The sequence below is a fragment of the Pseudomonas sp. S2_A02 genome (assembly GCF_054668495.1).
Genome location: NZ_CP162776.1, coordinates 2,286,839 through 2,512,811, shown reverse-complemented (window position 1 = coordinate 2,512,811; position 225,973 = coordinate 2,286,839). Strand labels below are relative to the sequence as shown.

The 225,973-nt window shown below is 59.2% G+C and carries 214 protein-coding genes, 2 tRNA genes and 3 pseudogenes (2 of these 219 cut by a window edge); 130 read left to right on the top strand and 89 right to left on the bottom strand.

Features of this window, described 5'->3' with window-relative positions; translation table 11 throughout:
* From AB4O41_RS11615 to AB4O41_RS11600, 4 genes are all read left to right on the top strand, one after another.
* Positions 1–207 carry the 3' portion of a hypothetical protein gene (locus AB4O41_RS11615; protein WP_460147813.1) on the top strand. 348 nt of this gene lie to the left of the window's left edge, so only the last 207 of its 555 coding nucleotides appear in the window; its start codon lies off the left edge, out of view; its stop codon occupies positions 205–207.
* A 36-nt stretch (positions 208–243) separates the two neighbouring features.
* On the top strand, positions 244–1,521 hold the full coding sequence (locus tag AB4O41_RS11610) for a flavohemoglobin expression-modulating QEGLA motif protein (RefSeq protein ID WP_454834018.1): 1,278 nt from the start codon (positions 244–246) through the stop codon (positions 1,519–1,521).
* Positions 1,522–1,683: 162 nt separating this feature from the next.
* Positions 1,684–2,598 carry an alpha/beta hydrolase gene (locus AB4O41_RS11605; protein ID WP_460147812.1) on the top strand — a complete coding sequence of 305 codons (915 nt, stop codon included), beginning with the start codon at positions 1,684–1,686 and terminating at the stop codon, positions 2,596–2,598.
* Entirely contained in the window at positions 2,595–2,924 is a 330-nt protein-coding gene (locus tag AB4O41_RS11600) for a hypothetical protein (protein ID WP_367374316.1), read from the top strand. The genes AB4O41_RS11605 and AB4O41_RS11600 overlap by 4 nt, the downstream gene beginning before the upstream one ends.
* Positions 2,925–3,130: 206 nt before the next feature.
* On the opposite strand, the gene AB4O41_RS11595 is transcribed toward AB4O41_RS11600, so the two are convergent.
* The 3 genes from AB4O41_RS11595 to AB4O41_RS11585 form a co-directional block, all read right to left on the bottom strand.
* Positions 3,131–3,919 (bottom strand): OmpA family protein, encoded by a 789-nt coding sequence (locus tag AB4O41_RS11595; RefSeq protein ID WP_460147811.1) that lies wholly within the window; start codon positions 3,917–3,919, stop codon positions 3,131–3,133.
* Positions 3,920–3,975: 56 nt separating this feature from the next.
* Positions 3,976–4,389: a DUF4398 domain-containing protein gene (locus tag AB4O41_RS11590; RefSeq protein WP_460147810.1), complete on the bottom strand. Its 414-nt coding sequence runs from the start codon at positions 4,387–4,389 to the stop codon at positions 3,976–3,978.
* A gap of 373 nt (positions 4,390–4,762) precedes the next feature.
* On the bottom strand, positions 4,763–5,107 hold the full coding sequence (locus AB4O41_RS11585; protein WP_460147809.1) for a pilin assembly protein: 345 nt from the start codon (positions 5,105–5,107) through the stop codon (positions 4,763–4,765).
* A 218-nt stretch (positions 5,108–5,325) separates the two neighbouring features.
* On the opposite strand from AB4O41_RS11585, the gene ppc reads away from it, so the two are divergent.
* From ppc to AB4O41_RS11550, 7 genes are all read left to right on the top strand, one after another.
* Positions 5,326–7,956, top strand: coding sequence for a phosphoenolpyruvate carboxylase (gene ppc, locus AB4O41_RS11580; protein WP_460147808.1), 2,631 nt, complete (start codon positions 5,326–5,328; stop codon positions 7,954–7,956).
* Between the two features lie 289 nt (positions 7,957–8,245).
* On the top strand, positions 8,246–8,893 hold the full coding sequence (gene adk / locus AB4O41_RS11575; protein WP_460147807.1) for an adenylate kinase: 648 nt from the start codon (positions 8,246–8,248) through the stop codon (positions 8,891–8,893).
* A gap of 93 nt (positions 8,894–8,986) precedes the next feature.
* Positions 8,987–9,661 (top strand): tRNA (adenosine(37)-N6)-threonylcarbamoyltransferase complex dimerization subunit type 1 TsaB, encoded by a 675-nt coding sequence (gene tsaB, locus AB4O41_RS11570; protein ID WP_460147806.1) that lies wholly within the window; start codon positions 8,987–8,989, stop codon positions 9,659–9,661.
* 253 nt (positions 9,662–9,914) lie between these two features.
* A complete protein-coding gene (locus AB4O41_RS11565) occupies positions 9,915–10,220 on the top strand; it encodes a hypothetical protein (RefSeq protein ID WP_427625696.1) in 306 nt (101 codons plus the stop codon).
* Positions 10,217–11,077, top strand: coding sequence for a DUF72 domain-containing protein (locus AB4O41_RS11560; protein ID WP_460148333.1), 861 nt, complete (start codon positions 10,217–10,219; stop codon positions 11,075–11,077). The genes AB4O41_RS11565 and AB4O41_RS11560 overlap by 4 nt, the downstream gene beginning before the upstream one ends.
* 102 nt (positions 11,078–11,179) lie before the next feature.
* Positions 11,180–12,001, top strand: coding sequence for an isocitrate lyase/PEP mutase family protein (locus AB4O41_RS11555; RefSeq protein WP_460147805.1), 822 nt, complete (start codon positions 11,180–11,182; stop codon positions 11,999–12,001).
* Positions 12,002–12,003: 2 nt separating this feature from the next.
* Entirely contained in the window at positions 12,004–12,699 is a 696-nt protein-coding gene (locus tag AB4O41_RS11550) for an extensin-like domain-containing protein (RefSeq protein WP_460147804.1), read from the top strand.
* Between the two features lie 4 nt (positions 12,700–12,703).
* Here the strand turns inward: AB4O41_RS11550 and AB4O41_RS11545 are convergent, their stop codons facing one another.
* Positions 12,704–13,324 carry an energy transducer TonB gene (locus AB4O41_RS11545; protein ID WP_460147803.1) on the bottom strand — a complete coding sequence of 207 codons (621 nt, stop codon included), beginning with the start codon at positions 13,322–13,324 and terminating at the stop codon, positions 12,704–12,706.
* Positions 13,325–13,417: 93 nt separating this feature from the next.
* Here AB4O41_RS11545 and AB4O41_RS11540 point away from each other — a divergent pair, with 93 nt between their 5' ends.
* Positions 13,418–14,200: a class I SAM-dependent methyltransferase gene (locus AB4O41_RS11540; protein ID WP_460147802.1), complete on the top strand. Its 783-nt coding sequence runs from the start codon at positions 13,418–13,420 to the stop codon at positions 14,198–14,200.
* A gap of 120 nt (positions 14,201–14,320) precedes the next feature.
* Here AB4O41_RS11540 and AB4O41_RS11535 read toward each other — a convergent pair whose 3' ends face one another.
* Complete coding sequence (locus tag AB4O41_RS11535; RefSeq protein ID WP_460147801.1) at positions 14,321–14,965, bottom strand: TetR/AcrR family transcriptional regulator; 645 nt, start codon at positions 14,963–14,965, stop codon at positions 14,321–14,323.
* Positions 14,966–15,058: 93 nt separating this feature from the next.
* On the opposite strand from AB4O41_RS11535, the gene AB4O41_RS11530 reads away from it, so the two are divergent.
* The 3 genes from AB4O41_RS11530 (at position 15,059) to AB4O41_RS11520 (ending at position 21,269) form a co-directional block, all read left to right on the top strand.
* Positions 15,059–16,159 carry an efflux RND transporter periplasmic adaptor subunit gene (locus AB4O41_RS11530; RefSeq protein ID WP_460147800.1) on the top strand — a complete coding sequence of 367 codons (1,101 nt, stop codon included), beginning with the start codon at positions 15,059–15,061 and terminating at the stop codon, positions 16,157–16,159.
* 6 nt (positions 16,160–16,165) lie between these two features.
* A complete protein-coding gene (locus AB4O41_RS11525) occupies positions 16,166–19,237 on the top strand; it encodes an efflux RND transporter permease subunit (RefSeq protein WP_460147799.1) in 3,072 nt (1,023 codons plus the stop codon).
* 685 nt (positions 19,238–19,922) lie between these two features.
* Positions 19,923–21,269: a Fic family protein gene (locus tag AB4O41_RS11520; protein WP_460147798.1), complete on the top strand. Its 1,347-nt coding sequence runs from the start codon at positions 19,923–19,925 to the stop codon at positions 21,267–21,269.
* 109 nt (positions 21,270–21,378) lie between these two features.
* Here AB4O41_RS11520 and AB4O41_RS11515 read toward each other — a convergent pair whose 3' ends face one another.
* From AB4O41_RS11515 to plsB, 3 genes are read right to left on the bottom strand one after another with little or no spacing between them, the layout of a single operon-like run.
* Positions 21,379–22,068: a DUF4197 domain-containing protein gene (locus AB4O41_RS11515; RefSeq protein ID WP_460147797.1), complete on the bottom strand. Its 690-nt coding sequence runs from the start codon at positions 22,066–22,068 to the stop codon at positions 21,379–21,381.
* A gap of 52 nt (positions 22,069–22,120) precedes the next feature.
* Complete coding sequence (locus AB4O41_RS11510; protein WP_460147796.1) at positions 22,121–22,519, bottom strand: YbaY family lipoprotein; 399 nt, start codon at positions 22,517–22,519, stop codon at positions 22,121–22,123.
* A gap of 51 nt (positions 22,520–22,570) precedes the next feature.
* Complete coding sequence (plsB, locus tag AB4O41_RS11505; RefSeq protein ID WP_460147795.1) at positions 22,571–25,075, bottom strand: glycerol-3-phosphate 1-O-acyltransferase PlsB; 2,505 nt, start codon at positions 25,073–25,075, stop codon at positions 22,571–22,573.
* A 235-nt stretch (positions 25,076–25,310) separates the two neighbouring features.
* Here plsB and AB4O41_RS11500 point away from each other — a divergent pair, with 235 nt between their 5' ends.
* Complete coding sequence (locus tag AB4O41_RS11500) at positions 25,311–25,520, top strand: cold-shock protein (protein ID WP_007964248.1); 210 nt, start codon at positions 25,311–25,313, stop codon at positions 25,518–25,520.
* A gap of 116 nt (positions 25,521–25,636) precedes the next feature.
* On the opposite strand, the gene AB4O41_RS11495 is transcribed toward AB4O41_RS11500, so the two are convergent.
* The 4 genes from AB4O41_RS11495 to AB4O41_RS11480 all read right to left on the bottom strand — a co-directional run bounded on the left by AB4O41_RS11495 (position 25,637) and on the right by AB4O41_RS11480 (position 30,847).
* Positions 25,637–26,014, bottom strand: a complete 378-nt coding sequence (locus AB4O41_RS11495; RefSeq protein ID WP_258697376.1) for a hypothetical protein — start codon at positions 26,012–26,014, stop codon at positions 25,637–25,639.
* An 84-nt stretch (positions 26,015–26,098) separates the two neighbouring features.
* Entirely contained in the window at positions 26,099–26,908 is an 810-nt protein-coding gene (locus AB4O41_RS11490) for a putative RNA methyltransferase (protein WP_460147794.1), read from the bottom strand.
* Positions 26,908–28,059, bottom strand: a complete 1,152-nt coding sequence (gene dapE / locus AB4O41_RS11485) for a succinyl-diaminopimelate desuccinylase (protein WP_460147793.1) — start codon at positions 28,057–28,059, stop codon at positions 26,908–26,910. Before dapE ends, AB4O41_RS11490 begins: the two co-directional genes overlap by 1 nt.
* Positions 28,060–28,255: 196 nt before the next feature.
* Complete coding sequence (locus tag AB4O41_RS11480) at positions 28,256–30,847, bottom strand: glycosyltransferase (RefSeq protein ID WP_460147792.1); 2,592 nt, start codon at positions 30,845–30,847, stop codon at positions 28,256–28,258.
* A 289-nt stretch (positions 30,848–31,136) separates the two neighbouring features.
* Here AB4O41_RS11480 and tcdA point away from each other — a divergent pair, with 289 nt between their 5' ends.
* Entirely contained in the window at positions 31,137–31,946 is an 810-nt protein-coding gene (tcdA, locus tag AB4O41_RS11475) for a tRNA cyclic N6-threonylcarbamoyladenosine(37) synthase TcdA (protein ID WP_187326390.1), read from the top strand.
* A 125-nt stretch (positions 31,947–32,071) separates the two neighbouring features.
* Here the strand turns inward: tcdA and AB4O41_RS11470 are convergent, their stop codons facing one another.
* The 7 genes from AB4O41_RS11470 to map form a co-directional block, all read right to left on the bottom strand.
* Positions 32,072–32,476, bottom strand: a complete 405-nt coding sequence (locus AB4O41_RS11470; protein WP_460147791.1) for a SufE family protein — start codon at positions 32,474–32,476, stop codon at positions 32,072–32,074.
* Positions 32,473–33,678, bottom strand: coding sequence for an aminotransferase class V-fold PLP-dependent enzyme (locus AB4O41_RS11465; protein ID WP_460147790.1), 1,206 nt, complete (start codon positions 33,676–33,678; stop codon positions 32,473–32,475). Before AB4O41_RS11465 ends, AB4O41_RS11470 begins: the two co-directional genes overlap by 4 nt.
* Positions 33,679–33,838: 160 nt before the next feature.
* Positions 33,839–34,873, bottom strand: coding sequence for a 2,3,4,5-tetrahydropyridine-2,6-dicarboxylate N-succinyltransferase (gene dapD / locus AB4O41_RS11460; protein ID WP_460147789.1), 1,035 nt, complete (start codon positions 34,871–34,873; stop codon positions 33,839–33,841).
* Between the two features lie 32 nt (positions 34,874–34,905).
* Complete coding sequence (locus tag AB4O41_RS11455) at positions 34,906–35,214, bottom strand: arsenate reductase (RefSeq protein ID WP_460148332.1); 309 nt, start codon at positions 35,212–35,214, stop codon at positions 34,906–34,908.
* Between the two features lie 323 nt (positions 35,215–35,537).
* On the bottom strand, positions 35,538–36,737 hold the full coding sequence (gene dapC, locus AB4O41_RS11450) for a succinyldiaminopimelate transaminase (protein WP_460147788.1): 1,200 nt from the start codon (positions 36,735–36,737) through the stop codon (positions 35,538–35,540).
* A gap of 211 nt (positions 36,738–36,948) precedes the next feature.
* Positions 36,949–39,651: a [protein-PII] uridylyltransferase gene (locus AB4O41_RS11445; RefSeq protein ID WP_460147787.1), complete on the bottom strand. Its 2,703-nt coding sequence runs from the start codon at positions 39,649–39,651 to the stop codon at positions 36,949–36,951.
* Positions 39,652–39,696: 45 nt separating this feature from the next.
* Positions 39,697–40,479 carry a type I methionyl aminopeptidase gene (gene map / locus AB4O41_RS11440; protein WP_052966361.1) on the bottom strand — a complete coding sequence of 261 codons (783 nt, stop codon included), beginning with the start codon at positions 40,477–40,479 and terminating at the stop codon, positions 39,697–39,699.
* 373 nt (positions 40,480–40,852) lie between these two features.
* On the opposite strand from map, the gene rpsB reads away from it, so the two are divergent.
* From rpsB to ispD, 23 genes and pseudogenes are all read left to right on the top strand, one after another.
* Positions 40,853–41,590, top strand: coding sequence for a 30S ribosomal protein S2 (gene rpsB / locus AB4O41_RS11435; RefSeq protein WP_007907989.1), 738 nt, complete (start codon positions 40,853–40,855; stop codon positions 41,588–41,590).
* A 192-nt stretch (positions 41,591–41,782) separates the two neighbouring features.
* Positions 41,783–42,646 carry a translation elongation factor Ts gene (tsf, locus tag AB4O41_RS11430; protein WP_154997187.1) on the top strand — a complete coding sequence of 288 codons (864 nt, stop codon included), beginning with the start codon at positions 41,783–41,785 and terminating at the stop codon, positions 42,644–42,646.
* A gap of 210 nt (positions 42,647–42,856) precedes the next feature.
* Positions 42,857–43,600 carry a UMP kinase gene (gene pyrH, locus AB4O41_RS11425; protein WP_003172271.1) on the top strand — a complete coding sequence of 248 codons (744 nt, stop codon included), beginning with the start codon at positions 42,857–42,859 and terminating at the stop codon, positions 43,598–43,600.
* Positions 43,597–44,154: a ribosome recycling factor gene (frr, locus tag AB4O41_RS11420; protein ID WP_007907979.1), complete on the top strand. Its 558-nt coding sequence runs from the start codon at positions 43,597–43,599 to the stop codon at positions 44,152–44,154. Before pyrH ends, frr begins: the two co-directional genes overlap by 4 nt.
* Positions 44,155–44,167: 13 nt before the next feature.
* Complete coding sequence (uppS, locus tag AB4O41_RS11415) at positions 44,168–44,923, top strand: polyprenyl diphosphate synthase (protein WP_460147786.1); 756 nt, start codon at positions 44,168–44,170, stop codon at positions 44,921–44,923.
* Positions 44,923–45,726: a phosphatidate cytidylyltransferase gene (locus tag AB4O41_RS11410; protein ID WP_460147785.1), complete on the top strand. Its 804-nt coding sequence runs from the start codon at positions 44,923–44,925 to the stop codon at positions 45,724–45,726. The genes uppS and AB4O41_RS11410 overlap by 1 nt, the downstream gene beginning before the upstream one ends.
* Positions 45,723–46,913, top strand: coding sequence for a 1-deoxy-D-xylulose-5-phosphate reductoisomerase (gene ispC, locus AB4O41_RS11405; RefSeq protein WP_460147784.1), 1,191 nt, complete (start codon positions 45,723–45,725; stop codon positions 46,911–46,913). Before AB4O41_RS11410 ends, ispC begins: the two co-directional genes overlap by 4 nt.
* A 50-nt stretch (positions 46,914–46,963) precedes the next feature.
* Entirely contained in the window at positions 46,964–48,316 is a 1,353-nt protein-coding gene (gene rseP / locus AB4O41_RS11400) for an RIP metalloprotease RseP (protein ID WP_460147783.1), read from the top strand.
* 72 nt (positions 48,317–48,388) lie between these two features.
* The gene (bamA, locus tag AB4O41_RS11395) at positions 48,389–50,764 is read left to right on the top strand and encodes an outer membrane protein assembly factor BamA (protein ID WP_460147782.1); all 2,376 of its coding nucleotides are present in this window, start codon (positions 48,389–48,391) and stop codon (positions 50,762–50,764) included.
* A 45-nt stretch (positions 50,765–50,809) separates the two neighbouring features.
* Positions 50,810–51,313, top strand: coding sequence for an OmpH/Skp family outer membrane protein (locus tag AB4O41_RS11390; protein ID WP_007907155.1), 504 nt, complete (start codon positions 50,810–50,812; stop codon positions 51,311–51,313).
* A 3-nt stretch (positions 51,314–51,316) separates the two neighbouring features.
* The gene (gene lpxD / locus AB4O41_RS11385; protein ID WP_460147781.1) at positions 51,317–52,372 is read left to right on the top strand and encodes a UDP-3-O-(3-hydroxymyristoyl)glucosamine N-acyltransferase; all 1,056 of its coding nucleotides are present in this window, start codon (positions 51,317–51,319) and stop codon (positions 52,370–52,372) included.
* Positions 52,373–52,480: 108 nt separating this feature from the next.
* On the top strand, positions 52,481–52,921 hold the full coding sequence (fabZ, locus tag AB4O41_RS11380; RefSeq protein WP_007907157.1) for a 3-hydroxyacyl-ACP dehydratase FabZ: 441 nt from the start codon (positions 52,481–52,483) through the stop codon (positions 52,919–52,921).
* On the top strand, positions 52,918–53,694 hold the full coding sequence (gene lpxA / locus AB4O41_RS11375) for an acyl-ACP--UDP-N-acetylglucosamine O-acyltransferase (RefSeq protein WP_008010226.1): 777 nt from the start codon (positions 52,918–52,920) through the stop codon (positions 53,692–53,694). The genes fabZ and lpxA overlap by 4 nt, the downstream gene beginning before the upstream one ends.
* A 2-nt stretch (positions 53,695–53,696) precedes the next feature.
* A complete protein-coding gene (gene lpxB, locus AB4O41_RS11370) occupies positions 53,697–54,824 on the top strand; it encodes a lipid-A-disaccharide synthase (RefSeq protein WP_460147780.1) in 1,128 nt (375 codons plus the stop codon).
* Positions 54,824–55,465 carry a ribonuclease HII gene (gene rnhB, locus AB4O41_RS11365; RefSeq protein WP_008072671.1) on the top strand — a complete coding sequence of 214 codons (642 nt, stop codon included), beginning with the start codon at positions 54,824–54,826 and terminating at the stop codon, positions 55,463–55,465. The genes lpxB and rnhB overlap by 1 nt, the downstream gene beginning before the upstream one ends.
* Positions 55,466–55,548: 83 nt before the next feature.
* A pseudogene (dnaE, locus tag AB4O41_RS11360) lies at positions 55,549–59,069 on the top strand (DNA polymerase III subunit alpha).
* 151 nt (positions 59,070–59,220) lie between these two features.
* Positions 59,221–60,168: an acetyl-CoA carboxylase carboxyltransferase subunit alpha gene (locus AB4O41_RS11355; RefSeq protein ID WP_030127981.1), complete on the top strand. Its 948-nt coding sequence runs from the start codon at positions 59,221–59,223 to the stop codon at positions 60,166–60,168.
* A 132-nt stretch (positions 60,169–60,300) separates the two neighbouring features.
* Positions 60,301–61,629: a tRNA lysidine(34) synthetase TilS gene (tilS, locus tag AB4O41_RS11350; protein ID WP_460147779.1), complete on the top strand. Its 1,329-nt coding sequence runs from the start codon at positions 60,301–60,303 to the stop codon at positions 61,627–61,629.
* Positions 61,630–61,903: 274 nt separating this feature from the next.
* A complete protein-coding gene (locus AB4O41_RS11345) occupies positions 61,904–63,535 on the top strand; it encodes a CTP synthase (protein WP_460147778.1) in 1,632 nt (543 codons plus the stop codon).
* 5 nt (positions 63,536–63,540) lie between these two features.
* A complete protein-coding gene (gene kdsA / locus AB4O41_RS11340; RefSeq protein ID WP_008072675.1) occupies positions 63,541–64,386 on the top strand; it encodes a 3-deoxy-8-phosphooctulonate synthase in 846 nt (281 codons plus the stop codon).
* A gap of 156 nt (positions 64,387–64,542) precedes the next feature.
* Positions 64,543–65,832 carry a phosphopyruvate hydratase gene (gene eno / locus AB4O41_RS11335; protein WP_030127977.1) on the top strand — a complete coding sequence of 430 codons (1,290 nt, stop codon included), beginning with the start codon at positions 64,543–64,545 and terminating at the stop codon, positions 65,830–65,832.
* Positions 65,833–66,074: 242 nt separating this feature from the next.
* Entirely contained in the window at positions 66,075–66,353 is a 279-nt protein-coding gene (gene ftsB / locus AB4O41_RS11330) for a cell division protein FtsB (protein WP_192344221.1), read from the top strand.
* Positions 66,350–67,057, top strand: a complete 708-nt coding sequence (gene ispD, locus AB4O41_RS11325; RefSeq protein WP_460147777.1) for a 2-C-methyl-D-erythritol 4-phosphate cytidylyltransferase — start codon at positions 66,350–66,352, stop codon at positions 67,055–67,057. The genes ftsB and ispD overlap by 4 nt, the downstream gene beginning before the upstream one ends.
* A gap of 167 nt (positions 67,058–67,224) precedes the next feature.
* Here the strand turns inward: ispD and AB4O41_RS11320 are convergent, their stop codons facing one another.
* Entirely contained in the window at positions 67,225–68,121 is an 897-nt protein-coding gene (locus AB4O41_RS11320) for a LysR substrate-binding domain-containing protein (protein WP_460147776.1), read from the bottom strand.
* Positions 68,122–68,227: 106 nt separating this feature from the next.
* Here AB4O41_RS11320 and AB4O41_RS11315 point away from each other — a divergent pair, with 106 nt between their 5' ends.
* The 8 genes from AB4O41_RS11315 to rpoS all read left to right on the top strand — a co-directional run bounded on the left by AB4O41_RS11315 (position 68,228) and on the right by rpoS (position 75,363).
* Positions 68,228–69,340 (top strand): S-(hydroxymethyl)glutathione dehydrogenase/class III alcohol dehydrogenase, encoded by a 1,113-nt coding sequence (locus tag AB4O41_RS11315; protein ID WP_367374352.1) that lies wholly within the window; start codon positions 68,228–68,230, stop codon positions 69,338–69,340.
* Positions 69,341–69,348: 8 nt separating this feature from the next.
* Positions 69,349–70,194 carry an S-formylglutathione hydrolase gene (gene fghA, locus AB4O41_RS11310; protein ID WP_460147775.1) on the top strand — a complete coding sequence of 282 codons (846 nt, stop codon included), beginning with the start codon at positions 69,349–69,351 and terminating at the stop codon, positions 70,192–70,194.
* Positions 70,195–70,237: 43 nt separating this feature from the next.
* Positions 70,238–70,711, top strand: a complete 474-nt coding sequence (gene ispF, locus AB4O41_RS11305; RefSeq protein WP_038979164.1) for a 2-C-methyl-D-erythritol 2,4-cyclodiphosphate synthase — start codon at positions 70,238–70,240, stop codon at positions 70,709–70,711.
* Complete coding sequence (gene truD / locus AB4O41_RS11300; RefSeq protein WP_460147774.1) at positions 70,708–71,766, top strand: tRNA pseudouridine(13) synthase TruD; 1,059 nt, start codon at positions 70,708–70,710, stop codon at positions 71,764–71,766. Before ispF ends, truD begins: the two co-directional genes overlap by 4 nt.
* A complete protein-coding gene (gene surE / locus AB4O41_RS11295) occupies positions 71,754–72,503 on the top strand; it encodes a 5'/3'-nucleotidase SurE (protein ID WP_030127971.1) in 750 nt (249 codons plus the stop codon). The genes truD and surE overlap by 13 nt, the downstream gene beginning before the upstream one ends.
* A gap of 41 nt (positions 72,504–72,544) precedes the next feature.
* On the top strand, positions 72,545–73,180 hold the full coding sequence (locus tag AB4O41_RS11290) for a protein-L-isoaspartate(D-aspartate) O-methyltransferase (RefSeq protein ID WP_177318845.1): 636 nt from the start codon (positions 72,545–72,547) through the stop codon (positions 73,178–73,180).
* Positions 73,181–73,391: 211 nt separating this feature from the next.
* On the top strand, positions 73,392–74,249 hold the full coding sequence (locus tag AB4O41_RS11285; protein WP_460147773.1) for a peptidoglycan DD-metalloendopeptidase family protein: 858 nt from the start codon (positions 73,392–73,394) through the stop codon (positions 74,247–74,249).
* 106 nt (positions 74,250–74,355) lie between these two features.
* Positions 74,356–75,363 (top strand): RNA polymerase sigma factor RpoS, encoded by a 1,008-nt coding sequence (rpoS, locus tag AB4O41_RS11280; protein WP_007907200.1) that lies wholly within the window; start codon positions 74,356–74,358, stop codon positions 75,361–75,363.
* Between the two features lie 485 nt (positions 75,364–75,848).
* Here rpoS and fdxA read toward each other — a convergent pair whose 3' ends face one another.
* A complete protein-coding gene (gene fdxA / locus AB4O41_RS11275; protein WP_003222178.1) occupies positions 75,849–76,172 on the bottom strand; it encodes a ferredoxin FdxA in 324 nt (107 codons plus the stop codon).
* A 142-nt stretch (positions 76,173–76,314) separates the two neighbouring features.
* Complete coding sequence (mutS, locus tag AB4O41_RS11270) at positions 76,315–78,894, bottom strand: DNA mismatch repair protein MutS (protein ID WP_460147772.1); 2,580 nt, start codon at positions 78,892–78,894, stop codon at positions 76,315–76,317.
* 201 nt (positions 78,895–79,095) lie between these two features.
* On the opposite strand from mutS, the gene AB4O41_RS11265 reads away from it, so the two are divergent.
* From AB4O41_RS11265 to recX, 26 genes are all read left to right on the top strand, one after another.
* Complete coding sequence (locus AB4O41_RS11265; RefSeq protein ID WP_460148330.1) at positions 79,096–79,830, top strand: LexA family transcriptional regulator; 735 nt, start codon at positions 79,096–79,098, stop codon at positions 79,828–79,830.
* 522 nt (positions 79,831–80,352) lie between these two features.
* Positions 80,353–80,700, top strand: a complete 348-nt coding sequence (locus tag AB4O41_RS11260; protein WP_038979169.1) for a phage holin family protein — start codon at positions 80,353–80,355, stop codon at positions 80,698–80,700.
* Between the two features lie 126 nt (positions 80,701–80,826).
* Positions 80,827–81,411, top strand: a complete 585-nt coding sequence (locus tag AB4O41_RS11255; RefSeq protein WP_460147771.1) for a phage tail terminator protein — start codon at positions 80,827–80,829, stop codon at positions 81,409–81,411.
* Entirely contained in the window at positions 81,408–81,590 is a 183-nt protein-coding gene (locus AB4O41_RS11250; RefSeq protein ID WP_460147770.1) for a DUF2635 domain-containing protein, read from the top strand. Before AB4O41_RS11255 ends, AB4O41_RS11250 begins: the two co-directional genes overlap by 4 nt.
* Positions 81,590–83,086 carry a phage tail sheath subtilisin-like domain-containing protein gene (locus AB4O41_RS11245; RefSeq protein ID WP_460147769.1) on the top strand — a complete coding sequence of 499 codons (1,497 nt, stop codon included), beginning with the start codon at positions 81,590–81,592 and terminating at the stop codon, positions 83,084–83,086. Before AB4O41_RS11250 ends, AB4O41_RS11245 begins: the two co-directional genes overlap by 1 nt.
* A 68-nt stretch (positions 83,087–83,154) precedes the next feature.
* Complete coding sequence (locus AB4O41_RS11240; RefSeq protein ID WP_007907215.1) at positions 83,155–83,502, top strand: phage tail tube protein; 348 nt, start codon at positions 83,155–83,157, stop codon at positions 83,500–83,502.
* Positions 83,499–83,795, top strand: a complete 297-nt coding sequence (locus AB4O41_RS11235) for a phage tail assembly protein (protein ID WP_038979172.1) — start codon at positions 83,499–83,501, stop codon at positions 83,793–83,795. The genes AB4O41_RS11240 and AB4O41_RS11235 overlap by 4 nt, the downstream gene beginning before the upstream one ends.
* Positions 83,741–83,926, top strand: a complete 186-nt coding sequence (locus AB4O41_RS11230) for a hypothetical protein (RefSeq protein WP_105340307.1) — start codon at positions 83,741–83,743, stop codon at positions 83,924–83,926. Before AB4O41_RS11235 ends, AB4O41_RS11230 begins: the two co-directional genes overlap by 55 nt.
* Positions 83,926–85,701 (top strand): phage tail tape measure protein, encoded by a 1,776-nt coding sequence (locus tag AB4O41_RS11225; RefSeq protein WP_460147768.1) that lies wholly within the window; start codon positions 83,926–83,928, stop codon positions 85,699–85,701. Before AB4O41_RS11230 ends, AB4O41_RS11225 begins: the two co-directional genes overlap by 1 nt.
* Positions 85,688–86,926, top strand: a complete 1,239-nt coding sequence (locus AB4O41_RS11220; RefSeq protein WP_460147767.1) for a DNA circularization protein — start codon at positions 85,688–85,690, stop codon at positions 86,924–86,926. Before AB4O41_RS11225 ends, AB4O41_RS11220 begins: the two co-directional genes overlap by 14 nt.
* 3 nt (positions 86,927–86,929) lie before the next feature.
* Positions 86,930–87,973, top strand: coding sequence for a phage baseplate assembly protein (locus tag AB4O41_RS11215; RefSeq protein WP_460147766.1), 1,044 nt, complete (start codon positions 86,930–86,932; stop codon positions 87,971–87,973).
* A 186-nt stretch (positions 87,974–88,159) separates the two neighbouring features.
* The gene (locus AB4O41_RS11210) at positions 88,160–88,669 is read left to right on the top strand and encodes a phage baseplate assembly protein V (RefSeq protein WP_460147765.1); all 510 of its coding nucleotides are present in this window, start codon (positions 88,160–88,162) and stop codon (positions 88,667–88,669) included.
* The gene (locus AB4O41_RS11205; protein ID WP_460147764.1) at positions 88,669–89,067 is read left to right on the top strand and encodes a phage GP46 family protein; all 399 of its coding nucleotides are present in this window, start codon (positions 88,669–88,671) and stop codon (positions 89,065–89,067) included. Before AB4O41_RS11210 ends, AB4O41_RS11205 begins: the two co-directional genes overlap by 1 nt.
* Positions 89,057–90,100 (top strand): baseplate J/gp47 family protein, encoded by a 1,044-nt coding sequence (locus AB4O41_RS11200; RefSeq protein WP_460147763.1) that lies wholly within the window; start codon positions 89,057–89,059, stop codon positions 90,098–90,100. The genes AB4O41_RS11205 and AB4O41_RS11200 overlap by 11 nt, the downstream gene beginning before the upstream one ends.
* The gene (locus AB4O41_RS11195) at positions 90,088–90,687 is read left to right on the top strand and encodes a YmfQ family protein (RefSeq protein ID WP_460147762.1); all 600 of its coding nucleotides are present in this window, start codon (positions 90,088–90,090) and stop codon (positions 90,685–90,687) included. Before AB4O41_RS11200 ends, AB4O41_RS11195 begins: the two co-directional genes overlap by 13 nt.
* Before the next feature lie 11 nt (positions 90,688–90,698).
* Positions 90,699–91,847 carry a phage tail protein gene (locus tag AB4O41_RS11190; protein WP_460147761.1) on the top strand — a complete coding sequence of 383 codons (1,149 nt, stop codon included), beginning with the start codon at positions 90,699–90,701 and terminating at the stop codon, positions 91,845–91,847.
* A complete protein-coding gene (locus tag AB4O41_RS11185) occupies positions 91,844–92,359 on the top strand; it encodes a phage tail protein (protein ID WP_460147760.1) in 516 nt (171 codons plus the stop codon). Before AB4O41_RS11190 ends, AB4O41_RS11185 begins: the two co-directional genes overlap by 4 nt.
* Before the next feature lie 132 nt (positions 92,360–92,491).
* Entirely contained in the window at positions 92,492–93,586 is a 1,095-nt protein-coding gene (locus AB4O41_RS11180; RefSeq protein WP_460147759.1) for a phage tail protein, read from the top strand.
* A gap of 7 nt (positions 93,587–93,593) precedes the next feature.
* Positions 93,594–94,157: a tail fiber assembly protein gene (locus tag AB4O41_RS11175; protein ID WP_460147758.1), complete on the top strand. Its 564-nt coding sequence runs from the start codon at positions 93,594–93,596 to the stop codon at positions 94,155–94,157.
* A gap of 200 nt (positions 94,158–94,357) precedes the next feature.
* Positions 94,358–95,062 carry a gp53-like domain-containing protein gene (locus AB4O41_RS11170; protein ID WP_460147757.1) on the top strand — a complete coding sequence of 235 codons (705 nt, stop codon included), beginning with the start codon at positions 94,358–94,360 and terminating at the stop codon, positions 95,060–95,062.
* A gap of 9 nt (positions 95,063–95,071) precedes the next feature.
* Positions 95,072–95,509 carry a phage tail assembly chaperone gene (locus tag AB4O41_RS11165; RefSeq protein ID WP_460147756.1) on the top strand — a complete coding sequence of 146 codons (438 nt, stop codon included), beginning with the start codon at positions 95,072–95,074 and terminating at the stop codon, positions 95,507–95,509.
* A 3-nt stretch (positions 95,510–95,512) separates the two neighbouring features.
* The gene (locus AB4O41_RS11160) at positions 95,513–96,076 is read left to right on the top strand and encodes a glycoside hydrolase family 19 protein (protein ID WP_460147755.1); all 564 of its coding nucleotides are present in this window, start codon (positions 95,513–95,515) and stop codon (positions 96,074–96,076) included.
* Positions 96,058–96,576, top strand: a complete 519-nt coding sequence (locus tag AB4O41_RS11155) for a lysis protein (RefSeq protein WP_460147754.1) — start codon at positions 96,058–96,060, stop codon at positions 96,574–96,576. The genes AB4O41_RS11160 and AB4O41_RS11155 overlap by 19 nt, the downstream gene beginning before the upstream one ends.
* A gap of 80 nt (positions 96,577–96,656) precedes the next feature.
* On the top strand, positions 96,657–97,157 hold the full coding sequence (locus AB4O41_RS11150; protein WP_460147753.1) for a CinA family protein: 501 nt from the start codon (positions 96,657–96,659) through the stop codon (positions 97,155–97,157).
* 83 nt (positions 97,158–97,240) lie between these two features.
* A complete protein-coding gene (gene recA, locus AB4O41_RS11145) occupies positions 97,241–98,293 on the top strand; it encodes a recombinase RecA (protein ID WP_007907270.1) in 1,053 nt (350 codons plus the stop codon).
* Positions 98,294–98,301: 8 nt separating this feature from the next.
* Positions 98,302–98,769 (top strand): recombination regulator RecX, encoded by a 468-nt coding sequence (recX, locus tag AB4O41_RS11140; RefSeq protein WP_048393833.1) that lies wholly within the window; start codon positions 98,302–98,304, stop codon positions 98,767–98,769.
* Positions 98,770–98,811: 42 nt separating this feature from the next.
* Here the strand turns inward: recX and AB4O41_RS11135 are convergent, their stop codons facing one another.
* Complete coding sequence (locus AB4O41_RS11135; RefSeq protein WP_460147752.1) at positions 98,812–99,930, bottom strand: LOG family protein; 1,119 nt, start codon at positions 99,928–99,930, stop codon at positions 98,812–98,814.
* 490 nt (positions 99,931–100,420) lie between these two features.
* On the opposite strand from AB4O41_RS11135, the gene AB4O41_RS11130 reads away from it, so the two are divergent.
* The gene (locus tag AB4O41_RS11130) at positions 100,421–100,615 is read left to right on the top strand and encodes a hypothetical protein (RefSeq protein WP_007907277.1); all 195 of its coding nucleotides are present in this window, start codon (positions 100,421–100,423) and stop codon (positions 100,613–100,615) included.
* On the opposite strand, the gene AB4O41_RS11125 is transcribed toward AB4O41_RS11130, so the two are convergent.
* Complete coding sequence (locus tag AB4O41_RS11125) at positions 100,616–101,041, bottom strand: PA3611 family quorum-sensing-regulated virulence factor (RefSeq protein ID WP_367374381.1); 426 nt, start codon at positions 101,039–101,041, stop codon at positions 100,616–100,618. It lies immediately after the preceding gene.
* Between the two features lie 189 nt (positions 101,042–101,230).
* Between AB4O41_RS11125 and AB4O41_RS11120 the strand changes: the two genes are divergently transcribed.
* The 3 genes from AB4O41_RS11120 (at position 101,231) to AB4O41_RS11110 (ending at position 103,302) form a co-directional block, all read left to right on the top strand.
* Positions 101,231–101,974 (top strand): tRNA-uridine aminocarboxypropyltransferase, encoded by a 744-nt coding sequence (locus AB4O41_RS11120; protein WP_460147751.1) that lies wholly within the window; start codon positions 101,231–101,233, stop codon positions 101,972–101,974.
* A gap of 240 nt (positions 101,975–102,214) precedes the next feature.
* Positions 102,215–102,865, top strand: a complete 651-nt coding sequence (erdR, locus tag AB4O41_RS11115) for a response regulator transcription factor ErdR (RefSeq protein ID WP_052966391.1) — start codon at positions 102,215–102,217, stop codon at positions 102,863–102,865.
* Between the two features lie 74 nt (positions 102,866–102,939).
* Positions 102,940–103,302: a diacylglycerol kinase gene (locus tag AB4O41_RS11110; RefSeq protein ID WP_008153979.1), complete on the top strand. Its 363-nt coding sequence runs from the start codon at positions 102,940–102,942 to the stop codon at positions 103,300–103,302.
* Here AB4O41_RS11110 and AB4O41_RS11105 read toward each other — a convergent pair.
* On the bottom strand, positions 103,299–104,225 hold the full coding sequence (locus AB4O41_RS11105; protein WP_007907288.1) for a LysR family transcriptional regulator: 927 nt from the start codon (positions 104,223–104,225) through the stop codon (positions 103,299–103,301). The genes AB4O41_RS11110 and AB4O41_RS11105 overlap by 4 nt on opposite strands.
* A gap of 121 nt (positions 104,226–104,346) precedes the next feature.
* Here AB4O41_RS11105 and fpr point away from each other — a divergent pair, with 121 nt between their 5' ends.
* Positions 104,347–105,126 carry a ferredoxin-NADP reductase gene (gene fpr / locus AB4O41_RS11100; RefSeq protein WP_003443014.1) on the top strand — a complete coding sequence of 260 codons (780 nt, stop codon included), beginning with the start codon at positions 104,347–104,349 and terminating at the stop codon, positions 105,124–105,126.
* 178 nt (positions 105,127–105,304) lie between these two features.
* On the opposite strand, the gene tsaA is transcribed toward fpr, so the two are convergent.
* The 6 genes from tsaA to rimO form a co-directional block, all read right to left on the bottom strand.
* On the bottom strand, positions 105,305–106,006 hold the full coding sequence (tsaA, locus tag AB4O41_RS11095) for a tRNA (N6-threonylcarbamoyladenosine(37)-N6)-methyltransferase TrmO (protein ID WP_460147750.1): 702 nt from the start codon (positions 106,004–106,006) through the stop codon (positions 105,305–105,307).
* Positions 106,007–106,172: 166 nt separating this feature from the next.
* Positions 106,173–106,943 (bottom strand): SDR family oxidoreductase, encoded by a 771-nt coding sequence (locus AB4O41_RS11090; protein ID WP_460147749.1) that lies wholly within the window; start codon positions 106,941–106,943, stop codon positions 106,173–106,175.
* Between the two features lie 194 nt (positions 106,944–107,137).
* A complete protein-coding gene (locus tag AB4O41_RS11085) occupies positions 107,138–107,608 on the bottom strand; it encodes a YehS family protein (RefSeq protein ID WP_008010137.1) in 471 nt (156 codons plus the stop codon).
* Positions 107,609–107,683: 75 nt separating this feature from the next.
* Positions 107,684–108,394 carry an rRNA pseudouridine synthase gene (locus AB4O41_RS11080; RefSeq protein WP_123719810.1) on the bottom strand — a complete coding sequence of 237 codons (711 nt, stop codon included), beginning with the start codon at positions 108,392–108,394 and terminating at the stop codon, positions 107,684–107,686.
* A gap of 191 nt (positions 108,395–108,585) precedes the next feature.
* Positions 108,586–109,059 carry a GNAT family N-acetyltransferase gene (locus AB4O41_RS11075; protein ID WP_460147748.1) on the bottom strand — a complete coding sequence of 158 codons (474 nt, stop codon included), beginning with the start codon at positions 109,057–109,059 and terminating at the stop codon, positions 108,586–108,588.
* Between the two features lie 112 nt (positions 109,060–109,171).
* The gene (rimO, locus tag AB4O41_RS11070; protein WP_460147747.1) at positions 109,172–110,509 is read right to left on the bottom strand and encodes a 30S ribosomal protein S12 methylthiotransferase RimO; all 1,338 of its coding nucleotides are present in this window, start codon (positions 110,507–110,509) and stop codon (positions 109,172–109,174) included.
* A 361-nt stretch (positions 110,510–110,870) separates the two neighbouring features.
* Between rimO and AB4O41_RS11065 the strand changes: the two genes are divergently transcribed.
* Positions 110,871–112,772 carry a potassium transporter Kup gene (locus tag AB4O41_RS11065; protein ID WP_460147746.1) on the top strand — a complete coding sequence of 634 codons (1,902 nt, stop codon included), beginning with the start codon at positions 110,871–110,873 and terminating at the stop codon, positions 112,770–112,772.
* Positions 112,773–112,991: 219 nt separating this feature from the next.
* On the opposite strand, the gene AB4O41_RS11060 is transcribed toward AB4O41_RS11065, so the two are convergent.
* The 5 genes from AB4O41_RS11060 to AB4O41_RS11040 form a co-directional block, all read right to left on the bottom strand.
* A complete protein-coding gene (locus AB4O41_RS11060; RefSeq protein WP_460147745.1) occupies positions 112,992–113,318 on the bottom strand; it encodes a DUF3077 domain-containing protein in 327 nt (108 codons plus the stop codon).
* A gap of 672 nt (positions 113,319–113,990) precedes the next feature.
* A complete protein-coding gene (locus AB4O41_RS11055; protein WP_460147744.1) occupies positions 113,991–115,289 on the bottom strand; it encodes a virulence factor family protein in 1,299 nt (432 codons plus the stop codon).
* On the bottom strand, positions 115,289–117,931 hold the full coding sequence (gene mprF, locus AB4O41_RS11050) for a bifunctional lysylphosphatidylglycerol flippase/synthetase MprF (RefSeq protein WP_460147743.1): 2,643 nt from the start codon (positions 117,929–117,931) through the stop codon (positions 115,289–115,291). The genes AB4O41_RS11055 and mprF overlap by 1 nt, the downstream gene beginning before the upstream one ends.
* A 277-nt stretch (positions 117,932–118,208) precedes the next feature.
* Positions 118,209–118,285: transfer RNA gene (locus tag AB4O41_RS11045), tRNA-Met, on the bottom strand.
* Positions 118,286–118,506: 221 nt separating this feature from the next.
* Positions 118,507–118,583, bottom strand: a tRNA-Met gene (locus AB4O41_RS11040).
* 301 nt (positions 118,584–118,884) lie between these two features.
* Here AB4O41_RS11040 and dinB point away from each other — a divergent pair.
* The gene (gene dinB / locus AB4O41_RS11035; protein WP_008010121.1) at positions 118,885–119,946 is read left to right on the top strand and encodes a DNA polymerase IV; all 1,062 of its coding nucleotides are present in this window, start codon (positions 118,885–118,887) and stop codon (positions 119,944–119,946) included.
* Positions 119,947–120,069: 123 nt separating this feature from the next.
* On the opposite strand, the gene AB4O41_RS11030 is transcribed toward dinB, so the two are convergent.
* The 4 genes from AB4O41_RS11030 to AB4O41_RS11015 all read right to left on the bottom strand — a co-directional run bounded on the left by AB4O41_RS11030 (position 120,070) and on the right by AB4O41_RS11015 (position 124,858).
* Positions 120,070–121,023 carry a hypothetical protein gene (locus AB4O41_RS11030; protein ID WP_460147742.1) on the bottom strand — a complete coding sequence of 318 codons (954 nt, stop codon included), beginning with the start codon at positions 121,021–121,023 and terminating at the stop codon, positions 120,070–120,072.
* 17 nt (positions 121,024–121,040) lie between these two features.
* On the bottom strand, positions 121,041–122,756 hold the full coding sequence (locus AB4O41_RS11025; RefSeq protein WP_460147741.1) for a proline--tRNA ligase: 1,716 nt from the start codon (positions 122,754–122,756) through the stop codon (positions 121,041–121,043).
* Between the two features lie 144 nt (positions 122,757–122,900).
* Positions 122,901–124,460 (bottom strand): AmpG family muropeptide MFS transporter, encoded by a 1,560-nt coding sequence (locus AB4O41_RS11020; protein ID WP_460147740.1) that lies wholly within the window; start codon positions 124,458–124,460, stop codon positions 122,901–122,903.
* 44 nt (positions 124,461–124,504) lie between these two features.
* Entirely contained in the window at positions 124,505–124,858 is a 354-nt protein-coding gene (locus AB4O41_RS11015) for an MGMT family protein (protein WP_460147739.1), read from the bottom strand.
* A gap of 166 nt (positions 124,859–125,024) precedes the next feature.
* Here AB4O41_RS11015 and AB4O41_RS11010 point away from each other — a divergent pair, with 166 nt between their 5' ends.
* Positions 125,025–126,032, top strand: coding sequence for a DUF481 domain-containing protein (locus AB4O41_RS11010; protein WP_460147738.1), 1,008 nt, complete (start codon positions 125,025–125,027; stop codon positions 126,030–126,032).
* Positions 126,033–126,199: 167 nt separating this feature from the next.
* On the opposite strand, the gene AB4O41_RS11005 is transcribed toward AB4O41_RS11010, so the two are convergent.
* Entirely contained in the window at positions 126,200–126,409 is a 210-nt protein-coding gene (locus AB4O41_RS11005) for a cold-shock protein (protein WP_002554837.1), read from the bottom strand.
* Between the two features lie 354 nt (positions 126,410–126,763).
* Here AB4O41_RS11005 and dcd point away from each other — a divergent pair, with 354 nt between their 5' ends.
* Together dcd and AB4O41_RS10995 are read left to right on the top strand one after the other, a co-directional pair.
* The gene (gene dcd, locus AB4O41_RS11000; protein ID WP_007904652.1) at positions 126,764–127,330 is read left to right on the top strand and encodes a dCTP deaminase; all 567 of its coding nucleotides are present in this window, start codon (positions 126,764–126,766) and stop codon (positions 127,328–127,330) included.
* Between the two features lie 107 nt (positions 127,331–127,437).
* On the top strand, positions 127,438–127,647 hold the full coding sequence (locus tag AB4O41_RS10995; RefSeq protein WP_008060697.1) for a hypothetical protein: 210 nt from the start codon (positions 127,438–127,440) through the stop codon (positions 127,645–127,647).
* 187 nt (positions 127,648–127,834) lie between these two features.
* Here the strand turns inward: AB4O41_RS10995 and AB4O41_RS10990 are convergent, their stop codons facing one another.
* From AB4O41_RS10990 to AB4O41_RS10955, 8 genes are all read right to left on the bottom strand, one after another.
* On the bottom strand, positions 127,835–128,599 hold the full coding sequence (locus tag AB4O41_RS10990; RefSeq protein WP_253553416.1) for an ABC transporter ATP-binding protein: 765 nt from the start codon (positions 128,597–128,599) through the stop codon (positions 127,835–127,837).
* Between the two features lie 13 nt (positions 128,600–128,612).
* Positions 128,613–129,731: a succinylglutamate desuccinylase/aspartoacylase family protein gene (locus AB4O41_RS10985; protein ID WP_460147737.1), complete on the bottom strand. Its 1,119-nt coding sequence runs from the start codon at positions 129,729–129,731 to the stop codon at positions 128,613–128,615.
* A gap of 12 nt (positions 129,732–129,743) precedes the next feature.
* A complete protein-coding gene (locus tag AB4O41_RS10980; protein WP_367374400.1) occupies positions 129,744–130,454 on the bottom strand; it encodes an ABC transporter permease in 711 nt (236 codons plus the stop codon).
* Positions 130,451–131,179 carry an ABC transporter permease gene (locus tag AB4O41_RS10975; RefSeq protein WP_367374401.1) on the bottom strand — a complete coding sequence of 243 codons (729 nt, stop codon included), beginning with the start codon at positions 131,177–131,179 and terminating at the stop codon, positions 130,451–130,453. Before AB4O41_RS10975 ends, AB4O41_RS10980 begins: the two co-directional genes overlap by 4 nt.
* Before the next feature lie 56 nt (positions 131,180–131,235).
* On the bottom strand, positions 131,236–132,018 hold the full coding sequence (locus AB4O41_RS10970; protein WP_367374402.1) for a transporter substrate-binding domain-containing protein: 783 nt from the start codon (positions 132,016–132,018) through the stop codon (positions 131,236–131,238).
* Positions 132,019–132,332: 314 nt separating this feature from the next.
* The gene (locus tag AB4O41_RS10965; protein WP_460147736.1) at positions 132,333–134,021 is read right to left on the bottom strand and encodes an ATP-dependent DNA ligase; all 1,689 of its coding nucleotides are present in this window, start codon (positions 134,019–134,021) and stop codon (positions 132,333–132,335) included.
* Positions 134,018–135,049: a ligase-associated DNA damage response exonuclease gene (locus AB4O41_RS10960; protein WP_460147735.1), complete on the bottom strand. Its 1,032-nt coding sequence runs from the start codon at positions 135,047–135,049 to the stop codon at positions 134,018–134,020. Before AB4O41_RS10960 ends, AB4O41_RS10965 begins: the two co-directional genes overlap by 4 nt.
* Before the next feature lie 251 nt (positions 135,050–135,300).
* Positions 135,301–137,751 carry a penicillin acylase family protein gene (locus tag AB4O41_RS10955; protein WP_460147734.1) on the bottom strand — a complete coding sequence of 817 codons (2,451 nt, stop codon included), beginning with the start codon at positions 137,749–137,751 and terminating at the stop codon, positions 135,301–135,303.
* A gap of 539 nt (positions 137,752–138,290) precedes the next feature.
* Here AB4O41_RS10955 and AB4O41_RS10950 point away from each other — a divergent pair.
* Positions 138,291–138,848, top strand: coding sequence for a cysteine hydrolase family protein (locus AB4O41_RS10950; protein ID WP_460148329.1), 558 nt, complete (start codon positions 138,291–138,293; stop codon positions 138,846–138,848).
* Positions 138,849–139,049: 201 nt separating this feature from the next.
* Here AB4O41_RS10950 and AB4O41_RS10945 read toward each other — a convergent pair whose 3' ends face one another.
* The 4 genes and pseudogenes from AB4O41_RS10945 to AB4O41_RS10930 all read right to left on the bottom strand — a co-directional run bounded on the left by AB4O41_RS10945 (position 139,050) and on the right by AB4O41_RS10930 (position 140,844).
* Positions 139,050–139,259 (bottom strand): SEC-C metal-binding domain-containing protein, encoded by a 210-nt coding sequence (locus AB4O41_RS10945; protein WP_007906737.1) that lies wholly within the window; start codon positions 139,257–139,259, stop codon positions 139,050–139,052.
* 5 nt (positions 139,260–139,264) lie between these two features.
* Positions 139,265–139,755, bottom strand: a pseudogene (locus AB4O41_RS10940) (LEA/WHy family protein).
* 110 nt (positions 139,756–139,865) lie between these two features.
* Complete coding sequence (locus tag AB4O41_RS10935) at positions 139,866–140,342, bottom strand: YchJ family protein (RefSeq protein ID WP_460147733.1); 477 nt, start codon at positions 140,340–140,342, stop codon at positions 139,866–139,868.
* Between the two features lie 4 nt (positions 140,343–140,346).
* Positions 140,347–140,844: a DUF6231 family protein gene (locus tag AB4O41_RS10930; RefSeq protein WP_460147732.1), complete on the bottom strand. Its 498-nt coding sequence runs from the start codon at positions 140,842–140,844 to the stop codon at positions 140,347–140,349.
* Positions 140,845–141,044: 200 nt separating this feature from the next.
* On the opposite strand from AB4O41_RS10930, the gene AB4O41_RS10925 reads away from it, so the two are divergent.
* The 4 genes from AB4O41_RS10925 to AB4O41_RS10910 all read left to right on the top strand — a co-directional run bounded on the left by AB4O41_RS10925 (position 141,045) and on the right by AB4O41_RS10910 (position 143,722).
* Entirely contained in the window at positions 141,045–141,740 is a 696-nt protein-coding gene (locus tag AB4O41_RS10925) for an OmpA family protein (RefSeq protein WP_460147731.1), read from the top strand.
* 90 nt (positions 141,741–141,830) lie between these two features.
* Positions 141,831–142,544: an OmpA family protein gene (locus AB4O41_RS10920; RefSeq protein WP_460147730.1), complete on the top strand. Its 714-nt coding sequence runs from the start codon at positions 141,831–141,833 to the stop codon at positions 142,542–142,544.
* Between the two features lie 148 nt (positions 142,545–142,692).
* Positions 142,693–142,971, top strand: a complete 279-nt coding sequence (locus AB4O41_RS10915) for a DUF1145 domain-containing protein (protein ID WP_460147729.1) — start codon at positions 142,693–142,695, stop codon at positions 142,969–142,971.
* The gene (locus tag AB4O41_RS10910) at positions 142,964–143,722 is read left to right on the top strand and encodes a collagen-like protein (protein ID WP_460147728.1); all 759 of its coding nucleotides are present in this window, start codon (positions 142,964–142,966) and stop codon (positions 143,720–143,722) included. Before AB4O41_RS10915 ends, AB4O41_RS10910 begins: the two co-directional genes overlap by 8 nt.
* Before the next feature lie 110 nt (positions 143,723–143,832).
* Here AB4O41_RS10910 and AB4O41_RS10905 read toward each other — a convergent pair whose 3' ends face one another.
* On the bottom strand, positions 143,833–144,291 hold the full coding sequence (locus AB4O41_RS10905) for a CopD family protein (RefSeq protein WP_460147727.1): 459 nt from the start codon (positions 144,289–144,291) through the stop codon (positions 143,833–143,835).
* An 86-nt stretch (positions 144,292–144,377) separates the two neighbouring features.
* Here AB4O41_RS10905 and dinG point away from each other — a divergent pair, with 86 nt between their 5' ends.
* The 5 genes from dinG to pdxH all read left to right on the top strand — a co-directional run bounded on the left by dinG (position 144,378) and on the right by pdxH (position 152,408).
* Positions 144,378–146,522, top strand: coding sequence for an ATP-dependent DNA helicase DinG (dinG, locus tag AB4O41_RS10900; protein ID WP_008005800.1), 2,145 nt, complete (start codon positions 144,378–144,380; stop codon positions 146,520–146,522).
* A 96-nt stretch (positions 146,523–146,618) separates the two neighbouring features.
* Complete coding sequence (locus AB4O41_RS10895) at positions 146,619–149,144, top strand: beta-agarase (RefSeq protein WP_460147726.1); 2,526 nt, start codon at positions 146,619–146,621, stop codon at positions 149,142–149,144.
* A 236-nt stretch (positions 149,145–149,380) separates the two neighbouring features.
* Positions 149,381–150,526 carry a serine hydrolase domain-containing protein gene (locus AB4O41_RS10890; protein WP_460147725.1) on the top strand — a complete coding sequence of 382 codons (1,146 nt, stop codon included), beginning with the start codon at positions 149,381–149,383 and terminating at the stop codon, positions 150,524–150,526.
* A 112-nt stretch (positions 150,527–150,638) separates the two neighbouring features.
* Complete coding sequence (locus tag AB4O41_RS10885) at positions 150,639–151,736, top strand: OmpA family protein (RefSeq protein ID WP_460147724.1); 1,098 nt, start codon at positions 150,639–150,641, stop codon at positions 151,734–151,736.
* 24 nt (positions 151,737–151,760) lie between these two features.
* Positions 151,761–152,408, top strand: a complete 648-nt coding sequence (pdxH, locus tag AB4O41_RS10880) for a pyridoxamine 5'-phosphate oxidase (RefSeq protein ID WP_460147723.1) — start codon at positions 151,761–151,763, stop codon at positions 152,406–152,408.
* 5 nt (positions 152,409–152,413) lie between these two features.
* On the opposite strand, the gene AB4O41_RS10875 is transcribed toward pdxH, so the two are convergent.
* Complete coding sequence (locus AB4O41_RS10875) at positions 152,414–152,650, bottom strand: hypothetical protein (RefSeq protein WP_052966960.1); 237 nt, start codon at positions 152,648–152,650, stop codon at positions 152,414–152,416.
* Positions 152,651–152,818: 168 nt separating this feature from the next.
* Between AB4O41_RS10875 and AB4O41_RS10870 the strand changes: the two genes are divergently transcribed.
* Positions 152,819–153,283 carry an outer membrane lipoprotein gene (locus AB4O41_RS10870; protein ID WP_095054089.1) on the top strand — a complete coding sequence of 155 codons (465 nt, stop codon included), beginning with the start codon at positions 152,819–152,821 and terminating at the stop codon, positions 153,281–153,283.
* A gap of 88 nt (positions 153,284–153,371) precedes the next feature.
* Here the strand turns inward: AB4O41_RS10870 and AB4O41_RS10865 are convergent, their stop codons facing one another.
* The 3 genes and pseudogenes from AB4O41_RS10865 to nhaA form a co-directional block, all read right to left on the bottom strand.
* A complete protein-coding gene (locus tag AB4O41_RS10865; RefSeq protein WP_460147722.1) occupies positions 153,372–153,620 on the bottom strand; it encodes a pyocin S6 family toxin immunity protein in 249 nt (82 codons plus the stop codon).
* A gap of 15 nt (positions 153,621–153,635) precedes the next feature.
* A pseudogene (locus AB4O41_RS10860) lies at positions 153,636–154,807 on the bottom strand (S-type pyocin domain-containing protein).
* 100 nt (positions 154,808–154,907) lie between these two features.
* On the bottom strand, positions 154,908–156,116 hold the full coding sequence (gene nhaA, locus AB4O41_RS10855) for a Na+/H+ antiporter NhaA (protein ID WP_460147721.1): 1,209 nt from the start codon (positions 156,114–156,116) through the stop codon (positions 154,908–154,910).
* Between the two features lie 248 nt (positions 156,117–156,364).
* Here nhaA and AB4O41_RS10850 point away from each other — a divergent pair, with 248 nt between their 5' ends.
* Entirely contained in the window at positions 156,365–157,462 is a 1,098-nt protein-coding gene (locus tag AB4O41_RS10850; protein ID WP_460148328.1) for a PLP-dependent cysteine synthase family protein, read from the top strand.
* A gap of 117 nt (positions 157,463–157,579) precedes the next feature.
* Here the strand turns inward: AB4O41_RS10850 and AB4O41_RS10845 are convergent, their stop codons facing one another.
* Complete coding sequence (locus AB4O41_RS10845) at positions 157,580–159,193, bottom strand: NAD(P)/FAD-dependent oxidoreductase (protein ID WP_460147720.1); 1,614 nt, start codon at positions 159,191–159,193, stop codon at positions 157,580–157,582.
* Positions 159,194–159,288: 95 nt separating this feature from the next.
* Positions 159,289–159,954 (bottom strand): COG3650 family protein, encoded by a 666-nt coding sequence (locus AB4O41_RS10840; RefSeq protein WP_460147719.1) that lies wholly within the window; start codon positions 159,952–159,954, stop codon positions 159,289–159,291.
* Between the two features lie 188 nt (positions 159,955–160,142).
* Here AB4O41_RS10840 and AB4O41_RS10835 point away from each other — a divergent pair, with 188 nt between their 5' ends.
* Positions 160,143–160,490, top strand: coding sequence for a hypothetical protein (locus AB4O41_RS10835; protein ID WP_460147718.1), 348 nt, complete (start codon positions 160,143–160,145; stop codon positions 160,488–160,490).
* Between the two features lie 27 nt (positions 160,491–160,517).
* Here AB4O41_RS10835 and AB4O41_RS10830 read toward each other — a convergent pair whose 3' ends face one another.
* Entirely contained in the window at positions 160,518–161,117 is a 600-nt protein-coding gene (locus tag AB4O41_RS10830) for a short chain dehydrogenase (protein ID WP_460147717.1), read from the bottom strand.
* A 105-nt stretch (positions 161,118–161,222) separates the two neighbouring features.
* Here AB4O41_RS10830 and AB4O41_RS10825 point away from each other — a divergent pair, with 105 nt between their 5' ends.
* Positions 161,223–162,137: a LysR family transcriptional regulator gene (locus AB4O41_RS10825; protein ID WP_460147716.1), complete on the top strand. Its 915-nt coding sequence runs from the start codon at positions 161,223–161,225 to the stop codon at positions 162,135–162,137.
* Between the two features lie 145 nt (positions 162,138–162,282).
* Here the strand turns inward: AB4O41_RS10825 and AB4O41_RS10820 are convergent, their stop codons facing one another.
* The 11 genes from AB4O41_RS10820 to AB4O41_RS10770 form a co-directional block, all read right to left on the bottom strand.
* Positions 162,283–162,768 carry a DoxX family protein gene (locus AB4O41_RS10820; RefSeq protein WP_460147715.1) on the bottom strand — a complete coding sequence of 162 codons (486 nt, stop codon included), beginning with the start codon at positions 162,766–162,768 and terminating at the stop codon, positions 162,283–162,285.
* Positions 162,765–163,523 (bottom strand): HvfC/BufC N-terminal domain-containing protein, encoded by a 759-nt coding sequence (locus tag AB4O41_RS10815; RefSeq protein WP_460147714.1) that lies wholly within the window; start codon positions 163,521–163,523, stop codon positions 162,765–162,767. Before AB4O41_RS10815 ends, AB4O41_RS10820 begins: the two co-directional genes overlap by 4 nt.
* Complete coding sequence (bufB, locus tag AB4O41_RS10810) at positions 163,520–164,374, bottom strand: MNIO family bufferin maturase (protein WP_460147713.1); 855 nt, start codon at positions 164,372–164,374, stop codon at positions 163,520–163,522. The genes AB4O41_RS10815 and bufB overlap by 4 nt, the downstream gene beginning before the upstream one ends.
* Before the next feature lie 25 nt (positions 164,375–164,399).
* Positions 164,400–164,705: a BufA1 family periplasmic bufferin-type metallophore gene (locus AB4O41_RS10805; RefSeq protein ID WP_123360549.1), complete on the bottom strand. Its 306-nt coding sequence runs from the start codon at positions 164,703–164,705 to the stop codon at positions 164,400–164,402.
* Positions 164,706–164,994: 289 nt separating this feature from the next.
* Positions 164,995–165,687 (bottom strand): RES family NAD+ phosphorylase, encoded by a 693-nt coding sequence (locus AB4O41_RS10800; RefSeq protein WP_460147712.1) that lies wholly within the window; start codon positions 165,685–165,687, stop codon positions 164,995–164,997.
* The gene (locus tag AB4O41_RS10795; protein WP_460147711.1) at positions 165,681–166,085 is read right to left on the bottom strand and encodes an antitoxin Xre-like helix-turn-helix domain-containing protein; all 405 of its coding nucleotides are present in this window, start codon (positions 166,083–166,085) and stop codon (positions 165,681–165,683) included. The genes AB4O41_RS10800 and AB4O41_RS10795 overlap by 7 nt, the downstream gene beginning before the upstream one ends.
* Before the next feature lie 229 nt (positions 166,086–166,314).
* Positions 166,315–167,016: an ABC transporter ATP-binding protein gene (locus tag AB4O41_RS10790; RefSeq protein WP_030128348.1), complete on the bottom strand. Its 702-nt coding sequence runs from the start codon at positions 167,014–167,016 to the stop codon at positions 166,315–166,317.
* The gene (gene livG, locus AB4O41_RS10785; RefSeq protein WP_460147710.1) at positions 167,017–167,784 is read right to left on the bottom strand and encodes a high-affinity branched-chain amino acid ABC transporter ATP-binding protein LivG; all 768 of its coding nucleotides are present in this window, start codon (positions 167,782–167,784) and stop codon (positions 167,017–167,019) included.
* Positions 167,781–169,037, bottom strand: a complete 1,257-nt coding sequence (locus AB4O41_RS10780) for a high-affinity branched-chain amino acid ABC transporter permease LivM (protein WP_460147709.1) — start codon at positions 169,035–169,037, stop codon at positions 167,781–167,783. The genes livG and AB4O41_RS10780 overlap by 4 nt, the downstream gene beginning before the upstream one ends.
* The gene (gene livH / locus AB4O41_RS10775; RefSeq protein WP_460147708.1) at positions 169,034–169,957 is read right to left on the bottom strand and encodes a high-affinity branched-chain amino acid ABC transporter permease LivH; all 924 of its coding nucleotides are present in this window, start codon (positions 169,955–169,957) and stop codon (positions 169,034–169,036) included. The genes AB4O41_RS10780 and livH overlap by 4 nt, the downstream gene beginning before the upstream one ends.
* A gap of 232 nt (positions 169,958–170,189) precedes the next feature.
* Entirely contained in the window at positions 170,190–171,317 is a 1,128-nt protein-coding gene (locus tag AB4O41_RS10770) for a branched-chain amino acid ABC transporter substrate-binding protein (protein WP_460147707.1), read from the bottom strand.
* A gap of 350 nt (positions 171,318–171,667) precedes the next feature.
* Between AB4O41_RS10770 and AB4O41_RS10765 the strand changes: the two genes are divergently transcribed.
* The gene (locus tag AB4O41_RS10765) at positions 171,668–171,973 is read left to right on the top strand and encodes a DUF2288 domain-containing protein (protein WP_007906642.1); all 306 of its coding nucleotides are present in this window, start codon (positions 171,668–171,670) and stop codon (positions 171,971–171,973) included.
* A 299-nt stretch (positions 171,974–172,272) separates the two neighbouring features.
* Here the strand turns inward: AB4O41_RS10765 and AB4O41_RS10760 are convergent, their stop codons facing one another.
* Entirely contained in the window at positions 172,273–174,468 is a 2,196-nt protein-coding gene (locus AB4O41_RS10760; protein WP_460147706.1) for a hypothetical protein, read from the bottom strand.
* A gap of 196 nt (positions 174,469–174,664) precedes the next feature.
* On the opposite strand from AB4O41_RS10760, the gene AB4O41_RS10755 reads away from it, so the two are divergent.
* A complete protein-coding gene (locus AB4O41_RS10755; RefSeq protein WP_460147705.1) occupies positions 174,665–175,561 on the top strand; it encodes an NAD(P)-dependent oxidoreductase in 897 nt (298 codons plus the stop codon).
* On the opposite strand, the gene AB4O41_RS10750 is transcribed toward AB4O41_RS10755, so the two are convergent.
* Positions 175,452–177,734 (bottom strand): putative bifunctional diguanylate cyclase/phosphodiesterase, encoded by a 2,283-nt coding sequence (locus AB4O41_RS10750; RefSeq protein ID WP_460147704.1) that lies wholly within the window; start codon positions 177,732–177,734, stop codon positions 175,452–175,454. The genes AB4O41_RS10755 and AB4O41_RS10750 overlap by 110 nt on opposite strands.
* Positions 177,735–178,025: 291 nt before the next feature.
* Here AB4O41_RS10750 and AB4O41_RS10745 point away from each other — a divergent pair, with 291 nt between their 5' ends.
* Positions 178,026–179,375 carry a spinster family MFS transporter gene (locus AB4O41_RS10745; protein ID WP_460147703.1) on the top strand — a complete coding sequence of 450 codons (1,350 nt, stop codon included), beginning with the start codon at positions 178,026–178,028 and terminating at the stop codon, positions 179,373–179,375.
* A gap of 184 nt (positions 179,376–179,559) precedes the next feature.
* Here AB4O41_RS10745 and rapA read toward each other — a convergent pair whose 3' ends face one another.
* A complete protein-coding gene (gene rapA, locus AB4O41_RS10740) occupies positions 179,560–182,406 on the bottom strand; it encodes an RNA polymerase-associated protein RapA (RefSeq protein WP_123719763.1) in 2,847 nt (948 codons plus the stop codon).
* 229 nt (positions 182,407–182,635) lie between these two features.
* Between rapA and AB4O41_RS10735 the strand changes: the two genes are divergently transcribed.
* The 3 genes from AB4O41_RS10735 to ccoM all read left to right on the top strand — a co-directional run bounded on the left by AB4O41_RS10735 (position 182,636) and on the right by ccoM (position 183,498).
* Entirely contained in the window at positions 182,636–182,977 is a 342-nt protein-coding gene (locus AB4O41_RS10735; RefSeq protein WP_052966937.1) for a hypothetical protein, read from the top strand.
* Between the two features lie 104 nt (positions 182,978–183,081).
* The gene (locus AB4O41_RS10730; protein ID WP_007906621.1) at positions 183,082–183,243 is read left to right on the top strand and encodes a hypothetical protein; all 162 of its coding nucleotides are present in this window, start codon (positions 183,082–183,084) and stop codon (positions 183,241–183,243) included.
* Positions 183,244–183,387: 144 nt separating this feature from the next.
* The gene (gene ccoM / locus AB4O41_RS10725; protein ID WP_277397045.1) at positions 183,388–183,498 is read left to right on the top strand and encodes a cytochrome c oxidase subunit CcoM; all 111 of its coding nucleotides are present in this window, start codon (positions 183,388–183,390) and stop codon (positions 183,496–183,498) included.
* A gap of 268 nt (positions 183,499–183,766) precedes the next feature.
* On the opposite strand, the gene AB4O41_RS10720 is transcribed toward ccoM, so the two are convergent.
* A complete protein-coding gene (locus tag AB4O41_RS10720; RefSeq protein WP_460147702.1) occupies positions 183,767–185,242 on the bottom strand; it encodes an inorganic phosphate transporter in 1,476 nt (491 codons plus the stop codon).
* A 379-nt stretch (positions 185,243–185,621) separates the two neighbouring features.
* The gene (locus AB4O41_RS10715) at positions 185,622–185,822 is read right to left on the bottom strand and encodes a hypothetical protein (RefSeq protein ID WP_007903846.1); all 201 of its coding nucleotides are present in this window, start codon (positions 185,820–185,822) and stop codon (positions 185,622–185,624) included.
* 669 nt (positions 185,823–186,491) lie between these two features.
* On the opposite strand from AB4O41_RS10715, the gene pcaR reads away from it, so the two are divergent.
* The 11 genes from pcaR (at position 186,492) to pcaC (ending at position 197,449) form a co-directional block, all read left to right on the top strand.
* Positions 186,492–187,334, top strand: a complete 843-nt coding sequence (gene pcaR, locus AB4O41_RS10710; RefSeq protein ID WP_460147701.1) for a pca regulon transcriptional regulator PcaR — start codon at positions 186,492–186,494, stop codon at positions 187,332–187,334.
* A 287-nt stretch (positions 187,335–187,621) separates the two neighbouring features.
* Complete coding sequence (locus AB4O41_RS10705) at positions 187,622–188,968, top strand: 4-hydroxybenzoate transporter PcaK (RefSeq protein ID WP_095054391.1); 1,347 nt, start codon at positions 187,622–187,624, stop codon at positions 188,966–188,968.
* A 218-nt stretch (positions 188,969–189,186) separates the two neighbouring features.
* Positions 189,187–190,044: a CoA transferase subunit A gene (locus AB4O41_RS10700; RefSeq protein WP_460147700.1), complete on the top strand. Its 858-nt coding sequence runs from the start codon at positions 189,187–189,189 to the stop codon at positions 190,042–190,044.
* Positions 190,044–190,823: a CoA-transferase subunit beta gene (locus tag AB4O41_RS10695; RefSeq protein WP_460147699.1), complete on the top strand. Its 780-nt coding sequence runs from the start codon at positions 190,044–190,046 to the stop codon at positions 190,821–190,823. The genes AB4O41_RS10700 and AB4O41_RS10695 overlap by 1 nt, the downstream gene beginning before the upstream one ends.
* Positions 190,820–192,025 (top strand): 3-oxoadipyl-CoA thiolase, encoded by a 1,206-nt coding sequence (pcaF, locus tag AB4O41_RS10690; protein ID WP_460148327.1) that lies wholly within the window; start codon positions 190,820–190,822, stop codon positions 192,023–192,025. Before AB4O41_RS10695 ends, pcaF begins: the two co-directional genes overlap by 4 nt.
* Before the next feature lie 37 nt (positions 192,026–192,062).
* Positions 192,063–192,767: a protocatechuate 3,4-dioxygenase subunit beta gene (gene pcaH / locus AB4O41_RS10685; protein ID WP_460147698.1), complete on the top strand. Its 705-nt coding sequence runs from the start codon at positions 192,063–192,065 to the stop codon at positions 192,765–192,767.
* Between the two features lies 1 nt (position 192,768).
* On the top strand, positions 192,769–193,335 hold the full coding sequence (gene pcaG, locus AB4O41_RS10680) for a protocatechuate 3,4-dioxygenase subunit alpha (protein ID WP_460147697.1): 567 nt from the start codon (positions 192,769–192,771) through the stop codon (positions 193,333–193,335).
* Between the two features lie 187 nt (positions 193,336–193,522).
* The gene (locus tag AB4O41_RS10675) at positions 193,523–194,818 is read left to right on the top strand and encodes an MFS family transporter (protein ID WP_460147696.1); all 1,296 of its coding nucleotides are present in this window, start codon (positions 193,523–193,525) and stop codon (positions 194,816–194,818) included.
* A gap of 45 nt (positions 194,819–194,863) precedes the next feature.
* Positions 194,864–196,228, top strand: a complete 1,365-nt coding sequence (locus AB4O41_RS10670; protein WP_460147695.1) for a 3-carboxy-cis,cis-muconate cycloisomerase — start codon at positions 194,864–194,866, stop codon at positions 196,226–196,228.
* 11 nt (positions 196,229–196,239) lie between these two features.
* The gene (gene pcaD, locus AB4O41_RS10665) at positions 196,240–197,046 is read left to right on the top strand and encodes a 3-oxoadipate enol-lactonase (protein WP_460147694.1); all 807 of its coding nucleotides are present in this window, start codon (positions 196,240–196,242) and stop codon (positions 197,044–197,046) included.
* Between the two features lie 10 nt (positions 197,047–197,056).
* The gene (gene pcaC / locus AB4O41_RS10660; protein WP_008147336.1) at positions 197,057–197,449 is read left to right on the top strand and encodes a 4-carboxymuconolactone decarboxylase; all 393 of its coding nucleotides are present in this window, start codon (positions 197,057–197,059) and stop codon (positions 197,447–197,449) included.
* 270 nt (positions 197,450–197,719) lie between these two features.
* Here the strand turns inward: pcaC and AB4O41_RS10655 are convergent, their stop codons facing one another.
* From AB4O41_RS10655 to emhA, 4 genes are all read right to left on the bottom strand, one after another.
* Complete coding sequence (locus AB4O41_RS10655; RefSeq protein WP_460147693.1) at positions 197,720–198,976, bottom strand: OprD family porin; 1,257 nt, start codon at positions 198,974–198,976, stop codon at positions 197,720–197,722.
* A 438-nt stretch (positions 198,977–199,414) separates the two neighbouring features.
* Positions 199,415–200,875, bottom strand: coding sequence for an efflux RND transporter outer membrane subunit EmhC (gene emhC / locus AB4O41_RS10650; RefSeq protein WP_460147692.1), 1,461 nt, complete (start codon positions 200,873–200,875; stop codon positions 199,415–199,417).
* Entirely contained in the window at positions 200,875–204,036 is a 3,162-nt protein-coding gene (gene emhB, locus AB4O41_RS10645) for an efflux RND transporter permease subunit EmhB (RefSeq protein ID WP_460147691.1), read from the bottom strand. The genes emhC and emhB overlap by 1 nt, the downstream gene beginning before the upstream one ends.
* Positions 204,037–204,039: 3 nt before the next feature.
* A complete protein-coding gene (gene emhA, locus AB4O41_RS10640) occupies positions 204,040–205,197 on the bottom strand; it encodes an efflux RND transporter periplasmic adaptor subunit EmhA (protein WP_460147690.1) in 1,158 nt (385 codons plus the stop codon).
* A gap of 266 nt (positions 205,198–205,463) precedes the next feature.
* Here emhA and emhR point away from each other — a divergent pair, with 266 nt between their 5' ends.
* Together emhR and AB4O41_RS10630 are read left to right on the top strand one after the other, a co-directional pair.
* Positions 205,464–206,096 carry an efflux system transcriptional repressor EmhR gene (gene emhR, locus AB4O41_RS10635; RefSeq protein ID WP_038979269.1) on the top strand — a complete coding sequence of 211 codons (633 nt, stop codon included), beginning with the start codon at positions 205,464–205,466 and terminating at the stop codon, positions 206,094–206,096.
* 162 nt (positions 206,097–206,258) lie between these two features.
* Complete coding sequence (locus AB4O41_RS10630) at positions 206,259–207,143, top strand: DMT family transporter (RefSeq protein WP_460147689.1); 885 nt, start codon at positions 206,259–206,261, stop codon at positions 207,141–207,143.
* A gap of 73 nt (positions 207,144–207,216) precedes the next feature.
* On the opposite strand, the gene AB4O41_RS10625 is transcribed toward AB4O41_RS10630, so the two are convergent.
* From AB4O41_RS10625 to AB4O41_RS10615, 3 genes are read right to left on the bottom strand one after another with little or no spacing between them, the layout of a single operon-like run.
* Positions 207,217–208,266 (bottom strand): alkene reductase, encoded by a 1,050-nt coding sequence (locus AB4O41_RS10625; RefSeq protein WP_460147688.1) that lies wholly within the window; start codon positions 208,264–208,266, stop codon positions 207,217–207,219.
* 21 nt (positions 208,267–208,287) lie between these two features.
* On the bottom strand, positions 208,288–209,454 hold the full coding sequence (locus AB4O41_RS10620; RefSeq protein WP_460147687.1) for an MFS transporter: 1,167 nt from the start codon (positions 209,452–209,454) through the stop codon (positions 208,288–208,290).
* Positions 209,455–209,456: 2 nt separating this feature from the next.
* Positions 209,457–209,777, bottom strand: coding sequence for an ArsR/SmtB family transcription factor (locus AB4O41_RS10615; protein WP_460147686.1), 321 nt, complete (start codon positions 209,775–209,777; stop codon positions 209,457–209,459).
* A gap of 155 nt (positions 209,778–209,932) precedes the next feature.
* Here AB4O41_RS10615 and AB4O41_RS10610 point away from each other — a divergent pair, with 155 nt between their 5' ends.
* Positions 209,933–210,511 (top strand): acyl carrier protein phosphodiesterase, encoded by a 579-nt coding sequence (locus AB4O41_RS10610; protein WP_460147685.1) that lies wholly within the window; start codon positions 209,933–209,935, stop codon positions 210,509–210,511.
* A gap of 106 nt (positions 210,512–210,617) precedes the next feature.
* On the opposite strand, the gene AB4O41_RS10605 is transcribed toward AB4O41_RS10610, so the two are convergent.
* A complete protein-coding gene (locus AB4O41_RS10605; protein WP_460148326.1) occupies positions 210,618–211,409 on the bottom strand; it encodes a lysophospholipid acyltransferase family protein in 792 nt (263 codons plus the stop codon).
* A complete protein-coding gene (olsB, locus tag AB4O41_RS10600; protein ID WP_019580897.1) occupies positions 211,409–212,164 on the bottom strand; it encodes an L-ornithine N(alpha)-acyltransferase in 756 nt (251 codons plus the stop codon). The genes AB4O41_RS10605 and olsB overlap by 1 nt, the downstream gene beginning before the upstream one ends.
* Before the next feature lie 154 nt (positions 212,165–212,318).
* Between olsB and AB4O41_RS10595 the strand changes: the two genes are divergently transcribed.
* From AB4O41_RS10595 to AB4O41_RS10575, 5 genes are all read left to right on the top strand, one after another.
* On the top strand, positions 212,319–213,197 hold the full coding sequence (locus tag AB4O41_RS10595; protein WP_460147684.1) for an acyl-CoA dehydrogenase: 879 nt from the start codon (positions 212,319–212,321) through the stop codon (positions 213,195–213,197).
* Positions 213,198–213,380: 183 nt separating this feature from the next.
* The gene (locus AB4O41_RS10590) at positions 213,381–214,472 is read left to right on the top strand and encodes a serine hydrolase domain-containing protein (RefSeq protein ID WP_460147683.1); all 1,092 of its coding nucleotides are present in this window, start codon (positions 213,381–213,383) and stop codon (positions 214,470–214,472) included.
* Complete coding sequence (locus AB4O41_RS10585; RefSeq protein WP_460147682.1) at positions 214,469–214,798, top strand: amidase; 330 nt, start codon at positions 214,469–214,471, stop codon at positions 214,796–214,798. Before AB4O41_RS10590 ends, AB4O41_RS10585 begins: the two co-directional genes overlap by 4 nt.
* Before the next feature lie 154 nt (positions 214,799–214,952).
* Positions 214,953–215,543, top strand: coding sequence for a YceI family protein (locus AB4O41_RS10580; protein ID WP_460147681.1), 591 nt, complete (start codon positions 214,953–214,955; stop codon positions 215,541–215,543).
* A gap of 1 nt (position 215,544) precedes the next feature.
* Positions 215,545–216,702 (top strand): phospholipase D-like domain-containing protein, encoded by a 1,158-nt coding sequence (locus AB4O41_RS10575; protein ID WP_460147680.1) that lies wholly within the window; start codon positions 215,545–215,547, stop codon positions 216,700–216,702.
* 140 nt (positions 216,703–216,842) lie between these two features.
* Here AB4O41_RS10575 and bglX read toward each other — a convergent pair whose 3' ends face one another.
* Positions 216,843–219,134, bottom strand: a complete 2,292-nt coding sequence (gene bglX / locus AB4O41_RS10570; RefSeq protein WP_460147679.1) for a beta-glucosidase BglX — start codon at positions 219,132–219,134, stop codon at positions 216,843–216,845.
* 238 nt (positions 219,135–219,372) lie between these two features.
* Here bglX and AB4O41_RS10565 point away from each other — a divergent pair, with 238 nt between their 5' ends.
* The 4 genes from AB4O41_RS10565 (at position 219,373) to AB4O41_RS10550 (ending at position 222,834) form a co-directional block, all read left to right on the top strand.
* On the top strand, positions 219,373–219,984 hold the full coding sequence (locus AB4O41_RS10565; protein ID WP_460147678.1) for a LemA family protein: 612 nt from the start codon (positions 219,373–219,375) through the stop codon (positions 219,982–219,984).
* A 43-nt stretch (positions 219,985–220,027) separates the two neighbouring features.
* The gene (locus AB4O41_RS10560) at positions 220,028–220,774 is read left to right on the top strand and encodes a TPM domain-containing protein (protein WP_460147677.1); all 747 of its coding nucleotides are present in this window, start codon (positions 220,028–220,030) and stop codon (positions 220,772–220,774) included.
* A 46-nt stretch (positions 220,775–220,820) separates the two neighbouring features.
* A complete protein-coding gene (locus AB4O41_RS10555; protein ID WP_460147676.1) occupies positions 220,821–221,438 on the top strand; it encodes a TPM domain-containing protein in 618 nt (205 codons plus the stop codon).
* 181 nt (positions 221,439–221,619) lie between these two features.
* Complete coding sequence (locus AB4O41_RS10550) at positions 221,620–222,834, top strand: class I SAM-dependent methyltransferase (RefSeq protein ID WP_460147675.1); 1,215 nt, start codon at positions 221,620–221,622, stop codon at positions 222,832–222,834.
* A gap of 106 nt (positions 222,835–222,940) precedes the next feature.
* On the opposite strand, the gene AB4O41_RS10545 is transcribed toward AB4O41_RS10550, so the two are convergent.
* Positions 222,941–223,831 (bottom strand): DMT family transporter, encoded by an 891-nt coding sequence (locus AB4O41_RS10545; protein WP_460147674.1) that lies wholly within the window; start codon positions 223,829–223,831, stop codon positions 222,941–222,943.
* A 295-nt stretch (positions 223,832–224,126) separates the two neighbouring features.
* Between AB4O41_RS10545 and AB4O41_RS10540 the strand changes: the two genes are divergently transcribed.
* From AB4O41_RS10540 to AB4O41_RS10530, 3 genes are all read left to right on the top strand, one after another.
* Positions 224,127–224,708, top strand: a complete 582-nt coding sequence (locus AB4O41_RS10540; RefSeq protein ID WP_460147673.1) for a DJ-1/PfpI family protein — start codon at positions 224,127–224,129, stop codon at positions 224,706–224,708.
* A gap of 14 nt (positions 224,709–224,722) precedes the next feature.
* Entirely contained in the window at positions 224,723–225,028 is a 306-nt protein-coding gene (locus AB4O41_RS10535) for a ribbon-helix-helix domain-containing protein (protein WP_038979286.1), read from the top strand.
* 182 nt (positions 225,029–225,210) lie between these two features.
* Positions 225,211–225,555 (top strand): YegP family protein, encoded by a 345-nt coding sequence (locus tag AB4O41_RS10530; protein WP_460147672.1) that lies wholly within the window; start codon positions 225,211–225,213, stop codon positions 225,553–225,555.
* A gap of 189 nt (positions 225,556–225,744) precedes the next feature.
* On the opposite strand, the gene AB4O41_RS10525 is transcribed toward AB4O41_RS10530, so the two are convergent.
* A protein-coding gene (locus AB4O41_RS10525; protein ID WP_460147671.1) for a DUF4917 family protein crosses the window boundary here: on the bottom strand, positions 225,745–225,973 show its 3' end. It continues 791 nt past the right edge of the window; 229 of the gene's 1,020 nt are visible here — the last part of the coding sequence; its start codon lies off the right edge, out of view; it ends in the stop codon at positions 225,745–225,747.

Sequence of the window (225,973 nt, the reverse complement as noted above, 5' to 3'; positions counted from 1 at the left end):
CTGGTGGTCTACAACCTCGACCTCGAGCAGATCAAGCAGGCCATGGGCCAAGAAGCCCTCAGTGGCCAAGGCTTCCGGACCGATGACGGCGACGGGGTGTTGATCAACAACAGCCTGGATCAGGTGTTCGCCTACCTCGATGACCCGGCCAATTCCGATGTTTTCGTCGAAGCGGTGCGCTACCAGCGCCTGGCCAAAACCAAATAAACCCAGCACGTAACGGTTTTACTACAGGAGTTTCGGGTGGACGAATACCAGCAGACGATACGCATTTTGTCCGATCGCATAGTGCTGGCGCAGACGCCGATTCGCGTTCTGGATGCGGTCAAGTGGGACGACAGCATTCGCAAGGGGTTCTTCAAAGGCAAGGGCAAGGAAATGCCGGCCGTGGACCGCGACTATTACCTCAATCGACCGCTGGCATTTGATTCCAGCAAAGTGAAGCTGGAATTCCAGAACATCGAGCGCGACATCACCCGCCAGCTCGGCCAGTTCAACCCGGTCGGCCAGATCATGCGCCGCATGTGCAAGGAATACCGGATGGTGGTGCGCATGCTCGAAGCGCGCGGCACCGAGGATTTCGGGCTGATTTCCCAGGAATTGTATGGCGCGGCGTCCGATGCGTTTCACGCCGGCGATCCGACCCTGGCCGACCTGGGCCTGATGCTCTCCGATTACCTGAACAATATCGATGGCCGAGGCGATCTCAAGGACGAACCGAAAGTCCTCACCGCCAAGGAAGCCGTCGACCTGCTGCAACATCGGTTGAACAAGGTGTTTGGCGAAAACGAGGAAACCATTCGGGTATTCGAATCCGACGGGATCGTCGCCGATGCGGCGGCCGGCGCCGACTACATCAAGATCCGCGCCGACGCGATGTTCAACGACCGCGACGTGCGTGCGCTGGAAGTCCACGAAGGGCTGGTGCATGTGGGCACCACGCTCAACGGCCTGAATCAGCCGATCTGCACCTTCCTGTCCAAAGGCCCGCCGTCGTCCACCGTGACCCAGGAAGGCCTGGCGATCCTGATGGAAATCATCACCTTCGCCTCCTATCCGAGCCGCCTGCGCAAACTGACCAACCGCACTCGTGCCATTCATATGGTGGAGGAGGGCGCGGACTTCTTGCAGATCTACGATTTCTTCTGTGAGCAAGGCTTCGAAATGGCCGAAAGCTACGGCAACGCCAGTCGGGTTTTCCGTGGCTCGGTGCCGACCGGTCTGCCATTTACCAAAGACTTGTCCTACCTCAAGGGCTTTATCATGGTTTACAACTACATTCAGTTGGCCGTGCGTAAAGGCAAATTGGAGCAGATACCGCTATTGTTTTGCGGCAAGACCACGCTGGAAGACATGCGGACCTTGCGCCAATTGGTGGACGAAGGCCTGGTGGTGCCGCCCAAGTACCTGCCCGACCAATTCCGCGACATGAACGCGTTGTCGGCCTGGATGTGCTTCTCCAACTTCCTCAACCACCTGAGCCTGGACCGTATCGAAGCGGATTACTCCAATATCTTGTGAGCAATAAATCCCCCTGTGGGAGCGGGCTTGCCCGCGATAGCGATGTCACAGTCAACATTAATGTTGAATGCTAAGCCGCCATCGCGGGCAAGCCCGCTCCCACAGGTAAGTCATTTATCACAGGATCGTGTTTCAACCCCTATTTTTGCGAGGCTTCACCGGATGAGAATCCTCGGCATCTTTTGCCTGCTCCTGGCCCTCGGCGGTTGCAGCTCTTTGCTGTTCTACCCCGAGCCCGGCCAGCCGTTCACCCCGGCAAAAGCCAAACTCGAATTCCGCGATGTCACCCTGACCACCGCTGACGGCCTCAAGCTGCATGGCTGGTGGCTGCCGGCGAAAAAAGGTGTCGAGGTCAAAGGCACGGTGCTGCATTTGCACGGCAACGGCGGCAACCTGGCGTGGCATTTGGGTGGGAGCTGGTGGTTGCCGGAGCAGGGCTATCAGGTGTTGCTGGTGGACTATCGCGGGTACGGTTGGTCCGAAGGTAAACCGGCGTTGCCGGCGATCTATCAGGACATCGATGCCGCATTCAAATGGCTCGACCAGGCCCCGGAGGTCAAGGGCAAGCCGCTGATTCTTCTCGGTCAGAGCCTTGGTGGTTCGATGGCCGTGCATTTCCTGGCCCAGCACCCCGAGCGCCAGCGGCAACTCAAGGCTTTCGTGCTCGATGGCGTGCCTGCCAGTTACCGCGATGTCGGGCGTTTCGCCCTGAGCACGTCGTGGATGACCTGGCCGTTCCAGGTGCCGTTGTCCTGGTTGGTGCCGGACGGCGACAGCGCGATCCATTCCATGAAGCAGCTCAACGGTGTGCCGAAACTGATCTATCACAGTATCGATGATCAGCTGGTGCCCCTTTCCAATGGCATCCGACTGTATCAAGCTGCGCCGCCGCCGCGAGTGCTGCAACTGACCCGGGGCGGTCATGTGCAAACCTTCGCCGACCCGGTCTGGCAAAAGGTCATGCTGCGTTACCTCGAAGACCCCCAGCATTTCGACGGTCTGCGCCGCTTGGGTGAAATCCCCAATTACCCGGCACCCCAGAATTCTGAAGATGAACCACCAGAGAGTCCGCAATGAGTGAAGAACGTAACGCTATCCCGCTGATCATCACCGGTATCTGCAGCATCCTCGGCACCGTCGGTGCCTTGTGGTGGTACGGCTACCTGCACTTCGCCAAACCCGAAGATGCGCTGCTGCTCAGCGACTTCACCATGCTCAAGACCGTGCCGGGCGAAGACTATAAAGTTTCCCTGGAACCAGCCCCGCAAGTGGCCCAGTGCATCGATGGCGTGCTGGTGCTGTTCGACACCGAACAGAAAGGCCTGACCGGCGTGCTGATCAACGGCAAGAAAAAAGCCGTGCGCTGCATGGGTCAGGAAACCCCGCAAAAACTTGAGCAATAACGCCGGTCGTACACAAATGCTGTGTTCACCGAAGATCCAATGTGGGAGCGGGCTTGCTCGCGAAAGCGGCATAACATTCAACATCTCTGTTGTTTGACAGACCGCTTTCGCGAGCAAGCCCGCTCCCACAGGTTCAGTGATCGTCAAATAAAAAGAGCCCCGCCTGATCAATTCAGGCGGGGCTTTTAAGTATCAGCGTGGTCCGCTTACTTGGCGCTGATCGCCGAACGCGGTACGACCGGCTGATTGTCGTTGGAAATGGTCACTTCCACCCGACGGTTCATTGCGCGGCCCGAAACACTGGAGTTCTCCGCAACCGGGTATTCCTTGCCATAACCCTGGGCCACGATGCGCGCAGGGTCGACACCCATCTTGATCAGGGCCACTTGCACCGAGGTCGCACGACGCTCGGACAGCGACTGGTTGTACGACGCCGAGCCGGTGCTATCGGTGTAGCCTTCGACGATCACTTTACGGTCCGGGTTTTCCTGAAGGAACTGCGCCAGTTTGTTGATATTCACCAAACCGTTGGACTTCAGTTCCGCCTTGTTGGTGGCGAACAGCACATCACCAAACGTTACCAACGTGCCGCGATCGGTCTGTTTGGCGTTCAGGCTGTCTTGCAGCTGTTTGATTTGCTGGTCGCGGGCTTCCAGACGAGCCTGAGCCCGTTGTGCAGCTGCATTTTTCAGGTCGTTTTCAGCGGTGCGCAGGGCGATGGTCTGTTTGGCCACTTCAACGCGCTGATTGGTCAGGTAAGCCAGTTGGTCGACCTTGGCCTGGTCTTCCCTGTCCTGGTAAGCCTTGTCGGCCTTGTCCAGGTATTCGCTGGCGTCTTTGGTTTCCAGCGCCGCGACTTTGCTGGCTTGCGGGTTGGCTTGCAGGCCGGCGTAGTTGGTGCGGGCTTGCTCCAGGTTCGCGTTGGGCGGTGTGGAGCAGGCAGCCAGTGCAACACTTGCGGCCAGGAGGGCGGGGATCATCAATTGTTTGCGCATAATGGTTCGTCCTTTCTATCGATAAGAGTTTCAGGTCTGAAAATCGGGATGCGCGCTTACTGCACGGGGCGCTGACTTTCCTGACGCAGTTCCTGAACACCTTTCTGGGAGTCCTTCACAGCTTGTTCGGCTTTCATCGCCTGAGCTTTGCGCTCGGCGACGCGGGCGTCCCACTCGGCTTGCTCGGCCAGCATTCTGGCTTCGTCATACTTTTTGTCATGCATGGCGATTTCGGCTTGTTTGAGCTTGTCCTGGGCGGCCTTCATTTCTACCGCGGCGAATTCGGTACCGCCGGCGCTGACAGCGTTGTTCACGGCAGATTGGGTGACGGCGTATTGCTCGCTCGGCGGGTTACCGGCGCAACCGGCCAGAACGAAGCTGCTGCCGATGGTCAGGGCCGCCAGTTTGAGACCGCGCAGGTGGGTAAACGAGGATGATGCGGTGCTGGTCTTCATGGTCTTCAACTCCATTGGATAACTCCTGAAAAACATCTGAATCCATCCTGGGCAAGGAGCCGCAACCTTCAATTTCCAGAGCATTTTGAAACGGCCGTCCCAGGCGTGGTTATTGGGTTGACCCGAAGTGTTTTTCAAAAGTTCAGAGAAGATGGCCTATCGCCCGAAAAAACCTGATCGAGAAGGCAAGGCTCTAAACTGGGAATTTTAGCGATATGCAGTGGTATACCCGACCGTTTCATGGCCCGGGAATACGCAATTATCGAAGGAGTATGCAAGCCAATGTGGGAGCGGGCTTGCTCGCGAAAGCGGCTTAACATTCAGCATCTCTGTTGTCTGACACACCGCTTTCGCGAGCAAGCCCGCTCCCACAAGTTCGGCGGCAAATTCAGTGTTTTTGCGTGTCGTTATCGTCCGACAAATCATGCAAATGACGCCGGGACAAGGCGAGAAAACGCGGGGTCGCACCGACGTCTTCGTACAGCGGGTCGCCTTCTTCGTCAGTGGCCACCACCGTTGAGCCTTTCACGTACGGAAAACTCGCTTCGAGATCTTCGAGGGCGGCGCCGATCAACTCGCCGAGCAGTTCTTCGGGGTGCCGTTTGGGGTACATCTCGATAATCGCCGCCAGCCGTGCGGCGGCCTCCACGTCCAGACGAATCGTGTAGCCCGAGTCGGTCAGGCGACCCTTGGCATTTTCTTCCCAGTGCTTGGCGAGCTCGCGGATTTTCATAATGACCTCATGGCGCACCTGCTCGTGGCAGGCCGGGTGAGTGTGCGGCGGTGGCCGGCGGCAAACCGTTGTACGGCTTATTGTTGAGACTAGCTGTAACGCCCTGTGTTTGAAGTCCCTTCGTCAGCTTGTAAGAAGCGCTTTACGACGGCACTCTCTATATCAGAGCCTCTAACAACCAAGCATAGCCGCCCCGGATTTTCGCTGGAGAATTGCTGATGACCGATATTGATGCACGCTTGCGCGAGGACGTTCACCTGTTGGGTGAGCTGTTGGGCAATACCATTCGTGAGCAGTACGGGGACGACTTTCTCGACAAGATCGAGCAGATCCGCAAAGGCGCCAAGGCCGACCGTCGCGGTTCGATGGACGCCGAACTCAGCGCCAGCCTCAACCAGTTGAGCGAAGACGAGTTGCTGCCGGTGGCGCGAGCGTTCAACCAGTTCCTCAACCTGGCCAATATCGCCGAGCAATATCAGCTGATTCATCGCCGCGAAGAATCACAACCCGCGCCGTTCGAGGCCCGGGTATTGCCGGAACTGCTCGCTCGCCTGCTGACTGCTGGGCATGATGCCGAGTCCCTGGCGCGGCAATTGGGGCGGCTGGAAATCGAGCTGGTATTGACCGCGCATCCTACCGAAGTGGCGCGTCGCACGCTGATTCAGAAGTACGACGCGATCGCCGCGCAACTGGCCGCTCAGGACCACCGTGACCTGACCAGCGCCGAGCGCGAGCAGATCAAGACGAAGTTACAGCGCCTGATCGCTGAAGCCTGGCACACCGAAGAAATCCGCCGTACCCGTCCCACGCCAGTGGACGAAGCCAAGTGGGGCTTTGCGGTGATCGAGCATTCGCTGTGGCAGGCGATTCCCAATTATTTGCGCAAGGCCGATCAGGCTCTGCATGCCGCCACTGGCCTGCACTTGCCACTGGAGGCTGCGCCGATTCGCTTTGCCTCATGGATGGGCGGCGATCGCGACGGCAACCCCAACGTCACCGCCGCCGTGACCCGTGAAGTGTTGCTGCTGGCGCGCTGGATGGCCGCCGATTTGTATCTGCGCGATGTTGATCACCTCGCCGCCGAGTTGTCGATGCAGCAGGCCAGTGGCGAGCTGAAAGCCAAGGCCGGCGACAGCGCCGAGCCTTACCGCGCAGTACTCAAACAACTGCGTGAACGCTTGCGCGCGACCCGTAATTGGGCCCACGCATCCCTGACGGCAACCACGCCAGCGTCGGCCGATGTGCTGCAAAACAATCGTGACCTACTGGACCCGCTGGAGCTCTGCTATCACTCGCTGCATGAGTGCGGCATGGGCGTCATCGCCGATGGCCCGTTGCTCGATTGCCTGCGCCGCGCGGTGACGTTCGGGCTGTTTCTGGTGCGCCTCGATGTGCGACAAGACTCGTCGCGCCACACAGCGGCCATGACCGAAATCACCGATTACCTCGGCCTGGGCCGTTATGAGGACTGGAGCGAAGAGGATCGCATCGCCTTCCTGATGCGTGAACTGAACAATCGCCGGCCATTGCTGCCGGCGTACTTCAAGCCGTCCGCCGACACCGCCGAAGTGCTGGCGACGTGCCGGGAAATCGCCGCGGCACCGGGGGCCTCCCTCGGTTCGTATGTGATTTCCATGGCCGGTGCCGCTTCTGACGTGCTGGCTGTGCAATTACTGCTCAAAGAATCCGGCGTATTGCGGCCGATGCGCGTGGTGCCGCTGTTCGAAACCCTAGCTGACCTCGATAACGCCGGCCCGGTGATTGAAAAACTCTTGCTGCTGCCGGGCTATCGCTCGCGCCTGCAAGGGCCGCAGGAAGTGATGATCGGTTATTCCGACTCGGCCAAGGACGCCGGCACCACCGCAGCGGCCTGGGCGCAGTATCGGGCGCAGGAGCGCTTGGTCGACATCTGTCGCGAACAACAAGTGGAACTACTGTTGTTCCATGGTCGCGGTGGCACCGTGGGCCGTGGCGGTGGCCCGGCGCACGCGGCGATTCTGTCGCAGCCGCCGGGGTCGGTGGCGGGGCGTTTCCGCACCACCGAGCAGGGGGAAATGATTCGTTTCAAATTCGGCCTGCCGGACATCGCCGAGCAAAACCTCAATCTGTACCTGGCGGCGGTGCTGGAGGCGACCTTGCTGCCACCGCCTCCGCCTGAGCCTGCCTGGCGGCATTTGATGGACGAATTGGCCGTCGATGGCGTCAAGGCTTACCGCGCCGTGGTGCGGGAAAATCCGCAGTTCGTCGAGTATTTCCGCCAGTCCACTCCGGAGCAGGAGCTGGGGCGTTTGCCTTTGGGCAGCCGCCCGGCCAAGCGCCGCGCTGGCGGGATTGAAAGCCTGCGCGCCATTCCATGGATCTTCGGCTGGACCCAGACGCGCCTGATGTTGCCGGCCTGGCTTGGCTGGGAAGCGGCATTGAGCAAGGCACTGGAGCGTGGCGAGGGTGAGCTGCTGGGGCAGATGCGCGAGCAGTGGCCGTTCTTCCGTACCCGCATCGACATGCTGGAAATGGTGCTGGCCAAGGCCGACGCCGATATCGCTCAATCTTACGATGAGCGCCTGGTCGAGCCGGAACTGCTTCCTTTGGGCGCGCATTTACGCGACCTATTGTCGCAGGCGTGTGCGGTGGTCCTGGGGTTGACCGGTCAGTCGCAGCTACTGGCACATAGCCCTGCCACCCTTGAATTCATCCGCCTGCGCAACACTTATCTCGACCCGCTGCATCTATTGCAGGCCGAACTGTTGGCACGTTCGCGGCAACAGGATGTAGCCCAGGGCAGCCCGGTAGAACAGGCGCTGCTGGTGTCTGTGGCGGGGATTGCCGCCGGTTTGCGAAATACCGGCTAAGGTTTTTGTCGTGGGGGACAGGCACCCGGCGCGAGCGTCGAGTGCCTGCTGGCGAGCGGTCGAAAAGGTCTGTCACGCGACAGTTAATGATGGGGTTGCGACTTGGGGTACCCCTTCGCAGGGGCTCGTCAGATGCAGGTTTCTCCGACTTTCGGCGGCTTGTGTGGGCAGGGCCTGCTGTGTATCTTGATCAGCCTTTGGCCGTTTGGGCGGTCGCGATCCTATTTTTGAGATTGGCCCCACGAGGCGAATCTGACGTTATCTATATAAAAAATTGAGGAGCACATCGATGCGCGTCATTCTGCTGGGAGCTCCCGGGGCCGGTAAAGGTACTCAGGCTAAGTTCATCACCGAGAAATTCGGCATTCCGCAAATCTCCACCGGCGACATGCTGCGTGCTGCTGTAAAAGCCGGTACCGAGCTGGGCGTTAAAGCCAAAGGCATCATGGATGCTGGTGGTCTGGTCTCTGACGATCTGATCATCGCCTTGGTCAAGGACCGTATCGCGCAGCCTGACTGTGCCAACGGTTTCCTGTTCGACGGTTTCCCGCGCACCATTCCGCAAGCTGAAGCGCTGGTAGAAGCTGGTGTGGAGCTGGACAACGTGGTCGAAATCGCCGTCGATGACGAAGAAATCGTTCAACGTATCGCCGGTCGTCGCGTTCACGAGGCCAGCGGCCGCGTGTACCACACCGTCTACAACCCGCCAAAAATCGCCGGCAAAGACGACATCACCGGCGAAGAGCTGGTGCAGCGCAAGGACGACACCGAAGAAACCGTGCGTCATCGCCTGTCTGTCTACCACTCCCAGACCAAACCACTGGTGGAGTTCTACCAGGGGCTGTCCTCTGCGCAGGGCAAGCCGAAATACAGCCATATTCCGGGTGTTGGCTCGGTTGAAGTGATCACCGGCAAGGTGCTTGAAGCACTGAGCTGAAAAGTCTGATCGGCTTCATCTTCTACGGCCCGCTTGCGGGCCGTAGTTGTTTATACTGGCGCACTTTTTCAGACCTCTCTTACGGAAACATCGATGAGCACCTTGCTGGCCCTGGACACCGCGACTGAAGCTTGCTCCGTTGCTTTGCTGCATAACGGCAAAGTCACGAGTCATTACGAGGTGATCCCGCGCCTGCATGCGCAGAAGCTGCTGCCGATGATCCAGCAACTGCTGGCCGATGCCGGGACCACGCTGCAAGCGGTCGATGCCATTGCGTTCGGCCGTGGTCCGGGCGCATTCACCGGTGTGCGGATCGCCATCGGCGTGGTCCAGGGCTTGGCGTTTGCGCTGGATCGCCCGGTGTTGCCAGTCTCCAATCTCGCCGTACTTGCCCAGCGGGCCTATCGCGAACACGGCGTCAGCCAGGTCGCGGCGGCTATCGATGCGCGCATGGATGAGGTGTATTGGGGTTGCTACCGCGAAACGGCGGGGGAGATGCGGTTGGTGGGCAACGAAGCTGTGTTACCGCCCGAAGTCGCCGCATTGCCGGCCGATGCCAGCGGCGAGTGGTTCGGCGCGGGCACCGGTTGGGGGTATGCAGAGCGCATTGCCGTCAACCTGAGCGGGCAAGATGCGGGCATGCTGCCCCACGCCGAAGACCTGCTGACTCTGGCGCGCTTTGCCTGGGAACGCGGCGAAGCGATCGTGGCTGATGAGGCGCAGCCGGTGTATCTGCGCGATAAAGTTGCGACGCCCAAAGCGCGTTAATCCTTGATATCGAGTTGATCCCTTCGCGGGCAAGCCTCGCTCCTACAGGTTTTGTAGCCAGTCGAAATATCGGCGATATCCTGTAGGAGCGAGGCTTGCCCGCGAAGGCGATCTCCCAGTGATAGCCAATCGTCAGTTTTCTACCCGCCGCTTTTAAACCTTTTCGCTTTTCTGTGTTCTAGTTATCACTCGGCAGTTTGCGAAGTGGGCGATGTGCCACTAAGCTGCCATCATCGATACCGAGCATGCACTTATGCGTATAGACGGCCTTTCCTCTCAGTCCTACCCCATCAAGCGCAAACCTCGCAAAGGCCATGTGTCTGAGGATGACTCCGTCGATATCGACGGCGAGCTGGAATTCCCTACCGAAGAGCAATTGGCCGCCCGCGCCGCCAAAGCCTCCGCGCAACGCCTGAGCAATCTCCCCGCTCGTCAACAAGACATGATTTATCACCGCGCCATGAGCAAAAGCGTGGCGATGGCACTGGCCAGCTACCTGAGCACCGCCACTTTTGTCGATTGGGATGCGGATGTACTGGGTCTCGATCTGTACATCTGATGCTGCCTTACTACCTCGGCTGCCCATCCTGGAGTGAAAACACCTGGCGCGATTACTTGTATCCGCAAGACGCCAGGCCCGCCGAGTTTCTCAATCTTTATTCTCAAGTGTTCAACGCCGTGGAAGGCAATACGACCTTCTACGCGAGCCCCTCTGCCGGCACCGTGCAGCGTTGGGCCGAGACCATGCCCGAGCACTTTCGCTTTACCGCCAAGTTCCCCGGCGACATCAGCCACAGCGGTGACCTGCGCGAACAATTGACCGCCGCCGAAACCTTCCTGCAATTGCTCAGCCCTCTGGGTGAGCGGGTTTCTCCCCTCTGGCTGCAATTATCGAAAAGCTTCACCCCTCAGCGCTTGTCCGAGCTAGCCGTTTTTATCGACGCGGTGGACCGGCCTTTGGCGGTCGAAGTGCGGCACGATGAGTTCTTCGCCAAGGGCGATGCCGAGCGAATGCTCAATCGTCTGTTGCTGGACCGCGGTGTCGAGCGTATCTGCCTCGATCCGCGAGCGCTGTTCAGCTGCACCTCGAGCGATCCTTCGGTGCTCCACGCCCAATCGAAAAAGCCCAGGGTGCCGCCTCGTCCTGCTGCGTTTACTCAATTCCCACAGGTGCGTTTCATCGGCCATCCGCAGCTGGAAGCCAACGATCCGTTCCTGGTGCCGTGGGTCGAGAAAATCGCTGTCTGGATCGAAGAGGGCCGCACGCCCTATATCTTCCTGCACACCGCCGATAACCTGCTGGCCGCAAAACTCGCCCAACGTTTTCACGCACAACTGATGCTGCGTTTGCCTGGCTTGCCGCCGCTGCCTGAGCTATACAGAGAACCCGCCGCCGAGCAACTTGGCTTGCTGTAGGAGCCAGGCTTGCCGGCGAAGGCATCCTTAAGAGCGCCTTCGCCGGCAAGCCTGGCTCCTACGAAAAGCGGTTTATCTTTCCCCTTTTTCAGGAGCCTGCCAATGGATGCGCAAACCCTTCGAGCCCAGGCGTTCAAAGCACTGCACGAACGCGAGGGCGCTTTTGTCATTCCCAACCCTTGGGACGCCGGCTCGGCGAAAATGCTCGCCAGCCTTGGCTTCGAGGCGCTGGCGACCACCAGTGCCGGTTACGCCTTTTCCCGGGGCCGTCCCGATGGTGGGTTGACGCTCGACGAGACTCTGGCGAACGTTGAGGCGATTGTCGCGGCCACTGATCTGCCGGTCGCGGTGGACCTCGAAAACGGTTTTGCCGACGCCCCCGCCGACTGCGCCCAAAGTATTGTGCGGGCCGCCAAGGCCGGTGCGGTCGGCGGTTCGATCGAAGATGCCACGGGGCGTGAGGACGGTCCGATCTACTGCTTCGACCATGCCGTGGCGCGTATTGAAGCTGCCGTAGCCGCAGCTCGCAGCTTGTCTTTTCCCTTCGTGCTGACGGCGCGTGCCGAGAACTATCTGCATGGCAATCCTGACCTCGACGATACTATTCGCCGCTTGCAGGCATTTGCCGAGGCGGGGGCCGACGTGCTTTACGCGCCGGGCCTGCGCAGCGCTGAAGAGGTCTTGGCGGTGGTCCGTGCCGTGGCGCCGAAACCGGTCAATGTGTTGATGTCCGGTGGGCTCAAGCTGACGGTCGAGCAGTTGAGTGAAATGGGCGTCAAACGCATCAGCGTCGGTTCGGCCCTGGCCTTGGCGGCGTATGGCGAGTTCTTCCGTGCCGCCGAGGAAATCCAGCAACACGGGACCTTCGGTTTTACCTCCCGGTCGATGCCGTTCCAGAAGGCCAATCAATTGTTCAAAGGCTAACGATGCGGTTTCGCTGGGGGCTGTTGCTGGTGCTATTGATCATCGGCGCTGCCGGGTTGAGCGTCTGGCGCGGCTGGGTTTCCATTCCCCCGCAATGGAACCCTTGGGCGCCGCTGGACGTGAAGGCCGAACCGAACCTGCTGACCCGCTACAAACTGATGCGTCTGCGCGATGATCCGCAGTTATGCGATCAGGCCCTGAGCAGCTCCGGATTACGTGTAAGCCATCAGGCCGACAGCCCGGACGCAGCCTGCCCGTTGACCAACACCTTACGTGTGCAAGGTGGCGAGGCGGCGCTGAGCAGCAGTTTCCTCGCCAGTTGCAGCCTGGCGGTAGCGTTTGCCTTGTTCGAGCGCCACGCCCTGCAACCGGCGGCTCAGGCTGTCTACGGGCAGGCTGTGAAACGGGTCGACCATCTCGGCAGCTTTGCCTGTCGCAACGTCTACAACCGCGAAAACAGCAGACGCAGCCAGCATGCCACGGCCGATGCGCTGGATATCAGCGGATTCCGGCTGGCGGACGGCCGATTCATCAGCGTGCTCAAGGATTGGCCGAAGGATAATCAGGACGCGCGATTTCTCCGTCAGGTCCGCGACGGCGCTTGCGACATATTCAGCGTGGTATTGAGCCCGGACTACAACGCCGCCCATCGCAATCACTTTCATGTGGATGTCGGGCCGTGGTGGCGGTGTCGCTGAAGGATTATGCGGCGATGCGCAGGTTCTGCAGAACGATTGGGCGTGCCCAGCCGTTATCGAAATCGAATTGCTTCTGTTGCTCCACCAGATCTTCGGGCGAGAACGGCGGGAACGGCTTGTCCAGCAGATCGAGTTCGAACTCGGCGATTGGCAAGTGCAGCGGACGCGGTTGCGCTGCGGTGCCAGGCTCTGGCAGCGGTTGACCGGCGGTGAGCACGATCGGGCGTACCCAGCCGCTGTCGAAGTCCTGTTGTTTCTGTTGGGCGACGATTTCTTCCGGCGGGAACGGCGGGAACGGTTTGTCGGCCAGGTCCATTTCGAACTCGGCAATCGGCAGGAATAGCGGCTCTGGCGGGCGGATGGGTGTTTCGATCACATCACATTCGCGCTGGGAAATGATGTGCGCCAGCAACTCACTGCCGACGGTCGGTTCGACCGGGCTGTCGAGATCGACCGGCGGAAAGTTGAGAGACTCCGGCACGACATCGCCCGACTGATCGGCCAGGGCCTGGGCAAAAAAATCCTGCCACAGGTGACTGACGCCGCTCAGTGCTTGGGAATTTCGCAGGCCAAAATCGCCGTGGGGCGAGATATAACCTATCGATGTGCGTTGAATGTCTGACATTTCTCTCGGTCGACGCTCAGCTCTGGCAAAATGCTCGATAGTTTGGTTATCGGCCGTTTTTGCCGATCATTAATTTTTTGAGCGTGTTTCCCCATGATTGAGCAACCTGCGGCCTGCCGCATTCATGTCGAGGCCTTGGGCACGACCTTTCAGCCACAGGCCGAGCAATGGGCCGAGCGCCTGGGGTTGCCGTTGCAGGTGGATGACGGCGAGTTTGCCTTGCAGGTGGGCGAGCAGGGGTTGCAGCTGCAGCAACTCGGGCCGGACGCACCGGGACCGGTGCGGGTGGATTTTGTCGAGGGCGGCGCGGCCCATCGTCGGTTGTACGGTGGCGGCAGCGGTCAGATGATCGCCAAAGCGGTCGGCGTCGCCCAGGGCGTGCGCCCGCGCGTGCTGGACGCCACGGCAGGGTTGGGCAAGGACGCGTTCGTGCTGGCCAGCCTGGGCTGCGAGATGAGCCTGATAGAGCGCCAGCCGCTGATCGGCGCGTTGCTTGAAGATGGCCTGGCGCGCGGCGCGGAAGATTTCGACGTGGCGCCGATTGTGGCGCGGATGCGTTTGCTCAAGGGCAATTCGATCGAGGTGATGCGCAACTGGGAAGGCGAGCCGCCGCAGGTGATCTACCTCGACCCAATGTTTCCCCATCGTGAGAAAACCGCGTTGGTGAAGAAGGAAATGCGCCTGTTCCGGCCGCTGGTAGGCGATGACCCGGATGCGCCGGCCCTGCTCGAAGCGGCGTTGGCCCTGGCCAGTCATCGGGTGGTGGTCAAGCGTCCACGCAAGGCGCCGTGCATCGACGGGCCGAAGCCGAGTCATGCGCTGGATGGCAAGTCCAGCCGATACGACATCTATCCGAAGAAAGCGCTCAAGTCCTGATTCGATACTGATCGTTCCCACGCTCTGCGTGGGAATGCCTCAATGGACGCTCTGCGTCCGCTTCGAAAGGGACGCGGAGCGTCCCGGGCTGCATTCCCACGCAGAGCGTGGGAACGATCATCAGACCGACCCCGGCCGATAAGCCCGCATAAACAACCCCACCACTTCCTGCACATGGGCCTCGGCCGCATCCCCGGTCACGGGCTCGCCACAGCCATACAGCAGCCGGAAATTCCCCGCGCCCTTGAGCAGGCAAAAGAAATGCTCTGCCGCATTGCGCGGTTTATCGATGCTCAACTCGCCGCTCCGATTGACCTTGGCCAGCAAACGCTCCATGCCGTGCAACATGCGTTCTGGCCCGGCCTCGAAGAAGATTGCCGAGAGTTTCGGGTCCTGGCTGCCCAGCGTCATCATCAGCCGGTGCAGGTTCACTGATTCGTCGCTGTTGATTAGCTGATGAAAACCGTGCGCGATGTTCAGCAGCACGGTTTCCACGGCAATGCCGTCCGGCAATTCAAAAAACAGCGTGGGCAGTTGCTCCTCGCACTTGGCCATCACCGCGGCGGCGAACAGCGTCTCTTTGTCATTGAAATGGCTGTAGACCGTCAGCTTCGACACACCGGCCTCGGCCGCCACGGCATCCATGCTGGTGTTGGCGTAGCCCTTACTCAGAAACAGGATTTTCGCCGCATCGAGGATTGCCTGGCGCTTGGCCAGATCCTTGGGACGGCCTGGACCGCTGGGTGTTGAAAGATTGTTAGACATTCTTCGCTTTAATACTGGACTGGTGAGTTTGCTATTAATAACATACTGGTCAGTATAATTATTCAAAGCACCATTAGCGAAAGGTCCTTCACCATGTTCCGCTATGCCTTGCCCCTCGCATTGCCGGTCAGTCTGGCTTTTTTATTGTCTGCGTGTGGCCATGAAGAGGCGCCTCAAGTCACCGTCCGCCCGGCCATGGTCGTACAGCCAGAGCCTTCGGCTCAGGCCATGGAAAGTTATCCCGGCGAAGTTCGCGCGCGCTATGAGCCAGATCTGGCCTTTCGCATTGGCGGCAAAGTCAGCCGACGACTGGTCGAAGAAGGCCAGCGGGTCAGGGCTGACCAGCCCTTGGCGGAACTCGATCCTCAGGACGTGCGCCTGCAACTGGAAGCCACCCGTGCCCAAGTCGCGGCCGCTGAAGCCAACCTGAACCTGGTGCGCGCCGAGCGTGATCGCTACAAGACCCTAATGGAGCGGCAGATGGTCAGCCGTTCGCAGTACGACAACGCGGAAAACCTCTACCGCTCCGGTGAAGCACGCCTCAAGCAAATCAAAGCCGAATTCAACGTATCGACCAATCAGGCCAGTTACGCGGTGCTGCGTGCGCCGCAGGATGGCGTGGTGGCCAAACGTGCGGTTGAAGTCGGGCAAGTGGTCGCGGCCGGGCAAACCGTGTTTACCCTCGCCACCGATGGCGAGCGTGAAGTGTTGATCAGTCTCCCGGAGCAGAGCTTCGGTCGCTTCAAGGTCGGCCAACCGGTCTCGGTGGAACTCTGGACCCAACCCGATCAACGTTTCCCCGGACGCATCCGTGAACTGTCGCCTGCGGCCGATCCGAAATCCCGCACCTTCGCCGCCCGTATCGCTTTTACCGCCGGCAAGGTTCCCGCCGAACTGGGCCAGAGCGCCCGGGTGTTCATCCAGACCGCCGAAGTAGTGGCGTTGTCGGTGCCATTATCGGCGGTCACCGCGGAAAACGGTGCCACCTATGTGTGGGTGCTCGGCGCCAACAACACCTTGAAAAAAGCCCCGGTGCGGGTCGGTGCATTCGGTGAGAAAACCGTGCCGGTGCTCGAAGGCCTGAACGCCAGCGATTGGGTGGTGGCAGCCGGTGTTCATGTGCTTCACGACGGGCAGCAAGTGCGCCCGGTGGATCGCTCCAACCGCGTGGTCAATCTGGCGCACAAGGAGTAATCCCCGATGGGTTTCAATCTTTCCGAATGGGCGCTGCGTAACCGCCAGATCGTACTGTTCCTGATGCTCTTGCTGGCCGTCGTCGGCGCGTTGTCCTACACCAAGCTCGGCCAAAGTGAAGACCCGCCGTTCACCTTCAAGGCCATGGTGATTCGCACCAACTGGCCTGGCGCCACGGCCGAGGAAGTATCGCGCCAGGTTACCGAGCGTATTGAAAAGAAACTGATGGAAACCGGCGAATACGACCGGATCGCTTCATTCTCCCGGCCGGGTGAGTCACAGGTCACGTTTGTTGCTCGGGATTCGATGCACTCGGTGGAAATCCCGGAGCTCTGGTATCAGGTCCGCAAGAAGGTCAGCGACATTCGCCACACGTTGCCTCCGGGCATCCAGGGGCCCTTCTTCAACGATGAGTTCGGCACCACATTCGGCAACATCTACGCCCTGACCGGCGAAGGTTTTGATTACGCGGTGCTCAAGGACTACGCCGACCGCATCCAGATTCAACTGCAACGGGTCAAGGATGTGGGCAAGGTCGATCTGATCGGGCTGCAGGACGAGAAGATCTGGATCGAACTGTCCAACGTCAAACTGGCCACCCTCGGGTTGCCGTTGGCGACGGTGCAGCAGGCGCTTGAAGAGCAGAACGCGATGTCCACCGCAGGTTTCTTCGAAACCACCAGCGAGCGTTTGCAGCTACGGGTTTCGGGGAATTTTCAGACGGTCGACGAGATCAAGAACTTCCCGATCCGCGTTGGTGATCGCACGTTCCGCATCGCCGATGTCGCGAACGTTCGTCGTGGCTTCAACGATCCACCGGCGCCGCGCATGCGCTTCATGGCTGAAGACGCCATCGGCTTGGCGGTGGCCATGAAGGGCGGTGGCGACATTCTGATTCTGGGTAAAGCGCTGGAAGTCGAATTCGCCCGAATCCAGAAAAATCTCCCGGCCGGCATGCAGCTACGCAAGGTGTCCGATCAACCCGCTGCGGTGAAAACCGGTGTCGGCGAGTTTGTTCAGGTGCTGGTGGAGGCTCTGGCAATCGTTCTGTTGGTGAGCTTCTTCTCCCTCGGTGTGCGCACCGGCATGGTCGTGGCGCTGGCGATTCCACTGGTGTTGGCGATGACCTTCGCCTGCATGTACTACCTTGGCATCGGCCTGCACAAGATATCCCTCGGCGCGCTGGTGCTGGCGCTGGGGTTGTTGGTGGACGACGCGATCATCGCCGTGGAAATGATGGCGATCAAAATGGAGCAGGGCTTCGACCGGGTCAAAGCCGCCAGCTATGCCTGGACCAGCACCGCGTTCCCGATGCTCACCGGTACGTTGATCACCGCTGCCGGTTTCCTGCCGATTGCCACCGCGCAATCGGGCACTGGCGAATATACCCGCTCGATCTTCCAGGTGGTAACCATCGCGTTGTTGGCGTCGTGGGTTGCCGCCGTGGTCTTTGTGCCTTATCTGGGGGAAAAACTCCTGCCTGACCTGGCGAAAATTCACGCCGCCAAACATGGCACCGGCGACGGCCACCCCGACCCTTATGGCACGCCGTTCTATCAGCGCGTCAGACGGCTAGTGGAATGGTGCGTGCGCCGGCGCAAAACGGTGATCGTCCTGACCATCGTGATGTTCGTCGCGTCAGTGGTGCTGTTCCGTTTCGTGCCGCAGCAGTTCTTCCCGGCTTCGGGGCGACTGGAGTTGATGGTCGATCTGAAGCTGGCCGAAGGGGCGTCCTTGAGCAACACCGCCGATGAGGTCAAACGCCTCGAAGGCCTGCTCAAGGATCACGCCGGGATCGACAACTACGTGGCGTATGTTGGCACCGGTTCGCCGCGTTTCTACCTGCCGCTGGATCAGCAACTTCCGGCAGCGAGCTTCGCCCAGTTTGTAGTCCTGGCCAAGACCATCGAGGAACGCGAAACCCTGCGAACCTGGCTGATCGAAACCCTCAACGAACAATTCCCGGCCTTGCGCTCGCGGGTCACGCGGTTGGAGAACGGCCCGCCAGTTGGTTACCCGGTGCAGTTCCGGGTGACCGGTGAGCACATCGAGGAAGTCCGCGCATTGGCCCGTAAAGTAGCGGCCAAGGTTCGCGAGAACCCGCACGTGGTCAACGTGCATCTGGACTGGGAAGAGCCGAGCAAAGTCGTTTACCTGAACGTCGATCAGGACCGCGCGCGAGCGCTGGGGGTGAGCACGGCAAACCTCTCGGGCTTCCTGCGAAGCTCGCTGACCGGTGCCAGCGTCAGCCAGTACCGCGAAGACAACGAGTTGATCGAGATCCTGCTGCGCGGCACGGTGCATGAACGCACCGAGCTGGGGTTGCTGCCAAGTCTGGCGGTGCCGACTGACAACGGTCGCAGTGTGGCGCTGTCGCAGATTGCAACGCTGGAGTATGGCTTCGAAGAAGGCATCATCTGGCACCGTAACCGTCTGCCCAACGTGACGGTTCGCGCCGACATCTACGGCAAGGAACAGCCGGCGACGCTGGTGCAGCAAATCATGCCGACCCTCGATCCGATTCGTGCCGAGCTGCCAGACGGCTATCTGCTGGACGTCGGCGGTACGGTAGAAGACTCGGCTCGCGGGCAGAACTCGGTGAAGGCTGGTGTGCCGTTGTTCATCGTGGTGGTGCTGACGTTGCTGATGCTGCAACTGCGCAGTTTCTCGCGCACGGTGATGGTGTTTCTGACAGCACCGCTGGGGCTGATTGGTGTGACGCTGTTTCTGATGGTGTTCCGTCAGCCGTTCGGTTTTGTGGCGATGCTCGGGACTATCGCCTTGTCCGGGATGATCATGCGTAACTCGGTGATTCTGGTGGATCAGATTGAGCAGGATATCGCTGCCGGGCTTAAGCCTTGGCAGGCGATTATCGAGGCGACGGTGCGGCGGTTCCGACCGATTGTGCTGACGGCGTTGGCGGCGGTGTTGGCGATGATTCCATTGTCACGCAGTGTGTTTTTCGGGCCGATGGCGGTGGCGATCATGGGCGGGCTGATTGTGGCGACGGCGTTGACGTTGCTGTTTTTGCCGGCGTTGTATGCGGCTTGGTTCCGAATCAAAAAGGAGTCGGCGTGATCTTGGCGGCCTTCGGGCCGACCATGTTATGGGGGGCCGAGTACATATCCATTGCTGCGGTGAGGGCGGCTTATGGTTTCGCCCTTACGGCGAGTCCCTTTTGGCAAACGCCCCAAAAGGAACCAAAGGTCTCGCCCCAAGCGTACGGCCCCTCGCCTAGGCTCGGGGTTCCTTCGCTCCGGTATCCATCTGGGGGCATCGCCCTACGGTCTGCTTCGCTACGACCTACATGCGATGGGTTCGACTGCGTCGAACGGCGCTGCGCGCCAATCCCCAGATGAACACCTGCGCTCAGCCTCCCGAAGGGGCGGGTGGATCAAGATCAAGAGCTGCAGGCGAGCTAACGCTCGGCCTGTTGAGTGGTGAGGGGCGGGTGGGTGTACGCCGCTGTACTGTGCGGCGATTCGACTTGCTCGCGAAGGCGGCCTGTCAGCCGACCAATCTCTCGCAGATGTACACGATTCAACTGTGGGAGCGAGCCTGTTCGCGATGGAGGCCTGTCAGTTGACCAATTTCTTTCAAATGTACGCTGCCCCACTTGTAGGCGCGAGCGGTGAGGCGATCCGACTTGCCCGCGAAGGCGATCCAGGCTCCTACACATATTTCAGATCCGTCTGATATTGAGTCAACGTAGGTGCGCTGTTGTACTCAAGACTCGATTTCGTGAGTTGTTGAGACACCGATAATGAAAAAGCCGCCCATGCTGAAGGGCAGATCCGACCCTGTGTTCGATCTGTTGGGGCAATCGCCCCACAAGGAACGCCTCTCGGACTATCTCGCACTGCTCAAGCCTTTGGACGATCAGGGGCGTTATCTTCCATTCGATGAGTTGCGCTACCGCTGGGCGCCGGGGCTGGATTCGAATCTGTGCTGGGCCTTGGTCAAGAAAGCCCGGACCGCGCAGTATTCCAGTCTTTTGCCATTGGGCGAGCCCTTTCAGTGGGGCCGATTTGTGCTGACCCCATTGGCCCAGAAAGCTGTTTCGGCCGTTGATCGACAAGCGACGACGGCCGCGCTGGAATACATGACCGGACAGATCGGCGAGCGCGCGCATTTCAGCTATCTGCTCAACGATCTGATCGAAGATGAAGCCATCAGCAGCAGCCAGCTCGAAGGTGCGGCGACCACAACCCGGGTGGCCAAGGACATGCTCAAGCGCAAACGCCTGCCGCGCACGCCGGATGAGCGGATGGTTATCGGCAACTACAAGATGATGAACTTCGCCTGGGAAAAACGTTATGAGCCTTTGAGCGTTGAGCTGATCGCGGCGATGCATCGTGTCGGAGTCGAAGGTATCGATGACCCGCAATATTCACCGGGTGCCTTCAGGATCAACGATGACGTGGTGGTGCAGGACGGTGAGGGCAACACTGTTCATACGCCGCCCCCCGCAGCGGGGCTCGCGTCTCGACTGCCGGTGTTGTCGAAGTGGATCAACCAGTCTCACGATGATCCCAATCAAGTGGATTACCTTCATCCATTGATCAAAGGTATCGCGCTGCATTTTGCCCTGGGCTATGAGCATCCTTTTCGCGACGGCAACGGTCGGGTCGCGCGGGCGCTGTTTTACTGGTTCATGTTCAAGAATGAGTTCTCGGCCTTTCGCTACATTGCGATCAGTCTCTTACTGCGCAACGCACCGGTGAAATATGGGCGCTCGTATCTCAATACCGAAGCCGATGATCTGGACCTGACCTATTTCATCGATTTCCAGTGTTCGGTCATCTTCCGGGCAGTCAGTGCTTTTATCGAGGCTTATCGAAAAAGCCTGGCCTATACCGAAAGCTTTGATCGTTGGCTGCTGGAGTCAGGTTTCTTCGACCAGCTCACCGAGAAACAGCGAGCCGTATACCAAGTGGCCAAGAGTGGAATGGCCAAGGAATTCACGGCGGTCAATGTGAAGGAGAATCTGAACTGCTCTTACAACACCGCGTCCGCCACCCTGAACGGGTTGGTCGAGTTAAAGGTGTTCGAGAAAAGGAAGATGGGGCGCGAGTGGGTGTTCTTCCTGCGGGCAGCGTCGACGACCTGACTCCGTGGGAACGAGCCTGCTCGCGATGAGGCCGTGTCAGTCGACATCAACTGTGGCTGACACACCGCAATCGCGAGCAGGCTCGCTCCCACAGGATTGGAGTTGAGGTTTAGAGCGTACCAAACACCTTCTTCGCCAAACTGGTCGCCGCCGCCGCAGGGTTCTGGCGAATGGTTTCTTCCTGCTTGCCAATCATCTCGAACAAACCGTTCAACGCCTGCTCGGTTACGTAGCTTTCGATGTTGGCATTTTTCGCATCCAGCACACCCAGAGTCGCCGCTTGCCCGGCGAACGAGTTGTACTGCTGGGCCAGGCCGACCTGGTCGGTGGCGTGTTTGACGATCGGCAGGAACTTGGTGCGGATCTGTTCGCGGCTGGTTTTGCTCAGGTACTGCGTCGCCGAGTCCTTGCCGCCGCTGAGGATCCCCTTGGCATCTTCCACGGTCATCTTCTTCACCGCATCCACCAGGATCGGCTGAGCCTGCGTCACGGCCGTTTCAGCCGCTTTGTTCATGCTGGTTTCCAGTTGATCGACTTGATCGCCCATGCCGAACTGTTTCATTTTCTTGGCGACCTTACCCAGCTTGCCCGGCAGCTCAATCTTCACCTCCGGGTTGTTGCTGAAGCCGCCGGGTGTACCGAGTTGTTTGACGGCCAGTTGTGCGCCTTGGGTCAGGGCGTCCTTGAGACCGCCGGTGGCGTCTTGTTGCGACAGGTCACTGAGAGACACTGCCAGCGCGTTGGCGCAGATCATCAAGCCTGCGCACAGGCCGGCGAAGCGAAGGGTAGGGCGGAGCATGGCGGCTTCCTTATTCAGAAAAAAGGCTCAAAAAAAGGTTCAGAAAATAGAATTAGCGGGCGGCGTCCACGCGAATTTTCAGTGGCTGCGGGTCTTTGCCGTCCAGTTGCACGGCGTGGTTTTCAGTGGTGATGAACATCAGCTCGCCATTGACTTCGATGCGGGCGCTGACCGAATAGCGGTGGCCGGGTTTGACCTGCGCCGGATCGTAGCTCAAATGGAACGGCAACGGCACTTGGCCTTTTACCGGGCCTTTCTGCTCGTCGAGCACTACCGCCGGAGCGTCGGCCAGGGACACATCTTGCAAGCTGACGCTCAAGATCGCGTTCGGTGGCAGAGCAATGCGTTGCAGGTAGAACACTTCGCCGTCGAGGCTGGCGTTGGCGGTCGGTGGTGTCGACTGGCAGGCACCGAGCAGGGCAGTCAGCAGGACGAGAGAGAGTTTTTTCATCGAAGATCTCCGTATCGAAGGCGCCAGAAGAAGCCTGGCGCCTGTAGGAATTTAGACGCTCTGCGCTGGCGCCGCGACTTGGTCCGCCGCATCTTCACTGCGATGCAGCGCCACCTGACGGATCGACAAACGAATCTCCGCCGGCAATACCCGTTTGGCGGCGCCTTCGGCCAGTTCGCCGAGTAGTTCGTGATAGCTCAACTTGCCGGCTTCGTCACGGCGCAGCACGTCGAGGTCCAGCATTGTCTGGATGAAGTGACGGAACAGGCTCTTGTCGAAGAACTCCGGGGCGTTCAGGCCGTGGAGGATCGACAGGCGCTGGGCCATGACGGTGCAGAGGTCTTCGAGCTCTTCGGCGCTGATGCTGTTCTGGCCGCTGTTAAGCAGCAAGGAAACGGTCATGTAGAAGCGCTGCAAGGTCTGGGCGATGCTTTTCGACAGCAGCGTCAGCAGCACGAAATGCCGCGAGCTCGGCGCCGGGCGCAGGTACACGTCTTTCTCGAAACGCAGCAGGCCTTGCTCGACGAAGGCTTCGAGCCATTGATCGACCACGCCATCGAGTTCATCCAGCGACCAGCGAATGAATAGCTCCGATTGCAAGTACGGGTACAGCGCGCGGGTGTAGCGCAGGATCTGCTCGCGGCTCATGCGCGAGGTGCTCTGGAAGAAACTCGCCAGCAACGACGGCAACGCGAAGATGTGCAGCACGTTGTTGCGGTAGTAGGTCATCAGGACGGCGTTTTGTTCGTCCAGGTACAGAATCTTGCCCAGTGCATCGCTTTGCTCGGACAGCAGGTCCATGTCCTTCACGTGCTCGATCAGCGCCCGACCGTCGCCCTCCGGCAGGGTGGTGTGCGAGGAGTAGGGCACCTTGCGCAACAGCGCCAGATACAGATCGAGTACCCGCGCCATGGCGCGATCGTCCAGGGCCAGACGGCTGGTGGACAGCAACGCCAGGGCCACCAGATTCACCGGGTTGATCGCCGCCGCTTCATTCAAATGCTGTGCGACTTTCTCGCCCAGGCGGTTGGTGGTTTCGTTGAGCCAGGCCGGTTTGAACTGCGGGCCGAGCTCCTGTTGGCGCCAGTCTGGCTGTTCGCTGTCGAGGAATTCCGCCAGTTTGATCGGCTCACCGAAGTTGACCGCGACCTGACCGAAGCGCTGTTTGAGCGCGCCGATGACTTTGAAGATGTCGAAGATCGATTCTTTCTTCTTGCTCGCGCCACGTAATTCGCCGAGGTAGGTGCGGCCTTCCAGCACGCGCTCATAGCCGATGTACACCGGCACGAAGACGATTGGCATGCGCGACGAACGCAGGAAGCTGCGCAGAGTGATCGCGAGCATCCCGGTTTTCGGTTGCAGCATGCGCCCGGTGCGCGAGCGGCCGCCCTCAACGAAGTACTCGACCGGGAAGCCTTTGGTGAACAGGGTGTGCAGGTATTCGTTGAACACCGAGGTGTAGAGCGGGTTGCCCTTGAAGGTGCGGCGCATGAAGAACGCGCCGCCACGGCGTAGCAGGCTGCCGATCACCGGCATGTTGAGGTTGATCCCGGCGGCAATGTGCGGCGGGGTCAGGCCGTTGCGGAACAGCAGATAGGAGAGCAGCAAATAGTCGATATGGCTGCGGTGGCACGGCACGTAGATCACTTCGTGACCTTGGGCGACTTTCTGCACACCTTCGATGTGGTTGACCTTGATCCCGTCGTAGATCTTGTTCCAGAACCAGCTCAGCACCACTTCCAGAAAACGGATCGCGGTGTAGGTGTAGTCGGACGCGATCTCGTTGCCGTAGCGCAAGGCCTGGGCCTTGGCTTTTTCCGGCGAGATGTTCTCGCGCTCGGCTTCGTCGAGGATCGCTTGTTTGACCAAGGGCTGATTGAGCAAGCCTTTGACCAGATTGCGACGGTGGGAAATGTCCGGGCCGATCACCGCGGCTTTCAGATTGCGAAAGTGCACCCGCAGAATCCGCTGGGCCATACGCACGGTGCGCTCGTGGCCTTTGTTGTGATCGATCAGTTCACGCAGATGAATCGGCGCCGAGAACTGCACCCGGGTTTTTCGCCCCAGAATCATGATGCTCAGCAGCCGACGCAAACGCCCGGTGACCGCCCAACTGTCGGCGAACAACAGTTTCCACGGGCTCGACTCGCTGTCCGGCGACTGGCCCCAGAACACGCTGACCGGAATGATCTGCGCGTCTTCGGCGGCGTTCTGGCTCAGGGCGCTGACCAGACGGGTCAGGGTCGGTGGCGCGCCGCGCTTGTCCTGACGGCCGAGCCAGTCGGGCTCCGGCGTCAGGTAAAAGAACGCGGCGGGCTCCATCAACGCACCCACTGATACCGGTAACACCGGGCGCGGCAGGCCGGCCTTGCTGCATTCGGTATCGACTACGGCGAGGTCGGTCAGTGAAGGATTTTGCAGGACGTAGAACACCGGCCGGCTGCGGTCGAGGTTAAGGGTGAACGACGACTGGTTGATCGTCTCCGAGCGAACCCAGAGGTACAGCAGTCGGCGCAGGGTGCCAAACACAAGACGGCGGAACGGGGAGCGGGTCATACGGCTTCTGCTTGAGTGGATAAAACCAAGCAAATGCTTGGGCGGCCGATAGTGTGCCGTATTCGTCGAAAATCGGCAAAAAGCAGCGAAGTAAACTCCTGTTGAGAGTTCTGGTGCCTGTCATATACTCGGCGCTCTGTCGCCGTTGCCCTCATGGGACCGGTATGCGCAGGCTGACGTTCCCGAGGCTTTCCTGCGAAAAGCCCGATCAATAATAAAAAGGGAGTATGAACAAATGGCAACACGCGAAACAGGCAATGTGAAGTGGTTCAACGACGCCAAGGGCTATGGCTTCATTCAGCGCGAGGACGGGGTGGACGTGTTCGTGCACTACCGCGCGATCCGCGGTGAAGGGCATCGCTCGCTGACTGAAGGTCAGCAGGTTGAGTATGCGGTGGTGACCGGCGAGAAGGGTTTGCAGGCTGAGGATGTGGTGGGGCTCTAAAGATCGTTCCCACGCTCTGCGTGGGAATGCAGCCCGGGACGCTCTGCGTCCCTTTCACAGCCGAACGCGGAGCGTCCGTTGAGGCATTCCCACGCAGAGCATGGGAACGATCAGTGTCAGACGGTTTTCCAGGTGATTTCTTCTTCGCCGTCAGCACTGATCCGCATCCAGCGATCCGCCGTCTCTTCACCTTCTTCCTCGACCCAACTGCCCGGCGCACAACGCACTTCTACGTTCAGCGCGGCAAAGGCTGCGCGGGCGCAGGCGATGTCGTCTTCCCAGGGGGTCTGGTCGCTTTCCAGGTACAGGCTGTTCCATTTGCCGACAGCTTTCGGCAGCCAGGTAACCGGCACATTGCCGGCCTTGCATTTGTAGGTCTGGCCTTTCTGAACCCAATCGGTGCACGGGCCTAAAGCCGCGCCGAGCCAGGCTGCGATGGCCTTGTAGTCGACGTCGGCGTCTTTCAGGTAAATCTCGATATCGGGTTGGCGCATGGATGTCCTCACTGCGGGTCTGAAAAATCCATTCGCGGATTTAGCCGGCCTCAAGCCGTTGCTCAAGACCAAAAAATTAAGAAGTTATTGAAGTACGAAGTAATCGTAGCGCATCGAAACAGTGACCTCGAACGGCTCGGCCTGTTCGATGACCGCCGCCCGGCGTTCGGCACTCGCGCGCCAGCCGTGGGGTGTCATGGCCAACAGGTTCGCGCGATCCTGACCGTTAACCAGCGTCAGTTTGAACTCCAGGGTTTCGCTGTGCTGTAGCGCCATGCCTTCTGGCACCAACGCCAAATGCTTGTCGTCGGTGTACTCGCGCACTTCGTCGTACAGCCGCTCACGCAATTCCATCAGATGGCCGCTGGTCGGCCCGACTTTCATCAAGCCGCCGCCAGGGCTGAGCAGGCGTTTGGCTTCTTCCCAGTCCAGCGGGCTGAAAACACTGGCGAGAAACTGGCAACTGCCGGAGGCCAACGGCACCCGTGCCATGCTGGCGATCAACCAGGTCAGCGCAGGGTTGCGTTTGCAGGCGCGTTTGACCGCTTCCCGGGAAATGTCCAGTGCGTAGCCATCGGCGTTGGGCAAGGCTTCGGCGATTTGCGCGGTGTAGTAACCCTCGCCACAACCGATGTCCAGCCAGCGTTGGGGCGCGTACTGCGACGCCAGTTCCGCCAGACGCTTGGCCACCGGCGCGTAATGGCCGGCGTTCAAAAAGTCGCGACGGGCTTCGACCATCGCCAGGTTATCCCCAGGGTCGCGGCTGTTTTTATGCTGCACGGGCAATAGGTTCAAGTAACCCTGCCGCGCACGGTCGAAACGATGCCCGGCGGGGCAAGCCACGCCGTTGTCCACTGCGTTCAGCGGTTCGCTGCAGATCGGACACGCAAGCATCAGGCGAGCAACTTGATCAGAGTCTGGTAGTAGATTTCGGTCAGCACATCGAGATCGGCCGCCAGCACGCGCTCGTTGACCTGGTGGATCGTCGCGTTGACCGGGCCTAGTTCGACCACTTGGGTACCCATGGTCGCGATGAAGCGCCCGTCGGAAGTACCGCCGCTGGTGGAGGCTGTGGTTTCTCGACCGGTAATGTCCTTGATGCTTGCCGATACCGCATCGAGCAGGGCGCCCGGTTCGGTGAGGAACGGCAGGCCGGACAGTGCCCAGTCGATGTGCCAGTCCAGACCATGTTTGTCGAGAATATCGGCGACGCGCTTTTGCAGGCCTTCGACAGTGGACTCGGTCGAGAAGCGGAAGTTGAACACCGCCACCAGATCACCCGGAATCACGTTGGTCGCGCCGGTGCCGGAATTGACGTTGGAAATCTGGAAACTGGTCGGCGGGAAGAAATCGTTGCCGTGGTCCCAGTGCTCGGCGGCCAGTTCGGCCAGCGCCGGGGCGGCGAGGTGGATCGGGTTTTTCGCCAGGTGCGGATAGGCCACGTGACCTTGCACGCCGCGCACGGTCAGCTTGGCGCCGAGGGAACCGCGACGGCCGTTCTTGACCACATCGCCCACCAGTGTGGTGCTCGACGGTTCGCCGACGATGCACCAGTCCAGACGCTCCTTACGGGCGGCAAGGCGTTCGATCACAGCCTTGGTGCCGTGGTGCGCCGGGCCTTCTTCGTCGCTGGTGATCAGGAAAGCGACCTTGCCCTTGTGGTCCGGGTAGTCGGCGACGAAGCGCTCAGCGGCTACGGTCATGGCCGCGAGGCTGCCTTTCATGTCTGCCGCGCCACGGCCGCAGAGCATGCCGTGCTCATCGATCACCGCGTTGAACGGATCGATCTGCCAGGCGGTTACCGGACCGGTCGGGACCACGTCGGTGTGACCGGCAAAGCACAGCACCGGACCGTCGTGTTTACCGTGGGTCGCCCAGAAGTTATCCACATCTTCGATACGCATCGGTTCCAGCTTGAAACCGGCATCGCCCAGGCGCTGCATCATCTGCTTCTGGCAATCGGCGTCGACCGGCGTCACGGACGGACGGCGGATCAGGTCGATGGCGAGTTGAAGGGTCGGCGAAAGGTCGGCGTGGGCCGTCATGTAAGACTCCGGAAGATCTTGTGTAGGAGCGAGGCTTGCCCGCGAAGAACGATAATGAGGTGTATCTGTTACACCGAGTCGCTTCATTCGCGGGCAAGCCTCGCTCCTACAGGAATTGAGGCAAGGCGCGCAAAATGGCGGTTATCTTAAAGCAAAACGGCGGCCATTGGCCGCCGTTTAGTGCATCTGTACTGATTTAGACAGCCGGTGCGGTCGCGGCTTCGGCTACCGGTTTGGGCAGCGACGACAGGAACGCCATGATCAGCGCCGCCAGGTACGGCAGCGATTGCACCAACAACATGGTCACCCAGAAGCGCATGTCGTTGCTCGGCAGGCCCTGCACCAGGAAGATCCCCAGCGCCGCGCCCCACAACAGCAGCATGATGAACACCTCTTCGCGTGCTTCCGAAATGGCTACCCAGAAGCCGTGGTTATCGGCGTTTTTCGGGGTGCGGAAGAACGGAATGCTGCTGGTGAAGAAACCGTACAACACCGCTTTGGCGATGGTGTGCGACAACGCCAGCCCTGCCAATGCTGCGCAGAACGCATCCTTAAGGTTGACCCCGACCGCACGACGGTAGAGGAAGATGATCTTGCCGACCTTGAACACGAACAGCGCCAACGGCGGGATCGCGAAAATCAGCAGCGGTGGATCGACCCGTTGCGGCACGATGATCATCGCCGCCGACCACAACAGGGCGCCGACGGTGAAGAAGATGTTCATGCCGTCCGCCACCCACGGCAACCAGCCCGCGAGGAAGTGGTAACGCTGGCCACGGGTCAGTTCGGTGTCCTTGCCGCGCAGCAGGCTGGCGGTGTGACGCTTGATGATCTGAATCGCTCCGTAAGCCCAGCGAAAACGCTGCTTCTTGAAGTCGATAAAGGTATCGGGCATCAGGCCTTTGCCGTAACTGTCGTGGTAATACGCCGCCGACAGACCTTTTTCGAACACGCGCAGACCCAACTCGGCGTCTTCACAGATGCACCAGTCGGCCCAGCCCAGTTCCTCGAGCACCGAGCGTCGGGTCATGGTCATGGTGCCGTGCTGGATGATCGCGTCACGGTCGTTACGGGTGACCATGCCGATGTGGAAGAAGCCTTTGTATTCCGCGTAGCAGAGCTTCTTGAAGGTGCTTTCGTTCTGGTCGCGGTAATCCTGTGGCGACTGCACCACGGCGATTTTCGGATCGGCGAAATGCGGGACCATGTGCTTGAGCCAGTTCGGGTCTACACAATAGTCCGAGTCGATCACCGCAATCACTTCGGCATCTTTGGCGGTGTGCGGAATCAGGTAATTCAGTGCGCCGCCCTTGAAACCGGCCAGCGGTGCCACGTGGAAGAATTTGAAGCGCGGGCCAAGGGTTTCGCAATAATCGCGCACCGGTTCCCAGACCGCCGGGTCTTTGGTGTTGTTGTCGATGATCAGGACTTCGAAGTCCGGATAGTCGAGGTTGGCCAGGGCGTTGAGGGTCTGTTTGACCATCTCCGGCGGCTCGTTGTAGCAAGGTACGTGAATCGACACCTTCGGTCGGTAGTCCGAATCACCCACCACTGGCAGGAATTCACGCCGGCGTTTGTGGGTCCAGACCGCTTCGGCCAGTTCGTGGGCCTCGGTCAGCAGAACGATAAACACCCCGAGTGCACCGAGGGCGAGCAAGAAACCCACCGTCAGGCTGAACCAGGTGCTGTATTGCTGGCTGTAGTCATAACCAATCCACACCAGCACCGAACCGCACAGGAACGCGATAAAGGTCAGGAAGGTGCGGCCACGTTGACGCAGGGCCGAGCCGTCGATCATCAGCAAGGTCAGGGACAGCAGGGCCAACACAGCCGAGCCGATCGCCAGCACACGCCATTGCGGGATCGCGACCACCGGGCCTTCGAAATTGAATTTCTGTTGGCGCGCGGCATTGAACACGCCCCAATACGCGCCCACCGAACCTTCGTCAGTGGCCTTCCACGGCTGGTCAAACGCTTCGATCACGAAGTAGTTGAAGCCCTGGCGGTTGAGCTTGTTGACCAATGTGCGCAGGTAGATCGCCTGGTCCGCCGGTGACGCATCGGCGCCACCGCGCATGCGGCCGTTGCTCGGCCAGCCGACCTCGGAGAGCAGCAGCGGTTTTTTCGGGAACATCTTTTTCAGGTCACGGGCGCGGTCAAGAACGAACTGACCAGCCTTATCCACCGGAATGAATTCCCAGTAGGGCAGAACGTGAGCCGCGATCAGGTCGACGTGCTTGGCCAGGCTCGGGTTTTCTTCCCAGACGTGCCACTGTTCGGAAGTGGTGACCGGAACTTTTACGGCCGCGCGGACGCGATCCAGGATCAGGCTCAGCTCTGCCGCGGTGATTTCCTTACGGAAGATCGCCTCGTTACCGACAATCACGCGAACCACGCTGCGCGAGGAATTGGCGATTTCGATGGCGCGGGTGATCTCGCGCTCGTTGCGTTCTTCGTCCGGGCTGATCCAGATCCCCAGGGTCACCCGCAGGCCGAATTCTTCCGCCAGTTTGGGAATGTTCTCCAGGGTGCCGTCGACCGAGTAGGTGCGGATGTTGTCCGTCAGCTTGCTCATGATCTCCAGATCGCGACGCATTTCATCGTCGGTCGGATACTGGGCTTTTTGCGGGTACTGGCCTTGTTGAAACGGCGAGTACGAAAAGCCGGAGATCTGCTCAGGCCAGTTGGGGGCGGTGACCGGGCGATTGACCAGCGCCCAGAAACCGGTGAACAAGGCGGCGATTGCAAGAACCACGACCAGGTTGAGTCCAAATTTACGCGATGACATAGCTATTTCAGGTTCCAGGGGCTACTGAACGAAGGAACGGTCGGCGGCCGGTTACCAAGGGGCTGGGGGCGCGCATCCTACACCGGGCGTTCACTGACCGTACAGCGGACAGGGAAATGCCGGACGTTGGGCAATCCAAGTCGACTTAAGTTCTTTGACCGGGACGATGTAGCCCAATTCCAATAAATTTGTAGGCAATTGAAGGGCTCAAGAGTGCCGTCCATAGCGCCAAAGGTGCTCTTGACCGCCGACGGCCCTATAATGCGCGCCGGTTTTTGGGGTAATGGTCATGAGTACAGAAGATCCGCGGTTTGCTGGCATCGCCCGCTTGTATGGCATCGAAGGCCTTGAGCGTTTGCGCGCGGCCCATGTGGCGATCGTCGGCGTCGGTGGCGTCGGTTCCTGGGCGGCGGAAGCTGTTGCCCGGTGTGGCGTGGGCGAGATTTCGCTGTTCGACCTGGATGACGTCTGTGTCAGCAACGTCAACCGTCAGCTACACGCGTTGGACAGCACCGTTGGCAAACCGAAGGTCGAGGTGATGGCCGAACGCCTGCGCGGGATCAACCCGGATTGCACGGTGCATGCAGTGGCGGACTTCGTCACCCGTGAAACCATGGCCGAGTACATCACGCCGAACATCGACTGCGTGATCGACTGCATCGACAGCGTCAATGCCAAAGCCGCGCTGATCGCCTGGTGCAAGCGACGCAAGATTCAGATCATCACCACCGGTGGCGCGGGCGGGCAGATCGACCCGACACTGATCCAGGTCTGCGACCTGAACCGCACGTTCAACGATCCGCTGGCATCGAAAGTGCGCTCTACGTTGCGTCGCGACTACGGCTTCTCCCGCACCGTGACCCGCCACTACAGCGTGCCCTGCGTGTTTTCCACCGAGCAATTGCGCTACCCGAAACCGGATGGCAGCATTTGCTTGCAGAAGAGTTTTGTCGGTGATGGTGTGAAGCTCGACTGCGCCGGGGGCTTTGGTGCGGTGATGATGGTGACGGCGACGTTCGGCATGGTCGCGGCGACCAAGGCTGTGGATAAGATTGTGGCGGGGGTTCGACGCCCGGCGGATCGGGTCAAGCCTGCCTGACACCGATCGTTCCCACGCTCTGCGTGGGAATGCAGCCCGGGACGCTCTGCGTCCCTTCACAGCCGAACGCGGAGCGTCCGTGGAGGCATTCCCACGCGGAGCGTGGGAACGATCAGTTAAGGCGATTAACCAGCCAACTCATTCATCCGCTGTAACACAGCATTGAGGCCATTGCTGCGCGACGACGACAATTGCCGCGACAGCCCCAGCTGATTAAACCAATCCGGCAAATCCACCTGCTGCAACTCGGCAGCGGACAACCCATTGACCCGCGCCAGCAGCAGCGCCACCAACCCGCGAATCAAGCGGGCATCGCTGCTGGCGCTGAACTGCCAATGACCATCCTGCAGCGTACCGACCAGCCAGACTTGGCTTTCACAGCCATGCACGCGGTTGGCCTCGACTTTATCCACATCGCTCAACGCAGGCAGGCGGTCGCCCCATTGCATCAGCAACCGCGCCCGCTGTTCCCAGCTCGCAGTCTTCTGAAAAGTATCCAGCGCCATGACGGCATCGGCGGGCAAGGTCATCGCAGCAACTCCAGGGCCTGATCCAGCGCTTCAAAAAAGCGCTCAAGGTCTTCCGAATCGTTGTACAACGCCAACGACACCCGAATCGCCCCGGCCAGTTCAAAGCTTTTGAGCAATGGCATGGCGCAATGATGACCGGCGCGAACGGCGATTCCCTGTTCGGTCAGCAAATGCGCCAGATCAGAGTTATGCACACCCTCGACGACAAAACTGGCCAGTGCCAGTTGCGGCTTGCCCAGCAGACGAATGCCGTTTCGCGCCTCAAGGCCTTTGAGCAAATAGTCATGCAGCGCGGCTTCGTGGGCGGACACTGCGTCCTGATCCAGCCCGGCCAGATAATCCAGGGTCGCCCCCAGGCCAATCACGCTGGAAATCGGCGGCGTACCCGCCTCGAACCCCAGCGGCGCAGGACGAAAGCGTGCGTCGTGGTAGTTGGCATCCAGCACCATTTCGCCGCCGAACTGCCACGGACGCAGTTGTTCGAGCGCTTCATGGCGACCGAACAGCGCACCCAGGCCATCCGGGCCGTAGAGCTTGTGGCTGGAAAACACGTAGAAGTCGCAACCCAGCGCCTGCACGTCATGCCGACCATGCACCACGCCTTGAGCGCCGTCGACCACGGTCAGCGCGTTGTGCGCCTTGGCCATCGCCAGTAACGCGGGCAACGGCTGCCAGGCGCCGAGTACGTTGGACAGCTGACTGACCGCCAGTAAACGAGTACGCGGGCCGATCAGGCGAGCGGCGGCTTCTAGGTCAATCAAACCGTCGGCATCCAGCGGCAGGATCACCAGCTTCAAGTCGCGACGGTGGGCCAGTTGCTGCCATGGCAACAGATTGGCGTGGTGCTCCAGAGCGCTGATGACAATTTCATCGTCCGGATTGAATACGTGTTCCAGGCCATAGGCCAGGAGGTTCAGCGCGGACGTTGCGCCGTGGGTAAAGATGATCTGCCCGCAATCGCCGGTATTGAGCCACTGCGCAACTTTGCTGCGGCTGTCCTCGAACGCCTGGGTGGCATGGGCGCCGGGCAAGTGTTGCGCCCGATGCACGTTGGCCGCGCCGTTGGCGTAGTAATGCGCCAAGGCATCCAGCAGGGCTTGAGGTTTTTGCGTGGTGGCGGCGTTATCCAGATAGGTCTGGTCTTGCCGTTGCAATGCGGCGATGGCCGGAAAATCGGCGCGCCAGGGAGAGGGAATCATCATGCTATCGGGCCCTGGTGAACATGGGCGGGTGGAACGCCTGACCTTGTAGGAGCGAGGCATGCCCGCGAAGCTTTTGGCGGCCTCAAGGGCCCCTTCGCGGGCAAGTCGGAACGCCGCATCGCTCGCTCCTACAAGATCAGGTGGTCGTGTGACGCTCTGCTTAGTTGTGAGCGTGCAGCGCTTCGTTCAGTTCGATGGCCGATTTGTGGGTTTTGCACTCCACGGCACCGGTCTCCGAATTGCGACGGAACAGCAGGTCAGGGTGACCGGCCAGTTCACGGGCTTTAACGACTTTGACCAGTTTGTTGTGCTCGTCCAGCAGCGCAACCTTGGTGCCGGCCGTCACGTACAGGCCCGACTCAACAGTGTTGCGGTCGCCCAACGGGATACCGATACCGGCGTTGGCGCCGATCAGGCAGCCTTCGCCGACCTTGATCACGATGTTGCCGCCACCCGACAGGGTGCCCATGGTCGAGCAGCCGCCGCCCAGGTCCGAACCCTTGCCAACGAACACGCCCGCCGACACACGGCCTTCGATCATGCCCGGGCCTTCAGTGCCGGCGTTGAAGTTGACGAAACCTTCGTGCATGACGGTGGTGCCTTCGCCCACGTAAGCGCCCAGACGAACACGCGCCGCATCAGCGATACGCACGCCCGCCGGTACCACGTAGTCGGTCATTTTCGGGAATTTGTCCACCGAGAACACTTCCAGCAGCTCGCCGCGCAGGCGGGCTTCCAGTTGATGCTCAGCCAGTTCGGCCAGGTCGATCGCGCCTTGGCTGGTCCAGGCCACGTTTGGCAGCAGCGGGAACACGCCGGCCAGGTTCAGGCCATGCGGCTTGACCAGACGATGAGACAGCAAATGCAGCTTGAGGTAAGCCTCAGGCGTGGAAGTCAGCTGAGCGTCTTCGGCCAAAATTGTCGCGACCAGCGGCTTGTGGCTCTCGGCCAGACGGGTCAGCAATGCAGCCTGGGCAGCGTCGACGCTTTTCAGCGCTTCGGCCAATTGCGAAGCTTGAGCAGTGCTGAAGGCGATGGCCTGATTGCCGTCGGTGTAACCCAGAACCGGCGCAATGGCAGCGACCAGTTCGGCCGACGGGTTGAGCAGTGGCTGCGCGTAAAACACTTCCAGCCATGCGCCTTGACGGTTTTGAGTGCCGACACCAAAGGCCAGGCTGAACAGGGTAGTGGACATGTTGATACCTCTAAAAAATGGAACGGGCTGCCTTACTTGAGTGCGGCCGCGTAGATATCTGGCTTGAAGCCAATCAGGGTTCGGTCACCGAGATCGAGCACCGGGCGCTTGATCATCGAGGGTTGCGCGAGCATCAGTTCGATGGCTTTCGGCTGGTCGAGATCGGCTTTGCGTTCGTCGTCGAGCTTGCGAAAGGTCGTGCCTGCACGGTTCAACACCGCTTGCCAGCCGTGCTCGTCGCACCATTGGCTCAGGTGTTCACGGTCGATGCCGACCGTTTTGTAATCATGAAAGTCGTAGCTGACAGCGTGTTCATCGAGCCAGGTGCGCGCCTTTTTCATGGTGTCGCAGGCTTTGATGCCGAAAAGGTGCAACGTTTTGCTTGAAGCGGTCAAGGAATTGCCCCCTTTGCAGGTGCTGAAAATAAAAGGTGACGGATTATGCCATGACCGGACGGTTTCGCGTCGGCTGTGGTCGGGTTTGTCTTTTTGACTTGGATAGTCGCTGTTCCATAGGACATAGGTGCAGCAGTCGGCCTGCATTCTAAGTGGCGAATGTGGCACTTCAATGGTCGGCTCAAGCACAAGCGCGCAGTGATTTGCGGGAACGGCGCTTGCGCTTGAAAGCGCTGCGGGCGCAGCGCATTTATGTGGGAGCGAGGCTGTTATTTACGGCGCTGCACGAAATTGCGAATTCGCTCGGCGGCTTCCACGCACTCCGCCAGCGGCGCGACCAGCGCCATGCGCACACGCCCGGCGCCCGGGTTGACGCCATCGACTTCGCGGGACAAGTAAGAGCCCGGCACCACGGTCACATGTTCTTGTTCGAACAGATCACGACAGAACGCAGCATCATCTCCCGCCACGTTCGGCCACAGGTAAAAACCACCGTCCGGGCGCTGCACATCCATCACCGGGCCGAGAATCTCCAGCACCGCATCGTATTTCTCGCGATACAACGCACGGTTGGCGCGCACATGCACTTCGTCATTCCACGCGGCGACGCTGGCCAGTTGAGTCTGAACCGGCATCGCGCAGCCATGGTAGGTGCGATACAGCAGGAAGCCTTTGAGAATATCCGCGTCACCGGCGACAAAGCCCGAACGCAGGCCTGGCAGGTTGGAGCGCTTGGACAGGCTGTGGAACACCACGCAACGCTTGAAGTCCTTGCGGCCCAGCTCCACGCACGCGCTGAGCAGGCCCGGCGGTGGGGTTTGTTCGTCGAAGTACAGCTCGCTGTAGCACTCGTCGGCCGCGATCACGAAGTCGTATTCGTCGGCCAGAGCGATCAGCTTCTTCAGGGTGTCGACCGGAATCAGTGCGCCGGTCGGGTTGCCTGGCGAGCACAGGAACAGGATTTGGCAGCGCTTCCAGATGTCTGGCGAAACAGCGTCAAAGTCCGGATTGAAGCCGTTTTCGTCCAGGCACGGCAGGTAATGCGGCTTGGCGCCGGCGAGGAACGCCGCACCTTCATAGATCTGATAGAACGGGTTCGGGCTGACCACCAAGGCATCGTCGCCACGGTTGACCACGGTCTGGGTGAAGGCGAACAGCGCTTCGCGGGTGCCGTTGACCGGCAGTATATTGCGCGCCGGGTCGAGCCAGCCGTTCGGGACGCTGAAGCGACGTTCGCACCAGGCGGCAATGGCTTCACGCAGGGCCGGGATGCCGAGGGTAGTCGGGTAAACGGCCATCTGATCCAGATTGCTCGCCAACGCTTCGGCGACGAAGCTCGGCGAACGGTGTTTCGGCTCGCCGATGGACAGCGCGATGGCGCGCTTATCCGGGTTTGGCGTGACGCTGCCGAGCAGGGCGCGGAGCTTTTCGAACGGGTAGGGCTGCAACTGGTTCAGAGCGTTATTCATGGGGGCCTCGTTCAATGTGGGAGCAGCCTGGCTCCAATGTCAGTCAGGGCAAGAAACCTGTGGGAGCGAGCCTGCTCGTGATGAGGGCAGTAGATTCAGCATCAATGTGTGCTGATCCATCGCTATCGCGAGCTGGCTCGCTCCCACCCGGGTTCCACTTGCCCAATTCGCATTGGAGTTTGCTTGTTCCAACAGGGGAAAATGAGTTAATTCAAAAGCTGATGCGCGAAAGTTTGGTATCGGGTTCCTGGCTGACGCTCAGCTGTTCGACGATTGCGTCCTGCAAGCGGCTGCACAACAACGGGTCGGACAGTGGCTGATTGTTCGCGTCGGTGATGAAGAAAACGTCTTCCACGCGCTCGCCCAAGGTGGCGATCTTGGCGTTCTGCAGCGACAGGTCGAACTCGAGGAAGATCGTGCCGATTCGCGCCAGCAGGCCGGGGCGATCCGGAGCGCTTAGCTCCAATACCGTTACCGGACGCTGAGCGTCGTTGTGGATCGTCACCTGTGGCGCAAACGCGAAATGCTTGAGCTGGCGCGGCACCCGACGCTGAATAATCGTTGGGTAGTTGTCCGGATTGCGCAAGGCCTCAGTCAGGCCTTCACGGATCTGCTTGACTCGCGCCGGGTTATCGCCGATCGAGTCGCCATCGGTGTCGAGCACGATATAGGTGTCGAGGGTGAATTGGCTGCTGGAGGTGATGACCCGCGCGTCGTGAATGTTCAGGTTGAGTTGGTCCATCGCCGCCACGGTCACGGCGAAGAAATCATGCTGGTCCGGTGCATAGATGAAAATCTGCGTACCGCCCTCGAACTCGCGCTGGGTGGTTTCCTTGATCAGCACCAGCGGGCCACCGTCGGCCGGCTGCTGCAGGATCGCGTCAGTGTGCCAGGCCACGTCGCCAGCGGTGTGGCGCAGGAAATAGTCATCGCCCAATTGCGCCCACAACTGCTCGACATCGTCCGGATCGTTGCCGCCGCGTACCAGAATGTCCAGCGCAGCGCTCTGGGTCTGGCGGATCTGCTCTTCGCGATCCACCGGGTTTTCCAGGCCTCGACGCAAGGCGCGCTTGGTCTCGGTGTAGAGCTGGCGCAACAGGCTCGCGCGCCAGGAGTTCCACAGCGTCGGATTGGTTGCGTTGATGTCCGCCACGGTCAGCACGTACAGATAATCGAGGCGGGTTTCATCGCCGACAGTCTGCGCGAAATCATGGATTACGTGCGGATCGGACAAGTCCTTGCGCTGGGCCGTGGTCGACATCACCAGATGGTTCTGCACCAGCCACACGATCAGACGGCTGTCCCAGATCGGCAACTGGTGGCGCTGGCAAAAGGCTTCGGCATCCACGGCGCCGATTTCCGAATGATCGCCATGCCGGCCCTTGCCAATGTCGTGGTACAGACCGGCCAGGTAAATCAGTTCGGGTTTGGGCAGTTTGGCCATGAGCTTGCTGGCCAACGGGAATTTTTCCGACACTTGGGTGTACTGCAGTTTACGCAAGTGCTTGATCAGGTTCAGGGTATGCGCATCGACCGTATAGATGTGAAACAGGTCATGTTGCATCTGCCCGACAATGAAACCGAACTCCGGCAGATAGCGCCCAAGAATGCCGTAACGGTTCATCCGACGCAGGTTGCGGTGGATGCCGATCTTGCACTTGAACAGCTCGATGAACAGGCTGGTATTACGAATATCGTTGCGGAAGTCATCATCGATCAGATGACGATTCTCGCGCAGCAGACGGATGGTATCGGCGCGTACGCCTTTGATCTCCGGTTGCTGGGCCATCAGCACAAAAATCTCGAGCATGGCGAATGGCGTACGGCGGAACACGTTGTCGCTGCGCGCCTCGATGTAGCCGTCATGCAGCTGGAACCGCGAGTTGATCGGTTGTGGTGGTGCTTCGTCTTCGGGGGCCAGGATCACTTCTTCGAAGTGTTGGATGATCAGGTCGCTGAGCTGGGCAATGCTCATGACCACCCGGTAGTACTGCTGCATGAAGTTTTCGATGGCTTGCTTGGCATCATGGCCTGCGAAACCCAGTAGCCCGGCAATCGAGCGCTGGTGATCGAACAGCAAGCGGTCTTCGGAGCGGCCGGCGAGCATGTGCAGGGCGTAACGTACTTTCCACAAAAACTCCTGGGACGAGGCCAGCAGGGCGTTTTCGCTCTCCACCAGGAAGCCTTCGCCCGCCAGGGCTCGCAGGTTCAGGGTGCCGTATTCGCGACGGGCTACCCACAGAATCGTCTGAATATCCCGAAGGCCGCCGGGCGAGCCTTTGACGTTGGGTTCCAGGTTGTATTCAGTGTCGTTGTATTTGTGGTGACGGGCCTTTTGCTCGGCGCGCTTGGCCAGGAAGAACTCCTTGCTCGGCCACATGTGCGCGGTGCTGGTGACATCCAGCATGCGCTGGCGCAGGCGCTCTGGGCCGCAGATGGTGCGGCTTTCCATCAGGTTGGTGACAACCGTCAGGTCAGCGCGGGCTTCAACGGCGCATTCATCCACCGAACGAACGCTCTGGCCGACTTCCAGGCCGATGTCCCACAGCAACGTCAGAAAGCGCTCGATGGAATCTCGAAAAATTTCGTGATCGGCGCTGTCCAGTAAAATCAGCAAATCGATGTCGGAATAGGGATGCAACTCGCCGCGACCGTAGCCGCCGACTGCCACCAGGGCGATATCGGCGTCTTCGCTCCAGTTAAACTGTTCCCAGGCCTGTTGCAGGATGTTGTCGATAAACCAGGCGCGATCCTCGATCAGCCGACGAATGTCCCGGCCACTGCGAAACCGCTCGTCGAGCACCTCGCGGGCCTGACGGATCGCCTTCTTGAAAGCAGCAATAGGGCTTGCCTTCAGGGCCAGTTCAGCCTGGAACTGGCCGCGGTCGAAGAGTTCGGGATCCACCTGCGGCATCGATTGGCTTTCCTTTCTATAAAGCTGGGAACGGAGCGGGCGAGATCAGGCCGAAACGCGCGGGATGGTATCGTCGCTGCGCAAAGTGAAGATCTCGTAACCGGTTTCGGTCACCAGCAAGGTGTGTTCCCACTGTGCCGACAGCTTGCGGTCCTTGGTAATGGCAGTCCAGCCGTCGCCCAGCACCTTGGTGTCGGCCTTGCCCTGGTTGATCATCGGCTCGATGGTGAAGGTCATGCCGGCTTTCAGCTCCATGCCGGTGCCGGCGCGGCCGTAGTGCAGGATCTGCGGTTCTTCGTGGAACACCTTGCCGATGCCATGACCGCAGAACTCGCGAACCACTGAGAAACCGTTCTTTTCCGCGTGCTTCTGGATCACTTCACCGATATCGCCCAGGCGGCAGCCGGGTTTGACCAGTTCGATGGCCTTGTACATGCATTCTTGGGTCACTTGGGACAGACGCTCGGCCCAGACCGGAACGGAACCGACGTGGAACATGCGGCTGGTGTCGCCGTGGTAGCCGTCCTTGATCACAGTGACGTCGATGTTCAGCGTGTCGCCATCTTTCAACGGTTTCTCGTTCGGAATGCCGTGGCAGACCACATGGTTGATCGAGGTGCAGATCGACTTCGGGAAGCCCTTGTAGTTGAGCGGGGCAGGGATGGCTTTCTGCTCATTGACGATGTAGTCGTGGCAGATGCGGTCCAGCTCTTCGGTGGTGACACCCGGTTTGACATAATCGGCAATCATTTCCAGCACATCGGCGGCCAATTTGCCGGCGATCCGCATTTTTGCGATGTCCTCTGGGGTTTTGAGGGTGACGGTCATACAGGCTCTCTCTGCGCTCAATGGCGCCTTCTAAAACGAAATGGGCATTGCACGAATAATTGTCGCGGCCCTGAAAAACACGATTCTATCAGACGATCAGCGCAAATCTGAGCCTCTGTGCATCGCTTCTCTCTATAGGATGGCGCATTCTGGGGGGATTCCAAGGCGGGGGCCAAAAGCATTTCCCAGGTTTTCAGAATCCGGGTTCCGTTTTTTTCTGCCTTGTGATATAAAATGCGCCGCTTTCCGGGGATACCCTAGAAAGCTTAAATCCACACACGTGTCGACACGATGACCTGGGTGCCTTCAGCTGATGCTGCTGGTTGGTCATTGGGATACGTGGAGGCCAAACCCGACTTATTAAGGAACTATCATGTCCCAAGTCAACATGCGCGATATGCTGAAGGCCGGTGTGCACTTCGGTCACCAGACCCGTTACTGGAACCCGAAAATGGGTAAATACATTTTCGGCGCGCGTAACAAGATCCACATTATCAACCTTGAAAAAACCCTGCCAATGTTCAACGAAGCTCTGACTTTCGTAGAGCGTCTGGCCCAGGGCAAAAACAAGATTCTGTTCGTCGGCACCAAGCGTTCCGCTGGCAAGATCGTTGCTGAGGAAGCAGCACGTTGCGGTTCGCCGTACGTCGATCACCGCTGGTTGGGCGGCATGCTGACCAACTTCAAAACCATCCGTGCTTCCATCAAGCGTCTGCGTGACCTTGAAGTACAAGCCGAAGACGGTACTTTCGCCAAGCTGACCAAGAAAGAAGCGCTGATGCGCACTCGCGATCTTGAGAAGCTGGATCGTTCCCTGGGTGGTATCAAGGACATGGGCGGTCTGCCAGACGCTCTGTTCGTTATCGACGTTGATCACGAGCGCATCGCGATCACCGAAGCCAACAAGCTGGGTATCCCGGTTATCGGCGTAGTCGATACCAACAGCAGCCCGGAAGGCGTTGACTACATCATCCCAGGCAACGATGACGCAATCCGCGCTATCCAGCTGTACATGGGTTCGATGGCTGACGCTGTAATCCGCGGTCGCAACCACGTTGCTGGCGGCACCGAGCAGTTCGTTGAAGAAGCTCCGGCAGCTGCAGCTGAGTAACTGACGCCCTGGCGTTGACTCAGTAAGCAAAAAGGGGGCTTGGCCCCCTTTTTGCCACCTCGAAAACCATTTGTGAGCAGCGCAGCTACAGCATTTGTAACGTGCAGCGGCTAACAAGGGTGGTTCGGGAAGAATTGAACGCCCGTTCGATCGGGTGGAATGGTTGAAAACCTATCCAAGAGGAATTTTAAAATGGCAGAGATTACTGCAGCGTTGGTCAAAGAACTGCGCGAGCGTACCGGCGAAGGCATGATGGACTGCAAAAAGGCCTTGACCAAGGCTGGCGGCGACATCGAAAAAGCCATTGATGACATGCGTGCTTCGGGCGCCATCAAGGCTGCCAAAAAAGCTGGCAACGTTGCCGCTGAAGGCGCGATCGCTCTTAAAGAAGACGGTAAATCCGCCGTTCTGCTGGAAGTGAACTCGCAAACCGACTTCCTGGCCCTGCAGGACGACTTCAAGGCATTTGTTGCTGCAAGCGTTGAAAAAGCGTTCGCTGACAAACTGACTGACGTCGCTCCGCTGATCGAAGCTCAAGAAGCCGATCGTCTGGTTCTGGTCGGCAAGGTTGGCGAAAACGTCAACATCCGTCGCCTGGCGCGCGTTGAAGGTGATGTTGTTGGTGGTTACCTGCACGGCAACAAGATCGGTGTCGCGGTTGTTCTTAAAGGCGGCAACGTTGAGCTGGCCAAGGACATCGCTATGCACGTAGCGGCCACCAACCCTGAATTCCTGCTGCCATCGGAAGTTTCCGCTGAAGCGGTCGAGCGCGAGAAAGGCGTGTTCCTGACCCTCAACGCTGACAAGATCGCTGGCAAGCCAGAAAACATCGTTGAAAACATGGTCAAAGGTCGTATCAGCAAGTTCCTGGCTGAAGCGAGCCTGGTTGAGCAGGCGTTCGTCAAGAACCCTGAAATCAAGGTCGGCGAACTGGCCAAGAAAGCCGGTGCTGAAATCGTTTCTTTCACCTACTTCAAAGTAGGCGAAGGCATCGAGAAGCCGGTCGACAACTTCGCTGAAGAAGTTGCTGCCCAGCTGGCTGCCGCCAAGCAATAAGACGGTTCTTTAACTGTCGCCCTGAAGAGGCTGCCCGCTCACGCGCGCAGCCTCTTTTCAGATGGGGTTGCCAATTTTAATTGGTTTCCTTTTGGAACTGGCTTACAAAGCCATGTTCCGATGGCGCTGAAGCAGTGCCAAGCTAGAGTGAACGCCAGCTGTAAACAGCTCGCAAAGAATTTTTAAAATACGCCGCAGGAGAGATTCGCAATGGCTCAGCAGGGCAGTGGTTATCAGGCTCGCTATAAACGCATTCTACTCAAGCTTAGCGGCGAGGCCCTGATGGGCTCGGAAGAGTTCGGGATCGACCCCAAAGTTCTGGATCGCATGGCGCTGGAAGTTGGCCAACTGGTCGGCATCGGTGTTCAGGTCGGTCTGGTGATCGGTGGTGGCAACCTGTTCCGCGGCGCGGCGCTCAGCGCGGCGGGCATGGATCGGGTTACTGGCGACCACATGGGCATGCTGGCCACTGTGATGAACGCCTTGGCGATGCGCGATGCGCTGGAACGTGCCAATATCTCGGCCATCGTGATGTCGGCCATTTCCATGGTTGGTGTGACCGATCACTACGATCGCCGCAAAGCCATGCGCCATCTGAACGCCAAGGAAGTCGTGATTTTTGCGGCCGGTACCGGTAATCCGTTCTTCACCACGGATTCGGCAGCCTGCTTGCGTGCAATCGAAATCGACGCTGACGTGGTGCTCAAGGCAACCAAGGTCGATGGCGTTTACACGGCTGATCCATTCAAAGACCCGCATGCCGAGAAGTTCGATCATCTGACTTATGATGAAGTACTGGATCGCAAGCTGGGTGTAATGGATTTGACGGCTATTTGCCTGTGCCGCGACCACAAGATGCCGCTGCGCGTATTTAACATGAACAAGCCCGGCGCCCTGCTGAATATCGTACATGGCGGCGCTGAAGGGACCCTGATCGAGGAAGGCCAACAATGATCAACGAAATCAAGAAAGACGCTCAAGAGCGCATGAAAAAATCCGTGGAATCGCTGGCGCATAACTTCGGTCGTATTCGTACGGGCCAGGCGCACCCAAGCATTCTGGAAGGTGTGATGGTTCCGTACTACGGCTCCGACACTCCTATCAAGCAAGTGGCGAACATCACCGTTAAAGACGCCCGTACCCTGCAAGTGGTTGCCTTTGAGCGCAACATGCTGGGTGCCGTCGACAAAGCCATCGGTAGTGCGGGTCTGAACCTCAACCCTACCAACCTCGGTGAGTTGCTGCTGATCTCCATGCCAGCCCTGACCGAAGAAACCCGCAAGGGCTTCACCAAGCAGGCGCGTGATGTCGCTGAAGATGCCCGTGTTGCGGTGCGCAACATCCGTCGTGACGCGAACAGCCAGCTCAAGGATCTGGTCAAGGAAAAGGAAATCAGTGAAGACGAAGAGCGTCGCGCCACTGGCGAAATTGATGATCTGACCAAAAAATACGTGGCTGAAATCGACGCGAATTTGGCGCAGAAAGAAAAAGACCTGATGGCCGTATAAGGGTCGCGTTTTAATGGATAAGACAAAGCAGACTGCACCGCCCGCGGTGCCGCGCCATGTCGCGATCATCATGGATGGTAATAATCGCTGGGCGAAAAAACGCTTTATGCCGGGTGTCGCCGGGCATAAAGCGGGTGTGGATGCGGTTCGTGCGGTAATTGAGGTGTGTGCCGAGGCCAAGGTCGAAGTGCTGACCTTGTTTGCCTTCTCCAGTGAGAACTGGCAGCGCCCGGCCGATGAGGTCAGTGCCTTGATGGATCTGTTCTTCAAGGCGTTGCGTCGCGAGGCCAAGCGCCTCAACGACAACAACATCAGTTTGCGCATCATTGGCGATCGTTCGCGTTTTCACCCGGAGCTTCAGGCCGCCATGCGTGAAGCCGAGGCGATGACCGTCGGCGCCAATCGCTTTATCCTGCAGATCGCCGCCAATTACGGCGGTCAGTGGGATATCGCGCAAGCCGCGCAGCGTCTGGCTCGCGAAGTTCAGGCCGGGCATCTGCGTCCGGAGGACATTACCCCCGAGCTGTTGCAAACGTGTCTGGCGACCGGTGATCTGCCGTTGCCGGACTTGTGCATCCGTACCGGTGGCGAGCATCGCATCAGCAACTTCCTGCTGTGGCAACTGGCCTACGCCGAGCTGTACTTCTCCGACCTGTTCTGGCCGGACTTCAAACACGACGCCATGCGCAATGCGCTGGCCGATTTCGCTTCTCGCCAGCGTCGCTTCGGTAAAACGAGCGAGCAGGTCGAGGCTGGAGCCCGGGTTTAATGCTTAAACAACGAATCATCACGGCGCTGATTCTGCTGCCGATTGCCCTGTGCGGGTTTTTCCTGCTCGAAGGGTCCGGTTTTGCGCTGTTCATTGGGCTGGTGGTGACGCTCGGAGCGTGGGAGTGGGCGCGCCTGGCAGGTTTCGCGGCTCAGTCGATTCGCGTTGCCTATGCTGCTGTGGTCGCGTTGGCGCTGTTTGTCATGCATATCGTGCCGGGGCTCGCGCCTTGGGTGTTGGGCGCCTCAGTGCTCTGGTGGGGCGTGGCCACATATCTGGTATTGACCTATCCACAGTCCAGCGAACACTGGGCCAGCGCAGCCTGCAAACTGGTGATCGGATTATTGATTCTGTTGCCGGCCTGGCAAGGCCTGGTTTTGATCAAGCAGGAGCCCTTGGGTAACTGGCTGATCATGGCGGTGATGGTGCTGGTCTGGGGGGCTGATATCGGTGCGTACTTTTCCGGTCGTGCCTTCGGCAAGCGCAAGCTGGCGCCACAGGTCAGTCCTGGCAAGAGTTGGGAAGGCGTGTACGGCGGCTTGCTGATGAGTCTGGTGATTACAGCCATCGTCGGTTTTGTGCGGGACTGGAGTTTCGTTCAGATGCTGATGGGTCTGTTCGGTGCCGCCGTAATCGTATTCATTTCAGTGGTCGGCGACCTCACCGAAAGCATGTTCAAGCGCCAGTCGGGGATCAAGGACAGCAGTAATCTGCTGCCCGGTCACGGCGGCGTGCTGGACCGCATCGATAGCCTGACGGCGGCGATTCCGGTATTCGCTGTGCTGCTGTGGATGGCAGCATGAGCCGCCCACAACAGATTACCGTGCTGGGAGCGACCGGTTCGATTGGTCTGAGTACCCTCGACGTCATTGCCCGTCATCCCGAGCGTTATCAGGTTTTTGCCTTGAGTGGTTTCACTCGCTTGAGTGAGTTGCTGGCGCTGTGTGTGCGTCATTCGCCGCGCTTCGCCGTCGTGCCGGAATCTGGCGCTGCCCGGGGCTTGCAGGACGATTTGCGTGCGGCCGGTCTGTCGACCCGCGTTCTGGTGGGAGAGGAGGGCTTGTGTCAGGTCGCCTCCGATCCGGAAGTCGATGCCGTGATGGCGGCCATTGTCGGTGCGGCGGGCTTGCGTCCGACCCTGGCGGCGGTCGAGGCCGGCAAGAAAATTCTTCTGGCCAATAAAGAAGCACTGGTGATGTCCGGTGCGCTGTTCATGCAGGCCGTGCGCAAAAGCGGTTCAGTGCTGCTGCCGATCGACAGCGAACACAACGCGATTTTCCAGTGCATGCCGCAGGATTTCGCTCGTGGGCTTGGCGCGGTCGGTGTGCGTCGGATTTTGCTCACAGCCTCTGGCGGCCCGTTCCGGCAGACGCCAATGGCCGAACTGGCGCATGTTTCCCCCGAGCAAGCGTGTGCGCACCCGAATTGGTCCATGGGGCGCAAGATTTCGGTGGATTCGGCCAGCATGATGAACAAAGGGCTCGAGCTGATCGAGGCCTGCTGGCTGTTCGATGCCACGCCGTCCCAGGTCGAAGTGGTGATTCACCCGCAGAGCGTGATTCATTCGCTGGTCGACTACATCGATGGTTCGGTACTGGCGCAGTTAGGCAATCCGGACATGCGCACGCCGATCGCCAATGCCTTGGCCTGGCCGGAGCGAATCGACTCGGGTGTTGCACCGCTGGATCTGTTTGCCATCGCTCGCCTGGATTTCCAGGCGCCCGATGAAGAGCGTTTCCCTTGCCTGCGACTTGCACGACAAGCCGCAGAGGCTGGCAACAGCGCGCCGGCCATGCTCAATGCCGCGAATGAAGTGGCTGTAGCGGCCTTTCTCGACGGACGGGTTCGCTACCTGGAAATCGCGAGTATTATCGAGGAAGTGTTGAGCCTCGAGCCTGTGGTTGCGGTAGATGATCTCGAGGCAGTGTTTACGGCTGATGCGAAAGCACGGGTACTGGCCGGGCAATGGTTGAGCCGTCACGGGCGATAAGTGCTGCAATACGTTGCCCCATGCAGCACCGATAGTTGCGGAGAAAATACATGAGCGCGCTCTATATGATTGTCGGCACCCTGGTAGCGCTGGGCGTGCTGGTCACCTTCCACGAATTCGGCCATTTCTGGGTCGCGCGTCGCTGTGGGGTCAAAGTGCTGCGTTTCTCCGTAGGCTTCGGCATGCCGCTGCTGCGCTGGCACGACAGCAAAGGCACTGAATTTGTGATCGCCGCTATCCCATTGGGTGGCTACGTTAAGATGCTCGACGAGCGCGAAGGCGAGGTCCCGGCCGATCAGGTCGATCAATCCTTCAATCGCAAATCTGTCCGTCAGCGCATCGCCATCGTCGCGGCCGGCCCGATCGCCAACTTTCTATTGGCAATGGTGTTTTTCTGGGCACTGGCAATGCTGGGCAGCGAGCAGGTGCGGCCGGTTATCGGTGCGGTCGAGTCCGGCAGTATTGCCTCCAAGGCAGGTTTGAGCCCGGGCCAGGAAATCATGGCCATCGATGGCGAGCCAACCTCCGGCTGGGCCGCGGTGAACCTGCAACTGATCCGTCGCCTGGGTGAGAGCGGTTCCCTTCAATTGCTGGTTCGCGAACAGGGCGCCACGGTGGACTCACCCCGTGAGCTGGTATTGGACAAGTGGCTCAAGGGGGCTGATGAGCCAGACCCGATTCGCTCGCTGGGTATTCGTCCTTGGCGTCCGGCGTTGCCACCAGTCCTGGCTGAATTTGATCCGAAAGGGCCGGCGAAGGCTGCGGGCCTGAAGCCGGGTGACCGCTTGTTGGCCCTTGATGGCAAGGCGCTGGACGACTGGCAGCAGGTAGTCGACATCGTCCGTATGCATCCGGATACCAAAATCATGCTGCGCGTCGAGCGCGATGGTGCTCAAATCGACGTCCCTGTAACGTTGGCCGCTCGCGGCGAGAGTCAGTCACCCAGCGGTTATCTGGGTGCCGGGGTGAAAGCGGTCGATTGGCCACCAGAGATGATTCGCGAAGTTAGTTACGGTCCGGTGGCTGCGATTGGCGAGGGTGCCCGACGCACTTGGACCATGAGCGTACTGACTCTCGATTCGCTCAAGAAAATGTTGTTCGGTGAGCTCTCGGTAAAAAACTTGAGTGGACCGATAACCATTGCTAAAGTGGCGGGCGCTTCTGCCCAGTCGGGCGTCGCTGATTTCCTGAATTTCCTTGCTTATCTGAGTATTAGCTTGGGGGTTCTGAATTTGTTGCCCATTCCTGTACTGGATGGGGGGCATTTGTTGTTTTATCTGATCGAGTGGGCGCGTGGTCGTCCCTTGTCGGATCGGGTGCAAGGTTGGGGGATACAGATCGGTATCAGTTTGGTGGTCGGGGTGATGTTACTTGCTCTGGTCAATGATCTGGGTCGACTGTAACGCTTCGCTGAATTGCGAATCTGCCGCATTTTGCGGCAGTTTTTATTGCCAGTTGGAATAAGAAAGGACTTCATGAAACGTCTGCTGCTAACTGCGGTTCTCACCGTATTGATGATCGCCGAAGTTCACGCCGAGTCCTTCACTATCTCTGATATTCGCGTCAATGGCCTCCAGCGGGTCTCCGCGGGTAGCGTCTTTGGTGCCTTGCCGTTGAACGTCGGCGAACAGGCGGATGATCGTCGCCTGGTGGAATCCACTCGTGCGCTGTTCAAAACCGGGTTCTTTCAAGATATCCAACTGGGTCGCGATGGCAACGTCCTCGTCATCACTGTAGTCGAGCGTCCGTCGGTCGCCAGTATCGAGATCGAAGGCAACAAGGCGATCTCTACTGAAGACCTGATGAAGGGCCTCAAACAATCCGGTCTGGCCGAAGGCGAGATCTTCCAGCGCGCCACCCTTGAAGGTGTGCGTAACGAGCTGCAGCGTCAATACGTCGCTCAGGGCCGTTACTCGGCCACCGTCGATACCGAAGTGGTGCCACAGCCGCGTAACCGCGTGGGCCTGAAGGTCAACATCAACGAAGGCACCGTTGCAGCTATCCAGCACATCAACGTGGTGGGTAACACGGTTTTTCCTGATGAAGACCTGATCGACCTGTTCGAACTCAAGACCAGCAACTGGCTGTCGTTCTTCAAGAACGATGACAAGTACGCTCGTGAAAAACTCTCCGGTGACCTGGAACGTCTGCGTTCCTACTATCTGGATCGCGGCTATATCAATATGGATATCGCGTCGACCCAGGTGTCCATCACCCCGGACAAGAAACACGTCTACATCACCGTCAACGTCAACGAAGGCGAGAAGTACACCGTTCGTGACGTCAAGCTCAGCGGCGACCTGAAAGTGCCTGAAGACCAGGTCAAGTCCCTGCTGCTGGTTCAGAAAGGTCAGGTGTTCTCACGCAAGCTGATGACCACCACGTCCGAACTGATCACCCGTCGCCTGGGTAACGAGGGTTATACCTTCGCCAACGTCAACGGCGTGCCTCAGCCTCACGATGACGACCACACGGTCGACATCACCTTCGCTGTCGATCCGGGCAAGCGTGCTTACGTGAACCGCATCAACTTCCGTGGCAATACCAAGTCCGAAGACGAAGTGCTGCGCCGTGAAATGCGTCAGATGGAAGGCGGTTGGGCTTCGACTTACCTGATCGACCAGTCCAAGACACGTCTGGAGCGTCTGGGCTTCTTCAAGGAAGTCAACGTCGAAACACCGGCCGTGCCCGGTGTCGATGACCAGGTTGATGTGAACTACAGCGTTGAAGAGCAGGCGTCCGGTTCGATTACCGCCAGCGTCGGTTTTGCCCAGAGCGCCGGCCTGATCCTCGGCGGTTCGATCACCCAGAACAACTTCCTGGGTACCGGTAACAAGGTCAGCATCGGTTTGACCCGCAGTGAATACCAGAGCCGCTATAACTTCGGTTATGTCGACCCCTACTGGACTGCTGACGGTGTGAGCTTGGGTTACAACGCTTTCTACCGCACCACCGACTACGACGAACTCGATGCCGACGTGTCCAGCTATGCTGTAGACAGCCTGGGTGCGGGCGTGAGTGTCGGTTACCCGATCAGCGAGACTTCGCGCCTGACTTTCGGTCTGTCTGCACAGCAGGACAAGATCAAGACGGGCTTGTACACCGTTGACGAGATCTTCGACTTCGTTAACAAGGAAGGTGACAGCTACCTGAACTTCAAGGCGTCGGCCGGTTGGTCCGAGTCCACCCTGAACAAAGGTGTACTGGCGACCCGTGGACATTCTCAGAGCCTGACTCTGGAAAGCACTACTCCTGGCAGCGACCTGTCGTTCTTCAAGCTTGATTATCGTGGCCAGTTGTTCCAGCCATTGAGCGAAAACTACACCATGCGCCTGCACACCGAGTTGGGTTATGGCGATGGTTATGGTTCGACCGATGGCTTGCCATTCTATGAAAACTACTATGCTGGCGGTTTCAACTCGGTTCGCGGCTTCAAGGACAGTACGTTGGGTCCTCGCAGTACGCCAAGTACCGGCAAGAACCCTGGCACAGCGGCAGATCCCGATCAGGACCCGCTGCCGTTCGGTGGTAATGTCCTGATTCAGGGCGGTGTGGAGGTTCTGTTCCCGCTGCCGTTCGTCAAGGATCAACGTTCGCTGCGTACCTCGGTATTCTGGGACGTGGGTAATGTTTTCGACTCGCAGTGCAAGTCGAGCACCAACGCCGATGGTTCGAAGGCCAACACGCAGTGCAACGACATCAGCCTGAGCAACATGGCCAGTTCCGTCGGTGTCGGCGTGACTTGGGTTACCGCACTGGGTCCTTTGAGCTTCGCATTGGCCATGCCGATCAAGAAACCGGATGAAGCAGAAACTCAAGTGTTCCAATTCTCCCTCGGCCAGACGTTCTAAGCGTCTGACCCAAGATAACGACAATGGATTTTGTAGGAGTGCATCGTGCGTAAGTTGACTCAATTGGTTCTCCTGGCGACCGTACTGGTAGCAGGGCCGGCTTTTGCCGACATGAAAATCGCCGTACTGAACTATCAGATGGCATTGCTGGAATCCGACGCGGCGAAAAAATACGCCGTGGATGCCGAGAAAAAATTCGGCCCGCAACTGACCAAGCTCAAAAGCCTGGAAAGCAGCGCCAAGGGTATCCAGGACCGCCTGATGGCCGGTGGTGACAAAATGCAGCAAGGCGAGCGTGAACGTCTGGAGCTCGAGTTCAAGCAAAAGGCTCGTGATTTCCAGTTCCAGTCCAAGGAACTGAACGAAGCCAAGGCCGTTGCCGACCGTGAAATGCTGAAACAGCTCAAGCCGAAACTGGACAGCGCTGTGGAAGAAGTCATCAAGAAAGGTGCTTTTGACCTGGTCTTCGAGCGTGGCGCAGTGATTGATGTCAAGCCTCAGTACGACATCACTCGCCAGGTTATCGAGCGCATGAATCAGCTGAAGTAACCCATGACAGCGACTATAAAGCTCGGCCAGTTGGCCGAGTTCCTCGGCGCCACCTTACGTGGCGACCCGAAGAAAGAAATTACTGGGCTAGCCACTTTGCAAGAGGCTGGCCCAGCTCAGTTGAGCTTTCTGGCAAATCCTCAATACCGTAAATACCTGGCTGACAGTCAGGCCGCAGCTGTATTGCTGAAGGCCGCTGACGCTGAAGGTTTTGCCGGTGATGCATTGGTGGTGCCGGATCCGTATCTGGCTTACGCGCGCGTTTCCCATCTGTTCGATCCCAAGCCCAAGGCGCCTGTCGGTATTCATCCGACAGCGGTGGTGGCAGCGGATGCAGTGGTCGATCCGGCCGCGAGCATTGGTGCTTTTGCGGTGATCGAAAGTGCAGCGCGTGTTGGCGCAGGTGTGACCATTGGGGCTCATTGCTTCATCGGTGCGCGCTGCGAAATCGGCGAGGGCGGCTGGTTGGCCCCGCGGGTCACGCTGTATCACGACGTGCGCATCGGCAAACGGGTGGTGATTCAATCCGGTGCCGTGCTCGGCGGTGAAGGCTTCGGCTTTGCCAACGAGAAAGGTGTCTGGCAGAAAATCGCGCAGATCGGCGGTGTCTCGATCGGCGATGACGTGGAGATAGGCGTAAATACCGCTATCGATCGCGGCGCACTGGCCGATACCGTTATCGGCAATGGTGTGAAGCTCGACAACCAGATTCAGATTGCCCACAACGTCCAGATCGGTGACCACACCGCCATGGCCGCGTGTGTGGGGATCTCCGGCAGCACCAAAATCGGCAAGCATTGCATGCTCGCCGGTGGCGTGGGGCTGGTGGGGCATATCGAGATTTGCGACAACGTTTTCCTGACCGGGATGACCATGGTGACCCACTCGATTACCGAGCCAGGTTCCTATTCTTCCGGTACGGCGATGCAACCGGCAGCCGAATGGCGCAAAAGCGCGGCACGTATCCGTCAGCTCGATGACATCGCGCGACGTCTGCGACAGCTGGAAAAGCGTGTAGGGGACGTGACCCCTGACGGTAATGCTTCATCAGATGGCTGATACCATTTCCATATCAAGTGTGCACAGCCGCTAGACTGCCTCCCTTGATTTGCTAGAGGAGTGCGCGTCAGTCGCGCGCTCCCAATCTTTACATAGGCTTCCCCCGAAATGATGGACATCAACGAGATTCGCGAATACCTGCCTCACCGTTACCCGTTCCTGCTGGTGGACCGGGTCGTGGATCTGGATGTGGAAGGCAAGCGCATTCGCGCCTACAAGAATGTCAGCATCAACGAGCCATTCTTCAATGGTCACTTCCCTGCGCATCCAATCATGCCGGGCGTACTGATCATCGAAGCGATGGCTCAGGCTGCCGGGATCCTTGGTTTCAAAATGCTCGACGTGAAGCCTGCTGATGGCACGCTTTATTACTTCGTCGGCTCCGACAAGCTGCGCTTCCGTCAGCCCGTGCTGCCAGGCGATCAGTTGATCCTGGAAGCCAAGTTCCTGAGCTGCAAGCGCCAGATCTGGAAGTTCGAGTGCCAGGCTTCGGTCGACGGCAAGCCAGTCTGCTCCGCTGAAATCATCTGCGCGGAACGCAAACTATGAGTTTGATTGACCCTCGCGCAATCATCGATCCGACGGCCATTTTGGCCGACGACGTCGAAGTCGGCCCTTGGTCGATCATCGGCGCAGGTGTGGAAATCGGCGAGGGGACAGTGATCGGGCCGCATGTGATTCTTAAGGGCCCGACCCGAATCGGTAAGCACAACCGCATCTACCAGTTTTCTTCGGTAGGCGAGGACACGCCCGATTTGAAATACAAGGGCGAAGAAACCCGTCTGGTCATCGGTGACCATAACGTCATCCGTGAAGGCGTGACGATTCACCGCGGGACCATTCAGGACCGTTCTGAAACGACCCTGGGCGATCACAACCTGATCATGGCCTATGCCCACATCGGTCACGACAGCGTTATTGGCAATCACTGCATTCTGGTCAACAACACCGCGTTGGCGGGCCATGTGCACGTTGAAGACTGGGCGATCCTGTCCGGTTTTACCCTGGTTCACCAGTATTGCCACATTGGCGCCCACAGCTTTTCCGGCATGGGCACTGCCATTGGCAAGGACGTTCCCGCCTACGTCACGGTATTTGGCAACCCGGCCGAAGCCCGCAGCATGAACTTCGAAGGCCTGCGCCGTCGCGGTTTCAGCGAAGATGCGATCCACGCCCTGCGTCGTGCCTATAAGGTGGTTTACCGCCAGGGCCTGACGGTCGAACAGGCGCTCGCCGAGCTGGCCGAACCTTCGCTTCAGTTCCCGGAAGTCGCGGTGTTCCGTGATTCCATCCAGTCTTCGACCCGCGGCATCACCCGTTAACCATGGCCAATCTGCGTGTTGCGCTGGTGGCGGGAGAGGCTTCCGGTGACATTCTGGGTGCGGGCCTCATGCGCGCGCTCAAAGCTCAGCACCCGGCGGTCGAGTTCATCGGTGTCGGCGGTCCGCTGATGCAGGCCGAAGGCCTGACCTCGTATTTCCCGATGGAACGCCTTTCTGTCATGGGGCTTGTGGAGGTGCTGGGTCGTTTGCGCGAGCTGTTGGCACGTCGCAAGAAACTGGTCGCGGACCTGATCGCCGAGAAGCCGGACGTGTTCATCGGTATCGATGCCCCGGACTTCAACCTCAATATCGAACTCAAGCTGCGTCAGGCCGGGATCAAGACCGTGCATTACGTCAGCCCGTCGGTCTGGGCCTGGCGGCAGAAGCGGGTGCTGAAGATTCGCGAAGGTTGCGACCTGATGCTGACGCTGTTCCCGTTCGAAGCCAAGTTTTATGAAGAGAAGGGTGTGCCGGTGCGGTTTGTCGGCCATTCCCTGGCCGATGCGATTCCGCTTGAGGCTGATCGCGCGGCAGCGCGGGCCGAACTTGGCTTGCCGGATGGGCCGCTGGTCGCCCTGATGCCGGGTAGCCGCGGTGGTGAGGTTGGGCGCCTTGGTGCGCTGTTCCTCGACACCGCTCAGCGCTTGAGCGCCATGCGCCCGGGCGTACGGTTCGTCATGCCATGCGCGAGCCCGCAGCGCCGGGCCCAGCTTGAAGAGCTGCTGTCCGGTCGCGATCTGCCGCTGACTTTGCTCGATGGCAAATCCCATCTGGCCCTGGCTGCTTGCGACGCGGTGTTGATCGCTTCGGGCACGGCTACGCTGGAAGCATTGTTGTACAAGCGGCCAATGGTGGTCGCTTATCGCTTGGCACCGCTGACGTTCTGGATTCTCAAACGGATGGTGAAGAGTCCCTACGTCTCCTTGCCAAATCTGCTGGCCCAGCGCCTGCTGGTGCCGGAGTTGTTGCAGGACGATGCGACGGTTGAGGCCTTGGCCCAGACCCTGTCGCCACTGATCGAAGGTGGCCAGGAGCAGACCCGAGGCTTTGACGAAATCCACCGAACCCTGCGCTTGGACGCCTCCAATCAGGCAGCGGATGCGGTACTGAACCTGATTGGCAGAGCATAATGAGCAAAGCAAGCAAGCAGCTGGGCCTGGATTTTATGCTAGTCGATGAACTTGAAGATCTGGTGGCGGGTGTCGATGAAGTCGGTCGCGGCCCGCTTTGCGGTGCAGTGGTGACGGCGGCAGTGATCCTCGATCCGAGCCGCCCCATCCTGGGCCTCAACGATTCGAAAAAGCTCACCGAGGCTCGCCGTGATGCGCTTTACGACGAAATCTGCGAAAAGGCCCTGAGCTGGTATGTCGCTCGCGCTGAAGTAGAAGAAATCGACGAACTGAACATTCTTCACGCCACCATGCTGGCCATGCAGCGTGCCGTCGAGGGGCTGCACATTCAGCCGAAACTGGCGATGATAGACGGCAACCGCTGCCCGAAACTCTCGATGCGTGCGGAAGCGGTGATCCAGGGCGATGGCAAGGTGCCAGCCATTGCCGCGGCATCGATTCTGGCCAAGGTCAGCCGTGATCGAGAGATGGCGGCATTCGAACTGATTTATCCGGGTTACGGGATCGGAGGCCATAAAGGCTACCCGACACCCGTTCATCTGGAAGCGCTGGCCCGCTTGGGGCCGACCCCAATTCATCGCCGCTCGTTCGCCCCGGTACGCTTGGCGTATGAAGCGCGGGAAAACCTGATAGGTAGTTAGTCGCAAGGCTGATGTTTTACTCAAGGCCCGGTACAATCCGGGCCTTGTTGTCTTTACGTTTCTAGTTTCTAGACAGGATCACTATGCCGGCTTCATTCGTTCATCTACGCCTGCACACTGAATATTCCCTGGTCGACGGTCTGGTGCGGATCAAACCGCTGGTCAAGACCCTGGTCGGCATGAACATGCCTGCCGTGGCGGTCACCGACCAGAACAACATGTGTTCCCTGGTCAAATTCTATAAAGCTGCCATGGGGGCGGGGATCAAGCCAATCTGCGGCGCCGACCTGTGGCTGTCGAACAAGGATCCGGACAACGCCTTGAGCCGGATCAGCCTGCTGGCGATGAACGCCGTGGGCTATCGCAACCTCACCGAACTGATCTCTCGCGGCTTCATCGATGGCCAACGCAATGGCTCGGTCATCATCGAACGCGAGTGGGTGGCTGAAGCCAGCGAAGGCTTGATCATGCTGTCGGCGGCGAAAGAGGGCGAGATCGGTCTGGCCATGCTCAGCGGCAATCCGGACGAAGCCGAAACCCTGGCGCGCGAGTGGATGGAGGTGTTTCCGGATCGTTTCTATCTGGAAGTCCAGCGCACCAGCCGCCCCAATGACGAAGAGCAACTGCACGGCGCCGTGGCGCTGGCGGCGAAGATCGGCGCGCCGCTGGTGGCAACCAACGACGTGCGCTTCATCAAGCAGGAAGACTTCGAGGCCCACGAAACCCGCGTTTGCATCGGTGAGGGCCGCGCCCTCGACGATCCGCGGCGCTCGAAGAATTACAGCGATCAGCAATACCTCAAAAGCGCCGAAGAAATGGCCGAGCTGTTCAGCGACCTGCCCGAGGCGCTGGAAAACACCGTCGAGATCGCCAAGCGCTGCAACATCGACGTGAAACTGGGCAAGCACTTCCTGCCCAACTTCCCGATTCCCGATGGCATGACCATCGATGAGTACTTCCGCAAGGTTTCCTTCGACGGTCTGGAAGAGCGCCTCAGCGTTCTGCTGCCCAAGGACACCACTGAAGACTACGAAGCCAAGCGCCAGGTCTACGTCGACCGGTTGAATTTCGAGCTGGATATCATCATCCAGATGGGCTTCCCCGGTTACTTCCTGATCGTTATGGACTTTATCCAGTGGGCCAAGAGCAACGGCGTGCCGGTCGGTCCGGGTCGTGGTTCGGGTGCCGGGTCGCTGGTGGCCTATGTGCAAAAGATCACCGACCTCGATCCGCTGGAATATGACCTGCTGTTCGAACGTTTCCTTAACCCGGAACGGGTATCCATGCCCGACTTCGACGTCGACTTCTGCATGGACGGCCGTGACCGGGTGATCGATTACGTGGCCGAGAAATATGGCCGTAACGCGGTTAGCCAGATCATCACCTTCGGTTCCATGGCGGCGAAAGCGGTGGTCCGTGACGTGGCTCGGGTGCAGGGCAAGTCCTACGGCTTGGCGGATCGGCTGTCGAAGATGATTCCGTTCGAAGTCGGCATGACCCTGGAAAAAGCCTACGAACAGGAAGAAATCCTGCGCGACTTCATCAAGGTCGATGAAGAGGCCGCGGAAATCTGGGAGATGGCGCGCAAGCTCGAAGGCGTTGTGCGTAACGTCGGCAAGCACGCCGGTGGTGTGGTAATCGCGCCGACCAAGCTGACCGACTTCTCGCCGATTTATTGCGACGAAGCGGGCGATGGCCTGGTAACCCAGTTCGACAAGGATGACGTCGAGGCTGCCGGTCTGGTGAAGTTCGACTTCCTGGGGCTGCGGACCCTGACGGTCATCGACTGGGCGCTGAAAACCATCAACCGCGATCGTGCCAAGGTCAACGAGCCGCCGCTGGATATCGCCTTTATCCCGCTGGACGACAAACCGACTTACACGCTGCTACAAAAAGCTGAAACCACCGCGGTGTTCCAGCTCGAGTCGCGCGGCATGAAAGAGCTGATCAAAAAGCTCAAGCCCGACTGCCTGGAAGACTTGATCGCACTGGTGGCCCTGTTCCGTCCGGGCCCGTTGCAATCAGGCATGGTTGACGACTTTATCAACCGTAAGCACGGTCGCGCGGAGCTCGCGTACCCGCATTCGGATTACCAGTACGAAGGCCTCAAGCCAGTCCTGGCGCCGACTTACGGCATCATCCTGTATCAGGAACAGGTGATGCAGATTGCCCAGGTCATGGCCGGTTATACCCTTGGCGGTGCAGACATGCTGCGTCGAGCCATGGGTAAGAAAAACCCGAAGAAATGGCCAAGCAACGTGGCGGTTTCATTGAAGGTTGCGCCACCAACAATATCGACGCCGACCTGGCCGGTAACATCTTCGACCTGGTAGAAAAATTCGCCGGTTATGGCTTCAACAAATCCCACTCCGCCGCTTACGGCCTGGTGTCGTACCAGACCGCGTGGCTGAAAACCCACTACCCAGCGCCGTTCATGGCCGCGGTACTGTCGGCGGATATGCACAACACCGACAAGGTCGTGACCTTGATCGAAGAAATTCGCACCATGAAGCTGCGTCTCGACGCGCCGGATGTGAATACTTCGGAGTTCAAGTTCACGGTGAATGACGAAGGCCGCATTATTTATGGCCTCGGCGCAATCAAGGGTGTGGGCGAAGGGCCGGTGGAAGCGATCACCGAGGCGCGTCAGGACGGACCGTTCAAGGATCTGTTCGATTTCTGCGCCCGTGTCGATCTCAAACGGATCAACAAGCGCACCCTGGACGGTTTGATCCGCAGCGGCGCGCTGGATCGTCTGGGCCCGTATTTCCATGACGAACCAAAAGCCTATCAGGCCAGCATCGACCAGAATCGCGCGGTCTTGTTGAACGCGATGGAAGGGGCGATCAAGGCTGCCGAACAAACCGCTCGCACCCACGACAGTGGCCACGCCGATCTGTTTGGCGGCCTGTTCGTCGAGGAAGACGCCGACGTCTACGCCAATCATCGCAAGGCCAAGGAACTGACCCTCAAGGAACGCCTGAAAGGCGAGAAAGACACCTTGGGCCTGTACCTGACCGGTCACCCAATCGACGAGTACGAAGGCGAGATCCGTCGCTTTGCCCGTCAGCGCATCATCGACCTGAAGCCGGCTCGCGATACCCAGACGGTCGCGGGCATGATCATCGCCCTGCGAGTGATGAAGAACAAAAAGGGCGACAAGATGGGTTTCATCACCCTCGACGACCGCTCCGGGCGGATCGAAGCCTCGCTGTTCGCCGACGCCTTCCATTCCGCGCAGTCGCTGTTGCAGACCGACGCGATGGTGGTGGTCGAAGGCGAAGTCAGTAACGACGACTTCTCTGGTGGCCTGCGGTTGCGGGTCAAGCGGGTGATGAGCATGGAAGATGCGCGCACCAACCTGGCCGAAAGCCTGCGCCTGAAATTGCACACCAAGGATTTGAAGGGCGATCAGCTACGCTGGCTGGGTGAGCTGTTCAAGCGCCACCGCGGCGCGTGCCCGATCACCATGGAGTACACCAGTCCCGATGCGAAGGCCTTGTTGCAGTTCGGCGAGACTTGGCGGATCGACCCGGCGGATGCCTTGATTCAAGCCCTGCGTGACCAGTTCGGGCGAGACAACGTCTTCCTCCAATACCGTTGACGGTCAGGTGCCATTCTTTACCATTGGAACGCGCCTGATCCCGACCCAAATTTTTAATCTCGACCTGAACGCGCCTGTCCCTTAAGGTAGGGCGCGAATAGACAACCGGCCGCCCCAAGTTCTCTTGGAGGTCGACCCAAGACGGACGCCTATGAACCCGAATTTTCTAGATTTCGAACAGCCGATCGCCGACCTGCAAGCCAAGATCGAAGAGTTGCGCTTGGTCGGTAATGACAATTCGCTGAATATCGGCGATGAGATCTCCCGCCTGCAGGACAAGAGCAGCACGCTGACCGAAGACATCTTCGGCAAGCTGACCAGCTGGCAGATCGCACGTCTGGCGCGTCACCCGAAACGTCCGTATACCCTGGACTACATCGAACACATCTTCACCGAGTTCGACGAACTGCACGGCGACCGTCACTTCTCCGACGACGCAGCCATTGTTGGCGGCATTGCCCGTCTGGACGATCAGCCGGTGATGATCATCGGTCACCAGAAAGGCCGCGAAGTGCGCGAGAAGGTTCGCCGCAACTTCGGCATGCCGCGTCCGGAAGGCTACCGCAAGGCGTGCCGTCTGATGGAAATGGCTGAGCGTTTCAAAATGCCGATTCTGACCTTCATCGACACCCCGGGTGCTTACCCGGGCATCGACGCCGAAGAGCGCAACCAGAGCGAAGCGATTGCCTGGAACCTGCGTGTCATGGCTCGCCTGAAAACCCCAATCATCGCCACCGTGATCGGTGAGGGTGGTTCCGGTGGTGCGCTGGCGATTGGCGTCTGCGATCAGTTGAACATGCTGCAATACTCGACCTACGCGGTGATTTCGCCGGAAGGTTGCGCCTCGATTCTGTGGAAAACTTCCGAGAAAGCCCCGGATGCTGCTGAAGCCATGGGCATCACTGCCGAGCGTCTGAAGGGCCTGGGCATTGTCGACAAAGTGATTGGCGAGCCATTGGGCGGCGCTCATCGTGATCCGGCCGCTGCTGCTGCCTCGATCCGCGCCGAGTTGAGCTCGCAACTGGCGATGCTGAAGAAGTTCGATAACGAGGCGTTGTTGGCCCGTCGTTATGAGCGTCTGATGAGCTACGGTCTCTGATCTGATCTCGGCTTTAATTGTGGGAGCGGGCTTGCTCGCGAAAGCGGTATAACTGACAACCGATGTGTTGAATGTTAAGCCGCCTTCGCGAGCAAGCCCGCTCCCACATTTGATTTGTGCGAAGTGATCGATATGAGTCAGCCCACGATTGATTTGTCTACCAGGCTCCTGCTGAATCTTGCACCTTGGCGCACCGCCACAACCTGGCGCATCGCGTTCTCCGGTGGTCTCGACTCCACCGTCCTGCTGCACCTACTCTCCCATCTCGTAAAAACCCAATCCCTGCCGGCGCTGAGCGCCATCCATGTCCACCACGGCCTCCAGGCTGCGGCTGATGCGTGGCCGGAACACTGTCAGTCGGTCTGTGATGCGTTGGGAATGCCGTTAGAGGTCGTGCGTGTTCAGGTTGAACCCGGCGCCAGCCTTGAGCGCGCGGCGCGGGATGCGCGTTATGGCGCCTTCAACGCGGCGACTCATGCTGGTGAAGTACTGCTCACTGGCCAGCACCGTGACGATCAGGCAGAAACCCTGTTGTTTCGGCTGATGCGTGGGGCGGGGGTGAGAGGCTTGTCGGGGATGCCGAGCGAGCGTCCTTTGGGGCGGGGGCATCTGCTACGCCCCTTGCTTGACGTCACTCGCGCCGAGCTTGAGGCCTACGCGACTGAATATCAGTTGAGCTGGATCGATGATCCGTCGAACCAGGACCGCCAGTTCTCGCGCAATTACCTGCGTCATCAGGTGTTCCCCGTGTTGACCGCGCGCTGGCCGCAAGCGGTGGCGACCATGGCCCGCAGTGCTGCACATCTGAGGGAAGCGCAAGAGTTGCTCGACGAGTTGGCGCAAATCGATCTGGCCCACGCCACCACGGTCAGCGATTTCGATTGGCTGGGTTTGCCGTCGCTGGAGCTGGCGCCCCTGGAAAAGCTGTCTGATGCGCGCCAGCGCAACGCGCTAAGTCACTGGCTCAAACCGTTGACGACTTTGCCGGACAGTGACCATTGGTCGGGTTGGGATAATTTGCGCGATGCGGCCGGCGATGCGCGTCCGGTCTGGCGACTCGCGGCGGGTGAATTGCATCGCGCGGGCGGGCGTCTCTGGTGGTTGTCTGGTGGTTGGCTGCGCACTCCGCCATCCCTAGTGTCTTGGGCTGATCCCTCGGCATTGCTGGCGTTGCCGGATAACGGCGTAGTTACGTTGACCGGTCAGCCCCCCGATGGCCCACTGCAGATCCGCTATCGTGAGGGAGGCGAGGTGATGAACCTGCCCGATCGTGGCCACCGTGACCTGAAGCGTTTGCTCAACGAAAGCGGTGTGCCGGGCTTCGCCCGTGGCAGATTGCCGCTGGTCTACAGGGGCCAGCAATTGCTGGCGGTGGCGAACCTGCGGGGGCTAAATGGCGGTGAGCAAGGTGGCTGGTATTTGCATTGGCAGCCGCCGATCGAAGATCAAGGTTTGAGCTGAAAGGGGCTTTCCGGTAGACTACGCTCCCTTCTTGATACAACTTCTGTGGATTCGCCTGAATCGCAGGAGTTGCCGATTACCAAGCAGTCTTTGCTGGGCGATTCCAAAAAATGTGTAGCGAGCAACCTACCGGTGTTTCATCCACTGGTCTGTCCCAACGCGGCGGTTTTTTTGAAAGGTGCACTGTGATTAATGCAGGTGATCGGGGGCTTCGGCCTTCCTTCGCTTTCCCCGGCGGCTCGGACCGCTTTAACGCAGACTTCTAGGGTTTTTCATGACGCGCTACATATTCGTCACGGGCGGTGTTGTTTCTTCATTGGGGAAAGGCATTGCCTCGGCTTCATTGGCGGCCATCCTGGAGGCGCGGGGACTTAAGGTCACCATGCTGAAGCTGGACCCGTACATCAACGTTGACCCGGGCACCATGAGCCCGTTCCAGCACGGTGAAGTGTTCGTCACCCACGACGGCGCCGAGACCGACCTGGACCTGGGCCACTACGAGCGGTTCATCCGCACGACCATGACCCAGAACAACAACTTCACCACCGGCCGTGTCTACGAACACGTCCTGCGCAAGGAGCGCCGTGGTGATTACCTGGGCGCAACCATCCAGGTGATCCCGCACATCACCGACGAAATCAAGCGCCGGATCATCAAGGGCGCCGGCGATGCCGACGTGGCCATGGTCGAGATCGGTGGCACCGTGGGTGACATCGAGTCGCAACCGTTCCTCGAAGCGATCCGTCAATTGCGTTTCGAAGTCGGCGCCAAGCGCGCGATGCTGATGCACCTGACGCTGGTGCCATACATCGCCACCGCCGGCGAAACCAAAACCAAGCCGACTCAGCACTCGGTCAAGGAACTGCGTTCCATTGGCCTGCAGCCTGACGTGCTGGTGTGCCGTTCCGATCACCCGATCGACATCTCTTCGCGCCGCAAGATCGCGCAGTTCACCAACGTTGAAGAACGTGCGGTGATCGCGCTGGAAGACGCCGACACCATCTACAAGATCCCGGGCATTCTGCACTCCCAGGGCCTGGATGATTTCGTCGTCGAGCGTTTCGGCTTGCAATGCGACAGCGCCGATCTGTCCGAGTGGGAAGCGGTGGTTGATGCCAAGCTGAACCCGGAGCACGAAGTCACCATCGCCATGGTCGGCAAGTACATGGAGCTGCTGGATGCCTACAAGTCGCTGATCGAAGCGATGAGTCACGCCGGCATCAGCAACCGTACCAAGGTCAACCTGCGCTACATCGATTCCGAAGACATCGAAAACCAGGGCACCGCGCTGCTGGAAGGCGTCGACGCGATTCTGGTACCGGGCGGCTTCGGTCTGCGTGGCGTTGAAGGCAAGATCACTGCTGTTCAATACGCTCGCGAAAACAAGGTTCCATACCTGGGTATCTGCCTGGGCATGCAAGTGGCCGTTATCGAGTTCGCTCGTAACGTCATGGGCTGGAAAGACGCCAACTCCACCGAGTTCGATCGCACCAGCGCTCACCCGGTAGTAGGTTTGATCACCGAGTGGGAAGATGCCACCGGCGCAGTCGAAACCCGCACCGAAACCTCCGATCTGGGCGGCACCATGCGCCTCGGTGCTCAGGATTGCCTGCTTGAACCGGGTTCCCTGGTGCACGATTGCTACGCCAAGGACGTGATCGTCGAGCGTCACCGTCATCGCTACGAAGTGAACAACAACCTGCTGCCGCAAATCATCGAGGCCGGTCTGAAAATCTCCGGTCGTTCCGGTGATGGCGCGCTGGTTGAAGTGGTCGAAGCGCCGGATCATCCATGGTTCGTCGCTTGCCAGTTCCACCCTGAGTTCACCTCTACACCACGCGACGGTCACCCGTTGTTCAGCGGCTTCGTTAAAGCCGCTTTGGTCCAACACCAGAAGAAGGCGTAAACCTGATGGCGCAGAAGATCATTCGCGTAGGCAATATCGAGATTGCCAACGACAAGCCGATGGTGCTGTTCGGTGGCATGAACGTGCTGGAAAGCCGCGACATGGCGATGCAGGTCTGCGAAGAGTACGTAAAGGTCACCGAGAAACTCGGTATCCCTTACGTGTTCAAGGCCAGTTTCGACAAGGCGAACCGTTCTTCTGTGACTTCTTACCGTGGCCCCGGCCTGGAAGAGGGCATGCGGATTTTCCAGGACATCAAGCAAGCCTTCGGCGTGCCGGTCATCACCGACGTCCACGAGCCTGATCAGGCCGCGGTCGTCGCTGAAGTCTGCGACATCATCCAGTTGCCGGCCTTCCTGTCGCGCCAGACCGACCTCGTGGTTGCGATGGCCAAGACCGGCGCGGTGATCAACATCAAGAAAGCCCAGTTCCTCGCACCTCAGGAAATGAAACACATCCTGAACAAATGCGTAGAAGCCGGTAACGATCAGTTGATCCTCTGCGAACGCGGTTCGAGCTTCGGCTACAACAACCTGGTCGTCGACATGCTTGGCTTCGGCATCATGAAGCAGTTCGAATACCCGGTGTTCTTCGACGTGACCCACGCGCTGCAAATGCCCGGCGGTCGCTCCGACTCTGCTGGTGGTCGTCGTGCCCAAGTCACCGACCTGGCCAAGGCCGGCATGAGCCAGTCGCTGGCCGGTCTGTTCCTCGAAGCGCACCCGGACCCGGACAATGCCAAATGCGACGGCCCTTGTGCCTTGCGTCTGGACAAACTGGAGCCCTTCCTGGCCCAGCTCAAAGCATTGGACGAACTGGTGAAGAGTTTTCCGACGGTAGAAACCGCGTAAACCTCAATTCTCCGGTAAAGTACCGCACGATTTAATGCTCAGGCCCTCGGGCTTGAGCCTTATCGTCCGCAAGCCTGCCCGCTGTCTGTCGCTTGCCGACGATAAAAGATTTCCATCAGCTGCGTCGTTTTCGTCAACTTTGGAGTGTTTACAACAATGGCAAAAATCGTCGACATCAAAGGTCGTGAAGTTCTCGACTCCCGTGGCAATCCCACTGTGGAAGCAGACGTGCTTCTCGATAACGGCATCATCGGCAGCGCTTGCGCGCCATCCGGTGCTTCCACTGGCTCGCGTGAAGCACTCGAGCTGCGTGATGGCGACAAGAGCCGTTACCTGGGCAAAGGCGTTCTGAAAGCCGTCGGCAACATCAACGGTCCGATCCGCGACCTGTTGCTGGGTGCAGACCCAAGCGACCAGAAAGCGCTGGATCACGCGATGATCAAGCTGGACGGCACCGAAAACAAAGCGACCCTGGGCGCCAACGCGATCCTCGCCGTTTCCCTGGCCGCAGCCAAGGCTGCAGCACAGGACCAGGACCTGCCGCTGTACGCTCACATCGCTAACCTGAACGGCACCCCGGGTGTTTACTCGATGCCGGTTCCGATGATGAACATCATCAACGGTGGCGAGCACGCCGATAACAACGTCGACATCCAGGAATTCATGGTTCAGCCAGTAGGCGCCAAGTCTTTCTCGGAAGGTCTGCGCATGGGTACCGAGATTTTCCATCACCTCAAAGCCGTTCTGAAAGCTCGCGGCCTGAGCACTGCCGTTGGTGACGAAGGTGGTTTCGCGCCGAACCTGGCCTCCAACGAAGACGCGTTGAAAGTGATCTCCGAAGCCGTGGCCAATGCCGGTTACAAGCTGGGCACCGACGTGACTCTGGCTCTGGACTGCGCCGCCAGCGAATTCTACGAAGACGGCAAGTACAACCTGTCCGGCGAAGGCCAGGTGTTCACCGCTGAAGGTTTCGCCGATTACCTGAAAGGTCTGACCGAGCGTTACCCGATCATCTCCATCGAAGACGGTCTGGACGAGTCCGACTGGGCTGGCTGGAAAATCCTCACCGACAAAATCGGCGAGAAGACTCAGCTGGTAGGCGACGACCTGTTCGTGACCAACACCAAGATCCTGAAAGAAGGCATCGATAAAAAGATCGCCAACTCGATCCTGATCAAGTTCAACCAGATCGGCACCCTGACCGAAACCCTGGAAGCGATCCAGATGGCCAAGGCCGCTGGTTACACCGCCGTAATCTCGCACCGCTCCGGCGAAACCGAAGATTCGACCATTGCCGACCTGGCTGTGGGCACTGCGGCTGGCCAGATCAAGACCGGCTCCCTGTGCCGTTCCGATCGCGTTTCCAAGTACAACCAACTGCTGCGTATCGAAGAGCAGTTGAATGGCAAAGCCAAGTACAACGGTCGTAGCGAATTCCGCGGCTGAGTAAAGTGCCCCGACTCGCCGATGCTGCTTCTTTTTGACAGTGTCAAAGAGCAGCGTATTGGTGAGGCAGGGCATGAGATAGTAAAAAGACACCGGATTGTGTCGGAAAAATCGCAGCAGCGATGGATTTGCCACTAATCTGATGCCTTAAGAGCACAAGCCTGGTTCTTCCAGGCTTCGTGCTATCAGAAGCTTCAAAGTTTTGGCATGGCTGTCTTTTTTCACTGGATACCTGATATTCGATGCGCAGTCCCAATTGGTTGTTCCTCGTCTTGCTCTTGCTGCTGGCTGGCCTGCAGTACCGCCTGTGGGTGGGTAATGGCAGTCTGGCGCAAGTGGCGGAGTTGAAGCAGCAGATTGCGGATCAACACGCCGAGAACGAGTCTTTGCTGGAACGCAATCGGGTGATGGACGCCGAAGTCAGCGAATTGAAAAAAGGCATGGAGACCGTTGAAGAGCGGGCTCGCCATGAGCTGGGCATGGTCAAGGACGGTGAAACCCTTTACCAGTTGGCCCAATGACTGAGTCGTTACCGGCCTTCTGGGCCGTGATTCCTGCCGCGGGCGTCGGTGCCCGTATGGCCGCGGACCGTCCCAAGCAATACTTGCAGTTGGGCGGGCGCACTATTCTCGAACACAGCCTCGGCTGTTTCCTCGATCATCCTTCCCTGAAGGGGTTGGTGGTCAGTCTTGCAATCGACGATCCTTATTGGCCGAACCTGGCGTGTGCTGCCGATCCTCGTATTCAGCGGGTTGAGGGTGGCGCCGAGCGTTCCGGGTCGGTGCTCAATGCGTTGCTGCATCTGCATGCTCAAGGCGCTGACGATGAGGATTGGGTGTTGGTTCATGATGCCGCACGACCGAATCTGGCGCGTGATGATCTTGATAAATTGCTCAGTGAACTCGCTGATGATCCGGTAGGCGGTCTGTTGGCGGTGCCTGCGCGGGACACTCTCAAGCGGGTCGACCAGCACGGGCGCGTGCTGGAAACAGTGGATCGCAGCGTGATCTGGCAGGCCTATACGCCGCAAATGTTTCGCCTTGGCGCGTTGCATCGGGCGTTGGCGGACAGTCTGGTGGCGGACGTTGTTGTCACCGATGAAGCCTCGGCCATGGAGTGGTCGGGCCAGGCGCCGCGCTTGATTGAGGGGCGATCCGATAACATCAAAGTCACTCGCCCTGAAGACCTTGAGTGGTTGCGGCAGCGTTGGGCTAACCGCCGCTGACTGCTGTGGTGTCTGTCAGATTGCTTTCGCGAGCAAGCCCGCTCCCACATTTGATCTCGGCCGAGCACAAATAATATGTTCACTGAAGATCCACTGTGGGAGCGGGCTTGCTCGCGAAAGCGGTAGTTCAAGCAATCAATTCCTGGCAGACACACCGGTAGATTTTTCTAAGTTCGATATTCCGGCCGTTTGGCCAACCCTTCTTTCAAGTAATCCACCAACTTGCGCACCTTCGGCGACAGATGCCGTTGCTGCGGATAAAGCGCCCAAACCGCTGTGTTTGGCGGTTGATGGGCTTCCAGCAGCGAGATCAATTCACCGCTTTTCAGGTATTCCAACACGTAGTAATCCGGTAGCTGACACAACCCAACCCCTTGTAGCGCGGCATCCAGCACTGCCTGCCCACTGTTGCAGCGCCAGTTTCCCTGTACGCGCTGGGAAAATTCCCGCCCGTTCTGTTCCAGTTGCCAGATGTCCGAGCTACCGATGAGGCAGTTATGGCGACTCAATTCCGACAAGCTGTGTGGGCGACCATACCTTTCCAGGTAGGACGGCGAGGCGCACAGGTACATGCGCCGTGGCGCCAGACGTGTGGCGACCAGTCTTGAATCCTGCAGACGGCCGAGGCGGATGGCCAGGTCCAACCCTTCATGCACCAGGTCGAGTGGGCGGTTGCTCAGTTCGATGTCGACGCGCAGCTGTGGATACAGCCCCATGAAGCGAGTCACCAGTGGCACGATGAATCGTTCGCCATAGGCCACGGCGCAGGTCATGCGCAGCATGCCCTTGGGTTCGCTGGTCAGGTCGCCGACAGCGCGCAACGCTTCTTCGCGACCGTCCTGCAAACGCTGGCAATGTTGCAGGAAGGTTTGCCCGGCCTCGGTCAACGTGACCCGGCGGGTGCTGCGATAGAGCAAGCGGGTTTGCAGGCGCTCTTCCAGTCGTACGATTTGGCGACTGATATGAGAAGAAGACACCCCAAGGCGTTCCGCCGCGGCAGTGAATTGGCTGCATTCGGCCACGGCGACGAACTCATCGATGCCTTCCCAGCGATTTTCGGACATCAGGATTATCCCTGTATGGCAATAATGTTTTGCTTTTGTCCTGATTATTCATCGTATGTCGCTGTATTACACTCCTTGTCTCGTTTTTATTCACTGGAGAGTCAGCATGATCAAGTCGCGCGCCGCCGTTGCCTTCGAGGCCAAGAAACCCCTTGAGATCGTTGAAGTCGATGTCGCCATGCCCAAGGCGGGTGAAGTCCTGCTGCGCGTCGTCGCCTCCGGTGTCTGCCATACCGATGCCTACACCCTCTCTGGCGCGGACCCGGAAGGTATTTTTCCGTCGATCCTGGGTCACGAAGGTGGCGCGGTGGTCGAAGCGATCGGCGAGGGCGTGACCTCGGTCGCCGTCGGCGACCATGTGATCCCGCTGTACACCCCGGAATGCGGCAAGTGCAAATTCTGTCTGTCGGGCAAAACCAACCTCTGCCAGGCGATTCGTGCGACTCAGGGTAAAGGCCTGATGCCGGATGGCACTTCGCGTTTTTCCTACAAGGGCGAAACGATTTTCCACTACATGGGCACCTCGACTTTTTCCGAGTACACCGTGCTGCCGGAAATCTCCGTCGCCAAAATTCCTAAAGAAGCACCGCTGGAAAAAGTCTGCCTGCTGGGTTGTGGCGTCACCACTGGCATCGGCGCGGTAATCAACACTGCCAAGGTCAAGCCGGGTGATACCGTCGCGATCTTCGGTCTGGGCGGCATCGGTCTGTCGGCTGTGATTGGCGCGGTCAAAGCCAAGGCAGGGCGGATCATCGCCATCGACATCAACCCGGCCAAGTTCGAGATCGCCAAGCAATTGGGCGCTACCGATTGTGTAAACCCGAAAGACTTCGATCGTCCAATTCAGGAAGTGATCGTCGACATGACCGATGGCGGCGTCGACTTTTCCTTCGAGTGCATCGGCAACGTCCAGTTGATGCGTGCTGCACTTGAGTGCTGCCACAAAGGTTGGGGTGAGTCGGTGATCATCGGCGTGGCCGGTGCCGGTCAGGAGATATCTACCCGTCCGTTCCAACTGGTGACCGGTCGAGTCTGGCGCGGTTCGGCGTTCGGTGGTGTGCGCGGGCGTACCGAGTTGCCAAGCTATGTCGAAATGGCCCAGACCGGCGAGATCCCGCTGGATACCTTCATTACTCACACAATGGGCCTGGAAGATATCAACAAGGCGTTTGAACTGATGCATGAAGGCAAAAGCATCCGTACCGTCATCCATTTCTGAGGTCGGTCATGAGCCTGGAAAATATCTCCTGCCAGAAAAGCTTCGGCGGCTGGCACAAGCGCTATCGGCACCGCTCCGACGTGCTCGGTTGCGACATGGTGTTTGCCGTGTACCTGCCACCGCAAGCGGAGCAGGGCGGTAAACTGCCGGTGCTGTACTGGTTGTCCGGCCTGACCTGCACCGACGAGAACTTCATGCAAAAGGCCGGCGCCATGCGCATGGCCGCCGAGCTGGGGCTGATCATCGTCGCACCGGATACCAGCCCACGCGGTCCTGATGTGCCGGGTGATCCGGACGGCGCCTGGGACTTCGGTCTCGGTGCCGGGTTTTATCTGAATGCCACGCAGGAACCGTGGTCCCGACACTATCGGATGCATGACTATGTCGTGCAGGAATTGCCGGCATTGGTCGAAGCGCATTTCCCGACATCGGACAAGCGTGGCATCAGCGGTCACTCCATGGGTGGCCACGGCGCGTTGGTCTGCGCGTTGCGCAATCCGGGGCGTTATCTCTCGGTGTCGGCGTTCTCGCCGATCAACAATCCGATTGATTGCCCTTGGGGCCAGAAAGCCTTTTCCCGTTACTTGGGAGAAGACCGTTCGAAGTGGCGCGAATGGGATGCCTGTACATTGATCGCCGAGGCTGACGAGAAGTTGCCGCTGCTGGTCGATCAGGGTGATCGCGATGATTTCCTGGCCACCCAGCTCAAGCCTGAAGCCTTGCAACAGGCCGCCAAACTGGCGGGTCATCCGCTGACGTTGCGACTGCAACCGGGCTACGACCACAGCTATTTTTTCATCGCCAGCTTCATTGACGACCACTTGCAGCATCACGCGCGCGCTCTAGGCGCCTAATGCAGGTAGAATCACGCCCTGACAAAAATCGGGGCGTTTTTTTATGCGTATTGGCCACGGCTACGATGTGCACCGTTTCGCTGAAGGCGATTTCATCACACTGGGCGGCGTGCGAATTGCACACAGCTTCGGGCTGCTCGCCCATTCCGACGGTGATGTCCTGCTGCACGCCTTGAGCGATGCCTTGCTCGGTGCTGCCGCGCTGGGTGATATCGGCAAGCACTTCCCGGACACCGACCCGCAATTCAAGGGCGCCGACAGCCGTGTGCTGTTGCGTCACGTCGTCGCACTGATCCACGCCAAAGGCTGGAAAGTCGGCAACGTCGATAACACCATCGTTGCCCAGGCCCCGAAAATGGCCCCGCATATCGAATCGATGCGCGCGCTGATTGCCGCGGATCTTCAAGTTGAGTTGGATCAAGTGAACGTGAAAGCTACCACCACCGAAAAGCTTGGCTTTGTCGGTCGCGAAGAAGGCATTGCCGTGCACTCCGTTGCTCTGTTGCTGCGCGCATGAACGAACTGCAATTGCTCGGCCCTCGGGCCTATGGTCAAACCCTCGGCAGCGCGGTACTGAAAGCCACGGCGGAGGATTTCCAGGTCGACGAAGTCCTTGATATTCCCCTGAGCGGCGACGGCGAACACCTGTGGATCTGGGTGGAAAAGCGCGGTCTGAATACCGAAGAAGCGGCACGGCGCATCGCCAAGGCGGCGGGTGTGCCGTTGCGCACCGTCAGCTATGCCGGCCTCAAGGACCGTCAGGCGCTGACGCGTCAGTGGTTCAGCGTGCAACTGCCGGGCAAGGCAGATCCTGATCTGTCGACGGCGGAAAACGACACGCTGAAAATTCTCAAGACCGGTCGGCATAAACGCAAACTGCAACGCGGTGCCCACTCGGCCAACGGCTTCACCTTGCGCTTGACCCAGTTCGCTGGTGACAAAGCGGCGATCGAAGAGCGGCTGCAACTGATCGCCAAACAAGGTATTCCCAATTATTTCGGCGCCCAGCGTTTCGGCTTTGATGGCGGCAACGTGGTCGACGCCCGTGCCTGGGCGGCGCGTAAGGCTCTGCCAGAACAACGCAACGTGCGCTCGCGGCTGCTCTCCACCGCGCGCAGTTTTCTGTTCAATCAAGTGTTGGCGGCGCGTGTCGCCGATGGCACCTGGCAGCGTGCTCAGGTGGGCGATCTGCTGGCGTTCACTGACAGCCGCAGTTTTTTTCCGGCAGGTGAAGCCGAATGCAACGACCCGCGCTTGGCGATTCTTGACCTGCATCCGACCGGCCCGCAGTGGGGTGAAGGTGACTCGCCGGCGTCAGGCGCTGTCCATGAATTGGAGCAGGCAATCGCTGCGTGCGAAGCGGATCTGCGCGATTGGTTGATTAATGCCGGAATGAGCCACGAACGTCGCATCCTGCGGCTGCCCATTGGTGGGTTGACGTGGCATTATCCCGAGCCTGACATTCTGCAACTGGAATTCGTCCTGCCGGCCGGATGCTTCGCCACCGTATTGGTGCGTGAACTCGTCGATCTGGTGCCGGTGGGGCAGACGGACAGCCCATGCGTATTCTGATTTCTAACGACGATGGGGTAACCGCACCCGGTCTCGCCGCGCTTTATGCTGCGCTGGCGGATTACACCGAATGCGTGGTTATCGCCCCGGACCAGGACAAAAGTGGCGCCAGCAGCTCGCTGACGCTCGACCGTCCGTTGCACCCGCAAACCCTGGCCAACGGCTTTATCAGCCTCAACGGCACACCCACCGACTGCGTGCACCTGGGGCTTAACGGCTTGCTGGAGCTCGAGCCGGACATGGTGGTTTCCGGCATCAACCTGGGTGCCAACCTGGGGGACGACGTGCTGTATTCCGGCACTGTGGCGGCGGCGCTTGAGGGGCGTTTCCTTGGGCGTCCTTCGTTTGCCTTTTCATTCGTCTCACGGCAAGTAGAGAACCTTCCCACAGCTGCCTATTTTGCGCGCAAACTGGTAGAGGCTCACGCGGACCTTGAACTGCCACCGCGCACGGTACTGAACGTGAACATTCCCAACTTGCCGCTGGAGCACATCCGCGGCATCCAGCTGACTCGCCTTGGCCATCGCGCCCGCGCCGCGGCACCGATGAAAGTGGTCGACCCGCGCGGTAAATCCGGTTACTGGATTGCCGCGGCGGGTGACGCTGAAGATGGCGGCCCAGGCACCGATTTCCACGCGGTAATGCAAGGCTACGTTTCAATCACGCCACTGCAACTGGATCGCACCTTTAATGATGCCTTCAGAAGTCTCGATGGCTGGCTGGAGGGTCTGCGTTAATGGCTCGTGAACAAGACCATATTCTGCATCGCGGCATAGGGATGACCTCGCAACGGACCCGTGAGCGTCTGATTCAGCGCCTCTATGAAGAGGGAATATCCAACGCCAAGGTGCTGGAAGTCATCCGCCGCACACCGCGTCATCTGTTCGTCGATGAGGCGCTGGCCCATCGCGCCTATGAAGATACGGCGCTGCCGATCGGGCATAACCAGACCATCTCCCAGCCTTATATGGTGGCGCGCATGAGCGAGCTGCTACTGGAAGCCGGTCCGTTGGACAAGGTGATGGAAATCGGCACCGGGTCGGGGTACCAGACGGCAGTGCTGTCGCAATTGGTCGAGCGGGTTTTTTCCGTGGAGCGCATCAAGGTTCTGCAAGACCGGGCCAAGGAGCGCCTGGTGGAGCTGAACCTGCGCAACGTGGTATTTCGCTGGGGCGATGGTTGGGAAGGCTGGCCGGCACTGGCGCCATACAACGGCATCATCGTCACCGCCGTGGCCACCGACGTGCCTCAGGCATTGCTCGATCAGTTGGCACCGGGTGGGCGACTGGTGATTCCGGTCGGCTCCGGTGAAGTTCAACAATTGATGTTGATCATCCGTGAAGAGCAGGGCTTTTCCAGGCGTGTTCTGGGGGCGGTGCGCTTTGTGCCATTGCTCAACGGGCCGTTGGCCTGAGCATTTGTTTAAGCATGCTGAATTCTCTTCGATTGCCCGGGTCTTACAGCGGCATCGATTGGTTAAACGGAATTCATCGTCAGACAGCAAACGTGTGCGCGAAGCGAATCCGCTTCATTAAAGGTAAAGCCTGTTCGGCCCGTTATACTTGCGACATTTCGTGCCGGAGCACGGCAATCCATATTTTCAGCCACCACAAAGGGAGCGGCGGGTGAGTCTCACAGTCATTGCGCAGCGAATGGGTATAACGAGCTTTCAGCGTCTGGTGACTGGCCTTGTCTTGAGTACCTTGCTGGTCGGATGTTCCAGCACCAAATCAGGTAGTGCGAACGTCGTCGATCGTAACAACGCGGTCGCCCAGCGTCCGGCCGTGACCACCGGCCAGTACGTTGTCCGACCCAAGGACACCTTGTTCTCCATCGCTTTTCGCTATGGTTGGGACTACAAAGCCCTCGCGGCTCGGAACAACATTCCTACGCCTTACACGATACATCCGGGTCAGACAATTCGCTTCGACGGTCGTAGCGGTTCAACGCCGACGGCGGTAGTGAGTTCGTCCAGTTCCTCACCTTCCTCGTCGAGTAAAACCACCGTCATTCGGCGCCAGGCAAATGGCGCGACAACCAGTACAACAGTGCTTGTACCGTCCGTCGCCAATAAGCCGGCACCCGCTCCATTGCCTCCTGCCGGTCCAGCCCCAACGGGCTGGGGGTGGCCTTCTAATGGCATTCTGATTGGTAAATTCTCTTCAAACGGTAGTTTGAATAAAGGAATTGATATCGCCGGAGATTTGGGACAGCCTGTTTTAGCTGCGTCTGATGGGACGGTGGTATACGCCGGGAGTGGCTTAAGGGGCTACGGCGAATTAGTCATCATCAAACACAGCGATACCTACGTCAGTGCCTACGGACATAACCGCAGGCTGTTGGTTCGGGAGGGGCAGCAGGTCAAAGTCGGACAGACAATTGCCGAAATGGGGTCAACGGGTACAGACCGGGTGAAACTGCATTTTGAGATTCGCCGACAAGGTAAACCTGTAGATCCGCTGCAATTCCTGCCACGTCGTTGATTTGTTAGCCAGCCTGTTCCGTCACGTAGAGGGAACAGGCTCCAGCGTTGCCAGGGATAAAGGCGCCGCTTGAGCTTGAGGTCGAACTCACCAAAGGACTATAACAATGGCTCTCAGTAAAGAAGTGCCGGAGTTTGACATCGACGATGAGGTTCTCCTGATGGAGACCGGCATCGCCACGGATTCGATGTCGAATGATGAAGGGGATGCACCACCTTCCGTTCGTGCCAAATCCAAACACTCCGCTTCGCTTAAGCAACACAAGTACATCGACTACACACGGGCACTCGATGCCACGCAGCTGTACCTCAACGAAATCGGCTTTTCCCCATTGCTCTCCCCGGAAGAAGAAGTTCATTTTGCGCGCTTGTCGCAAAGTGGCGATCCGGCCGGACGCAAGCGCATGATTGAAAGCAACCTGCGGCTGGTGGTGAAAATCGCCCGGCGTTACGTCAATCGTGGGCTGTCGCTGCTGGACCTGATCGAAGAGGGCAACCTCGGCCTGATCCGGGCAGTAGAAAAGTTCGATCCCGAACGTGGATTCCGCTTTTCGACCTACGCCACCTGGTGGATTCGTCAGACCATCGAGCGCGCGATCATGAATCAGACCCGGACCATCCGGTTGCCGATCCATGTGGTCAAAGAGCTCAACGTGTACTTGCGGGCTGCACGAGAGCTGACTCAAAAGCTCGATCACGAACCCTCACCCGAAGAAATCGCCAACCTGCTGGAGAAACCGGTAGGCGAGGTCAAGCGCATGCTCGGCCTGAACGAGCGGGTTTCTTCGGTCGACGTCTCGCTGGGTCCTGATTCGGATAAAACCCTGCTGGACACTCTTACCGACGACCGCCCGACCGATCCATGCGAACTGTTGCAGGACGACGACCTGTCACAGAGCATCGATCAGTGGCTCTCGGAGCTGACCGACAAGCAACGCGAGGTGGTCGTACGCCGCTTCGGCTTGCGAGGTCACGAGAGCAGCACACTTGAAGACGTAGGCCTGGAAATCGGCTTGACCCGGGAACGGGTCAGGCAAATTCAGGTTGAAGGCCTCAAGCGTCTTCGGGAGATTCTCGAGAAAAATGGCCTGTCGAGCGAGTCGCTGTTCCAATAAGCAACTTGTTCCATCGGTTACAAAAAGCCTCGACTGGTTCGGGGCTTTTTGTTGCCGGGAATATGAGAGGTGCGTTGTTTTTTGCACCGCCTCAGGTTTGTAGTCTCGTGGTGTAAGTCTTTGCTTACTCTTTCGTAAGTGTTCGTTATTTTTACACCCTCGCAGTTGTCTATTTAACTTGCGGCATTTGTTTATCTTATTGATTTTTATGATTATTTTTTTTGATTAACAATGTGTGGCAGGCGATTTCAGCGACAGAGGCCGATTGCTCTTAGTGGGGAATTCTCTAGTATCTGAACTGTGTCGACGGATAGACACGCCCTTCAAGGAAGAGGGGAACGGACATCGCAGGAAGCGGTTCATCAGGACGATGAAAAGGAACACAAGGAATAGGGAAAAAATGTGGGCGGGTCATACCGCCCCTTTTTTTTGCCTGCGGAAAAGCAAAAAGGCCCACAAGGGGCCTTTTCGGGAACGCGGTTTAATCAGCGTTCGAGGTCTTTGATCTTGCCTTTGACGCCATCCCACTCTTCGGCATCAGGCAACGATTCTTTCTTCTCGGTAATGTTCGGCCAGATTTCAGCCAGCTCAACGTTCAGCTGAATGAATTCCTGCATATCTTCTGGAACTTCATCTTCGGAGAAGATGGCCACGGCAGGGCATTCGGGTTCGCACAGTGCGCAGTCGATGCACTCATCCGGGTGAATCACCAGGAAGTTCGGGCCTTCGTAAAAGCAGTCCACCGGACAGACTTCTACGCAGTCGGTGTACTTGCACTTGATGCAGTTGTCGGTGACGACGAAGGTCATTTCTAATTCTCTCCTCAGGCGGCGGCAGCGGAGCCCCTTCAGGACGGGGTCGCCAGGTTCGGGAGCGATAGTCTGCAGGCCAGGCTATTAGCCTGCAGCATCCCAAACCGCGCGAGATTCTAACAGCTTGCAGGCAAGTGCGTTAGATCCGTGTCTTTAATGTATAGAGCATTTCGAGCGCACGACGCGGTGTCATGTCATCCAGATCAAGTTTGGCCAGTTCATCCAGTACCGGATGCGGCAGGCTGGCGAACATGTCGCTCTGCTGCGGCGCGGCCGGTTTGCCTTTGGCTGGCTTTGGAACTTCATGAGGCAGCGCTGTGGATTCCAGTCGGCTCAGATGCTCGCGAGCACGCACGATTACTTCGCTCGGCACGCCGGCCAACTGCGCAACCGCCAGGCCATAGCTCTGGCTGGCAGGCCCAGGCAACACGTGGTGCAGGAACACGATGCGTTCGTTGTGCTCGGTGGCATTGAGGTGCACGTTGGCCACCAGCGGCTGGGCTTCCGGCAGCACTGTCAGCTCGAAATAATGCGTGGCGAACAATGTGTAGGCCCGCAGTTGCGCCAGGCGCTCAGCCGCGGCCCAGGCCAGGGACAGACCGTCGAAGGTGCTGGTGCCGCGACCGACTTCGTCCATCAGCACCAGGCTGCGTTCGGTGGCGTTGTGCAGGATGTTCGCGGTTTCGCTCATTTCGACCATGAAGGTCGATCGTCCGCCCGCCAAGTCATCGCTGGAACCGATCCGGGTGAAGATTCGGTCTACCAAGGACAATTCGCAACTGGCTGCCGGCACGAAACTGCCGATATGCGCCAGCAGTACGATCAATGCGGTCTGACGCATGTAGGTGGATTTACCGCCCATGTTCGGACCGGTGATCACCAGCATGCGGGTATTGTCGTCAAGGCTCAGGTCGTTGGCCACGAACGGCGTGGTGAGTACTTGCTCGACCACCGGGTGACGACCCTGGGTGATGCGCATGCATGGCTCGCTGACGAAGCGCGGGCAGTTCAGGTCCAGATTCAGTGCACGCTCGGCGAGGTTGCTCAGCACGTCCAGTTCGGCCAGTGCGGCGGCCGTGTCTTGCAAGGGCGGCAACTGGGCGATCAAGTCTTCGAGCAGCGCTTCGTAGAGCATCTTCTCGCGAGCCAGGGCGCGGCTCTTGGCTGACAGCGCCTTGTCTTCGAACGCCTTTAGCTCTGGCGTGATAAAGCGCTCGGCACCTTTGAGGGTCTGCCGGCGAATATAATCCGCGGGCGCCGATTCGGCCTGCTTGCTCGGCAATTCGATGAAGTAACCGTGAATCCGGTTGTAGCCGACCTTCAAGTGGGACAGGCCGGTGCGGGCCTTCTCGCGCGCTTCGAGATCGATCAGGAACTGTCCGGCGTTTTCGCTGAGCGATTGCAGTTCGTCGAGTTCGCTGTCGTAACCGGTTTTCAACACGCCACCGTCACGGATGACTGCGGGCGGGTTGTCGATAATGGCTTTTTCCAGCAGCGCCGCCAGTTCCGGATAGGTGCTGGTGGTGGTGGCCAGTTGAATGATGTGCGGAGCCTCAAGCTCGGCCATCGCTACCTGCAACTCTGGCAGTGCACCGAGGGCATCTCGCAGACGCGCCAAGTCACGAGGACGGGCATTGCGCAGGCCGATCCGCGCCAGAATCCGCTCGATGTCACCGATCTCCTTGAGCTGCGGTTGCAGTTTCTCGAAGCGGTAACCATCGAGCAGGCAGGTAATCGAAGTCTGGCGCGCCAGCAATACGGTCAAATCCCGCAGCGGACGGTTCAGCCAGCGAGTCAGCAAGCGGCTGCCCATGGCGGTCTGGCAGCGATCGACCACCGATTGCAAGGTGTTGTCGCGACCACCGGCCAGGTTGGTATCCAGTTCCAGGTTGCGACGGCTCGCGCCATCCAGCACCACAGTGTCGTCCAGGCGTTCATGACGCAGGCTGCGCAAGTGCGGCAGGGCGGTGCGTTGGGTTTCCTTGGCGTAGCTGAGCAGGCAGCCAGCAGCGCCAATCGCCAGGGTCAGGTTCTCGCAGCCAAAACCTTTCAAGTCCTGGGTGGAAAACTGCTGGCAAAGACTTTTCAGCGCCGAATCACGCTCGAAATCCCACGGCGCACGGCGACGAACCCCACGGCGCTTTTCCGCCGGCAAATCTTTCGGCCAGTCATCCGGGATCATCAGCTCTACCGGATTGACCCGCTCCAGTTCCGCCAGCAGGTTTTCCCAGCCCTTGATCTCCAACACGGTGAAGTTGCCGCTGGTAATGTCCAGCACCGCCAGACCGAACAGACGCTCGTCACCCAGTACCGCCGCGATCAGGTTGTCCCGACGTTCATCCAGCAGCGCTTCATCGCTGACCGTGCCGGGGGTGATGATCCGCACCACCTGACGATCCACCGGGCCTTTGCTGGTGGCCGGGTCGCCGACCTGCTCACAAATCACCACCGACTCGCCGAGCTTTACCAGTTTCGCCAGGTAACCTTCCGCGGCGTGGTAAGGAATCCCACACATCGGAATCGCCTGACCCGCCGATTGCCCACGAGCCGTCAGGGTGATGTCCAGCAACTTGGCGGCCTTCTTCGCATCTTCATAGAAGATCTCGTAGAAGTCGCCCATGCGGTAGAACATCAGCTGGTCAGGGTGCTGGTTCTTCAGGCGCCAGTACTGCTGCATCATTGGCGTGTGGGAAGACAGATCGGAGAGGGCTTTATTCATCGGAAATTCAGGAAAACTCGTTGAAAGGTGTAGGGCAAAGGAGGGGGCATCGGCCCGGCTTTTCCGCGATGGGCGCAAGGTTAACATGGGCAGTCCGACCTACGCAGGCATGAAAGCTCCACGGCACATTTCTTCTGGCTATGCACGATCTATGCAAATCAGCATTTGTCTTCCGAAAAAAGATCAAGCACTATGCACGTTATGCAAAAACGCAATGTTTCTACCGTCTTAAGAGCGCTGCTCGATCAGCACGGGATCTCCCCCACGGAGCTTCACCGTCGCACCGGCGTGCCTCAATCCACTCTCTCGCGGATCCTCAGCGGGAAGATTGTCGATCCTTCGGATAAACATATTTCGAAGATTGCTGAATACTTCGCCGTGAGCACCGATCAGTTGCGTGGCCGTGTGGATGTCGCGCACGCCGCCAGCGCCGGGCGCGATGAGTCGCATTCGGAACTCAAGGACATAAGCCTGTGGGACGACGATACGCCAGTCGATGACGACGAGGTGTCGGTCCCCTTTCTTCGCGAGGTTGAATTGGCTGCTGGATCAGGAAGATTCGTCATCGAAGAAAGCGAGCGCTCTAGCCTGCGCTTCGGAAAACGCAGCTTGCGCCACAATGGTGTGCAGTTCGACCAGGCCAAATGCGTCACCGTGCGCGGCAACAGCATGTTGCCGGTGCTGCGCGATGGCGCCACCGTTGGCGTGAATGCCGGTAAATGCGGGATTGGCGACATCGTCGACGGCGACCTGTACGCCATCAACCACAACGGCCAGTTGCGGGTGAAACAGCTTTATCGCCTGCCGACGGGGATTCGCCTGCGCAGCTTCAATCGCGATGAGCATCCGGACGAGGACTACAGCTTCCAGGAAATCCAGGAAGAGCAAATTGTCATCCTCGGTCACGTCTTCTGGTGGGGCATGTACGCCCGTTAACCTCACCGCTGTCAGATAAAACCCGCTGCCCGGCGGGTTTTTTTTCGCCTGCCAAAAACCGCCAGCGCCGTTGTCTGTGGGGCTTTCATGCGTCCGTGCATTTTCAACGCATAAATAAATGCATTTATGCATTGACTGTATATGCATCCATGCATATTCTTTGTCTCAAGCCACTCAACAAAGCGGCTCGAAACGAAGCTCTTTAGTTCCACCACAAAGGCAGCGATGAACCGGCCTCAACGGTTCAGAGGGTTGGCAACTGACCCGGGTGTGCAGCGTAAAGCACCAGAAGCAGTTATCCGGCGGGCAGGGACCGCGGTCGGAAAAACAATTTGAATGGATCCGTACCGCGCCAGTAGCGCCGAAAGATCAACTTCCTTCAGGCCGTTGGCCAAGGAAGGCGAAGGACCGCATTACTGAAAAGCCCGGCCAAATGCCGGGCTTTTTGGAATGCCTACCTCAAGAGACATCGTTTGAACTCAACACACACATCACTCATCTATCACCCCCAGGAGGCGTGACATGACAAACGAGCAACAAGCGTTGCTGGACATGCCGATCTGGCTGGTCATCGTTCTCGCCCTGGTGGGCGGGGTATCCGGCGAAATGTGGCGCGCCGACAAGGAGGGCGCCCGTGGCTGGTCGCTGCTGCGGCGTCTGGCCCTGCGCTCCGGCGCCTGCATGATCTGCGGGGTCTCGGCCATCATGCTGCTGTACGCCGCCGGCGTGTCGATCTGGGCCGCAGGTGCGTTTGGCTGCCTGACGGCAATGGCCGGGGCGGACGTGGCCATCGGGCTTTACGAGCGTTGGGCGGCCAAGCGGATTGGCGTTTGTGAAGTTCCACCGCGTGATACGTCTCAGGATCATTGAGCCTTAATCTCATGGAGCGTCATCCACGGTGCATAGCGCACCGACCCGCAAGGACGCGGGTTTCCCACGGCCAGTACCGTTCACTCAAACCCGCCGCGGCGGGTTTTTTATTGCCCGGTGAGAACCATGAAAATCACAGACCTGATCAAGCAACTGCGCGATCAATGCCCAACCCTGACCAATCGAGTCGCTGCCGGCATCGACCTCGCCACGCTGCAAGCCAACACCCCGCTGCAGACCCCCTGCGCCTATGTGGTGCCGATCGCCGATCTGGCAAGCAAGAGCCTCGCGCAAAACCTGATGCTGCAACCGATCCGCGACCGCTTCGAAGTGACGCTGGTGCTCGACACCACGGACGCTACAAAAGCGCTGGATCTGTTGCATGACCTACGCGCCGAACTGTGGCGCGCGCTGGTGGGGTTCAAGCCTGGCGGTAGTTACGACGCCATCGAGTACGACGGTGGCGAACTGGTTTCCATCAACAGCAGCCGCGTGCTGTATCGCCTGCGCTTTTTTGCCGAATTCCAGCTCGGCCGCAATCTGCCAGGGCAACCGGCGGAAAGCTGGCACGAGCGTGAACTGGACGGCTTGTCGTCCTTTACCGGGGTCACCGTGCGGGTCGATGCGATCGATCCGGCGGACCCCAATCTGCAACGCCCAGGCCCCGACGGGCGCCTGGAACTGACTTTCTCTGGAGACGTAACCCCATGAGCAAACGCATCACCGTGCTGCCGGCCCCGGGCCGTGTTGTGCCGGACCCGGAAACGGGCGATCTGTTGCCCCTCGAGGGCCGTGAAGTGCCAGACAACGCCTGGTGGCGTCGACGTCTGGCCGATGGCGATATCACTACCAAAGCCGTGAAAGCGGCGAAACCACAGGGAGCCAAATAATGGCGATCGGATTCAGCAACATCCCCGCGGACATTCGTGTTCCGCTGTTCTACGCCGAAATGGACAACTCGGCCGCCAATAGCGCGTCGTCGGCCATGCGCCGCCTGATCGTTGCTCAGGTCAACGACAACATCGCACCGGCCGACGTCGGCAAACTGGTGCTGGTGTCCAGCGTGGCGCTGGCCAAAAGCATTGGCGGCCAAGGCTCGATGCTCGCCTCGATGTACGAAACCTGGCGCAAGACCGACCCGATCGGCGAGATCTGGTGCCTGCCGCTGCACAACACTGAAGGCAGCATTGCCAAAGGTGTGCTGACCCTGACCGGGGCGGCGACTCAAAGCGGTGTGCTCAACCTGTACGTCGGCGGCGTTCGCGTTCAAGCGGCTATCGTCAACGGTGCCACTGCGGAGCAAGCGGCCACGGCCCTGGCGCTGAAAATCAATGCCTCCGCCGATCTGCCGGTCAGCGCTGCAGCGGTCGAAGGTGTGGTCACCCTGAGCGCCAAATGGACGGGCGACAGCGGCAATGACATCAGCCTGCAATTCAATCGCCTGGGCAAGAGCAATGGCGAAGAAACCCCGGCTGGGCTGACCTCGGCCATCACTGCCATGACCGGCGGCGCCGGTGTGCCGGATCAAGTGGCCGCCGTGGCGGCGCTGGGCGATGAACCGTTCGAGTTCATCTGCATGCCGTGGTCGGATCTGTCGACCCTCATCACCTGGCAAGCCGTCATGGATGACAGCACCGGTCGTTGGTCCTGGGCCAAACAATTGTTCGGTCACGTCTACAGCGCCAAGCGCGGCACCATCGGCACTCTGGTGGCGGCCGGTCAGGCGCGTAACGACCAGCACATGACCATTCAGGCGCTGGAACCGGGCGTACCGCAACCGTTGTGGGTGCAGGCCGCTGCACTGGCTGCACGCACCTCGGTGTTTATCTCTGCCGACGCCAGCCGTCCAACCCAAAGCGGCAGCCTGCCGGGTCTCGACCCGGCACCGGCGAGCGAGCGTTTCACCCTGACCGAGCGTCAGTCGCTGCTCAATTACGGCATCGCCACCGCGTACTACGAAGGCGGCTACGTGCGCATTCAGCGTTCGATCACCACCTATCAGAAGAACGCCTACGGCCAGGCAGACAACTCCTACCTGGACAGTGAAACCATGCACCAGTCGGCGTTCATCGTGCGTCGTCTGCAAAGTGTGATCACCAGCAAATACGGTCGCCACAAGCTGGCTTCCGACGGCACCCGTTTTGGCGCCGGCCAGCCGATCGTCACCCCGAGCACCATTCGCGGTGAGCTGATCGCCCAGTACGCCAAGCTCGAACTGGAAGGCCACGTGGAAAACGCCGAGCTGTTCGCCGAACACTTGATCGTCGAGCGCGATGTTCAGGACCCGAGCCGGGTCAACGTGCTGTTCCCGCCGGATTACATCAACGGCCTGCGCGTGTTCGCGCTGCTCAACCAGTTCCGTCTGCAGTACGACGACGCAGCCTGATCGCTGCCTTTTGACTGTGTGATTTCAGCCCACCTCGCGTGGGCTTTTTATTTGAAGGGAGAAACACCATGGGTCAACTGATTGCGGGCACCTGCTACGTCAAAGTGGACGGCGCTCAACTGACCATCAACGGCGGCTGCGAAGCTCCATTGATGGCCGTTAAACGGGAAACCGTCGTGCCGGGCTTCTACAAGGAAACCGACATCGCGCCGTCGTTCAAAGTGACGGCGCTGCACACCGCGGACTTCCCGCTCAAGCAACTGATCGCCGGCACTGACATGACCGTCACCTGCGAATTCAGCAACGGCAAAGTCTACGTATTGGCCGGCGCCTACCTGGTGGAAGAACCGGTATCCAAAGGCGATGACGCCACCATCGAACTGAAATTCGAAGGCATCAAGGGGACCTGGCAATGAGCAACGCCGTGAAGCTTCACGTTGCGATCGAAGCCCACGGCGAACCCTTGACCGAACTCAACCTACGCCGTCCGACGGTGCAGGAAGTGCGGGCGATCAAGGCGCTGCCGTACAAGATCGACAAGAGCGAAGAGGTCAGCCTCGACATGGACGTCGCGGCCAAATACATCGCCGTGTGCGCCGGCATCCCGCCGTCGTCGGTCAACCAGCTGGATCTGGCTGACCTCAACGCGCTGAGTTGGGCCGTCGCGAGTTTTTTCATGAGTGCGGCGTCGGAGCCATCACCGACCTGATCGCAGTCGCCTATGACCTGGCCTGGTTCTGGAAGGTTGACCCCGAACAGATGATGGCCAGGCCACTGGATGTGCTCCGCGAATCGCTGGAGCACGCGCAACGGATCAATGCGATGCAGCAGGTGCAGTGATGGCGAACATACAACAAAGCATGAGCCTGACGAACATTCAGACCACGGTGAACATGTCCGTGGTCGTGATTAATGCCCAGAAGCTGGACACCCAGCTCAAGGGCATCAAGGCCAGGATTGGCGCATTCAAGAAAAGCATCGAGGACAGTCTTGGCACTCTCGATGCGGGTGCTTTCATCAGTGGGGGCGGGCTGCTGGAACCCTTCATCAACGGCATCAAAAAGGCAATCAAGGCAGAAGATGAACTCGAGGGAAAATCCAATAAAACCACAACGCTGAAAGCACCTGAGGTATCGCTCGGTAATACAGCGACCAACCTCAAGCAGTTCAACGATGCGGTAGACGGTATTTCCTTGAAAATGGGACAGGCGCTGCTGCCGGCCGTCAACAGTGTGGTCACCGGCCTGATGCCGTTGATTACCACCGTTGGCGAATTTGTCGCCAATAACCCTGCGCTGATCGAAGGGTTGGCGGCGGCAGCCGTGGCCTTCACGGTGGTCACCGCAGGGGCCATGGGACTCGTTGCTGTGATGGGGCTGCTGACTTCGCCGATTGGCATCGTCGCGGCAGTGATTGCCCTGACAGCGGGTTTGATGGTGGCTTACTGGAAGCCGATATCGGGATTCTTCAAAGGTATCTGGCAAGCGATGCAAGGGGCGGCGGAGTCGACGTTTGCAGCGTTCCAGAGCCTTTTCAACTGGAAGCCGCTCGAGGCGTTGAAGGAGGCTTGGGCGCCGGTCAGCGGTTTCGTTTCCGCGTTATGGGAATCGATCTACGACACGACTACGCAGGCCTGGGCAGGCTTTCGGGGGATCTTCGAGTGGTCGCCCGAAGCGTCGATAGAAGCGGCGTGGGCACCGATCAGTGGTTTTTTCAGTTCGCTCTGGCAGGAAATTAAAAATCTGTCCGCACCGATCGGCGATTTCTTCAAGACGCTGTTTTCCTGGCATCCGTTCGTCATCGTTGCCAGCAATTGGCAGCCGTTGGAGGGGTTGTTTTCCGCGGTCTGGGATTTGCTCAGGGCCTTGGCGGTGCCGGCGATGAGTTTTCTCAAGAAGCTCTTTGACTGGAACGTGCTGGATAAAGCCGCCAGCGCCTGGCAACCGGTGGTTGCGTTCTTTTCGGCGACCTGGGATGTGCTTTGTGCGCTGGCCGCGTTGACGGTCGATTCTTTCAAAGGCCTGTTCGACTGGTCGCCGACGCAGATGTTTCGTGCCGCCTGGGACCCGGTGAGCAATTACTTCTCGGGGATGTGGCAGAACCTGCAAGTGCAGGCGCAACCGATGGTGGACTATTTCAAGGGACTCTTTGATTGGTCACCCCTGGACATGTTCAAGGCAGGTTGGGAGCCGATCACCGAATGGTTCTCCACTTGGTGGGGCAAACTGCAAGACCTGCTCGCGCCGATCAAGGACATGTTCAACGGTGGCTTTGGCGGATTCATTGCCAGTGTTACCGGCAAGGTCGAAGGCCTGACCGCGGCGCAACAGAAAACCAACGCCGAAGGCAAGGGTGAGCTCGCACCTGCGTTCTTTGGTGCCAGCAATGATGCGACGTTGCTGCCGAACAACCTGGCCCAAGGCTCCAACGCCTTGGTGCAGCAAACCGCCGCCAACAATCGCACGCAACTCGAAGGCGGTCTCACCGTGCGTTTCGACAATGCACCACAGGGCTTGCGTGTCGATCAGGCACAGACCAATCAACCGGCGCTGGCGATGAATTCGCGCATCGGCTATCGCTCACTGTCTCTGGGAGGTTCCAATGAACTGGCGTGACCGTTTGTTGCCGGCATCCTTTCGCGGTGTCGGTTTCTGGGTCGATCAGGCGAAAACACCGGTCGGCCACAAGGGCCAGTTACACGAGTATCCACAACGCGATCAGCCGTTTTTCGAGGGCCTTGGGCAGCAGGCGAAGATCCATGATCTGACGGCATTCATTGTCGGCGCCGATTGCCTGGAGCAGCGCGACAAACTGCTCAAGGCGCTGGAGCAGGGCAGTGGTGAACTGGTCCATCCGTGGTTGGGGCGGATGCAAGTGAAGGTCGGCGAATGCGACATGACCCAGACCCGCCAGGACGGCGGGCTGGTGACCTTTGCCCTGAAGTTCTATCCCGATCAACCCCTGCAGTTTCCGACGGCCACGGTCAGCACGCAAAAGATGCTGCTGTTATCGGCGGACACGCTGCTGGGCTCGGCGGTGGCCCGTTTCGAACAGGCCATGACCCTGATCAAGGCCGCGCGGATCGGCATCGCCAATCTGCGCAACAGCCTGACAGGGGTCTATGAAGTGATCCAGGAACAGCTCAAACCGTTGATCGAGCAGTACCGGCAAATCAGCGATCTGGTCAAAGCGGTCAAGGAATTGCCCAAGGAAGTGGTCGCGGAATTCAAGGGACTGCTCGGTGACATCAAGGAGCTCAAGGACTTCGCCAAAGAGGGTTATCGTGGCGTGATTGCCAACGTTTCCCAGCAGATCGAAGCCATCCGCAAGGCCGATGCACCGAAGCTCACCACCGGCAAGGACACCACGGCGGCGGCGCAAGCCATGGCCGATCTGGTGCAGGACACGCTGCTGGTGAAGGTGGCTCAATGGGTCGCCTCGATGCCTGTGGCGTCGACGCCGGTGAAACTGACCTCGCAGCCGTCGCTGGACCATCAGACCGTGCAACCGGTCACCCGCCAGGAAGTGCCAGTCACCGACGATTTGCAGTTGCTGCAAAAGGAGTTGAACGAAGCGATCCAACTGGCACTGAACAAGGCCAGCCCCGCGCACTATCAGGCCATCAACGATCTGAAGCAGAACTTGAATGCGCACCTCAAAGCGGTGGCGTCGTCCGGCGTGCGGCTGGTCAGTAAATCCTTTCAGGAGAGCTTGCCTGCCGTCGTCGTCGCCTATCGGCAATTTGCCGATGCCACGCGGGTCACGGAAGTGACTCAACGCAACGGTGTTGCCCATCCGGGGTTCCTGCCGCCGAACGATGTGAAAGTCTCCGGGGAGTGAACCATGAACGACATGGATAACCGGGTCACCCTGACCGTCGGCGGCCTGGAATACGGTGGCTGGAAAAGCGTGGAAATCACGGCGGATCTGGAGCGGCAGTTCCGCACCTTCAAACTCAATATCACCTGGCAATGGCCGGGGCAGACCGTGGACAAACGGATCCAGCCCGGTGACGCCTGTGAAGTGCGCATCGGCCAGGATCTGGTGCTGACCGGGTATGTGTTCAAGGCGCCGATCAGTTACGACGGGCGGCAGATCAGCCTGAACATCGAAGGCAGTTCCTGCACCCAGGATCTGGTGGATTGCGCCGCGACCAACCGCCCGAACCAATGGCATGAGCAATCGCTGTTGAGCATCGTCGAAGCGCTGGCGATCACCTACAAGGTCTTTGTGGTCAGCGAAATTCCCGAGACCGCCCGGCTCAGCAGTCACACCATTGTGCCGGGGGAAACGGTGTTTCAATCCATCGACCGCTTGCTGACATTGTTCCGGGTATTTTCTACCGATGATGCCCAGGGCCGGCTGGTACTGGCCCGGCCTGGTAGTGGTGGCCGGGCCAGCGATGCGCTGGAGTTGGGCAAAAATATTCTGTCGGCCAATGCGCCAATGGATTACAGCCAGGTGTTCTCCGAATACCGGGTAATCGGTCAACACAAGGGCACGGACAAGAAGAGCGGGGCAGCGGTCAGCGAGGTTGAATCGGTGTCCGCCGACCTGAGCTACAAGCGTCGGCGGGTCACGGTGATCAACGAAGGCATGCAGCTCAATCCCGATCTCGCCTTGCAACGGGCCAACTGGGAAAGCGCCACCCGCGTGGGCAAGGCCAAGGCCACCACCTATCAGGTGCAGGGCTGGCGGCAATCGAACGGCGATCTGTGGCGTCATAACACGCAGGTCAGGGTCAAGGATCCGGTGCTGGGATTTGATGACGACATGCTGATCTCCAAGGTGACCTACTCGCTGTCGGCGCAAGGTTCGGTCACCACCCTGCAAGTCGCACCGCCACATACCTTCGACGCCAATCCCGAGCCACCGAAGAAAACCTGAGCCCGACACTTACTCTGAATGGTATCTGGAATGCCAATGCTGTGAACAACGCCGAACCCTGTGGGAGCGGGCTTGCCCGCGAAAGCGGTGTTCGCAGCAACACTCCTTTACCTGACATACCGCCATCGCGGGCAAGCCCGCTCCCACAGGTTTGTCTGTGTTTTCGCCGACTCTTGAGGACCCCCAATGAGCCTACTGACACGCCTCCTGGCGCGCGGCACTGTCGTGCTCGCCAACTCGGCCACCAAGCTTCAATCGCTGCAAATGCGCCTCACCGCCGGTGAAGTGAACGACGACATGGAGCACTTCGAACCCTACGGTTTCACCAGCAATCCGCTGGCCGGCGCCGAAGGTATCGCCACCTTTCTGGGCGGTGATCGCTCTCACGCCATCGTGCTGGTGGTCGCCGACCGTCGCTATCGCCTCCAATCCCTGGCCGCTGGCGAAGTGGCGATCTACACCGATGAAGGCGACAAAATTCACTTCAAGCGTGGGCGGATCATCGACATCGAAACCGCCACCCTGAACATCCGCGCCAGCAGCGCCGTGAACATCGACACACCAACCCTGACCCAGACCGGCAAGATCGTCTCCAAGGGCGATCAGATTGCCGGCGGCATCAGCCAGATCAAACACGTGCATGTCGGCGTTCAAGCGGGCAACGGCCAGACCGGCGTACCGGCAGGAGGGCAGTGATGTTTATCAGCCAAAAACTCCACGCCGCACTGACCCGTTCAGTGCTGATCAGCCTGTTCACCTGGCGCCGCGCCGCCGATGACGATGCCCTCGACGACGAAGAACGTTTCGGCTGGTGGGGCGACACCTTTCCTACGGTGGCCGACGACCGCATCGGTTCGCGGCTGTGGCTGCTGCGTCGGGTCAAGCTGACCCGACAAACCCAGATGGACGCCGAGTTCTATGCCCGCGAAGCCCTGCAATGGCTGATCGACGATGGCCATTGCAGCGCCATCGACATCATCAGCGAACGCCTCGACGCCCAGCGCCTGAACCTGCGCACGGTCCTGACCCTGGCCGACGGCGAGCGCCTGGACATCAACCCTGATAACAGTTGGCAGGTGATCTATGCCGTTTGAAACCCCTTCGCTGCCGGTGCTGATCAAGCGCACCCAAAGCGACCTGGCCAGCGATTCGCTGCGCCAGTCCGATGCGCAAGTGCTCGCCCGAACCCTCGGTGGCGCCGCCTATGGCTTGTATGGCTACCTGGACTGGATCGCCGAGCAGATCCTCCCGGACAAGGCCGATGAATCGACCCTGGAACGGATCGCCGCACTGCGTCTGAACCAACCGCGCAAACCCGCACAAGCGGCCAGCGGCAGCGTCAGCTTCACCGCCAGCGCCGGTGCCGTGCTGGACGTCGACACCCTGCTGCAATCGAGCGACGGTCGCACCTACAAAGTCACCGCCGCTCGCACCGCCAGCAACGGCCTCAACAGCACCACCATCGCCGCGCTCGAGGCCGGCAGCCTGGGTAATGCCGAGGCCGGTCTGGCGCTGATTCCGGTGCAGCCGATCGCCGGTATCGTCGGCAACAGCTTTACCGTGCTGGCGCCAGGGCTTAGCGGCGGTGTGGCGCGGGAAAGCCTGGAGTCGCTGCGCTCGCGGGTGATCCGCTCCTACCGCATCATCCCTCACGGCGGTTCGGCGCAAGACTACGAAACCTGGGCCCTCGAATGCTCGGGCGTGACTCGCGCCTGGTGCCGTGGCGGTTTGTTGGGACCGGGCACGGTCAGCCTGTTCATCATGCGTGACGACGACCCGCAACCGGTGCCGAACGATGAACAACTGGCCGAAGTCCAGGCCTACATCGAGCCTCTGCGCCCGGTCACCGCCGAAGTGCATGTGCAGGGGCCGGTTCAGGTGCCCGTCGTCTATCACCTCACCGTGAATCCCGACACCACAGCCGTACGCGCGGCAGTCGAAGCGCAATTGCGCGACCTGCATAACCGCGAAGCCGACCTGGGGGTGTCCTTGCTGGTGAGTCACATCCGCGAAGCCATCAGCAGCGCCAGTGGTGAATACGACCACACACTCACGTCGCCCGTCGCCGATGTCCCCGCCAACAAAAGTGAACTGCTGACGTTCGGAGGTTGCGTATGGGGGGCATAAGAACCGCCGCGCAATACCACGCGCAACTGCGCAGCCTGTTGCCCAGCGGCCCGGCTTGGGACCCTGAGAGGGTTCCGGAACTTGAAGAAGTCCTCGAAGGCGTCGCCCAGGAACTGGCCCGCCTCGACGCCCGCGCTGCCGACCTGCTCAACGAAATGGACCCGGCCGGCGTCAGCGAACTGGTGCCCGACTGGGAACGGGTGATGAACCTGCCCGACCCGTGCCTCGGCGCCACCCCCTTGTTCGACGACCGCCGCCTCGCGGTACGTCGCCGCTTGCTCGCGGTCGGCAGCCAAGCCGTCGGCTACTACCTGGAAATCGCCAAAAGCCAGGGTTACCCGAACGCCACCATCACCGAGCTGGAAGCCCCACGCATGGGGCGCTCGCGATTCGGTACGGCGCACTGGGGCACCTGGGAAGCGCAGTTCATGTGGACGCTGAATACCGGTGGGCGATTGCTGCTGGGCCGGCGTTTTGGCGCGAGTTATTGGGGGGAGCGGTTTGGCGTGAACCCAGGCTCGGCACTGGAATGCATGATCCATCGCAGCGCACCGGCGCATACCAAGGTGCACATCAATTATGACTAGGGAGTAGAGGGATGGATTATCCGAAAAGTGTGCCCAGCGCCGGGTTGGTGAATGGGAAGTTTGTGGATGAGAACCCGTTGACCGGGACGCCGGGGTCGTTGATTCCGGCGGATTGGGGGAATGGGGTGACGCAGGAGATTGTGAACGTCATCAAGGCAGGGGATCTGACCCCGGATGAGACGAAGTACGATCAGTTGCTGCAAGCCATTCAGAGCGTATCGGCCAAGGGGTGGAATCTGGATTCGGCATTGCCGATCGGCTCGCTGCCGACGGCTACGGTGGCAACGGCGGACGGGCGTTTGGCGGTGACCCCGGCGGCAGTTTCGACCAGTGGCGGCCGGGTGTCGATTCCGGCGGGGGTATTGGTCAGCATTGGCCAGGAAGTCGTCGCGGGGCAATTGGGCAGAGCGCGGACGTTCACCACCCAAGCGTGGAGCAGTGATTTGCTGCCGACCTCCAGCTACTTTCTGCGGGCGCAGGTGATTGGTGGTGCGCTGACGTTTTACATGCAACGCGGAACGATCTATGACGCCGCGCCCGAAGGTTTGAAGGGCTCTGTCAATGGCGGGGCGGGGGGCGGTTTTCAGTCCACACCGCTGGATATCTGCATTGCATGGGTGATGACGGCTGCGCCGGGTTCCGTGCCGATCATCAGGCCGCTCTACAACCGTAACCGGTTGGCGTGGACGCAAACCGTCAACGGCAACGGTGTGGTTTACCTGCCTCTGGATCCTCATGCCCGGGCGGCACGTCTGGTGGTGGGGAACCCGACGCCTTCGGCGACGGAGATCTCCGGCGTGTCGTTTGCGCCAACAGGTTGGGTTGGCGGCAACTATTGCTTTCTCTCACCGGCGCTGACCACCAGCTCCAATCACGATGGTGGTTGGGCGAACTCGATGCCGTGCGTGATCTTTACCAATAACTTTGTCAACGACGCCACGGTCACGACCCTGACCGCCAGTTTCGATCATTCGCAATTGCGCTCGTTGTGGCAGTCCTACCAGGCCGAACACCTGCTCGGTTCGACCAGCGCCGTCAGCGATGAATTGCTGTTCAGTATGGGGATCAAGAACCACCCCGTGTCTGATTACGCCACTGGAATCGCGGTCAACTTCTCGGCGGCAGTCAATGTCAGTCTTTCTTGGGAGTTGATTCGATGAACGTTATTCAAGAGCTCCATCAGTTCGAGGACGGTCTGCGTCCCGCACAGCCTTCTGCCGTCCATGACTGGGACGGTGAAAAATGGGTTCTGGACGCCGTGAAAGTCGCCCAGCTGGAGCAACAGGAAACCGAACGCCTGTGCGCCAAAGTCGATGCGGCTGCAGACAAAGCACGCATTGCTCTGGCCGGTGATCCACTCAAAGCCATTGAGTACGCGCAAGCCGCCGTCGACGCCCAAACCTATAAGGATGCGGGCTACCCGAAAAAAGACGTGCCGATGGCCGTCTCCGCATGGGTCGTTAAAGGCCGCACAGCCAAACAGGCCGCCGAGCAGATCCTGAGTAAAGCCGCACAGCTGAGCGACAACTTACTCACCCTGCGCACATTGCGTCTCAAGGCCAAAACGCAAATCCGCGCGCACGCGGCCAAGGGCAAGATCGATCTGGCCCGTAGCGTTGGCGATGAAGCGTTGGTGGCTATTCGTGAATTCGTCAGCGGCTTGGCTGACTAGGCAAAAGCCATTCAATTCCCCTTTTCAGGCCCACGTATTCGTAGGCTTTTTTCTTGAAAAAACCGTGGGCGTGATTGCACCGCTAATCGCGTCGACACGGCCCATTTGTTATTTCAGAGGAATGAAAGACGTATGGATTATCCAAAAAACGTGCCCAGCGTCGGGCTGGTCAATGGCCAGTTCGTTGATGAAAACCCGGTGGCCGGGACACCGGGGTCGTTGATTCCGGCGGTATGGGGAAACAGTGTTACGCAAGAGATTGTGAGTGTGATTGAAGGTGGCGGCTTGGCTCCCTCCGAAGTGGACAATAATCAACTGCTCAAGGCTATCCTGGCGATTATTGGCAAGACCAATCCGATGCGCTCAGTAATCACGCGGCTAGCCGCATCAAAAGCTCTGACCGCCGAAGAACTTGGTCTTGTGTTGATTGATGCCAGTTCCGGTACCGCCACCGTCAGTCTGCCGCCCGCTAATGTTGCTTTGGGCGTGCGCGATGTCATCGTCAGACGTGTTGATAACAATGGCAATCGCCTCGTTATCCAGGCTATTGGCACTGACCGAATCCGCTTCCATACCCATCTCTCAGCGGTTGGTTATCCGTTTCTGGTGTTGATGGGCGGTGGGGATTGGTGGCATCTACGCAGTGATGGCGCCGGGAGTTGGTGGCCGGTTGGGCGATTCGATAACACTCCGTTGGGACGACCATTCTTTGAGACAACCACCCTGTTGAGCCCAGGTGGCTATGGCGCGCTCAATGGCACGGTCATGAAACGTGCCGAGTGGCCTTGGCTCTGGGATCACGCACAGCAATCGGGAATGCTCGGCACTGAAGCTACTCGGGCGGGTAATGAAGGAAAATGGACCGCCGGTGATGGTGCCCTGACCTTTCGAGGGCCTGAAGGACGAGGAGAGTTTTTAAGGGTTTTGGACGAAGGTCGTTCAGTAGACGCCGGAAGGGCTATGGGGACTTTTCAACCCGGCACGGTTCATTCCTATGCGATGGGGGCTAACGGTGGTGGCGCGGTGGGCTCGCGATGGTCCGATAGTCTTACTGCATTTGGCGCCGATACCCGTGAGGAATCTCAATATGTAGGAGGATTGGCAAATGGTGGTCCTATTTTTCCCGCGGGAACCGTTTACCAGCAAGATACGGCCAATACCTTGCTCTACTCTTTCAAATCCCGACCCCGCAACATCGCCTATCCCGGCCGTATAAAACTTATTTGAGGTGTTCATGTTTTATTATTTATTTGATAACTCGGGCGCCTTGTCGGGGCCTGTAGAGTTTCCGGTCACTCCGGGTATTGGTATTCAACTGCCGAGTAATGCCCTTGAACTTTCATTTGAGTTACCTCCTGCCGAAAGCGGTCGCGCCTGGGCGCTGGTGAACAATGTTCCTCGGGAAGTAATCGATCGGCGTGGTTCGGTTTATCGCAAGGAAGGTGGGGCTCAACAGTTTTGGAGTGAGCTCGGAGAGTTGCCGGAAGTTTTTACAATCGAACCATGGCCTGGTGATTACTACGTCTGGCATGACAATGGCTGGAAACTTGATGATATTGCGCGCCTGTCCGATATCAAAAATCAGGTCCTGGCCAAGCGTGACACTTTTCTTCGTGATGCAGTTTTGCGTATAGCGCCACTTCAATATGCCGAGGATATCGGTGATGCCTCTCACGATGAACAGTTGGCCCTGATTGAGTGGAAACTCTACAGCGTCGAGCTGAACCGTATTGAGCAACAAACGAGTTTCCCAGCGGAGATCGTCTGGCCTCTCGCTCCTGGCTCGATCAAGAAATAGTCAACGTTTTATCAGTTACGGGGATAGCAGTTTCCCGCAGCCTGGGGTAAGGGGGATGACGCAAGAAATTCTGAATCTCATCTATGTCGCGGGCTGACGCGCTTACCGCTGAAAGCTTTCCAACAATAACCGCCCGACCGAAGGCCGCCAGCCTGTCTGGCATGTGTTTTGTCAGAAAATGTTAATTTGAGGATCGGAAGATGGATTATCCAAAGAGTGTTCCCAGCGCGGGTTTGGTGAATGGGAGGTTTGTGAATGAGAACCCCATAACCGGATCGGCCGGGTCATTGATTCCCGCGCAGTGGGGCAATGCAGTCAGTGAAGAAATGATTAGTGTCATTCAATCTGCCGGGCTGGTGCCAGATGAGCAGGACAACACTCAACTGAGCGCGGCGATCGCCATTAAAGTGGCAGACAGCATTATCCCTGTCGCGTCCCAACAGGAAGCAGAGACAGGCATCGATAATGCAAAACGGATGACTTCCTTAAGAGTCTTTCAAGCCATCGCTAAAAATGTTACGCAGGCAACCGAGACCATTGCGGGTGTGGCGAAAACAGCAAGTCTGGCCCAAACCAATGAGGGAGCGAATGAAGCAACGATAGTAACGCCAAAAAACTTGCGCTTCGGCTTTGCTATCAGCCTCACGACTAACGGATATATCGTTTTTCCATCGTGGCTTGGAGGTCTGATCATTCAATGGATCGGGACTTCAACGCTCGGCATTCAAGGCGCCTATTCAAGTTTTACGCTTGCATTTCCAAATGCCTGTTTTGGAGTGTTTCCTACTACCCTGAATGGTTCTGCTCCAGCAAGTGTATCGTTGGGACCTAAGACTCTGACGGGGTTCACTTTGTACTCATCGATGCTGCCATGCGGTTTCGGTGCCATCGCTATAGGGCGTTAAGGGGGAATAATGAAACGTTTTTATAGCCAATCCACGGGTTGTATTTATTTGTCTGGATTGCATACGAAGATGCCAAACGATGCGGTGCCTATTACTCAAGAGCGCTTTCTGGCAGTTATTGGGGACCCGAAGCCTGGCAAAGATCGCAGTCACGATGCCGATGGTTTGCCGATTCTGATCGATTCCGCTCCGGCGACCGAGTTTGAACTGATAGCCTCGGCGCGTAGATGGCGTGACGAACAACTTGTGGCCACTCAATGGCTGGTTGATCGGGATCGGGATGAGGAGGCCGCTAGTGTGCCGCTTACTTTGACCACTGATGATTTCCATGACCTGCTGGATTATCGGCAGGCGTTACGTGATTGGCCCATGACCTCTGGTTTTCCAAAAGAGGCCAGTAAACCATTGACCCCGGATTGGTTGGTACAGACACTCAGCGGAGTATGAGTGATGCCCCTCACCCAACAGAAGTTATTGCAGATACTCCCCAACGCCCGCACCCAAGCGGGCGTTTTCATTTCCGCCCTGAACACCGCCATGTCTCACCGCAACATCAACACCCCCAAACGCATCGCCGCCTTCCTCGCGCAAGTCGGTCACGAATCAGGGCAGTTGCAGTACGTACGAGAACTGGGCAGTACTCAATACCTGAGCAAATACGACACCGGCACGCTGGCCGCCCGTTTGGGCAACACTCCAGAACCCGACGGCGACGGTCAAAAATACCGTGGCCGTGGCTTGATCCAGATCACCGGCCTTAACAACTACCGGCAATGCAGTTTCGGCCTGTTTGGCGATGAACGTCTGCTGTCTCTGCCTGAACTGCTGGAACAACCCCAATGGGCGGCCGAATCAGCGGCATGGTTCTGGGAGCAGAATGGCTTGAATGAATTGGCCGACCGCGGCCAGTTTAATAGCATCACTCGCCGTATCAACGGTGGGTTGAACGGCTTGCAGGATCGTCTGGAAATCTGGGCGCGGGCGAGGGCGGTGCTGTGCCAGCCTTCGGTCTGATCGGCTGGCGACTGATCGGTCTGCTGGTGCTGGCCGGTTGTTCGGCGGCATTGGCCTGGCAGCTTCAGGATTGGCGCTACGGCCGGCAACTGGCGGAGCAGGCCAGGCTGTACGCCGAGACCCTTAATCAACTGACTCTGGCCGCGGCTACCCGGCAACAGACCGAGCAGGACAAGCGCCTGGCCCTGGAACAACGGCTGTCGGCCAGTGAGCAAACCCATTATCGAGCGCTTAGCGATGCCGAACGTGATCAAGGTCGCCTGCGTGATCGTCTTGCCACTGCTGATGTGCGCTTGTCAGTCTTCCTTGATGCCAATGACGCTGCCTCAGCCTGTGCAGTGCCAGCCGCCTCCGGCACCAGCGGAGTGGATCATGGCGCCCCGCGAGCCCGACTTGACCCGGCGCATGCTCAACGAATTATCGCCATCACCGACGCAGGCGATAGCGGACTGATTGCCCTGCAGGCGTGTCAGGCCTATGTCAGAGCCCTCGCTCGCTAACATTTTGATCGATCCTGAACCTTGCAAGCGTGATCGGCTCGTGTACGGTAGGCCTCATTCCGCTCGATCAGGAGAGAGCCGTGAAAGATATCACTCAGCTGGCCGCTGAACTTGGCAGACGCTTGCAGGTTCTCAATGCCCACGTCACCACTGCCGAATCCTGTACCGGGGGCGGGATTGCCGAGGCGATCACCCGAATTCCCGGGAGTTCGGCATGGTTCGAGGCCGGTTATGTCACGTACTCCAACCGCCAGAAAGTCCAGCAATTGGACGTCCCGCCCGAGTTGTTTCCAACGGTCGGGGCGGTCAGTCGCGAGGTGGTCGAGGCCATGGTTCGCGGTGCGCAGGAAAAAAGCCGGGCGCGTTTTGCCGTGGCGGTCAGCGGTGTAGCCGGGCCGGATGGCGGTTCGCCGAACAAGCCTGTGGGCACGGTGTGGCTGGCCTGGGGCGTCGGTGAGCAGGTGTTCAGCGAGGTACAGTACTTTCCCGGTAACCGTGACGAGGTCCGCCGACAAACGGTGAAGGCCGCGCTAGAGGGGCTGCTGCGGCATGCCGCTGGAGAAATCTCAAATCAGGGGTAGGCGATCCTGAAACGCTGTGGAATAATACTGGCTACTTATACAGGTGTTGGCCGTCAGGCCTTATTGATTACGTGAGGACTTTAATGGACGACAACAAGAAGAAAGCCTTGGCTGCGGCCCTGGGTCAGATCGAACGTCAATTCGGCAAGGGTGCCGTAATGCGTATGGGCGATCAGGACCGTCAGGCGATCCCGGCTATTTCCACTGGCTCTCTGGGTCTGGACATCGCGCTCGGCATTGGCGGTCTGCCAAAAGGCCGTATCGTTGAGATCTACGGTCCTGAATCCTCCGGTAAAACCACCCTGACACTGTCGGTGATCGCCCAGGCTCAAAAAGCCGGCGCGACCTGCGCATTCGTCGACGCCGAACACGCCCTCGACCCTGAGTACGCCGGCAAACTGGGCGTCAACGTCGACGACCTGCTGGTTTCCCAGCCGGACACCGGCGAGCAGGCCCTGGAAATCACCGACATGCTGGTGCGTTCCAATGCGGTTGACGTGATCATCGTCGACTCCGTGGCCGCACTGGTGCCAAAGGCTGAAATCGAAGGCGAAATGGGCGACATGCACGTGGGCCTGCAAGCCCGTCTGATGTCCCAGGCGCTGCGTAAAATCACCGGTAACATCAAGAACGCCAACTGCCTGGTGATCTTCATCAACCAGATCCGTATGAAAATCGGCGTGATGTTCGGCAGCCCGGAAACCACCACCGGTGGTAACGCGCTGAAGTTCTATGCATCGGTTCGTCTGGACATCCGCCGTACTGGCGCGGTGAAAGAAGGTGATGAAGTCGTCGGTAGCGAAACCCGCGTCAAAGTCGTGAAGAACAAAGTAGCTTCGCCGTTCCGTCAGGCCGAGTTCCAGATTCTTTACGGCAAGGGCATCTACCTCAACGGTGAGATGATCGACCTGGGTGTTCTGCACGGTTTCGTCGAGAAATCCGGTGCCTGGTATGCCTACGAAGGCACCAAGATCGGTCAGGGCAAGGCCAACTCGGCCAAGTTCCTGGCGGACAACCCGGAGATCGCCGCGAAACTTGAGAAGCAACTGCGTGACAAGTTGCTGACCCCAGCGCCGGACGTCAAAGCATCGCCAGTCAAAGAGACGGCTGATGACCTGGCTGACGCTGATATCTGATTGATCCGATGACCGCCGTACTCGATACACTCGTCGCGGTGCGGCGAACCGCAATGGACCTGCTCGCGCGACGCGAGCACGGTCGAGTTGAGCTGACGCGTAAACTGCGTCAGCGCGGCGCCCTCCCTGAAATGATCGACACAGCACTCGACCGTTTGACGGAAGAGGGCCTGTTGTCCGAGTCCCGTTACCTCGAAAGCTTTGTTTCCTACCGTGCCCGTTCCGGTTATGGCCCTTTGCGAATTCGCGAAGAGTTGAGCCAGCGCGGCCTGCAACGTACCGACATCGAACTGGCCTTGCGCGAGAGCGGTATCAACTGGCAGGAACAACTGGAAGACACCTGGCGGCGCAAATTTGCTGGGCACCTGCCGATAGACGCCAGGGAACGTGCCAAACAGGGCAGGTTCCTGAGTTATCGGGGGTATTCCATGGAAATGATCAGCCGCTTGTTCAGCGGCCGAGGGATGGACGATTGACTGAAACGGCTCGCTATTTCGATAGCGGGCCGTTTTTTTTCCTCACGTTACCTTGGACGGTTCCCGTGTGCGTTGTTGCGCCTGGGGTTTGGACTGGGCCCAGTTTTCCGGCAGGTTGATGTAATCCACCAACTCCCGCAGACGACCATGATCACGGGCGTTGAAGGTGAAGGAAAGTCGCGCCAGATGACTGAACTGCGGTTCGTCGTGCTCCTCACCGCTGTAGGCGTGCTGATGGAAATGATCGCTCAGGCACAGGTCGACGAATGCCTCCTGCATGTGTTCAAGCGCCCGGTCGCTGAGTTTGTGGTTCATGCGAATCACGAACTGATGCTTGAGCCAGCGGCTGGAGTGGAAGTTGCTGTAGAACTGATTGATCTGCTCCACTGCCTCTTCGGCGCTGTAGACCAGGCTCAACAGCTTCATGTCGGTTGGCAGGATGTAGCGATTTTCCTCCAGTTGCTGGTGAATGAAGTCCAGCGCGCCTTGCCAGAATTTGCCGCCCGGCGCATCCAGCAGCACCACGGGCACCAATGGGCTTTTGCCGGTCTGGATCAGGGTCAGCACTTCCAGTGCTTCATCCAGCGTACCGAAACCGCCTGGGCACAGGACCAGCGCATCGGCCTCCTTGACGAAGAACAGTTTGCGGGTAAAGAAAAAGTGGAAGGGCAGTAGATTCCCGGTGCCATTGACCGTGGGATTGGCATGCTGCTCGAAGGGCAGGGTGATATTGAACCCCAGGCTGTGTTCCAGGCCGGCACCTTCGTGGGCCGCCGCCATGATGCCGCCGCCGGCACCGGTGATGACCATCATGTCCGAGCGCGCCAGAGCGGCGCCAAGCTCTCGGGCCAAACCATACAGTGGGTGTTCTATCGGCGTGCGGGCCGAGCCGAAAACAGTGACTTTTCGTCGTCCCTTGAACTGCTCCATCACACGGAAGGCATGCTCGAGTTCGCGCAAGGCTTGCAGGGTGATCTTGGCATTCCAGCGGTTGTGATCTTCCTGGGCCATGCGCAGCACAGTCAGGATCATGTCGCGGTAAATCGGGATGTTGGGGCTGTTGGGTGAAACCAGGTTGAGTTGTTCTTCGACCTTGCTGGTGAGGTCGTGGCCGCTTTCTTGAAAATGACGGCTCAGGAGGTCATTCGGTTGGTAAGGCATTCAACTTCTCCTTCTGCACAGAACCCTTGGCCCGACAAAACAATCGTCGGCGCCGCGACACCCCTTGTGTCGCTGTCTGCCCAAGCCCTTGCCTGGGCGCTCCATCTGACTCGGTTGCAATCGAGCCATCCATACGGGCTCTGCTTATCCCTTGAATGAAAGAAACGTTTGCACAATAAGACACGCAATGGGCAGCCCCTTTTCTGCCCTGAAAAAAATCAACGTGAACACTTTGAATTTAGACCCTCGCAACGATTTTTGCTGCTTGATCATTGCGCCGCAAAGTCTTTCCTGGCAACCGCTTATTGACGATTTGCAAGGTGCTTTCACCGCTCGTCTGAACGCAAGCCGTATGTCGTGCGCTCTGATTTACTAAGTTACAGGCGTGACACGACAGCTTTGCGTCAATGGCAGGACACAACGTTCAAGCAATTTCAGGGATTTATCGCGTGATCAATGACGATCAATGCGTGCAAGGAGGCGGGAAACTATGCCCAGAGTCACTCTGGAGATCGATGCGCAACTGTATCGATTGCTGAAATTATCAGCCGAGACCAATCATTTGAGTCTCGAAGAGGAGTGCTGCCGGCGTCTGGAGGGCGGGGAGCGACGTTCGCGCTACTTGCAGGCGCTGCTGGCAGAACTGCGCGCCGAGGATGAACAGCGGCGCGCCAATTCCCGTTGATTACTTTTTCTTGGTTGGTGTGGCTTTCGGGCAATCCGATTCCTGGAAGCTTGCGGAGCCGACCGGGCGATTGGTCTTCACTTCGGTAAAGTCGTAACGCATGATCGCACCCTTGGCCATCAGCTTGCGGAACCCCTCGTTTCTGCAGACGGAGGCGCCAAGCTGGAAGTACACGGCTTTCGGATCGGCGCGCATCTTGTCGGCGTGACTGCTCTGAACGCTCAGGTGATTGATCAACTGATTGCCTTCGACGGTATAACCCTGATCCAGAAGGTCTTCGTTGATCGCCCGTGGCGTGCCGACGCTGCTTTGTACGGCGACGTTTCGCAGCTCTCTATTCAGATTCTGCTCACTCAAGGATGCAGCCTGAGCGTTGAAGGACGACGCCAGCAGAATGGCAGCGGTGGGAACGATAAGGCGCAGCATGAAACTCTCCTGGTTCAGTGACTGGTGGTTCGACCAGCCACGTGACTGTGCGTTCAGTGGCGGCGAATTATAGGGGAGGTGGTCTGGTCGGTACAGGCTTGCGCTGGCCGCTCTGGTAAACTGCTGGCCTTTATTGCCTTGCCGAGTGCCGTTTGTGTCGAGTTTTCCTGTCTGCCGGTGTTGCCCAAGATGAACCACGCCCCCAACGCCGTAGCCCGCTTGCGTGATCAGCGAGAGGAAGAGGGCATCAAGCCGATTCAGGCCCGTGGCTGGCGGGCAACCCGTTGCCGTGCCTGCCGTGTAATCGAGAGCCACTGCCTATGCGCCTGGCGTCCGCAGGTCGATACCCGTAGCGGCGTGTGCCTGATCATGACCAATAAAGAAGTGTTCAAACCAAGCAACACCGGTTGGCTGATTGCCGATGTGGTGCGCGACAACCATGCGTTCATTTGGTCACGCACGGAAGTCGATGAACAACTGCTGGCGCTGTTGGCCGACCCACAGTGGCAACCCTATCTGGTGTTTCCGGGCGAATACGTCGAACCCGAGCGAGTTACCCACAGCGTCGAGGTCGATAGCACCAAGCGCCCACTGTTTATTCTGCTGGACGCCACCTGGACCGAAGCCCGGAAGATTTTCCGTAAAAGCCCCTATTTTGATGCGTTGCCGATTCTGAGCCTGCTTCCTGAGAAGCTTTCACGGTACCGATTGCGCAGGTCCACCCGCAGCGAGCACCTGTGTACGGCCGAGGTGGCGGCGCTGTGCCTAGATCTTGCCGGCGATACAGACGCTGCCTCGGCGCTGGACGCTTATTTTGATGTGTTCAGCCAGCATTACCTGGACGCTAAACATCAGCTGGATGTGAATGTTGCAACACCGGCCCATGCCGAGCTGATGCCCTTTGTGCCGCACGCGGCTCCCGTCGTTTGCTGAGAGTCGCCCATACTGCAAAAGAACCAGGCTTGCTGGCAGGGCCATGCAACTTGACCACCCCGGCTTCGCTGGGCATGCTTGGCGCCGATTAGGGCGCGGCCAAGGTTTGAAACGCTGCTTTTTTTACGTAATTGGCGTTGAACGTGCCCTGTTGGTGCTGCTGCGTGGCTGCACCTCGAGTTGTTTTGGCGAGGCCTGAAATGCATCAGGCATCCCCATAAAAACAGGATCATTTGAAAAATGGCCACATACGAAATCCTGATTGCCGATGACCACCCTCTTTTTCGTAGTGCCCTGCATCAAGCGTTGACCCTGGGCCTGGGCCCGGATGTCCGTCTGGTGGAAGTGGCAAGCATTGCCGAGCTGGAAACCCGTCTGGACGAAAAGGCCGACTGGGATCTGGTATTGCTGGACCTGAACATGCCAGGGGCTTACGGTTTTTCCGGGCTGGTGCTGTTGCGTGGCCAGTATCCGCAGATTCCGGTGGTGATGGTGTCGGCTCAGGAAGAAGCGTCGATCATGGTGAAATCCCGTGAATTCGGCGCCAGCGGTTTCATTCCCAAGTCCAGTGATTTGAGTGTCATTCAGAAAGCCGTACGCGCGGTGCTCGATGGCGACGTTTTCTGGCCGCCCCAGGCCTTCGAAGCGGTCAGCGTTTCCGCCGAAGCCAAGGCTGCCAGCGAAGGCCTTGCCAGCCTGACACCTCAGCAGTTCCGTGTGTTGACCATGGTCTGTGAAGGTTTGTTGAACAAACAGATTGCTTACGAGTTGAGCGTTTCCGAAGCAACAATCAAAGCCCACGTCACGGCCATTTTCCGCAAGCTGAATGTGCGGACCCGGACTCAGGCCGCGCTGCTCTTGCAACAACTTGAGTCAATTTCGAGCCACTAAGTGCTACATGTTCACGCTTTTTTGACTTTGCTTGATCTAGCTTTCCCACTCCTTTTTGGTCAGTTGCCCACTTTATGTCACCTTTCAAAGGCCAGACCGGCCTCAAACGCATCCTCAACGCCTCCGGCTACTCACTGGACGGCCTGCGCGCGGCCTTCACCGGTGAAGCGGCTTTCCGGCAACTGGTGCTGCTTAACGTCATCCTGATTCCGCTGTCGTTTTTCCTGAACGTCAGCCGCGTCGAGCAGGCGCTGCTGATTGCAGTCTGCCTGTTGGCCTTGATCGTCGAATTGCTCAATTCGGCGGTGGAAGCGGCCATCGACCGCATTTCCCTTGAGTTGCACCCGCTGTCCAAGAACGCCAAGGACATGGGCAGCGCCGCTCAATTGGTGGCATTGAGCATGATTGCGCTGGTATGGGCGGTGATCCTGCTTTAAGCGATGGTGGGCAGGACGATCTCGTCGCTGCGCTGAACCCCGGCGGTGAACGCGCGGCACAGTTCGAGGAACTCGCGCATCGCCGATGTCTGATATTTCTGTTTGTGCCAGATGAAATAGAACTGCCGTGCCAGGTCCAGATCCGGTGTTTCCACCGGTACCAGACTGCCGCGGCGGAACGCATCGCGCAGCGCCAGGCGTGAAATGCAGCCAATCCCCAAGCCTGATTCCACCGCGCGCTTGATCGCTTCGGTGTGTTCCAGCTCCAGGCGAATGTTCAGCGCGCTGCGATGGTGTCGCATGGCCTGGTCGAACGTCAGCCGTGTGCCCGAACCTTGTTCGCGGAGAATCCACGCCTCATGACTCAGCTCCTCCATGGTCGCGATGCCACGTTTGGCCAGCGGATGCTGAGGCGCGCAGAACACCACCAACTCATCTTCGACCCAGCTCTGCACTTCGATGTCCGGATGGCTGCAGTCGCCTTCGATTAGACCCAGATCAATTTCATAATGCGCGACCTGTTGCACGATGTTGGCAGTGTTCTGCACATGCAGCTTCACCTGGCTTTCCGGATGGCGCTGCATGAAGCTGCCGATCAGCAGAGTGGCGAGGTAATTGCCGATGGTCAGGGTCGCGCCGACCGCCAGAGAGCCGAAACCGGACTTGCCGTTAAGCAAGTCTTCAATCTCCTTGGCTTGGTCGAGCAGGGCCACCGCCTGCGGCAACAGCTGTTTGCCGAGGGCGTTGAGGCTCAGCCGTTTGCCGGCGCGATCGAATAGCTGACAGCTGCACTGGCGCTCGAGCTCGGTGATTGAGGTGCTCGCCGCCGATTGTGAGAGGTTGAGCGTCAATGCAGCACGGGATACGCTTTCCTGCTGGGCGACGGCGACGAATACTTGAAGTTGACGGAGAGTAAATCGCATATCGATATAACCGATAACCCTTATCTTAATAATCCAGTTAACAGATATTGTCGCTGCCATTAGAATGCGCTGCAATTGCGCACATCATCGGCGCAGGCAAATCTCCAGGAGTCCCACGTACATGAGCAACATGAACCACGAGCGTGTCCTCAGTGTTCACCACTGGAACGACACTCTGTTCAGCTTCAAGTGCACCCGCGATCCGGGCCTGCGCTTCGAGAACGGTCAGTTCGTGATGATCGGCCTGCAACAGCCCAATGGCCGCCCGCTTATGCGTGCTTACTCGATTGCCAGCCCAAACTGGGAAGAGCATCTCGAGTTCTTCAGCATCAAGGTGCCTGATGGCCCGCTGACTTCCCAGCTGCAGCATCTGAAGGAAGGCGACGAGATCATCATCAGCAAGAAGCCTACCGGCACGTTGGTGCTGGATGACTTGAAGCCTGGCAAACATTTGTACCTGCTCAGCACCGGTACCGGTCTGGCGCCGTTCATGAGCGTCATCCAGGACCCGGAAACCTACGAGCGTTTCGAAAAAGTGATCCTGTGCCACGGCGTGCGTTACGTCAATGAAGTCGCTTACCGCGAGTTCATCACCGAGCACTTGCCGCAGAACGAGTTCTTCGGCGAGGCGCTGCGTGACAAGTTGATCTACTACCCGACCGTGACCCGCGAGCCGTTCGAGAACGAAGGCCGCCTGACCGACCTGATGCGCAGCGGCAAGCTGTTCAGCGACATCGGTTTGCCACCGATCAACCCGCAGGATGACCGCGCCATGTTGTGCGGCAGCCCGAGCATGCTCGACGAGACCAGCGAAGTTTTGAATAGCTTCGGCCTGAAAGTCTCGCCGCGGATGCGCGAGCCGGGTGATTACCTGATCGAGCGTGCGTTCGTCGAGAAGTAAGTTTCGCTGAAAAATGTGGGAGCGGGCTTGCTCGCGAAGACGGTTTAACATTCAACGATGATGTTGACTGAGAGTCCGCTTTCGCGAGCAAGCCCGCTCCCACATTGGTTTGGCGTAGACCATAAAAAGCCCGCGTAGCCTTAAGGCTGCGCGGGCTTTTTTATGCTGGACACAATCTCTACGCTTTGGACACAGGAATGACTTCGAGGACGCGGATCAGGTCGGGCGTGGGGTAATGCCAGCGCACATCCACATCCCAGAACTGCGCGCCGTATTCCCTTTCCGGTGCAGGAATCTGATACGCCGGGCGTGGGTCTTGTGCCAGGCATTGCTCGATCAGCTCGACCAACGGCTCATCAAGCCGCTGAGCGTGGCCATGAGCCTGTTGCAGCGCTGAGTCTGTCCACTGCACGGGAATCAGCAGCGGCGGGGCGCTGGCGATGCTGTTGGACGCCGTGTCGATGATGTCCGCGTAAGGCACGTAAGGTTTGATGTCGAGAATCGGCGTGCCGTCGAGTAGGTCGATGCCGGAGATCCACAGCCGATCGGCTTCGACTTTATCCAGTTTGACCACCGATTGACCAATGCCATTGGGCCGGTGCGTCGCCCGAGTGGCAAATACGCCCATGGATTTGTTACCACCCAGACGCGGAGGGCGGACTTTCAAGCGTGGCTTTTCTTCCAGGGACTGATGGAACAGGAACAACAACCAGACATGGCTGACCTGCTCCAGTCCTTGCACCGCATCACCTTGATCGAACGGCGCCACCAACTCCAGCACGCCTCGAGCGGCCGGGGCCAGTTGTGGCTGGCGCGGAATGGCGAACTTCTCCTTGAAACAGGAGCGCACGAAGCCGATGGGGGAAACGCTGTAGGTCATGGTTTGGGGTCAAGGCGGAGTTGAGGCGGGCATGATAACCCACCCAAAGATCGTTCCCACGCTCTGCGTGGGAATGCAGCCCGGGACGCTCTGCGTCCCAAAGCGGACGCAGAGCGTCCATTGAGGCATTCCCACGCAGAGCGTGGGAACGATCATTGGGAGGAGATCAGAGACTAAACCCACCATCCAAAGGAATGATATTCCCGGTCATATACGCCCCGGCCGTACTCGCCAGGCTGATCGCCAACGCCGCCATCTCTTCCTCCCGCCCCCAGCGCCTCATCGGAATCAACGCCGTATCGTCCGCCAACGCCTGCTCATCATTGCCAATATGCTGAGTCATCTTGCTCGGAAAACGCCCCGGCGCAATCACATTGACGTTGATGTGCTGGCTTACCAGTTCCCGCGCCAGAATCCGCGACAGTTGATGTAGGGCGGCTTTACTCGGGCCGTAGGCATACGCCTGTTCGCCAAAGGACGAAATCCCGGCCACCGAACCAATGTTGATGATCCGTGCCGGGTTCGCCGCCGAACCGGCCTTGCGCAATAGCGGCAGAAATTGCTGGATGCAGTTGAACACCGAGGTCACGTTGAGCTGCATGACCTTTTCCCAGCCCTTGACCGGGTAACTCTCCAGCGGCGCGCCCCACGTGGTGCCGGCGTTGTTCACCAGAATATCTAGCTGACCGATCTGTTCACTCAGGCGTGTAGCCAATTGCTGGACGCCTTCTTCGTGGGCCAGGTTGGCAGCTATCGCGTGACAAACCCCGAAGGCACTCAGCTCAAAGGCAGTTTGCTGGCCGGCGTCGGCATCGCGGGCACACACGTACACAGTGGCGCCAGCCTCGACATAAGCCTTGGCGATCATTTTGCCGATACCGCGGGTGCCGCCGGTCACCAGAGCGGTGCGGCCTTGCAGGGAAAAGTAGGGATGCATGGCGAGTCCTGAGAGCTGAGGGTCAATACACCCTAGTCGTCAGCCGCCAGAAGCGGAGCCACTATTTTTGCGAGGAATGAGGGTCTATACAGCCTTGAACTGCCACCGTCCCTGTAGGAGCGCAGCTTGCTGGCGAAGGCGTTTTCAAGATCGCCTTCGCCAGCAAGCTGTGCTCCTACAGGTTCGTGGGCGATTTACTGCGGGCGAACGCGCAGGGTCAGGCCCTTGAGGAAGTTGCGCAGCAACTGGTCGCCGCAGGTGCGGTAGTTGGTGTGGCCGAACTTGCGGAACAGCGCGCTCAGCTCAGGCTTGGACACCGGGAACTCGGCAGCCTTGAGGATCGCGTGCATGTCGTCTTCCTTCAGTTCGAAGGCCACACGCAGCTTCTTCAGGATGATGTTGTTGGTCACCGGCACTTCGATTGGCTGCGGCGGACGGCTTTCGTCCTTGCCGCGCTTGAAGATCACCAGGCCATCGAGGAAATGCGCCATGACTTCGTCTGGGCAGCGTACGAAGCCTTCCTCGTCTTCCTCTTTCTTGTCGAGGTAGGTCAGCAGGTCTTCCATGGACACGTCCATGCCGCCGAGCTTGATGATCTCGATGACTTTCTTGTCGCTGATGTCGAGCATGTAGCGCACGCTGCGCAGTACGTCGTTATGAATCATGGTGTGCAGTCCTGATATTCAGCAGTGGGCGCCGCATAAACAGCGGCGCCGAAATGTATGGCGGCGTGAAAAGTCTTAGAACTTCTCTTTGCCGGACAGGTAGCGCCATTGCCCCAACGGCACTTTGCCGATGGACACGCCGCCGATGCGGATGCGGCGGATGGCGACGACCTTCAGGCCTACAGCCTGGCAAAACAGGGCGATCACGCCCGGTTGTGGGTTCTTCATCGCAAAGCGCAGGCGGTTTTCGTTCTGCCAGCTGGCTTTGACCGGCGGCAGTTCCTTACCCTTGTAGGTCAGGCCGTGGTTCAGGCGGTTGAGGCCGTGAGCCACCATGTCGCCTTCAACTTCGACCACATACTCTTGCTCGATCTTGGCGGAGTCTGCAGTGAGTTTGCGCAGGATCTTCCAGTCCTGGGTGAACACCAGCAGGCCGCTGGCATTGGCCTGCAGGTCGGTGCTGGCGGTCAGGCGCAGGAAGTGGCCCTTGAGCGGGCGTTTGCCGTAGCGGTGTTCTTCGCTCAGGGTCTCGGCGCTGATGGTCGCCATGGCTGTGTCCGCGTCCATGCCCGCGGGAACGTTGAACAGGATGGTCACCGGCTCCGGCGCAGTGGCCTTGGCCTCTGGGTCGAGCTCGACTTTTTGGGTGTCGACCTTGAACTGCGGCTCGTCGATGACTTCGCCGTCCACGGTGACCCAGCCGCCCTCGATGAACAGCTCAGCCTCCCGACGGGAACAGCCGACGAGTTCGATGAGGCGTTTGGAGAGACGAATCGGGTCAGTCATGACAGGGCCGTAACAAAAAAGGGGTGGGCATTGTACCTGCCTGGCGCCGGTTAATCCCGGCTCCATTTGCCGCATGTGCTTTTAATGTGGGAGCGAGCCTGCTCGCGAAAGCGTCATCATCTTCAACATCATTGTCGATTGATAGGCCGCTTTCGCGAGCAGGCTCGCTCCCACAAGGGTTTCATGTTGTGTCAGCCATTACGCGTCAGTTGTTGAGACTGGCGCAAACGCATGTGCAGCAACGGATAGGGCTGGCCCATGCCGTCATGCTCGGAGCGACCGATCACCTCAAAGCCCTGTTTGAAGTAAAACCCCAAGGCCTGCGGGTTTTGCTCGTTGACGTCCAGTTCATCGGCGTTCAGGTGTTCCAGGGCGTAGCGCAGCAATTGCTTGCCCAAGCCTTTGCCGCGATGCGCCGGGTCGATGAAGAGCATTTCGATCTTGCCCGCCGCGACGCCGGCGAACCCGGTGATGCGCTGGCGCGAGTCTTTGGTGCAGATCAGCATCACCGCGTCGAGGTAGCGGGTCAGCACCAGATTCTTCAGCAGGTCGATGTAGCTGTCGGGCAGAAAGTCATGGGTGGCGCGCACCGAGGCTTCCCATACTTGGGTGAGTTCTTCGTAATCGCTCTGTTTCGGTGTGTGAATTACCGAGTGTTGGTGCATGCCCGCTGGCCTCTCTTGCGTGGATGACGCGAGTTCTTTCTCTCACAAAACGATAGACGTAAAAAAGCCCCGCATCTCGTCAAGAGAGCAGGGCTTTTTGTATTTTTTGCGTTTAGATCTGTTCAGCCCACAGGTCGTATTCGTCGGCGTCGGTCACTTTGCACCAGACTTTGTCGCCGGGCTTCAAGTTGCTGCCGTTGTCGATGAACACGTTGCCGTCGATTTCCGGGGCATCGAAGAAGCAACGGCCGACCGCGCCTTGCTCGTCGACTTCATCGACCAGCACTTCGATTTCACGGCCGATGCGCATTTGCAGGCGCGCCGAGCTGATGGCCTGTTGGTGCGCCATGAAACGGTCCCAACGGTCTTGCTTGACGTCGTCCGGCACGATGGCCGCGTCCAGCAGGTTGGCCGGTGCGCCTTCGACCGGCGAATACTGGAAGCAGCCAACGCGGTCCAGCTGCGCTTCGGTCAGCCAGTTCAGCAGGTACTGGAAGTCTTCTTCGGTTTCGCCGGGGAAGCCAACGATGAAGGTCGAGCGGATGATCAGGTCCGGGCAGATCTCGCGCCAGTTCTTGATCCGTGCCAGGGTCTTGTCTTCGAAGGCTGGGCGTTTCATGGCTTTCAGGACTTTCGGGCTGGCGTGCTGGAACGGGATGTCCAGGTACGGCAGGATTTTCCCGGCGGCCATCAGCGGGATGAGCTCGTCGACGTGCGGGTACGGGTAAACGTAGTGCAGACGCACCCAGACACCGAGAGTGCTCAGTGCTTCGCAGAGTTCGGTCATGCGGGTTTTCACCGGCGCGCCGTTCCAGAAGCCGGTGCGGTATTTCACGTCGACGCCGTAGGCGCTGGTGTCCTGGGAAATCACCAACAGCTCTTTGACCCCGGACTTGACCAGGCGCTGGGCCTCATCGAGCACGTCACCGACCGGACGGCTGACCAGTTTGCCGCGCATTGACGGGATGATGCAGAAGCTGCAACTGTGGTTGCAGCCTTCGGAAATCTTCAGGTAGGCGTAGTGGCGTGGGGTCAGTTTGATCCCTTGCGGCGGCACCAGGTCGATCAGCGGGTTGTGATCCTGACGCGGTGGCACCACGGCGTGCACGGCGTTGACCACTTGCTCGTACTGCTGCGGACCGGTCACGGCCAATACGCTTGGGTGCACGTTGCGGATGTTGCCTTCTTCGACGCCCATGCAGCCGGTCACGATGACCTTGCCGTTTTCCTTGATGGCTTCGCCGATCACTTCCAGGGACTCAGCCTTGGCCGAGTCGATAAAGCCGCAGGTGTTGACCACCACGACGTCGGCGTCCTGATAAGTGGACACAACGTCATAGCCTTCCATGCGCAGCTGGGTAAGGATGCGCTCGGAGTCGACCAGTGCTTTGGGGCAACCCAGGGATACGAAGCCAACCTTTGGATTGGCCGGCGCAGGAGTGGTGGACATGTCTAACCTCGGTGTTTTGGGACGCCTCCAGCCGAGAACGGCAAGGCGACAGACGGGCGCTTACGTTCTGTCTCGTGAATACGCTGCTTTTTGACTCGTCAAAAAATAGCGGTGACTCGCGAGAAAGGACGTTTTCTGCGCCTCTGATCAAAAAGTGCGCAATTCTAGCGATGGGCGGCGCACTTGACCAGCTTTATGCAGGGAAATACGACGAGTGCTGCGCTATGCTTCGCGCCGTTAAGCTTTACCGATTTTCTACAGTCAATAAAACGTCTGTAACAACAAGTAAAACAGCGCATGCTGCACGACAAGGCATAGTGCTTCTTATAAGAAGTCCGGGTTTGAGTAGTAGGAGTTTTGGATGGGGCAGGCAAGTAGTCAAGCGGCGGGCGCCGAGCATTCGGCAGCAAAACCGATCGGCATGCTGGTCGCGGCGGTCGGGGTGGTGTATGGCGATATCGGCACGAGCCCGCTGTACACCCTCAAAGAAGTGTTTTCCGGTGGCTATGGCGTGCCCGTCAACCATGACGGCGTGCTGGGCATTCTGGCGCTGATCTTCTGGTCGCTGATCTGGGTCGTCTCGATCAAATACATGATGTTCGTGCTGCGTGCCGACAACCAGGGCGAGGGCGGGATCATGGCCTTGACCGCCCTGGCCCGACGAGCAGCGGCGGGGCATGCAAAATTGCGCACCTTGTTGGTGGTCTGTGGGCTGATCGGCGCGGCGCTGTTCTACGGCGACAGCATGATCACCCCGGCGATTTCTGTGCTGTCGGCGATTGAGGGGCTGGGGCTGGCGTTCGAGGGCATCGACCATTGGGTAGTGCCGCTGTCGCTGGTGGTGCTGGTGGCATTGTTCCTGATTCAGAGCCACGGTACGGCGCGGATCGGCATTCTGTTCGGTCCGATCATGGTCACCTGGTTTCTGGTGCTCGGCGCATTAGGCGTATATGGCATCAGTCAGCACCCGGAAGTGTTGCAGGCGATGAATCCGGTGTGGGGCGTGCGTTTCTTCATGGTTCACCCGGGCATGGGGGTTACGATTCTTGGCGCCGTGGTGCTGGCATTGACCGGTGCTGAGGCGCTGTACGCCGACATGGGCCACTTCGGTCGTAAGCCGATCGCCCGGGCCTGGTTCATCCTTGTGCTGCCCGCTCTGGTGCTGAACTACTTCGGGCAGGGTGCGTTACTGCTCGGTGATCCGGAAGCCGCCCGTAACCCGTTCTATCTGCTGGCGCCAAGCTGGGCGTTGATCCCGTTGGTGGGATTGTCGACCATGGCCACGGTGATTGCCTCGCAAGCGGTCATCTCCGGTGCGTTCTCCCTGACCCGTCAGGCGATCCAGCTCGGCTACATTCCGCGCATGCACATTCAGCACACATCCAGTGCCGAGCAGGGCCAGATCTATATCGGCGCGGTGAACTGGGCGCTGATGGTTGGCGTGATCCTGCTGGTAATAGGCTTTGAGTCCTCCGGCGCGTTGGCCTCGGCCTACGGCGTAGCGGTGACCGGCACCATGTTGATGACCACGATTTTGGTGTCGGCGGTGATGTTGCTGCTGTGGAAGTGGCCACCGGTCCTCGCGGTGCCGGTGTTGCTGGGTTTCCTGTTGGTGGACGGTCTTTACTTCGCTGCCAACGTGCCGAAAATCATACAGGGCGGTGCGTTCCCGGTGATTGCCGGTATCGCGCTGTTCGTATTGATGACCACCTGGAAACGCGGCAAGCAACTGTTGGTGGAGCGACTGGACGAAGGCGGGTTACCGCTGCCGATCTTCATCAGCAGTATCCGCGTACAACCACCGCATCGGGTTCAGGGCACCGCCGTGTTTCTGACCGCTCGCCCGGACGCCGTGCCTCACGCGCTGTTGCACAATCTGCTGCATAACCAGGTGCTGCACGAGCAAGTGGTGCTACTGACGGTGGTGTACGAAGACATCCCGCGCGTTCCGCCACAACGGCGTTTCGATGTCGATTCCTACGGCGAAGGGTTCTTCCGGGTGATCCTGCACTTCGGCTTCACCGACGAGCCGGACGTGCCTGAGGCCTTGAAACTGTGCCATCTGGATGACCTGAATTTCAGTCCGATGCGCACCACCTACTTCCTCAGTCGCGAGACAGTCATCGCTTCCAAACTCGAAGGCATGGCCCGCTGGCGCGAGTTGTTGTTCGCCTTCATGTTGAAGAATGCCAATGGTAATTTGCGGTTCTTCAATCTGCCGCTGAACCGGGTGATTGAGCTGGGTACGCAAGTCGAGATGTAAGCCACATGAAAAAGCCCCCGTTGCCATGAAGGTAGCGGGGGCTTTTTATTGACTGGCATTTGATCCCAATCCAACGAAGAACCCTGTGGGAGCGGGCTTGCCCGCGATAGCAGTATGTCTGCCACATCAATGTTGGATCTGCGGCCGTCATCGCGGGCAAGCCCGCTCCCACAGGTATTTGAGTGTCTGCAGGAACGCGGCTTTTCCGTCCCTGCGCCTTTACTTGCTTTCAGTCAGCTCTTCTTCAGATTCGGTCTTGGTCCGGGCGGGTCGCGGTGTCAGCACCTTCACCACATCATCAATCACTGCCTTGGACATAGCCGTCAAATAATGCGCGGCCCAGGCGTGGCGGTCGGTGTCTTTTGCATAGGCTGCATCCTCGGTAAATGATTTGGCGAGGAACAGCAGGTCGGAGGCTTGTGACAATGCATCAACGATGGGGACGCCGGCGCGGACGTTGAACAACGCCTGATCCGAGCAGTAGATGAGCGGGGTGAGGCCGATGGTTTTTAGTTCTGAAATCGCGGATGAATCAATTTTAGTCATGTCTATTTCCCAAGCTTGAGGAGCAGCCACGTTCGTTTCCAAGCGAATGGGTGGCAGCTGTGCGCAGGTTGGAAAACCGGGAGCCTAGGAAACCGGCACGTCCGAAGACGTCCCACGCACAACCGCCATGACACAAGATTGCAGCCGTAAAGGTCTGCGGTCATGTTGGGCACGTTGTTGCTATTCGCTCGTCGGGTTTCCAAGCCCGATCGCTGAATGGTCAGCGACGTCCGGAGAGTATCCCGTCGAAGAAAAGCGCAACAAGGCGGCAAAGTGCCCAAACACGAGATTCGGAGTTTGCCTACAAGGTTTGTGAGAGTCATCCGAAATCGCCGTGCCGAAATTAAACAAGCGATTTCACAGATCTTAGGAGTGCTTGAGAAGTTGTCTTCCCAGCGATAAATCGAATTGATTGTCCATTTGGCCTGGGTTGGCGAGTTTCCTTTGTCCTAGGACAGCGGACAGGGTTACATCTCAATCCAACGAAGAACCCTGTGGGAGCGGGCTTGCCCGCGATGACGGCGGTAGTTCCAGCATTAATGTGACAGGCATACCGCCATCGCGGGCAAGCCCGCTCCCACAGGAATTTGCGGCGTCTAGATGATCTTTGTACAAATGAAAAAGCCCCCGCACCGTGAGGTGTCGGGGGCTTTTTTGTGAGCGCGGCTCAGATCACTCTTGAGCAGCCGTCTCCTTCGCTTGACGCTTCTCGATGGCATCGACCAACCGCTGCGCCAGCGCCGGGTAGTTCTCGTCGAAGTGATGGCCGCCAGGCAGTTTCATCGCTTCGCCCACGGCGGTCTTGTCGGTGCAGCCGCTCTCGTCGACTTCTTCCTCACCGTAGATGCACACCACTTTTGCTGGCGGCAGCTTGGCCATTTCCGGGCCGGTGGCGGCTTCTTTGCCGGCGTTGCCGAGCCAGCCTTCGACTTCGATTTCGAAGCTGCCGGTGCGGGCGAAGGCCAGCAGGATGATTGCGTCGATCCGTTGCTGTTCCGCTTCCGGCAGGCGGTTGTAGATGGCCGGCAATACGTCCGCACCGAACGAGTAACCGGTCAGGACGAAGCGCTTGGTGCCCCATTTCTGCCGGTAGTGCTGCATCAGTTCGGTCAGGTCCAGAGCGCTTTGTTCCGGGCTCTTGTGCTGCCAGTAGTAGCGCAGGGTGTCGATGCCGACTACCGGGTAGCCGATCTTCGCCATCTCGCCCGCTACGTCGCGGTCGAGGTCGCGCCAGCCGCCGTCGCCGGAGAGGAACAGGGTGACGGTGTCCTTGGCCTGACCGGCCGGCACTTCGACCACCGGAATCTGCAAGCCGCCGGCGGCTTTATCGCCACCGACGAGGATTTTGCGCAGTTCGTTGTTCAGCACTTGCGGCAGGTTGATGTCGTAGTCACTGATGCTGGTTTCGGCATTGGGTTGGTCACGCACGAAGCCGGCGCTGGTGTCGTCCGGGTTGTCGTTCCAGGCCACGAGCCAGTGGCCGTGGGCGGCGCTTTTTGGCAGCAGGTGAGTGCAGCCCTCGGGTTTTTCCAGGGCCAGGTCAACCGAAATGGCCTGGGCCTTGTCGTCCTTCTGCTCGGCCAGCCAGCGCCATGCCAGCACGGCGCCAGGGCCAATGCCGCTGACCAGAGTGGCCGGGCCTTTCAGTTCGCGCAGGCCCGCTTGCAGGGCGCGGCTTTGCAGCAGGCAGTCTTTGGGCAGAATCACCTGGACGATCTGCGCCGAGGCGCTGCGGCTCAGGGTGGTCAATTGCTTGTCATTGAGTTTCTGGTCTTCATTGACCGCCACCAGCACCTGAGCCTTCGGCGTGTTGCCGGGGATGACACGGGTCATCGCGGCGCCATCGGCCGGCGTCAGCCGTTCGAGGGTCGGTTCTGGTGCCGGGCGTTTCAGGTACCAGTAACCGCCACCGACAATCAGGGCCAGCACTACCAGTGTGGCCAGTACGTACCGCAGGGAGCGTTGAATCATCAGCGTTTCACCAATCCAGTCAAGCCGCCCGCAATCAGGGCGGCAGTGTCGGCCAGGGCCACCAGCGGATCGAGTCCGGCGGGCACGGCCATATAACGGGGTTCCCAGTCGGGCTGGAACTTGTCTTTGAAGCGGCGCAAACCTTGGAAGTTGTACAGCTGCTCACCACGGCGGAATACCATCGAGCCCAGGCGCTGGGTCAGTGGTGCGCCGCGCCGGGGTTGTAACCCCGACAACGGCACCATGCCCAGGCTGAAACGCGCGTATCCATGATTTTTATAATGTTGAATCAGGCCGACCATCATGAACTCCATGGTCAGCTTGGGGGCGTCGGGGTGCGCGCGCATCAGGTCGAGGCTGGCCAGATCATGGCCATAGGTCTCGAGCAGGTTGGCGAACGCCACCGGGCGCCCTTCGAAACGAATCACCGCGACACGGAAGTGCTTGAGGTAGTCATCACTGAAACGCCCGAGCGAGAAGCCTTTCTCGCGCACATTCTTGCCGGTTAGCCAGGCATCGGAGATCACCTTGAGCTCGTCCATCGGCGCTTGCCCCGGCTCATGGATTTCCAGCGACAGACCGTCACGGGTGCCACGGTTCCAGGTGTAGCGCAGGTCCTTCATCTCTTTGCCCTTGGCTTCGAGATCAAAGCGATGCAAATCAACCCGGGCTTCTTCGCCGAGCTTGATCGCGGTCAGGCCGATGTCCATGTAATACGGCAGATTCTCGGCGCGCACTTGATAGAACACGGGGCGGGCGTGGTGGATATCGCAGAGGTCGCGAAACTGCCAGATCATTTCCGCCCGTTGCTGGGTCGGGCCGATTGGGTCATACAACGCCACCAGGCTGCGACCACGGCGGGCGTACATCAGAAACGCCTCGTCGTTAGGGTGAAACAGCAGCGCCTTGTCACCGGTCAGGGCCAGGCCGCCATCTGGTTGGGACGAGGCCATGAGAATCTTTACTGCGCGGTCCAGCTCATCGGGCGTTGGCAGATGGATCACCGGGCGCGCGGTGCGCAGCAGCCAGGTCAGGGACACCACCACCAGCAGGACCGCGGCGCCGAGCAGCGAGCGCAGGCCACGCGGGGCATCGGCATCGAGGGTGAACTGCCACCAGAGTTGATGGCTGTAGGGAACGTCCTGATAGGCGAATAGCAGCAGCCAGATCGACGCGCCGAGTACGCAGAGGCTGGCCACCAGGTACAGCGGCGAAAACGGCAGTTCAGTCAGGCGACTGGGGCGATAGAACGAACGCCGGAAAACCCCCAGCAAACTCGCCGTCAGGGTCATCAGGCAAGCCTCTTCCCAGTCGAAGCCTTTAAGCAGAGAGAGCAGGGCGCCGACCAACAACAGAATGGTGGTCAGCATCCATGCGGCTGACAGACGGCGACGCAGCCCCTGAGCCAGCAGCAGGCAGAGGACACCCACCAGGCTGGCGCCGAAGTGCGAGGCGTCGACCAAACGATGGGGAATCAGAAAGCCAATGTGTTCAAGGCGGGTATCGATTTCTGGCGTCACGCCGGAAAACAGCAGCACCACGCCGGACAGGAACACCAGCACCGCCAGAATCGGCGCGGCCATGCCAGAGGCGGCACGCAAGGACTGGCGCGATTGAAACAGGCGCTGGCCTTCGTTGATCAGCAGCAGTACGCAAGCCACCAGCAGCGGCAACACCACATAGATCAGGCGGTAGAGCAGCAGGGCAGCAGCCAGTGGCGCGGCACCGAGCTTGTCGGCGAAGGCAGCGAGCAAAATCGCTTCGAATACCCCGACACCGCCCGGTACATGGCTGAGCACGCCAGCGGCCAGGGCCAATAGATAGACCAGCAGGAACGCACCAAAGGGCGGTGCTTCCGGCAGCAACAGATAGAGCACCGTCGCGGCGGCAGCCACGTCCAGAGCGGTGATGACCAGTTGCAGGAACGTCAGGCGGCGCCCCGGCAGGCGCAAGGTGCGGCGGCCGACCTTGACCAGCAGGTTGTCGGGGTAAGGCTGTTCCGGCAAACGACGGCGATAGATGCCGATGGCCAGTACGGTGGAGAGCAGCAGCACGGCCACTGCAATCGCACCTAGCAACGTCTCGGAGAAACCCAGGGCCACGGAGGCGGCGGGCAGGTTGCTAAGGGTGGCGAGGGCGGCCAGGGGCGGAAGGGCGCAACCGAGCGAGAGGCTGGCGAACAGGGTCATGTGCGCGACTTCCGAAGCCCCCACACCATGACGTGCATATAAACGGTAGCGAACCGAGCCGCCTGACAGCAGCGAAAGGCCAATAGCATTGCCAATGGCAAACGCGGTGAAGCCGCCCAATGCCAATATTCGCGGCGCCAGCGTCACGCCGGCATAACGGCTGGCCGACCATTCGTAACCCAGCAGAATGATGAAACCGATGACGGTCGCGCCGAGCGCACCCAGCAAGGCCGGTTTCGGCACTTCCAGAATCGAGTCGTGCAACGCGTACAGATCGAGTTCGCTCAGCAGGTGACGACAGGCAATCAGCGCAATGGCGAACAACAGCAAAGTGACCGCCAGACCGATGGGTTGGCGATATTTGCTGATTCGATCCAGCAAGCGCAGACGCTCGGCTTTGATCGGTTGTGTCGCTGTGACGGTGTCTTGTGAATCAGACGAGTTGGCGCGCATCAATCACCTCTTGGATTGTGCGCGACAGGATGGAGGTATCCAGCCAAGTTACCAATCCCTGTAGAAAAAAATAATCACAAATATTAACGCCTCTCACCGGATGTGGGCGATGGCGCGTCATCAGTCGTAGAAGGTTTCATCTGCGGTTCAGTCTGCTCTGAACTCACAGTCTGGCGATCCCGAACGGCTCACTGCACAGTGACAGATCATTGTTGCGAAAGGACTTTTTCAACAGATACAAAAAAGGCCACTCTTTCGAGTAGCCTTTTTTGATGTTTGGTTGCGGGAGCCGGATTTGAACCGACGACCTTCGGGTTATGAGCCCGACGAGCTACCAGACTGCTCCATCCCGCGTCTGTGTGGCGGCATTCTACAGGCGAACGCCGGAGTGTCAACCGTTAATCCCAGTATGGCTCAAATAAATGTAAAACGATGGCGAACGGTCGCAGGGGAGACCTAAGTTTCGGAATCAGAACGATTTGTTGTTTCTGTGCCATAAGGCATGGATCGCTGATTTTTTATAAAACAGGCGCGCACAAAAAAGGCCACTCTTTCGAGTAGCCTTTTTTGATGTTTGGTTGCGGGAGCCGGATTTGAACCGACGACCTTCGGGTTATGAGCCCGACGAGCTACCAGACTGCTCCATCCCGCGTCTGTGTGTCGGCATTCTACAGAGGATCGCAGGGCTGTCAACCTTCAATCTCGGTAAAACCTGTTCCTGTTCAAGCGCTTAGGTGAAAAAAGCAATGGGTTATCGGTCTGAAACGCAGGCAGGGCAAGGCTTGTGGCTCTATCGAGAGGGCTCTTTCGATTGAGAAAATAAATTCATCCGGTGCTTTTCCTACAAAGGAAAAAGAACATTCGGAGTACTGGTGCTATATACAGGTGTCAGTGAGATACTGCCGGTACGACTCACCCACACATCATTTCTTCGCCATGAACACTGCTTTTATATGACGCAGCGAAAAATCATCCACGTCGATTGTGACTGTTTCTACGCCGCCATCGAGATGCGTGACGACCCGCGTCTGGCCGGTAAGCCATTGGCGGTGGGTGGCTCGGCGGATCGGCGTGGGGTGATTGCCACCTGTAACTATGAAGCGCGAGCTTATGGCGTTCGCTCGGCCATGTCTTCCGGGCATGCCTTGAAACTGTGTCCGGACCTGACCATCGTCAAGCCGCGCATGGAGGCCTATAGAGAAGCGTCGAAGGAAATTCATACGATCTTTCGCGATTACACCGACCTGATCGAGCCGCTTTCCCTGGATGAGGCCTACCTCGACGTGTCCGACAGCGCGCATTTCGGCGGCAGCGCCACGCGAATCGCCCAGGACATTCGCCGCCGGGTCTCCAATCAATTGCACATCACCGTGTCGGCCGGTGTAGCGCCGAACAAGTTTCTCGCCAAAATCGCCAGTGACTGGAAGAAGCCTAACGGCTTGTTCGTGATCACACCGGATCAGGTAGAAGACTTCGTCAGTGGTTTGCCGGTGAGCAAGCTGCACGGGGTTGGCAAAGTGACCGCCGACAAACTCGGCAGGCTCGGCATCGTCGATTGCTCGCATTTGCGCGAATGGGACAAGTTGGCGCTGGTGCGCGAATTCGGCAGCTTCGGCGAGCGACTCTGGAGCCTGGCCCGTGGGATTGATGAGCGGTTGGTGCACAACGACAGTCGACGGCAGTCGATCAGCGTCGAAAACACTTACGACGTGGATCTGCCGGACTTGGTGAGTTGTCTGGATAAATTGCCCGAGTTGCTGGAATCCCTGAATGGCCGCATGGCACGGATCGACAGCAGTTATCGCCCGGGCAAGCCGTTCGTCAAAGTGAAATTTCATGATTTTACCCAGACTACTTTGGAGCAGGCCGGGGCAGGGCGGGATCTGGGGAGTTATCAGTTGCTGCTGACCCAAGCCTTTAACCGTGGTGGGAAACCGGTGCGGTTATTGGGGATTGGGGTGAGGCTCGAGGATTTGCGGGGCGGGTTTGAGCAGATGGAGTTGTTTGAGCGGTAGTTCAGCGTTGAATGTTCGGGCCTCTTCGCGGGCAAGCCTCGCTCCTACAGATTCATGCCGGTTGCGAATTTCGTGCATGACGGAAAACTGTAGGAGCGAGGCTTGCCCGCGAAGCTTTTGACTTTAATTCGGTCCCGGATCCGCCACCAGTCGCCCGGCATCCTTGGTCAGCGACTTGAGGAATTCGGTCTGCAACTCAGGATCGTTGCGGGTCAGTTCGATCAGGCTCTGTTCCAGCTCGCTGGCTTCTTCTTCCAGGCCCAGTTCCGACAGACGTTTGACCCGGTGTACCCACTGGCTCACTTCGTCGTCTTCGAGGTCGTCGTAAATCAACCCATGCGCTTCGAGCAGCTTACTGCGCAAAGTGTTGCTGATCGCCAAAGACGAGTCGGTGTGCACATCGTCCTTGTTGTCCTCGACACTGATCTGCAGCTTGCCCAGATGATTGAGGTCATGTTCGGCGAATGGGCTGTCCAGCAGGTTCAGGCGCAACACACCGTTACGGTCGGTGGTCAGTTCAAAGGTGTTCTTGCCAGCCTTGACCTGCACCGGGCGCTCGCTCCAAGGCAGGCTCGAGTATTCCGTGCGTTTGTCGCGCTGGACTTCGTCGATACCCGCCAGGTTCTGTTGCGCCCGACCATGGGACTGCGCGTTCATGAACGGATTGAGCCCGGCGAAACCATAGCTGAGCCAGTCCTTCGTCACGCTGTCCGGCAGATTGCCGAGGGCGAACACGTTGACCACGTTCGCACCGACGCCGGCCACCACGGCCACCGCGCCCAGCGGGATCTCGTAGACCTCCCTCCAGGGTTGGTAAGGCGTATAGCGATCATAGCGGCGCGTGACTTCGAACTCGGTGACTTCGAAGGTTTTCTGCTCGTGGATTTTCACCCGACGTTGCGGCAGCTCAAGCACCTTGGGCTCGCCGACATCGATCTGCAGGCTGTGATCGAGCAATTTGCGCTCGACCCGTTCCTCGTGCTCGCTGCGTTGTGACATCTGATTGGCACAGCCGCTGACCAGCAGCGCGCCGCACAGGGCGGCGCTACCGAGGCCTAAGGTGTTTCGCTTGAACATGACGTCTCTATCTGGTGTCAGCGGCGGATACGGGCCTGGAGGAAAGACAACACGTCAGCGACCGGCAGCGCTTGCGCCTCGGCCTCTGTGCGGCTCTTGTATTCCAGATTGCCGTCGGCGAGGCCGCGATCACTGACCACGATCCGGTGTGGAATGCCGATCAATTCCATGTCGGCGAACTTGATGCCCGGGCTGGTTTTCTTGTCGCGGTCGTCCAGCAGCACTTCGAAGCCAGCGGCAGTCAGTTCTGCGTAGAGCTTGTCGGTGGCTTCGCGAACCTGTTCGGTTTCGTAGCGCAGCGGAACCAGGGCAACCTGGAACGGAGCCAGAGCATCGCTCCAGATAATCCCGTTCTCGTCGTTGTTCTGTTCGATGGCGGCAGCCACCACGCGAGACACGCCAATGCCATAGCAGCCCATTTCCAGGGTGACCGGCTTGCCGTTCTCGCCCAGCACTTCGCACTTCATCGCTTTGCTGTACTTGTTGCCCAGCTGGAAGATGTGCCCGACTTCGATGCCGCGCTTGATTTCCAGGGTGCCTTTGCCGTCAGGGCTCGGATCACCGGCCACGACGTTGCGCAGGTCGGCGACGGTCGGAACCGGCAGATCACGCTCCCAGTTCACGCCGAAGTAGTGCTTGTCGTCGATGTTGGCACCGATGCCGAAGTCGCTCATCAGCTCGACGGAACGGTCGATGATGATCGGCAGTGGCAGGTTCAACGGGCCAAGAGAGCCGGCGCCGGCGCCAATGGCGTCGCGCAGTTCGGCTTCGGAAGCCATGACCAGCGGGCTGGCAACGCCAGGCTGGTTGCCGGCCTTGATTTCGTTCAGCTCGTGGTCGCCACGGATGATCAGGGCAATCAGCTTGCCTTGCTCTTCAGCGTGCACCACCAGGGTCTTGATGGTTTTTTCGATCGGCAGGTTGAAGCCTTCGACCAGTTGCGCAATTGTCTTGGCGTTCGGCGTATCGACCAGGCGCAGCTCTTCGCTTGGTGCGGCGCGGGAGGTTTCACGTGGCACGGCTTCGGCTTTCTCGATGTTCGCCGCGTAGTCGGAACCATTGCTGAAAACGATATCGTCTTCGCCGGATTCGGCCAGCACGTGGAACTCGTGGGAGCCGGCACCACCGATCGAGCCGTTGTCGGCTTCAACCGGACGGAACTTCAGGCCCAGACGGGTGAACACGTTGCAGTACGCCTGGTGCATGCGGTCGTAGGTGATCTGCAGCGAAGGCTGATCAGCGTGGAACGAATAGGCGTCCTTCATGATGAATTCGCGGCCGCGCATCAAACCGAAGCGTGGGCGGATTTCGTCACGGAATTTGGTCTGGATCTGGTACAGGTTGATCGGCAGCTGTTTGTAGCTGCTCAACTCGTTACGCATCAGGTCAGTGATGACTTCTTCGTGAGTCGGGCCGGCGCAGAAGTCGCGACCGTGGCGATCCTTGAAGCGCAGCAATTCCGGGCCGTATTCTTCCCAGCGACCGGACTCCTGCCACAGCTCAGCCGGTTGGGTGCTCGGCATCAACACTTCGAGAGAGCCGGCGGCGTTCATTTCTTCACGCACGATGGCTTCGACCTTGCGCATCACTCGCAAGCCCATGGGCAGCCAGGTGTACAGGCCCGAGGCGAGTTTGCGGATCATGCCGGCGCGCAACATCAGCTGATGGCTGATGACGACCGCGTCGGAAGGCGTTTCTTTCTGTGTGGCGAGCAAAAATTGACTGGTGCGCATGGTTGGCCGTTGTCGGTTGCTGATGACGAGAAATGACGGAACATTGTACGGGCGAGATCTGCTGGCGTACAGGAGTGCGGCCGGCTGAGTCGTAGAGGGCGAGAATCTGCCCGCCCTCTACGATGCTTCGTGCGTAAAAAAAGCCTACGACTCTTCCGCGACCTGGGTTTGAGCCGGTTCGGGCGTCGGTGTCGGGCCGGCGCGGCGGTTTTCCTGGAACCAGTGCAAGGCGATCAACAGCAGGGTTGGGACGCCCAGCAGGGCGGTGATCAGGAAGAAATTGTGATAACCGAACTTCTCCACCATGACCCCTGAGTAACCGCCGATCAGGCGAGGCAGCAGGAGCATGATCGAGCTGAGCAGGGCGTACTGGGTGGCGGAGAATTTGAGATTGGTCAGGCTCGACAGGTAAGCGACAAATGCCGAAGTCGCCAGGCCCGAGCTGAAGTTATCCAGTGAAATGGTGACAATCAGCATCTGCAGATTGGCCCCCATGTCCGTGAGCATCAGGAACAACAGGTTCGTGCCAGCCGATGTGACACCGCCGATGAACAGGATGGGCAAAATACCGAAGCGCACGATCAGCAGGCCGCCCATGCCGGCGCCGACCAGCGTCATGATCAGGCCGAAAATCTTGCTGACGCTGGCAATCTGATCCTTGGTGAATCCCTGGTCGATGTAAAACACGTTAGCCATTACGCCCATGACCGTATCAGACATCCGATAGGTGGCGATCAACCCGAGCAGCAGCAGGGCTTGCCAGCGATAACGCAGGATAAAGTCGTTGACCGGCGTCAGCACCGGCGCCAGGCCACGGCGGCCCATGGCCGACAAGCACAGGCCGGTAAGCGTGATATAGAGAATCGCCCGCAGGAACGCGCGGTCTTCGAGCAGCAGGTCGAGCACGCTGACGCCTTCGAACAGTACGCTGGCGAAGTCAGTGTTGTAGAGCTGGGTGAACATGGCCGGTACGGACACCAGCAGCACGATCAGCACGAACACTGACGCCAATTGATGCGCAAAGCTGTAGCGCCCGGCCTGAAGTTGAGTTCGCAACGGCACTGGCGGTTCACGCATGAAGAGGGACGTCAGCAGTGCCGGGACCATCAGCGCGCCAAACAGCAGGTAAGTGCCGGCCCATGCCGAATGCTTATAGTTGAAACCGGTGGAGCCGAAGCCTTCGGCGAAGAACAGGGCGCCGGCGGTGGCCAGCAGTGCGGCAATCCGATAACCGGACATGTAGCTGGCGGCGAGCGCTGCTTGACGGCTGTCTTCAGCGATTTCCAGGCGATAGGCGTCGACAGCGATGTCTTGCGTCGCGGAGGCGAAGGCGACGACCACTGCAATAGCGATCAGCCAGGACAGATGCTTCTGCGGGTCGCAGAAACCCATGCCGATGAGGCCGAGGATCACCAGCGCCTGGGACAGTACCAGCCAGGAGCGTCGTCGACCGAGCTTGCCGAGCAGTGGCAGGCGCCATTGGTCGAGCAGCGGGGACCAGACCCATTTAAAGGCGTAGGCCAGGCCGATCAGGCTTGCATAGCCGATGGTTTCGCGGGCAACACCGGCCTCGCGCAGCCACACTGAAAGCGTCGAAAACACCAGCATGTAGGGCAGGCCGGCGGCGAAACCAAGCAGCAACAGCACGAGCGTCGAGGGGCTGGCATAGGCGGCGAGCGCGGCGCGCCAGGTTTTACGGGGCATGGGCTGGAGTCTGCCTCAAGGATTACGGAAACAAAGCGCGCACTCTAACCGCTGTGCTCTACCGGGCGCCAGCCATGGCGCTGAATATCAACACGATTGTTCAGGATACTGATGCCTTCCATGCGCAATCGGGCCCGTTGTTCATCCCCCGAAGGGCTGCCCACGGGCAGGCTGAGTCGTCCGCCGGCACCCAGCACGCGGTGCCAGGGCAATTTGGTGTCGCCGGGCAGTTGGCTCAGTGTTCGCCCGACCCAGCGGGCGGCACGACCCAGTCCCGCGAGCTCGGCCAATTGGCCATAGCTCACGACTTTGCCCTCGGGCACTTGTGCCAGGGTCAGGTAGAGCGCCGTGCGTCGGATTTGCGCCGCGCTTTCGGTTTCAGAGGTTGAATCGCTCACGTCCCGGGCTTCCTGAAAAAATGCGCATTGACCGTCTGTAGAGTAAATCCTGGATCGCCTATTGAGAAATGAACTCAATAGGAATAGTCGGGTCAGTCCTTGTCAGGGCCTTATTCGTAAGGATAATGCCGACTTTTTTTCGCAAAGTTGAGCCTTCGATTCGCTTATGTTGTCCAGAACCTTGCTGTGCCTTGCTGTCGTCAGTGCTTCCACTCCCTTGCTTGCCGATACCGTCTGGTTGAAGAACGGTGACAAATTGAGCGGTCAAATTACGCTCTTCGACGGTGGCAAGCTGTTGATCCAGACCCAGTATGCCGGGGCGGTTCCGATTGACTGGAAAGAGGTCAAAACCCTGGAAAGCGATCAGCATATGCTGGTCAAGCAGGATGCCTACAGCGGCGAGGTGGCCAAGTCGCTGCACGCGGCGGAAGACGGCAAGGTCACTCTGGCCAATGGTGACGCCCCCAAAACGGTGGAGCTGGCCAGTATTCAGCAGATGCTCAGGCCCAAGCCAGTGGTCGAGGATTTGGTGTGGAAAGGTAATGTCGACATGGCGCTGGATTATCGCCGAGCCGAAAAAGATACCGATGATTATGACGTGGGCTTCAAAACCAGCGCGCGTCATGGTCGGTGGCGTCATACGGCGGAAGGTGAATACAACCGAGAGTTCCAGGATGACGTCGTCACCACTGATAACTGGCGTGCCGAATATTCTCTCGACCGATTCCTCACCGAGAAGTGGTTCTGGCAAGGTCGTTTGAACTATAAGCGCGACAAGGTCGAAGAGCTTTCCCGTCAGCGCACCATCGGTACCGGTCCCGGTTATCAATTCTGGGATAACGAGCTGGGCGCCTTCTCCTTGGGTTCGCTGCTGAACAACACGGATTATGAGTATTCCAGCGGCCGCAAGGAAAACTTCTATTCCTTGGCGATGAAGTGGGACTACAACCGTTATTTGGTCGGCAAGAAGGTCGAGTTCTTCACCAATGGTGAGGTCGGAAAACCATTGTCGGGCGTGGCGGATTACGCCCTCGATGCCGAGGTCGGCCTGCGCTACAAAGTTACCGATTGGGCGTCGCTGAACCTGAAGGCCGAGAGAGATATCATCAGCGGAAGCGATGAGGCTGACCTGAGCAAAACCCGATACACCGCAGGGTTTGGCGTGGCTTGGTAGCACCCTGAAAAATCAAAAAATCGCAGCCTTTGGCAGCTCCAGCATGGGATTGAGATACATCCTGTAGGGGCTGTCGAAGGCTGCGATCTTTTTTTGCCATGCAAAACACACAGGCACAAAAAAGCCCCGCTTTTAAGGGCGGGGCTTTTTACTAAAGCAGTTACAAGTTAGATAACTTGAACTTCTTCAGCTTGCATGCCTTTCTGACCGCGGGTAGCGATGAAAGAAACCTGTTGGCCTTCTTTCAGGCTTTTGAAGCCGTCGGATTGGATAGCTTTGAAGTGAACGAACAGGTCGTCACCGGATTGTGGAGTGATGAAGCCGAAGCCTTTTTCATCGTTGAACCACTTAACGGTACCGGTTTGGCGATTAGACATGGTGTAACTCCTTGAACAAAGATAACTGCGACGCAGGAAGAACCCTGGCCGAGACTGAGTGCAAAGAGCAGGAAAAATTCTTGTAGATGGTTGGATCGAAATTCAACATATCGTGTAGAGATTCTCAGTGACACAAGCAGCACAGTGGCGCCACCTTAACCCTTTTTCCGGAACGTGCCAATGGTTCTTGCGAAGGTTTCTCTGTTTTCGTGACTGACGGTGCATCGAATAGCGATCAAGGCCCAAGATTCACGGGCGATCGGCGAGAATTGTTTCCCGGACTTTGAACCCGGAGCGCCTGCCCGGTAAGATGCCGGACAGAATTTTTCCACCTCGCTATTCAGGACACCCGCCATGAGCATCAAATCGGACAAGTGGATTCGCCGCATGGCGCAAGAGCACGGCATGATCGAGCCTTTCGTCGAGCGCCAGGTGCGCGGCAGCGACGATAGCCGTGTGATCTCCTACGGCGTGTCCAGCTACGGCTACGATGTGCGTTGCACCAATCACTTCAAGGTGTTTACCAACATCAATTCGGCGATCGTCGACCCGAAAAACTTCGATGCTGGCAGCTTCGTCGACATCCACAGCGACGTGTGCATCATTCCGCCGAACTCCTTCGCTCTGGCCAGCACCGTCGAATACTTCCGCATCCCGCGTAACGTATTGACCATTTGCCTGGGTAAAAGCACCTACGCGCGTTGCGGCATTATCGTCAACGTCACGCCGCTCGAGCCTGAGTGGGAAGGTCACGTGACCCTGGAGTTCTCCAACACCACCAATCTGCCGGCGAAAATCTACGCGAACGAAGGCGTGGCGCAGATGTTGTTCCTTGAGTCGGACGAAGAGTGCGAAGTCTCCTACAAGGACCGTGGCGGCAAGTACCAGGGCCAGCGTGGCGTGACCCTGCCGCGTACCTGAGTCAGCCGTCTGACAAGCCGTTGGAATTCCTGAGCGGGCGTACACTCTATGGAATGTACTGCTCCGATTCGCGCAAGGCGGATCGGGCCATCGCTCAGGAGTGCTTCATGAAGATCGATCCGCGAATAAGTGCCGAGCTGGCAAGGCTTGAACCCAATCAGGTTGGCGTGCTGGCCTGGTCCTTGTTGGCACATCCGCCCGTCAGCATGGCAGGGGGGATCCCTGGCCAGCCTGATCCCGATACCCCCAACGAACAACCGACAGAACCCGGCGAGCCGACTCTTCCGGACGAACCACCGCCCGCGCCAGTCGCCTGAACCCCTGTCGAATGAATGGCCAGTCAGCTGATATCTGTAAAAGATTTCAGCTGACTGGCCATATTTCGTTCGTCTATGACAAATATCGCCCGCGAAAGCGGTCTGTCAGTGACGTTGATGCTGGATCTGCTGACGTCTTCGCGGGCAAGTCGGATCGCCGCACCGCTCGCTCCTACGCAAAGGTGGGTTATTTGAGGTTGCCGCTGAGGAACTGCTTGAGTCGCTCACTCTTCGGATTGCCCAACACATCCTCCGGCGCACCTTCTTCTTCCACCAATCCCTGGTGCAGAAACAGCACCTGGCTCGACACCTTGCGGGCGAAGCTCATTTCGTGGGTGACCATGATCATGGTCCGGCCTTCTTCGGCCAGGCCCTGGATGACTTTGAGCACTTCGCCCACCAGTTCCGGGTCGAGCGCCGAGGTCGGTTCGTCGAACAGCATGACTTCCGGTTCCATGGCCAGCGCTCGGGCAATGGCTACCCGTTGTTGCTGGCCGCCTGAAAGGAACGCCGGGTATTGATCCGCCACGCGTGCCGCCAGGCCCACCTTGTCGAGGTAACGTCGGGCACGGTCTTCGGCCTCTTTCTTGCTGCAACCGAGCACCCGGCGCGGGGCCATGGTGATGTTTTCCAGCACCGTCATATGGCTCCACAGGTTGAAGTGCTGGAACACCATGGCCAGGCGCGTGCGGATTCGCTGCAATTCATCCTCATCGGCGACGCGCATTCCATGACGGTCATGGATCATGCGGATCGGCTGGCCGTCCATGGTCATGGCGCCGTCATTGGGCTGTTCGAGAAAGTTGATGCAGCGCAAAAAGGTGCTTTTGCCTGAGCCGCTGGCGCCGATCAGGCTGATGACGTCGCCGGTTTTGGCCTTGAGCGAAACGCCTTTGAGCACCTGATGATCGCCATAGCTTTTATGCAGGCCTTCGATGGTCAATTTGTACATGGGGCATGCATCCTCAAGGCGAAAGTAGGTAACCGCTGCGATAGGCTTCGGTGCCCGCGACGTGGGCGATCACCATGCCGGCAGTGGCCATGCGCCGCAACGAACGGGCGTACATCAGCCCGGCGGCGGTGCAATGAACAGGGGTGACACGATCATTGATCGGGTCGATCACTTCGGCGATCAGTTGCCCGGCCTCCAGGTATTCCCCAGGCAGGGCGGTGAACACCAGCAGCCCACCCACCGACGTCGCCACCGGTTCGACGCCGGCCAACGGTGTGGCCGGGTAGGGCAGTTCGGGTAATGGCGCCGGCTCACCGGCAATCGCGCCGAAATGAATCAGATAGTCGATCAGTGCCTGGCAATCGAGGCTGGCGAGCGGGTGATTGACGTCGCCCTGGCCGCGCAATTCGACGGTGACCGAAAAACTGCCCAGCGGAATCTCGAACTGTTCGCCAAAGCGCTCTTTCAACTGCCACCAGAGTAGGGTGAAACATTCATCGAACGACTGGCCACCAGAGTCGGTGGCCAGCAGGCTGGCTTCGGCACCGATGTAGCGCGCCAGCGGCTCGACCTGCGGCCAAGCCTCGGGTGTGGTGTAAAGGTGCGCCACGGCTTCGAAATCGCAATGCAGGTCCAGCACGATGTCCGCATCGCAGGCGAGCCGTTGCAGGGTCAAGCGCTGGGATTGCAGTTGTGTGCCTGCGGTCTGCCGCGCCAACGCCTTGCGCAGGCTGTCGCGGATCAGTTCGAGGTTATGTTGCGGATCGTCGCCGAGCAGGCCTTCGATCTCGTTGCCGACTTCTTCACTCAAATCGACGAACCAGCGATTGAAGTTCTGCCCGCTTTCCAGCTCGTAGCGGCCCAGTGGAACGTCCATCAACACTTGTTCCAGGCCGACCGGGTTGGCCACGGGCACCAGCACGATTTCGCTGCGCAGCCGGCCGGCGGCTTCCAGCTCCGCCAGACGTTGTTTGAGGTGCCAGGCCACCAACATGCCGGGCAATTCATCGGCATGCAGGGAGGACTGAATGTAAATCTTGCCTTTGGCCGACGGCGGGCCGAAGTGGAAGCTGTGAATCTGTCGCACGGTCCCCGGCAGCGGGGCCAGCAGGTCATGAATCTGGTGGCGCATGTACGAGTTGTCCTAGTGAGTCGGCCCGAGGAAGGCCAGCCATCGGCGTTCGGCGAGACGGAACAGGCCGACCAGCGCAAAGGTAACGGTCAGGTAGATCAGCGCGGCGATGCCGAACGACTGGAAGGTCAGGAAGGTCGCAGAGTTCGCATCGCGAGCGACTTTCAATACATCCGGGATGGTCGCGGTGAACGCCACAGTCGTCGAGTGCAGCATCAGAATCACTTCGTTGCTGTAATAAGGCAACGAGCGACGCAGGGCCGACGGCATGATGATGTACGCATAGAGCTTCCAGCCTGACAGGCCGTAAGCCTTTGCCGCTTCGACTTCGCCGTGGGCCATGCTGCGAATTGCCCCGGCGAAGATCTCCGTGGTATAGGCGCAGGTGTTCAGGGCGAAAGCCAGGATCGTGCAGTTCATCGCATCGCGAAAGAACGCATCGAGAACTGGCTGAGCACGCACGGCGGCCAGGCTGTAGATGCCGGTGTAACAAATCAGCAGCTGAATGTAGAGCGGCGTACCCCGGAACAGGTAGGTGTAAAACTGCACCGGCCAGCGGACGTAGACCTTGGGCGAAACCCTGGCGATGGACAGCGGAATCGATACCAGAAAACCGATGAAGATCGACGCGCTGAGCAGCCACATGGTCATGGCCAGGCCAGTGATGTTGTAGCCATCGGTATAAAGGAAGGGTTTCCAGTATTCCTGCAAGAGTTCGATCATCGTACGGCCTCCCGGGAACCGGCGGCATAGCGGCGTTCGAGCCAGCGCAGGACAAAATTGGACGCACTGGTGATCAGCAGGTAAATCAATGCGGCAAGCACCAGGAAGTAGAACAGTTGATAAGTGCTTTTACCGGCGTCCTGCGCAGCCTTGACCAGATCGGCGAGGCCGATGATCGAAACCAGCGCGGTGGCCTTGAGCATCACCATCCAGTTGTTGCCAATGCCGGGCAAGGCGAAGCGCATCATTTGCGGGAACACCACGATACGAAAACGCTGACCGCGTTTGAGGCCATAGGCGGTGGCGGCTTCGACCTGGCCCCGCGGTACGGCGAGGATCGCGCCACGGAAGGTTTCGGTGAAATACGCGCCATAAATGAAGCCCAGGGTGATGACCCCGGCGCTGAACGGGTTGATCTCGATGTATTCCCATTCCATGAAGTCGGTAAACGAGGTCAGCCAGGTTTGCAGGCTGTAGAAAATCAGCAGCATCAACACCAGATCGGGCACCCCGCGAATCAGCGTGGTGTAGAGCTGGGCCGGTACCCGCAGCAGTTTGACTTTTGACAGCTTGGCACTGGCGCCCAACAGACCGAGCAACACGGCCACCAACAGCGACAACACCGATAACTTGATGGTCATCCAGGTGCCTTCCATCAGCAACGGGCCGAAGCCCTGGAGGCTGAAGGCTGAGAGCCCCAGGTTTTGTAAGAGGTTTTCGAACATAAATCAGCAACCTGATCGGGTGAAAAAAGCGCCCATCGCGAGATGGGCGCCGGGCATTATTTGCCGCTGTACAGATTCAGATCGCCAAAGTGTTTCTTCTGAATGGTGGCGTAGGTGCCATCGTCGTGTAACGCTTTGATACCTTTATCCAAAAGTGCCTTGAGGTCTTTGTTACCTTTCGAGATACCGATCGCTGTTTTAGCGGGCAGCAATTCGCTGTCGACTGGCTTGCTGACTTCGTAATCGGCGCCTTTTGGCGACTTCAGGAAGCCCAACTCGGCTTGCAACATGTCCTGGATGGCTGCGTCGAGACGGCCGGAAGTCAGATCGGAATACACCTGATCCTGGTTCTGATAGGCCTGGGTTTTCACGCCGGCCTTGTCCAGCACGGCTTTGGCATAGGCTTCCTGAATGGTGCCTTGCTCGTAACCGACGGTTTTACCCTTCAACGAAGCGACGTCTTCGCTCAGGCCGGAACCTTTCTTGAACACGTAAGCAGTAGGGCCGGAGAACAGCTCGCTGGAGAAGTCGATGACTTTTTCGCGGGCCGGGGTGACGGTCATCGAAGAGATCACACCGTCGAATTTATTGGCTTTCAGGCCTGGAATCATGCCGTCGAAATCGCTTTCGACCCATTTGCACTTGACCTTCAGTTCGGCACAGATCGCATTGCCCAGGTCGATGTCGAAGCCTACCAGGCTGCCGTCGGCTGCTTTGGACTCGAACGGCGCGTAGGAAGGGTCAACGCCAAAACGCAATTCTTTATATTCCTTGGCCAGCGCGGAGCCAGCAGCCATGCACAACGCCAGTGCAGAAAGGGTCAGCAATGCTTTTTTCATTATTCAATCCCTAAGAACCAATATGAGCGCTTGTGGCGCAGAAGTACTGTTACTGGAAAGCGTAAGACCTATTAAAAGTAGCAATTTCCGAACCAGAGTCCCGAACAAGCGTTTAAAAGGTAATACAAGAAGTGGCAAAGCGCGATAGTGCACGAAAATGGGCATCGCCAGATTCCTGCGCCAGAGTGGTGCTGTAGAAGCGAGGCTTGCCCGCGAAGCTTTTGGCGTACTTGAAGATGCCTTCGCGGGCAAGCCTCGCTCCTACAGAGCAGGTTTCGCCAGCTGCTACAAAAGATCGGTCTACAGAAATCAGGTCAGGCGAGCAAATCCTGCAACGTCGCCAAGCTGTCAGCGTCCTCCACCGATTTGTCGTGCCGCCAACGCAGCATCCTCGGAAACCGCACCGCAATCCCGCTCTTGTGCCGTTTCGACAGGGCGATACCTTCGAACCCCAGCTCAAATACCAAAGTCGGCTTCACACTACTGACCGGTCCGAATTTTTCCACCGTGGTCTTGCGCACGATGCTATCGACCTGGCGCATTTCTTCGTCAGTCAATCCGGAGTAGGCCTTGGCGAAAGGCACCAGCGTTCGCTCGCGGGCAGAGGGTGGGCCGTCCCACACAGCGAAGGTGTAATCGGTGTAGAGACTGGCCCGGCGGCCATGGCCTTGCTGGGCATAGATCAGCACTGCATCAACGCTGAACGGGTCGACTTTCCATTTCCACCATACGCCCATGTCCTTGGTCCGCCCGACGCCATACAGCGCATCGCGGGCCTTGAGCATCATGCCTTCGACGCCCAATTTGCGAGAGGCCTCTCGTTGGCGGGCGAGGTCGAACCAGTCTTCACCGGTCAGCACGGGCGAGCTCAGTAACACCGGGTTTGCGCAGGAGTTGATGAGTTGTTCCAGCTGCGTGCGGCGCGTGGCTTGAGTCCGGTTGCGCCAATCCTCACCCTGCCATTCCAGCAGATCATAGGCCTGGATGACCACGGGCACCTCATCGAGGATTTTTTTGCTCAGCATTTTGCGGCCGATCCGTTGTTGCAACAGGGCGAAAGGCAGCACAGAAGGTGACGATGGCGATTGCGCGTCGAAAGCGTCCTCGATGCCCGGTTGCACGGCTTTCCAGGCGACAATTTCACCATCGATCACCGTGCCATCGGGTAAGTCACGAACCAGGCTCTCCAGTTCGGGGAAGCGTTCGCTCACCAGCTCTTCACCTCGCGACCAGATCCACAAGCGTCCATCGCGCTTGACCACTTGAGCGCGGATGCCGTCCCACTTCCATTCCACTTGCCATTGATTGGCCGGGCCGAGCATGGCTTCGAACTGCTCGACCGGATGCGACAATGCATGGGCGAGGAAAAACGGGTACGGCTGGCCACCCCGTTGGGCATGCTCATGGGGTGATTCGGGGGCGATCAGCTTCAGGTAACTGGTGGCGCTTGGGCGGTTGGACAGATCGGTATAACCCACCAGCCGCTGGGCCACGCGCTTGCTGTCGAGCCCGGCCATGGCCGCCAGCGCGCGGGTGACCAGCAATTTGGAGACCCCGACACGGAAACTGCCAGTGATCAATTTGATGCACAGCATCAGACTCTGGCGATCCAGTTGCGCCCACAGGGCGGGCAAGCATTCGGCGAGGGTCAGCGCAGGCGCATTACGCAGCGGCAGCAGTTTGTTTTCAATCCACACCGCCAGCCCGTCGGTAGAGGTGTGGTGCGTTTCGGGCAGCACCAGCGAGATGGTTTCCGCCAGATCACCGACGGCCTGATAACTTTCTTCGAACAACCAGGGCGAGAGCCCGGAAAACGTTGTGGCCATTTCCCGCAGCATTCGTACCGGCACCAATTGCCGAGGTCGTCCACCGGACAGAAAGTACACCGCCCAGGCGGCATCTTCGGGCGAGGCTTGGGCGAAATAGTTCTGCATCGCCGTCAGTTTGGCGTTGCTCGAGGTGGTGGCATCGAGTTCGGCATACAAGTCGGCGAAGGCTTTCATGCCAGCACCTCGGCGCGCTCGGGTTCGAGAACTGTGGTGTCTTCATCATCGCCGTATTCGGTGCTGAAACTCATGGCATCGAGGCCTAGTTCGCGTAGATGGCGCACCAGTACGCCGATCGATCCATGGGTGACGATCACGCGCTCGGCGCCGGTTTGTTCGATGGCCCACAGCAGGCCGGGCCAATCAGCGTGATCAGATAGCACGAAGCCACGGTCCACGCCGCGCCGCCGCCGTGTACCGCGCAAGCGCATCCAACCGCTGGCGAAGCCATCGCTGTAGTCACCGAAACGCCGTACCCAAGGGCTGGCACCCGCCGAAGGCGGCGCGAGAACCAAGGCCTTGCGCATCATCGGGTCATGTTTTTTTACTTCGGAGGAATAGATCGTTGGCGGTAAGTAAATGCCGCTCTCGCGATAAATCCGATTGATGGGTTCAAGCGCGCCATGTACCAGAATGGGGCCGAGGCTGGCATCGATGCCGTGGAGAATCCGCTGAGCCTTGCCGAAGGCGTAGCAGAGCAGCACGCTGGTTTTGTCGGCTGCGGCGTTGGTCTGCCACCACTGATTGATCTCGGCAAAGATCTGCGTCTGGGGTTGCCAGCGGTAAATCGGCAAACCGAACGTCGATTCCGTGATGAATGTATGGCAACGCACTGGTTCGAACGGCGCACAGGTGCCGTCGGGCTCGGTCTTGTAATCCCCCGAGGCGACCCAGACTTCCCCGCCATATTCCAAACGCACTTGGGCTGAGCCGAGCACGTGGCCCGCGGGATGAAAACTCAGTTTTACGCCTCGGTGCAGCAACGGCTCGCCATAGGGCAGCGTTTGCAGGTTGATATCCTGGCCCAGACGCGCGTGCAGAATGCCTGCACCCGGTGCCGCCGCCAGATAATGTTGATTGCCACGGCGAGCATGGTCGCTGTGGGCGTGGGTGATTACCGAGCGTTCGACCGGCTGCCATGGGTCGATATAGAAATCACCGGGCGGGCAGTACAAACCTTCAGGACGAGCGATAACAAGGTCCATATTGTTACCCAAATGGAGAGGCCTGTTAGCTAGGAGGTTTGCGCGAAGCGAGAAGTTCTATTTTTTTCAAGGAAAAATGGCGGCGTTAATCAGGCCACTTTCGCGAGCAGGCTCGCTCCCACATTTAATCGAGTTCTGTCAGAAAGAATGCGATCAAATGTGGGAGCGAGCCTGCTCGCGATAGCGATGGTGCATCCACATAAAGGGAACCGACAGCATGCTTTCGCAAGCAAGCCAGGTCCCACTCGAGGTTACTTGCCAGGCGTCAGCGTCAACCGCGTCTTGCCATACACCTTGTCAAAGTTCTGCGGCTGCATTGGCAGGCTCATGTATTGCCCCTTGATCCATGGATCGACGCTGTCGAGATAGTGCGGGCTGGCCGGGTTGCCGGATTGACCGGTACCGTTCTGGCCCATCAGCGGTTCGGCCTGACCGAAATCGACGATAAAGCGCATGGCCGGAGCCAGCGTGGTGTTGAAGTCCTGACCCCAGGTGAACGCGGCGGTGTTGAGCGTGGTGTGGTCGCCGCCGGCTGCCAACGGACCGCGCACGGTCTGACCGCTGGCGTTCTTCCACTCGTAGCGATGCAGTTTGCCCCACTGCCAGGTTTTGTGATCGCCACCCAACTGGCTGTCACCCGCGCTGATCGCGGCCGCCAGGCTACGGGCGAGAATCGCCGGTTTGTCTTCTTTCTGCGCAGTGCGCAGGTCATCCCAGAACGGACTGTCTTCGCGGCCCAGCAGATGATCGGCCTGTGCCGCGTAAGACAACTTGCCGTTGGCGATAAAGGCTTTCCACGCCGGGGTGCTTTCCGGGCCCAGTTCGTCGAGGAAAATCTGCTTAGTGCTTTCCTGCAGGAACAGCTCGTAGATCGCCGCGTCGGCGGAGGTCGGGCTGAGTTTGCCGTCGAAAGCCATCAAGCGCGTGTAGGCCTCGCGAGCCTTGCCGCGATCGGCAACCGGCAGCGCTTCGATGGCTTGTTTGAGTGGCTGGGACATGCCCGGCGCTTCAAACATCTTCTTCAGCTTGGCAGCGAAGGTGGTGGTCTGGTCGTATTGCATGGCGATCAGGCTACGCGTGTCGTGTTTGCCCACGCCCGCCAGTTCGGCCATGCGTTCGCCGCGCTCCGGCGCCGACCAGGAATTGGACAGCTGCATGCCGTAGCCATGGGGAATGACCCGTTGGTTGGCGGTGCCGAGCCAGCCTTGAGCCGGGTCCTGGTCATACGGATGGAGCATCGGGTCGGCATAACCGTCCCAGTCGTAGCGACCTTCCCAGCCCGGCGACGGCAGCAAGCCTTCGCCTTCGCGACGGTTCGGGTAGCGTCCGGTCACTTGCCAGCCGATATTGCTGGCATCGGCAAACACCAGATTCAGGGCGATGGCGCGTATTTCACGGCTGGCGTCCGAGGCCTTCTCGACGCTTTGCGCTCGGGATAGGTCGAAAAAGGCGTCCAGGGTTTTGTCGTCGGTGAAGTTCGGCGTCTGCAAGGCCAGGCCGAAACCATTCGCCAGTGCGCTGCCTTGGGCGCTATTGAGCAGCGGCCCGTGGCGGGTTTCGTACACCGCTTCGCGAATCGGCCGCTGGCCTTTGACGAAGTAGGTTTCGTTGCGCACGATCGCCGGCTGCCATTTGCCGCCCACTTCGTAGGAAAGGCCGTTGCCCTGGCGTTTGATTTTTTCCAGGAACAGGTCCTGGTTGTCGCCCATGACCGTGGTCATGCTCCACGCCACTTTGCCGTTGAAACCACCGAGCACCATCGGTAGCCCGGCAATGGTCACGCCGGAGGCCTGGTATTTCGGCGCGCGAATCTGCACGTAACTGAACAGCGACGGCACGCCCAGCGGCCCATGGCTATCGCTGGCCAACAGGCTTTTGCCGCTGCGGCTGCGTTGCGGGGCGATCGCCCAGTTGTTCGAAGAGGTGGCGCCCAACAGGTTCAGGTCCGATAGGCGAGCGGTAGCCTTGCTGATTTCGCTCAGCCCCGGGATTTGCCCGTTGAGTTTGATGCCCTGAAGTTTTTCGGCTTCAGCGACCGGCAGTTTTTCGTCGGGAGCGGAGGGCGACAGCCAGGCCAGCTTGTCGGCGCTGACCGTCTGGGCCAGCATCAGCGAGGAAATCTCTTCCGGCAGGTTCGCCGATTGACTGAAATTCAGCAGGCAGAAAATCAGCGCCGAATCTTCAGGTTTCCAGTATTCCGGTTTGTAGCCAGTGGCCGCGAGATCGGCAGGCAGTTTGTCGCGGTAGCGGAACAGGTAGGCGTTGACCCCTCGGGCATAGACTTCGAAGAAACGCTTGAGGCGTGGCGAAGAGGCCTTGTACAGCTCACCCGCGCTTTTCTTCAGATTGACTGCACGCATGTAGCGGTCGGCGTCGAGCAGGTCCGAACCAGACATCTCCGCCAGACGGCCCTGGGCGAGCAAACGCAGAGTGACCATTTGGCTGATGCGGTCGCTGGCATGCACGTAGCCGAGGGTGAACAGCGCATCGTGGAAGCTGTTGCTCTCGATCAGCGGCATGCCCATGGCATTGCGTCGAACCGAAACGTTCTGCGCCAATCCTTTGAGCGGTTGCACGCCGGAGGCTGGCGGGAGGGTGTCCTGGGTGTTCCAGGTCTGACAACCAGTCAGGCTCAAAACACTGGCCACTGCTGCGGCAACGCCGAACCGGGGAAGAAAATGTGTAAGGGCTGGCGAGGCCATGGCAAAGCTCCTGCGGGGGTAGAGGTGCCCCGCCTCGAAAGTCGCTGTTCAGTGTTGACGGCGTCTAATGTCGTCAGACTGCGTTGCCGCTCCTCGCCATAGCGAGCTATGACTCGTCGCGGCGCCTTGCCTGACAACATTAGCCACTCGCCAAAACTGAACGGACTTCCGAGGCGGGGCACAATAAAGGCGCTACGTTAGTGAGCAGGAGGTGGCCGCGCAAGCGGCGGCGGGGTTATTTCTTTATTGATCGTTCCCACGCTCTGCGTGGGAATGCAGCCCGTGACGCTCTGCGTCACATCCAGAGCCGAACGCGGAGCGTTCGTTGAAGCATTCCCACGCGGAGCATGGGAACGATCAGAGTGCAGGGCCTCAGGGTTTAGGCGGATTAATGAAGTGCTCCAAATCAAGTGGCATCGTCAGGTACGGGCAGCGACCGCAAGCATCAGGTCGTCCTGTTTGCGTTTGATGGCTTGCCAGTAGGAAGAGGTGATGCTGAAGTGCGGGAAATTCAATGCCCCAGCAGGAGAAAAGTCGGCATGGAGCTCAAGATAAACGCGGCGCTGATCATCATCGATCAACAAAAAGGCATCCTGCATCCAAAACTGGGTCGTCGAAACAACCCTCAAGCCGAAGAGCGAATCCTGGAATTGCTGGGGCATTGGCGCCGAACCGGGAGGCCGGTGATTCATGTGCAGCACTTGTCCCCCTCAGAGGATTCAGTGTTCTGGCCGCAGCAATCGGGGGTGGAATTTCAGGAGCGTTTTCAACCATCGATGGGTGAGTGGTTGATTCAGAAGCAGGTGCCGGATGCCTTTTGTTCGACGGGACTGGAGGCACGTTTGCGCGAGGCGGGGATCGATCAGTTGATCATCGTGGGTGTGGCGACCAACAATTCGGTCGAGTCCACGGCGCGAACGGCCGGGAATCTGGGGTTTGAAACGTGGGTTGCGCAGGATGCGTGCTTTACCTTCGACAAGGCGGACTTTTTCGGCAATGCCCATTCAGCCGAGGAAGTGCATGCAATGTCGCTGGGTAATTTGCAGGGTGAGTATGCGACGGTCGTCAGTACTGCGAAAATTCTGCAGGCCGACTAAAAAACCTGTGGGAGCGGGCTTGCCCGCGATGAGGATCTAACTGAAACAGTTGTATTGAATGTGCCGCCGTCATCGCGGGCAAGCCCGCTCCCACAGTTGATCGGCGGTGTTCACAATTTTGTGGTTCACAAAAGATCCCTGTGGGAGCGAGCCTGCTCGCGAAGACGATTCAACAGGCGAAAAAGATATCCGCCCGAAGCATCAAGCGCCGTGGCACTTCTTGAATTTCTTGCCGTTGCCGCATGGGCAAGGGTCGTTGCGGCCGACGTCTTTCAGGGCGTTACGCACCGGTTCCTGGTGGGCGTGGCCGCAGTTCGGGCCGTGGACATGGCCATGGTCGTGATCATGGTGGTCGTGATGGTCATGATCGTGGTTGCAGTCAGGGCCATGGACATGAGGTTGCTGGGTCATCGGGGTCACTCCGGAATTAAATCGGCGGCGATTATCACGCCATTGCGCGCCAGGTGCACGTAGTGCGCGATGAATAAACCGGTTTCCAGTTCACCTTCCAGACGATAGGGAATGGGTTGATCGGGTTTTTCAGCAATTTCACCAGGTCCCGGACTTTCGGCCACAGGTTGGTGCGAATCGGTACCTTGAAATAGGCACTGCGCTTGGGGCCGATCGTGAACCAATGTTCGTGCTCGCCTTCGGTCAGCAGGATGTCCCCGAGGTGAATGCGATATTCCAGGGCGCGCACCGTCAGGTCTTGGTCATTGGGATTGTCGACGCGAAAGTGCAGCAGGAACTTCTGCTCCAGCAATTTGGCCCGTACCACCTCGACCTTGACCAAGTGCACTTGTGGCTCCGGGAGGTCGTTGTCAAAGTCGAACCACGACGCGCAGCCGCCGAGCCCCAGAAACAGGAGCAGGGTGAGCAGCTGTAATGCGCGCCGTTGACGGGTCATGGTGAGGTATCTCCCTTGAGACCCAGTCTAGCCTTAAAAAGATCGCAGCCTTCGGCAGCGCCTGCAGGCGCGGAGCTGCCGAAGGCTGCGATCTTTTGCTGTTGGTCAACTCAAGCGCCGAAATAACTCGCGCAACACTTCTTGAACTTCTGCCCGCTGGCGCACGGGCACGCGTCATTGCGTCCCGCCTTGAGTGGCACGGTGGGGTCAATGAAGTACCAGCGGCCAGTGTTCTGCACGAATGACGAACGTTCGCGGTGACTGTGTTCGCCGCTGCTGTCATGCCAGCGAGCGGTGAAAGTGACGAAAGCGTGCTCCGGTTGTCCGCCAAAGACCTCGGCGCTTTCCACCTCCAGGCCCAGCCAGGTGCTTTGGGCGCTCCAGTCGCTGATCGACTGGCGATCCAGGCTAGCCTGTTGCGCGGGCAGGGTGGTCGCCACCAGATAATCGATCAACCCCAGTACATAGGCGCTGTAGCGCGAACGCATCAAGACTTCGGCGCTAGGGGCGCAATGGCCGGCATGGTAATGACCGCAGCAGGCATCGAGCAGCGTGCCGCTGCCGCAAGGGCAAATGGATGTACTCATTGCGTTACCACCAATATTTCCCGAAATTTTCCGGATTGGCCCAGAAGCGTGAGTTGAGCCAGTCGGGCACCTGTTTATAGTCAAGCAGATCATAGGTGAACAGGGTCAGTACTTGATCGTCGCGCTGGAAGCGTTCACTGGCTTGCAACGCCAGGGAAAAAAAGTCCGTCTCCTGCCAACCGCTGGCCGGCAAGTCGGCCAGCACCGCAATGCGACTGGCATTGAGGTTGCGTATTCCACCGAGCAGATTCAGGCCATCGCGCTTGGGCAAGTGTTCGAGACAATCGACCACCAGCGCCAGATCAAACCGTTGCGCCGCCAGTTCGGCCGGCAATGACCCGGGCGCCGCATAGGCGACGATGCTGTCCGGGTGCGCGAGCTTGAATGCCTCAAGCGCGGGGAATTCGCTGGCGCCAATCAGCAACAGACGCGCCGGGGCATAACGATCAAGCAAAGCGGCCAACGCCTGTTGGGGCGTGCGCGAAGAGATACCTGCAATCATTGAAGATCCTCAATCAGATCGCCAAGACTAGCCTGCCCAGACGTCCGAGCCTAGTTCCTGTCTCGCCGGTTCAGCCAAAAAGCTGCGATCTTCCATGAACAGGGGGCCAAACAGCAATGGCCTATTGCTGGCGGAGATTAAAAGTCGGGTCTTTACTCCCTAGAATCGGTTTTAAGCCGATCCCTCAGGAGAAGAACTAGATGAGCATAATTCGGACAGCATTACCCTTGGTTCTGCTAACCAGTGTGTTGACTGGTTGCGCAGGTTTGCAGAAAACCGACTGGCCGACCTGTGCGGCGGTCGGTGGTGTCGTCGGTGCAGGGCTCGGCGCGACCGAGAGTTCGGCATGGGCGGGGTATGGCGCGCTGCTGGTCGGCGGCACGGCAGCCGCCTATTGCTGGGTGCACGGCGATGGTGATGAAGACGGCGATGGCGTGCTGGACAGCCGCGACAAGTGCCCGGGTACACCTAAAGGCGTGCGGGTCGATGCCGACGGCTGCCCTCCACCAGCACCTGCTCCGGTAGTTGAGGAGACGGCGGTGGTCAAGGAAGAAGTCATCGTTATCCGTGATGTGCACTTTCAGTTCGACTCGGCCAAGCTTACCCCTGCCGATAAAGACGTACTCAACACCATTGCCACCCGCCTGAAACAGGAATCCTCCAGCGCCCAACTGACCGTGACCGGTCATACCGATAGTGTCGGCAGTGATGCCTACAACCAGAAACTGTCGGATAGACGCGCCCATTCGGTGGTGGAATACCTGATCTCCCAAGGCGTGCCACGCAGCAGTTTCGTGTCCGTGACCGGTGCCGGTGAAAGCCAGCCGGTGGCCGATAATAAAACCGCTGACGGCCGTGCGTTGAACCGTCGCACGGAAATCAAAATCAACCGCTAGATCCCTTGTGCTCCGCGGCTTGTACAGTCGCGGATGCGGGTCTTTACTCCTGTGTGACCGGTATGGGCCGGTGACACAGGAGCATTCACAATGAGCGTTCTCACAAGGACTGTCTTGCCGGTTCTGCTGCTTGGCAGTCTTCTGACCGGTTGTGCGACTCACAGCGATGGCACCGCCCCCCTCAATCAACGAACCTGGCCGATCTGCAGTGTCATAGGCGGGCTGGTCGGTGGCGGTTTGGGCGCAATTGAAAGCAGTGGCTGGGCAGCGGGTGGAGCGGCGCTCGGGATCTTGACCGGTGGCCTGATCTGCTACGCCCAGGATGGTGATGAAGACGATGATGGTGTCTTCGATCGACGTGATCGCTGCCCTGATACGCCTGCCAATACCCCCGTTGAACATCACGGTTGTCCGCTGCCGCAATACCCGGCCAGCGTGAAACCAGTTGAACCACCGGTATCGGAAGTCATCACCCTGAACGGCAACGTGCTATTCGCCTACAACCAATCCGACCTGATGCCCGAAGCGCGCAGTCAGCTGGATTCATTGATGGCCAAGTTGCAGGGCGCCGATGTGGTGAGCGTCAAAGTCGTCGGCCATACCGACAGCCAGGGTTCGGACACCTATAACCAGAAGCTGTCGGAACGGCGTGCCAGCAGCGTGGCGGCCTACCTGTTGAGCCAGGGGCTGGCGCCGAACAAACTCACCAGCGAAGGCCGGGGCGAAAGCCAACCGATAGCCGATAACGACACGGAAGAAGGGCGGGCGCAAAACCGTCGCGTGGAGTTGCATATCAATCGCTGAGCCATGTGATAGAGCCGTCGGATGATGATTCAGGCTTGTCCGGCGGCCAATCCGCGACCTTCGGGAAGAATTTTTTGTTGCCCTCTGGCTTATCCCGCACGTAAGCCGTTACTGTGCGCACAAAGAATAATTCTCAACGGAGGAGCGTATGAAGGTGTTTTGGGGGCTGGGGAAGTTACTGACCTTGCTGTTCTGGTTGGTGCTGCTAGTCAACCTGCTCATACCGTTTGTTCATCCGCTGCACCTGTTGGTCAATCTGGCGGGCAGCGTGTTGGCAGGGCTCCATCTTCTGGAGCTGGTGTTCTGCAACCGCAGCCTCAAAGGTCGAGCCCACCCTTGGCGTGATCGCCTGAAGATTGTCTTTTTCGGCGTTTTCCACCTGCAAACCATTCCGGCCCCGGCCGCTTCGAAGGCCTCCCATGCGTAAACTCTGTCTGCTCGCTGCACTTATCAGCCCATTGGCCTGCGCGCAGGTGGTGAGCGTCGAAACCAACTCGCTGATGCGCTTGCCCAACACCGCCAGTACCTTGCAACTGGAACGGCTGGAAGTCGCCGATTACGGCACCTTGCTGATTCCCTCGAACGTGACCGAAGTGACGGTCGGCGAGCTGCACCTGGGACGCGAAGCGCGGATCGCCATCGTGCCGAGCGAACAAGCTCTGGCGTTGAAGGTCAGCCATGCCGAGTTGGCCGAAGGCAGCCAGATCACTGCGCGGGGCGCGCCGGGGACTTACCTCAAGGCCGCTCGTTCCGGGCGCAATCTGGATCTGCAGATCAAAGCGTTGAACGCGCCGCAATTGTCGGTAGACGCTCGGGGTGGCGCGGGCGCTCCAGGTTTTGTCGGCCTTGATGGAGCCAACGGTCAAGCACCGGGTTGTACCTGGGGCCAGGCCGGTCGCGGCGCCGATGGCAGTAATGGCAGCGACGGCCAGCCGGGTGCGCCAGGGGCGCAGGTTCGGCTGGAAGTGCCGCGTGAATACCCTGTGCAGCAGATCAAGGTCGAGATTGCCGGTGGGGTGGGTGGAGCGGCAGGGCCTGGTGGTAAACCGGGAGCGGGAGGCAAATCCAAGGGCTGCTTTGTTTATAAAGCCGACGGCGGCAAGAGCGGTCACGCCGGTGCCGATGGCCAGCCTGGGCCCGCGGGGGTGGCGGGTTCGGTGACGATTCAGCGGTTGTAAGCCCTCAAGCGATGGTTCCCACGCTCTGCGTGGGAACGCAGGCCGTGACGCTGCGCGTCACTGGACGCGGAGCGTCCCTTGAGGCGTTCCCACGCAGAGCGTGGGAACGATCACGGCCGAGCCGCAGCAATCGCCACCAGCGCCAACCCGACCATCAGGTTAATCCCCACCAGGCGCCGAATTTTGCCCAGCACCGCCGCGCCCGTCGGCCAATCCTGAGCCACCACCGCCGTGCGCAGTTCCGGCAGCAATAACGCCTGAATCCGGATAAACAGCGCCGTCATCACCACATACAATCCCATCATCACCTGCACATACCGCGGCGCTGCTTCAAATCCGGCGAACTGCAGATGAATCATGCCCACGCCGCTGATCGGCAAAAGCACCACCGCGATCCAGACCCAGCGGAAAAAACCTTGAAACACTTCCACCCACAGCTTCAACCGGGCAGGGCCTTCCAGCGCCTTCATCGCCGCGGGGCGCAAGACCATCCAGGCGAAAAACATGCCGCCGACCCACACCAGGGCGGCCAGGACATGCAGGGTATAAACGATGCCAAAAGGTGTCATTGAGGTACTCCGTTCTGCGCGGGATTGATTAGCGGGGTATGATAGCGGCCGATCCGAACCACTGAAAATTTATCCAGCCTTTTTTGATGATCAGCACCGAACTCAAAACCACGATCCAGGGCGCCTACTCGCGTTTTCTCGAAGCCAAGAGCCTCAAGCCGCGCTACGGCCAACGCCTGATGATCGCCGAAATTGCCAAGGTCCTCGGTGCCATCGACACCGACGACGAAGGCCGGCGCAGTGGCGACCCCGCGATTGTCGCGGTGGAAGCCGGCACCGGTACCGGCAAAACCGTGGCCTACAGCCTGGCGGCCATCCCGACCGCGAAGGCCGCCGGCAAGCGTCTGGTGATCGCCACGGCCACCGTCGCCCTGCAAGAGCAGATCGTCTACAAGGATTTGCCCGACCTGATGCGCAACAGCGGGTTGAATTTCAGCTTCGCCCTGGCCAAGGGCCGCGGGCGCTATATGTGTCTGTCCAAGCTCGACATGTTGCTCCAGGAAGGTCACGCGCAGACTGCCACCGCGCAGCTGTTCGAAGAAGAAGGCTTCAAGATCGAGGTCGATGAGGCCAGCCAGAAGCTGTTCACCAGCATGATCGAGAAGCTCGCCGGCAATAAGTGGGACGGCGACCGCGACAGTTGGTCGACGGCTCTGGAAGACGCCGACTGGGCGCGCCTGACCACCGATCACAGCCAGTGCACCAACCGTCATTGCCCGAACTTCGGCCAGTGCGCCTTCTACAAGGCCCGCGAAGGCATGGGCAAAGTCGACGTGATTGTTACCAACCACGACATGGTCCTGGCCGATCTGGCCCTGGGCGGCGGCGCGGTTCTCCCGGACCCGCGTGACACCATCTACGTGTTCGACGAAGGCCATCACCTGCCGGACAAGGCTATCGGTCACTTCGCTCACTACACGCGTCTGCGTTCCACCGCCGACTGGTTGGAAACCACCGCCAAGAACCTCACCAAATTGTTGGCTCAGCACCCGCTGCCAGGCGATCTGGGCAAGTTGATCGAGCAGGTGCCGGAGCTGGCGCGGGAGATCAAGACCCAGCAGCAATTCATGTTCAGCGCCTGTGAGCAAGCCGCCGACTTCAAACCCGGCGAAGACGTCGAAGGCCGCGAGCGGCCACGTCACCGTTTCGTTGGCGGGGTGATTCCCGAACACATGCGCGAAATGGGCATCGAGCTGAAGAAGGGCTTTGCCCGCCTGACCGACCTGTTCACCCGGCTCACCGAACTGCTCAAGGAAGGCATGGACGGCGAGGTCAATATCGGCATCGCCAGCAACCAGGCCGAAGAGTGGTATCCGCTGTTCGGCAGCCTGTTGTCGCGTTCTTCGGGCAATTGGGAGTTGTGGACCGCTTTCACCGTCGAAGACCCGGAAGACAATCCGCCCATGGCCCGTTGGCTGACCCTGGCCGAAAGCGGTTCGCTGTTCGATATAGAGGTCAATGCCAGCCCGATCCTTGCGGCGGACATGCTCCGACGCAACCTGTGGAACGTGGCTTACGGGGCGCTGGTGACATCGGCGACCCTCACCGCCCTCGGCACTTTCGACCGCTTCCGCATGCGCGCCGGCCTGCCTAAAACAGCCGTCACCGCGGTGGTCCCGAGCCCGTTCCATCACGCCGACGCCGGTGTGCTGCGGGTGCCGGACCTGAAAGCCGACCCGCGTGACGCGCCGGCCCACACTGCGGCGATCATCCGCGACCTGCCGCAACTGGTAGAAGGTTCACGGGGCACTCTGGTGCTGTTCTCGTCTCGCAAGCAGATGCAGGACGTGTTCGACGGTCTGGACCGCGACTGGCGCAAGCAAGTGTTCATTCAAGGCAACCTGTCGAAACAGGAAACCCTGAACAAGCACAAGGCGCGGGTTGATGGCGGGGATTCCAGCGTGCTGTTCGGCCTGGCGAGTTTCGCCGAAGGCGTGGATTTGCCCGGTGCGTACTGCGAGCACGTGGTGATCGCCAAGATTCCGTTCTCGGTGCCCGACGATCCTGTCGAAGCTGCCCTGGCGGAATGGATCGAGGCCCGCGGTGGTAATCCGTTCATGGAAATCTCCGTGCCGGACGCCTCGCTGAAGCTGGTCCAGGCCTGCGGTCGCTTGCTGCGGACCGAAGAAGACCGCGGCACCATCACCCTGCTTGATCGCCGTCTGGTCACGCAGCGCTACGGCAAAGCTATTCTCAATGCATTGCCGCCATTTCGTCGTGAAATTTCCTGATGCACCGGTGGGCAAATAGGCCCACCGCGTTGTCTACCTCACTGCCACCGCTTTTCCACTGGCCCATTGATGGTCGCTTGGGAGATCCACGTTCTTATGATTCGCCGTTCGCTGCGCCGGTCGTTACCTGCCGTTTTTGCCTTGATGTTCGCAGCCCCTTTGCTGGCGGCCCCTGCCGGCCAGCAGACGCTGTTCAACTTTGTGCGTCCCGCCGATGTGGTCCAGGTGGCGACCCAGGACACCAGCCTTCCGCAATCCAACGCGGAGCAAACGGCCGAAGGCGAAGTGCTACGCCGCGTGATCTTCAACCCGGTTGCCCAACCGACCTTGCGCCTGACGCCGCAGACCGGTGCCTGGGATTGGTCGCAGTCGGGCGTCATGAGCCTGCGGATCCAGAGTGCGATGAACTGGGCAGTGACGCTGTATGTGAAAATCCAGAGCAACGACGGCAAGACTTTGGTCAGCCGTGTCGATCTGCCGGCCGGCCCTGCGCAAACCCTGCTGGTGCCGCTGCAGCCGAGTTCACCTTTGAGCCAGGGCATGAAGGCCGGCCCACCAATGCCGATCGACTTCGAAGGGCAGCGTGTATTGCTGGCCAGCAGTACCGGTGAGCTGGACCGCAGCCAAGTGGTGTCGGTGACCTTGTCGATGGATCAGCCGAAAGTCGCCCAAAGCATCTTGCTCGAACGCTTCGGCGTGCAGGACGGCGAGGCTGTCACCAAGGCAGCTTATGGCGGTCTGGTAGATGCCTACGGCCAATCGACCCGGGCCAAATGGCCGGAGAAGGTCAGCAGCGACGAGCAACTGAAGTCCGCCGCGGCCAAAGAACAGCAACAACTGAAAACCTGGCTGGCCGAGCGCGAGAAGGCCTCGCTGGACAAGTTCGGCGGTTGGACCAAAGGCCCGGCGTTCAAGGCCAGCGGCTTTTTCCGTACTGAAAAGCGTGATGGCCGCTGGTACCTGGTGACCCCGGAAGGGCATCCGTTCTATTCCCTCGGCATCAATAGCGTGACCCCGAGCGTCAATCAGACTTACGTCGCCGGTCGCGAGTGGATGTTCGAGTCCCTGCCCAAACCCGACGAACCTCTTGCCAGCTATTATGGCGAAGGCGACAACCGTGGCGGCAATGGTGTCGATCAGGGCCGAGCCTACAACGCCGGTCGCTGGTACGATTTCTACGGCGCCAATCTGCAGCGTCTGTATGGCAAACCTTGCGTACCGGGCAGCGACACCAAGGCTGGTGTCGCCGAAGCGGCCAAGGCCGATGCGGTCGAGGCGACGACCGATAAGGCCACCGAACAATTAACCGCTCCTGCGGCAACCAAATCCGCGGCTGGTGTTGCCGACGCGGCCAAGACCGGCGCCGTTGAAGCGTCAGTCGAAAAAGCGGCCGAGCAAACGGCCGCCGAACGCTGCAAAGTGGTTTTCGACGAACAACGCTGGGCCAGTCATACCCTCGATCGCCTGCAAGCCTGGGGTTTCAACACTCTCGGCAACTGGAGCGCACCGGTGTTTGGCAACGCTGACCGAGTGCCGTACACCTTGCCGCTGTCGATCGTCGGCGATTACGCCAGCATCAGCACCGGCACCGATTGGTGGGGCGGCATGCCCGACCCGTTCGATCCGCGTTTCGCCATGGCCACCGAGCGTGCCGTGGCCATCGCTGCCCGCGACCATCGCGACGATCCGTGGCTGATCGGTTACTTCGCCGACAATGAACTGGCCTGGGCCGGTCCCGGCGATGACCCGAAGGCCCGTTATGCGTTGGCCTACGGCACCTTGAAAATGACCACCGATGTGCCGGCCAAACGTGCCTTCCTCAAACAGCTGCGCGACAAGTACCGCAACCAGGCGGGCCTTTCCAAAGCCTGGGGCATTGATCTGCCGGCCTGGGAATTGATGGAAGACCCGGGCTTCGTGCCGCCGCAGCCGAGCGCCGAATACCCGGAAATCGAAGCCGACTTCAAATACTTCCAGAAAGTCTTCGCCGACACCTACTTCAAAACCGTCTCCGATTCGCTCAAGTGGCATGCGCCGAACCAATTGTTGCTGGGCGGCCGCTTTGCCGTCAGTACCCCGGAAGCCGTCGAATCCTGCGCGCAATATTGCGACGTGCTGAGCTTCAATATGTACACCCTGCAACCCCAGGATGGTTACGACTTCGCCAGACTGCGCAGCCTGGACAAGCCGGTGCTGATCACCGAATTCAACTTCGGATCAAAGGATCGCGGCCCGTTCTGGGGCGGCGTGACGCAACTGGCGAAAGAAGAAGACCGCGGCCCGGCCTACGCCAACTTCCTCAAACAGGCGATGAGCGAACCGTCGATTGTCGGGGTGCACTGGTTTCAGTACCTCGATCAACCGGTGACCGGTCGCCTGCTGGATGGCGAGAACGGTCACTTCGGGCTGGTGGGTATTACTGATTTGCCGTTCCAGGGGTTTGTCGACAGTGTGCGAAAAAGCAATTTGTTGACCGTCGATCAACTCGGCAAAGAGGCCGAGAAGGCTGCGGCCGAGGCGGAAAAAGCCACCGAGAACGAGGGCGGCAAGCAAGGCTCTGCCGACAAGAGTGCAGGGGAGGATGCCAGCCATGCGGGTGGGCATTCGGGTAATGGTCATTAAGCACTGATACCCCCTGTGGCGAGGGAGCTTGCTCCCGTTGGACTGCGTAGCAGTCCCATTCTTTTTGAAGATAAGGGGGGCCGCTGCGCAGCTCAACGGGAGCAAGCTCCCTCGCCACAAAGGTTTCTGATTAATTCTATGGCCGGGCGACCGCCCGGCCCGACCCTGTTCCCAAAACCCTCAAGGGCTGGAACAATGCGGGCCACTTTAGTAGAGCTTATCCGGGAGAGTTGCGGGTGCAGATTCAGGGTCATTACGAGCTTAAGTTCGAAGCGGTACGCGAAGCTTTTGCGGCGCTGTTCGACGATCCTCAGGAGCGTGGCGCGGCGTTGTGCATCCGGATTGGCGGTGAAACCGTTCTCGACCTCTGGGGCGGTACCGCCGACAAGGACGGCACCGAAGCCTGGCACAGCGACACCATTGCCAACCTGTTTTCCTGCACCAAGACTTTCACCGCCGTGACCGCGCTGCAACTGGTGGCCGAAGGCAAGCTGCAACTGGACGCCCCGGTCGCCCGTTACTGGCCCGAGTTCGCTGCCGCCGGCAAAGAATCCGTGACCCTGCGCCACTTGCTCTGCCATCAAGCCGGCCTGCCGGCCCTGCGCGAGTTGCTGGCCCCAGAAGCACTTTATGACTGGCAGACCATGGTCGATGCCCTGGCTGCCGAAGCGCCATGGTGGACGCCGGGTGAAGGTCACGGTTATGCGGCGATCACCTATGGCTGGCTGGTCGGTGAGTTGCTGCGTCGCGCCGACGGTCGTGGGCCGGGCGAATCGATCGTGGCACGGGTCGCAAAGCCTTTGGGGCTGGACTTCCACGTCGGCCTCGCCGACAAAGAGTTCCATCGCGTGGCGCATATTGCCCGTAGCAAGGGCAACCTTGGCGATGCCGCGGCCCAGCGCTTGCTGCAAGTGACCATGCGCGAGCCGACGGCCATGAGCACGCGGGCCTTCACCAACCCGCCGTCTATAATGACCAGCACCAACAAACCGGAATGGCGGCGCATGCAGCAGCCGGCCGCCAATGGCCATGGCAATGCCCGCAGCCTGGCCGGGTTCTACGCAGGTCTGCTCGACGGCAGCTTGCTGGAAAGCGAAATGCTCGAGGAGCTGACCCGCGAACACAGCTTGGGCGAAGACAAGACTTTATTGACCCGGACCCGCTTCGGCCTGGGTTGCATGCTCGATCAACCGGACGTACCCAACGCCACCTACGGCCTTGGCCCACGGGCGTTCGGTCACCCCGGCGCCGGCGGCTCCATCGGTTTTGCTGACCCAGAATACGATGTGGCCTTCGGCTTTGTGACAAATACCCTGGGGCCATACGTCTTGATGGATCCACGAGCGCAAAAGCTTGTGCGAGTACTGGCCACTTGTCTGTAAATCACGCTTAAGGGGGCCAGGGCCGGAACCCGAAAGCCTTTGTGGTTTCAAAACGCTGTTTATCCGGGCTAACCCGGTCTGATTTTTCATTACTTCATTTTGTGGATATCCAATGTCATCCAATAAAACTCTCGCCCTGGCCCTGTGCTTCGCTATCACCGGTTGCGCACAAACCCCACAAAATGACGCAGACGGCGGCAGCTGGTGGCCGTTCGGCTCTTCCGACAAGGTTGCGACCAAAGCGCCGGCGCCGGCCCCGCTGAAACCTGCTGCAACAGCACCCGTCGCCAAGGCTGACAGTGCATCCCCTTGGTACTGGCCGTTCGGTTCCGATGACGCTGCCGACAAAGTGGCCAAACTGGACGTGAAGCCGGAAGTTAAACCTGAAGCCAAACCGGCTGCTGTGGCCAAGGCTGAAGCCGATGCCGGTGGCAACTGGTGGTGGCCGTTCGGCGGCAAGGAGCAGAGCACCGCCAAAGCCGTGCCGATGCCCGACCCGAAAGTCACCCAGGCCTGGCTCGACGACTACGAACCGCGTCTGCGCGAGGCGATCAAGGACAGCAATCTGAAACTTGAGCGCCGTGAAAACGTGCTGGTTGTCACGGCACCGGTAGAAGGCTCGTTCAATCCCGATCGTCCGGCCATGCTGCTGCCGGTAACACTCGGCCCGTTTACCCGTGTCGCGAAAATCCTCGAAGTCGATCCAAAGACCGCCGTGCTGGTACTCGGTCACAGTGATACGTCGGGCGCCGCACCGGCCAACGTGAAGCTGAGCCAAGAGCGCGCCCAGGCAGTGGCGGCGATCTTCCGTCTCAGCGGTCTGCAGCGTGATCGCCTGATGCTGCGCGGCATGGGTGGTGAGGCTCCGCGTGCCGCCAACGACAGTTCCGAAGGTCGTGCCTTGAACCGTCGCGTCGAGCTGTTGGTGACGCCGGCAAACACCATGGTCGCGTTGCTGAGCAAGTACAACATGCCGGCTCCTGCACCGATGAAAACCATGGTCGCTGCGCAAGACATCAAACCAGTGGCCAAGCCTGTGACCTCGGCACCAGCTGCGAAGAAAGCGGCTGTGCCGGCGACGAAAAAGGCACCGGCCAAGAAAGCGGCCGCCAAGGCTCCAGCCAAAAAAGCAGTGGTGAAAAAGACTGCGCCCGCCAAAGCCGCTGCCGACACCAAGAAAGTCGCCACCGCCGACGCCACAAAGCAGTGATTCGTTAACCAAAAGGAATGCGCCATGACCCGGCCCTTGGCAGATATGCGTCGCGACTACACCCGAGATGGCCTGACCGAGGCGCAAGCCCCGGCCGAGCCGTTCGCGCTGTTCCATCAGTGGTTTGCCGATGCGGTGAAAACCGAGCAGGTGCCGGTAGAGGCGAATGCCATGACGCTGGCCACCGTCGATCAGGACGGTCGGCCGCATTGCCGCATCCTGCTGCTCAAGGGTTTGGACGAGCAGGGCTTCACCTTCTTCACCAACTATGAAAGCGACAAGGGTCAGCAACTGGCCGCCAATCCATTTGCGGCCATGACGTTCTTCTGGCCAGCCCTGGAGCGCCAGGTACGCATCGAAGGGCGGGTGGTGAAGGTCACGCCTGAAGAGTCCGACGCCTACTATCAGGTTCGTCCTCTGGGCAGCCGTCTCGGTGCCTGGGCCTCGCCCCAGAGCCGGGTGATTGCTGATCGCGGCGAACTGGAAGCGCTGCTCAAGAACACCGAGCAACGTTTCAGCGACACTCAGCCTCACTGCCCCGAGCACTGGGGCGGCTATCGCTTGCTACCCGAGCGCATCGAATTCTGGCAGGGCCGTCCGAGCCGTCTGCACGATCGCCTCAACTACCGCTTGCAGGGCGCTGACTGGATTCGTGAGCGCCTGGCACCGTAGGCAGTCTACCGATCGGGATACCCTGCCGCAGCCGCCTCAAGCCACTGAGGCAGGTCCCGCCGCTTGATCTTCTGCGTTTGAGCGTTCGCCAGTTGCTGGAGCATAAAGGCTCTTTTCTGTTGGTCTTTACCCGCCAGTGACAACGCCAGATCGCGGTCCATCCAGCGTTTGATCCGCACGTAAAGCCACCAATGGAAGTACAAGCCGGCGACGGTCGTGACGACAATGATGAAGTAATCCATGAAAATCCTTGGGTCGGTGGCGCAGATTTTGTAATTTGACGCTACTGTGTGTGGGTTCGATAAAGCGCCTGTACTTGGCCTGAATGAAACCAATTTTATCCGGGCGATGTCGTGACAGGCGTCAAGCTGCGGAGTTTAATGGATACCTGTCCTATGGAGTTTGATGCTATGCGTAAGTCTGTTCTGCTGGTTGCTTCCTTTTCCACGATGGCGATGTTGCTCACTGGCTGCCAATCGAGCTTGACCGGTGACTCCTACTCCCGTGACGAAGCGCGTCGTGTGCAGACGATTCGCATGGGTACCATCGAAGCCCTGCGCCCAGTGAAAATCGAAGGCACCAAAACCCCGATCGGCAGCGCCGCCGGCGCAGTCGTGGGCGGTGTCGGCGGTAGCGCCATCGGCGGCGGTCGTGGCAGCATCGTCGCCGCGGTCATCGGCGCTGTCGCCGGCGGCCTGATGGGCTCGGCTGCCGAAGAAGGCCTGACCCGCACTCAAGGTGTTGAAATCACCGTGCGCGAAGACGATGGCAGCATGCGCGCCTACGTACAGGAAGTTCAGCCAAACGAAGTGTTCCGCGTGGGTGAGCGGGTGCGGATCGCCACTGTTGATGGTACGAGCCGCGTTGCGCACTAAGCGGAAACGGGTAAAACAAAACCCCGATCAGGTGACTGGTCGGGGTTTTTTGTGTCTGGTTTCGTCAGTTATGTCAGATTCAATATCTTTAGTCGTTGCTACAGAGTCCCATGTAATAAATCAGATCTTCTCTTAAGGGATCACCCACCAAGTCCAAAATCGCATTGGCTTGATCGGGAGAGAGTGTGTGCTCACCCATAGGTACATCCCACAAGGTTGACCAGCCCATGACTTTCAACACTGCCGTCTCTAAGGCTTGCGGCACATCCTTTTCATATTGCAATGAATTGTCGGGATTCGGCTCCGGGAAAAATCCGGTAATTGCGATAAATATCATTCTTGTCCCTCATCATTACTTTGTTGAAGTCCATCTTTCAGGTTTTGCTTTTCCTGTCCGTTCGCCAGTTTTTGCATCAAACTCCCCTAAGTGATCCCCGGCCCAGTTGTACACTTCGACGGCGCCATGTTGATAATCCCACTCATAAATGCGCTTCTTACTTTCCCAGCGTTTTCGATTTCCTTTAGTCTGAACAGGGATAGCATCGGGAAATGCCGGCAGAACCTTTGGCGGAGGATGATAACCGTGGTCACCACTGATTGGCCTTGCCACCACTACGTATAACGGCTTCACCCCCGAATCCGCCGGAAACACCAGAATGAAATCCTTGTACTCAGGCGGGTACACCGGATTCACGATGATGCTGTCAGCCGCCTTCGTCGGCGGGTAAACCCAGATGTGCGGCGCTTGCGGTGCGGCTTCCAGCGCGGGGATGCCAAGGATGTTTGAACCATCCTCCGCCGGTGTCCAGATCAGTTCGATGCCGTCCCCAAGATCAGCCATCTGCTGACTGCCACGCAAGGTGAATTGCACGACATCGACCATCTCCCAGTCACGGTTTTTGCCGGTGTAGAACCCGTATCCCTTGAGACTGCCGTCAGCCTGTTGTTCGACTCGCAGGCGAACGCGAGTGCGGGCCTGTTTAAGGGTGCGCAGTTGGTCTTCGGTGTAGAGCGAGCTGTCGCCAAGGCTCGACGGTATGACCAGGGCCACCAAGCCTGCCAGGGTGGCCGCAGCGGTGCTGGCGGCGACTGCGGGCAGTGCGGCAAACGCCGAGCCGGCCAAAGCAAAGCTGCCGAAACCCGCCGGAATCGCGGTGCCACTGATTTTCTTCAGCGGTACGACGCCACTTTCATCGGCCTCGCGAGCACCAAGCAGAACCAGCTCGCCGTAGTCTTTCAGACTGTCAGTCGGAACAACGCCGGAGGGATTCGTGTAGTCGATGATTGCATCGGGCAGTTTGCAGGATTTGGCGAACACGCATCCCACGCGGACAACGTCGTCCTTTTTCGCAGCGACCTGAAGGCTGTCTTCGAAGGCCTGCTGCCTCGCCAGCATGGCGTCGTAGGCGTTTGCCTGGCATCGCGCTCGGCCAGTTCGGTGGCCGTCATGTAGCGGTGGGTGATGTGATGCCCGTCGCCTGACGGTGGGTTTTTAACCCGCGGGATGTCCTTGTTGCCAGCCACTGATTGTCCTTTCGCTCGTCTATCGGCAACCCCCGAAAGAGGGCTGCGCGACGTTAACGAACATGGCTAATCGTGGCTGTAGGACGAATCCTGAATGTCGTTAAGAGTGTTCTTTTTCGCTCAGGAAAACAGGTGCAGTGCTCTTGCGACTCGCCGCCGCCGTCACCGCATAACCGATCAATGCCGCCAGTATCGAGCCGGTCAGAATCCCCATTCGATCCATCCCGGCGTATTCACTGCTGCCGGGCACGAAGGCCAGGGAGCCGACGAACAGGCTCATGGTGAAACCGATGCCGCAGAGGATCGCCACGCCCAGCACCTGGCCCCAGTTGGCGCCTTGGGGCAGGGCGGCGATGCCGATTTTCACCGCCAGCCAGGTCAGGCCGAACACGCCGACCGTCTTGCCCAGCAGCAGGCCGACGGCGATGCCCATCGGCACGTCGTGGGTGAAGCTTTCGACGGTCACGCCGCTCAGGGACAGGCCGGCGTTGGCGAAGGCGAACAGAGGTAGGATGCCGTAGGCCACCCACGGGTGCAGGGCATGCTCCAGGGTCAGCAGCGGCGAAGGCTCGGCGTTTTTCGTGCGCAGTGGAATGCAGAAGGCCAGGGTCACGCCGGCCAGCGTGGCGTGCACGCCGCTCTTGAGCACGCAGACCCAGAGTATCAGCCCGATGATCATGTACGGCCCGAGCTTCACCACGCCGAGTCGATTCATCCCGATCAAGGCCGCGATGCAGGCCGCGGCCAACGCCAGGGATAAGGTCGACAACGCGCCAGAATAGAAGATCGCGATGATGATGATCGCGCCCAGGTCGTCGATGATCGCCAGGGTCATCAGGAACAGTTTCAGCGACACCGGCACGCGTTTGCCCAGCAGGGCCAGTACGCCGAGGGCGAAGGCGATGTCGGTGGCGGTCGGGATGGCCCAGCCACCCAAGGCGGACGGATTGTCGCGGTTGAGGAACCAGTAGATCAGCGCCGGCACCACCATGCCGCCAATCGCCGCCGCGCCGGGCAGGACGATCTGCGACGGTTTCGACAGCTGGCCGTCGAGGACTTCGCGCTTCACTTCCAGCCCGATCAGCAGGAAGAACAGGGCCATCAGGCCGTCGTTGATCCACAGCAGCAGCGGCTTGGCGATTTTCAGCGCGCCAATTTGCGCCACCACGGGGGTATCCAGCAGGCCGCTATAGAGCCACGACAGTGATGAATTGTTGATGATCAGGGCGAGAGCGGCCGCGGCGATCAATAACAGACCGCTGGCAGCTTCCAACTGAAAGAAACGCGTGAACGTGCTACGCAGAGGCAAGGTCGCTCTCCATCGATGAATTCAAAAGGTGGCACACCCTAACCCGTACCGTTAGTTGTTAAAACAAAAGTTATATTCTTTTTTGTTATATGCCGTTACAACGCGGACGGTCAGCAAAGGCCTGAGCCTAGCAGTTGCCGGACGTATTGGACCTCAGCTGTATCTGTGCATGATGTAGGTTCTTTCCTAAGCTTGTGGGCTGAGCCTTGCGACAAGGCCGACTCTTTGCCTGATTCAACGAGAAAACCATCATGAGCGACAACCGACAGTGGGCCCGCGAAGCCATCCGGATCATCGAAGCAGACTTCCAGCGCAGCGCCGATACCCACCTGATCCCCTTGCCGCTGCCGGGGTTGCCGGGCATCGAGTTGTATTTCAAGGATGAGTCGAGCCATCCCACCGGCAGCCTGAAACATCGGCTGGCGCGCTCGTTGTTTCTCTATGCCCTGTGTAACGGCTGGCTCAAACCCGGTGCGCCGGTGATCGAAGCCTCCAGCGGCTCGACGGCGATTTCCGAGGCGTACTTTGCCCGCTTGCTGGGGTTGCCGTTCATTGCGGTGATGCCAGCGACCACGTCCAAGGAAAAGATCGCGCAGATCGCTTTCTACGGTGGCAAGAGCCATCTGGTGGACGATCCGACGCAGATCTACGCCGAGTCCGAACGCCTGGCTCGCGAACATGACGGGCATTTCATCGACCAGTTCACCTACGCCGAGCGCGCCACCGACTGGCGGGCGAACAACAACATCGCCGAATCGATCTTCCAGCAGATGCGTTTCGAGCAGCACCCAGAACCGAGCTGGCTGATTTCCAGCCCCGGCACCGGCGGCACCACCGCGACGCTCGGCCGTTACGTGCGTTATCGCCAGCACTGCACCCGCGTGTTGTGCGCCGATGCCGAGCGTTCGGTGTTCTTCGATTATTACCAGACCGGCGATGCCAGCCTGCGTCTGGATTGCGGGTCACGGATTGAAGGCATTGGTCGGCCGCGAGTGGAAGCGTCGTTCCTGCCTAAGGTGATCGATGCGATGGTCAAAGTGCCGGACGCGTTGTCGCTGGCGGCCATGCATTACCTGGCGCAGCATTTGGGGCGACGGGTTGGCGGGTCGAGCGGGACCAACCTGATTGGCGCCTTGATGGCCGCCCAGCAGATGGTGGCGGCGGGGGAGTCGGGGTCGATCGTGGCGATTCTGTGTGATGGCGGCGAGCGCTATGCCACCACCTATTACGATCAGGCCTGGCTCAAAGCCCAAGGGTATGAGTTGAGTGGTTTGATGGATGCCGTGGCGGCGAGTGTCGAGCGCGGCGAGCCGTTGCCATCGACGGTACTACGCGCGAACATCTGACTACACCGAAGTCCAAAATGTGGGAGCGGGCTTGCTCGCGAATACGGTTTCACATTCAACAGAGATGTTGGCTGATCCACCTTTCGCGAGCAAGCCCGCTCCCACATTTAAATGGGGTCAGGCTTCAAGACCTAGGATGTCTCGGGCCACTGCTTCAGCAATCCGAATCCCGTCGACGCCCGCCGACAGAATTCCGCCCGCATAACCCGCGCCTTCACCGGCCGGGAACAAGCCCTTCACGTTCAAACTCTGCATCGACTCGTTACGGGTAATCCGCAGCGGCGATGACGTGCGCGTCTCGATCCCGGTCAACACGGCGTCGTGCAGCGAGTAGCCACGAATCTGCTTCTCGAACGCCGGCAAGGCTTCGCGTATCGCTTCGATAGCGAATGCCGGTAAAGCCAGGGCCAAATCGCCCAAGGCAACCCCCGGTTTGTAGGACGGCTCGACGCTGCCCAATTCAGTCGACGGTTTTCCTGCAATGAAATCACCGACCAATTGTGCTGGCGCTTCGTAATTGCTGCCGCCCAACACAAAGGCGTGGGATTCCAGGCGCTCCTGCAACTCGATGCCGGCCAGCGGGCCGCCCGGATAATCGACTTCCGGGGTGATTCCGACGACGATCCCGGAGTTGGCGTTGCGCTCGTTACGCGAGTACTGGCTCATGCCGTTGGTGACCACGCGGTTCGGTTCGGAGGTCGCCGCCACTACGGTGCCGCCCGGGCACATGCAGAAGCTGTAGACCGAACGACCGTTGCTGGCGTGATGCACGAGTTTGTAGTCGGCAGCGCCGAGTTTCGGGTGCCCGGCGTATTTGCCCAGGCGCGCGCGGTCGATCAGCGATTGCGGGTGCTCGATGCGAAAACCCACCGAGAACGGCTTGGCTTCCATGTACACGCCACGACCGTGGAGCATGCGGAAGGTGTCCCGGGCACTGTGGCCGAGGGCCAGAATCACGTGTTTCGAATGGATCTGCTCGCCGCCATTGAGTTCGACGCCGACCAATTGGCCGTCCTCGATCAAGACGTCAGTGACGCGCTGCTGGAAGCGCACTTCGCCGCCCATGGCGCGAATCTGCTCACGCATGTTTTCCACGACACCGGTCAGACGGAACGTACCGATGTGCGGTTTGCTGACGTAGAGGATTTCTTCCGGCGCGCCGGCCTTGACGAACTCGTGCAAGACTTTTCGACCGATGAATTTCGGGTCCTTGATCTGGCTGTAGAGCTTGCCGTCGGAGAACGTACCCGCGCCGCCTTCACCGAATTGCACGTTGGATTCGGGGTTGAGCACGCTTTTGCGCCACAGGCCCCAGGTGTCCTTGGTGCGCTGACGCACTTCGGTGCCGCGTTCGAGGATGATCGGTTTGAAGCCCATTTGCGCCAGCAGCAGCCCGGCGAAGATCCCGCAGGGGCCGAACCCGACCACGATAGGGCGCTGGCTCAGGTCGGCCGGCGCCTGGCCGACCACTTTGTAGCTGACATCCGGCGCCACGTTGACGTTACGGTCATCGGCGAATGTGTGCAGCACTGACGCCTCATCGCGAACGTTGAGGTCGATGGTGTAGATGAAGCACAGTTCGGAGGACTTTTTGCGCGCATCGTAGCTGCGCTTGAACAAGGTGAAATCGAGCAGGTCATCACTGGCGATGCCCAGGCGCTGCAGGATGGCAGGGCGCAGGTCTTCTTCGGGATGGTCGATCGGCAGCTTGAGTTCGGTGATTCGTAACATGACGGGATCCGGTTCGCGGGGCGCACAACTGCGCCAAGGCGTGTGAAGCCCGCGATTATAAGCCTCAAAGGATGATCCCCGTGAGGCAAAAACGATCAGTCGTTACGCGATCCGCCAAAATACCCACAACCGCGTTGCACCTGGCCATCGATGCGCAGCTCGGCGCTCATGTGCTGCACGCTGCCGGTGCTGCTGTCGACGCAACGTTGCGGTGCGACCCAGAGCTCGATGCGCTGATTATTGGCTTCGGTGCTGAGGTTGAAGCGGCCATCACCCAGTTGCTCTTCAACGTACGGCAGGGCCAGGGGCGGCTGGCCGGCGCGGTCGATGACCATGCCTTTGCCGCTGACTTTGACGTTCCATTCAGGGCCATGGCCGGCGGCGCGCAGGATCAGCAGTTTGAAATTGGGATCGTCGCATGCCGTGCCCGAGCGTTCGACGCGGTACAGCTGCTCCAGGTCGAGTCGGCTATCGGCCCCACTGGCAACGATCCGGCCACGCATGTCGGCAAACAACTTGCCCTGATCATCGGCCAGGGTCGCGGCCTCTTGCAGGACGCTGGTGCCGCCGGTGTCGTTGACCACATAACTGCGCTGCTCATTGCACGGCTGGAACAGCAGCTTGCCGTCGGCCGCCGTCAACTGGCCCTGCATGCGGGTCTGGCCCACATGGGAAGCACTTTCTCGCGGGCCATCAAGCAACTGGCAGGCGGCGAACAGCGGAAGCAGGGCAACAAGCACTAAGGAACGGGCAACACGCATCTTTGAGTCTCCTGACAAGTGTCGCCACGTTACTGAGCCCAGCCGGCGATCACAAGGTGAGTATTCATCCGGCGTCAGTCACCGGTGACGTTAGCAACATTCTGTGTATTGTTTCTGCGCGCAAGCCTTGGTCCTGACAGGTAAGTTACCCAGCATTGGAAACGTGATGAGGATAGGAGGGAGGCGTTATGAGCTGGAAGATCTGGATGGTGCTATTGGCGATGGTGGGCGCCGGGGCGAGCCATGCTGGCGAGATTGATTTCTCGTCGGCCGCCGACTTTATCAGGATGGAAATGTTACTGAAGGATAACGACGGTGCCAATCCGGATCACGTCATGTTGGCAGTCACGTTGAGTCCGCAGGCCACCGAGCGTATACAAAAAATCAGTCGTGAGTCGTTGGGCCAGCCATTGACCTTATCGATCAATGGCCATCCGATAAGTACAGCGACGGTGCATTCGGTTCTGGGGGCGCAGTTCAGGATTGCGATGTCGCGATCAATTGCAAAAAAACTGCTGCCCACATTGATTGAATGATCGTCGCGGGTGCCATATTGACCAGGTTCAGCCGACGCGGTAGGTCTGGCCGGTCTGCAAGCCTTCCACACTCTTGGCGTAGGCCAGCGCCACTTCGGCGGCGGGAACCGGTTTGAAACCACGGAAGTACGGAGCGTAGCTGCCCATGGCTTCGACCAGCACGTTCGGGCTGACCGAGTTGATGCGCAAGCCGCGTGGCAGTTCGATCGCCGCTGCACGGACGAAGCTGTCCAGCGCGCCATTAACCATCGAGGCCGAACTGCCGGTGCGAATCGGATCATGGCTGAGGATGCCGGTGGTGAAGGTAAATGACGCACCGTCATTGGCGAATTCCCGGCCGATCAGCAGCAGGTTGACCTGACCCATCAGCTTATCCCGCAAGCCGAGCTCGAAGTCTTGTTCAGTCATGGTCGCCAGCGGCACGAAGTTGACGCTGCCGGCGGCGCAGATCAGCGCATCGAAGTTGCCGGTCTGTTGGAACAGTTTGCGGATCGAGGCGCTGTCACTGATATCGACCTGGAACTCACCGCTTTTACGGCCGATACGGACGATTTCGTGGCGCTGGGACAGTTCATGGTCAATGGCCGAACCGACGGTGCCAGAGGCGCCAATCAAAAGAATTTTCATCGTGCTGTACCTGAATGGGTTGGATTGAAGTTCAAGTTTAGAGTGGTTTTTTCCATTGATAAGCGTGCTAATAGGCAACCTTTGGTTTTCAAATGGAAACAATCCATGAGCGAAATGGACGACCTGGCGGCGTTCGCGGTATTGATCGAGGCGGGCAGTTTCACCCTGGCCGCCCAGCAACTGGGTTGCAGCAAAGGGCAACTCTCCAAACGCATCAGCCTGCTGGAAACGCGGTTTGCCGTGGTGTTGCTGCAACGCACCACGCGCCGCTTGAGCCTGACGGCGGCGGGCGCGGCGTTGTTGCCGCAAGCCCAGGCATTGGTGATTCAAGTTGAGCGTGCGCGTCAGGCCTTGGCGCGGTTGAAAGACGACATGGCCGGTCCGGTGCGGATAACGGTTCCGGTTTCATTGGGGGAAACGTTCTTTGATGGTGCACTGCTGGAATTTTCCCGGCAGTACCCCGAGGTGCAGATCGAACTGGAGCTCAACAATAACTACCGCGACCTGTCCCGGGACGGTTTCGATCTGGCGATCCGCTCGGAAGTGGCCAACGACGAACGCCTGGTCGCCCGACCGCTGCTGGCCTGGCACGAGATGACCTGCGCCAGCCCTGCGTACCTTGAGCGATTCGGTGAACCACTGACGCCGCAGGCCCTGGCGGAACACCGTTGCCTGCTCAACAGCCATTACAGCGGTCGCGAAGAATGGCTCTATCACCAACAGCACGAGTTACTGCGGGTGCGGGTGTCGGGGCCGTTCGCCAGCAACCACTACAACCTCTTGAAGAAAGCCGCGCTGGCGGATGCGGGCATTGCGCGTTTGCCGTCGTACTTGCTGCAAGAGGAATTGGCTGACGGGCGTTTGCGCTGGCTCCTGCGCGATTATCAGACCCGCAGCATGCCGATGTACCTGGTGCATCCGTATCAGGGCGGTTTGCCGAAGCGCACCCAAGTGCTGGCGGATTATTTGATCGGTTGGTTCAAGCGCAGCGGCGAGGCGTTGGATCGGCTTCAACGATGACGTCTCACCACGCAACCCCTGTGGGAGCGGGCTTGCTCGCGAAAGCGGTGTGTCAGCCAACATATCTGTCGAATGTGATACCGCATTCGCGAGCAAGCCCGCTCCCACATTTGGATCTCCATTGTCTGGAGTTCTGAGGTAGGGATTAGCGGGCGTAACGTCGGGCAATCAGATGATCAATCGACAACTTGCCCGGCCCGGTCGTCATCAAGTACAGCAGCACCGCCGCCCAGGTGCCGTGAGTCGGATAGGCATCGGGGTACACGAACAGCTGAATAGTCAGCGTCATACCCAGCAGTGCCACCGCCGAAAAACGTGTGGCGAAGCCGATCAGAATCAGCACCGGAAAGAAATGCTCGGCGAAGGCCGCCAGGTGCGCTGCCAGTTCCGGGGAGAGCAGCGGCAGGTGATATTCGCTCTGGAACAACGGAATAGTCGAGTCCGCCAGCCTTGGTACGCCGAGTTCAAAGGTGCCTTCGATCAAGTCGATGGCCAGGCCTTCCACCTTGGTTTGCCCGGACTTCCAGAACACCGCGGCAATGGAAAAACGCGCGATAAAAGCGATCAGGCTGTGGGGGATTTTTTCCAGCAGCGCGATGACGCGGGCGATGGGGGTTCGATGGGCGTTCATGGCGATACCTTGTGGTGCAAGTGGGTGATGGCGTCGTGGCTGATGAGCAGCGCCAAGGTTTGGCTGAGATCGAAGGCGGGCGCGGTCTCTAACGCTTGGGTCAGCGATTGGCCGTTTCGCAGGTGCTGAATGAAGGTGCTGGCGCTGTGGTCGATGGCAAAGACCTCAACCTCCAGATCGTTGCGCAACACCAGCGCGTGCTGCCCGTGGTCGAGGTCGATCCCGGCCAGCGTCGCGTCCTGTTGATGCGCTGCCCAGATCGAGACCACGGCAAAAGCTGAAGTCAGCAGATTCAGCGAGAGATGAAACCCGACTGTCAGCTCGCTCAGCGTCTGCGGGTCCGACAGCGCGGCGGCGATCTGCCCATGGCTCAGGGGCTGCGCATCGGCCGCGTGATAGGCCTGAACGCGCAACCGCTCCAGCCGCGCCATGTCGGCCAGATAAGGCACGCTGGCTGCCGGTTCAAAACTGTCGATAAACTCGGCGAAGTCCTTGCCGTAGTCGTTGATGAGTGGGCCTTGAGGCGGGTAACTCTGCACATACAGCCCCGCCATCGCCCGAAAGAACTCATCGCCCACTAGCTGCAAAACCACCGGGTAACTGTCGGCCAGGGCGTTGATCAGCGAGCTCTGCACATTGTTGCGATACACCGCGAAACGCCTGGCGGGATCGGCACCATTGGCGCTGAACAAACCCTCGGGGCAGGGCCGTTGCGGATCGAGCAGGGCGGCGGCAAACGCGGCTTGAGTGCTCATCGCCGACCCCCCGCGCAATGCAGTAACTCATCAGCCTGACGGGCTTCGGCGTGCAGCACGCTGAAGGCCGGTAACCGGTTATCGCGCTCGATCAGCGTGGCAATCGGGCCAACCTGTTCCAGCACCCGCCCATACAGCGCCCACACCGCGTTATCGATGGGCGCACCGTGATCGTCGATCAGCAGACGGTCGCCGAGGCTGTCGGTGTCTTCGGCAAACCCGGCCAGATGAATCTCTCCCACTGCGTGCAGCGGTAGCGCGTCGATGTAGGCCAGCGGATCTCTTTGGTGATTGATGCAGGAGACGTAGACGTTGTTGACGTCCAGCAGCAGGCCGCAGCCAGTGCGATGAATGACTTCGCTGATGAAGTCGGCTTCATCGATTGTCGAGCGCTGGAACGCCAGATACGTCGCCGGGTTCTCCAGCAGCATTGGGCGTTTGAGGGTGCTCTGCACCTGATCGATGTGCTCGCAGACGCGGTTCAGCGTCGGCGCATCGTAGGCCAGGGGCAGCAGGTCATTGAGAAACACCGGGCCATGGCTGGACCAGGCCAGGTGTTCGGAAAAGGATCGGGGTTGATAGCGTTCGATCAGCGCGGCAAGCCTTTGCAGGTGCTGAAGATCCAGCGGACCTTCGGCACCGATGGACAGGCCAACGCCGTGTATCGATAGCTGATATTGCTCGCGGATCAACCCCAGAAAATGATGAAACGGGCCGCCGGCAACCATGTAGTTTTCGGCGTGGACTTCGAAGAAACCGATGTCCGGTTGTGCACCGAGCACTTCACGAAAGTGCTCGGTCTTGAGCCCCAGCCCGGAGCGGGGCGGGAGCCCGGAAGATGAATGGTTCATGGTCGACACTCAGGCTGGGGACTGATTACGACTTGGCTTTGTAGGCTTCCATCTGGCCGAAACCGGTGGGCGAGGTTTTGCTCATCGTAGTGGCGCAGGTGCCTTTCGGAACCAGTTTGAAAGCATTTGGCTGGTAATCGGTTTTTGCCGTGCCGGCGCAAGTAGTACCAGCGCCTGCGGCGCAATCGTTGTGGCCTTTCATGGCCACGCCGAAGCATTTTTCCATGTTGGCGTCAGCGGCATGGGCAGTGGAGACAGCGGCAATGCTCAAGGCAGAACCGAGGGCCAGAACCAGGGCGGTGGCGGACAGGGTGCGGGTGGTAGCAGTCATGATGTTTCTCCGAAATTGAGCTTGGTTTGGCAAGCGTTCGTGCTTGCTTACTGCTCTAGAGAAACGACAGGGCGATGCGTTACAGCTCACTCCAAAACTTTTTGCTTCACTGATCGTTCCCACGCTCCGTGTGGGAATGCAGCCCGGAACGCTCCGCGTCCCAAGCGGACGCAGAGCGTCCATTGAGGCATTCCCGCGCAGAGCGTGGGAACGATCGGCAACCCCTGTGGGAGCGAGCCTGCTCGCGATGGCGGTATAACAGTGAGCGTCTACCGCGCCGGCACCACGGTCAGGCAACGCTGATTTTATTGACACCGGTGATCTGGCCATTCCAGATCATTTCATAGTGAGCTGTTTGAATGACTGAGGAGACGGGGCTGGGGGTCATCAGCGCCCAGCAGTAGTTGCCAGGCATGCGCACGGAGTTGTACCGCAGACCCAGCCACCCAGCATCCTTGATTGCCTTTCCCAAGCGACGGGAGTGCGTGTAATCGACGGGATCGTAGACAGGATCGTTCATCGAAATGGAGACGGCATCCTTCATTGCTTCGTCAACGAAAGTGCAGGATAACCCCCGGAAAACAAACCTCTCATAATTGAGATTCTGGACTTTCGACCAATACTGATTCTGATGGTGTTGCACCTCAGCCAACGCGGTTTCCATCGAGGCGGCCAAGTACAACACGCCGAAACTGCCATCGCTGAAACGCGAACCAGCTGGGTTGATGTGGGTGAAAGGAGCTGTTGCGTAAGAGCATCCAGGGATGCCAAAAGGAATCTGCGCACGCGGTATCAGCTCAAGCCGACCGACCTCATTTTGCAGCCTCGGGTTTGTGAGGGTCTGTATTTGGTACAGAACATCAAATTCGTCCGCGTCCGCCACGTCGTCAAACAACGCGATGGGCGGAAACTTTGAATTGACCAATCGATAGGCCTGCAACTGCTCACCGGGCAATGTCGCCAATTGGCTCACCATCACCATTGTGCGCCTCGCAGCACGTCGATTCGCCGAAACGTCTCATACAGGGAAATCATATCCCCCTGAGACATGATTTCGAGTGGGGTACGCCCGTTGAAGAACTCGTTTTCGTTCGCCATCGCCGGAAAACCATAGACGTTTTCAGGGTTATCAAAGACAAGGCGCAGCGTGGCGTGGATGTTGAGAATAAAGCTAATGCGCTGCATCTGGTCTGAATCCAGGCTGACGGACCAATCGGGATCGCGCTGCTTTGCCCGGGAGTACGTACTGCGGGAAATGCGCAGGATACGACAGGCCTGATCGCTCGACGCCTGCCACTTTTCGAGTATGCCGACAGCAGCTCGCAAGCCAGTCACGCAGTGGTCTTTTGTGAATGCTTGTGCTTGGAGGGTTGCTGTCATGGTAATCACTTTGGTTTTGTCTGTGGATACAAATATATTAATAAGGTATCTGTAGATCAAGCGGCGTTTATGATTAAAAAATACGCACTGATTAAACACACTCCCCCAAAACACCAAAAATCCCCTGTGAGAGCGAGCCTGCTCGCTCCCACAGGGGGGCATTGTTGTCAGGTGGGGGGCAGTCATAAAAAAACGGCCCGAAGGCCGTTTTCTTGTTTGCCGCAATCACTCAACCACCAAGATACGCTTCGCGCACTTTCGGGTCGGTCAACAGCGCTTCACCTGTTCCTGTCATCACCACCCGGCCGTTTTCCAGCACGTAGGCACGGTCAGCGATTTTCAGTGCCTGGTTGGCGTTCTGCTCCACCAAAAACACCGTTACACCGTCCTTGCGCAGTTGTTCGATGATGTCGAAGATCTGCTGGATGATGATCGGTGCCAGGCCCAGTGATGGCTCGTCGAGCAGCAACAGCTTGGGCTTGCTCATCAGCGCACGGCCGATGGCGAGCATTTGCTGTTCACCACCCGACATGGTGCCGCCGCGTTGGGCGAAGCGCTCTTTCAGGCGTGGGAAAAGTCCGAGGACCTTGTCCATCTGTTCCTGATAATCGCCCTTGTCGGTGAAGAATCCGCCCATGGCGAGGTTCTCTTCCACGGTCAGACGGGCAAACACCCGACGACCTTCCGGGACCACGGCGATGCTTTTACGCATGATCTGCGACGAGTCCTGGCCGACGAGCTCTTCGCCCATGTAGCGGATGCTGCCGCTGTGGGCTTGCGGCGAACCGCAGAGGGTCATCAGCAGGGTCGACTTGCCGGCACCGTTGGCGCCGATCAGGGTCACGATCTCGCCCTGGCGGACTTCGACGTTGACGCTGTGCAGCGCCTGGATCTTGCCGTAGAAGGTGGAAACGTTTTCGAACTGCAGCATTTACGCTTCCCCCAGGTAGGCTTTGATCACTTCAGGATTGTCGCGGATCTGTTCCGGCGTGCCATTGGCCAGCGGCGTGCCCTGGTTGATCACAACGATGTGGTCGGAAATGCTCATGACCAGTTTCATGTCGTGTTCGATCAGTAGCACGGTGACGTTGTGCTCTTCACGCAGCATGCTGATCAGCGCTTTGAGGTCTTCGGTTTCCTTCGGGTTCAGGCCGGCTGCCGGTTCGTCGAGCATGAGGATCCGCGGACGGGTCATCATGCAGCGAGCGATTTCCAGACGACGTTGCTGACCGTAGGCCAGGGTGCCGGCCGGACGGTTGGCGAACGCCTTGAGATTGACCTTGTCCAGCCAGTACTCGGCGAACTCCATGGCCTCGCGTTCGCTTTTGCGAAAGCCCGGCGTCTTGAACAGACCTGCCAGGAAGTTGGTGTTCAGGTGACGGTGCTGGGCGATCAACAGGTTCTCGACCGCGGTCATGTCCTTGAACAGCCGCACGTTCTGGAAGGTCCGCACCACACCTTTGAGGGCGATCTTGTGGCCGGGCAGGCCTTCGATTGGCTCGCCGTCCAACAGGATGCTGCCGCCGCTCGGTTTGTAGAAACCGGTCAGGCAGTTGAACACGGTGGTCTTGCCGGCGCCGTTGGGGCCGATCAGTGCCACCACCTGTTTTTCTTTGACGCTCAGGGCTACGCCGTTGACCGCCAGCAAGCCGCCGAAGCGCATGCTCAAGTTGTCTACTTTAAGGATCTCACGGCTCATTTGCGCAGCTCCATGTGAGGGCGTTGCATCGGCAGCAGACCTTGAGGACGCCAAATCATCATCAGCACCATCAAGGCGCCGAACATCAACATGCGGTATTCACTGAACTCACGCATCATTTCCGGTAACAGGATCATCACCGTAGCGGCGAGCACAACGCCCAGTTGCGAGCCCATGCCGCCCAGCACCACGATGGCGAGGATGGTCGCCGATTCGATGAAGGTGAAGGACTCCGGTGTCACCAGGCCCTGGCGCGCGGCGAAGAAGCTACCGGCGAAACCGGCGAAGCAGGCACCCAGGGTGAAGGCCGACAGCTTGATGATCGTAGGATTGAGACCCAGCGCACGGCAGGCGATTTCGTCTTCACGCAGCGCTTCCCAGGCACGGCCCAGGGGCATGCGCAGCAAGCGGTTGATGACGAACAGGGCGAACAACGCCAGGAACAACGCCACCAGGTAAAGGAAGATCACTTTGTTGATCGAGTTGTATTCGAGGCCGAAGTACTCGTGGAACGTCTGCAGGCCTTCGGCGGCTTTGCGTTCGAAGGTCAGGCCGAAGAACGTTGGCTTCTCGATGTTGCTGATGCCGTTCGGGCCGCCGGTGAGGCCGGTCAGGTTACGCAGGAACAGCCGGATGATTTCACCGAAACCCAGGGTCACGATGGCCAGGTAGTCACCGCGCAAACGCAGTACCGGGAAGCCGAGCAGGAAGCCAAACGTGGCCGCCATCATCCCGGCGATCGGCAGGCAGATCCAGAAGCTCAGGCCGTAGTAGTGCGACAGCAGCGCGTAGCTGTAGGCGCCCACAGCGTAGAAACCGACGTAACCGAGGTCGAGCAGGCCGGCCAGGCCGACCACGATGTTCAGGCCCAGGCCTAGCATCACGTAGATCAGCACCAGGGTAGCGATGTCCACCGCCCCGCGGGAGCCGAAGAACGGCCAGACCAGCGCACCGATGATCAACGCGATGATGATCCAGCGCTGAGTGGTCGGCAGGGTCAGGAAAGTACTGGCCTTGGCCGGCATCACCGGCAGGTTGGGCGAGGCTTTCCAGGCCGAACTGATCTGCTGGTCGAACAACACCCGCAGAAACATCAGCACCGAGCATACGGCGATGGTGATCAGCGTTGCAGTGCTGGTGCCATGGACTTCGAGGTTGATGCCGACAATGGTCAGTTTCAGACCGAGTACCGGGTAGGCAACAGCCCACACCAGCAAGGCGCTGAACAACGCCTGTTTAAGATTCCTAGTCATACTTTCTCAACCTCCGGACGGCCCAACAGGCCGGTTGGCCGGAACAACAACACCAGGACCAATAGACCGAACGCCACGACGTCCTTGTACTGGTCGCCGAAGATATCGGCACCAAAGGCTTCCGCCACCCCAAGCACCAGCCCGCCGAGCATCGCGCCGGGGATGCTGCCGATACCGCCCAATACGGCTGCGGTGAAGGCCTTGAGGCCGACCAGGAAACCGGCGTTCGGGTTGATCACGCCGTATTGCATGCTCAGCAGCACGGCCGCGATGGCCGCGAGTGCGGCACCGATGACGAAGGTCAGGGCGATGATGTTGTTGGTGTTGATACCCAGCAGGTTGGCCATCTTGATGTCTTCGGCACAGGCGCGGCAGGCGCGACCCAGACGAGAACGGGAGATGAACAGCGTCAGGCCGAGCATGGCGACCAGGGTCACCACGAACACCACGATTTGCATGTAGGAAATCAGCACTTCATGTGCGCCACCTGGCCCGATGGAGAAATTGCCGGGAATCAGGTTGGAGATGGATTTGTCCTTGGAGTCTTGCGCCAGCAGAACCGTGTTCTGCAGGAAGATCGACATGCCGATGGCGGAGATCAGCGGGATCAGACGGTTGCTGCCGCGCAGGGGGCGGTAGGCGATCCGTTCGATGCTGTAACCGTAGGCACTGGTAACAACGATGGTCGCGATGAAAGCGGCGGTCATCAATAACGGGACACTCTCGAGTCCCAGCATGGCCAGCCCGGCGATGGCGATGAACGCCACGTAAGAGCCAATCATGTACACCTCGCCGTGGGCGAAGTTGATCATTCCAATGATGCCGTAAACCATCGTATAGCCGATGGCGATCAGGGCATACGTGCTGCCAATGGTCAGACCATTAACCAGCTGTTGGAAAAAGTGATAGATGTCAGGCATTACAGCGCTCCTAAAAACCTGATACGCATTTCACTGGTGGAGTCATTTTCCCGCTCGAGCCCCGTGGATCTGCATCCACTTCGAATTCGAGGTTTGCCAGCGAACCGCTGATGACGGTTTTGAGATTTTCAGGTGGGGAGACTGGCGGATCACGCCAGCGCGGCCCAATACGTTCGTAAAACAAAGCCCACGGCACGCCGTGGGCTTTATTGGCAGTCAGTCAGGCAAGGCCTTACTGAGGCGAAACTTCAGTTTTAGGTTTGCCGAAGTGCCACTCGTAGACCACGAACTTGAAGTCCTTCAGGTCGCCCTTCGCATCGAAGCTCAGGTCACCCGTTGGGGTCTTGAAGGTGCCGGCATGGATGGCTTCAGCCACTTTGCCTGCGTCTTCGCTCTTGGCCGTGGTGATGGCCTGGGCAATCACCTGGACAGCGGAGTAGGACGGGAATACGAACGGACCGCTCGGGTCTTCTTTCTTGGCTTTGAACGCGTCAGCCAGGGCGATGTTGGCCGGATCCTGGTCGAAGGATTTCGGCAGGGTCACCAGCAGGCCTTCGGAAGACTCCTTGGCGATCTGCGAAATGGAGTCGTTACCCACGCCTTCCGGGCCCATGAACTTGGCTTTCAGGCCTTTTTCCTGGGATTGACGCAGGATCAGACCCAGTTCCGGGTGGTAACCGCCGTAGTAGACAAAGTCGACGTTGGCTTGCTTGAGCTTGGAAATCATCGAGGAGAAGTCTTTGTCGCCGGCATTGATACCTTCGAACACGGCAACCTTGACGCCTTTGGCTTCAAGGGTTTTCTTCACTGCGCTGGCGATGCCTTCACCGTATTGCTGTTTGTCGTGCAGAACAGCGACGATTTTCGGTTTGACGTGATCGGCAATGTAGTTACCGGCGGCAGGGCCCTGGGCGCTGTCCAGACCGATGGTGCGGAAGATCATTTTGTAACCACGGGCAGTGATGTCCGGGCTGGTGGCAGCCGGGGTGATCATGATCACGCCTTCGTCTTCGTAGATGTCCGAAGCCGGTTGAGTGGAGCTGGAGCACAGGTGACCGACCACGAACTTGACGCCGTCATTGACGACTTTGTTCGCGACCGCAACCGCTTGTTTTGGATCACAGGCGTCATCGTATTCAACGGCTTCGAGTTTCTTGCCGTTTACGCCGCCCTTGGCATTGATTTGTTCGATGGCCATTTTGGAGCCACTGAACTGCATGTCGCCGTATTGGGCTACAGGGCCGGTTTTAGGGCCGGCGATGCCGATCTTGATGGTGTCAGCGGCGAACGAATGGCTGGCAACCCCGGCCAGAACCATAGCGGCAAACAGTTTTGAAATCTGCTTAGTAGCCTTAGTCATAGTGCTCCACTCTTACTGTTGTAGTTTTTATAGTCCTGGCGCCGTAGCAGCAGAACCGGGTCAGATATCGTCGATATCCTCCGGAAAATGCCCCCGGCAACTGTACCGGTACAGTGTAGAGCGCCGATTGTTGGCCTGGGAAGCTGGCGCCAGGGGGCAAAACCTGAGGGTGTCGCTTTATTGAAAGAAAAAGACAGAATCGCGGCGGGATGTTAGCTGGCTAATGCTTGATTCAGCAGCAATCCTTGGCTTTCCTACGTTTTTCAATCGGTAACGCAATTGCATCCGGGTTTTTCTGGCGCAATACCGACGTTATCATTCACGTCGATTTTCTTCGCGGACAGAAACCCATGACTCAAGAACCTAGCACCCTCTATGCCAAGCTGCTTGGTGAGACCGCATCTATTACCTGGAAAGAGTTGGAGCCGTTCTTCGCCAGGGGTGCCCTATTGTGGGTCGATCCAGGCCTGGATTTGATCGCTGCAGCAGAAGCAGTGGCAACCGATGAAGGCGAGAAAGTCGCTGCCTGGCTGGCCGCCGACAAGGTCGCCAAACTGTCTGAAACGCGGGCGTTGGATCTTTTTGAACGCGATCCGGAGCTTTGGGCCGTGGTGGTTTCGCCGTGGATTCTGATCCAGGAAAGGGCGACGAGCTGAATGCTTGCACTTAATTGGTGCGCTGGTTTGCCGGTTAAAAGTGTGTAGGCGAGTAGCGTGATGGCATGTTGCCGTAGAGAAAGGCCACAGAAGGGTCTTGGCGAGGGTGACGTAAACGTAACGGGAACAGTTTATTGAGCAGCCGATGGGCTGCTTAATTGTTTCTGGATGTTGGGATTTGTGTTGATGCTTATGCCGCCATCGCGAGCAGGCGCGCTCCCACAATGTGATCGCATTCCTCCTGAAAGAACGCGGTCCCCTGTGGGAGCGAGCCTGCTCGCGATTGGGCGCGCCGCTAACTAAGCGGTCTTACCCGTGTGGTTATTCAAAGAAATAACCTTGGTCTTGCCAATCCGGTGACGGTAAATCTCGCGCAGATACTTGATCGCCTTCTTCACACAATCCCGAGAGAGGCGGATGTCATTGATCGAGACGAACTTGTCCTTGTCGTTGATCAGCTCACGGTACTTCTTCTCGTACATCGGTTTGATCGCGTACCAGTTGGTGTCGAGGATCTTCGCCGGGTTTTCGAATTCGTTGAGCAGTTCGTCGATGCGGTCTTCGTCGAAGTCTTCATTGATGATGAAGTCCAGGATCGAGTTATCCAGCGTCTCGTCGAAGCGGTACGGGTTTTTCGCGAAGCAGCGCTTGATGAAGGCGACGATCAGGGTCAGAAAGTCGTCCGACAGGCACGGGCTCTTGGCGATCAAAGTGGTCAGCGACAAGTTGGCCGAGGCGCCGATCACCAGCGCATAACGCTTGAGCGTGGTATTGGGGAACAGGCTGTTGAGATGGGTCTTCAACCGGTTCAGGTCCATGTAGGACAGCTTGTAGTCCTTGGGCAACGAAACAATCGACACCACCGACGAGCAATTCTTGAAGAAGTGCAGGTCGTGCAACGCGGCTGCGTCATAGCCCGAATTCTTGTACTGCTCAAGCGAGGCGCGATAGCGCTTGGACTCGATCGGCAACAGGCTGATGCCTTCGATCGCCTGGGTGACCTTGTTGAAGTGCGGCAGGTCGATGGAGCGGAAGAACAGATCGTCGATGTTCAGGCGCTGTGGCTCTTTCTCGAAGACTTTGAACTTGTCGCTGCTCGGCGGCGGAGTTTCCGGCACCACGGATTCGGCGTAGGCAATCGCCACCGGGCCGGCCAGGCTCATGAACAGGTCGTTGGCGTCCAGGCGAATGGTTTCGCCGATGTCGATGCCGGCGCGACGGAAATAGTTCTGGTCGTAGTCGGTGGTGACCGCCTGCGCTGTCAGAATGTTGAAGATCTGCTGTGAGATGTACTGGTTGGCGTGCTTTTCCATGGCATTGACATCAATGTTCTGGATGTTGCCGTCATCGCTTTCTTCGGCGTAACGCATGATGTCGTTGGAGATCAGCATCATCGCGTTCCATGGGCGAATACGGCCCATGACGCTGGCTTCGCTGCTGTCTTCATTGGCGAAGTTGTAGGAGAAGTCCCACTCTTCCGACAGGTATTTGCACAGCAGACGGCCGGCGTTGATGTGCAGCGCCTCGGACATTTCGCTGCGGTGATCGGAAATGTTCGGCAGTACGCAAATGCCGCTGGTGAAGATCGGCTCGAAGACGAAGGAATGACCGCTCTTGCTGTCGTGCTCGTCCATCGGCTTGGTGTCGAACGTCTTGTTCATGTACGAGTGTTGCTGGGCCAGGCCGAATTCCGAGGCCATGCCCGAACCGGTACCGCCGCCGGCACTGAAAATCGAGAAATACAGGCGCGACTGATTGGCCTTGATCCCGCAGCTGTCGATCAGGTACGAGTGAATCATCTTCCAGTCAGGGCTGGAAAACCGCTGGGTATCCTTGTTCAGGATGATCTTGGCCAGGTACTGGCCAAGGATCGGCGCGTTACCGGCGCCACCGGCGTGGACTTCCGACAAGTCCATGATTTTCATTTTGCTGTAGTCGCGCAAAAAGCCGCTTTTTTCGCCCTTGCGCGAGAAACGGATGCGGCCGGCGATGTCTTTGTCCAAGTCGCCGAGCATCACCAGCGGCTCGACCAGGAACACCGGTTTGCTGGCCTTGTTCGACCCCAGGCGCAGGTTGTTGCGGATCCACTGCGCCGGGCTGTAACCCTTTTCGGCGTAGCGTTTGTCCGGCGACAGGCGGTCTTCGTTGTTGAATTCGTTGAGGTAGAACTTGCGGGCGTTGTACACCAGTTCCGCCACGTCCAGCGCGATGTTCGAACCGCAGCGGCCCAGCCCGATCAGGCACACCGACGGGAATTCCTGATCGCTGTGTTGTTCGCTGTCGCCTTCCAGGTGCGGTGGACGCGGGAACACCAGATCGCGCAGGCCGTCGAGGTTGTCGAGGATACGGTCGGTGTTGGTTTCGGTGAAATACAGGTATTGCTGAGTCGCCAGCGGACGCGACGGGGTCAATGGCTTCGACGATGAGGGGCTGTTCGCCGCGGGGCTCAGGGTCAGGTCGGATACCGCGGTGGCCGGATTGTTTTTAGAAGTCATTGTGCGCCATATACCTGGACTGGTCGGCTCGGCGACAAGTGTCATCGAGTCATCACGGAATGAGATCTCGCGTCTTTTTGCAGCGCGAATGTGGCCCAAGCGTCAGGGCCTGGGCCTGAGCATCGCTGGGGGAATCCTTTCCTTAATCATGATGAATCGGCCAATATCCGATGATCTTTAATCAAAAAGAGGCTAAATGATGGCAGCGTTACCTTCGCTGGGGTTTGCCGGTATCGGCCTGATGGGTTTGCCAATGTGCCGACGCCTGTTGGCGGCGGGTTATCCGCTGACGGTGTGGAACCGCAACCCCGACAAGTGCGTAGCGCTGGTCGAGGCCGGAGCGCAGCAAGTGGCGACACCGGCTGAACTGTGTCAGCACGCGGACCTGGTGATGCTGTGTCTGGCCGACACTGCTGTTGTACGTGAGGTGGTGTTTGGCCCGGCAGGCGTTGCCGAGGGGGCGAAAAGCGGCCAGTTGCTGGTGGATTTTTCCAGCCTGGAACCCACCGCGACGCGGGAAATGGCAAGCGCATTGGCCAGTAAAGCCGGTATGAGTTGGCTCGATGCGCCAGTGTCCGGCGGGGTGGTCGGTGCCGAGGCCGGCAGCCTGGCGATCATGGTCGGTGGCGAAGCGGCAGACCTTGAGCGCGTGCGGCCGGTGTTGTTGACCCTTGGCCAGCGCGTGACCCACATGGGCGCCGTCAGTGCGGGGCAGGTGACCAAGGCCTGCAATCAGATGATCGTGGCGTGCAATGCCTTGGTCATTGCCGAAGTGGTAGCCCTGGCCGAGCGTTCCGGGGTCGATGCACGCCTGATCGCCGAAGCGTTGGCCGGTGGTTTCGCCGATTCAAAACCCTTGCAGATTCTCGCGCCGCAAATGGCCGAAAGCCGTTTCGAGCCGGTGAAATGGCACGTGCGCACGCTGCTCAAGGACCTCGACACCGCCGTGAAATTCTCCCGCGAACAAGGCTCGGCCACGCCGATCAGCGGATTGGCCGCACAACTGATGCGCCTCCATGGGGGGCAGGGGTTCCTGGAAAAGGATCCGTCGACGCTAGTGCAGCTATACCGCGAGCCAGACTCAAAGGATTGACGGTGTGCATGTGCTTGCGCTGATTGATTTCTGCCAGCACCGGACGCAACTCGGCCAGCGGCACCGGACGGCTGAGCAGGTAGCCCTGAACGAAATCGCAGCCATGGCGTTCAAGAAAGTCGTATTGCTCGAAGGTTTCGACGCCTTCGGTGACGACCTGTAAATGCAGTGTGTGGGCCATGACGATGATGGCCTGGACGATTTCCATGTCCTGGGTGGCCTTGGGGATGTCCTGAATGAACGAGCGGTCGATCTTCAACGTGTTTAATGGCAGGCGCCTGAGGTAGGCCAGGGATGAATAGCCGGTGCCGAAGTCATCGATCGACAAGGAGACCCCGAGGGCGCGAATCTGCCGCAGCAATACCAGGGTGTTGGTGATATTGCCCATCAACGCATTTTCGGTGACTTCCAGTTCCAGCCGGTGTGGCGCCACCCCGAAGGCGTGCAGGGCGTGTTCGATTTCATTGGCCAGTTCTTCTCGCGCCAGGTTCAGAGGCGAGCAATTCACCGCGATTCTGAGTTCTTCGCAGTCGTGGCGGGACAGCTCGCCCAAGTCCTCGCAGGCCTTGCGCAGCACCCAGTTGTCCAGGTCGGCGATCAGGCCATTGGCTTCGGCAATGGCGATGAACCGATCCGGCGTGAGTAATCCGTGAACCGGGTGTTGCCAGCGAATCAGTGCTTCAAGTTTGGTGACCTGGCCGATTCTCAGGTCATAGATGGGTTGGTAATACAGCATCAACCCGGTGTTTTCGCGCAGGGCGTGGCGCAATTCCTCTTCGAGTTGCAACTCCAGGGTGGCGCGGGTTTTCAGGTTTGAACTGAAAAAATGCAGGGCATTGCGACCGCAGTCTTTGGACTGGTATAGCGCCAGGTCGGCGTTTTTCAGCAGTTCTTCACTGGTCTTGCCGTCTTCCGGAAACAGGCTGATGCCGATGCTGGTGGTCATGACCATGCGCCGTCCGGACAACTCGATGGGCTCCTTCATTTTCAGCATGATGCGCTGGGCCATTTGCCGCGCTTCTTCACGGTCGTACAGGGTGATGAGGATGCAGAATTCGTCGCCTCCGAAGCGCGCCACCACGTCTTCGTGACTGCGCACCGAGGCCTTGATGTGGCCGGCCAGGACTTTGAGCAATTCGTCGCCGGCGTCATGGCCGAGGCTGTCATTGATCCGCTTGAAGTGGTCGATGTCGAGGAACATCACCGCCAGCATGCCGCCTTCGTTGGTTTTCTCGATGAGTTTCTCGGCGAAGATCTGGTTGAAGCCTCGGCGGTTGATCAGGTTGGTCAAGGGGTCGTAGTGCGCCACCTGTTGCAGCGACATGCGCGCCTGATCCAGTTGACTGAGCAGAGCGTTGACCCGCTGCAGGTCATGCTCCTTGTGTTGCAGCTTTTTGTCTGCCAGTGCAGCGCTGATGCTGCTGCCGATGATCAGCAGCGTCATCACCGCCACCGTCAGCCCCAGTTGCAGGTGATTGTTGTCGCTGGGCAGCGGCTGAAGACTGCCAGCGGGCAGCACCAGGTTGAATGCCGCCATGCCGGTGAAATGCATGCTGACGATGCCGGCCCCGAGCACCAGGCTGGCGGTGTATTTGAGCAATTGATGAAACACGCCGGCGCCATCGCGCAGGTGACTGGAAATCAACAGGGCGGCCAGGCTGGCACCGATGGCGATCACAATGGAAAGCACGAACAGCACGGGTTGGTAGTAGGCCATCGCATTCGATCGCAGGGCGGCCATGCCCACGTAATGCATGGTTGCGATGCCCAGGCCGATCCATACCGCGGCCCGCAGGTATTGCCAGAAATTCAGCTGAGGATGGCTGAGGGTGTGCATGGCCAGCCACGAGGCGGTCAGGGCGAATAACAGCGAGAGCAGGGTAGTGGGCAGGTGGTAATGGATTTCGATCGGCGCCTGGAACGCCAGCATGCTGATGAAGTGCATGGCCCAGATACCGCCTGCCAGACACCCGGCACCGACCCAGCGCCAGAGTCGTTGGGAGGCGGATTTTTCCACATGACCGACCCGCTCGGTCATGTCCAGCGTGGCGAAGCCGGCCGCGCAAGCCACCAGATAAGCCAGCAACACCAGAAAAGGGTTATGGGTGCAATTGAGTATGACCTGCCCGCTCTCCGGTAGCCCGGTCATGAAATGCAAACCAAGCCACTCCATAGCATGCCCCATCTCTGAATCATCCTGGCCTGCGCCATTCACGCTGGCGAATGCTTGCAGTATAGAGGCCTTGCAAGGAGCGCAAGGGGTGGTGGCACATTAGTGCCAATGTTTTTGGAATGGCCTCTAGAACAATTGGAAATGAATTGTTGCATGGGTCGCATTGGCTGCCATGGATGGGTATCAGCATTACGAATAATTACAGACAGCGCTGATGGGCCTGTCTAGATTGACGGTTCCGGGCTCGAATGCGTTGGCAGTGAAGCCCAATAACAATAAAGAGACGGACCCATGCAGAACTCGACCCAAGCGGCGAATGCCTGGCGCATTCTGTTCCTGCTGTTCCTGGCCAACCTGTTCAACTTCTTCGATCGCACCATTCCAGCCATCATCATCGAGCCGATCCGCATGGAATGGCACCTCAGCGACTTTCAACTGGGGATCATCGGGACCGCATTCACCATCGTTTACGCCATTGCCGGCCTGCCCCTGGGGCGATTGGCCGATACCGGTTCGCGCAGCAAGTTGATGGGTTGGGGTCTGGCAGCCTGGAGCGGGCTGACTGCGATCAACGGGCTGGTGGGCAGTTTCTGGAGTTTCCTGATCGTGCGCATGGGCATCGGCATCGGTGAAGCCAGTTATGCACCGGCCGCCAACTCGCTGATCGGCGATTTATTCCCGGCTCATCGTAGGGCGCGGGCCATGGGCATTTTCATGCTTGGCCTGCCGCTGGGATTACTGCTGGCGTTTTTCACCATCGGCTGGATGGTCAAGGCGTTCGACAGCTGGCGCGCGCCGTTCTTTATCGCGGCAGTGCCGGGGCTGATCCTCGCAGTGTTCATGTTCTTCATTAAGGAGCCGAAACGCGGTGCGGCGGAAAGCGTGCAAGTGTCTCAGGAGCGCGTGGACCGGCCGATCCGTCGAGTGCTGGCGGTGCCGACTTTCCTGTGGCTGGTGATGGCGGGGCTGTGCTTCAACTTCGCGACCTATGCCTGCAACTCGTTTCTGGTGCCAATGCTGCAGCGTTATTTCCTGATGCCGTTGCAGGACGCAGCAGTGGCCACCGGAGTGATCGTCGGGGTGACCGGACTGTTCGGCCTGACGCTTGGCGGCTGGATTGCCGACAAGATTCACCAGCGCGTGGCCAATGGGCGGCTGCTGTTCGCGGCGTTCAGCCTGATCATTTCGACCGTGTGCACAGCGTGGGCGCTGCACGCCGGACGGATCGAGATTGGGGTATTTGTTGCGGTGTTCAGCTTGGGTTGGTTGTTCGCCTACAACTTCTATACCTGCGTGTATACAGCGATCCAGGACGTGGTCGAGCCGCGCCTGCGGGCCACGGCGATGGCGTTGTTCTTTGCCGGGTTGTATCTGTTGGGGGGTGGGTTGGGGCCGGTGGTGGTGGGCGGATTGTCGGATCACTTCGCGCACACGGCCATGCTATCGGCTGGTGCTGAGCAGATGACTGAAGCGTTCAAGGCTGTTGGTTTGCATGACGCGATGTACCTGATTCCGGTGGCGCTGTTCTTTACCATGGTGTTTCTGTTTTTGGCTTCGCGGTGTTTTGTAAGGGATGCGAAGCGGATGAAGGAAGGGTTGGTCGCGGTGGTTGAGCCTGGCGTTGCTGTGGCGACTGCTTAACCGCCATCGCGGGCAAGCCCGCTCCCACAGTGATCTCGGTTGTTCACAAAACTTGCATTCACCCGAAGCCCTGTGGGAGCGGGCTTGCCCGCGATGAGGCCCTCAAGAACACCGCAACAATCAAGCAGACAAAAAAAGGCCCGCATCGCTGCGGGCCTTCTTTTTAGTGGTGGAGCAGAGAAACTTAACCCGCCACCAACACCCGAATCGCTTCCAGTCGCAGCGCTGCTTTGTCGAGCATGGCCAGACCTTGCTCACGTTGCTTGCGCAGGGCAACCAGTTCGCTGTCGCGCACGGTCGGGTTGACCGCTTGCAACGCGGTCAGGCGTGCCAGTTCTTCGTCGGTATCCGCCGCCAGACGACGTTGCGCCTCGGCCACGCGCTCGGCGTGACGCGGGGTGATTTTCTCTTCGCCGGCGTTGATCCGTGGCGTCAGCTGGTCGCGCTGGGCCTGGATGAACTTGTTGGCGCTGGCGCGGGGCACGCTTTCCAGTTGATCGTTCAGGGTTTCGAACGACACTCGCGTCGACAGGTCATTGCCGTTGGCATCGAGCAGGCAGCGCAGGGCGGCCGGCGGCAGGTAACGGCCCAGTTGCAGCGAACGCGGGGCAACCACTTCGCTGACGTAGAGCAGTTCCAGCAACACGGTGCCCGGTTTCAGCGCCTTGTTCTTGATCAGCGCCACGGCGGTGTTGCCCATCGAGCCGGACAGGACCAGGTCCATGCCGCCCTGAACCATCGGATGTTCCCAGGTGATGAATTGCATATCTTCGCGAGACAGCGCCTGGTTGCGGTCGTAGGTGATGGTCACGCCTTCGTCGTCGCCCAGCGGGAAACTGGCGTCGAGCATTTTTTCGCTTGGCTTGAGGATTAGCGCGTTTTCCGAATGGTCTTCGCTGTCGATGCCGAAGGCGTCAAACAGGGTTTCCATGTAGATCGGCAGGGCGAACTGATCATCTTGTTCGAGGATGTCCTCGACCAGCGCATCACCTTCGCCAGCGCCGCCGGAGTTGAGTTCCAGCAAGCGGTCGCGACCGGTGTGCAGTTCAGCTTCCAGACGCTCACGTTCGGCGCGGGCTTCATCGATCAGCGCTTGCCACTCGCCATCGTCGGCGTTTTCCAACAGCGGCAGCAGGCGCGGGCCGAACTGATGCTGCAAGGCGTTGCCGGTCGGGCAGGTGTTGAGGAAGGCGTTCAGCGCTTCGTGGTACCACTGGTACAGCCGTTCTTGCGGGCTGGTTTCCAGATACGGCACGTGCAGTTCGATGATGTGCTTCTGACCGATCCGGTCGAGACGACCGATACGCTGCTCCAGCAGGTCCGGGTGCGACGGCAGGTCGAACAGCACCAGATGGTGCGAGAACTGGAAGTTGCGACCTTCACTGCCGATTTCCGAGCAGATCAGCACCTGAGCGCCGAATTCTTCGTCGGCGAAGTAGGCGGCGGCGCGGTCACGCTCGAGGATGTTCATGCCTTCGTGGAAGACCGTGGCCGGAATGCCGGAACGTACGCGCAGGGCGTCTTCCAAATCCATGGCGGTTTCGGCGTGGGCGCAGATCACCAGCACTTTGGTGCGCTTGAGCATCTTCAGGGTGTCGATCAGCCACTCGACGCGTGGGTCGAATTTCCACCAGCGCTCTTCTTCATTGGCATCCGGCTGGGCCTGGAAGCTGACTTCCGGGTACAGCTCGGCGTGATCGCCCAATGGCAGTTCGAGGTATTCGGCCGGGCACGGCAGCGGGTACGGGTGCAGTTTGCGTTCCGGGAAACCCTGCACGGCGGCGCGGGTGTTACGGAACAGCACGCGGCCGGTGCCGTGACGGTCCAGCAATTCGCGGACCAGACGGGCGCTGGCTTCGGTGTCGCCATCATTGACGGCGGTCAGCAGGGCTTCGCCTTCGTTGCCGAGGAAACCGTGGATGGTCTTGTGCGCTTCAGGCGACAGGCGCCCTTTGTCCAGCAGCTCCTGAACGGCTTCGGCCACCGGGCGATAGTTTTCGCTTTCGGCGCGGAAGGCGTGCAGGTCATGGAAACGGTTCGGGTCGAGCAGGCGCAGACGGGCGAAGTGGCTGTCCTGACCCAGTTGTTCCGGGGTCGCGGTCAGCAGCAATACGCCGGGAATGACTTCGGCCAGTTGCTCCACCAGGGAGTACTGAGGGCTGACCTGGTCTTCGTGCCACACCAAGTGGTGCGCTTCGTCGACCACCAACAAATCCCAGCCAGCCGCGAACAATGCGTCCTGGGCCTTTTCGTCGTCCACCAGCCATTCGAGCGCAACCAATGCAAGCTGGGTGTCTTCGAACGGGTTGGCGGCATCGCTTTCGATGAAGCGTTCTTCGTCGAACAGCGCGACTTGCAGGTTGAAGCGGCGGCGCATCTCCACCAGCCACTGGTGCTGCAGGTTTTCCGGCACCAGGATCAACACGCGATTGGCGCGGCCCGAGAGCAATTGGCGATGGATCACCAGACCGGCTTCGATGGTCTTGCCCAGGCCCACTTCGTCTGCCAGCAGAACGCGTGGCGCGATGCGGTCGGCGACTTCACGGGCGATGTGCAACTGGTGCGCGATCGGTTGCGCCCGCACGCCGCCCAGGCCCCAAAGGGAGGACTGCAACTGGCGGCTGGTGTGTTCCAGGGTGTTGTATCGCAGGGAGAACCAGGCGAGCGGGTCGATCTGTCCGGCGAACAAACGGTCGCTGGCCAGACGGAACTGAATGAAGTTCGACAGCTGGGTTTCCGGCAGGGTGACCACTTCGTTCTGCGCGTTGAGGCCGTGGTAGACCAGCAGGCCATCGACATCGTCGACTTCTTGTACGGTCAGTTTCCAGCCTTCGAAGTGAGTGATGCTGTCACCCGGTGAAAACCGCACGCGGGTGAGGGGCGCATTCCGTAGCGCGTACTGGCGGGTCTCGCCAGTGGCCGGGTAGAGCACGGTCAACAAGCGGCCGTCCTGTGCCAGAACGGTGCCCAAACCCAGCTCGGCTTCGCTGTCACTGATCCAGCGTTGCCCCGGTTGATACTGCTGCGCCATGCTGCCTGACTCCCACCTTGAAAAAGCGGGCTATCTTAACGGAATGAGCCAGCAGGACCAAAGGATTACATGCGTGCGCTGAGGGCGGATGCGAACTTTTCGGGAGATGAAGATCAAAAGATCGCAGGCTGCACCAGCTCCTACGGTGCCAGGCGGGTCACAAGTTTGCGACCGATGGCTCAAGTCGACATTCCCGCAGCCGACAGCCTGCTGACAGGAGACTAATAATATGCTGCCACCGATGCTCCCCTTGAGCGCCGTACCGATCACCTCACAGCAGGATCCGATCCGCCAGCGCCCGGATATTCCGCCCGTGGTGCCGGTGCAGGAAAGCTCCAACGAAAGCACCATCGACCTGCAAAAGCGCGATCCGGAAGAGGCGGGCCTGCAACTGCGCGAGGAACAGCGTCGGCAGCAGGAACGGGAGCGGCGCCGTCGTGAGGCCGATGAAGATCCCGAAGAACACCTGGCGATTCCCGGTAATGAGCTCAATGCTGACAACACCGTACCGGTGGTGCCGTTGATGGAGGATCAGCCGCGTCAGGGATTGTGGGTTGATATTGAAATCTGAAGTGTCGGATCACTGGTCAGCGCCCGCGCCAGACCGCATTATTGGCGTAATCCTGTCGCCTTTACCGGCAGTTGAATTCATTTCCAAGCGATGCACTGAACGCCATGAGCCAAGATGACAAGCTGATTGACCTCAACACCGAACGCGCCAAGCGGGTTCATGACCTTAATGAAAAGCGCCTGAACGAAGTGCGCCAGGCGTTCGAGCAGGCGATGCCGTTGGGCAAAGCGAAGAAAAAGCCGAAGAACAAACCGAAAAAGCGTTGAAACACCCTGCATCGATTGATGCAGGTCAGTTATTTCCCTTCCTTTTACGCCCGTCTCGGGCGGCATTGATCCCGGTCAATTTTCTCTCCTGCCCGATTGGTTAACTTAGCCCCATCGCAACAGGGCAAGTGCAGGAGGCTAGTCATGTTTTTCGACAACGTGGTGATCGCCGGAGTGCTGACAGTCGGCCTCATGGTTCTGTTTTTTGCAGGGTTTGGATTTTTTATCTGGAAGGATTCGCATAAGCGGAAATAACCGTAGGTCTTTCTGGAGCAATGAGCACGCAAGGCATTTTGGGCGACTTCGGTCGCCCTTTTTTTGTCTGCGAATTTCTATCGGGTGCATGCGGCAACTGTGGGAGCGGGCTTGCCCGCGATAGCGGTATGTCTGTTACACCAATGTCGGATCTGTCGCCGTCATCGCGGGCAAGCCCGCTCCCACAGGGATCTGCGCCGAGCTCAGATATTGCAGCAATAAAAAAGGCGCGAACCTCACGGAACGCGCCTTTTTCAGTAGCGGTGTATCAGCTACCCAGCGCCTTCGACGCCAGCCAGAACAGGCCGGCCGACAGGGCCACGGTGGCTGGCAGGGTCAGGACCCAGGCCAGCAGGATGGTTCTGACAGTGCCGCCTTGCAGGCCGCTTTTGTTGGCGACCATGGTGCCAGCCACGCCTGAAGACAGAACGTGGGTGGTGGAAACCGGCAGGCTGAAGATGTTGGCCAGGCCGATCATGCACGCGGTGGTGATCTGCGCCGACATGCCTTGGGCATAGGTCATGCCTTGCTTGCCGATCTTCTCGCCAATGGTCAATACCACGCGTTTCCAGCCCACCATGGTACCCAGGCCCAGTGCCAGTGCGACCGCCAGAATCACCCAGAACGGAGCATATTCGGTGGTGGTGGTCAGGTCTTTGCGCAGCTTGTCCAGGTCCGCCTTTTCACGGGCTGCGAGGCCAGGCAACTTACTGACTTTCTTCGCCGTGTCGTCCAGGCAGAGCAGGTAGCGACGCACTTCAATGCGGCTTTCCGACGGCAGCGAGTGGTAGTCGGCTACGCCTTTGAGAGTGTCGAGCAGGGCGGCGATGGTCGGTTCGGTCTGTTGCGGGTTGCAACGGAATTTCTCCGGCAGATCACCTTCCACGCTTTTGCCCAAGGCCAGGAATTCACCCAGCGTATCGGCATTGCGCTTGTAGAACTGGCTCAGGTGCAGGGTCGCATCGCGAGTCCGCTCGATCTGGTAGGTGGTGCTGTTCAGGTCAAGGACGAACTGGGCCGGCACGATACCGATCAGCACCAGCATGATCAGGCCGATACCTTTCTGGCCGTCGTTCGAGCCGTGCACGAAGCTGACGGCCATCGCCGAAATCACCAGCACCAGGCGGTTCCAGAACGGCGGGTGTTTCTTGTCGTCGATCTTGCGGCGCTGTTCCGGGGTCTTGTGCATCTTCGACAGCGGACGCCACCATTTAAGGCCGATCAGCACCAGGGCAGCGACCAGGAAGCCGGCCATCGGCGAGAACACCAGGGACGCACCGATATCGATCGCCTTCTGCCAGTTAACGCCGTCGGCCAACGGAATATCGTTGATCAAGGCGTTCGCCAGACCGACACCGAGGATCGAACCGATCAGCGTGTGGGAGCTGGAGGCGGGGATACCGAAGTACCAGGTGCCCAGGTTCCAGGTGATGGCGGCGGCGAGCAACGAGAACACCATGGCCAGTCCATGACCGGTGTTCACATTGATCAGCAGTTCTACCGGCAGCAAATGGACGATGGCATATGCCACGCCCACACCGCCCAGCAGCACGCCGAGGAAGTTGAACACACCGGAAAAGAACACTGCCAGATGAGGCGGCATGGCTTTGGTGTAGATAACAGTGGCCACCGCGTTTGCGGTGTCATGAAAGCCGTTGATGAACTCGAAGGCGAGGACAAAGGCCAGGGCGAGCAAGAGGCTCACAAGCACCCAAGCATCCAGTCCGCTGAATAAATCGATCATGAAGGTTTTCTGACCCGGTCGTAAGGGGGCGCGATTATGCCAGAAAAGACTGCTAATCGATGCACTTGCTGCTCATCGGTAACATTCTTCAACGAATTAATTTGTGGCAATCCCCCAAGGCCCGGGGTTTTTCAGGGTTTTACAAGTCGTTGAATTTACTTGGAAAGGCCGCAGCCACAAGGGTTTCTCCCTGCGAGGCGAGAGGCTTGAACGCGTTGTATGAAATTTCTCGGAAAAGGGTCAGACATGAGCCATTTGCCTCATCCAACGGATGAGGAGGACCGCTGCCCGCTTGTAGCGGGCGCGAAAAGCATCATCCATACAACCCGCTTTTAACGGGTGCAGGCGCAGGCTCTTGAAAGGATTCAGGCCGAAGCAGTCATGGCTCTTCGGCTTTGAGTTCCTTTTCCATCTTCTGCAATTCCTGGGAGAAGGCCTGGTCCTGAACGGTGGCGCGTTTACGCCAGGGTTTGCGTTCGGGTTCGGGCTGAGCGGCGTAGGTGGTGACTTCCCCGCCGTAAACTTCCTTGTAACGTTGTTCCTGGCGCTCAAGTTCCGCGCGCAGTTCGTCTTTCGTCACAGTGCTACCTGATTGAGTTGAGATTAATTCTGGTGAAACGCGCTGCATCGATTTATTGACCACGCTCGTTGAAGGGACAATGCCTGACACGGCATCGTTCCCTCGGAGCAATCAATTCGTCCTTGTTGCAGGCGGCCACGGCACCAGAGAAAAACAGCTGACGTAGCATCAGTCTCCTGTTTCAGCGAGCGCGTTGGCGGTGCATATGAAATGAGCGTCAGGCGCTTGCTGCGGACAGCGGCAATGGATATTGCGCTGCCGGTTGGCAGAATCGGCACGTAAAAAACCGCTCGCCACTGAGAAGCATTATAGCGGTCGATCCGAAGAACACTATCTCTTGAGAGTTAAAAGTAGTTCCTCGTGTGTGATTGTTTTGTTACTCGCAAACTTTTACCGGTAACTACGGTGCAGGTGATGCCAGTTACAGTGGTGACTTTCTGGCGCCATTAAGCCGAATGAATTAGTACACCTGTGCTTCTTTAAATTAGCGACCAAAAATAACAACCGTATTGCATGAGGAGTGAAAGCAGTATGACTCACCCTAAGCAACCATCGATTGCGATTATCGGCCTGCGGTTCGATAATCGCCCAATGTTGATGGCCGGTGGCTTGTGTGTCAGACCGGGAGCCGCTTGTAATAGTCGCTGATCCGTGTGGGAAATAACTGATATGAACGATCAAATGCGCAATTCCTTCGCTTCAGTGGCACCGCCGATCGTTGCCTCGCCCGCCAAGCGAATCCAGGCCTTGACCGGTGACCCGGATTTCATGACCTCCCTGGCCCGTGGTCTGGCGGTGGTGCAAGCGTTCCAGGAGCGCAAGCGGCACCTGACCATTGCGCAGATCAGCCATCGCACGGAAATTCCCCGCGCCGCAGTGCGACGTTGCCTGCATACCCTGATCAAGCTCGGCTACGCCACCACCGACGGACGTACCTATTCGCTGCTGCCCAAAGTACTGACCCTGGGCCATGCCTATTTGTCGTCGACGCCATTGGCGGTTTCTGCCCAGCCGTACCTGGACCGCATGAGCGAGCAACTGCATGAGGCCTGCAACATGGCCACGCTGGAAGGCGATGACATTTTGTACATTGCGCGCTCGGCGACCACCCAGCGGCTGATTTCCGTCGACCTCTCGGTGGGTGGACGTTTACCGGCCTATTGCACGTCCATGGGCAGGATTCTACTCGCCGCGCTGGACGACACCTCACTGCGCGAATACCTCGACCATGCAGAGCTGCAAGCCAAGACCAGTCGCACCTTGCATACCCCCGAGGCGTTGCTCGAATGCCTGCAAGAGGTACGGCAACATGGCTGGTGCATCGTTGATCAGGAATTGGAGCAAGGCCTGCGCTCGATTGCCGTTCCGGTGTACGACGCTTCCGGGCAAGTGGTGGCGGCGTTAAACGTCAGCACCCACGCCGGCCGGGTCAGTCGCAGCGAGCTGGAACAGCGTTTCCTGCCCGGTCTGCTAAGCGCCAGTCGTGATCTGAGCGCGCAACTCTTTGCCTAAGCTGTTCGATAAACGCACAGAGTCGCGTTTATCGAATTGACGCTCTTTCCCTTGGATCATTAATGTCGCGGCAGCGTCATCCGGCACTGTTGGCCTTCAGTCAGCCGCCGGATCACGCCCCAATAATAATGAGAAGAGGCATCGTCATGCGCACGTTTCCCGACTGTCGCTGTTCCCACCGGTTTAGCTGCCGAAACCGAATCGCCTGATCCCGACCTCCTTTTCCAGTGACAGCGTCAGCCCTGGCTGGCACTTGTTCGACTGCGTTCTTGCGTGGAATAAAAATAATGAACCAGCCTCAGTCTGCCGTAGGAAACTGCCTCGACGTGCAGTCCTTCATCAACGCTCAACCCATTTCGCGCTACCAATGGCGGGTGGTGATTCTATGTTTCCTGATTGTTTTCCTCGATGGCCTCGACACCGCGGCCATGGGTTTTATCGCGCCTGCACTGTCCCAGGACTGGGGCATCGATCGCGCCAGTCTCGGCCCGGTGATGAGTGCGGCGTTGATCGGCATGGTCTTCGGCGCCTTGGGTTCTGGCCCGTTGGCTGACCGCTTCGGGCGAAAAGTCGTACTGGTGGGCGCGGTGCTGTTGTTCGGCGCTTTCAGCCTGGCGTCGGCCTATAGCACCAACGTCGATCAACTGCTGGTGCTGCGTTTCCTCACCGGCCTGGGCCTGGGCGCCGGCATGCCGAACGCCACTACGCTGCTGTCCGAATACACCCCGGAGCGCAAGAAATCCCTGCTGGTGACCAGCATGTTCTGCGGCTTCAACCTTGGCATGGCCGGTGGCGGGTTCATCTCAGCCAAACTGATCCCGGCCTTCGGCTGGCACAGTCTATTGATGATCGGCGGAATTCTGCCGCTGATCCTCGCTGTCGTCTTGCTGTTCTGGTTGCCGGAATCGGCGCGCTATCTGGTGGTGCGCAATCGCGGCACGGACAAAGTGCGCAAGGCGTTGGCGCCGATCGACCCGACGGTGGTGGCTCAGGCTTCGAGCTTCAGCGTGCCGGAACAGAAAACCGTGAAGGCGCGCAATGTGTTTGCGGTGATCTTCTCCGGCACTTACAGCACCGGCACGTTGTTGCTGTGGCTGACGTACTTCATGGGCCTGGTGATCGTTTACTTGCTGACCAGTTGGCTGCCGACGCTGATGCGCGACAGTGGCGCGAGCATGGAGCAGGCCGCATTCATTGGTGCGCTGTTCCAGTTCGGTGGGGTGTTGAGCGCAGTGGGTGTGGGCTGGGCGATGGACCGGTTCAATCCGCACAAGGTCATCGGCATTTTCTACTTATTCGCCGGGGTGTTTGCCTACGCGGTAGGGCAGAGCCTGGGCAACATCACATTGCTGGCGACCTTGGTGCTGGTGGCCGGGATGTGTGTCAACGGCGCGCAATCGGCGATGCCGTCGCTGGCGGCGCGGTTTTACCCGACTCAAGGGCGGGCGACCGGTGTGTCGTGGATGCTCGGGATTGGCCGTTTCGGCGCGATCCTCGGTGCGTGGATGGGCGCAACGTTGCTGGGCCTGGGCTGGAATTTCGAACAGGTGCTGACGGCGCTGGTGATTCCGGCTGCGTTGGCGACTACTGCGGTGGTGATCAAGGGCATGGTCAGCCATGCGGATGCGACCTGAGGACGGGTTTCAGATTCTTTGATCGTTCCCACGCCGAGCGTGGGAACGATCAGCGCAGGAGATCGGTAGGGAGATAACAATCTGTTCGATAAACGAACACTCAGTCGATTATCGGATTGTTTGGTGTTTTCCAGGGGCTTACTCTTCAGTCATTCCGGCGCTGAACCTCGCGCCTTTTTCTACCACTGTCGGTTCATAACAAAACGGGAGCCTGCCCCATGGCTGAAATCCTTTCGCTGCATGACGCGGTAAAGCAGTTCGTCAACGACGGCGATACCGTCGCGCTCGAAGGCTTTACTCACCTGATTCCTACGGCGGCCGGTCATGAAATCATCCGTCAGGGCAAGAAAGATCTGACCCTGGTGCGGATGACGCCCGACTTGATCTACGACCAGTTGATCGGTGCCGGTTGTGCTCGCAAGCTGATTTTCTCCTGGGGCGGTAACCCGGGCGTGGGCTCGCTACACCGTCTGCGTGACGCGGTCGAAAGGCAGTGGCCGCATGCGCTGGAAATCGAAGAACACAGCCATGCCGACCTGGCCAATGCCTACGTCGCGGGCGCTTCGGGCTTACCGTTCGCGGTGCTGCGTGCCTACGGCGGTTCCGACCTGCCAAAGGTCAACCCGCTGATCAAAACCGTCACGTGCCCGTTCACCGGCGAAGTGCTGGCGGCGGTGCCGTCGGTGCGCCCGGACATCACTGTGATTCACGCGCAGAAAGCCGATCACAAGGGCAACGTGCTGCTCTGGGGCATTCTCGGCGTGCAGAAAGAAGCGGCGCTGGCCGCCAAGCGCTGCATTGTCACTGTTGAAGAAATCGTCGACGACCTCAACGCCCCGATGAACGCTTGCGTGCTGCCGACCTGGGCCTTGAGCGCGGTCTGCCATGTACCGGGTGGCGCGCATCCGTCCTACGCCCATGGTTACACCGAACGCGACAATCGCTTCTATCAAGCCTGGGACCCGATTGCCCGCGACCGTGAAACCTTCACCGCGTGGATCAACGAGTACATCCACGGTAGCGCTGATTTCAGCGAGTTCCAGGCCAAGCTGGCCGCTGCTTCGGAGGCCAAGTAATGACTTACACCACCAATGAAATGATGACCGTCGCCGCCGCCCGCCGTCTGAAAAACGGTTCGGTGTGTTTCGTCGGCATCGGTCTGCCGTCGAAAGCCGCCAACCTGGCGCGTCTGACTTCCTCGCCAGATGTAGTCCTGATCTATGAATCGGGTCCGATCGGTGCCAAGCCGAGCGTATTGCCGCTGTCGATCGGTGACGGTGAACTGGCGGAAACCGCCGACACTGTCGTCCCGACCGGTGAGATTTTTCGCTACTGGTTGCAGGGCGGGCGCATCGACGTCGGTTTTCTCGGTGCCGCACAAGTCGACCGCTTCGGCAATATCAACACCACGGTGGTGGGCGACTACCATCAGCCGAAAGTTCGACTGCCAGGCGCCGGTGGCGCGCCGGAGATCGCCGGTTCCGCCAAGAGCGTGCTGATCATCCTCAAGCAGTCGGCGCGCTCCTTTGTCGACAAACTCGACTTCATTACGTCGGTCGGTCATGGCGAGGGCGGTGATTCACGCAGACGTCTCGGCCTGCCGGGTGCCGGTCCTGTCGGTATTATTACCGACCTGTGCATCATGGAGCCCGAAGCGGGCACCCATGAATTCGTGGTCACCGCGCTGCACCCAGGCGTGACCCGCGAGCAAGTGATCGCCGCCACCGGTTGGGCGATTCGCTTCGCTGATCAGGTGGAAAACACTGCCGAGCCAACCGATGTCGAGCTGACCGCACTGCGCGATCTGGAAGCCCGCACCGCTGCGGCCCACGGCCAAGCACCCGGAGAAGCCTGATGCGTGACGTTTATATCTGTGACGCTATTCGCACCCCTATCGGCCGTTTCGGCGGCGGCCTGTCGGCGGTTCGCGCCGATGATCTGGCCGCCGTGCCGATCAAGGCGCTGATGGCGCGCAACCCGTCGGTGGACTGGAATGCGGTGGACGAGGTGTTCCTCGGTTGCGCCAACCAGGCCGGCGAAGACAACCGCAACGTGGCACGCATGGCGTTGCTGCTGGCGGGCCTGCCGGAAAGCATTCCCGGGGTCACCCTCAATCGTCTGTGCGCTTCGGGCATGGATGCGATCGGCACCGCGTTCCGGGCCATCGCCAGTGGCGAGATGGAGTTGGCGATTGCCGGCGGCGTCGAGTCGATGTCTCGCGCCCCGTTCGTGATGGGCAAGGCCGATGCGGCGTTCTCGCGCAACATGAAACTGGAAGACACCACCATCGGCTGGCGTTTTATCAACCCGTTGATGAAAGCCCAGTACGGCGTGGATGCGATGCCGCAGACTGCCGATAACGTGGCCGACGACTACCAGGTTTCCCGCGCCGATCAGGATGCTTTCGCCTTGCGCAGTCAGCAACGCACGGCCGCCGCACAAGCTGCAGGATTTTTTGCCGAAGAAATCGTCGAAGTGCGCATTGCCCACAAGAAGGGTGAAAGCGTCGTTACACAAGACGAACATCCCCGCGCTGACACGACATTGGAAACCCTGGCCAAACTCAAACCGGTCAACGGCCCGGACAAAACCGTTACCGCCGGCAACGCTTCCGGCGTGAACGACGGTGCGGCGGCGTTGATTCTGGCCTCCGGCGACGCCGTAAAAAAACACGGCCTGACCGCCCGCGCCAAAGTGCTGGGCATGTCGAGTGCCGCTGTCGCACCTAGGGTGATGGGCATCGGCCCGGTGCCGGCGGTGCGTAAATTGACCGAGCGCCTGGGCCTGGCGGTCAGCGATTTCGACGTGATTGAACTCAACGAAGCCTTCGCCAGCCAGGGCTTGGCCGTGCTGCGTGAACTGGGACTGGCGGATGACGCGGCCCAGGTCAACCCGAACGGTGGCGCCATTGCCTTGGGCCATCCGCTGGGCATGAGCGGTGCACGCTTGGTACTGACCGCGCTGCATCAACTGGAAAAGACCGGTGGCAAGAAAGGTTTGGCGACCATGTGCGTCGGTGTCGGCCAGGGTCTGGCCTTGGCGATCGAACGTGTCTGACGCACAGAAGCGACTAATAAGAACTGAGGAAAGCGCAATGACTGACAAACCTGGTTACCGTCGCCCGCAGGCGGGCACTCAGCCGGAATATCTGCACCCTCCTTATCAATCCACCAACCTTCGCTCGCCGTCCAAGCCGTTGGTGTTTTTGCCTCATTCGCTGTCGGAAATCACTGGTCCGACCATTGGAGCCGAGCACATCGAGGAGCAGGACAACGACCTGACTGCCCAGCACTCGGGCGAACCACTGGGTGAACGGGTCATCATTCACGGCCGTGTGCTGGATGAAAACGGTCTGCCGGTGCCGGGGATTCTGGTGGAGATCTGGCAGGCCAACGCCGCCGGTCGCTACAACCATGCTCGCGACCTGCACGACGCGCCGCTGGACCCGAACTTCACCGGCACCGGCCGCACCGTGACCGACGCCGATGGCTGGTACCAGTTCCAGACCATCAAGCCTGGCGCCTATCCGTGGGGTAACCACCACAACGCCTGGCGCCCGGCGCACATCCATTTCTCACTGTTCGGGCCGAGTATTCTCACGCGCCTGGTGACCCAGATGTATTTCCCGGGCGACCCGTTGCTGGCTTACGACCCGATCTACAACTGCGTGCCTGATACGAGTGCCAAAGAGCGCCTGATCGCCAGTTTCGACCTGGAAAAAACCATCCCTTCCTACGCCCTCGGTTATCGCTGGGACATCGTCTTGCGCGGCCGCGATGCCACGCCGATGGAGAAATAAGATGACGCTGAACGCGACCACGTCCCACACCGTCGGGCCGTATTACCACATCGGCCTGACCTGGCTGAACCGCGAAGACCTGACCGTTGCACAGACCCTCGGCGAGCGCGTGGTAATCACCGGGCAAGTCGTCGATGGCAATGGCGACTTCGTCAACGACGCGATGCTGGAAGTCTGGCAGGCCAACGCCGCCGGCAAGTACGACCACCCGGAAGACGATCAGGACAAACCCCTGGACCCGAACTTCGAAGGGTTTGGCCGGGTGCCGGTGGATGCAGAAGGGCGCTTCCGCTTTACCACGATCAAACCGGGCACAGTGGAAGGCTTGAAGGGCACGACCCAGGCGCCGCATTTGGTGGTGCTGGTGTTTGCTCGCGGGTTGGTGAAGCACTTGTTGACGCGGATTTACTTCGACGGCGAACCGGCCAACGTGGCAGACCCGCTGCTGGAGTGCGTGCCTGCCGAACGCCGCGCTACCTTGCTGGCGAAGCAGGATGCTGCGGGTGTTTATCAGTGGAATGTGATTCTGCAGGGGACGGATGCGGAGACGGTGTTTTTCGATTATTGATTGAGCGCCGCAAAACCTGTGGGAGCGGGCTTGCTCGCGAAAGCGGTGTGTCAGGCGACATCAATGTTGACTGTGCCGTCCTCTTCGCGAGCAAGCCCGCTCCCACAGGGATAGCGTTGCCAATTGCGGAACGGGATTGTTGCAAAGTGTGTCTAGACTCTCACGGTCCCCAAAAGAGTGAAGAACGATGACAACCCTCACAGCTCTCTATACCAGTGAAGAACGCAACAAAAGGATCTTCGCGATTGTCGGCGCCTCGTCCGGCAACCTGGTTGAATGGTTCGACTTTTACGTCTACGCCTTCTGCGCAATCTATTTTGCCCCGGCGTTTTTTCCCTCCGACAACCCCACGGTGCAGCTGGTGAACACGGCGGGCGTATTCGCTGCCGGGTTTCTGATGCGGCCTATCGGCGGCTGGATCTTCGGTCGGGTGGCGGACAAACACGGGCGCAAGAATTCGATGTTGATCTCGATTCTGATGATGTGCTTCGGTTCGTTGCTCATCGCCTGCCTGCCGACCTACAACAGCATCGGGGTCTGGGCGCCGATCATGCTGCTGTTCGCGCGCTTGCTGCAGGGTTTGTCGGTGGGCGGCGAGTATGGCACCACTGCGACCTACATGAGTGAAGTCGCCCTCAAGGGCCAGCGCGGTTTCTTTGCCTCATTCCAGTACGTCACGCTGATCGGCGGGCAGTTGCTGGCGGTGTCGCTGGTGGTGATTCTGCAACAGTTCCTCAGCGAGGATGAATTGCGTGCCTATGGCTGGCGAATTCCGTTCGTGGTCGGTGCGGCTGCGGCATTGATTTCGTTGTTTCTGCGTCGTGCGCTCAAGGAAACCAGCAGTAAGGAAATGCGCGAAAACAAGGACGCCGGCAGCATCCGTGCGCTGTTCCGCGATCACAAGGCTGCCTTCATCACCGTGCTGGGTTACACCGCCGGCGGTTCGCTGATTTTCTACACCTTCACCACGTACATGCAGAAGTACCTGGTGAATACCGCCGGCATGCACGCCAAGACCGCCAGCTACATCATGACCGGCGCGCTGTTCCTATATATGTGCATGCAACCGTTCTTCGGCATGCTCGCCGACAAGATCGGCCGGCGCAATTCGATGCTGTGGTTCGGTGCTCTCGGAACGCTGTTCACCGTACCGATCCTGTTGAGCCTGAAAAGTGTCAGCAGTCCGTTCCTGGCCTTTGTGCTGATTACCCTGGCGCTGGCAATCGTGAGTTTCTACACCTCGATCAGCGGTCTGGTGAAAGCCGAAATGTTCCCGCCAGAGGTGCGTGCCTTGGGCGTTGGCCTGGCGTATGCGGTGGCCAATGCAATCTTCGGCGGTTCGGCGGAGTATGTGGCGCTGAGCCTTAAAGCCGGCGGCATGGAAAACTCGTTCTACTGGTACGTGACGGTGATGATGGCGGTCGCGTTCCTGTTCAGCCTGCGCCTGCCGAAACAGGCGAAGTATTTGCAAAACGACCTTTGATCTTTACGCGGGGGCCGGACTGGCTCTCGCCTGCAAGGACTGTTTATGAACCAGCGACCGGGCAATCAATTGTTCGATGCCTACTTCACGGCACGCGACATGCGTGAGGTGTTCTGCGATCAGGGCCGGGTTCAGGCCATGCTCGATTTCGAAGCGGCACTCGCTCGGGCCGAGGCGCGGGTCGGGCTGATTCCGCAGACGGCTGTCGCGTCTATCGAAGCGGCGTGTCGGGCCGAGCATTACGACTTCGCCGCGCTTGGTGAGGCGATTGCCACGGCGGGGAATTCGGCGATTCCGCTGGTCAAGGCATTGGGCAAGCAGATCGCCAAGAGCGATGCCGAAGCCGAGCGTTACGTGCATCTGGGCGCGACCAGCCAAGATGTAATGGACACCGGCCTGGTGCTGCAACTGCGCCGCGCGCTGGAATTGATCGAAGCTGATCTGATGCAACTGGGGGAAACCCTCGCGACCCAGGCCTGGCGTTACGTCGCCACGCCGCTGGCTGGGCGCACCTGGTTGCAACATGCGACGCCCGTCACCCTCGGCATGAAAATCGCCGGTTGGTTGGGGGCGGTGACGCGCAGCCGTCAGCGTCTGCTGGAACTCAAACCGCGCCTGCTGGTGCTGCAATTCGGTGGCGCCTCCGGCACTCTCGCGGCCCTCGGCGAGCAGGCGATGCCGATTGCCGAAGCCTTGGCCGCAGAACTGCAACTGACTTTGCCGGATCAACCCTGGCACACCCAGCGTGATCGTCTGGTGGAGTTCGGCGCGGTGCTTGGATTGATCGCCGGCAGCCTCGGCAAACTCGGTCGCGATATCAGCCTGTTGATGCAGACCGAGGCCGGCGAAGTGTTCGAGCCGTCGGCGCCGGGGAAGGGTGGTTCTTCGACCATGCCGCACAAGCGTAATCCGGTGGGTGCAGCGGTGCTGATCGGCGCGGCGACGCGGGTGCCGGGTTTGCTCTCGACCTTGTTCAGCGCGATGCCGCAGGAGCACGAACGCAGCCTGGGCTTGTGGCATGCCGAATGGGAAACCCTGCCGGAGATCTGCTGTCTGGTGTCAGGCAGCCTGCAGCAAGCGCTGCTGGTGGCCGACGGACTGGAAGTGGATGCCGACCGAATGACGCGCAACCTCGACCTGACCCAGGGCCTGGTGTTGGCCGAAGCCGTGAGCATCGTGCTGGCGCAAAGGGTCGGTCGCGACACCGCGCACCATCTGCTGGAGCAATGCTGCAAGCGCGCAGTGGCCGAGCAACGTCATCTGCGTGCGGTACTCGGCGACGAGCCGCAGGTGACTGCCGAGCTGTCGGACGCTGAACTCGATCGTCTGCTGGACCCCGCCCATTACCTCGGTCAGGCCCATACCTGGGTCGAGCGAGCGGTGGCTGAACATTTTGCGTTGACCGCTTGAAGGAGACTGCTGTGGCATTCGTACAACTCGCCGAGGGCGAACTGCACTACCAAATTCAAGGGCCGCAACTCGATGGGCCGGTCGATGCGCCGGTGCTGGTGCTGTCCAACTCGCTGGGCACCGACTTGCACATGTGGGACGCGCAGATCCCGGCGCTCACCGAGCATTTTCGCGTGCTGCGTTTTGATACCCGTGGTCACGGCCAATCGTTGGTGACGCCGGGGCCGTACAGCATCGAGCAACTCGGCCGCGACGTGCTGGCGCTGCTGGATGCCTTGCACATCGAACGCGCACATTTCTGTGGACTGTCCATGGGCGGGTTGATCGGTCAGTGGCTGGGGATCAATGCCGGTCAGCGTTTGAACACACTGATCGTGTGCAACACCGCGGCGAAAATCGGCGATCTGTCGGTGTGGAATCCACGGATCGAAACTGTGCTGCGTGACGGCGCGGCGGCAATGGTTGCCCTGCGCGATGCGTCGATTGCGCGCTGGTTTACTCCGGACTTTTCCGAGGCCAATCCGGCAGTGGCGAAGCAGATTACCGACATGCTCGCGGCGACTTCGCCTGAAGGTTACGCCGCCAATTGCGCGGCGGTACGTGACGCCGATTTCCGCGATCAGTTGTCTTCGATCAAGGTGCCGCTGCTGGTGATCGCCGGCACCGAAGACGCGGTGACGCCGCCGTCCGGCGGGCATTTCATTCAGGAACAAGTGCAGGGCGCCGAGTACGCCGAGTTCTACGCCGCGCACCTGTCCAACGTCCAGGCCGGCGCTGCGTTCAGCGACCGAGTGCTGGCGTTTTTGTCAGCTCATTGAGGGTTTTTTCGTGGATGAGAAACAACGTTACGACGAAGGGCTGAAAGTCCGCCGTGCAGTACTTGGCGATGCCCATGTCGACCGCAGCCTGAACGCGCTGACCGAGTTCAACTCGGAGTTCCAGGAGATGATCACCCGTCACGCCTGGGGAGATATCTGGACCCGCCCGGGCCTGCCGCGCCATACCCGCAGCCTGATCACCATCGCCATGCTGATCGGCATGAACCGCAATGAAGAACTCAAACTGCACCTGCGCGCCGCCGCCAACAACGGCGTGACCCGCGGCGAGATCAAGGAAGTGATCATGCAGAGCGCGATCTACTGCGGCATCCCGGCGGCCAACGCGACGTTCCACTTGGCCGAGTCGGTGTGGGATGAGTTGGGGGTTGAGTCGCGGGAGTGATCCGTGAAAGTTGTTGCCTGAGCTGACGCCTTCGCGGGCAAGCCTCGCTCCTACAGTTGTGCGGTGTGAACGCCAATTTTGTGTTCAACGAACATCCCTGTGGGAGCCGGGCTTGCCCGCGATGGCGGCGGTACATCCAATACTGATGTGACTGAACGATTGCCATCGCGAGCAGGCTCGCTCCCACAGTTGTCCGGCGTGAACGCAAGTTTTTTGTTCACCGAAGATCTCTGTGGGAGCCGGGCTTGCCCGCGATGGCGGTAGTGGGGTTTACAACAAACTGATCGGATAGCTGACGATCAAACGGTTTTCGTCGAACTCGTTGTTGTTGAAGTCGCGACGGATGGTCGAGTTGCGCCATTTGACGTTGAGGTCTTTGAGCGTGCCGCTCTGCACGGTGTAGCCCAGTTCGCTTTCGCGGCCCCATTCCTTGCCGTCGCTGGTGGTTGCGGTGTGTACGTTGTCGCCGCTGATGTAGCGGTTCATCAGGGTCAGGCCTGGCACGCCAAGGGCGGCGAAGTTGTAGTCGTGGCGCAGTTGCCAGGATTTTTCCTTCGCGTTGTCGTAGCTGGCGTTGTAGCTGTCGTTCGCCAGGGTGCCGCCGCTGGTGCCATTAACCCGCATCCAGGCGCTGTCGCCGGTGAGTTTTTGCAGGCCGACATAAAAGGTGTTGCCGCCATATTTGGCCGAAAACAGACCCGACCAGGTCTTGTTGTCCAGCTCGCCCGCCCGGGCACTGCCGTCATCCTTGCCGTAGAAGAACCCCAAATTGGCGCCGAATGTCCAGTCGCCCAGCGGTTGTGTGTGGATCAGGTTGACGTATTGCTGGCTGTAGATGTCCTTGAGTTCAGCGCTCCACAGGCCGATTTGAGTGTGCTTGCCGTTGAAGGCGTATTCGCCGCCCTGGAAGTTGAAGCGGTCTGAGGTGAACGCCGCTTTGCCGGTCATCGACATGTCGTTCATGCTGCTATCGTCGCGCGGGCTGTTGGCGCGGAACTGGCCGCCGTAGAGAGTCAGGCCGTCGATTTCCTTCGAGGTGATCTGGCCGCCACGGAAGGTTTGCGGCAGCGAGCGACCGTCGTCCGAACGCAGGATCGGCAATACCGGCATCCATTCGCCGACCTTCACTTCGGTCTGGGACAGCTTGGCCTTGAACGCCACGTTGGTGCGACCGAAGTTGTCCGCCGGGCGACCATCGCGATCCAACGGCAACAACTGCGTACCCCCGGTGCCTTTGCCGCCGTCGAGCTTGACCGAATACAAACCCAGCACGTCCATGCCGAACCCGACGGTGCCTTGGGTGAACCCGGATTTAGCGTCGAGGATGAAGCTTTGCGTCCACTCTTCAGCTTTGCCCTGGGTTTTGGTCGGGTTGGTGAAGTTACGATTGATGTAGAAATTGCGCAGGTTCAGGTTGACCTTGGCGCCTTCGACAAAACCGGCTTCCTCGGCCATGGCGGGCAGGGCCGCGCCGGCCAGTGCGATGGCGATCAGGCTGGGAAAGAAATACTGCGTGGAAGGCGTCATGGGCTCGGGTCTCTCTAATTCTTGGAGGTGAAACGGGGCGGTGCCGCAACGTTCGGGTTGCAGGCAAAAGATTCGAATTCAGAAAAGCGGGGGCGAAGTCAGCCGGACAGGGCAGGGCGCGGGGGCATGGTGTCGAACCTGTTGTTATTGGTTTTGTACGACAGATGGTGAGGGAAACGGACTAAATGGTTCAATCGGGGGAGGGCGGGTTCTGGGCGATTATCGAACGTAAGATTGATCCGGACTTTGTGGTGTCGGGGCCGTCCCCATCGCGGGCAAGCCCGCTCCCACAGTGTCCGTATCGAACACAAAATTTGTGGGCTCCCGCTGAACCTGTGGGAGCGGGCTTGCCCGCGATGAGGACAGCATGGCCTATACAACTTTTCCCGCAGCCAACAAAAAGCCCACCATTCGGTGGGCTTCGTGTTTACCGCGCTATCAGAACAACTTCATCTTCGGCGCTTCTTCTTTCAACGGCTCGTTCTTCGCCGTCTGTTCATTCCAGCCACCACCCAACGCCTTGTACAGATTGACCGCGCTGACCAGCTGCGCCAGACGGTCGGTGATCAGCGCTTGTTGGGCACTGAACAGCTGACGCTGGGCATCGAGGAAGGTCAGGTTGCTGTCGACACCAATTCGGTAGCGGCGCTCGGCCAGATGGTAGTAGTCCTGGTTGGCGCTGACGAAGTCACGCTGAGCCTGCAACTGCTCGGTGTAGGTCTGGCGTGCGGCCAGGCCGTCGGCGACTTCCTGGAAGGCCGTTTGAATGGACTTCTCGTAGTTCGCCACGCCGATGTCTTTCTGGATCTTGGAGTAATCCAGGCTGGCGCGCAGGCTGCCGGCGTTGAAGATCGGCAGGTTGATTTGCGGCTGGAACAACCAGGTGCCCGAACCGCCCTTGAACAGACCGGACAGGTCCGGGCTCAGGGAGCCGGCATTGGCGGTCAGGCTGATGCTCGGGAAGAACGCAGCCCGTGCCGCGCCGATGTTGGCGTTGGCAGCCTTGAGGTTGTACTCGGCCTGAAGGATGTCCGGACGGCGTTGCAGCAAGTCCGAGGGCAGGCCCGCCGGTACTTCGCTCAGCAAGTCGTCCGACAGTGGCTTGGCCGCTTGCAGATTGGCCGGGATACCGGTGCCGAGCAGCAGCACCAGGCTGTTTTCATCCTGAGCGACCTGACGGGTGTATTTGGCCTGTTGTGCACGGGCGTTTTCCACCGAGGTACGCGACTGGGCCAGATCCAGCGCCGAGGCTACACCCACTTCGTTGCTGCGCGAGGTGAGCTTGTAGCTCTCCTCGAAGGCACCGAGGGTTTCCTGGGTGAGTTTCAGCAGTTCTTTGTCAGCCTGCAAGGTCAGATAGGCATTGGCCACACTGGCCACCAGACTGATCTGGGTGCTGCGGCGCGCTTCTTCAGTAGCGAAGTACTTCTGTAGGGCTTCTTCGCTCAGGCTGCGAACCCGACCAAACAGGTCGAGTTCATAGGCACTGATGCCGACGGTGGCCGAGTAGGAACTGCTGATGGCCGCTTCACCAGTTTGCGAGGCCCGTGCCGGAACTCGCTGGCGGCTGCCACTGCCGGTGGCCGAAACAGCCGGGAACAGATCGGCGCGCTGGATGCGGTATTGAGCCGCATAAGCGTCGATGTTCAGCGCCGCGACGCGCAGGTCACGGTTGTTCTCCAGCGCGGTCTGAATCATCTGTTGCAGCGCCGGGTCGTGGAAAAACTGCTTCCAACCCTGTTCGGCGGCGGCCTGGTTAGGCGCCTGGGCCGGCGAATACGCCGGGCCTTGCGGGTATTGGCCCGCCACCGGGGCTTCAGGCTGCTGATAATCGGGTATCAGCGAGCAGCCGCTCAGCACAAAGGCGGCGACTGCGATGGAGAGTAGCGACTTGCTCATTAGCCAGCCTCTTTAGAAGGTTCAATGGCGTCATCTTGGTCGGCGACTTTGCGCTGGCCCATGGACGACACGGTGACGAAGAACAATGGAACCCAGAAGATCGCCAGGATCGTGGCCGTGAGCATACCGCCAATCACGCCGGTACCGATCGCATGTTGACTACCCGAACCTGCGCCCGTGGAAATGGCCAGTGGAACCACACCGAGCACGAACGCGAGCGAGGTCATGATGATCGGTCGCAGACGCATCCGGCAGGCTTCGATTGCGGCATCGCGCAGGCTACGTCCTTGCTCATGCAGTTCCTTGGCGAACTCGACGATCAGAATGGCGTTTTTCGCCGCCAGACCGATCGTGGTCAACAGCCCCACCTGGAAATACACGTCGTTGGACAGGCCACGCAGGCTGGTCGCCATCAGTGCACCGATAATCCCCAGCGGCACCACCAGCATCACCGCGATCGGGATCGACCAGCTTTCATACAACGCCGCCAGACACAGGAACACCATCAGCAGCGACAAGGCGTACAACGCTGGTGCTTGCGAGCCGGACAAACGTTCCTCGTACGACAGACCGGTCCAGGAAATACCGACACCGGCCGGCAGTTTCTTGGCCAGGGCTTCGACTTCGGCCATCGCTTCACCAGTGGAATAACCTGGTGCCGGGGCACCGAGGATCTCCATCGCTTCTACGCCGTTGTAACGGGCCAGTTTCGGCGAGCCGTAGATCCACTCACCTTTGGCGAACGTCGAGAACGGAACCATGGTGCCGGCGCTGTTGCGCACGTACCACTTCTTCAGGTCTTCGGGGCTCATGCGAGCGCCAGGCAAGCCTTGGATGTAAACCTTCTTCACTCGACCGCGGTCGATGAAGTCGTTCACATAGCTACTGCCCAGGGCAATCGACAGGGTGTTGTTGATGTCGGTGAGGGTCACGCCCAGGGCGCTGGCCTTCTCATCGTCGATTTCCAGCTGGTATTGCGGCTCGTCGTTCAGGCCGTTAGGACGGACTTGCGACAGCACCTTGCTTTGCGCCGCCATGCCGAGGAACTGGTTACGTGCCGCCATCAGCTTCTCGTGACCGATACCGGCGCGGTCCTGAAGGAATACGTCGAAACCGGTGGCGTTACCCAGTTCCAGTACTGCCGGTGGCGCGAAGGCAAACACCATGGCGTCGCGGAAGGTAAAGAAGTGCTGTTGGGCACGGGCTGCGAGTTTGAACACGCTGTTGTCGGCGTTACGTTCTTCCCACGGTTTGAGCATGATGAACGCCATACCCGAACTCTGGCCACGACCGGCGAAGTTGAAGCCGGTCACGGTAAACACCGAGGCCACCGCATCGCCTTCGCCACCCTCGTTGCTCGGACGCAGCAGGAACTCGCGCATTTCGTCCACGACCACTTGCGTACGCTGGGAGCTGGAACCGGCCGGGGTTTGCACCTGGGCAAACAGTACGCCCTGGTCTTCTTCCGGCAGGAACGCCGTTGGAATACGGGTGAACAGCCAGATCATGCCGATCACAATGATCAGGTACGCCAGCAGGTACGGAGCCTTGTGCGCGAGCATGTTGCCCACGCCGCGCTCGTAGCTTTTGACGCCACGGTCGAAGCTACGGTTGAACCAGCCGAAGAAGCCGCGTTTCGGCGTGCCGTGCTCACCTTTCGGAATCGCCTTGAGCATGGTCGCGCAGAGCGCCGGGGTGAAGATCAACGCTACCAGTACCGACAAGGCCATGGCCGAGACGATGGTGATAGAGAACTGCTTATAGATCACACCAGTGGAGCCACTGAAGAACGCCATCGGCAGCAGTACCGCCGACAGCACCAGGGCGATACCGACCAGGGCACCCTGGATCTGCCCCATGGATTTCTTGGTGGCCTCCTTGGGAGACAGGCCTTCTTCGCTCATGACCCGTTCGACGTTTTCCACCACGACGATGGCATCGTCCACCAGCAAGCCGATGGCCAACACCATACCGAACATGGTCAGGGTGTTGATGCTGAAACCGAACGCCGCGAGGATCCCGAAGGTACCCAGCAATACGACTGGCACGGTCATCGTGGTGATGACGGTGGCGCGGAAGTTTTGCAGGAACAGGAACATCACCAGGAACACCAGCACGATCGCTTCGACCAGGGTTTCAACTACACCCTTGATCGACTCGGTCACCACCGGGGTGGTGTCGTACGGGAACACCACTTCCATCCCTTCCGGGAAGAAAGGCTTGAGGGTATCAATGGTATTGCGCAGGGCTTTTGCAGTGTCGAGGGCGTTGGCACCGTTGGCCAGTTTCACCGCCAGACCGGAGGCCGGGGCGCCGTTGAACTGGGCGCTGATCGAGTAGTTTTCACCGCCCAGACCGACTTCCGCAACGTCTCCGACACGCACTTGCGAGCCGTCCTTGTTGACCTTCAACAGAATCGCCTTGAACTGCTCGGCAGTCTGCAGACGGGTCTTGCCGATGATCGTAGCGTTCAGTTGCTGGCCGGGCAGGGCAGGCAAGCCGCCGAGTTGACCGGACGATACCTGGACGTTCTGCGCCGCGATGGCGGTTTTCACATCTACCGGGGTCAGGTTGTAGTTGTTCAACTTGGCCGGGTCGAGCCAGATCCGCATGGCGTACTGGGCACCGAAGACCTGGAAGTCACCGACACCGGCTGTGCGCGAGATCGGGTCCTGCATGTTCGACACGATGTAGTTGGACAGGTCGTCCTTGGTCATGCTGCCGTCGCGCGATACCACGCCGATGACCATCAGGAAGTTCTTCACCGACTTGGTCACGCGGATACCCTGTTGCTGCACTTCTTGCGGCAGCAGCGGGGTGGCCAGGTTCAGCTTGTTCTGGACCTGAACCTGCGCGGTATCGGAGCTGGTGCCCTGCTCGAAGGTCGCGGTAATGGTCATGTTGCCGTCGGAGTTACTTTCCGACGAGACATAACGCAGGTTATCGATACCGTTGAGCTGTTGCTCGATCACTTGCACCACGGTGTCTTGCACGGTTTGTGCAGACGCGCCTGGGTAGGTCACCGAGATGGCGATGGCCGGAGGCGCAATGCTCGGGTATTGGTTGATCGGCAGTTTGAGGATCGATAGAGCCCCGACCAGCATAATCACCAGGGCAATCACCCAGGCGAAAATCGGACGGTCGATAAAAAATTTCGACATGGTTTACTCCCCTTTGCCGCCGACAGCTGTGTTAGCTGCCTGTGCGGGGGCCGGGCTCTTTATGCCAACGTTAGTGGCTTCAGTGGCCTTGACTTCAACGCCAGGTCTGACGAATTGCAGCCCTTCGGTGATCACGCGATCGCCTGCCTTCAGACCGTCTTCAATCAGCCATTGGTTACCGACAGTGCGGCTGGCCTTGAGCTGACGCAGTTCGACCTTGTTGTCCGGACCGACGACCAGCGCGGTCGGAGAGCCTTTGAGGTCGCGGGTCACGCCTTGTTGCGGGGCCAGAATCGCCGCGCTGTCCACACCGGCCTGCAACTGGGCGTGAACGAACATGCCCGGCAGCAAAGTGTGATCAGGGTTCGGGAACACGGCACGCAGGGTCACGGAGCCAGTAGTCTGGTCAACCGAAACTTCGGAGAACTCGAGCTTGCCGTCCACCTTGTACTGGCTGCCGTCTTCGAGCGTCAGCTTGACCGCGGCGGCATTATCGCCAGCCTTTTGCAGACGACCGCTTTCCAATTCGCGGCGCAGCTCAAGCAGCTCCACCGAAGACTGGGTGACGTCGACGTAGATCGGGTCCAGTTGCTGGATGACTGCCATGGCGTCGGTCTGGCCACTGCTGACCAGCGCGCCTTCGGTCACCGAAGATCGGCCGATGCGACCGGAGATCGGTGCGTAAACCTTGGTGTAGCGCACGTTGATCTGGGCACTTTGCAGGGATGCTTCCGATTGCAGGCGGTTGGCCAGCGCGGTGTCGTATTCCTGACGGCTGACAGCCTGTTCGTCGACCAGTTGCTTGTAGCGGTCGGAGATCGACTTGGTCGAACGCAGATTGGCTTCGGCGCTTTTCAGGGTGGCGTCATAGACCGATGGATCGATCTGATAGAGCTGCTGACCGGCTTTGACGTCGCCGCCTTCCTTGAACAGTCGCTTGAGAATGATGCCGTTGACCTGTGGGCGAACTTCGGCGATGCGGAACGCACTGGTGCGCCCCGGAAGTTCGGACGTCAGGGTGAAGGCTTGTGGTTGCAGGGTTACGACGCCGACCTGAGGGGCTGGTGCGGCAGGTGCCGCCTCTTCCTTTTTACATCCGCTGAGCAGCGATGCCAGGGCGACGGCAGTAACCAGAGCGGTAACAGCTGGCTTGAATTGCATGAAGATCCTCGGGTCAGGCGCGCAAATTGCGCACAAGAAATGTGGAAGGGTAAAAAATTTTTGCCGGGTGGATAAGTAGCTTGCTAAGGAATATACTTACGTTCATGGTTGTTTGTAAAGGCCTTGGCGGTGTACCCACACGGTTACAAAAGCCGTTCAAAGGTTGGAATTGTAGGCCGGAGACGAAGCTCGAGAGCGCTCGCTCCACTTTTATTCAGCTGATATTCAGACATCGCTGACGCACCCCTGATTGAGGTTTTACTGCCATGGTCCGTCGTACCAAAGAGGAAGCTCAAGAAACCCGAAGCCAGATACTCGAAGCGGCGGAAAAAGCCTTTTACGAGAGGGGCGTGGCCCGCACGACGCTGGCGGACATCGCTACCCTGGCCGGTGTGACTCGCGGGGCTATCTACTGGCATTTCAGTAACAAGGCGGATCTGGTGCAGGCGATGCTCGATACGTTGCATGAGCCGCTGGATGAAATGGCCAAGGCCAGTGAAAGCGAAGATGAACTCGATCCGCTGGGTTGCATGCGCAAGCTGCTGATTCATCTGTTTCATCAAGTTGCCCTGGACCCGAAAACCCGACGCATCAACGAGATTCTGTTTCATAAGTGCGAATTCACCGATGAAATGTGCGACCTGCGCCAGCAGCGCCGAACGGCCAGTCTCGATTGCAATGTGCGAATTGCTCTGGCCCTGAGTAATGCGGTGAATCGCGGGCAGTTGCCGGAAAACCTAGACACTGCCCGCGCGGCCATCAGCCTGCATGCGTATATCGATGGCATCCTGTATCAGTGGCTGTTGGCTCCCGACAGTTTTCAACTGCACACCGAAGCCGAGCGTTGCGTCGATACAGGGTTGGATATGCTGCGCTTGAGTCCGAGCCTGCGCAATTGAAACAAAATGCGTAATTGGATCCGTTTGTGTCAAGACTTGAAGCGGGGCAATGTCCCTGCTTCGCTCGCCTTTCTGTAATGGGGTGCTTTTATATACGTACGTTTGCCAGGTTGATAGGTAGCGAGCTACGTATTTTGTAGGAATTTTGTCTTGAGTGTGTGAATGAATGTTAACAACCCCGGCTACAAGGGCACCGAGCAGCCGATAAAGGGTATCGCGCTGATCTGCCTGGCGGTTTTCTTGTTCGCCAGTCACGACACATTGTCCAAGTACCTGTCCGGGTTCTATCCGATCGTGATGGTGGTTTGGGCACGCTACGTGGTGCACACCTTGTTGATGCTGGTGATTTTCGTGCCGCGCAGTGGTTTCTCGGTGGTAGTGCGCACCAAGCGTCCGGGTTTGCAGTTATTACGCGCCCTGTGCCTGATCGGCACCAGCCTGTTTTTCACTACCGGCCTGCGTTACATCCCCTTGGCTGAAGCCACCGCCGTCACCTTTCTTGCTCCTTTATTGGTGACCGCGTTGTCCGTACCGTTGCTGCATGAGCGGGTAACCCGTAATCAATGGCTGGCGGTGCTGGGTGGATTCGTCGGCGTGTTGATCGTCGTGCGGCCCGGCGGTGCGCTGTTCACCCCGGCGATTCTGCTGCCGCTGTGTTCGGCGCTGTGTTTTGGCTTCTATCAATTGCTCACCCGCTTGCTCAGCGGTATCGACAGCCCGACCACCAGCAACTTTCTCACCGGCATTCTTAACAGCCTGATCATGACTGCGCTGTTGCCGTTCTTCTGGAGCACGCCGACGCTGCTGCACGGCCTGTTCATGATTGGCCTGGGCACTTGCGGCATGCTCGGTCACATGTTGCTGACCCAGGCCTTCCGCCATGCGGCACCGGCAATGCTGGCCCCCTTCAGTTACGGACAGATTTTGTTTGCCGGGATATACGGATATTTGATCTTCGACCATACCCCGGACAGCTTTGGTGTGATCGGTATCACGGTGATTTGCCTCAGCGGTCTTGCGGTCGCCTGGGGACAGCGCAAGCGCTGACAGGATCGCAGCCTCCATATGCAAAAGCCCCGGCTCTTTCGAGTCGGGGCTTTTGTGTTTCAACGGCGGACGTTTACAGCGCTGGGTAGTCGATGTAACCGACCGGCCCCTTCGCATAGAACAGTTCCGGACGTGCTTCATTCAACGGCGCATCGGCCTTCAAGCGTGCCGGCAGGTCCGGGTTGGCAATGAACGGCACGCCAAAGGCGACCGCATCAGCTTTGCCGCTGGCCAGCCACTCGTTGGCGCTGTCCTTGGTAAAGCGTTCGTTGGCAATGTATGGGCCGCCGAAGGCTTCCTTCAGTTGTGGGCCGAGGCTGTCGCCGGCTTCTTTCTCGCGCGAGCAAATGAAGGCGATGCCGCGTTTGCCCAGTTCGCGAGCGACATAGGTGAAGGTCTCGGACAGGTTTTCGTCGCCCATGTCATGGAGATCGGCACGCGGTGACAGGTGCACACCGACGCGGCCCGCGCCCCAGATTTCGATGGCGGCATCGGTCACTTCCAGCAACAGACGCGCACGGTTTTCCAGGGAGCCACCGTAGTTGTCGGTGCGCTGGTTGGTGCTGCTTTGCAGGAACTGGTCGAGCAGGTAACCGTTGGCGCCGTGGATTTCCACACCGTCGAAACCGGCAGCTTTGGCGTTCTCGGCACCCACGCGGTAAGCGTCGATAATGTCGGCGATTTCAGCGGTTTCCAGGGCACGCGGAGTTGGGAAGTCGGCCAATGGACGCACCAGGCTGACATGACCCTTAGGCTGGATGGCACTCGGCGCGACCGGTGCTTCGCCGTTCAGGTACAAGGGGTGGGAAATCCGACCCACGTGCCACAGTTGCAGGAAGATTTTGCCGCCCGCGCCGTGGATTGCCTTGGTCACGTTGCTCCAGCCGCGCACCTGATCGTTGGACCAGATACCGGGAGTGTCCGGATAGCCCACGCCGATTGGCGTGATCGACGTGGCTTCGCTGAGAATCAGACCGGCAGAGGCGCGTTGCACGTAGTACTCGGCCATCAGCGCATTCGGCACACGACCTTCGTCGGCGCGGCAGCGGGTCAGCGGCGCCATGATGATGCGGTTGGCCAACTCGAGGTCGCCCAGTTTGATCGGATCGAAAATAGTCGTCATTTAATAGCTCTCTTTTAGCGATCAGTTAGTAGCGGGGGCCAGTTCGGCATTGCCGCTCTGACGGAAAGTAATCAGGGTCACCAGCAGGGCGAGTACCGCCAGTGCGGCTGCCGCGAGCGGCACGCTGGTCAGACCGAAGCCGTGGGCGATGACGCTGCCGCCGACCCACGCCCCGAGTGCGTTGCCGACGTTGAAAGCGCCGATGTTCAGGGTCGATACCAGGTTCGGTGCCGCTTTGCCGTAGGTCACAACATTCACTTGCAGGGCGGGTACGGCGGCGAAGCACGCGGTGGCCCAGAGGAACAGAGTGATTTCGGTTGGAATCACGGCAATGCTGGTCCAGGTCAGCACGGTGGACACGAGCGCCATGGTGATGAACACACCGATCAGCGTCGCTGCCAGGCTTTGGTCAGCCAGCTTGCCGCCGATGATGTTGCCGACCGTCAAACCCAGACCGATGAGCATCAAGGTCCAGGTCACGCCGCGCGGCGAGACTCCGGTGACCTCGCCCAACAGCGGGGCGACATAGGTGAACAAGGTGAAGACCGAGGCGGCGAACAATGCGGTCATGCTCAACGACAACCAGATGCCGGCGCCTTTGAGGGCGCGCAGTTCGGCGCGCATGTCGAGTTTCTCTTCGTCGCGCTTGGCCGGCAGGAAGCGGATCAGGCCGATCAGTGCGATCACACCGATCACGGTCACCGCCCAGAAGGTCGAACGCCAGCCGGCTTCTTGACCGAGCGCGGTGCCCAGCGGCACGCCGAGGACGTTGGCCAGGGTCAGGCCGGTGAACATCAGGGCCACGGCGGACGCACGTTTGTTGGCCGGCACAAGACCTGCCGCCACCACCGAACCGATGCCGAAGAAGGCGCCATGACACAGCGCGGTAACCACACGGGCAAACATCAAAACGTTGTAGTCACTGGCTAGGGCGCAGAGCAGATTGCCGATGATGAAGATGCCCATCAACGTTACCAATGCGGCCTTGCGCGGCAGTCTGGCGGTGGCCAGTGCCATGAACGGTGCACCGATGGCCACGCCCAGGGCGTAACCGGTCACCAGCCAGCCAGCGCCGGGGATCGACACACCAAGGTCGGCCGCCACCTCGGGCAACAGGCCCATGATGACGAACTCGGTAGTGCCGATGGCGAAGGCGCTTAAGGCCAGAATGAGTAGCGAGAGGGGCATTGTCAGTTCCTTGTCGGAGCGCGGAGCTCCTTGTCGATGGCATTGAGGAACGCCTGAATCACGTCCTCGTTGCGTTTGAAGAAGTGCCATTGACCGGCCTTCTGGCTGCTGATCAGTCCCGCCCGTTGCAAGGTCGCCAAATGGGCGGACACGGTCGACTGCGACAGGCCGCAGCGTTGATCGATCTGTCCGGCGCAAATGCCGTATTCATGGTTGTGGAGCTGTTCCGGGAACTGGATCTTGGGGTCTTTCAGCCAGATGAGGATGTCTCGGCGTACTGGGTGTGCCAGCGCTTTTATTATTTCGTCGAGGTCGATGGTCATGATTTGGGGCTCGTGATGAGTAAAACGCTATATCGCGATGAGGCGAACTTTAAATCGGTACTTCGCGATATACCAATATGATTTTGGTCTGATGACCGCATAAATCGGTATATCGGGTTATAACGATATGGATGGCGCAGTGCTAAGCTGCGCGCATGAACTATCTCGCACATCTGCACCTCGGTGGCCAGCGCCCCGGTCAAATGCTCGGCAGTCTGTATGGCGATTTCGTCAAAGGACGGCTGCAAGGGCAGTTCGATCCGGAGATCGAAGCGGCCATTCAGTTGCACCGCAGCATCGACGTGTTTACCGACCGCCATCCGTTGGTGGACATCGCTTTGTCGCGGTTTTCCCTCACGCGCCGGCGTTACGCCGGGATCGTGCTCGATGTGTTTTTCGACCACTGCCTGGCACGGGACTGGACGCTCTACTCGGATCAACCACTGGAGCAGTTCACTTCGGACGTGTACAGGGTGCTGTCCACTGAGTCGCAGTTGCCGGAGCGCCTGGCGATGATTGCGCCGCACATGGTGGCCAATGACTGGTTGGGTTCTTACCGGGAATTCGCGGTGCTGGAGCAGGTGTTGCGGGGGATTTCACGCAGGTTGACCCGGCCCGAGGAGTTGGCCGAGGCGATGCAGGAGTTGCGACGATTGTATGTACCGTTGAGTGAGGATTTCCGGTTGTTCTATCCCGAGTTGCAGGACTTTGCCCAAAACTATCCAACTACATAAATAACTGTGGGAGCGGGCTTGCCCGCGATTGCGGTATGTCATTCAACATTACCGTTGAATGTTAAGCCGCCATCGCGGGCAAGCCCGCTCCCACAGGGATTTGTGATTAAGCAGCAATAGCCGGGCGCATTGGTGCTTGCTGCATTTCCGGAATCGCCCCGAACAACGCCTTCTGCACCGCCTGCTGCGCTTCGAACGCCAGCGCAGCACGTTCCCGGTCCTGGCATTCGATCGGCTTGAGCAGATGAATTTCCACCTCACCCCGATCATTGGCGAACAAGCGCATCAGGTGCGACAGCAAATCATCATCGCCAATGAACGGTGCCAGGGTATCGAGTTCGCCATCGCGCAGATAACGAATCGCCACCGGTTGCAGCGCCACTTCGGAATCGATCGCCGCTGACAGCAAACGACCATGAAACGTGCGCAGTGAGCGGCCATCGGTGGTGGTGCCTTCCGGGAACATCAGCAGCGGGTGCTCTTGCTCCAGATGGCGGGTCATTTGTTTACGGATCAACTGGCTGTCGCCCGACCCGCGCCGGATAAACAGGCTGCCGGCCTTGGCCGCCAACCAGCCCGCCACCGGCCAGGTGCGCACTTCGGCCTTGGACAGGAACGACAGCGGCGTGAGCATGCCCAGCAATGGAATGTCGGTCCAGGACACGTGATTGCTGACCCAGAGCATCGGCGTCTTCGGCAATTCACCATGCACGGTTACGCGAAAGGGCAGGGCATTGCTCAGCCGCGCCATGAAAAACCGCGACCAGCGCTGGCGACGGACCATCGAATGGGCAATCCCCAGTCGCTCGAATAATCCGAATACACTGGCCATGCTCAAGCCCAGCGTCACCACCAAAAGCACTCGCGCAATTCGCGCGTACACCCGCAAGCGGCTCATCATACAGCCGCCTTGAAGTGCTTGGCATAACGCGGGCAGAGCTCGTCGCGCTTGAGCAGGATGAACACGTCGGCCACCTGGAAGTCTTCGTCCCAGCACGGCTCGCCACAGATTTTCGCACCCAGGCGCATATAGGCCTTGAGCAGCGGCGGCATTTCGGCGATGACGTTGGACGGAATATCCAGCGTCGGCAGTGGCTTCTTCGGCTCGGCGCGCAGGTGTTCGGTGCACAGGTAGCGTTCGCGCAGGCGCTGCATGATCGCGTGGGCCTGTATGCCGCCGTCCTGCATCGGAATGCTCGCGCACCCCATCAAATAGCTGTAGCCGCCCTGGTTCAACACTTCGGCCAGTTCACCCCAGAGCACCGCGATGGTGCCGCCGTTGCGGTAGGCCGGGTCGACGCAGGTGCGACCGATTTCCAGGATCGGGCCTTTCAAATGGACCAGGCCATGCAGGCTGAATTCTTCTTCGCTGTAGAACTTGCCCAGGCTGCTGGCCGCTGTGTGGTCAAGCAAACGGGTGGTCGCCACCAGGCGCCCGGTGTTCAAGTCACGCACGCCGATATGGGCGCAGTGAACATCGTAATCATCCATGTCCAGACCCAGCTCCGCGCCTTTCAGCCTGGCGTTGAATTCGCCGCTGAACACGTTGAAGCGCAAGGCCTGGGCTTCCTGCAGCGCCTCGGCGCCCACCAGGCGTTCGGCTTGCAGGCGGCGTTCATTGCCGGTGTCGCTGATGCGGGCGATCTGAGTCATTGTGAGTCTCCGTACGGGCTGGCCACCCGTCTTGGGTTGCAGCCGATCGACTTTCTTTATGCAGCCGTGTTGTGCAAAGTCAGGCTATGTAGCCCCGGTGTCATCGCCATGAAGCTTTGGTGATGCTTATATGACAGCCCACAAGGAGCCTCTAATGCCCTGGCAAATCCTGTTGAAACGCCGCGATCGTCTGCCCGCCAATCCTGATCTGGGCGAAGGCTTTGCAGCCTTGTTGCAACAGTTGGGAGCGGTGTCGCCGTTCGAATTGGCGGTGGTCGGTGGACGGCTGATGGCGACACCGGGGCTGGCATTTCTGGTGGGTTATCAGGCGGCGTTGCGCATGCTCTGGCCAAGCGCACCGTTGAGCCTCGGCGCGTTGTGCGCGACGGAACAGCGCAGTTTGCGGGTGGCGGACATGCAGACCCACTTGCGCGACCTGCGCCTGAGCGGGCGCAAGGATTTCGTCACCGCCGGCGATGCCGCCGACTGGCTATTGGTCGCTGCTCGCAGTGAAGAACCCGGCGAAGTGCCGCGCTTGAACCTTGCGGTGGTTTACCCCGGCGAACCGGGTGTGCGTCTGGAGAAACTCGCGCCGATGTCACTGATGCCAGACATAGGCCACGGCCGGCTGTTTCTCGACAACGCGCTGTGTGAATTGCTGGCGGGGGATGGCTGGGACGCTTACGTCAAACCGTTCCGAACCCTGGAAGACATCTATGTGCTGAGCGCCATGACTGCGTGGCTGTACGGCGTGGGTCAAGACAGCGACTGGCCGCAGACCTTGCAACTGCGCTTGCTGGCGCTGCTGGCCGGGTGCGCGGAAGTCAGCCGCCAGGCGCCGAACAATCCGGCCGGGCATGTGTTGCTGGGCGGGTTGTTTGCGCAGTTCGATGGGCTCAAGGCCGAAGTGAATCAGGCCCTGGTCGATGGCCCGCCACAATGGGCGGCGATGTGGCAGCGCGATCAGGCCGTGATGGATTTGGCGGCAGGGGCGCGAGGGAAGCGGTTAGCGAAGGCGTTGGCGGTGTATTGACGGGCCTCATCGCGAGCAGGCTCGCTCCACATTGGATTTGTGTCGTGCCGCAGATGTGTGCTCAACACAGCCCTCCTGTGGGAGCGAGCCTGCTCGCGATAGCGATCCCATTGGCGACACAAATCCCGGAACTGTCATCAAGCTCGACTAGGCTCTGCAGGTTCATCCCTCCGAGCGCCCCCCATGTTCAAAGGCTTGTCCCTGATTGTCATGTTGCTGAGCCTCACGGCCCACGCCGAAAACTGGCCGGCCGAGCAATGGTCGCCCGGCCCGAACGTCACCGGCCCGGCACTTCAGGCCCTGGAAAACTTCGCTTTCCCACCCCGCGACGATGCCACTCACCAAGGCATTCGCACCGATGCCTTGCTGGTGATTCGCGACGGCCAACTCGTCTACGAACGCTACGCCGGCCCGACCACTGCGCAAACGCCGCACCTGACCTGGTCCATTAGCAAAAGCCTGATGGCCGCGGTGCTCGGTGTGGCCTATGGCGAAGGGCTGTTCAAACTGCAGGACCCGGCGGTGAAGTTCTATCCACCGCTGGAAAAACACCCCGCCATGACCATGGCGGATCTGCTGCACTGGGCCTCGGGCCTGGACTGGCAGGAAGACTACGAATACGCACCATTGAAGTCCTCGGTGGTGGCCATGCTTTACACCCGTGGTCACCGCGACATGGCCGCGTTCACTGCCAACCACGATGAGTACGCCAAACCCGGTCAGGCATTCCGCTACTCCAGCGGCGACAGCAACCTGCTGTCCGCCGCGCTTAAAGCCATCGTCGGTCCGGCCCGTTATCCGGATTATCCGTGGACCGCGCTGTTCGAACCCTTGGGGATTCGCAGTGCGGTGTGGGAAGCGGATGCCACGGGGACGTTTGTCGCATCGTCCTACGCCTACCTCACCGCCCGGGATCTGGCGCGGGTCGGCCTGTTGATGGCGCGCGACGGTCGTTGGCGTGAGCGGCAATTGCTGGCCAAGGATTGGGTCGACTTCAGCCGCGAGCCTTTCGCTGGCTATCAAGCCAACCAGGATGAAGCAGTGCCCGGCGGGCATTGGTGGCTCAATCGCGCGGTAGGTGACGCGACACAGCCTTGGCCCGATGCCCCCGCCGACACCTTCGCCGCGCTGGGTCATTGGGGCCAGGCGATGTACGTGATTCCCAGCGAGAAGCTGGTGATCGTGCGCTACGGCGATGATCGCGATGGGAGTTATCGGCACAACGAATTGCTCAAACTCGCGCTCAAGGCCTTTGCCATGAAGGTGCAGCCATGAGCCATCACCGTTTTATTCGCCGTCGACCGTTCAGCACGCTGTTGCTGGTGCTGTTGATCGCCTTGCTTGGCTGGGTCTGGCAGGAGCGGGTGGCGTTATGGGCTTTCCCGGACATCATCAGCGCCTACACCGCCAAGGAATTCTGTTCTTGCCGCTATGTGATGAACAATCCGGCCGAGTATTGCCAGAGCTATGTGAAGCAATATTTGCCCACCAGCGGGTTCGTCGATGACGCTGCGAACAAGCGCGTGACGGTGGGTGGTATGGGGCGTAGCAATAGCGCTGTTTGGGTCGGCGAACGGCAGGGATGTCGGTTGATGCCCTGAAAAGATCGCAGCCTTCGGCAGCTCCTACATCGACCGCGTGCAACCCAGTAGGAGCTGCCGAAGGCTGCGATCTTTTGATCTTTTGATCTGTGCGGTTTGCAATGCGCCCACGGGCGGTTAAGGTTCGCTCAGGTTTATCTGCCCCCGAGTTTCTATGTTCAAGCGGTCCTTCTCCAAAACCCTCGCTTTCCTGCTGCTGGCCGGTGTCACCGTGTCGGCCCAGGCCAATTGGTATCTGGACGGCGAGTCCTCGCGGCTGTCGTTCATCAGCACTAAAAACGCCAACATCTCCGAAGTGCAGCGATTTCTGGTGCTGCACGGCAAGGTCGATCCCAAGGGCCTGGCGCAGGTGGAGGTTGAAATGGAGTCGGTCAGCAGCGGCATTCCGTTGCGCGACGAACGCATGCGCAAGGAGCTGTTCGAGATCCAGACGTTTCCCGAAGCGCTGATCACCACGCAGATCGATCTGCGGCCGATCAACGACTTGGCGCCCGGTGCGCAACTGGAGTTGCGTTTGCCGCTGACCGTCAACCTGCACGGCAAACAACACCAATACAACGCCGAACTGCTGGCGACCCGTCTCGATGACCGGCGCTTCCAAGTGGTGACCCTTGAGCCTTTGGTGATCAGCGCTGAAGATTTCGACCTGGCCCCGGGCCTGGAAAGCTTGCGCAAGGTGGCCGGTTTGTCGGCAATCAGTTTGTCGGTGCCGGTGGGTGCGGTGCTGATTTTCACGGCGCGCTGAGATGCGTGGCGCAATTTTCCCGTGGCGCGAAGGCAACCGCTTTGAACTGCTGATCGACGGCCCGCAGTTTTTTCCGCGAATGCTGGTGGCGATTGCCCGCGCCGAAGAACAAGTCGAACTGGAACTGTACCTGGTGGAGGCGGGAGCCTGCGCCGAGGCCATGGTTCAGGCGCTGGTCCAGGCTGCCGAACGCGGTGTGCGAGTGCGCTGCCTGTTCGATGACTACGGCAGCCTGGCCTTTACCCTGACCTTGCGTCAGCGCTTGATGACCGCCGGTGTCGAGTTGCGTTTCTACAATCGCCTGAGCTGGCGCCGTTGGGTGGGCAACTTTTATCGCGATCACCGCAAGCTGCTGCTGGTGGATCAATGCCTGGCCGTGGTCGGCGGCACCGGGGTCACCGATGAGTTCTGGACGCCAGGGGAAGACACCAGCGAATGGCACGAAGTGATGGTGGAAATCGGCGGCCCGTTGGTGCTCGACTGGCAGTTATTGTTCGACCGCCAATGGATCGCCAACCGCCATCGACGCGCCTGGAAACCCACTGCGCACTTCGGTTTGCCGCGCTTGCCGCGAGTGCCGGCCATGGGCGAGGGCATGGGCCGAGTCGCCTATGCCGACGCCCGCCAACACCGCGATATTTTGCAGTCGCTGGTTCGTGCGCTGAACAGCGGCCAACGCCGAATCTGGCTGGCCACGCCGTATTTCCTGCCGACTTGGAAAGTCCGTCGCTCACTGCGCCGGGCGGCGGCTCGTGGCCTGGATGTGCGTCTGCTGCTGACCGGGCCGCGGACCGATCACCCGTCGGTGCGCTACGCCGGGCATCGCTACTACCCGCGTCTGCTCAGGGCCGGGGTGAAAATCTTCGAATACCAGCCGTGTTTCCTGCACCTGAAAATGGTGTTGATCGATGACTGGGTGAGTATCGGCTCGTGCAACTTCGATCACTGGAATCTGCGCTTTAATCTGGAAGCCAACCTCGAAGCACTGGACCCCGGGCTGACCCGGGCGGTGGCGGCGAGTTTCGAGAATGATTTTGCCCTGAGCCAGGAAGTCAGTCTCGAAGCATGGAAGCGCCGACCGTTGTGGCGGCGGGTCAAGCAGCGGGTATGGGGATGGGTGGATCGGCTGGTGGTGAATCTGCTGGATCGGCGGGACTGAGCCCAATTTCCGCAACACCCTAAACCACTGTGGGAGCGGGCTTGCCCGCGATGGCGGCCTCACATTCGACAAAGATGTTGAATGTTATGGCCTCATCGCGGGCAAGCCCGCTCCCACAGGTTTTTGTGGCGTATGACTAATTACAGCAACTCAAAGCTCTGCTGCGTCACGTCCTGGGAGTCCAGGCCGATCTGCACGTTGAACTTGCCCGGTTCCGCGGCGTACTTGAGCTGGGCGTTGTAGAACTTCAGGTCATCCTCGGTGATGGTGAAGTGCACGACTTTCTGTTCGCCGGCCTTGACCAATACTTTCTGGAAGTTCTTCAGTTCCTTGACCGGGCGGATCATCGAACCGGTCACGTCCTGGATGTACAGCTGCACCACGGTTTCGCCGTCACGCTTGCCGGTGTTCTTCACCACGACGCTGGCGTCGAGCTTGCCGGTCTTGTTCAGTGTGGTCGACGACAGCGCCATGTCGGTCAGGCTGAACTGGGTGTAGCTCAGGCCGAAGCCGAACGGGAACAGTGGCCCGGTGGTGTCTTCGAAATACTGCGAGGTGTAATTGCCCGGTTTGCCCGGAGTGAACGGGCGGCCAATGCTCAGGTGGTTGTAGTAGGTCGGAATCTGACCCACCGAGCGCGGGACGGTGATCGGCAGTTTGCCCGACGGGTTGTAGTCGCCGAAGAGCACGTCAGCGATGGCGTTGCCGCCTTCGGTGCCGCTGAACCAGGTTTCCAGAATCGCGTCAGCCTGCTCGTTCTCTTCGAGAATCGACAGCGGACGGCCGTTCATCAATACCAGCACCAACGGTTTTCCGGTGGCTTTCAACGCCTTGATCAGCTCGCGCTGGGCGGCCGGGATGTTCAGGTCGGTGCGGCTCGACGATTCGTGGGACATGCCACGGGATTCGCCCACCGCTGCCACCACCACATCCGCTTGCTTGGCAGCTTTCACCGCTTCATCGATCAGGGCATTGGCCGAGCGCGGATCATCCACCACTTCCGGCGCGTCGAAGTTGAGGAAGTTCAGGTAATCGAGGATTTTCTTGTCGCTGGTGATGTTCGCGCCACGGGCATAGATCAGCGTCGATTGCGCGCCAAGCGCGGTGGTCATGCCGTCGAACAAGGTCACCGATTGCTCGGGACGGCCAGCAGCAGCCCAACTGCCCATCATGTCGATCGGCGCCTTGGCCAGTGGACCGACCAGAGCGATTTTCGCGGTTTTCTTCAGCGGCAGGGTGTCGCCCTGGTTCTTCAGCAACACCAGGCTGCGGCGCGCGACATCACGAGCCTCGGCACGGTGCAGGCGGCTTTCGGCATAGGTGTCGGCCGGGTCGTCCTCGGCCTTGCCGATGCGCAAGTACGGGTCTTTGAACAGGCCTATGTCGTACTTGGCGGCGAGCACTTCACGTACGGCGTTGTCGATGTCTTTCTGTTCGATTTCACCGGCCTTCAGCAGCCCTGGCAATTCCTTGCCATAGAGGGTGTCGTTCATGCTCATGTCGATGCCGGCCTTGATCGCCAGCTTCGCGGCTTCGCGACCGTCAGCGGCGACGCCGTGCTTGATCAGTTCGAAAATCGCCCCGTGATCACTGACCGCCAGGCCCTTGAAGCCCCATTCCTTGCGCAGCAGGTCGTTCATCAGCCAGGTGTTGGCGGTGGCCGGCACGCCGTTGATCGAGTTCAGCGCAACCATTACCCCGCCGGCACCGGCGTCAATCGCCGCGCGGTACGGTGGCAGGTAATCCTGGTACATCTTGACCGGGCTCATGTCGACGACGTTGTAGTCGCGACCGCCCTCGACCGCGCCGTACAAGGCAAAATGCTTGACGCTGGCCATGATGCTGTCGGCCGCGTTCGCGCCTGAGCCCTGGAACGCCTTGACCATTACGCCGGCGATCCGTGAGACCAGATAGGTGTCTTCGCCGAAGCCTTCGGACGTGCGGCCCCAGCGTGGGTCGCGGGAGATATCGACCATCGGCGCGAAGGTGATGTCGAGGCTATCAGCCGCCGCTTCCTGGGCGGCGATGCGCCCGGAGCGACCGATGGCGTCCATGTCCCAGCTCGAAGCCAGGGCCAGCGGAATCGGGAAAATGGTGCGGTGGCCGTGGATCACGTCATAGGCGAAGAACATCGGGATCTTCAACCGGCTGCGCATGGCCGCGTCCTGCATCGGACGGTTTTCGGCGCGGGTGATCGAGTTGAAGGTGCCGCCGATATTGCCGGCAGCGATCTCCTTGCGGATCATCTCCCGCGGCATTTCCGGGCCGATGCTGATCAGGCGCAACTGGCCGATCTTTTCATCGAGGGTCATCTGCTTCATCAGGTGGCTGATGAAGGCGTCCTTGTTCTCTATCGGTGCGGGCGTCGTGGCGGCCAATACGGTATGACTGGCCAGGCTGACGAACAGGCCCAGCAAACACAGCTTCTTCATGAATGGTTTTCTCATAAGCCTAAACGGCAGTGAATACACGCCGGTCAGCCAAAATTTTGGGAGCGACTATTGTTGTTCAGGTAAATGCAGACTCACTTGCGCAGTGTGTCAGCGCTGGGCCATCTTTTAGCCCATTGGCTCGATGCAATCCAGTAGCGGCGCAGATTATGCCCCAAGAGCCAGGTTCAGGGTTCGCAGGTTGTTTCATCAACGGAATAGGCAAGGGAGCATCAACCCGATGAATGTACGACATCACTATCGGTCGAGCCTGCAGGTTGCAGCCTTGATGTGGCTCACAGCACTGCTGGCCGGCTGCGGCATCAACAATATCCCGACCCTCGACGAACAGGCCAAGGGTGCCTGGGGCCAGGTGCAGAACCAGTACCAGCGTCGCGCCGACCTGATTCCCAATCTGGTGGAAACCGTCAAGGGTTATGCCCAGCATGAGCAAGACACCCTGACCGCGGTGATCGAAGCCCGCGCCAAGGCGACGTCGATTCAGGTGGATGCCAGCACGCTGGACAATCCGGAAAAACTCAAACAGTACGAGCAGGCGCAGAATCAGCTGACCGGCGCGTTGAGTCGGTTGATGGTGGTGTCCGAGCGCTACCCGGACCTCAAGGCCAACCAGAACTTCCTGGCGCTGCAATCACAACTTGAAGGCACCGAGAACCGCATCGCCGTGGCGCGTCGCGACTTCATCCTGGCGGTGCAGAAATACAATACCGAGATCCGCACCTTTCCCGGTCGCCTGTGGCACACCGTGATGTATAGCGATCTGCCAATCCGCGAAACCTTCGAGGCCACCAGCCCCGGTGCCGAGAAAGCGCCTGAAGTGAAGTTCCAGTAAGCGCTGGAACGGACTTGAAGCGTCACCAAGGATGAGGTTGCCAATGCGCGTGTTGAATGTGGGCCTGGTGCTGATGTTCTGGGTGTATGCCCTGACGGCCCAGGCCGAGTTGAAGTTCCCGGAATTGACCGGGCGGGTGGTGGACAACGCCCAGATGATCGAGCCTGCGGTGCGCGAGCAGCTTGTTCAGCAGCTTAACGCCCATGAAAAAACCACCGGCGAGCAATTGGTGGTGGTGACGTTGCCGGACTTGCAGGGCACCGACATCGCGGATTTCGGTTATCAGCTGGGACGCTACTGGGGCATCGGCCAGAAGGACAAGAACAACGGCGCGCTGCTGATCGTTGCGCGTGCCGAGCGCAAGCTGCGGATCGAAGTCGGTTATGGCCTGGAAGGTCGCCTGACCGATGCGCAGAGTTCGGTGATCATCAATCAGGTGATCACGCCCGCATTCAAGGCCGGCAACTTCAGTAAAGGCATCAGCGATGGCGTCGCGGCGATGCTGGTGGTGCTGGGCGGCAATCCGCTGGACGAACCGTCGACGGTGTATGAACCGCGTGGTGATCAGGAGAGCGATTTCGTTGGGCGGCATCCAGGGTTGTTCGTGTTTCTGGCGTTGCTGTTTATCCTGACGATCTTCATCGGCCAGATGTTCGGTATTCTGCCCAGCGGGGGAGGCCGTGGCGGCTCGGGAGGCGGTTTCGGCGGTGGAGGTTTTGGCGGCGGTGGCGGGGGCTTCAGCGGCGGCGGGGGCAGTTTCGGGGGCGGCGGTTCATCGGGCGGCTGGTGATCACACTGCAGGTAAAAACAACAATAGCGAGCAGGCATTCATAAACATGGCATTACTGACTGAACACGAACAACGCAAAGTCGCCGAGGCAATTGCCCGGGTCGAGCGCGATACCGACGCCGAACTGGTGACGGTGCTGGCGGCCCGCGCCGACGATTACGCGTATATCCCGCTGCTCTGGGCCAGTCTGCTGGCACTGGTGGTGCCGGGTATCGTGCATTACCTGACGGGCTGGTTGACCCTGCACAGCCTGTTGCTGGTGCAATGGCTCAGCTTCATCGTGTTGTGCCTGGCGTTCCGGATCCCGAAAATCACCACGCGCCTGATCCCGCGCTCGGTGCGTCACTGGCGCGCATCGAACCTGGCGCGCCGGCAGTTTCTGGAGCAAAACCTGCACCACACGGTGGGCAGCACCGGCATGCTGATTTTCGTCTCCGAGGCCGAGCGCTATGTGGAGATTCTGGTGGATGAAGGGATTTCCAAACGGCTGGACAACAAGAACTGGGACGCGATAGTGGCGGCGTTTACGCAGCAGGTGAAGCAGGGACAGACGTTGCAGGGGTTTGTGACATGCATCGAGGCGTGCGGCGAGTTGCTCAAGGTGCATGTGCCGGTGACCCATGTGCGCAATGAATTGCCGAATCGATTGGTGGTGTTGAGTTGAGGCCATTTCCAGCCTGAGGCACTTTGTTTGAGGTGCTTTGTTTGAGCTGCTTTAGTGGCGAGGGAGCAAGCTCCCTCGCCACAGAATATTAGCCGTTTGGCAAATAACAGTGTTCCTGAACTCCATCCCCCCTAAAATACCCACCATTCCCCGATTCGCACCGCCCGAGGCCGTTTTTTCCATGTCTGTCACCGCCACTCCCGCCAGCCTCGCGCCGGATCACCACACCCAGTTCATCGACCTGCTGCAAACCAGCCTCGATCAGAGCGCCTTCATCAAACTGGTGCTGGCCAAGTACGTCGGTACAGAGGCGGATTTGCAGCGGCTGATCATCAAGCAACTGACGGTCAAGGATCAGCCATGCCTGTCCTTCGTCTACCGCTACAAGACCCGCGACATCACCAAAAACCTGCCGCTTGCCGAAGGCGTGGCGACCATTGCTGCGCTGTTGCCCGCATCGTTCAAAAATGCGCATTTACTGTCATTGACCGACGAAGCTCAGCTCGAATACAGCAAAAAGGGCAAATCTTCGCTGTTCAAGAGCAAACCTCAGCAATTGCGCGAAGTGCCGTCCGCCGAGCACAACCGCGAGAAGAACCGTTTCCTCGACCTGAGCCGACCGTTTCTCAAAGACCTCGGCGTGACCAACGCGCAGCATGAGCTGATCCCGGCGATGTCGCGCAAATGGAAGCAGATCAACAAGTTCATCGAAGTCTTCAGCCATGCGCTGACCTCATCGCCGCTGGCGCTGGACAAACCGGTGCGGGTGGCGGATTTCGGCTCGGGCAAGGGTTACCTGACGTTCGCGATCCACGACTACCTGCGCAACACCCTGAAGGCCGAGGGCGAGGTGACCGGCGTCGAGCTGCGCGAAGACATGGTCAGCCTGTGCAACATCGCCGCTGCGAAGCTGGAACATCCGGGGCTGGTGTTCAAATGCGGTGACGTGCGCAGCGTCGCGCCGAGCGAACTGGACGTGATGATCGCGTTGCATGCCTGCGACATCGCCACCGACTACGCGATCCATACCGGCATTCGTTCCGGCGCTTCGATCATCATGTGTTCGCCGTGCTGCCACAAACAGATCCGCCTGCAGATCCAGAGCCCGGCGCTGCTCAAGCCGATGTTGCAATACGGCCTGCACCTGGGCCAGCAGGCGGAAATGGTCACCGACAGTTTGCGTGCACTGTTTCTGGAAGCCTGTGGCTACGAGACCAAGGTCTTTGAGTTCATCTCTCTGGACCACACCAACAAGAACAAGATGATCCTGGCGGTCAAGCGCGCCGAACCGGTGGACCCGGCTCAGCTGTTGGTGAAGATTCAGGAACTGAAGGACTTCTACCACATCAGCGAACATTGCCTGGAAACCCTGCTGCGGGCTGACGGTTATCTCTGATCGCTGCTGCTGGATGTGACGGCCGCCGCTAATTCTGTAGGAGCCAGGCTTGCCGGCGAAGGCGATCTCGAGGACGCCTTCGCCGGCAAGCCTGGCTCCTACAGGGTTAGGCCGTGGCAACACGCGCGGGTTGCACCACCGTCTTGCGCCCCAACATCACCGTCACGATCACCCCGGCCGCAAACAGCCAGGTAATCGGCTCGACATGTTCACCGAAGAACAACGCCGAAAACGCGATGGTGAAGAAGATCTGCAGCAACTGGATCTGGCTGACCCGGGCAATGCCGCCCATGGCCAACCCGGCGTACCAGGCAAAGAACCCGATGAACTGCGAAAACAGCGAGACGTAACCAAACGCCCACCAGGTCTTGGCCGAAATCTCGCCCTGATGTTGCAGCGCCAGATACACCACCGGCCCGATCAGCAGCGGCGTCGACAGCACCAGCGCCCAGCAGATCACCTGCCAGCCGCCCATCTCCTTGGCCAACCGGCCGCCTTCGGCATAACCCAACCCACCCACGGCAATCGCGCCGAGCATCAACAAATCACCAGCCTGAATGCTGCCGGCGCCGCTGATCAGCGCATAACCGAGCACCAACGCACTGCCCAACGCGGCGCAGGCCCAGAAGGCTTTCGACGGACGCTCATGGGACAGCCACGCGGCATACAGCGCCACGCACAGCGGTTGCAAGCCGTTGACCAGTGCGCCGTGAGAGGCGGGCAAGGTCTGCATGGCCCAGGCCGACAGCACCGGGAAGCCGAGGATGACCCCGGCGATTACCAGCGTAAGTCCTTTGACCTGCTTCCAGGTGGGCCATTTTTCACGGCGCCACAGCAATAAAAGCGCTGCCGGAATCGCCGCGAACAGCGCCCGGCCAAGGCCGTTGAGCAGGGGATGGAGTTCCTGCACGACGATCCGTGTGAAGGGCAGGGTCAGGCTGAAGATAACGACGCCGAGCAGGCCGAGGGCCATGCCGGTGTTTTCGCGCGAGGACATGATGGCAACCAGAATCGAAGGTGGCGGGAAGAGTCTTCATCTAGCCATAAACTGTTCATACCGCTCTGTTACAGCTAGGCGCAGAGTTATCCGTACAGTTTGCGGACGCCATCGCGGGCAAGCCCGCTCCCACAGGTATTGTGGTGTTCTTGCGGGCGATGCAAAAACCTGTGGGAGCGTGGCTTGCCCGCGATGAACGATGACGCGGTCCATCGGTAGTAGCTGGTTATTACCCGCCCCTCTGGATAAAGACTACCTTGAATACTCCTACGTATTTCCCAGAGGAGTCCTCCCCATGGCGGCTAAAAAAATTCTGATGCTAGTCGGTGATTACGTCGAAGACTACGAAGTGATGGTGCCGTTCCAGGCGCTGCTGATGGTCGGCCACACGGTACACGCCGTTTGCCCGGACAAAACCGCCGGCCAGACCGTGCGCACAGCGATCCATGACTTCGAAGGCGACCAGACCTACAGCGAAAAACCCGGCCACCTGTTTGCCCTGAACTACGATTTTTCCAAGGTAGACGCGGCGGACTACGACGCGCTGCTGGTGCCGGGCGGTCGTGCGCCGGAGTACCTGCGCCTGAACGAAAAAGTCCTGGACCTGGTGCGAGCGTTCGACAAAGCCGGCAAACCGATCGCCGCCGTGTGTCACGGTGCGCAACTGTTGGCCGCGGCAGGCATTCTTGAAGGTCGCGAGTGCAGCGCCTATCCAGCATGTGCTCCGGAAGTGCGCCTGGCTGGCGGCACGTTCATCGATATCCCGGTGACGGAAGGTCACGTTCAAGGCAATCTAGCCACTGCACCGGCCTGGCCGGCACACCCGAGCTGGCTGGCCGGTTTCCTCGGGTTGCTGGGCACCAAAATCACGCTGTAACGAGGGACGTTTCCATGTGCGAGCTCTACGTCAAGGCCGATCCGATTCTCTACGAGTCGCGCTCCCGCTCGCTGCGCATCTGCGGGGTGGTCACTACCCTGCGGCTGGAGAATCAGTTCTGGGACATCCTCAGCGAAATCGCCGAAGTCGACGGCATGACCACCAATCAGTTGATCGCCAAGCTGTATGAAGAGGTGATGGACTACCGCGGCGAAGTGGTGAATTTCGCCTCGTTTTTGCGGGTCAGCTGCATGCGTTACCTGAGCCAGCGTCGGGTGCAGACACCTGAGTTGTCGGTGGTGCGGGCGGTGGTGAAGTAGCGAGGTGTTGTGCTGACTTTGTCGGCCCCATCGCGAGCAGGCTCGCTCCCATAATGGACTGATGTACACAAACCCACTGTGGGAGCGAGCCTGCTCGCGATGGCGGCGGTATAGGCGACAGAAGCAGTGGGGTGGTCTTTACTCTGAAGCGCGAAACCTCTCAATCGCCAAGGAGAAAAAGCATGTCTGGATGGTACGAAGTGAGCAAAACCGTCAACGGTCAATTCAAGTTTGTATTGAAAGCGGCCAATGCCGAAACCATTCTGACCAGTGAGCTGTATACCTCTCGCGGGGGGGCCGATAGCGGTATCGCCTCGGTTCAGGCCAACAGTCCGCTGGACGAACGCTACGAGAAAAAAACCACCAAGGACGGTCATCCTTATTTCAACCTGAAGGCCGGTAACCACGAGATCATCGGCAGCAGCGAATCCTACTCATCGGATGCCGCAAGGGATAAGGGCATCGCCAGCGTCAAGGCCAACGGCCCGACCACGGTAATCAAGGACAAGACCTTGCCGGTGTTCTAAACACCGGATACCTAATGTGGGGGCGAGCCTGCTCGCGATGAGGCCATAACAGTCAACATAAATGTTGAATGTCAGACCGCTATCGCGAGCAGGCTCGCTCCCACATTGGTTCGGCGGCGTTTACAAATCCGTGTGGGAGCGGCGGTGCGACGATTCGACTTGCCCGCGAAGGGGCCGGCCTCGGCGCTACTAAACCTCGACCGGTACAGTCAGCTTGGGACTACCCAGCGCATGCGTCTTCGAATCAAAAAAACGCAGCTCCACCCCCGTTCCCTCAAACACCTTCGCGTAATGCCGCTTCTGATGCTGGATGAATGCCTTGCTGCGCGGGTAAATCGAGATCGCCACTGTCTTCGGCTTTGCCTGGCGCAATGCATGAATGATGTGACTGTCCTGCTCGCCAAGGGCGTGCCCGAAG

Coding starts and splice junctions, on each gene's coding strand:
- AB4O41_RS11605 (WP_460147812.1), top strand. CDS start 1,684: ATGAGAATCCTCGGCATCTTTTGCCTGCTCCTGGCCCTCGGCGGTTGC.
- AB4O41_RS11600 (WP_367374316.1), top strand. CDS start 2,595: ATGAGTGAAGAACGTAACGCTATCCCGCTGATCATCACCGGTATCTGC.
- AB4O41_RS11595 (WP_460147811.1), bottom strand. CDS start 3,919: ATGCGCAAACAATTGATGATCCCCGCCCTCCTGGCCGCAAGTGTTGCA.
- AB4O41_RS11590 (WP_460147810.1), bottom strand. CDS start 4,389: ATGGAGTTGAAGACCATGAAGACCAGCACCGCATCATCCTCGTTTACC.
- AB4O41_RS11585 (WP_460147809.1), bottom strand. CDS start 5,107: ATGAAAATCCGCGAGCTCGCCAAGCACTGGGAAGAAAATGCCAAGGGT.
- ppc (WP_460147808.1), top strand. CDS start 5,326: ATGACCGATATTGATGCACGCTTGCGCGAGGACGTTCACCTGTTGGGT.
- adk (WP_460147807.1), top strand. CDS start 8,246: ATGCGCGTCATTCTGCTGGGAGCTCCCGGGGCCGGTAAAGGTACTCAG.
- tsaB (WP_460147806.1), top strand. CDS start 8,987: ATGAGCACCTTGCTGGCCCTGGACACCGCGACTGAAGCTTGCTCCGTT.
- AB4O41_RS11565 (WP_427625696.1), top strand. CDS start 9,915: ATGCGTATAGACGGCCTTTCCTCTCAGTCCTACCCCATCAAGCGCAAA.
- AB4O41_RS11555 (WP_460147805.1), top strand. CDS start 11,180: ATGGATGCGCAAACCCTTCGAGCCCAGGCGTTCAAAGCACTGCACGAA.
- AB4O41_RS11550 (WP_460147804.1), top strand. CDS start 12,004: ATGCGGTTTCGCTGGGGGCTGTTGCTGGTGCTATTGATCATCGGCGCT.
- AB4O41_RS11545 (WP_460147803.1), bottom strand. CDS start 13,324: ATGTCAGACATTCAACGCACATCGATAGGTTATATCTCGCCCCACGGC.
- AB4O41_RS11540 (WP_460147802.1), top strand. CDS start 13,418: ATGATTGAGCAACCTGCGGCCTGCCGCATTCATGTCGAGGCCTTGGGC.
- AB4O41_RS11535 (WP_460147801.1), bottom strand. CDS start 14,965: ATGTCTAACAATCTTTCAACACCCAGCGGTCCAGGCCGTCCCAAGGAT.
- AB4O41_RS11530 (WP_460147800.1), top strand. CDS start 15,059: ATGTTCCGCTATGCCTTGCCCCTCGCATTGCCGGTCAGTCTGGCTTTT.
- AB4O41_RS11525 (WP_460147799.1), top strand. CDS start 16,166: ATGGGTTTCAATCTTTCCGAATGGGCGCTGCGTAACCGCCAGATCGTA.
- AB4O41_RS11520 (WP_460147798.1), top strand. CDS start 19,923: ATGAAAAAGCCGCCCATGCTGAAGGGCAGATCCGACCCTGTGTTCGAT.
- AB4O41_RS11515 (WP_460147797.1), bottom strand. CDS start 22,068: ATGCTCCGCCCTACCCTTCGCTTCGCCGGCCTGTGCGCAGGCTTGATG.
- AB4O41_RS11510 (WP_460147796.1), bottom strand. CDS start 22,519: ATGAAAAAACTCTCTCTCGTCCTGCTGACTGCCCTGCTCGGTGCCTGC.
- plsB (WP_460147795.1), bottom strand. CDS start 25,075: ATGACCCGCTCCCCGTTCCGCCGTCTTGTGTTTGGCACCCTGCGCCGA.
- AB4O41_RS11500 (WP_007964248.1), top strand. CDS start 25,311: ATGGCAACACGCGAAACAGGCAATGTGAAGTGGTTCAACGACGCCAAG.
- AB4O41_RS11495 (WP_258697376.1), bottom strand. CDS start 26,014: ATGCGCCAACCCGATATCGAGATTTACCTGAAAGACGCCGACGTCGAC.
- AB4O41_RS11490 (WP_460147794.1), bottom strand. CDS start 26,908: ATGCTTGCGTGTCCGATCTGCAGCGAACCGCTGAACGCAGTGGACAAC.
- dapE (WP_460147793.1), bottom strand. CDS start 28,059: ATGACGGCCCACGCCGACCTTTCGCCGACCCTTCAACTCGCCATCGAC.
- AB4O41_RS11480 (WP_460147792.1), bottom strand. CDS start 30,847: ATGTCATCGCGTAAATTTGGACTCAACCTGGTCGTGGTTCTTGCAATC.
- tcdA (WP_187326390.1), top strand. CDS start 31,137: ATGAGTACAGAAGATCCGCGGTTTGCTGGCATCGCCCGCTTGTATGGC.
- AB4O41_RS11470 (WP_460147791.1), bottom strand. CDS start 32,476: ATGACCTTGCCCGCCGATGCCGTCATGGCGCTGGATACTTTTCAGAAG.
- AB4O41_RS11465 (WP_460147790.1), bottom strand. CDS start 33,678: ATGATGATTCCCTCTCCCTGGCGCGCCGATTTTCCGGCCATCGCCGCA.
- dapD (WP_460147789.1), bottom strand. CDS start 34,873: ATGTCCACTACCCTGTTCAGCCTGGCCTTTGGTGTCGGCACTCAAAAC.
- AB4O41_RS11455 (WP_460148332.1), bottom strand. CDS start 35,214: ATGAAAAAGGCGCGCACCTGGCTCGATGAACACGCTGTCAGCTACGAC.
- dapC (WP_460147788.1), bottom strand. CDS start 36,737: ATGAATAACGCTCTGAACCAGTTGCAGCCCTACCCGTTCGAAAAGCTC.
- AB4O41_RS11445 (WP_460147787.1), bottom strand. CDS start 39,651: ATGCCGCAGGTGGATCCCGAACTCTTCGACCGCGGCCAGTTCCAGGCT.
- map (WP_052966361.1), bottom strand. CDS start 40,479: ATGACCGTCACCCTCAAAACCCCAGAGGACATCGCAAAAATGCGGATC.
- rpsB (WP_007907989.1), top strand. CDS start 40,853: ATGTCCCAAGTCAACATGCGCGATATGCTGAAGGCCGGTGTGCACTTC.
- tsf (WP_154997187.1), top strand. CDS start 41,783: ATGGCAGAGATTACTGCAGCGTTGGTCAAAGAACTGCGCGAGCGTACC.
- pyrH (WP_003172271.1), top strand. CDS start 42,857: ATGGCTCAGCAGGGCAGTGGTTATCAGGCTCGCTATAAACGCATTCTA.
- frr (WP_007907979.1), top strand. CDS start 43,597: ATGATCAACGAAATCAAGAAAGACGCTCAAGAGCGCATGAAAAAATCC.
- uppS (WP_460147786.1), top strand. CDS start 44,168: ATGGATAAGACAAAGCAGACTGCACCGCCCGCGGTGCCGCGCCATGTC.
- AB4O41_RS11410 (WP_460147785.1), top strand. CDS start 44,923: ATGCTTAAACAACGAATCATCACGGCGCTGATTCTGCTGCCGATTGCC.
- ispC (WP_460147784.1), top strand. CDS start 45,723: ATGAGCCGCCCACAACAGATTACCGTGCTGGGAGCGACCGGTTCGATT.
- rseP (WP_460147783.1), top strand. CDS start 46,964: ATGAGCGCGCTCTATATGATTGTCGGCACCCTGGTAGCGCTGGGCGTG.
- bamA (WP_460147782.1), top strand. CDS start 48,389: ATGAAACGTCTGCTGCTAACTGCGGTTCTCACCGTATTGATGATCGCC.
- lpxD (WP_460147781.1), top strand. CDS start 51,317: ATGACAGCGACTATAAAGCTCGGCCAGTTGGCCGAGTTCCTCGGCGCC.
- fabZ (WP_007907157.1), top strand. CDS start 52,481: ATGATGGACATCAACGAGATTCGCGAATACCTGCCTCACCGTTACCCG.
- lpxA (WP_008010226.1), top strand. CDS start 52,918: ATGAGTTTGATTGACCCTCGCGCAATCATCGATCCGACGGCCATTTTG.
- lpxB (WP_460147780.1), top strand. CDS start 53,697: ATGGCCAATCTGCGTGTTGCGCTGGTGGCGGGAGAGGCTTCCGGTGAC.
- rnhB (WP_008072671.1), top strand. CDS start 54,824: ATGAGCAAAGCAAGCAAGCAGCTGGGCCTGGATTTTATGCTAGTCGAT.
- AB4O41_RS11355 (WP_030127981.1), top strand. CDS start 59,221: ATGAACCCGAATTTTCTAGATTTCGAACAGCCGATCGCCGACCTGCAA.
- tilS (WP_460147779.1), top strand. CDS start 60,301: ATGAGTCAGCCCACGATTGATTTGTCTACCAGGCTCCTGCTGAATCTT.
- AB4O41_RS11345 (WP_460147778.1), top strand. CDS start 61,904: ATGACGCGCTACATATTCGTCACGGGCGGTGTTGTTTCTTCATTGGGG.
- kdsA (WP_008072675.1), top strand. CDS start 63,541: ATGGCGCAGAAGATCATTCGCGTAGGCAATATCGAGATTGCCAACGAC.
- eno (WP_030127977.1), top strand. CDS start 64,543: ATGGCAAAAATCGTCGACATCAAAGGTCGTGAAGTTCTCGACTCCCGT.
- ftsB (WP_192344221.1), top strand. CDS start 66,075: ATGCGCAGTCCCAATTGGTTGTTCCTCGTCTTGCTCTTGCTGCTGGCT.
- ispD (WP_460147777.1), top strand. CDS start 66,350: ATGACTGAGTCGTTACCGGCCTTCTGGGCCGTGATTCCTGCCGCGGGC.
- AB4O41_RS11320 (WP_460147776.1), bottom strand. CDS start 68,121: ATGTCCGAAAATCGCTGGGAAGGCATCGATGAGTTCGTCGCCGTGGCC.
- AB4O41_RS11315 (WP_367374352.1), top strand. CDS start 68,228: ATGATCAAGTCGCGCGCCGCCGTTGCCTTCGAGGCCAAGAAACCCCTT.
- fghA (WP_460147775.1), top strand. CDS start 69,349: ATGAGCCTGGAAAATATCTCCTGCCAGAAAAGCTTCGGCGGCTGGCAC.
- ispF (WP_038979164.1), top strand. CDS start 70,238: ATGCGTATTGGCCACGGCTACGATGTGCACCGTTTCGCTGAAGGCGAT.
- truD (WP_460147774.1), top strand. CDS start 70,708: ATGAACGAACTGCAATTGCTCGGCCCTCGGGCCTATGGTCAAACCCTC.
- surE (WP_030127971.1), top strand. CDS start 71,754: ATGCGTATTCTGATTTCTAACGACGATGGGGTAACCGCACCCGGTCTC.
- AB4O41_RS11290 (WP_177318845.1), top strand. CDS start 72,545: ATGACCTCGCAACGGACCCGTGAGCGTCTGATTCAGCGCCTCTATGAA.
- rpoS (WP_007907200.1), top strand. CDS start 74,356: ATGGCTCTCAGTAAAGAAGTGCCGGAGTTTGACATCGACGATGAGGTT.
- fdxA (WP_003222178.1), bottom strand. CDS start 76,172: ATGACCTTCGTCGTCACCGACAACTGCATCAAGTGCAAGTACACCGAC.
- mutS (WP_460147772.1), bottom strand. CDS start 78,894: ATGAATAAAGCCCTCTCCGATCTGTCTTCCCACACGCCAATGATGCAG.
- AB4O41_RS11265 (WP_460148330.1), top strand. CDS start 79,096: ATGCAAAAACGCAATGTTTCTACCGTCTTAAGAGCGCTGCTCGATCAG.
- AB4O41_RS11260 (WP_038979169.1), top strand. CDS start 80,353: ATGACAAACGAGCAACAAGCGTTGCTGGACATGCCGATCTGGCTGGTC.
- AB4O41_RS11255 (WP_460147771.1), top strand. CDS start 80,827: ATGAAAATCACAGACCTGATCAAGCAACTGCGCGATCAATGCCCAACC.
- AB4O41_RS11250 (WP_460147770.1), top strand. CDS start 81,408: ATGAGCAAACGCATCACCGTGCTGCCGGCCCCGGGCCGTGTTGTGCCG.
- AB4O41_RS11245 (WP_460147769.1), top strand. CDS start 81,590: ATGGCGATCGGATTCAGCAACATCCCCGCGGACATTCGTGTTCCGCTG.
- AB4O41_RS11240 (WP_007907215.1), top strand. CDS start 83,155: ATGGGTCAACTGATTGCGGGCACCTGCTACGTCAAAGTGGACGGCGCT.
- AB4O41_RS11235 (WP_038979172.1), top strand. CDS start 83,499: ATGAGCAACGCCGTGAAGCTTCACGTTGCGATCGAAGCCCACGGCGAA.
- AB4O41_RS11225 (WP_460147768.1), top strand. CDS start 83,926: ATGGCGAACATACAACAAAGCATGAGCCTGACGAACATTCAGACCACG.
- AB4O41_RS11220 (WP_460147767.1), top strand. CDS start 85,688: ATGAACTGGCGTGACCGTTTGTTGCCGGCATCCTTTCGCGGTGTCGGT.
- AB4O41_RS11215 (WP_460147766.1), top strand. CDS start 86,930: ATGAACGACATGGATAACCGGGTCACCCTGACCGTCGGCGGCCTGGAA.
- AB4O41_RS11210 (WP_460147765.1), top strand. CDS start 88,160: ATGAGCCTACTGACACGCCTCCTGGCGCGCGGCACTGTCGTGCTCGCC.
- AB4O41_RS11205 (WP_460147764.1), top strand. CDS start 88,669: ATGTTTATCAGCCAAAAACTCCACGCCGCACTGACCCGTTCAGTGCTG.
- AB4O41_RS11200 (WP_460147763.1), top strand. CDS start 89,057: ATGCCGTTTGAAACCCCTTCGCTGCCGGTGCTGATCAAGCGCACCCAA.
- AB4O41_RS11195 (WP_460147762.1), top strand. CDS start 90,088: ATGGGGGGCATAAGAACCGCCGCGCAATACCACGCGCAACTGCGCAGC.
- AB4O41_RS11190 (WP_460147761.1), top strand. CDS start 90,699: ATGGATTATCCGAAAAGTGTGCCCAGCGCCGGGTTGGTGAATGGGAAG.
- AB4O41_RS11185 (WP_460147760.1), top strand. CDS start 91,844: ATGAACGTTATTCAAGAGCTCCATCAGTTCGAGGACGGTCTGCGTCCC.
- AB4O41_RS11180 (WP_460147759.1), top strand. CDS start 92,492: ATGGATTATCCAAAAAACGTGCCCAGCGTCGGGCTGGTCAATGGCCAG.
- AB4O41_RS11175 (WP_460147758.1), top strand. CDS start 93,594: ATGTTTTATTATTTATTTGATAACTCGGGCGCCTTGTCGGGGCCTGTA.
- AB4O41_RS11170 (WP_460147757.1), top strand. CDS start 94,358: ATGGATTATCCAAAGAGTGTTCCCAGCGCGGGTTTGGTGAATGGGAGG.
- AB4O41_RS11165 (WP_460147756.1), top strand. CDS start 95,072: ATGAAACGTTTTTATAGCCAATCCACGGGTTGTATTTATTTGTCTGGA.
- AB4O41_RS11160 (WP_460147755.1), top strand. CDS start 95,513: ATGCCCCTCACCCAACAGAAGTTATTGCAGATACTCCCCAACGCCCGC.
- recA (WP_007907270.1), top strand. CDS start 97,241: ATGGACGACAACAAGAAGAAAGCCTTGGCTGCGGCCCTGGGTCAGATC.
- recX (WP_048393833.1), top strand. CDS start 98,302: ATGACCGCCGTACTCGATACACTCGTCGCGGTGCGGCGAACCGCAATG.
- AB4O41_RS11135 (WP_460147752.1), bottom strand. CDS start 99,930: ATGCCTTACCAACCGAATGACCTCCTGAGCCGTCATTTTCAAGAAAGC.
- AB4O41_RS11130 (WP_007907277.1), top strand. CDS start 100,421: ATGCCCAGAGTCACTCTGGAGATCGATGCGCAACTGTATCGATTGCTG.
- AB4O41_RS11125 (WP_367374381.1), bottom strand. CDS start 101,041: ATGCTGCGCCTTATCGTTCCCACCGCTGCCATTCTGCTGGCGTCGTCC.
- AB4O41_RS11120 (WP_460147751.1), top strand. CDS start 101,231: ATGAACCACGCCCCCAACGCCGTAGCCCGCTTGCGTGATCAGCGAGAG.
- erdR (WP_052966391.1), top strand. CDS start 102,215: ATGGCCACATACGAAATCCTGATTGCCGATGACCACCCTCTTTTTCGT.
- AB4O41_RS11110 (WP_008153979.1), top strand. CDS start 102,940: ATGTCACCTTTCAAAGGCCAGACCGGCCTCAAACGCATCCTCAACGCC.
- AB4O41_RS11105 (WP_007907288.1), bottom strand. CDS start 104,225: ATGCGATTTACTCTCCGTCAACTTCAAGTATTCGTCGCCGTCGCCCAG.
- fpr (WP_003443014.1), top strand. CDS start 104,347: ATGAGCAACATGAACCACGAGCGTGTCCTCAGTGTTCACCACTGGAAC.
- tsaA (WP_460147750.1), bottom strand. CDS start 106,006: ATGACCTACAGCGTTTCCCCCATCGGCTTCGTGCGCTCCTGTTTCAAG.
- AB4O41_RS11090 (WP_460147749.1), bottom strand. CDS start 106,943: ATGCATCCCTACTTTTCCCTGCAAGGCCGCACCGCTCTGGTGACCGGC.
- AB4O41_RS11085 (WP_008010137.1), bottom strand. CDS start 107,608: ATGATTCATAACGACGTACTGCGCAGCGTGCGCTACATGCTCGACATC.
- AB4O41_RS11080 (WP_123719810.1), bottom strand. CDS start 108,394: ATGACTGACCCGATTCGTCTCTCCAAACGCCTCATCGAACTCGTCGGC.
- AB4O41_RS11075 (WP_460147748.1), bottom strand. CDS start 109,059: ATGCACCAACACTCGGTAATTCACACACCGAAACAGAGCGATTACGAA.
- rimO (WP_460147747.1), bottom strand. CDS start 110,509: ATGTCCACCACTCCTGCGCCGGCCAATCCAAAGGTTGGCTTCGTATCC.
- AB4O41_RS11065 (WP_460147746.1), top strand. CDS start 110,871: ATGGGGCAGGCAAGTAGTCAAGCGGCGGGCGCCGAGCATTCGGCAGCA.
- AB4O41_RS11060 (WP_460147745.1), bottom strand. CDS start 113,318: ATGACTAAAATTGATTCATCCGCGATTTCAGAACTAAAAACCATCGGC.
- AB4O41_RS11055 (WP_460147744.1), bottom strand. CDS start 115,289: ATGATTCAACGCTCCCTGCGGTACGTACTGGCCACACTGGTAGTGCTG.
- mprF (WP_460147743.1), bottom strand. CDS start 117,931: ATGCGCGCCAACTCGTCTGATTCACAAGACACCGTCACAGCGACACAA.
- dinB (WP_008010121.1), top strand. CDS start 118,885: ATGACGCAGCGAAAAATCATCCACGTCGATTGTGACTGTTTCTACGCC.
- AB4O41_RS11030 (WP_460147742.1), bottom strand. CDS start 121,023: ATGTTCAAGCGAAACACCTTAGGCCTCGGTAGCGCCGCCCTGTGCGGC.
- AB4O41_RS11025 (WP_460147741.1), bottom strand. CDS start 122,756: ATGCGCACCAGTCAATTTTTGCTCGCCACACAGAAAGAAACGCCTTCC.
- AB4O41_RS11020 (WP_460147740.1), bottom strand. CDS start 124,460: ATGCCCCGTAAAACCTGGCGCGCCGCGCTCGCCGCCTATGCCAGCCCC.
- AB4O41_RS11010 (WP_460147738.1), top strand. CDS start 125,025: ATGTTGTCCAGAACCTTGCTGTGCCTTGCTGTCGTCAGTGCTTCCACT.
- AB4O41_RS11005 (WP_002554837.1), bottom strand. CDS start 126,409: ATGTCTAATCGCCAAACCGGTACCGTTAAGTGGTTCAACGATGAAAAA.
- dcd (WP_007904652.1), top strand. CDS start 126,764: ATGAGCATCAAATCGGACAAGTGGATTCGCCGCATGGCGCAAGAGCAC.
- AB4O41_RS10995 (WP_008060697.1), top strand. CDS start 127,438: ATGAAGATCGATCCGCGAATAAGTGCCGAGCTGGCAAGGCTTGAACCC.
- AB4O41_RS10990 (WP_253553416.1), bottom strand. CDS start 128,599: ATGTACAAATTGACCATCGAAGGCCTGCATAAAAGCTATGGCGATCAT.
- AB4O41_RS10985 (WP_460147737.1), bottom strand. CDS start 129,731: ATGCGCCACCAGATTCATGACCTGCTGGCCCCGCTGCCGGGGACCGTG.
- AB4O41_RS10980 (WP_367374400.1), bottom strand. CDS start 130,454: ATGATCGAACTCTTGCAGGAATACTGGAAACCCTTCCTTTATACCGAT.
- AB4O41_RS10975 (WP_367374401.1), bottom strand. CDS start 131,179: ATGTTCGAAAACCTCTTACAAAACCTGGGGCTCTCAGCCTTCAGCCTC.
- AB4O41_RS10970 (WP_367374402.1), bottom strand. CDS start 132,018: ATGAAAAAAGCATTGCTGACCCTTTCTGCACTGGCGTTGTGCATGGCT.
- AB4O41_RS10965 (WP_460147736.1), bottom strand. CDS start 134,021: ATGAAAGCCTTCGCCGACTTGTATGCCGAACTCGATGCCACCACCTCG.
- AB4O41_RS10960 (WP_460147735.1), bottom strand. CDS start 135,049: ATGGACCTTGTTATCGCTCGTCCTGAAGGTTTGTACTGCCCGCCCGGT.
- AB4O41_RS10955 (WP_460147734.1), bottom strand. CDS start 137,751: ATGGCCTCGCCAGCCCTTACACATTTTCTTCCCCGGTTCGGCGTTGCC.
- AB4O41_RS10950 (WP_460148329.1), top strand. CDS start 138,291: ATGGAGCTCAAGATAAACGCGGCGCTGATCATCATCGATCAACAAAAA.
- AB4O41_RS10945 (WP_007906737.1), bottom strand. CDS start 139,259: ATGACCCAGCAACCTCATGTCCATGGCCCTGACTGCAACCACGATCAT.
- AB4O41_RS10935 (WP_460147733.1), bottom strand. CDS start 140,342: ATGAGTACATCCATTTGCCCTTGCGGCAGCGGCACGCTGCTCGATGCC.
- AB4O41_RS10930 (WP_460147732.1), bottom strand. CDS start 140,844: ATGATTGCAGGTATCTCTTCGCGCACGCCCCAACAGGCGTTGGCCGCT.
- AB4O41_RS10925 (WP_460147731.1), top strand. CDS start 141,045: ATGAGCATAATTCGGACAGCATTACCCTTGGTTCTGCTAACCAGTGTG.
- AB4O41_RS10920 (WP_460147730.1), top strand. CDS start 141,831: ATGAGCGTTCTCACAAGGACTGTCTTGCCGGTTCTGCTGCTTGGCAGT.
- AB4O41_RS10915 (WP_460147729.1), top strand. CDS start 142,693: ATGAAGGTGTTTTGGGGGCTGGGGAAGTTACTGACCTTGCTGTTCTGG.
- AB4O41_RS10910 (WP_460147728.1), top strand. CDS start 142,964: ATGCGTAAACTCTGTCTGCTCGCTGCACTTATCAGCCCATTGGCCTGC.
- AB4O41_RS10905 (WP_460147727.1), bottom strand. CDS start 144,291: ATGACACCTTTTGGCATCGTTTATACCCTGCATGTCCTGGCCGCCCTG.
- dinG (WP_008005800.1), top strand. CDS start 144,378: ATGATCAGCACCGAACTCAAAACCACGATCCAGGGCGCCTACTCGCGT.
- AB4O41_RS10895 (WP_460147726.1), top strand. CDS start 146,619: ATGATTCGCCGTTCGCTGCGCCGGTCGTTACCTGCCGTTTTTGCCTTG.
- AB4O41_RS10885 (WP_460147724.1), top strand. CDS start 150,639: ATGTCATCCAATAAAACTCTCGCCCTGGCCCTGTGCTTCGCTATCACC.
- pdxH (WP_460147723.1), top strand. CDS start 151,761: ATGACCCGGCCCTTGGCAGATATGCGTCGCGACTACACCCGAGATGGC.
- AB4O41_RS10875 (WP_052966960.1), bottom strand. CDS start 152,650: ATGGATTACTTCATCATTGTCGTCACGACCGTCGCCGGCTTGTACTTC.
- AB4O41_RS10870 (WP_095054089.1), top strand. CDS start 152,819: ATGCGTAAGTCTGTTCTGCTGGTTGCTTCCTTTTCCACGATGGCGATG.
- AB4O41_RS10865 (WP_460147722.1), bottom strand. CDS start 153,620: ATGATATTTATCGCAATTACCGGATTTTTCCCGGAGCCGAATCCCGAC.
- AB4O41_RS10845 (WP_460147720.1), bottom strand. CDS start 159,193: ATGTTACGAATCACCGAACTCAAGCTGCCGATCGACCATCCCGAAGAA.
- AB4O41_RS10840 (WP_460147719.1), bottom strand. CDS start 159,954: ATGCGTGTTGCCCGTTCCTTAGTGCTTGTTGCCCTGCTTCCGCTGTTC.
- AB4O41_RS10835 (WP_460147718.1), top strand. CDS start 160,143: ATGAGCTGGAAGATCTGGATGGTGCTATTGGCGATGGTGGGCGCCGGG.
- AB4O41_RS10830 (WP_460147717.1), bottom strand. CDS start 161,117: ATGAAAATTCTTTTGATTGGCGCCTCTGGCACCGTCGGTTCGGCCATT.
- AB4O41_RS10825 (WP_460147716.1), top strand. CDS start 161,223: ATGAGCGAAATGGACGACCTGGCGGCGTTCGCGGTATTGATCGAGGCG.
- AB4O41_RS10820 (WP_460147715.1), bottom strand. CDS start 162,768: ATGAACGCCCATCGAACCCCCATCGCCCGCGTCATCGCGCTGCTGGAA.
- AB4O41_RS10815 (WP_460147714.1), bottom strand. CDS start 163,523: ATGAGCACTCAAGCCGCGTTTGCCGCCGCCCTGCTCGATCCGCAACGG.
- bufB (WP_460147713.1), bottom strand. CDS start 164,374: ATGAACCATTCATCTTCCGGGCTCCCGCCCCGCTCCGGGCTGGGGCTC.
- AB4O41_RS10805 (WP_123360549.1), bottom strand. CDS start 164,705: ATGACTGCTACCACCCGCACCCTGTCCGCCACCGCCCTGGTTCTGGCC.
- AB4O41_RS10800 (WP_460147712.1), bottom strand. CDS start 165,687: ATGGTGATGGTGAGCCAATTGGCGACATTGCCCGGTGAGCAGTTGCAG.
- AB4O41_RS10795 (WP_460147711.1), bottom strand. CDS start 166,085: ATGACAGCAACCCTCCAAGCACAAGCATTCACAAAAGACCACTGCGTG.
- AB4O41_RS10790 (WP_030128348.1), bottom strand. CDS start 167,016: ATGCTGCAGTTCGAAAACGTTTCCACCTTCTACGGCAAGATCCAGGCG.
- livG (WP_460147710.1), bottom strand. CDS start 167,784: ATGAGCCGTGAGATCCTTAAAGTAGACAACTTGAGCATGCGCTTCGGC.
- AB4O41_RS10780 (WP_460147709.1), bottom strand. CDS start 169,037: ATGACTAGGAATCTTAAACAGGCGTTGTTCAGCGCCTTGCTGGTGTGG.
- livH (WP_460147708.1), bottom strand. CDS start 169,957: ATGCCTGACATCTATCACTTTTTCCAACAGCTGGTTAATGGTCTGACC.
- AB4O41_RS10770 (WP_460147707.1), bottom strand. CDS start 171,317: ATGACTAAGGCTACTAAGCAGATTTCAAAACTGTTTGCCGCTATGGTT.
- AB4O41_RS10765 (WP_007906642.1), top strand. CDS start 171,668: ATGACTCAAGAACCTAGCACCCTCTATGCCAAGCTGCTTGGTGAGACC.
- AB4O41_RS10760 (WP_460147706.1), bottom strand. CDS start 174,468: ATGACTTCTAAAAACAATCCGGCCACCGCGGTATCCGACCTGACCCTG.
- AB4O41_RS10755 (WP_460147705.1), top strand. CDS start 174,665: ATGATGGCAGCGTTACCTTCGCTGGGGTTTGCCGGTATCGGCCTGATG.
- AB4O41_RS10750 (WP_460147704.1), bottom strand. CDS start 177,734: ATGGAGTGGCTTGGTTTGCATTTCATGACCGGGCTACCGGAGAGCGGG.
- AB4O41_RS10745 (WP_460147703.1), top strand. CDS start 178,026: ATGCAGAACTCGACCCAAGCGGCGAATGCCTGGCGCATTCTGTTCCTG.
- rapA (WP_123719763.1), bottom strand. CDS start 182,406: ATGGCGCAGCAGTATCAACCGGGGCAACGCTGGATCAGTGACAGCGAA.
- AB4O41_RS10735 (WP_052966937.1), top strand. CDS start 182,636: ATGCTGCCACCGATGCTCCCCTTGAGCGCCGTACCGATCACCTCACAG.
- AB4O41_RS10730 (WP_007906621.1), top strand. CDS start 183,082: ATGAGCCAAGATGACAAGCTGATTGACCTCAACACCGAACGCGCCAAG.
- ccoM (WP_277397045.1), top strand. CDS start 183,388: ATGTTTTTCGACAACGTGGTGATCGCCGGAGTGCTGACAGTCGGCCTC.
- AB4O41_RS10720 (WP_460147702.1), bottom strand. CDS start 185,242: ATGATCGATTTATTCAGCGGACTGGATGCTTGGGTGCTTGTGAGCCTC.
- pcaR (WP_460147701.1), top strand. CDS start 186,492: ATGAACGATCAAATGCGCAATTCCTTCGCTTCAGTGGCACCGCCGATC.
- AB4O41_RS10705 (WP_095054391.1), top strand. CDS start 187,622: ATGAACCAGCCTCAGTCTGCCGTAGGAAACTGCCTCGACGTGCAGTCC.
- AB4O41_RS10700 (WP_460147700.1), top strand. CDS start 189,187: ATGGCTGAAATCCTTTCGCTGCATGACGCGGTAAAGCAGTTCGTCAAC.
- AB4O41_RS10695 (WP_460147699.1), top strand. CDS start 190,044: ATGACTTACACCACCAATGAAATGATGACCGTCGCCGCCGCCCGCCGT.
- pcaH (WP_460147698.1), top strand. CDS start 192,063: ATGACTGACAAACCTGGTTACCGTCGCCCGCAGGCGGGCACTCAGCCG.
- pcaG (WP_460147697.1), top strand. CDS start 192,769: ATGACGCTGAACGCGACCACGTCCCACACCGTCGGGCCGTATTACCAC.
- AB4O41_RS10675 (WP_460147696.1), top strand. CDS start 193,523: ATGACAACCCTCACAGCTCTCTATACCAGTGAAGAACGCAACAAAAGG.
- AB4O41_RS10670 (WP_460147695.1), top strand. CDS start 194,864: ATGAACCAGCGACCGGGCAATCAATTGTTCGATGCCTACTTCACGGCA.
- AB4O41_RS10655 (WP_460147693.1), bottom strand. CDS start 198,976: ATGACGCCTTCCACGCAGTATTTCTTTCCCAGCCTGATCGCCATCGCA.
- emhC (WP_460147692.1), bottom strand. CDS start 200,875: ATGAGCAAGTCGCTACTCTCCATCGCAGTCGCCGCCTTTGTGCTGAGC.
- emhB (WP_460147691.1), bottom strand. CDS start 204,036: ATGTCGAAATTTTTTATCGACCGTCCGATTTTCGCCTGGGTGATTGCC.
- emhA (WP_460147690.1), bottom strand. CDS start 205,197: ATGCAATTCAAGCCAGCTGTTACCGCTCTGGTTACTGCCGTCGCCCTG.
- emhR (WP_038979269.1), top strand. CDS start 205,464: ATGGTCCGTCGTACCAAAGAGGAAGCTCAAGAAACCCGAAGCCAGATA.
- AB4O41_RS10630 (WP_460147689.1), top strand. CDS start 206,259: ATGAATGTTAACAACCCCGGCTACAAGGGCACCGAGCAGCCGATAAAG.
- AB4O41_RS10625 (WP_460147688.1), bottom strand. CDS start 208,266: ATGACGACTATTTTCGATCCGATCAAACTGGGCGACCTCGAGTTGGCC.
- AB4O41_RS10620 (WP_460147687.1), bottom strand. CDS start 209,454: ATGCCCCTCTCGCTACTCATTCTGGCCTTAAGCGCCTTCGCCATCGGC.
- AB4O41_RS10615 (WP_460147686.1), bottom strand. CDS start 209,777: ATGACCATCGACCTCGACGAAATAATAAAAGCGCTGGCACACCCAGTA.
- AB4O41_RS10610 (WP_460147685.1), top strand. CDS start 209,933: ATGAACTATCTCGCACATCTGCACCTCGGTGGCCAGCGCCCCGGTCAA.
- AB4O41_RS10605 (WP_460148326.1), bottom strand. CDS start 211,409: ATGAGCCGCTTGCGGGTGTACGCGCGAATTGCGCGAGTGCTTTTGGTG.
- olsB (WP_019580897.1), bottom strand. CDS start 212,164: ATGACTCAGATCGCCCGCATCAGCGACACCGGCAATGAACGCCGCCTG.
- AB4O41_RS10595 (WP_460147684.1), top strand. CDS start 212,319: ATGCCCTGGCAAATCCTGTTGAAACGCCGCGATCGTCTGCCCGCCAAT.
- AB4O41_RS10590 (WP_460147683.1), top strand. CDS start 213,381: ATGTTCAAAGGCTTGTCCCTGATTGTCATGTTGCTGAGCCTCACGGCC.
- AB4O41_RS10585 (WP_460147682.1), top strand. CDS start 214,469: ATGAGCCATCACCGTTTTATTCGCCGTCGACCGTTCAGCACGCTGTTG.
- AB4O41_RS10580 (WP_460147681.1), top strand. CDS start 214,953: ATGTTCAAGCGGTCCTTCTCCAAAACCCTCGCTTTCCTGCTGCTGGCC.
- AB4O41_RS10575 (WP_460147680.1), top strand. CDS start 215,545: ATGCGTGGCGCAATTTTCCCGTGGCGCGAAGGCAACCGCTTTGAACTG.
- bglX (WP_460147679.1), bottom strand. CDS start 219,134: ATGAAGAAGCTGTGTTTGCTGGGCCTGTTCGTCAGCCTGGCCAGTCAT.
- AB4O41_RS10565 (WP_460147678.1), top strand. CDS start 219,373: ATGAATGTACGACATCACTATCGGTCGAGCCTGCAGGTTGCAGCCTTG.
- AB4O41_RS10560 (WP_460147677.1), top strand. CDS start 220,028: ATGCGCGTGTTGAATGTGGGCCTGGTGCTGATGTTCTGGGTGTATGCC.
- AB4O41_RS10555 (WP_460147676.1), top strand. CDS start 220,821: ATGGCATTACTGACTGAACACGAACAACGCAAAGTCGCCGAGGCAATT.
- AB4O41_RS10550 (WP_460147675.1), top strand. CDS start 221,620: ATGTCTGTCACCGCCACTCCCGCCAGCCTCGCGCCGGATCACCACACC.
- AB4O41_RS10545 (WP_460147674.1), bottom strand. CDS start 223,831: ATGTCCTCGCGCGAAAACACCGGCATGGCCCTCGGCCTGCTCGGCGTC.
- AB4O41_RS10540 (WP_460147673.1), top strand. CDS start 224,127: ATGGCGGCTAAAAAAATTCTGATGCTAGTCGGTGATTACGTCGAAGAC.
- AB4O41_RS10535 (WP_038979286.1), top strand. CDS start 224,723: ATGTGCGAGCTCTACGTCAAGGCCGATCCGATTCTCTACGAGTCGCGC.
- AB4O41_RS10530 (WP_460147672.1), top strand. CDS start 225,211: ATGTCTGGATGGTACGAAGTGAGCAAAACCGTCAACGGTCAATTCAAG.